The 228,334-nt window shown below is 66.1% G+C and carries 216 protein-coding genes, 4 tRNA genes, 1 other RNA gene and 5 pseudogenes (2 of these 226 only partly in view); 105 read left to right on the top strand and 121 right to left on the bottom strand.

Translation table 11 applies throughout. The annotated features are described in order from the left end of the window. Together P3L18_RS05185 and P3L18_RS05190 are read right to left on the bottom strand one after the other, a co-directional pair. Nucleotides 1-211 carry the 5' end (the start) of a LutB/LldF family L-lactate oxidation iron-sulfur protein gene (locus tag P3L18_RS05185; RefSeq protein ID WP_271354367.1) on the bottom strand. 1,340 nt of this gene lie to the left of the window's left edge, so only the first 211 of its 1,551 coding nucleotides appear in the window; the start codon lies at nt 209-211; its stop codon lies off the left edge, out of view. Next, a complete protein-coding gene (locus P3L18_RS05190; RefSeq protein WP_276113496.1) occupies nt 208-948 on the bottom strand; it encodes a (Fe-S)-binding protein in 741 nt (246 codons plus the stop codon). The genes P3L18_RS05185 and P3L18_RS05190 overlap by 4 nt, the downstream gene beginning before the upstream one ends. 204 nt (nt 949-1,152) lie before the next feature. Between P3L18_RS05190 and P3L18_RS05195 the strand changes: the two genes are divergently transcribed. The 3 genes from P3L18_RS05195 (at nt 1,153) to P3L18_RS05205 (ending at nt 4,714) form a co-directional block, all read left to right on the top strand. Further along, nucleotides 1,153-1,923: a FadR/GntR family transcriptional regulator gene (locus P3L18_RS05195; RefSeq protein WP_006371619.1), complete on the top strand. Its 771-nt coding sequence runs from the start codon at nt 1,153-1,155 to the stop codon at nt 1,921-1,923. Nucleotides 1,924-2,006: 83 nt separating this feature from the next. Further along, nucleotides 2,007-2,645 carry a TetR/AcrR family transcriptional regulator gene (locus P3L18_RS05200; RefSeq protein WP_276113497.1) on the top strand — a complete coding sequence of 213 codons (639 nt, stop codon included), beginning with the start codon at nt 2,007-2,009 and terminating at the stop codon, nt 2,643-2,645. Beyond that, nucleotides 2,642-4,714 carry a neutral/alkaline non-lysosomal ceramidase N-terminal domain-containing protein gene (locus P3L18_RS05205; protein WP_276113499.1) on the top strand — a complete coding sequence of 691 codons (2,073 nt, stop codon included), beginning with the start codon at nt 2,642-2,644 and terminating at the stop codon, nt 4,712-4,714. The genes P3L18_RS05200 and P3L18_RS05205 overlap by 4 nt, the downstream gene beginning before the upstream one ends. A gap of 7 nt (nt 4,715-4,721) precedes the next feature. Here the strand turns inward: P3L18_RS05205 and P3L18_RS05210 are convergent, their stop codons facing one another. Next, a complete protein-coding gene (locus P3L18_RS05210) occupies nt 4,722-6,323 on the bottom strand; it encodes an MFS transporter (RefSeq protein ID WP_079929953.1) in 1,602 nt (533 codons plus the stop codon). 230 nt (nt 6,324-6,553) lie between these two features. Here P3L18_RS05210 and P3L18_RS05215 point away from each other — a divergent pair, with 230 nt between their 5' ends. Then, entirely contained in the window at nt 6,554-7,261 is a 708-nt protein-coding gene (locus P3L18_RS05215) for a type 1 glutamine amidotransferase domain-containing protein (protein ID WP_079929960.1), read from the top strand. Here P3L18_RS05215 and P3L18_RS05220 read toward each other — a convergent pair. The 23 genes from P3L18_RS05220 to P3L18_RS05330 form a co-directional block, all read right to left on the bottom strand. Further along, nucleotides 7,194-8,105, bottom strand: coding sequence for an AraC family transcriptional regulator (locus tag P3L18_RS05220; protein WP_253193975.1), 912 nt, complete (start codon nt 8,103-8,105; stop codon nt 7,194-7,196). The genes P3L18_RS05215 and P3L18_RS05220 overlap by 68 nt on opposite strands. A gap of 56 nt (nt 8,106-8,161) precedes the next feature. Further along, entirely contained in the window at nt 8,162-8,707 is a 546-nt protein-coding gene (locus tag P3L18_RS05225; protein WP_276113500.1) for a hypothetical protein, read from the bottom strand. 16 nt (nt 8,708-8,723) lie between these two features. After that, entirely contained in the window at nt 8,724-9,437 is a 714-nt protein-coding gene (locus P3L18_RS05230) for a hypothetical protein (RefSeq protein WP_276113501.1), read from the bottom strand. Then, nucleotides 9,437-10,147 (bottom strand): hypothetical protein, encoded by a 711-nt coding sequence (locus P3L18_RS05235; RefSeq protein ID WP_276113502.1) that lies wholly within the window; start codon nt 10,145-10,147, stop codon nt 9,437-9,439. The genes P3L18_RS05230 and P3L18_RS05235 overlap by 1 nt, the downstream gene beginning before the upstream one ends. Nucleotides 10,148-10,209: 62 nt before the next feature. Continuing rightward, complete coding sequence (locus tag P3L18_RS05240) at nt 10,210-10,743, bottom strand: hypothetical protein (protein WP_276113503.1); 534 nt, start codon at nt 10,741-10,743, stop codon at nt 10,210-10,212. A 7-nt stretch (nt 10,744-10,750) separates the two neighbouring features. Beyond that, nucleotides 10,751-11,335 (bottom strand): hypothetical protein, encoded by a 585-nt coding sequence (locus tag P3L18_RS05245; RefSeq protein ID WP_079929942.1) that lies wholly within the window; start codon nt 11,333-11,335, stop codon nt 10,751-10,753. Next, nucleotides 11,332-11,787 (bottom strand): hypothetical protein, encoded by a 456-nt coding sequence (locus P3L18_RS05250; protein ID WP_079929941.1) that lies wholly within the window; start codon nt 11,785-11,787, stop codon nt 11,332-11,334. The genes P3L18_RS05245 and P3L18_RS05250 overlap by 4 nt, the downstream gene beginning before the upstream one ends. Before the next feature lie 126 nt (nt 11,788-11,913). Continuing rightward, nucleotides 11,914-12,327, bottom strand: coding sequence for a hypothetical protein (locus P3L18_RS05255; protein WP_079929940.1), 414 nt, complete (start codon nt 12,325-12,327; stop codon nt 11,914-11,916). A gap of 217 nt (nt 12,328-12,544) precedes the next feature. Beyond that, complete coding sequence (locus P3L18_RS05260; protein WP_172398825.1) at nt 12,545-13,513, bottom strand: helix-turn-helix domain-containing protein; 969 nt, start codon at nt 13,511-13,513, stop codon at nt 12,545-12,547. A gap of 90 nt (nt 13,514-13,603) precedes the next feature. After that, nucleotides 13,604-14,998 carry an FAD-dependent oxidoreductase gene (locus P3L18_RS05265; protein WP_276113504.1) on the bottom strand — a complete coding sequence of 465 codons (1,395 nt, stop codon included), beginning with the start codon at nt 14,996-14,998 and terminating at the stop codon, nt 13,604-13,606. Continuing rightward, nucleotides 14,995-16,038 carry a glutathione synthase gene (gene gshB / locus P3L18_RS05270; protein ID WP_276113505.1) on the bottom strand — a complete coding sequence of 348 codons (1,044 nt, stop codon included), beginning with the start codon at nt 16,036-16,038 and terminating at the stop codon, nt 14,995-14,997. Before gshB ends, P3L18_RS05265 begins: the two co-directional genes overlap by 4 nt. Next, entirely contained in the window at nt 16,035-17,417 is a 1,383-nt protein-coding gene (locus tag P3L18_RS05275) for an aldehyde dehydrogenase family protein (protein ID WP_276113506.1), read from the bottom strand. The genes gshB and P3L18_RS05275 overlap by 4 nt, the downstream gene beginning before the upstream one ends. Nucleotides 17,418-17,468: 51 nt before the next feature. After that, complete coding sequence (locus P3L18_RS05280; protein ID WP_079929936.1) at nt 17,469-18,494, bottom strand: 2Fe-2S iron-sulfur cluster binding domain-containing protein; 1,026 nt, start codon at nt 18,492-18,494, stop codon at nt 17,469-17,471. A 58-nt stretch (nt 18,495-18,552) separates the two neighbouring features. Continuing rightward, nucleotides 18,553-19,569, bottom strand: coding sequence for a toluene hydroxylase (locus P3L18_RS05285; RefSeq protein WP_276113508.1), 1,017 nt, complete (start codon nt 19,567-19,569; stop codon nt 18,553-18,555). Between the two features lie 3 nt (nt 19,570-19,572). Further along, entirely contained in the window at nt 19,573-19,893 is a 321-nt protein-coding gene (locus tag P3L18_RS05290) for an MmoB/DmpM family protein (protein WP_276113509.1), read from the bottom strand. Between the two features lie 20 nt (nt 19,894-19,913). Then, on the bottom strand, nt 19,914-20,246 hold the full coding sequence (locus P3L18_RS05295; RefSeq protein ID WP_276113510.1) for a Rieske 2Fe-2S domain-containing protein: 333 nt from the start codon (nt 20,244-20,246) through the stop codon (nt 19,914-19,916). After that, a complete protein-coding gene (locus P3L18_RS05300) occupies nt 20,239-20,526 on the bottom strand; it encodes a toluene-4-monooxygenase system B family protein (RefSeq protein WP_079929934.1) in 288 nt (95 codons plus the stop codon). The genes P3L18_RS05295 and P3L18_RS05300 overlap by 8 nt, the downstream gene beginning before the upstream one ends. Nucleotides 20,527-20,548: 22 nt before the next feature. Then, complete coding sequence (isoA, locus tag P3L18_RS05305; protein ID WP_079929933.1) at nt 20,549-22,069, bottom strand: isoprene monooxygenase oxygenase subunit alpha; 1,521 nt, start codon at nt 22,067-22,069, stop codon at nt 20,549-20,551. A gap of 141 nt (nt 22,070-22,210) precedes the next feature. Further along, the gene (gene tadD, locus P3L18_RS05310; RefSeq protein WP_079929932.1) at nt 22,211-23,644 is read right to left on the bottom strand and encodes a non-phosphorylative glyceraldehyde 3-phosphate dehydrogenase TadD; all 1,434 of its coding nucleotides are present in this window, start codon (nt 23,642-23,644) and stop codon (nt 22,211-22,213) included. Continuing rightward, nucleotides 23,641-24,351, bottom strand: coding sequence for a glutathione S-transferase N-terminal domain-containing protein (locus P3L18_RS05315; RefSeq protein ID WP_079929931.1), 711 nt, complete (start codon nt 24,349-24,351; stop codon nt 23,641-23,643). Before P3L18_RS05315 ends, tadD begins: the two co-directional genes overlap by 4 nt. 44 nt (nt 24,352-24,395) lie before the next feature. After that, entirely contained in the window at nt 24,396-25,115 is a 720-nt protein-coding gene (locus P3L18_RS05320; protein ID WP_079929947.1) for a glutathione S-transferase C-terminal domain-containing protein, read from the bottom strand. Nucleotides 25,116-25,194: 79 nt separating this feature from the next. Continuing rightward, nucleotides 25,195-25,875 carry an SDR family oxidoreductase gene (locus P3L18_RS05325; protein ID WP_276113511.1) on the bottom strand — a complete coding sequence of 227 codons (681 nt, stop codon included), beginning with the start codon at nt 25,873-25,875 and terminating at the stop codon, nt 25,195-25,197. A gap of 10 nt (nt 25,876-25,885) precedes the next feature. Continuing rightward, nucleotides 25,886-27,094 (bottom strand): CoA transferase, encoded by a 1,209-nt coding sequence (locus tag P3L18_RS05330; RefSeq protein WP_276113512.1) that lies wholly within the window; start codon nt 27,092-27,094, stop codon nt 25,886-25,888. A gap of 176 nt (nt 27,095-27,270) precedes the next feature. Here P3L18_RS05330 and P3L18_RS05335 point away from each other — a divergent pair, with 176 nt between their 5' ends. The 4 genes from P3L18_RS05335 (at nt 27,271) to P3L18_RS05350 (ending at nt 30,706) form a co-directional block, all read left to right on the top strand. Next, on the top strand, nt 27,271-28,482 hold the full coding sequence (locus tag P3L18_RS05335) for a glutamate-cysteine ligase family protein (RefSeq protein WP_276113513.1): 1,212 nt from the start codon (nt 27,271-27,273) through the stop codon (nt 28,480-28,482). Further along, the gene (locus P3L18_RS05340; RefSeq protein WP_276113515.1) at nt 28,479-29,354 is read left to right on the top strand and encodes a phytanoyl-CoA dioxygenase family protein; all 876 of its coding nucleotides are present in this window, start codon (nt 28,479-28,481) and stop codon (nt 29,352-29,354) included. Before P3L18_RS05335 ends, P3L18_RS05340 begins: the two co-directional genes overlap by 4 nt. A 119-nt stretch (nt 29,355-29,473) precedes the next feature. Then, on the top strand, nt 29,474-30,070 hold the full coding sequence (locus P3L18_RS05345; RefSeq protein ID WP_276113516.1) for a MarR family transcriptional regulator: 597 nt from the start codon (nt 29,474-29,476) through the stop codon (nt 30,068-30,070). Between the two features lie 135 nt (nt 30,071-30,205). Next, nucleotides 30,206-30,706 (top strand): hypothetical protein, encoded by a 501-nt coding sequence (locus tag P3L18_RS05350; RefSeq protein WP_139765709.1) that lies wholly within the window; start codon nt 30,206-30,208, stop codon nt 30,704-30,706. A gap of 116 nt (nt 30,707-30,822) precedes the next feature. Here the strand turns inward: P3L18_RS05350 and P3L18_RS05355 are convergent, their stop codons facing one another. Together P3L18_RS05355 and P3L18_RS05360 are read right to left on the bottom strand one after the other, a co-directional pair. After that, nucleotides 30,823-31,521 carry an SDR family oxidoreductase gene (locus tag P3L18_RS05355; protein WP_276113517.1) on the bottom strand — a complete coding sequence of 233 codons (699 nt, stop codon included), beginning with the start codon at nt 31,519-31,521 and terminating at the stop codon, nt 30,823-30,825. Between the two features lie 42 nt (nt 31,522-31,563). Beyond that, entirely contained in the window at nt 31,564-32,772 is a 1,209-nt protein-coding gene (locus P3L18_RS05360; RefSeq protein ID WP_276113518.1) for a CoA transferase, read from the bottom strand. Between the two features lie 140 nt (nt 32,773-32,912). On the opposite strand from P3L18_RS05360, the gene P3L18_RS05365 reads away from it, so the two are divergent. The 14 genes and pseudogenes from P3L18_RS05365 to P3L18_RS05430 all read left to right on the top strand — a co-directional run bounded on the left by P3L18_RS05365 (nt 32,913) and on the right by P3L18_RS05430 (nt 47,327). Next, the gene (locus tag P3L18_RS05365; RefSeq protein ID WP_276113519.1) at nt 32,913-33,323 is read left to right on the top strand and encodes a YchJ family metal-binding protein; all 411 of its coding nucleotides are present in this window, start codon (nt 32,913-32,915) and stop codon (nt 33,321-33,323) included. Nucleotides 33,324-33,343: 20 nt separating this feature from the next. Further along, entirely contained in the window at nt 33,344-33,658 is a 315-nt protein-coding gene (locus tag P3L18_RS05370) for a hypothetical protein (RefSeq protein ID WP_276113520.1), read from the top strand. A 328-nt stretch (nt 33,659-33,986) separates the two neighbouring features. Beyond that, a pseudogene (locus P3L18_RS05375) lies at nt 33,987-34,067 on the top strand (enoyl-CoA hydratase); the annotation flags it as partial. Nucleotides 34,068-34,601: 534 nt separating this feature from the next. Continuing rightward, nucleotides 34,602-35,234: a TetR/AcrR family transcriptional regulator gene (locus P3L18_RS05380; RefSeq protein WP_079929945.1), complete on the top strand. Its 633-nt coding sequence runs from the start codon at nt 34,602-34,604 to the stop codon at nt 35,232-35,234. Nucleotides 35,235-35,386: 152 nt separating this feature from the next. Continuing rightward, nucleotides 35,387-36,958: a carboxyl transferase domain-containing protein gene (locus tag P3L18_RS05385; RefSeq protein ID WP_276113521.1), complete on the top strand. Its 1,572-nt coding sequence runs from the start codon at nt 35,387-35,389 to the stop codon at nt 36,956-36,958. A 55-nt stretch (nt 36,959-37,013) separates the two neighbouring features. Continuing rightward, nucleotides 37,014-39,020 (top strand): biotin carboxylase N-terminal domain-containing protein, encoded by a 2,007-nt coding sequence (locus P3L18_RS05390; protein WP_276113522.1) that lies wholly within the window; start codon nt 37,014-37,016, stop codon nt 39,018-39,020. After that, nucleotides 39,017-39,514 (top strand): MaoC family dehydratase, encoded by a 498-nt coding sequence (locus tag P3L18_RS05395; protein WP_276113523.1) that lies wholly within the window; start codon nt 39,017-39,019, stop codon nt 39,512-39,514. The genes P3L18_RS05390 and P3L18_RS05395 overlap by 4 nt, the downstream gene beginning before the upstream one ends. After that, nucleotides 39,514-40,368 (top strand): CoA ester lyase, encoded by an 855-nt coding sequence (locus tag P3L18_RS05400; RefSeq protein ID WP_079929918.1) that lies wholly within the window; start codon nt 39,514-39,516, stop codon nt 40,366-40,368. The genes P3L18_RS05395 and P3L18_RS05400 overlap by 1 nt, the downstream gene beginning before the upstream one ends. Nucleotides 40,369-40,386: 18 nt before the next feature. Beyond that, on the top strand, nt 40,387-41,145 hold the full coding sequence (locus tag P3L18_RS05405; RefSeq protein ID WP_079929917.1) for a CoA transferase subunit A: 759 nt from the start codon (nt 40,387-40,389) through the stop codon (nt 41,143-41,145). After that, complete coding sequence (locus P3L18_RS05410; RefSeq protein ID WP_079929916.1) at nt 41,142-41,795, top strand: 3-oxoacid CoA-transferase subunit B; 654 nt, start codon at nt 41,142-41,144, stop codon at nt 41,793-41,795. The genes P3L18_RS05405 and P3L18_RS05410 overlap by 4 nt, the downstream gene beginning before the upstream one ends. Beyond that, entirely contained in the window at nt 41,792-42,976 is a 1,185-nt protein-coding gene (locus tag P3L18_RS05415; RefSeq protein ID WP_276113524.1) for an acetyl-CoA C-acyltransferase, read from the top strand. Before P3L18_RS05410 ends, P3L18_RS05415 begins: the two co-directional genes overlap by 4 nt. Before the next feature lie 86 nt (nt 42,977-43,062). Then, entirely contained in the window at nt 43,063-44,163 is a 1,101-nt protein-coding gene (locus P3L18_RS05420; protein ID WP_079932250.1) for an NAD(P)-dependent alcohol dehydrogenase, read from the top strand. A 139-nt stretch (nt 44,164-44,302) separates the two neighbouring features. Then, complete coding sequence (eutJ, locus tag P3L18_RS05425; protein ID WP_079932249.1) at nt 44,303-45,139, top strand: ethanolamine utilization protein EutJ; 837 nt, start codon at nt 44,303-44,305, stop codon at nt 45,137-45,139. 16 nt (nt 45,140-45,155) lie between these two features. After that, complete coding sequence (locus P3L18_RS05430) at nt 45,156-47,327, top strand: helix-turn-helix domain-containing protein (protein WP_276113525.1); 2,172 nt, start codon at nt 45,156-45,158, stop codon at nt 47,325-47,327. Between the two features lie 28 nt (nt 47,328-47,355). On the opposite strand, the gene P3L18_RS05435 is transcribed toward P3L18_RS05430, so the two are convergent. The 6 genes from P3L18_RS05435 to P3L18_RS05460 all read right to left on the bottom strand — a co-directional run bounded on the left by P3L18_RS05435 (nt 47,356) and on the right by P3L18_RS05460 (nt 52,634). Continuing rightward, entirely contained in the window at nt 47,356-48,396 is a 1,041-nt protein-coding gene (locus tag P3L18_RS05435) for an alcohol dehydrogenase catalytic domain-containing protein (protein ID WP_276113526.1), read from the bottom strand. Beyond that, the gene (locus tag P3L18_RS05440; protein ID WP_079932246.1) at nt 48,393-49,754 is read right to left on the bottom strand and encodes a malate dehydrogenase; all 1,362 of its coding nucleotides are present in this window, start codon (nt 49,752-49,754) and stop codon (nt 48,393-48,395) included. The genes P3L18_RS05435 and P3L18_RS05440 overlap by 4 nt, the downstream gene beginning before the upstream one ends. Further along, entirely contained in the window at nt 49,751-50,386 is a 636-nt protein-coding gene (locus tag P3L18_RS05445) for a hypothetical protein (RefSeq protein ID WP_079932245.1), read from the bottom strand. Before P3L18_RS05445 ends, P3L18_RS05440 begins: the two co-directional genes overlap by 4 nt. A 64-nt stretch (nt 50,387-50,450) precedes the next feature. Next, entirely contained in the window at nt 50,451-51,827 is a 1,377-nt protein-coding gene (locus P3L18_RS05450) for an aldehyde dehydrogenase family protein (protein WP_079932244.1), read from the bottom strand. Nucleotides 51,828-51,880: 53 nt separating this feature from the next. Then, the gene (locus P3L18_RS05455) at nt 51,881-52,198 is read right to left on the bottom strand and encodes a BMC domain-containing protein (RefSeq protein WP_079932243.1); all 318 of its coding nucleotides are present in this window, start codon (nt 52,196-52,198) and stop codon (nt 51,881-51,883) included. Nucleotides 52,199-52,340: 142 nt separating this feature from the next. Beyond that, nucleotides 52,341-52,634, bottom strand: coding sequence for a EutN/CcmL family microcompartment protein (locus tag P3L18_RS05460; protein ID WP_079932242.1), 294 nt, complete (start codon nt 52,632-52,634; stop codon nt 52,341-52,343). A gap of 198 nt (nt 52,635-52,832) precedes the next feature. On the opposite strand from P3L18_RS05460, the gene P3L18_RS05465 reads away from it, so the two are divergent. The 4 genes from P3L18_RS05465 to P3L18_RS05480 all read left to right on the top strand — a co-directional run bounded on the left by P3L18_RS05465 (nt 52,833) and on the right by P3L18_RS05480 (nt 55,997). Then, on the top strand, nt 52,833-53,837 hold the full coding sequence (locus P3L18_RS05465) for a hypothetical protein (protein ID WP_276113527.1): 1,005 nt from the start codon (nt 52,833-52,835) through the stop codon (nt 53,835-53,837). A gap of 66 nt (nt 53,838-53,903) precedes the next feature. Next, a complete protein-coding gene (locus P3L18_RS05470; RefSeq protein ID WP_079932240.1) occupies nt 53,904-54,905 on the top strand; it encodes an HAD family hydrolase in 1,002 nt (333 codons plus the stop codon). Continuing rightward, nucleotides 54,902-55,714 (top strand): 5'/3'-nucleotidase SurE, encoded by an 813-nt coding sequence (locus P3L18_RS05475; protein WP_079932239.1) that lies wholly within the window; start codon nt 54,902-54,904, stop codon nt 55,712-55,714. The genes P3L18_RS05470 and P3L18_RS05475 overlap by 4 nt, the downstream gene beginning before the upstream one ends. A gap of 1 nt (nt 55,715) precedes the next feature. Continuing rightward, nucleotides 55,716-55,997, top strand: a complete 282-nt coding sequence (locus tag P3L18_RS05480) for a BMC domain-containing protein (protein ID WP_079932238.1) — start codon at nt 55,716-55,718, stop codon at nt 55,995-55,997. Nucleotides 55,998-56,478: 481 nt separating this feature from the next. On the opposite strand, the gene P3L18_RS05485 is transcribed toward P3L18_RS05480, so the two are convergent. The 10 genes from P3L18_RS05485 to P3L18_RS05525 form a co-directional block, all read right to left on the bottom strand. After that, nucleotides 56,479-58,980: a pyruvate, phosphate dikinase gene (locus P3L18_RS05485; RefSeq protein WP_079932252.1), complete on the bottom strand. Its 2,502-nt coding sequence runs from the start codon at nt 58,978-58,980 to the stop codon at nt 56,479-56,481. Between the two features lie 5 nt (nt 58,981-58,985). Continuing rightward, complete coding sequence (locus tag P3L18_RS05490) at nt 58,986-59,633, bottom strand: hypothetical protein (protein WP_216354304.1); 648 nt, start codon at nt 59,631-59,633, stop codon at nt 58,986-58,988. A 79-nt stretch (nt 59,634-59,712) separates the two neighbouring features. Further along, complete coding sequence (locus tag P3L18_RS05495) at nt 59,713-61,149, bottom strand: hypothetical protein (RefSeq protein WP_079932251.1); 1,437 nt, start codon at nt 61,147-61,149, stop codon at nt 59,713-59,715. 11 nt (nt 61,150-61,160) lie between these two features. After that, on the bottom strand, nt 61,161-61,574 hold the full coding sequence (locus tag P3L18_RS05500) for a PEP-utilizing enzyme (protein WP_276113528.1): 414 nt from the start codon (nt 61,572-61,574) through the stop codon (nt 61,161-61,163). Nucleotides 61,575-61,706: 132 nt separating this feature from the next. Next, the gene (locus P3L18_RS05505; RefSeq protein WP_079932235.1) at nt 61,707-63,236 is read right to left on the bottom strand and encodes an AMP-binding protein; all 1,530 of its coding nucleotides are present in this window, start codon (nt 63,234-63,236) and stop codon (nt 61,707-61,709) included. 5 nt (nt 63,237-63,241) lie between these two features. Then, nucleotides 63,242-64,684, bottom strand: coding sequence for an aldehyde dehydrogenase family protein (locus tag P3L18_RS05510; RefSeq protein ID WP_276113529.1), 1,443 nt, complete (start codon nt 64,682-64,684; stop codon nt 63,242-63,244). Nucleotides 64,685-64,884: 200 nt separating this feature from the next. Beyond that, nucleotides 64,885-66,378, bottom strand: a complete 1,494-nt coding sequence (locus P3L18_RS05515) for a helix-turn-helix domain-containing protein (RefSeq protein ID WP_172399007.1) — start codon at nt 66,376-66,378, stop codon at nt 64,885-64,887. A gap of 410 nt (nt 66,379-66,788) precedes the next feature. Next, on the bottom strand, nt 66,789-67,088 hold the full coding sequence (locus tag P3L18_RS28425) for a hypothetical protein (RefSeq protein WP_346348420.1): 300 nt from the start codon (nt 67,086-67,088) through the stop codon (nt 66,789-66,791). Between the two features lie 104 nt (nt 67,089-67,192). Further along, the gene (locus P3L18_RS05520) at nt 67,193-67,975 is read right to left on the bottom strand and encodes an enoyl-CoA hydratase (RefSeq protein ID WP_276113531.1); all 783 of its coding nucleotides are present in this window, start codon (nt 67,973-67,975) and stop codon (nt 67,193-67,195) included. A 65-nt stretch (nt 67,976-68,040) separates the two neighbouring features. Then, nucleotides 68,041-69,147 carry an enoyl-CoA hydratase/isomerase family protein gene (locus P3L18_RS05525; RefSeq protein ID WP_276113532.1) on the bottom strand — a complete coding sequence of 369 codons (1,107 nt, stop codon included), beginning with the start codon at nt 69,145-69,147 and terminating at the stop codon, nt 68,041-68,043. A gap of 338 nt (nt 69,148-69,485) precedes the next feature. Between P3L18_RS05525 and P3L18_RS05530 the strand changes: the two genes are divergently transcribed. From P3L18_RS05530 to P3L18_RS05570, 9 genes are all read left to right on the top strand, one after another. After that, nucleotides 69,486-70,010: an MSMEG_0572/Sll0783 family nitrogen starvation response protein gene (locus P3L18_RS05530; RefSeq protein WP_006371625.1), complete on the top strand. Its 525-nt coding sequence runs from the start codon at nt 69,486-69,488 to the stop codon at nt 70,008-70,010. A gap of 34 nt (nt 70,011-70,044) precedes the next feature. Continuing rightward, complete coding sequence (locus tag P3L18_RS05535) at nt 70,045-70,935, top strand: carbon-nitrogen hydrolase family protein (RefSeq protein ID WP_276113533.1); 891 nt, start codon at nt 70,045-70,047, stop codon at nt 70,933-70,935. Continuing rightward, complete coding sequence (locus P3L18_RS05540; protein ID WP_079928626.1) at nt 70,928-71,224, top strand: MSMEG_0570 family nitrogen starvation response protein; 297 nt, start codon at nt 70,928-70,930, stop codon at nt 71,222-71,224. Before P3L18_RS05535 ends, P3L18_RS05540 begins: the two co-directional genes overlap by 8 nt. 24 nt (nt 71,225-71,248) lie before the next feature. Then, the gene (locus P3L18_RS05545; RefSeq protein ID WP_276113534.1) at nt 71,249-72,535 is read left to right on the top strand and encodes an MSMEG_0569 family flavin-dependent oxidoreductase; all 1,287 of its coding nucleotides are present in this window, start codon (nt 71,249-71,251) and stop codon (nt 72,533-72,535) included. Between the two features lie 36 nt (nt 72,536-72,571). Continuing rightward, nucleotides 72,572-73,627 (top strand): MSMEG_0568 family radical SAM protein, encoded by a 1,056-nt coding sequence (locus tag P3L18_RS05550; RefSeq protein WP_079928622.1) that lies wholly within the window; start codon nt 72,572-72,574, stop codon nt 73,625-73,627. A gap of 4 nt (nt 73,628-73,631) precedes the next feature. Further along, nucleotides 73,632-75,089 carry an MSMEG_0567/sll0787 family protein gene (locus tag P3L18_RS05555; protein WP_079928624.1) on the top strand — a complete coding sequence of 486 codons (1,458 nt, stop codon included), beginning with the start codon at nt 73,632-73,634 and terminating at the stop codon, nt 75,087-75,089. Nucleotides 75,090-75,132: 43 nt separating this feature from the next. After that, nucleotides 75,133-75,984 carry a carbon-nitrogen hydrolase family protein gene (locus P3L18_RS05560; protein ID WP_276113535.1) on the top strand — a complete coding sequence of 284 codons (852 nt, stop codon included), beginning with the start codon at nt 75,133-75,135 and terminating at the stop codon, nt 75,982-75,984. A gap of 8 nt (nt 75,985-75,992) precedes the next feature. After that, nucleotides 75,993-77,087, top strand: a complete 1,095-nt coding sequence (locus tag P3L18_RS05565) for an MSMEG_0565 family glycosyltransferase (protein WP_276113664.1) — start codon at nt 75,993-75,995, stop codon at nt 77,085-77,087. A 417-nt stretch (nt 77,088-77,504) separates the two neighbouring features. Then, nucleotides 77,505-78,236: a glycoside hydrolase family 25 protein gene (locus P3L18_RS05570; protein WP_276113665.1), complete on the top strand. Its 732-nt coding sequence runs from the start codon at nt 77,505-77,507 to the stop codon at nt 78,234-78,236. Between the two features lie 14 nt (nt 78,237-78,250). Here P3L18_RS05570 and P3L18_RS05575 read toward each other — a convergent pair whose 3' ends face one another. Further along, nucleotides 78,251-79,135, bottom strand: a complete 885-nt coding sequence (locus P3L18_RS05575) for a LysR family transcriptional regulator (RefSeq protein WP_079928619.1) — start codon at nt 79,133-79,135, stop codon at nt 78,251-78,253. A 76-nt stretch (nt 79,136-79,211) separates the two neighbouring features. Between P3L18_RS05575 and P3L18_RS05580 the strand changes: the two genes are divergently transcribed. From P3L18_RS05580 to P3L18_RS05590, 3 genes are all read left to right on the top strand, one after another. Then, complete coding sequence (locus P3L18_RS05580) at nt 79,212-79,619, top strand: SRPBCC family protein (protein ID WP_079928618.1); 408 nt, start codon at nt 79,212-79,214, stop codon at nt 79,617-79,619. Nucleotides 79,620-79,627: 8 nt separating this feature from the next. After that, a complete protein-coding gene (locus P3L18_RS05585) occupies nt 79,628-80,650 on the top strand; it encodes an LLM class flavin-dependent oxidoreductase (RefSeq protein ID WP_079928617.1) in 1,023 nt (340 codons plus the stop codon). Nucleotides 80,651-80,739: 89 nt separating this feature from the next. Next, entirely contained in the window at nt 80,740-81,717 is a 978-nt protein-coding gene (locus P3L18_RS05590) for an EamA family transporter (protein WP_079928616.1), read from the top strand. Here P3L18_RS05590 and P3L18_RS05595 read toward each other — a convergent pair. After that, a complete protein-coding gene (locus P3L18_RS05595) occupies nt 81,656-82,711 on the bottom strand; it encodes an alpha/beta hydrolase (RefSeq protein ID WP_276113536.1) in 1,056 nt (351 codons plus the stop codon). The genes P3L18_RS05590 and P3L18_RS05595 overlap by 62 nt on opposite strands. Before the next feature lie 65 nt (nt 82,712-82,776). On the opposite strand from P3L18_RS05595, the gene P3L18_RS05600 reads away from it, so the two are divergent. The 3 genes from P3L18_RS05600 to P3L18_RS05610 all read left to right on the top strand — a co-directional run bounded on the left by P3L18_RS05600 (nt 82,777) and on the right by P3L18_RS05610 (nt 85,464). Beyond that, complete coding sequence (locus P3L18_RS05600) at nt 82,777-84,069, top strand: MurT ligase domain-containing protein (protein ID WP_079928614.1); 1,293 nt, start codon at nt 82,777-82,779, stop codon at nt 84,067-84,069. Continuing rightward, nucleotides 84,066-84,785: a glutamine amidotransferase gene (locus P3L18_RS05605; protein ID WP_006371645.1), complete on the top strand. Its 720-nt coding sequence runs from the start codon at nt 84,066-84,068 to the stop codon at nt 84,783-84,785. Before P3L18_RS05600 ends, P3L18_RS05605 begins: the two co-directional genes overlap by 4 nt. A gap of 229 nt (nt 84,786-85,014) precedes the next feature. Then, on the top strand, nt 85,015-85,464 hold the full coding sequence (locus P3L18_RS05610; RefSeq protein ID WP_276113537.1) for a GNAT family N-acetyltransferase: 450 nt from the start codon (nt 85,015-85,017) through the stop codon (nt 85,462-85,464). Between the two features lie 40 nt (nt 85,465-85,504). Here P3L18_RS05610 and P3L18_RS05615 read toward each other — a convergent pair whose 3' ends face one another. Genes P3L18_RS05615 through P3L18_RS05645 form a run of 7 tightly spaced genes read right to left on the bottom strand, consistent with a single transcriptional unit; the run spans nt 85,505 to nt 89,685 of the window. Continuing rightward, a complete protein-coding gene (locus P3L18_RS05615) occupies nt 85,505-86,248 on the bottom strand; it encodes a uracil-DNA glycosylase (protein ID WP_079928611.1) in 744 nt (247 codons plus the stop codon). A 21-nt stretch (nt 86,249-86,269) separates the two neighbouring features. Next, on the bottom strand, nt 86,270-86,827 hold the full coding sequence (locus tag P3L18_RS05620; RefSeq protein ID WP_079928610.1) for a (d)CMP kinase: 558 nt from the start codon (nt 86,825-86,827) through the stop codon (nt 86,270-86,272). 2 nt (nt 86,828-86,829) lie between these two features. Then, the gene (gene recR / locus P3L18_RS05625) at nt 86,830-87,441 is read right to left on the bottom strand and encodes a recombination mediator RecR (RefSeq protein ID WP_006371649.1); all 612 of its coding nucleotides are present in this window, start codon (nt 87,439-87,441) and stop codon (nt 86,830-86,832) included. Nucleotides 87,442-87,455: 14 nt separating this feature from the next. Further along, nucleotides 87,456-87,824 (bottom strand): YbaB/EbfC family nucleoid-associated protein, encoded by a 369-nt coding sequence (locus tag P3L18_RS05630; protein ID WP_006371650.1) that lies wholly within the window; start codon nt 87,822-87,824, stop codon nt 87,456-87,458. 56 nt (nt 87,825-87,880) lie between these two features. Further along, the gene (locus P3L18_RS05635; RefSeq protein ID WP_079928607.1) at nt 87,881-88,216 is read right to left on the bottom strand and encodes a hypothetical protein; all 336 of its coding nucleotides are present in this window, start codon (nt 88,214-88,216) and stop codon (nt 87,881-87,883) included. A 29-nt stretch (nt 88,217-88,245) separates the two neighbouring features. After that, a complete protein-coding gene (locus P3L18_RS05640) occupies nt 88,246-89,199 on the bottom strand; it encodes a pseudouridine synthase (protein ID WP_276113538.1) in 954 nt (317 codons plus the stop codon). Between the two features lie 9 nt (nt 89,200-89,208). Beyond that, entirely contained in the window at nt 89,209-89,685 is a 477-nt protein-coding gene (locus P3L18_RS05645; RefSeq protein WP_006371653.1) for an SRPBCC family protein, read from the bottom strand. Between the two features lie 84 nt (nt 89,686-89,769). On the opposite strand from P3L18_RS05645, the gene P3L18_RS05650 reads away from it, so the two are divergent. Together P3L18_RS05650 and P3L18_RS05655 are read left to right on the top strand one after the other, a co-directional pair. Next, nucleotides 89,770-91,176 carry an FAD-binding oxidoreductase gene (locus tag P3L18_RS05650; protein ID WP_276113666.1) on the top strand — a complete coding sequence of 469 codons (1,407 nt, stop codon included), beginning with the start codon at nt 89,770-89,772 and terminating at the stop codon, nt 91,174-91,176. Next, complete coding sequence (locus P3L18_RS05655; RefSeq protein WP_006371655.1) at nt 91,173-92,495, top strand: class I SAM-dependent methyltransferase; 1,323 nt, start codon at nt 91,173-91,175, stop codon at nt 92,493-92,495. Before P3L18_RS05650 ends, P3L18_RS05655 begins: the two co-directional genes overlap by 4 nt. Nucleotides 92,496-92,734: 239 nt before the next feature. On the opposite strand, the gene P3L18_RS05660 is transcribed toward P3L18_RS05655, so the two are convergent. From P3L18_RS05660 to ffs, 5 genes are all read right to left on the bottom strand, one after another. Beyond that, nucleotides 92,735-95,026: a DNA polymerase III subunit gamma and tau gene (locus tag P3L18_RS05660; RefSeq protein WP_276113539.1), complete on the bottom strand. Its 2,292-nt coding sequence runs from the start codon at nt 95,024-95,026 to the stop codon at nt 92,735-92,737. Between the two features lie 63 nt (nt 95,027-95,089). Then, nucleotides 95,090-96,643: a long-chain fatty acid--CoA ligase gene (locus P3L18_RS05665; protein ID WP_276113540.1), complete on the bottom strand. Its 1,554-nt coding sequence runs from the start codon at nt 96,641-96,643 to the stop codon at nt 95,090-95,092. 136 nt (nt 96,644-96,779) lie between these two features. Then, a complete protein-coding gene (locus tag P3L18_RS05670) occupies nt 96,780-98,060 on the bottom strand; it encodes a glycosyltransferase 87 family protein (protein ID WP_276113667.1) in 1,281 nt (426 codons plus the stop codon). A gap of 69 nt (nt 98,061-98,129) precedes the next feature. Then, nucleotides 98,130-99,407, bottom strand: a complete 1,278-nt coding sequence (locus P3L18_RS05675; RefSeq protein WP_079928602.1) for an aminotransferase class I/II-fold pyridoxal phosphate-dependent enzyme — start codon at nt 99,405-99,407, stop codon at nt 98,130-98,132. A gap of 44 nt (nt 99,408-99,451) precedes the next feature. Beyond that, an RNA gene (ffs, locus tag P3L18_RS05680) (signal recognition particle sRNA small type) lies at nt 99,452-99,548 on the bottom strand. Nucleotides 99,549-99,764: 216 nt separating this feature from the next. Between ffs and P3L18_RS05685 the strand changes: the two genes are divergently transcribed. Continuing rightward, nucleotides 99,765-101,174, top strand: coding sequence for an amino acid permease (locus tag P3L18_RS05685; protein WP_020173182.1), 1,410 nt, complete (start codon nt 99,765-99,767; stop codon nt 101,172-101,174). 64 nt (nt 101,175-101,238) lie between these two features. Then, complete coding sequence (locus tag P3L18_RS05690; RefSeq protein ID WP_020173181.1) at nt 101,239-101,667, top strand: hypothetical protein; 429 nt, start codon at nt 101,239-101,241, stop codon at nt 101,665-101,667. Nucleotides 101,668-101,693: 26 nt separating this feature from the next. On the opposite strand, the gene P3L18_RS05695 is transcribed toward P3L18_RS05690, so the two are convergent. Further along, nucleotides 101,694-102,563, bottom strand: coding sequence for an SGNH/GDSL hydrolase family protein (locus tag P3L18_RS05695; RefSeq protein WP_253193853.1), 870 nt, complete (start codon nt 102,561-102,563; stop codon nt 101,694-101,696). 185 nt (nt 102,564-102,748) lie between these two features. Between P3L18_RS05695 and P3L18_RS05700 the strand changes: the two genes are divergently transcribed. After that, on the top strand, nt 102,749-103,228 hold the full coding sequence (locus P3L18_RS05700; RefSeq protein ID WP_253193852.1) for an HD domain-containing protein: 480 nt from the start codon (nt 102,749-102,751) through the stop codon (nt 103,226-103,228). A 270-nt stretch (nt 103,229-103,498) separates the two neighbouring features. On the opposite strand, the gene P3L18_RS05705 is transcribed toward P3L18_RS05700, so the two are convergent. Then, nucleotides 103,499-103,873, bottom strand: a complete 375-nt coding sequence (locus tag P3L18_RS05705; RefSeq protein WP_079928600.1) for a DUF6188 family protein — start codon at nt 103,871-103,873, stop codon at nt 103,499-103,501. After that, nucleotides 103,870-104,472, bottom strand: coding sequence for a hypothetical protein (locus tag P3L18_RS05710; protein WP_139765595.1), 603 nt, complete (start codon nt 104,470-104,472; stop codon nt 103,870-103,872). Before P3L18_RS05710 ends, P3L18_RS05705 begins: the two co-directional genes overlap by 4 nt. A 747-nt stretch (nt 104,473-105,219) precedes the next feature. On the opposite strand from P3L18_RS05710, the gene P3L18_RS05715 reads away from it, so the two are divergent. Then, complete coding sequence (locus tag P3L18_RS05715; RefSeq protein ID WP_172398722.1) at nt 105,220-105,360, top strand: hypothetical protein; 141 nt, start codon at nt 105,220-105,222, stop codon at nt 105,358-105,360. Nucleotides 105,361-105,559: 199 nt separating this feature from the next. Here P3L18_RS05715 and P3L18_RS05720 read toward each other — a convergent pair whose 3' ends face one another. The 4 genes from P3L18_RS05720 to P3L18_RS05735 all read right to left on the bottom strand — a co-directional run bounded on the left by P3L18_RS05720 (nt 105,560) and on the right by P3L18_RS05735 (nt 107,829). Beyond that, nucleotides 105,560-105,925, bottom strand: coding sequence for a hypothetical protein (locus P3L18_RS05720; RefSeq protein ID WP_276113541.1), 366 nt, complete (start codon nt 105,923-105,925; stop codon nt 105,560-105,562). Between the two features lie 105 nt (nt 105,926-106,030). After that, the gene (locus P3L18_RS05725) at nt 106,031-106,696 is read right to left on the bottom strand and encodes an MspA family porin (protein WP_276113542.1); all 666 of its coding nucleotides are present in this window, start codon (nt 106,694-106,696) and stop codon (nt 106,031-106,033) included. A 324-nt stretch (nt 106,697-107,020) separates the two neighbouring features. Continuing rightward, nucleotides 107,021-107,109 (bottom strand) — tRNA-Ser (locus tag P3L18_RS05730). A 75-nt stretch (nt 107,110-107,184) separates the two neighbouring features. Further along, a complete protein-coding gene (locus P3L18_RS05735) occupies nt 107,185-107,829 on the bottom strand; it encodes a trypsin-like peptidase domain-containing protein (protein WP_079928595.1) in 645 nt (214 codons plus the stop codon). A 140-nt stretch (nt 107,830-107,969) separates the two neighbouring features. Here P3L18_RS05735 and P3L18_RS05740 point away from each other — a divergent pair, with 140 nt between their 5' ends. Then, the gene (locus P3L18_RS05740) at nt 107,970-108,827 is read left to right on the top strand and encodes an NmrA/HSCARG family protein (RefSeq protein WP_276113543.1); all 858 of its coding nucleotides are present in this window, start codon (nt 107,970-107,972) and stop codon (nt 108,825-108,827) included. Nucleotides 108,828-108,856: 29 nt separating this feature from the next. On the opposite strand, the pseudogene P3L18_RS05745 reads toward P3L18_RS05740, so the two are convergent. Then, nucleotides 108,857-109,935: pseudogene (locus tag P3L18_RS05745) on the bottom strand (DNA polymerase domain-containing protein). A 1-nt stretch (nt 109,936) separates the two neighbouring features. Beyond that, nucleotides 109,937-110,989, bottom strand: coding sequence for an ATP-dependent DNA ligase (locus P3L18_RS05750; protein WP_079928605.1), 1,053 nt, complete (start codon nt 110,987-110,989; stop codon nt 109,937-109,939). 35 nt (nt 110,990-111,024) lie between these two features. Here P3L18_RS05750 and gluQRS point away from each other — a divergent pair, with 35 nt between their 5' ends. Beyond that, complete coding sequence (gene gluQRS / locus P3L18_RS05755; RefSeq protein WP_276113544.1) at nt 111,025-111,957, top strand: tRNA glutamyl-Q(34) synthetase GluQRS; 933 nt, start codon at nt 111,025-111,027, stop codon at nt 111,955-111,957. 30 nt (nt 111,958-111,987) lie between these two features. On the opposite strand, the gene P3L18_RS05760 is transcribed toward gluQRS, so the two are convergent. The 3 genes from P3L18_RS05760 to tgt all read right to left on the bottom strand — a co-directional run bounded on the left by P3L18_RS05760 (nt 111,988) and on the right by tgt (nt 115,908). Further along, the gene (locus P3L18_RS05760) at nt 111,988-112,989 is read right to left on the bottom strand and encodes a hemolysin family protein (RefSeq protein WP_276113545.1); all 1,002 of its coding nucleotides are present in this window, start codon (nt 112,987-112,989) and stop codon (nt 111,988-111,990) included. Next, the gene (locus tag P3L18_RS05765) at nt 112,986-114,383 is read right to left on the bottom strand and encodes a hemolysin family protein (RefSeq protein WP_276113546.1); all 1,398 of its coding nucleotides are present in this window, start codon (nt 114,381-114,383) and stop codon (nt 112,986-112,988) included. The genes P3L18_RS05760 and P3L18_RS05765 overlap by 4 nt, the downstream gene beginning before the upstream one ends. A gap of 256 nt (nt 114,384-114,639) precedes the next feature. Further along, nucleotides 114,640-115,908: a tRNA guanosine(34) transglycosylase Tgt gene (gene tgt / locus P3L18_RS05770; protein WP_276113547.1), complete on the bottom strand. Its 1,269-nt coding sequence runs from the start codon at nt 115,906-115,908 to the stop codon at nt 114,640-114,642. Nucleotides 115,909-115,977: 69 nt separating this feature from the next. Here tgt and P3L18_RS05775 point away from each other — a divergent pair, with 69 nt between their 5' ends. Then, nucleotides 115,978-116,448 (top strand): hypothetical protein, encoded by a 471-nt coding sequence (locus tag P3L18_RS05775; RefSeq protein WP_276113549.1) that lies wholly within the window; start codon nt 115,978-115,980, stop codon nt 116,446-116,448. A gap of 68 nt (nt 116,449-116,516) precedes the next feature. After that, the gene (locus P3L18_RS05780; protein ID WP_079928588.1) at nt 116,517-117,299 is read left to right on the top strand and encodes a MerR family transcriptional regulator; all 783 of its coding nucleotides are present in this window, start codon (nt 116,517-116,519) and stop codon (nt 117,297-117,299) included. Between the two features lie 19 nt (nt 117,300-117,318). Here the strand turns inward: P3L18_RS05780 and murF are convergent, their stop codons facing one another. Continuing rightward, the gene (gene murF / locus P3L18_RS05785) at nt 117,319-118,638 is read right to left on the bottom strand and encodes a UDP-N-acetylmuramoyl-tripeptide--D-alanyl-D-alanine ligase (RefSeq protein ID WP_276113550.1); all 1,320 of its coding nucleotides are present in this window, start codon (nt 118,636-118,638) and stop codon (nt 117,319-117,321) included. A gap of 22 nt (nt 118,639-118,660) precedes the next feature. On the opposite strand from murF, the gene P3L18_RS05790 reads away from it, so the two are divergent. From P3L18_RS05790 to nuoN, 15 genes are all read left to right on the top strand, one after another. Next, a complete protein-coding gene (locus tag P3L18_RS05790) occupies nt 118,661-119,737 on the top strand; it encodes a D-alanine--D-alanine ligase family protein (protein ID WP_006371684.1) in 1,077 nt (358 codons plus the stop codon). Between the two features lie 15 nt (nt 119,738-119,752). After that, nucleotides 119,753-120,205, top strand: coding sequence for a hypothetical protein (locus P3L18_RS05795; protein WP_276113551.1), 453 nt, complete (start codon nt 119,753-119,755; stop codon nt 120,203-120,205). A 162-nt stretch (nt 120,206-120,367) separates the two neighbouring features. Then, nucleotides 120,368-120,760, top strand: coding sequence for an NADH-quinone oxidoreductase subunit A (locus P3L18_RS05800; RefSeq protein ID WP_006371686.1), 393 nt, complete (start codon nt 120,368-120,370; stop codon nt 120,758-120,760). 100 nt (nt 120,761-120,860) lie between these two features. Next, complete coding sequence (locus P3L18_RS05805) at nt 120,861-121,415, top strand: NADH-quinone oxidoreductase subunit B (RefSeq protein ID WP_276113552.1); 555 nt, start codon at nt 120,861-120,863, stop codon at nt 121,413-121,415. Continuing rightward, nucleotides 121,412-122,107: an NADH-quinone oxidoreductase subunit C gene (locus tag P3L18_RS05810; protein ID WP_276113553.1), complete on the top strand. Its 696-nt coding sequence runs from the start codon at nt 121,412-121,414 to the stop codon at nt 122,105-122,107. Before P3L18_RS05805 ends, P3L18_RS05810 begins: the two co-directional genes overlap by 4 nt. Beyond that, entirely contained in the window at nt 122,104-123,444 is a 1,341-nt protein-coding gene (locus tag P3L18_RS05815) for an NADH-quinone oxidoreductase subunit D (protein ID WP_079928582.1), read from the top strand. Before P3L18_RS05810 ends, P3L18_RS05815 begins: the two co-directional genes overlap by 4 nt. Continuing rightward, nucleotides 123,441-125,570, top strand: coding sequence for an NADH-quinone oxidoreductase subunit NuoF (gene nuoF / locus P3L18_RS05820; RefSeq protein ID WP_276113554.1), 2,130 nt, complete (start codon nt 123,441-123,443; stop codon nt 125,568-125,570). The genes P3L18_RS05815 and nuoF overlap by 4 nt, the downstream gene beginning before the upstream one ends. Further along, nucleotides 125,567-127,969 carry an NADH-quinone oxidoreductase subunit G gene (locus tag P3L18_RS05825; protein WP_276113556.1) on the top strand — a complete coding sequence of 801 codons (2,403 nt, stop codon included), beginning with the start codon at nt 125,567-125,569 and terminating at the stop codon, nt 127,967-127,969. Before nuoF ends, P3L18_RS05825 begins: the two co-directional genes overlap by 4 nt. Beyond that, on the top strand, nt 127,966-129,249 hold the full coding sequence (gene nuoH, locus P3L18_RS05830) for an NADH-quinone oxidoreductase subunit NuoH (protein ID WP_276113557.1): 1,284 nt from the start codon (nt 127,966-127,968) through the stop codon (nt 129,247-129,249). The genes P3L18_RS05825 and nuoH overlap by 4 nt, the downstream gene beginning before the upstream one ends. Then, nucleotides 129,242-129,865 (top strand): NADH-quinone oxidoreductase subunit NuoI, encoded by a 624-nt coding sequence (gene nuoI / locus P3L18_RS05835; protein WP_276113558.1) that lies wholly within the window; start codon nt 129,242-129,244, stop codon nt 129,863-129,865. The genes nuoH and nuoI overlap by 8 nt, the downstream gene beginning before the upstream one ends. A 14-nt stretch (nt 129,866-129,879) precedes the next feature. Further along, nucleotides 129,880-130,659 carry an NADH-quinone oxidoreductase subunit J gene (locus P3L18_RS05840; protein WP_276113668.1) on the top strand — a complete coding sequence of 260 codons (780 nt, stop codon included), beginning with the start codon at nt 129,880-129,882 and terminating at the stop codon, nt 130,657-130,659. After that, nucleotides 130,656-130,955 carry an NADH-quinone oxidoreductase subunit NuoK gene (gene nuoK, locus P3L18_RS05845; protein WP_006371695.1) on the top strand — a complete coding sequence of 100 codons (300 nt, stop codon included), beginning with the start codon at nt 130,656-130,658 and terminating at the stop codon, nt 130,953-130,955. The genes P3L18_RS05840 and nuoK overlap by 4 nt, the downstream gene beginning before the upstream one ends. A gap of 27 nt (nt 130,956-130,982) precedes the next feature. Further along, nucleotides 130,983-132,902: an NADH-quinone oxidoreductase subunit L gene (nuoL, locus tag P3L18_RS05850; protein WP_276113559.1), complete on the top strand. Its 1,920-nt coding sequence runs from the start codon at nt 130,983-130,985 to the stop codon at nt 132,900-132,902. 3 nt (nt 132,903-132,905) lie between these two features. Next, nucleotides 132,906-134,516: an NADH-quinone oxidoreductase subunit M gene (locus tag P3L18_RS05855; RefSeq protein WP_079928576.1), complete on the top strand. Its 1,611-nt coding sequence runs from the start codon at nt 132,906-132,908 to the stop codon at nt 134,514-134,516. After that, nucleotides 134,516-136,276, top strand: a complete 1,761-nt coding sequence (nuoN, locus tag P3L18_RS05860) for an NADH-quinone oxidoreductase subunit NuoN (protein WP_276113560.1) — start codon at nt 134,516-134,518, stop codon at nt 136,274-136,276. Before P3L18_RS05855 ends, nuoN begins: the two co-directional genes overlap by 1 nt. 1 nt (nt 136,277) lies before the next feature. Here the strand turns inward: nuoN and P3L18_RS05865 are convergent, their stop codons facing one another. The 6 genes from P3L18_RS05865 to P3L18_RS05890 form a co-directional block, all read right to left on the bottom strand. Beyond that, a complete protein-coding gene (locus P3L18_RS05865) occupies nt 136,278-137,051 on the bottom strand; it encodes a DUF4234 domain-containing protein (protein ID WP_276113561.1) in 774 nt (257 codons plus the stop codon). A 184-nt stretch (nt 137,052-137,235) separates the two neighbouring features. Then, a tRNA-Ser gene (locus P3L18_RS05870) sits at nt 137,236-137,323 on the bottom strand. A gap of 68 nt (nt 137,324-137,391) precedes the next feature. Further along, nucleotides 137,392-137,601, bottom strand: a complete 210-nt coding sequence (locus tag P3L18_RS05875; protein ID WP_006371700.1) for a CsbD family protein — start codon at nt 137,599-137,601, stop codon at nt 137,392-137,394. A gap of 137 nt (nt 137,602-137,738) precedes the next feature. Continuing rightward, entirely contained in the window at nt 137,739-138,005 is a 267-nt protein-coding gene (locus tag P3L18_RS05880) for a hypothetical protein (RefSeq protein ID WP_079928558.1), read from the bottom strand. Between the two features lie 71 nt (nt 138,006-138,076). Next, complete coding sequence (locus P3L18_RS05885) at nt 138,077-138,535, bottom strand: nucleoside deaminase (RefSeq protein WP_035728543.1); 459 nt, start codon at nt 138,533-138,535, stop codon at nt 138,077-138,079. A gap of 29 nt (nt 138,536-138,564) precedes the next feature. Further along, nucleotides 138,565-139,107 (bottom strand): tRNA adenosine deaminase-associated protein, encoded by a 543-nt coding sequence (locus tag P3L18_RS05890; RefSeq protein ID WP_276113562.1) that lies wholly within the window; start codon nt 139,105-139,107, stop codon nt 138,565-138,567. Between the two features lie 72 nt (nt 139,108-139,179). Between P3L18_RS05890 and P3L18_RS05895 the strand changes: the two genes are divergently transcribed. Continuing rightward, a complete protein-coding gene (locus P3L18_RS05895; RefSeq protein WP_276113563.1) occupies nt 139,180-140,136 on the top strand; it encodes a prephenate dehydrogenase in 957 nt (318 codons plus the stop codon). Nucleotides 140,137-140,145: 9 nt separating this feature from the next. Here P3L18_RS05895 and P3L18_RS05900 read toward each other — a convergent pair whose 3' ends face one another. The 6 genes from P3L18_RS05900 to P3L18_RS05925 form a co-directional block, all read right to left on the bottom strand. Then, nucleotides 140,146-140,766, bottom strand: a complete 621-nt coding sequence (locus tag P3L18_RS05900) for a putative glycolipid-binding domain-containing protein (protein ID WP_276113564.1) — start codon at nt 140,764-140,766, stop codon at nt 140,146-140,148. A gap of 56 nt (nt 140,767-140,822) precedes the next feature. Further along, the gene (locus P3L18_RS05905) at nt 140,823-141,587 is read right to left on the bottom strand and encodes a hypothetical protein (RefSeq protein ID WP_253193843.1); all 765 of its coding nucleotides are present in this window, start codon (nt 141,585-141,587) and stop codon (nt 140,823-140,825) included. A gap of 83 nt (nt 141,588-141,670) precedes the next feature. Further along, nucleotides 141,671-143,368, bottom strand: a complete 1,698-nt coding sequence (locus P3L18_RS05910) for a sodium:proton antiporter (RefSeq protein ID WP_079928510.1) — start codon at nt 143,366-143,368, stop codon at nt 141,671-141,673. Between the two features lie 83 nt (nt 143,369-143,451). Further along, nucleotides 143,452-144,228 carry an aquaporin Z gene (gene aqpZ / locus P3L18_RS05915; protein WP_006371708.1) on the bottom strand — a complete coding sequence of 259 codons (777 nt, stop codon included), beginning with the start codon at nt 144,226-144,228 and terminating at the stop codon, nt 143,452-143,454. Between the two features lie 194 nt (nt 144,229-144,422). Next, a tRNA-Arg gene (locus P3L18_RS05920) sits at nt 144,423-144,495 on the bottom strand. 59 nt (nt 144,496-144,554) lie between these two features. After that, a tRNA-Ser gene (locus P3L18_RS05925) sits at nt 144,555-144,643 on the bottom strand. Nucleotides 144,644-144,774: 131 nt separating this feature from the next. Between P3L18_RS05925 and hisC the strand changes: the two genes are divergently transcribed. Further along, on the top strand, nt 144,775-145,839 hold the full coding sequence (gene hisC, locus P3L18_RS05930) for a histidinol-phosphate transaminase (protein ID WP_020173154.1): 1,065 nt from the start codon (nt 144,775-144,777) through the stop codon (nt 145,837-145,839). 31 nt (nt 145,840-145,870) lie between these two features. On the opposite strand, the gene P3L18_RS05935 is transcribed toward hisC, so the two are convergent. Continuing rightward, complete coding sequence (locus P3L18_RS05935) at nt 145,871-146,869, bottom strand: alpha/beta hydrolase family protein (RefSeq protein WP_026920477.1); 999 nt, start codon at nt 146,867-146,869, stop codon at nt 145,871-145,873. A gap of 182 nt (nt 146,870-147,051) precedes the next feature. Between P3L18_RS05935 and P3L18_RS05940 the strand changes: the two genes are divergently transcribed. After that, complete coding sequence (locus P3L18_RS05940) at nt 147,052-147,531, top strand: thioesterase family protein (protein ID WP_079928509.1); 480 nt, start codon at nt 147,052-147,054, stop codon at nt 147,529-147,531. A 23-nt stretch (nt 147,532-147,554) separates the two neighbouring features. Here the strand turns inward: P3L18_RS05940 and P3L18_RS05945 are convergent, their stop codons facing one another. Together P3L18_RS05945 and P3L18_RS05950 are read right to left on the bottom strand one after the other, a co-directional pair. Beyond that, complete coding sequence (locus P3L18_RS05945; protein WP_276113565.1) at nt 147,555-148,796, bottom strand: hypothetical protein; 1,242 nt, start codon at nt 148,794-148,796, stop codon at nt 147,555-147,557. 62 nt (nt 148,797-148,858) lie between these two features. Beyond that, nucleotides 148,859-150,004 carry an acyltransferase gene (locus P3L18_RS05950; protein ID WP_276113566.1) on the bottom strand — a complete coding sequence of 382 codons (1,146 nt, stop codon included), beginning with the start codon at nt 150,002-150,004 and terminating at the stop codon, nt 148,859-148,861. A 58-nt stretch (nt 150,005-150,062) separates the two neighbouring features. Here P3L18_RS05950 and P3L18_RS05955 point away from each other — a divergent pair, with 58 nt between their 5' ends. Both P3L18_RS05955 and P3L18_RS05960 read left to right on the top strand, forming a co-directional pair. Then, nucleotides 150,063-151,154 carry a magnesium transporter CorA family protein gene (locus P3L18_RS05955; RefSeq protein ID WP_276113567.1) on the top strand — a complete coding sequence of 364 codons (1,092 nt, stop codon included), beginning with the start codon at nt 150,063-150,065 and terminating at the stop codon, nt 151,152-151,154. A gap of 570 nt (nt 151,155-151,724) precedes the next feature. After that, entirely contained in the window at nt 151,725-153,308 is a 1,584-nt protein-coding gene (locus P3L18_RS05960; RefSeq protein ID WP_276113568.1) for an HNH endonuclease signature motif containing protein, read from the top strand. Nucleotides 153,309-153,469: 161 nt separating this feature from the next. Here the strand turns inward: P3L18_RS05960 and P3L18_RS05965 are convergent, their stop codons facing one another. The 6 genes from P3L18_RS05965 to P3L18_RS05990 all read right to left on the bottom strand — a co-directional run bounded on the left by P3L18_RS05965 (nt 153,470) and on the right by P3L18_RS05990 (nt 160,187). Next, entirely contained in the window at nt 153,470-154,696 is a 1,227-nt protein-coding gene (locus P3L18_RS05965; protein WP_276113569.1) for a sulfotransferase, read from the bottom strand. A 15-nt stretch (nt 154,697-154,711) separates the two neighbouring features. Next, entirely contained in the window at nt 154,712-155,938 is a 1,227-nt protein-coding gene (locus tag P3L18_RS05970) for a DUF1214 domain-containing protein (RefSeq protein WP_276113570.1), read from the bottom strand. A 64-nt stretch (nt 155,939-156,002) separates the two neighbouring features. Next, the gene (locus P3L18_RS05975) at nt 156,003-157,325 is read right to left on the bottom strand and encodes an NAD(P)/FAD-dependent oxidoreductase (RefSeq protein ID WP_006371719.1); all 1,323 of its coding nucleotides are present in this window, start codon (nt 157,323-157,325) and stop codon (nt 156,003-156,005) included. 41 nt (nt 157,326-157,366) lie between these two features. Further along, nucleotides 157,367-157,675, bottom strand: coding sequence for a hypothetical protein (locus P3L18_RS05980; RefSeq protein WP_276113571.1), 309 nt, complete (start codon nt 157,673-157,675; stop codon nt 157,367-157,369). A 19-nt stretch (nt 157,676-157,694) separates the two neighbouring features. Beyond that, nucleotides 157,695-158,324, bottom strand: a complete 630-nt coding sequence (locus P3L18_RS05985; protein ID WP_276113572.1) for a TetR/AcrR family transcriptional regulator — start codon at nt 158,322-158,324, stop codon at nt 157,695-157,697. An 18-nt stretch (nt 158,325-158,342) separates the two neighbouring features. After that, nucleotides 158,343-160,187, bottom strand: coding sequence for an FAD-dependent oxidoreductase (locus tag P3L18_RS05990; RefSeq protein WP_276113573.1), 1,845 nt, complete (start codon nt 160,185-160,187; stop codon nt 158,343-158,345). Between the two features lie 203 nt (nt 160,188-160,390). On the opposite strand from P3L18_RS05990, the gene P3L18_RS05995 reads away from it, so the two are divergent. Further along, entirely contained in the window at nt 160,391-162,124 is a 1,734-nt protein-coding gene (locus P3L18_RS05995; protein WP_276113670.1) for an FAD-dependent oxidoreductase, read from the top strand. Nucleotides 162,125-162,131: 7 nt separating this feature from the next. On the opposite strand, the gene P3L18_RS06000 is transcribed toward P3L18_RS05995, so the two are convergent. The 12 genes from P3L18_RS06000 to P3L18_RS06055 form a co-directional block, all read right to left on the bottom strand. Continuing rightward, nucleotides 162,132-163,190, bottom strand: coding sequence for an alpha/beta hydrolase (locus P3L18_RS06000; protein WP_276113574.1), 1,059 nt, complete (start codon nt 163,188-163,190; stop codon nt 162,132-162,134). 35 nt (nt 163,191-163,225) lie between these two features. Then, complete coding sequence (locus P3L18_RS06005) at nt 163,226-163,930, bottom strand: GntR family transcriptional regulator (RefSeq protein ID WP_006371725.1); 705 nt, start codon at nt 163,928-163,930, stop codon at nt 163,226-163,228. A gap of 190 nt (nt 163,931-164,120) precedes the next feature. Continuing rightward, nucleotides 164,121-165,035, bottom strand: a complete 915-nt coding sequence (locus tag P3L18_RS06010; RefSeq protein WP_006371726.1) for an oxygenase MpaB family protein — start codon at nt 165,033-165,035, stop codon at nt 164,121-164,123. A gap of 47 nt (nt 165,036-165,082) precedes the next feature. Next, on the bottom strand, nt 165,083-165,853 hold the full coding sequence (locus P3L18_RS06015; RefSeq protein WP_276113575.1) for a hypothetical protein: 771 nt from the start codon (nt 165,851-165,853) through the stop codon (nt 165,083-165,085). Next, nucleotides 165,843-167,093, bottom strand: a complete 1,251-nt coding sequence (locus P3L18_RS06020) for an MlaD family protein (RefSeq protein ID WP_079931489.1) — start codon at nt 167,091-167,093, stop codon at nt 165,843-165,845. The genes P3L18_RS06015 and P3L18_RS06020 overlap by 11 nt, the downstream gene beginning before the upstream one ends. A 1-nt stretch (nt 167,094) precedes the next feature. Then, nucleotides 167,095-168,207, bottom strand: a complete 1,113-nt coding sequence (locus P3L18_RS06025) for an MCE family protein (protein ID WP_079931490.1) — start codon at nt 168,205-168,207, stop codon at nt 167,095-167,097. Further along, nucleotides 168,207-169,355, bottom strand: a complete 1,149-nt coding sequence (locus P3L18_RS06030) for an MCE family protein (protein WP_276113576.1) — start codon at nt 169,353-169,355, stop codon at nt 168,207-168,209. Before P3L18_RS06030 ends, P3L18_RS06025 begins: the two co-directional genes overlap by 1 nt. After that, complete coding sequence (locus P3L18_RS06035; RefSeq protein ID WP_276113577.1) at nt 169,355-170,398, bottom strand: MlaD family protein; 1,044 nt, start codon at nt 170,396-170,398, stop codon at nt 169,355-169,357. Before P3L18_RS06035 ends, P3L18_RS06030 begins: the two co-directional genes overlap by 1 nt. A 6-nt stretch (nt 170,399-170,404) precedes the next feature. Beyond that, nucleotides 170,405-171,424 carry an MlaD family protein gene (locus tag P3L18_RS06040; protein ID WP_276113578.1) on the bottom strand — a complete coding sequence of 340 codons (1,020 nt, stop codon included), beginning with the start codon at nt 171,422-171,424 and terminating at the stop codon, nt 170,405-170,407. Further along, nucleotides 171,421-172,752 carry an MCE family protein gene (locus tag P3L18_RS06045; protein WP_276113579.1) on the bottom strand — a complete coding sequence of 444 codons (1,332 nt, stop codon included), beginning with the start codon at nt 172,750-172,752 and terminating at the stop codon, nt 171,421-171,423. Before P3L18_RS06045 ends, P3L18_RS06040 begins: the two co-directional genes overlap by 4 nt. Before the next feature lies 1 nt (nt 172,753). Further along, on the bottom strand, nt 172,754-173,614 hold the full coding sequence (locus P3L18_RS06050) for an ABC transporter permease (protein WP_276113580.1): 861 nt from the start codon (nt 173,612-173,614) through the stop codon (nt 172,754-172,756). Continuing rightward, entirely contained in the window at nt 173,615-174,424 is an 810-nt protein-coding gene (locus tag P3L18_RS06055) for an ABC transporter permease (protein ID WP_006371735.1), read from the bottom strand. It lies immediately after the preceding gene. 123 nt (nt 174,425-174,547) lie between these two features. Between P3L18_RS06055 and P3L18_RS06060 the strand changes: the two genes are divergently transcribed. Together P3L18_RS06060 and P3L18_RS06065 are read left to right on the top strand one after the other, a co-directional pair. After that, nucleotides 174,548-174,943 carry a hypothetical protein gene (locus tag P3L18_RS06060; protein WP_276113581.1) on the top strand — a complete coding sequence of 132 codons (396 nt, stop codon included), beginning with the start codon at nt 174,548-174,550 and terminating at the stop codon, nt 174,941-174,943. Between the two features lie 339 nt (nt 174,944-175,282). Then, on the top strand, nt 175,283-176,131 hold the full coding sequence (locus P3L18_RS06065) for a ribokinase (RefSeq protein ID WP_276113582.1): 849 nt from the start codon (nt 175,283-175,285) through the stop codon (nt 176,129-176,131). A gap of 20 nt (nt 176,132-176,151) precedes the next feature. Here P3L18_RS06065 and P3L18_RS06070 read toward each other — a convergent pair whose 3' ends face one another. After that, complete coding sequence (locus tag P3L18_RS06070) at nt 176,152-177,261, bottom strand: FAD-dependent oxidoreductase (protein ID WP_276113583.1); 1,110 nt, start codon at nt 177,259-177,261, stop codon at nt 176,152-176,154. Between the two features lie 119 nt (nt 177,262-177,380). Between P3L18_RS06070 and P3L18_RS06075 the strand changes: the two genes are divergently transcribed. Both P3L18_RS06075 and P3L18_RS06080 read left to right on the top strand, forming a co-directional pair. Then, nucleotides 177,381-177,950, top strand: a complete 570-nt coding sequence (locus P3L18_RS06075) for a type 1 glutamine amidotransferase domain-containing protein (protein WP_265077131.1) — start codon at nt 177,381-177,383, stop codon at nt 177,948-177,950. A gap of 211 nt (nt 177,951-178,161) precedes the next feature. After that, complete coding sequence (locus tag P3L18_RS06080) at nt 178,162-181,629, top strand: DUF3376 domain-containing protein (protein ID WP_276113671.1); 3,468 nt, start codon at nt 178,162-178,164, stop codon at nt 181,627-181,629. Here P3L18_RS06080 and P3L18_RS06085 read toward each other — a convergent pair. Then, on the bottom strand, nt 181,626-182,435 hold the full coding sequence (locus P3L18_RS06085; protein WP_253194151.1) for a helix-turn-helix transcriptional regulator: 810 nt from the start codon (nt 182,433-182,435) through the stop codon (nt 181,626-181,628). The two genes, P3L18_RS06080 and P3L18_RS06085, sit on opposite strands and share 4 nt — an antisense overlap. 115 nt (nt 182,436-182,550) lie before the next feature. On the opposite strand from P3L18_RS06085, the gene P3L18_RS06090 reads away from it, so the two are divergent. Together P3L18_RS06090 and P3L18_RS06095 are read left to right on the top strand one after the other, a co-directional pair. Further along, complete coding sequence (locus P3L18_RS06090) at nt 182,551-182,904, top strand: nuclear transport factor 2 family protein (RefSeq protein WP_079931498.1); 354 nt, start codon at nt 182,551-182,553, stop codon at nt 182,902-182,904. A gap of 37 nt (nt 182,905-182,941) precedes the next feature. Then, nucleotides 182,942-184,258, top strand: coding sequence for an aspartate aminotransferase family protein (locus P3L18_RS06095; protein ID WP_276113585.1), 1,317 nt, complete (start codon nt 182,942-182,944; stop codon nt 184,256-184,258). A gap of 1 nt (nt 184,259) precedes the next feature. Here P3L18_RS06095 and P3L18_RS06100 read toward each other — a convergent pair whose 3' ends face one another. Next, a complete protein-coding gene (locus P3L18_RS06100; protein ID WP_276113586.1) occupies nt 184,260-184,745 on the bottom strand; it encodes a PPOX class F420-dependent oxidoreductase in 486 nt (161 codons plus the stop codon). A 116-nt stretch (nt 184,746-184,861) separates the two neighbouring features. Here P3L18_RS06100 and P3L18_RS06105 point away from each other — a divergent pair, with 116 nt between their 5' ends. Beyond that, nucleotides 184,862-186,913, top strand: a complete 2,052-nt coding sequence (locus P3L18_RS06105) for an oligopeptide transporter, OPT family (RefSeq protein WP_006371745.1) — start codon at nt 184,862-184,864, stop codon at nt 186,911-186,913. Between the two features lie 6 nt (nt 186,914-186,919). Here P3L18_RS06105 and P3L18_RS06110 read toward each other — a convergent pair whose 3' ends face one another. Beyond that, a complete protein-coding gene (locus tag P3L18_RS06110; RefSeq protein WP_079931501.1) occupies nt 186,920-187,540 on the bottom strand; it encodes a TetR/AcrR family transcriptional regulator in 621 nt (206 codons plus the stop codon). 39 nt (nt 187,541-187,579) lie between these two features. Between P3L18_RS06110 and P3L18_RS06115 the strand changes: the two genes are divergently transcribed. Together P3L18_RS06115 and P3L18_RS06120 are read left to right on the top strand one after the other, a co-directional pair. Beyond that, nucleotides 187,580-188,749, top strand: a complete 1,170-nt coding sequence (locus tag P3L18_RS06115; RefSeq protein WP_276113587.1) for a phosphotransferase family protein — start codon at nt 187,580-187,582, stop codon at nt 188,747-188,749. Next, nucleotides 188,749-189,864: a hypothetical protein gene (locus P3L18_RS06120; protein ID WP_276113588.1), complete on the top strand. Its 1,116-nt coding sequence runs from the start codon at nt 188,749-188,751 to the stop codon at nt 189,862-189,864. Before P3L18_RS06115 ends, P3L18_RS06120 begins: the two co-directional genes overlap by 1 nt. Nucleotides 189,865-189,995: 131 nt before the next feature. On the opposite strand, the pseudogene P3L18_RS06125 reads toward P3L18_RS06120, so the two are convergent. After that, a pseudogene (locus P3L18_RS06125) lies at nt 189,996-191,583 on the bottom strand (HNH endonuclease). A 504-nt stretch (nt 191,584-192,087) separates the two neighbouring features. Continuing rightward, nucleotides 192,088-192,507 (bottom strand): hypothetical protein, encoded by a 420-nt coding sequence (locus P3L18_RS06130; RefSeq protein WP_265077140.1) that lies wholly within the window; start codon nt 192,505-192,507, stop codon nt 192,088-192,090. 14 nt (nt 192,508-192,521) lie between these two features. On the opposite strand from P3L18_RS06130, the gene P3L18_RS06135 reads away from it, so the two are divergent. The 4 genes and pseudogenes from P3L18_RS06135 to P3L18_RS06150 all read left to right on the top strand — a co-directional run bounded on the left by P3L18_RS06135 (nt 192,522) and on the right by P3L18_RS06150 (nt 196,607). Further along, nucleotides 192,522-193,721: a histidine kinase gene (locus tag P3L18_RS06135; protein WP_276113589.1), complete on the top strand. Its 1,200-nt coding sequence runs from the start codon at nt 192,522-192,524 to the stop codon at nt 193,719-193,721. Then, nucleotides 193,718-194,359 carry a response regulator transcription factor gene (locus tag P3L18_RS06140; RefSeq protein WP_276113590.1) on the top strand — a complete coding sequence of 214 codons (642 nt, stop codon included), beginning with the start codon at nt 193,718-193,720 and terminating at the stop codon, nt 194,357-194,359. Before P3L18_RS06135 ends, P3L18_RS06140 begins: the two co-directional genes overlap by 4 nt. A 126-nt stretch (nt 194,360-194,485) precedes the next feature. Then, the gene (locus P3L18_RS06145; RefSeq protein ID WP_276113591.1) at nt 194,486-195,241 is read left to right on the top strand and encodes an ABC transporter ATP-binding protein; all 756 of its coding nucleotides are present in this window, start codon (nt 194,486-194,488) and stop codon (nt 195,239-195,241) included. Continuing rightward, nucleotides 195,238-196,607, top strand: a pseudogene (locus P3L18_RS06150) (FtsX-like permease family protein). Before P3L18_RS06145 ends, P3L18_RS06150 begins: the two are co-directional and overlap by 4 nt. Before the next feature lie 29 nt (nt 196,608-196,636). On the opposite strand, the gene P3L18_RS06155 reads toward P3L18_RS06150, so the two are convergent. Continuing rightward, the gene (locus P3L18_RS06155) at nt 196,637-197,857 is read right to left on the bottom strand and encodes an FAD-dependent oxidoreductase (protein WP_014361940.1); all 1,221 of its coding nucleotides are present in this window, start codon (nt 197,855-197,857) and stop codon (nt 196,637-196,639) included. Nucleotides 197,858-198,010: 153 nt separating this feature from the next. On the opposite strand from P3L18_RS06155, the gene P3L18_RS06160 reads away from it, so the two are divergent. From P3L18_RS06160 to crtI (P3L18_RS06180), 5 genes are read left to right on the top strand one after another with little or no spacing between them, the layout of a single operon-like run. Beyond that, on the top strand, nt 198,011-199,120 hold the full coding sequence (locus P3L18_RS06160; protein WP_276113592.1) for a polyprenyl synthetase family protein: 1,110 nt from the start codon (nt 198,011-198,013) through the stop codon (nt 199,118-199,120). After that, on the top strand, nt 199,117-199,827 hold the full coding sequence (locus tag P3L18_RS06165; protein ID WP_079931509.1) for a monooxygenase: 711 nt from the start codon (nt 199,117-199,119) through the stop codon (nt 199,825-199,827). Before P3L18_RS06160 ends, P3L18_RS06165 begins: the two co-directional genes overlap by 4 nt. Further along, a complete protein-coding gene (locus P3L18_RS06170) occupies nt 199,824-200,651 on the top strand; it encodes a carotenoid biosynthesis protein (RefSeq protein ID WP_276113593.1) in 828 nt (275 codons plus the stop codon). The genes P3L18_RS06165 and P3L18_RS06170 overlap by 4 nt, the downstream gene beginning before the upstream one ends. After that, on the top strand, nt 200,648-201,814 hold the full coding sequence (locus tag P3L18_RS06175) for a glycosyltransferase (protein WP_276113594.1): 1,167 nt from the start codon (nt 200,648-200,650) through the stop codon (nt 201,812-201,814). The genes P3L18_RS06170 and P3L18_RS06175 overlap by 4 nt, the downstream gene beginning before the upstream one ends. Then, nucleotides 201,807-203,294, top strand: coding sequence for a phytoene desaturase family protein (gene crtI / locus P3L18_RS06180; RefSeq protein ID WP_276113595.1), 1,488 nt, complete (start codon nt 201,807-201,809; stop codon nt 203,292-203,294). Before P3L18_RS06175 ends, crtI (P3L18_RS06180) begins: the two co-directional genes overlap by 8 nt. A gap of 172 nt (nt 203,295-203,466) precedes the next feature. Here crtI (P3L18_RS06180) and crtI (P3L18_RS06185) read toward each other — a convergent pair whose 3' ends face one another. The 4 genes from crtI (P3L18_RS06185) to P3L18_RS06200 form a co-directional block, all read right to left on the bottom strand. Next, complete coding sequence (gene crtI / locus P3L18_RS06185) at nt 203,467-205,047, bottom strand: phytoene desaturase family protein (RefSeq protein ID WP_276113596.1); 1,581 nt, start codon at nt 205,045-205,047, stop codon at nt 203,467-203,469. Further along, complete coding sequence (locus P3L18_RS06190) at nt 205,044-205,967, bottom strand: squalene/phytoene synthase family protein (RefSeq protein ID WP_079931514.1); 924 nt, start codon at nt 205,965-205,967, stop codon at nt 205,044-205,046. The genes crtI (P3L18_RS06185) and P3L18_RS06190 overlap by 4 nt, the downstream gene beginning before the upstream one ends. Next, entirely contained in the window at nt 205,964-206,521 is a 558-nt protein-coding gene (gene idi, locus P3L18_RS06195) for an isopentenyl-diphosphate Delta-isomerase (protein ID WP_094601372.1), read from the bottom strand. The genes P3L18_RS06190 and idi overlap by 4 nt, the downstream gene beginning before the upstream one ends. Nucleotides 206,522-206,627: 106 nt before the next feature. Next, nucleotides 206,628-208,334, bottom strand: a complete 1,707-nt coding sequence (locus tag P3L18_RS06200) for an alpha/beta-hydrolase family protein (RefSeq protein WP_276113673.1) — start codon at nt 208,332-208,334, stop codon at nt 206,628-206,630. Nucleotides 208,335-208,443: 109 nt separating this feature from the next. On the opposite strand from P3L18_RS06200, the gene P3L18_RS06205 reads away from it, so the two are divergent. Continuing rightward, nucleotides 208,444-209,154, top strand: a complete 711-nt coding sequence (locus P3L18_RS06205; RefSeq protein ID WP_079931517.1) for a CPBP family intramembrane glutamic endopeptidase — start codon at nt 208,444-208,446, stop codon at nt 209,152-209,154. 4 nt (nt 209,155-209,158) lie between these two features. Here P3L18_RS06205 and P3L18_RS06210 read toward each other — a convergent pair whose 3' ends face one another. Then, nucleotides 209,159-209,836: a TetR/AcrR family transcriptional regulator gene (locus P3L18_RS06210; protein ID WP_249154837.1), complete on the bottom strand. Its 678-nt coding sequence runs from the start codon at nt 209,834-209,836 to the stop codon at nt 209,159-209,161. 116 nt (nt 209,837-209,952) lie between these two features. On the opposite strand from P3L18_RS06210, the gene P3L18_RS06215 reads away from it, so the two are divergent. Together P3L18_RS06215 and P3L18_RS06220 are read left to right on the top strand one after the other, a co-directional pair. After that, the gene (locus tag P3L18_RS06215) at nt 209,953-211,176 is read left to right on the top strand and encodes an oxygenase MpaB family protein (RefSeq protein WP_079931519.1); all 1,224 of its coding nucleotides are present in this window, start codon (nt 209,953-209,955) and stop codon (nt 211,174-211,176) included. Nucleotides 211,177-211,203: 27 nt separating this feature from the next. After that, nucleotides 211,204-212,523, top strand: coding sequence for a competence/damage-inducible protein A (locus P3L18_RS06220; protein ID WP_079931520.1), 1,320 nt, complete (start codon nt 211,204-211,206; stop codon nt 212,521-212,523). 118 nt (nt 212,524-212,641) lie between these two features. Here P3L18_RS06220 and P3L18_RS06225 read toward each other — a convergent pair. The 3 genes and pseudogenes from P3L18_RS06225 to P3L18_RS06235 form a co-directional block, all read right to left on the bottom strand. Next, nucleotides 212,642-212,961 (bottom strand): annotated as a pseudogene (locus P3L18_RS06225) (GIY-YIG nuclease family protein). Between the two features lie 221 nt (nt 212,962-213,182). Continuing rightward, a complete protein-coding gene (locus tag P3L18_RS06230; protein WP_276113597.1) occupies nt 213,183-214,226 on the bottom strand; it encodes a nitronate monooxygenase in 1,044 nt (347 codons plus the stop codon). A 2-nt stretch (nt 214,227-214,228) separates the two neighbouring features. Continuing rightward, a complete protein-coding gene (locus P3L18_RS06235) occupies nt 214,229-215,206 on the bottom strand; it encodes a helix-turn-helix domain-containing protein (protein WP_276113598.1) in 978 nt (325 codons plus the stop codon). Nucleotides 215,207-215,288: 82 nt separating this feature from the next. On the opposite strand from P3L18_RS06235, the gene P3L18_RS06240 reads away from it, so the two are divergent. The 6 genes from P3L18_RS06240 (at nt 215,289) to P3L18_RS06265 (ending at nt 221,402) form a co-directional block, all read left to right on the top strand. Continuing rightward, nucleotides 215,289-215,510 carry a hypothetical protein gene (locus tag P3L18_RS06240; protein ID WP_276113599.1) on the top strand — a complete coding sequence of 74 codons (222 nt, stop codon included), beginning with the start codon at nt 215,289-215,291 and terminating at the stop codon, nt 215,508-215,510. Nucleotides 215,511-215,541: 31 nt separating this feature from the next. Further along, complete coding sequence (locus P3L18_RS06245; protein ID WP_079931525.1) at nt 215,542-216,216, top strand: FCD domain-containing protein; 675 nt, start codon at nt 215,542-215,544, stop codon at nt 216,214-216,216. Then, nucleotides 216,213-217,409 (top strand): MFS transporter, encoded by a 1,197-nt coding sequence (locus tag P3L18_RS06250; RefSeq protein ID WP_276113600.1) that lies wholly within the window; start codon nt 216,213-216,215, stop codon nt 217,407-217,409. The genes P3L18_RS06245 and P3L18_RS06250 overlap by 4 nt, the downstream gene beginning before the upstream one ends. Nucleotides 217,410-217,479: 70 nt before the next feature. Continuing rightward, nucleotides 217,480-219,597: an RNA polymerase recycling motor ATPase HelR gene (gene helR, locus P3L18_RS06255; protein ID WP_276113601.1), complete on the top strand. Its 2,118-nt coding sequence runs from the start codon at nt 217,480-217,482 to the stop codon at nt 219,595-219,597. Between the two features lie 75 nt (nt 219,598-219,672). Further along, the gene (locus P3L18_RS06260) at nt 219,673-220,833 is read left to right on the top strand and encodes an acyl-CoA dehydrogenase family protein (protein ID WP_276113602.1); all 1,161 of its coding nucleotides are present in this window, start codon (nt 219,673-219,675) and stop codon (nt 220,831-220,833) included. 92 nt (nt 220,834-220,925) lie between these two features. Beyond that, complete coding sequence (locus P3L18_RS06265; RefSeq protein ID WP_276113603.1) at nt 220,926-221,402, top strand: MaoC family dehydratase; 477 nt, start codon at nt 220,926-220,928, stop codon at nt 221,400-221,402. Between the two features lie 26 nt (nt 221,403-221,428). Here P3L18_RS06265 and P3L18_RS06270 read toward each other — a convergent pair whose 3' ends face one another. Continuing rightward, nucleotides 221,429-221,899, bottom strand: coding sequence for a helix-turn-helix domain-containing protein (locus P3L18_RS06270; RefSeq protein WP_276113604.1), 471 nt, complete (start codon nt 221,897-221,899; stop codon nt 221,429-221,431). Nucleotides 221,900-221,982: 83 nt separating this feature from the next. Between P3L18_RS06270 and P3L18_RS06275 the strand changes: the two genes are divergently transcribed. The 4 genes from P3L18_RS06275 to P3L18_RS06290 all read left to right on the top strand — a co-directional run bounded on the left by P3L18_RS06275 (nt 221,983) and on the right by P3L18_RS06290 (nt 226,169). Then, nucleotides 221,983-223,398 (top strand): DHA2 family efflux MFS transporter permease subunit, encoded by a 1,416-nt coding sequence (locus P3L18_RS06275; protein WP_276113605.1) that lies wholly within the window; start codon nt 221,983-221,985, stop codon nt 223,396-223,398. A gap of 250 nt (nt 223,399-223,648) precedes the next feature. Then, on the top strand, nt 223,649-224,434 hold the full coding sequence (locus tag P3L18_RS06280) for an alpha/beta hydrolase (RefSeq protein WP_276113606.1): 786 nt from the start codon (nt 223,649-223,651) through the stop codon (nt 224,432-224,434). A gap of 10 nt (nt 224,435-224,444) precedes the next feature. Further along, nucleotides 224,445-225,332 carry an LLM class flavin-dependent oxidoreductase gene (locus P3L18_RS06285; RefSeq protein ID WP_276113607.1) on the top strand — a complete coding sequence of 296 codons (888 nt, stop codon included), beginning with the start codon at nt 224,445-224,447 and terminating at the stop codon, nt 225,330-225,332. Between the two features lie 6 nt (nt 225,333-225,338). Further along, complete coding sequence (locus P3L18_RS06290; RefSeq protein WP_276113608.1) at nt 225,339-226,169, top strand: SDR family oxidoreductase; 831 nt, start codon at nt 225,339-225,341, stop codon at nt 226,167-226,169. On the opposite strand, the gene P3L18_RS06295 is transcribed toward P3L18_RS06290, so the two are convergent. Beyond that, the gene (locus P3L18_RS06295; RefSeq protein WP_276113609.1) at nt 226,166-226,819 is read right to left on the bottom strand and encodes a hypothetical protein; all 654 of its coding nucleotides are present in this window, start codon (nt 226,817-226,819) and stop codon (nt 226,166-226,168) included. The genes P3L18_RS06290 and P3L18_RS06295 overlap by 4 nt on opposite strands. A gap of 169 nt (nt 226,820-226,988) precedes the next feature. Between P3L18_RS06295 and P3L18_RS06300 the strand changes: the two genes are divergently transcribed. Together P3L18_RS06300 and P3L18_RS06305 are read left to right on the top strand one after the other, a co-directional pair. Further along, nucleotides 226,989-227,702, top strand: a complete 714-nt coding sequence (locus P3L18_RS06300; protein WP_079931535.1) for a hypothetical protein — start codon at nt 226,989-226,991, stop codon at nt 227,700-227,702. Between the two features lie 37 nt (nt 227,703-227,739). Next, nucleotides 227,740-228,334, top strand: the 5' portion of a protein-coding gene (locus P3L18_RS06305; RefSeq protein ID WP_079931536.1) for a crotonase/enoyl-CoA hydratase family protein. It continues 182 nt past the right edge of the window; only the first 595 of its 777 coding nucleotides appear in the window; it begins with the start codon at nt 227,740-227,742; its stop codon lies off the right edge, out of view.

A 228,334-nucleotide genomic window follows, 5' to 3' on the forward strand; every position in this document is an offset into this window, starting at 1 on the left:
CCACCCCGGCCCGCTTCGTGCGGATGATCCCGGTGGCGTGGGCGAGGTTTCGACGTTGAGTGGTGTTGGCCAGCTCGGTCCTGGCGGCCTCGGGGAACTTCGGCATTCCGACGAAGGTCGAGGTGACCCCGACGTGCGGATGGCCGGAGCCCAACGCCAGTGACGGTGCCATCGTGGGCATCTCGTGCACCGGGTCGCGAGAGGTGGTCATGCCGACTCCTTCTCGGTGGAGGCGAGGATCTCGGCGAGGTGCATCATCCGCACCCCGGCGCGTTCCCGGTTGAGTAGTCCGCCGATGTGGGCGAGGCAGGAATTGTCTCCCGCCACCAGCACTTCGGCGTCGGTCTCCTTGACATGTGCGGACTTGTCGGAGCCCATCGCCACCGAGGTGTCGGCGTTCTTCATCGCGAAGGTGCCACCGAATCCGCAACATTGTTCGGCGGCAGGCAGTTCCACGAGGTCGATGCCCTTGACCGCCCGGAGCAGTTGCAGCGGTTTGTCGCCGACGCGCAGCATGCGCAGCGAATGACAGGTGGGGTGATAGGTGACCCGGTGCGGGAAGTACGCGCCGACGTCGGTGACACCGAGGACGTCGACGAGGAATTCGCTGAGTTCGTACACCTTCGGTGTGTAGGCAGCCACCGCGTCCTGCAACCCGTGATCGCCCGAGCGAGCCGCCAGCCCCGGATGCTGGTGGCGCACAGAGCCGATGCAGGAGGCCGAGGGGGCGACGACCGCGTCGTACCCACCGAAGACGTCGGCGAACTGTCGCACACCGGGGATCGCCTCGTCGGCATAGCCGGTGTTGGTGAACATCTGGCCGCAGCAGGTCTGCTCGACGGGGAACTCGACCTCGACGCCGAGTCGCTCGAGGAGCAGCACGGTCGCCCGGGGCGTACCGGGCCACATCGTGTCGTTGAAGCAGGTGGCGAACAGGGCGACCCTCATCACGGGTGCCCCGACCGAACGATCGATGGCCGGGCGAGCTGATCGGGGATGCGCATACGGACTCCGCGGGAGATGGCTGGGCTGTGAGCTGGAAAGACCTGTGGTCTGACCACACGATTCACGGTAAGGTGATCCCGTCGCGCCTGTCAACAGAGCGACCCGGATCGACGCGGGGCCACCGACTCCGCACGGAAGGTGGTTCCCATGACGATCGGCCGGTCATCTGCGACGGCGTCCGCGCCCAGCCCGAACTGGCAACCGGTGGCGCGTACCCGCACCTACGAGATGGTGATCGACGCGATCGAGGAGCAAATCCTCTCCGGAGCATTGGGTGTCGGCGATCCGCTACCACCCGAGCGCGATCTCGCCGCGCGCCTGCAGGTCAGCCGGCCCGCGGTCCGCGAGGCGTTGCGCGTCCTCGAGGCCCAGGGCGTGCTCCGATCGGCGGTCGGCAGCGGTTCCGGCGCCGGCACCTTCGTCGCCGCGATGCCCGCCGAGGCCCTGACCCACTTTCTGCGCCTGCACATCGCGCTGTCGAACTTCGCGTTCGCCGACGTCGTCGACGCGCGGGTGACCCTGGAGTCCTCGAGCGTCGAATTGGCAGCGCGGGCACACGATCCCGCACGCCTTGCACCGGTCCACGAGGCGATGGCCGCGATGGAGGCCGCCGTCGACGATCGAGCCGCCTTCAACGACGCCGATATCGCCTTTCACACCGCCATCGCCGAGGCCGGCGGCAATCGGCTCGTCACCGCGATGACGGTCGCCATTCGCAATGCCCAGCGTCGCGCGATCCTCGCTGCCTTCACCGACGTCGAGGACTGGTCCGCACTCCGCGCGGCATTGATGACCGAGCATCGCGAGATCCTCGACGCCATCAGCGCAGGCGACGCCGGTCGCGCGTCCCGACTCGCCGCCCGCCACATCCGCAACGCCTATGACAGTCTGCCCACCCTGCACGACCACACGATCTGACGAATTCCTGCAATCCGCGCGACAGATCACCCCCCGTGATGCATAGTTGACCGAACGATCAACTGATCCGGGGGGGATTCTCGATGCGCCGAATGACGTTCGACGAGCGACGTGCGGAGCTGATCGACGCCGCAATCCGGGTCATCGCGCGCGACGGACTCGCCGCGGCGACCACCCGGGCGATCGTCGGCGAGGCCGGCATGCCGCAGGGCGCACTGTTCTACATCTTCTCCTCACGCGAGGCACTGATCAGCGCCGTGATCGAGGAGATCACCAGCGCCGAACGGCTCGGCGCGCTGCTCAGCGTGGAACTCACCGACCCCGGTACCGGACTCACCGAGGTGCTGACCGCGGCGATGGACGCCTATCTGCGCCTCCTGGAGAGCGATCCGAGGCGAGAGATCGCCTTGCTGGAGGTCGCCACTCACGCGATGCGCCACGATCCGGAAGCCGGGCGTCGCCAGTGGGAGGTCTATCGGTCGGCGGTTGCCGACGCCCTGCGCTTCATCGCCGACACGATGTCACTGCGGTGGACGATGCCGACCGACGAACTCGCCCACATCGTCACCTCGTCGCTCGACGGGTTGACGCTGTCGTGGCTGACCGATCATGACAGCGACGCCGCGCGGCGCCATATCGCCTTGTTGGCCACCACTTTTGCCGCAATGGCGGCACCCGCCGACGATGCGGGCAGGACCGGTTCGGAGGGGCGACAACGATGACGGACACCGCGAGAGCAGCCGGGGTCAGCCGGCGAGGGTTACTGGCCGGAGCGGCGGTCGGGGCCACAGCACTCGGCTTGGCCGGTGTCGCCGGTACCCCCGGTCCAGCACAGGCGGCACCATCGGGCGGCTATCTCGTCGGCGCCGGACGCGGTGACATCACCGGAGCCATTGCCGGACAAGGCATGATGGGCTACTCCGATCTCTCGCAGGTGGCCACCGGCCTCCTGCAACGCGTGTGGGCGCGTGCCTACATCATCGCCGACGCCGCCACCGGTACCCGGATCGTCTTCGTCAACGCCGATCTCGCGTGCATCTTCGAATCCCACCGCATCGGTGTGATGAAGGCGCTGGCACAACGCTTCGGCAACGCCTACACCAACGAGAACGTCAACATCAACGCCACGCACAATCACAACTCGTGCGGCGGTACCGCCTGGGATTATGCGTATGTCCTTGCCGCACTCGGGCATCGGGAGAACTCGTATCGCGCCGAGGTCGACGGAATCGTCGAGGCCATCGTCGCCGCGCACAACAGTCTCGCTCCGGGAACTCTCGAGCTCGGCCACAGCGAGCTGCACGACGCAAGTGCCAACCGGTCCGTGCAGGCGTTCGTCCGCAATCCGACAGCCGACCAGAAGCACTTCCCCGAACACATCGACCCGCAGGTCACCGCGTTGCGACTGCGCCAGGGCGGCACCGTGATCGGCGAGATCACCTGGTTCGCCACGCACGGCACCTCGCTCACCGACGCCAACACCCTGATCTCCAGTGACAACAAGGGCTACGCCTCCTATCTGGCCGAGAGCGCGAATCCCGGCGTGGTGGCGGCATTCCCGCAGACCAACGCCGGCGACATGACACCGAACCTGTGGCTGCGCAAGATGCACCCCGGCGGACCCACCGCCGACCACCGCACCAACCGGGTGATGATCGGCGACCGCCAATATCGCGCCGCGCAACGTGCTTTCGCCGCAGCACGGCCGTTGACCGGCGCCATCAGCTACGCTTATCGCTTCCTCGATCTCTCCGACATCCGGATCGACGGCCACTACACCCCGGACGGAAAACCCACGCGCACCACCCCGGCGATCATGGGTGCGGCCGCCGCGGCCACCAGCACCGAGGACAACACGCGGAGCCAGCTGAGTTTTCTCCAGGAGGGTGTGACGCTGCCGTTCGCGCAGGCCCTCGGCGTCGACACCAGCGCGACGCCGCCGGACTGGGCGGTCGCGATCCAGGCACCGAAGTTCGACCTGTTCCCACTCGGCTACCTTCCCCCGCGACCCTGGATACAGCAGGTGCTGCCGATCCAGCTGATCCGGATCGGTGACCTCGTCCTGGCTTGCGGGCCTGCCGAATTCACCATCGTCGCCGGGTTGCGCATCCGGCGGATCGTTGCCGACGCACTGCGCGTGCCACTGGAGAACGTGCTGATGCAGGGTTACGCCAACGGCTACAGCCAGTACGTGACGACGCCGGAGGAGTTCCTGTCGCAACAGTACGAGGGCGGCGAGACACTGTTCGGGCGCTACACGTTGTGCGCCTACATGCAGGAGTTCGACCGGTTGGCCCGCACGATGGCCGCGGGAAGGCGCGGCGATCTCGGACCGACACCCGCCGACACCAGCGGGCTGCAGCCGAATCTCCTCGCGCCGGTCCCCGCCGACAGTCCGGTCCGCGACACCACCTTCGGCGCGGTCGTCGCCACGCCCAAAGCCACCTACGTTGCCGGACAATCGGTCTCGGTGGCGTTCTCCGGAGCACATCCGAGCAATCGTGTGCGACGTGTGCCCCCCGACGGGTCCCGGCCCACCGACGGCTACTACGTGATCGAGCGTTTCGACGGGGGACGCTGGATCACCGCGGAGGACGACACCGGGGCGGCAAGCGAACTCGACTGGAAGCGCCCCGACGGTCAGGATTCGGCATCGATCGTGACCATCACGTGGCGAATCCCGCAGGGCGCAGCCGGTCGTCATCGCATCCGGTATTTCGGTGACGTCAAGTCGTCGACCGGTCGCCTGCGCCCGATCGTCGGTGTCAGCCCGTCGTTCGAGGTGACCTGAGCACCGCTCAGGTGTCGTCGGAGGCCGATACTCCGCGTTCGGTGGCGTAGCGGCGCATCGCTTCTCGTTCCTTTGCCGCCTTCGGATAGCACACGGCCACCAGCAGGGCGCCGCATCCGACGATGACGATGGCCGCCGCGTTCGCCCGGGCGTCACCGTGCACGAAGGCATCGCGCGCGGCGGTGATGATCTCGTGCGAATACTGCGGATAGCGTTGTGCCAGATCCGCGGCGCTGGCAAATGATTTGGTGAGCACCGCCTGGGTCTCGCTGCTGACGTGGTCGGCGTCGGGTGAGGCGGAGATCGCCGCCGTCAACGTCTTGGCGTACCCGGCGGTGAGGATCGCCCCGAGCACCGACTGCATGATCGCGCCACCGAGATCGCGCTGCAGATCCGAGGTGCTCGATGCCATTCCGGCGCGTGAGACCGGCACCGAGCCGGTCAACGAATGCGACGCCGGGGTTCCGGCGAATCCGACGCCCGCGCCGATCAGGATGTAGGTACCGATCACCGACCAGATGGGCGCGGTGTCGTGCCACATGATCAGCGCCAGTGCCAGGCCGAGAATGATGAACAGGTACCCGATGAGCAGGGTGTAGCGAGATCCGATGGACTCCACGAGTTTCGCCGACTGCGGTGCGACCACCACCATCGCCGCGGCGGCGGGCAGGGCCATCGCACCCGAGGCGAGAGTGGAGTAGCCGAGCACGTTCTGCAGATACTGCTGACCGACGAACATCGCGCCCATCAGGGTGCCGAAGATGACGATGCCGCCGACCGCCGCCACCCAGAACGTCGGCCGAGATGCGATCCGGAAGTCGTAGAGCGGCACCCTGATCCGAAGTTGGCGCCACACGAACACGACGATCGAGACCATCGCGATCGCCGCGAGCACCCACACCGCGGTCCGCATGTTGCTCAGCGGGGCGAAGTTGATCGCCAGCACGGTGGCACCCACCAGCACGATCGACAGGACGCCGCCGAGGTTGTCGACGGCGACGGCGGTGTCGCCGCGGTCGGGAGGCACCAGGAACCACGCGCCGGCCAGCGCGAGCACGGCGAGCGGTAGCGTCACCAAAAAGACCGATTGCCAGGCGAATTGCTCCAGCAACGCCCCCGACACGACGGGTCCGGTCGCCGAGATCGCCGCGCCGATCGCCGACCACGCCGCGATCGCGCCGGTGCGGCGGGCACCGGTCCACAGGGCCGTGATGATCGCCAGGGTCGTCGGATAAGCCAGACCGGCCGAGATCCCGCCGAGGACGCGTGCGGCGAACAAGACGTTCGGGCCCACCGCGAAACCGGCGATCAGCGACGCCGGCAACGTCAACAACATGCCGGCGATGAGCAACCGTCGTCGGCCGAAACGATCGCCCAGCACACCGAAGTACAGCACCGAGGCCGCCAGTCCCAGCGAGTAGCCGACGGCGATCAAATTCAGCTGCGTCGAACTGGCGTCGAGGGCCTTGCCGATATCGGGGAGTGCGACATTGGCCACGGACAGATTGATGTTGGCGACACCGGCCACCAGGATCAGCGCCCCGAGTACCAGGGCCGCCCGTGGTGGACTCGTCCCCTGATCACTGTCCACCGCGCCGATCGTGGTCACGGGTCGAGCCTACGGCCGGGTGCCGCCGGATTCACGGCATTCCCCTGATCCGCCGCCCGATCGCGGCTCGGGCGAGTCACCGTCACCGTCACCGTCACCGTCACCGTCACCGATGAACGGAATCCTGCATGATGATGCCCCACTCCTGCCAAGAATCCACTCGGCCATTGATCGGGGCCGACGCGAGCGGTTGATTAAGTAGTGGCCCAGCCCAAGTGAAAGGAACGGACTTGCCTTCTGTCTTGATCGCGGTAACCGGTGTCGACTATTGGACCCTCGCCGACGGCACTACACATCCGTGCGGTTACTGGCCAGAGGAACTGGCGACTCCGCACCGCGTCTTCGGCGACGCCGACATCCAGATCACCATCGCGACACCCGGTGGAGTCGCGCCCACCGACGACAAGGCCGGATACACGCCGGAAATGAACGGCGGCAGTGTCGAGGCAGGCCAGCGCATCCGCGACTACATCGACTCCATCTCCGACGAACTCACCGGTGCGTCGGTGCTCGAGTCCGTCGACCCCACGGATTTCGACGTCCTGTTCATTCCGGGCGGCCACGGCCCCATGGAGGATCTCGCGTCCGCGGAGTGGTTCGGCAAGCTCGTCGGAGCGTTCTACGCTGACGACCGGCCCGTCGCCGCGGTGTGCCACGGCCCCGCCGCCCTGCTCCCCGCACGCCGGGAAGACGGCACGTGGCTTTTCGCCGGTCGCAGATTGACGGGGTTCACCAATGTCGAGGAGCAGCAGGTGGGTTACGCCGACAAGGCCACGTGGCTATTGGAGGACCGACTCAAGAGTGAAGGCGGGCTGTTCGAATCGTCCGCATCGGCGTGGCAGGAACATGTGGTTTCCGACGGCGGGCTGTTCACCGGGCAGAATCCCGCGTCATCGGGTCCGCTCGCCGAACTGCTGGTTCGCACGATCCGAAGTTGAGGCCCGACCCGGTCTTTCGAAAATCGCCGGGCGACACTCCGTACCGGCGTTTGAACTCGGCCGCGAAGTGCGACACCGAGGTATATCCGACCGCACGCGCGGCGTCGGATACTGCGCCATCGTTCTGGGACAACAGGATTCGTGCCTGATCCAGACGCATGTCCTTGACGAATCGATAGGGACTGACCCCCGTCTGCGCACGGAACGTGTGGGCGAACCCGGACGGGCTCATCGATACCTGCGCGGCGAGTTGACTCACCGATATCACGGAGGTGAGGTGCGCGCGTGCGTAGGCGATCACCGGAGCCATCAGCGCCACGTCCGACGTGGACCCGAGCACACGTGCAGACTGCGGCTGTTGCAGTAGTCGATACACGATCTCGCGCTGGTACAGGGGACCGAGCACACGCCGGTCGCCGTCATCGGTGAGTGCTTTGACGAACCGCGAGACAGCCGCAGCCAGATGTGCCGTCATCGAAGACCCCCACACTCCCGAGACGGGCAGCACCACCGCTGCCCCGGGCGTGGCCGATGACTCCGATCCCATATCCGCGCTCACGTCGCTCACCAGTGCCGAGCCGAGCCGGAGAACGAATCCCAAAAGCACCCCTTCAGTCGATGTATCATCGACTGTCGCAGTATATTCAGCTCCGGCTCGGACCACGACGTAGTGCGAGGGGTCGGCGCCGAAGCCTTGTCCGGCGACGTCGATGGTGACGCGACCGCGAACGACACAGCAGAGCGAGGGTGAGCTCACCACACCGCGCCACGCGTGGGGAGTGCTGCAACGATACACGCGAAGACCCGGCCATACCGGCGTGCCCGAGTCGTCGGGCGATTGCATCTCGAGATGCTCGACGACGTCGGCCACGGTACCGGTGGGCCGGGTTCCGCGTGTACTCACTTGGAAAACTTGGGAAGCAGCAAGGCGATGCGCAACTTGGAATCGATGATGGTGCTCAGTTCCTGTGTGCGATCGAGTAGCGTCCCGAGGTTCTGCACCCGGGTGTTGGCACCAACCAGCGTCGTGTTGATCTCGCCGACCTGACCGGTGGCCCCGGATGCCGACGAGGTCGCCTCCCCGGCCGACCCGATGATGCTCACCAGCGACGGATCAGCTTTCTCCAGTGCGGTTCCGAGTGATTGGAGGTCGGTGGCCAGCGTGGCCAGGGTGCCGTTGGCCTGGTTGAGAGAGTCGATCACGCCGAACACTTGCGGCAGTCCCTGATTGATCGCGTCGTCGGCCGGCGGGAGTTGCGCCGAGCCGTCGTTGGCCCTATCAGTCGTGTGGTCCACCTTGTTCGCCTGCACCACACCATCTTTGAAGATGTCGTTGGAGATACTGAGGTCTCGCGTCACGATGAGGATGCCGATGAGGGTCGCAAGCGTGAGCGCAATGGCGATTGCCCAGCTCACGGACAATCGTCTTCCTGACGTCGTGATCATGATCTCTCCTTACTACTCAACGGCCCGGCGTGGCGGGCGCCGTTGACGGATGTGGCGGGGTCGAGGGCGTCGATGACTCGTTGCGCAGGGTCGGTTGCCCCGGATCTTGAGGTGCGGGCGTCTGCGGGCCGTTGACTGCCGGACCCAGGAGCGCCAGCAACGGGCCCAGCTCGCGAACGTGCGCGGCCTCTTCCTCGATGTAGGACAAGGTCTGCGCGATCGAATGCGCGCGCGGGCCGAGCGTTGCCAGACTCGACCCGACAGTCTGGAGTCCGCCGTTGACTGCTGCCAACTGATTGGTCACCGCCTGGATGGCGCCGGCGAGCGTCAACACGGTCGGTGCGGCGGTATCAGAACGGACGGTGATGGTCTGGATCTTCTCCGGCAGCCCGCCCGCGATTCCGATGACGCCTGACGTCGATTCGTTGACGGTGCCGGCCAGGCCGGTCAACCGGCCCGCGGCATCGGTCAGTTTGGCCAGATCCGTGGCGACCGTCTCGAGGACCTGAATCGATTGGGACAGCTCTTGGTGCTTGGGGTCCAGGCGTGCGGTGATGACGTCGAACTGGTAGGCCGAATAGATGATCTGGTTGCTCAGATCAGACGGTCGGCCCAACGGGTCCTTCAGATCGGTGCCCGTCGGGATGAACCGGTTCACCACACACAGCACGAGAATCGGCACCAGGGCGATCACGCCCAGTGTCACGAGCCACACTCGGGTGGACACCATCAGTTACCTCCTGCGGGTTGCGGCGGGATCAGTCCGTTCTGAGCGGGAATCGGAGCGAGTTTCTTTGTGGTTCTGGATAGTTCGTTGTTGAGTTCCTCCACCAGATCGATGGCGACACCCAGCTGATCGTTGACACCACTCACCGTGGAATTGGCGCTGGTCGCGATCGTCCGGAGAGATCCTGCCGACTCCTTGAGCGAGGCTGCGATCTGCTGCAGCGACACCGCGATCTGCTGATCGCCCTGTCCTGCGGCCAACAGCCGCTGCATGTTGGGCACGAGGTCGGCGAGATTGCCGACGTCGACCGCTGCCGACTTGTTGAGGTCGGTCAGCACGCCTTGCAACTGTTCGAGTTGGTGCCGTGCGGTGGCCGGTGCCGAGAGATCGGCACGTTGATCGAAATAGTCGTTGGCGGTGTGGAAGTTGCCGACGACCTGGCGCGCACTGTGCTGGACCGCCAGACCCTTGTGGATGGTCACCAGGACGAGGGCGAACAGGACGACCGCGACGATGGCAGCCACCCGACCGATCCATTCGGTGGCGACCGCGAATCCGCTCGATCCGCGGATCTCGCCGGAATCGATATCGGGACGCATACGTAGCGTCTCGCCATCGCGATACGGCATGTCCTCGGTACGGACGTCGGTCCGGTGAAGATCGGCAAGAGTACCCAGGTGATAATTCCACGGGTGCTCGGCACTTGATGACATTGTCGTTCTTTCAGCTCGTGAGAATAGTGATGGCGGGAACGCGACGACTGGGGATCACCGCATCAGCCGGGCAGCGGGAGCATCTGGTTTATCGTTCTGGCCGAGGCGACCGCGCTACGCAGGTCGGCGACCAACCCCTTTGCAGTCGTGAGCAATTGATCTCCCTGATCACCGAACGCCCCTGCCGAGGCCACCAGTGGGGTGACGGTTTTTTGGACCTTGACCATCAGGCCCTGGATCGTCGTCAACTGCTCGTTGGTCAATTCCGCACCGCCGGTGCTGGAGTCCAACAACCCTGCCGCCTCCCCGATCGCGCTGTTGAGATCGGTTAGCAGAGGTCCGAGCTTCCGGGTGGCGTCGAGCGCTGTCTGCGCGGTGTGGGTCAGATCGGTGAGCTGCGCGAGTTCCTTGGTCACCTTGTCGTTGACCTCGTCGATCCGGCCGGATGCCCCGACCGTGGTGAGATTGGCGCGCTGCTGGTTGTCGAGCCGACCGTTGAGGGTGAACACCACAAAACTCAGCAGCAGCAAGACCGCAAGCAGGACCACCGCCCACACCATTCGCGCCGGACCGCCGGCCCGTCCGAAGAATGTCATCGCGTCCTCACCTTCCCGAGAGATCGCCCGCGCCGTTGGCTGCAGACAGTCTGGCCTGATGTACCTTTGCCGCCGTCGATGCTGCGTCGTCGAGAATCCCCTGCAGGGTTGCGCGGTCTGCCGCGACGGCCGCCGTCGCGCCGTCGACCGGCGGCTGCAGCGCCTTGATCCGCGAGGTCAAGGTGTTCAACGAACCGACGAGGTCGCCGACATTGGCATTCGCCGTCGAGAGAATCGGCACCATATCCGTACGTATTTGTCCCACAAGTGTTTTGAGCTGGTCGGCGACAGCCGCATCGGTCTTGAGTACCGATGCCAGTGATGCATCGAGGCTGTCGAGGGCATTGAATGCGGTCAGGGTGACCTCTTCGTGACCGACGATCCGATCGAGCGCCGGGTTGTACTTCGATGCCGACCCCACCGCGGCATCGAGTCGATACGGCGTCGCCACCAGGTTGTAGATCCGCGGCGTGAGATAGAAGATCACGACCACGAGGAGGATCAGCAACCCGATCGCCCGGAGCCAGAAGGTCCGCGACGATCTCGGTGAATTGTCCTCATCGACAGCATGTCTCGCGGCCGAAGCGGTCATGAGTCGACCACCGACAAGAGTGCGATCGTCCGCAGGGAGGCCACGGTATGCGACAGCAGTCCCTTCACCACCAATTTGTGCGCCAGGATCTGGCCGAGAACTCCCATGCCGCGTTTGGTGAAGAAGCCGACCGGCACCAGCCCGCCGGCCTTCATCTGCAACTGGGACACATCGAGGATCTGGTCGACGGTCGCCATGACGGTGACGCTCGGCTTTCCGACGACATCGTTGTAGACAACGGCTTCCTCGGTACCGAAAACGATGGTGCACGCCGTCTCGGTGTCGGTGCTGTAGATGGTGACCGGCCGCGACATCTTCTTGGCGGTCTTGACCCGCGCCGGGAAGTTCGCCAGATTCTGGCCCAACAGGGTGGAGACGACGTTTGCCACACCGTTGGCGTCGTCACCGTCGTAGAGCGAGGTGCTGTATACGGTGGTCTCTGCGGTACTCATGGGTTCTTCCTCTTGATCTTGGTGAACGTTGTTATCCCACAACAGGAGCCGGCCAGATCTTCGAGCACGATCTGTCACCGGCTCCTGCCCGTGCCGCGATGGCCTTGGATGGGAGTGGTCAGGTCGTCAGATGTCCCAGTCGGTCGGGACCTGTCCCCACGACAGGAGGAAGGCGTTGAAGGCGCCCGCATTCTCGATGGCTGCCGACATCGGCCCCTTGGCGAACTTGATCTTGCCGGCCAGCAACAGTTTGCCGCCGTCGCTCTCCCCTGCGGCGACCCGCTGCCAGGTGTCGAGGTTTGCGACGATCCGCAGCCAGAGATCGTCCTCGGGGAACTGAGGCGGGGTCCACACGGTCACCTTCGCCTCTTCCCACTCCAGGTGGCTTGCCAGATCGTCGCGGCCGATCGTGCCGAACTCCATCCGATTGGTGAACGAACCCGGATCCTTGAAACCCTTGTACACCTCGGGGTTGGAATTGACCGCCTCCTGTGCAGCAGCACACCACTCGGCGGAAAAGAACTTCAGTTTGTCGGACATGCGATGCAACCCCTTACCAGAGATGATGTGGCGCCACAGAAAACCTCCGCGCCACACTGTGATTGAAAAAGCAAACTAGCTCTGCGTGTGACCACCCTCACTGCCACAGGCTGCGCTCAGCCTAATCTGGATTTCTCTCACTCGTCAATTACTGATTCCTGCAGTAATTTTCCGACATCCGTGACATCGACCGATGAACCGCCACCGACCACGTGATTCATCCCGCGTGGACGCGGGAGAGCTCGCCCGGGGTCACCCGGAATCGCCGCTTGAATTCGCTGATGAAATGGGAGGCGTTGGCGTAACCCACGGTCCGCGCGATGTCGCTTACCGACGCCGCCGGGTCGCTGAGGAGCATCGTGTGCGCGGCCTCGAGCCGCACACGCTTGAGATACTGGTATGGTGTTGTGCCGGTGCTGGCCCGGAACGAATGTGCAAAAGCCGAAGGGCTCAACGAGACCTCGCGCGCAAGATCGGTGACGGTGATGTTGGCGGTGAGGTTCTCCCGCATGTACCGGACCGCTTGATGGACGGGGTCTGCCTGTCCGGCGTCTCGTAGCGCCGAGGTGAACACCGGTCGCACCTCCGGGACCCGAAACAGAAGGTGAGCGATCTCTTCGTAGTAGAGCGGTGCCAACGTCCGGCGGGATCGCTCGTCACCGAGCGCCTGTACGAAACGCCCCAGAGCACAACGTAATTCGGGACCATAGGGAAAGGCGGCCACCCCGTCGGGCTGATCGGCCTGCAAAGTCGGGGCATCGAGTCCGTCGACGATGTCATACGCCGCCCGGCGACAGCATTCCTGCGTGAGTTCCACCGACAAGGTGAGATGATTGCGAAACTCATTACCGCCCAATGCCATCAAGCCGCTCTGGACGCCAGTCGCGATGGCGAATCCCCAGCCTGGTCCGGGAACGAAGGCTCGACGCGGGGTGGTGGTGTGGAGGTGGCCGCGAATCGCGAAACAGAACACCGGCCCGCTCTGGCTCCCGGCGACCGTGATCTCGGGTCCGGTGAACCGAAGCAGCTGCACACCGGGCCACGCCAGGCGCAGTTCCCCGACGGACCTCAGCCCGCCGGAGGAATCAACCAGGAGCGTTTCCAGCAGATCCGACAGTCGCGACTCACCGGCCGGCCTTCCCGCGCACCACGACGCGGACGGATCTGTGCCTCGGGTATCCGTCATGGCTCTCATCCATCTTCAGGTCACCGCCACGGTGGACCCTCGTTCTGACCACGGCCACCCGCGCCGGACACCCCGGCGCGGGTGGCCGGTCTAGAGTCGGTCGGCGAGCCGGCGCGCCGACAGCTGGATCGCCTCCCATACGGTCGCAAACGGTGGCGCGTACGACAGATCCATCTCCGCGAGATGGTCGACGCTCATCTCTCCCCACAGAGCAGCAGCAGCCGTGTCGATCCGCTTGCCCGCGCCACGACCACCGACGATCTGCACGCCCAGCAAACTGCGTGAGCCCCGATCGGCGATGACATTCGTCATGATCGGGGCACGCTCGGCCATGTACCCACTGGCCGTGCCACCCTCGGTGACCAACCCTTCGGGGTCGTACCCCACTTCGACGGCCTGCCCCATACTCAATCCGGTCCGCGCGATCTCGACGTGGGTGTCACCGACACTGAACCGGGTGATGGCGGTGCCCAGCGCACCATTGAACTTTCGGCTTTCACCCATCACATTGAAACCGCAGATGCGCCCCTGCTTGTTCGCGTGGGTTCCCAACGGCAGGAACGCATTCTTACCCCGCATCCGGTCGTACACCTCGCAACAATCCCCGGCCGCCCAGACGTTCTCGGCGAGCCGCTGATGCTCGTCGGTGAGATATCCACCGTGTTCGCCGACGGCGAGTCCGGCATCGGCGCCGAGCGCAGATGCCGGCGTCACTCCGAGCCCGAGCATGATGAGATCGACATCGATCTCCTCCCCGCCACTCATCCGGACGCGTTTGGTCCCGTCGTCGGCGACCGTGATGCCGTCGACCACGGTGTCGGTGAGCACCTGGACCCCGGCCTGGCCGAGGGCGGACTCGATGCGTTCGCTCATCACCGGGTCCATCGAACTCATCACTCGCGACCGGGTGACCAGGGTGCACTCGTAACCCCGCTCACGCAAAGCCTCGGCCATCTCGAGTCCGATGTAGCCGCCTCCAACGACCAGGCCACGTCGCAGGTGCGGGCGAGGACTAACCTCGAGCACCTCGAGCCAATAGCGCGCGTCCTCCAGAGTCTTGACGGCCTTGATGCCCCGGTACATCCGCCCATCCGCATCGCGCGCCCACGCCGGAATCAGCGGCTCGGCGCCGGTCGCCAACACCAACTTGTCGAACTCGAAAGGTTCCCTTGCTCCGGTACCGGTTTCGGCGACGACCACCCGCCCCTGCATGTCCAGTTCCACCGCGGTGGCACCCAGCCGCAGATCGACTCCCATCGCCCGATGCTTCTCCGGGGTCCTCGCGCTCAGCTCGTCCGGCGAATCGACGAGACCACTTACCAAATAAGGGATTCCGCACGCCGAGTAGGAGGTATCCTGCGTCCGCTCGAGGACCACCACCTCGACGGCCCGACCGAGGGTGCGGGCCGTGCGCAATGCCTGGTGTGCCGCACTCATGCCGGCTGCGTCGGCGCCGACGACCAGAATCCGTTCCGCCACCGTCATCGCTGCCCCATCCGAGTCGCCACGATCGCATCCGCCCAGTCGATGACGCGTGTACCCAGCGCGGTACCACACAATGCGTCGATCTCGCGGATACCCGTCGGGCTCGTCACGTTGACCTCAGTCAGCATGCCACCGATGATGTCGATCCCGGCGAAATGAATCCCGTTCGCCGACAACAAAGGTGCCAGTTCGGCACAGATCTCGCAGTCTCTCGCGGTCACCGCGTCGGCGGCAACGGATGCGCCCGCGGCCATATTGCACCGGAATTCGCCATGCGAGGCCAGTCGTCGGATCACCCCGACGGGTTCACCGTCGAGCACGATCACCCGGCGATCACCGTCGCTGACCTGAGGGAGATATTTCTGTATCACCACCTGTCCCTGACCCGACCGGGTGGCCGAATCCAGGATCGAACCCAGATTGGGATCACCGGGCCGCAGCATCATGATGCCACGACCACCCATACCGTCGGTCGGTTTGAGTACCGCAGCTCCCCACTGACGAACCGTCGCCGCGATCAACTCGCGGTCCGCGGTCACGATCGTCGGCGGCCCCAGATGCGGCAGACGGAGGGCGAAGAGCTTCTCGTTGGCCTCCCGCAGTGATCGTGGTGAGTTAACCATCAATGTCCGGTGCGGATCGACGAAGTCGAGAATGTATGTGGCCCTGAGGTAGTCGGCGTCCACCGGGGGATCGGTACGCATGAACACCGCGGCGGCCTCGTCGAGCACCAGGTCCTCGGGCGGCGCGATCGTGTACCAATCGGGTTTGGTGATCCAGTGGCCATCGGCCAGGACCGCAGGGCTCAGCGTCACCTCCGACACCCGCGCGACCGCACGTCCGTCGCGGATGGAAAGACCACCGATCTCGGTGACCAGCACCCGATGGTGCGCCAACTGCGCGGCCTCCATGAGCGCGACCGACGTATCATGGTGCGGCTGTAGATCTTTGAGCGGGTCGATGATGAACACGTAGGGTCGGCCCGCACGCGCGGCCCGGCCACCGCACTCGGCGGCGAGCATCGAGGGGGCGCGCGTCATCGCTTCACGCCCGTCGTGGCGCCCTGTACGCCGACTCCCTCGTACCATCCGCGCGGCACCAGTCCGGCGCGAGCCGCCCCCAACGGGCTCTGTCCGCGGACGATGGTGCCGAAGGCAGCGGTGTTGTGCCCGACGTCGTCGCCCCAGATCGATCCGTAGCCGTCGCGGTGACGCGCATGGGTGAACAGCCGATCGAGGTCGGAATGCGTGGCCCAGGTGCTGATGGTCAGCACCGGTCCGCTCGGCTCACCCACGGCGTCGAGCAACGGGATCGCCCGGGCTGCCGTCCCCAGTTCGATGACCGTCGGGCTGACCAGCCACCCCATGCGGTGTGCGATGTCGTCACGCACGGCTCCGCCGCAGCGGACGCGCCCACCGGCAGCAGCGAGGCGATGGACGCGAGACATCGAGCGGCGCCGCTGGAGTTCCACCGGAAGCGGTGCCGGGCGCACGATTCGGACCTGTTCGGTCACCGCCTCGATGACCCGCTCGGCGAGATCCTGGTGCACCGCGATGGCGTGCAGCCCGAACAGCGCGCCGGCACTGTTCACGCGGACGGCGGCGGCGGTCTCGGCCGCGAGGTTAACGATGTCATCGTCGCTTGCGCCCGGAAAGACCATGGCGGCGTTGCCGCCACCGCGCAGCGTCGTGAGCGGGACATGGGTGAACGGATAGGCGCGAGAGGCGCGCGCGAGCGTGTTCTCGTTGCCGTGCACACACAGCCGTCCCAGGTCGGGGCTGCTGATCAGTGCGGCGCCGACATCGACCCCGGTGCCCTGGACGATGTTGATCACCCCGGGCGGGAAGCCGACCTCACCGGCGATCAAAGCTATCGCGTCCGGGGTCAGAGCACCACGCAGAGAGGGCTTCACGACGACGGTGTGGCCGTCGACGAGTGCCGAGAACACCGACAAGAGCATCTCGGAGATCGGCAGGCCCCAGGAGAGTATGTGTCCGGACACCACCGGGGGTTGGTCGGCGGGAGTACCCAGAACGCGCTCGGCGAGACGGCCACGCGCAAGCTTGAGGGTGGCGTCGAGCAGCGCCGTCGAATCCGACCACGACAGACCGGATTCGGTGCACTGCAGGCGGGCCAGATCCGAACTCAGCTCGGTGCAGCGTTGCAGGAGCCGGGCCAGCGAGCGGCCGCGCGTCTGCGACTCCCGCCACGGGCCGTGCAGTGCATCGCTTGCCGCAGAGATCGCCCGGGTGACATCGATCCGCGACGACAACGGCACCTCGGTGGTGATCGTGCTGTCCAACGGGTTGCGGATCTCGAATTCGTATGGCGCAGCCGGGAACTTCCATTCACCGCCGATGAAGTTGCGACCATAGTTGTCGTCTGTGGGCAGTGCGTTGGGAAGAGTGTCGACGATCATGATGGTCCTTTCCGAGATCATCGGGTAGTGATGACGGATTGTCGCGGGTGGTCAGGCTATGAAGCGGTCGAAGAAGACACGGTCGGCGAGCGCGCTGCGCTCCCGTAGCAGCGCGCGCAGGGCGGCGTCGACCATACCGGCCGGCCCTGCGAGGTAGATGTCGTGGCCGGACAAGTCGTCCCAATCCTGGGCGACCGCGTCGATGACGAGGCCCGGTCGCACGGTCATGTTCGCAGGAACCGTCAGGTCATCGGCCGGCTCCTGCACCGACAAGGTCACCCGGGCACCCATCGCGGCGAGCTTCTCCAGGCGTTCGATCACCACGAGATCGGTCCCTCGCCGAACCCCGAAGTAGAAGTCCAGCTGCGGGCACTTGCCCTGTGACAGCACGCGATCGGTGATCGCCAGGACCGGCGCCAGGCCGGTACCGCCGGCGATCGAGACGACCGGCCGATCGGAATCGTGCCGCGCGTACGCCCGACCGTACGGTCCCTCGACGAGAAGATCGTCTCCCGAGGCCAGGTGTTCGAAGAGCCATCGCGAACCCGCACCACCGGGTTTGGCCCGGATGATGAATTCGATGTCGGTGCTGCCGATCTCGCCGGCCGGATGGGCCATCGAGTAGGCGCGGCGGATACCGTCGGCGGATTCAAGGAGCATGAACTGCCCGGGCAGGTAGTCGACCGGCTCGTCGAAACCCAGCACGAACAGGGCAGTGTCCTCGGTGAGCATCTCGCGGCGCCGCAGCACGGCGCTCATCTTGCGGGGAACCGGTTCAGGTGCAGCCGGCTCCTCACCGAGGACCGGCGCCTTGAGGCGACAGTCCTCGGTGGGAACCGACTGACACATGAGGATGCGATTACCGCGCCGGCGGTCGCGATCGGTGAGCCCGGTCGCATCCGGCCACAGCGATTCGACGCTCCCTTCGAGCAGTTGCGCGCGGCAGCTCCCGCAGCCTCCACTGGCGCACTCGTAGGGTAACGACAGACCCGCGCGCAAACCTGCCCGAAGCAGGGTTTCGCCCGGTTCACAGTCGATTCGACGGTTGTGGTTCACGAATTCCGCCGACGCGGTCATGGCACTCCTTGTTCTTCTCGGCGCTGTACTGCTGGGCGCAGTACCGCGCGACGCGGTCCTACTGGGCGCGGAGTCCGACGGACTCGAGCATGCCGTGCCAGGTCGATCGCACATCGGCCTCGATGGCATCGGACTTCCGGCCGCTCGGGGTGGCCAGCAGTGCCGCCCCCGCTCGGAGCATCTCGTCGCCACGGTCGACCCAGTCGTTGAGATGTCCTTGCAGCACCTCGAGGTTTGCCGGGTCGGCTTCGGTGAGATGCTTGACGAGGGCGGTCGTCCACCGCACGCTGCGCTCGCTGTCGTTGAGCAGATTCTCGGCGATCAACGAGTCCAACCGTGCTCCGCACGCACTCAGCTGCCGGGATGCCTGCGCCAGGAACAGTTGGTCGGCGATCGGCTTGACAACGAGATTCGTCACGACAAACGCGCGGTCCCAGTCGAATTTGACCAAGGCCCACTCGAACGCCTCACGGATCGGCTGCCATTGCGGATTCTCGGTCCAGTCGGCCTTCTCACCGGTCGCGAAACCTCGGTCGGGGTGAGCAAGTTTCAACTGGGTCGTCCGGTAGGCGAGCAACTGCACGCGGCGCAGCTGATCGGCCGTCTGGAAGGCGGCGCAGTTGGCGACGTAGCTGCTCACCGCGAGCTGCTGCACATAGGCCGACAGCATCTGCTGGCTGTGTGCGACATACCGGGTGGGCGTGATCGCGGTACGTAGCAGCGAGAGCTGCTCCTCGTTGAGACCTTCGTCGTACCCTTCCGAGTCGAATTGCTCGAGGAGGTACTCGACGTAGGTTTCCTGGTCGTCCTGGCTCGCGACGTAGGTGCCGTAGATCATCGCGTCGGGATCACGGAACGCATCCCAATCGACGTTGTTCAGCGGCATCGAATCACGGTGTTCGCGCAACCACACGTTGCCGTGGACATCCGGTCCCATCTCCAGCGGAACCTCACCGGTGGTGTGGTTCATGTTGTGGGTCAGGATCTCGTATTCGGTGGGTCGGCGCCCCAGATTGCCGAACGCGCTCCACGTCTTGAGCCCGCGCTTACGGGCCTTCGTTGCTTTCTCGCTCATCATTCACGCCTCATTCTCGTAGTACCAGCGGTATTCGTTGGTTCGAGTCGACAACCGGCCTTTGAAAGAGGGCATGTCGATCTCCAGGGCCGACAACGCATATGCCTGGCCGTAGAACTTCGCCAAGCTCTCCTGGGTGAGCCGGCACTCGCCCACCGTGTGAATCCGGACGTAGTCGTCGCGGTCGAGGACCAGGACGTCACGGTCGGGGTTGTCGGCTTCGATCGCGTCGATGACCGCCTCGGCGAGATCGCCCGAGCGGATGACAGGTCCCACCAGATTGGGAGACGACTCCCCACCGGATTCCATCTCGAGAACACTCATTGGATTTTCGTACTCCTCATTCATGCAGTGGCGGCGTGACTGCGCAGCCGCACTTGGATCACGCCGTCCACCACACGGACGTCATGCGATTTCAGACAGGTATCGGTGGGATTGACGCCGTCACCGGTGAGCGCATCGAACTGCCACTCGTGAGCCCGGCACGTGACGACCCCGTTCTCCAGTTCGCCTTCCACGAGCGAGATGCTCTGGTGTGGACAGATTCCGTCGTAGGCACGAACCTCGCCGTCGACCTTCACGACGAGCACCTCCTCGTCGCCCACATCGAACGATTCCATCTCACCGTCCCAGAGCTCGTCCGCCTCGACGAGGTCGACGAAGTCGCCTTCACCCACCGGACACCCCCGCGGTCTCCCGGAACCGGACATCGAACCACTGCAGGGGAGGTACCGGCTGTGCGGCGAAGGTCTCCTCGACCTTGCCGGTCGGGGGCAACACCTTGCCATTGAGAAGAACGTCGTAGCCGGGATGCGGATCGCGGGCGGCGACCCGCCGTCCAACGCTGTGCAGCGCAACCTTTTTGGCCACCTCGTCCCAGGTGTCCTCGGTGTCGATGGCCACCAGGTGCGGAACGAAGTCGGTCACGAACCGGCCGGTGATGGGGAATGGTGCCATGGGACTACTCCTTTCGAGCTCGTCAGGCCATCGCCGTCGCGGCGACGGTCGAAGCGGAATCGGCAGCCGGGGTCTCGGCATAGTCCTTCGCCCACGCGTACTCGTAGACGTCGTCACCCATGACATCGGGTGTCAGGCCCATGTAGAGCAGACCGCCGGCGAGGTCGGCAGGCTGGATCTGACCGGCGATGAACCTGTCGATGAAGTTCTGGTGGCCGGCGTACCGCTCGGGATCCTGCTCGAAGCACCACTTTGAGATGTCGGAGTCGAAATGGTACAGCCGCCCCTTGTACTCGAGGCTGTGGTCGGCCAACTCGTGCCGCGAGAACGCGGAGCCGAGCGGCAGCTGCGTGAGGTTACACAGCGAGGGCAGCGTATCGGGCAGCGTGTTCTCGATGCGGTCGACGTTGACGTTGTGGATGATCTCGTCCCACATGACGCCCCAGTTGTCTTCCCACGTCGGGTACTTCTCGTTGAGCCAGGCCCGCTCGTCCTTGGACACACCGGCATTCGGCTTCCAGAACAGGGTGGGACGCCAGAACCAGGTACCGATGTGCATCGCGTGGTGACCGTTCTCCAGCGACAGCAGGAACTTGTCCCAGTACCACGGCTTCTTCAGGCCGTAATCGTTGAGGATGCGCTCGTGGTGGTTAACGATCCACTCCAGCATGAACTCCTTGAAGCTCATCTTGCGCTGTTCGAGCGGCGTGTAGTAGTCCATCGCGGGCCCGGTCAACGTCTGGAACAGACGCGTCGCCCGCCAGAACGCGACGTCGAGCGCGGTCTGGGCGCGCTGCGGGTCGTGCTCCATCAGAACCTCGAGTGTCGGGAATCCCTGCTGGGCGTGGCGGGCCTCATCGGTCTGGATGGAGGACAACAGATTCGACCAGTTGATGTCGCCGGCTTCCATGGCATCGGCGGCCAGCGCCACGAACTGGATGTTGGTGAATCCGTGCTCCACGGTGAGGCTGCTGGCCAGCGCAGCCTCGACGCAGTCGGCGTTGAGCATCGCGTCGTCGAAGAAGTTCTTGACGGCCAGCACACCCCACTCGTTGGTATGGAATGCCTTCTGCGCCCAGTCGAATCGCGGGTCCTTCTTCAGCAGGTCGTGCGAGAAGCGCATGTCGAGCTGGGTGTGGCGGGTCTCGTCGAGCATGCCGAACACACCGAGGTTGCGCCACCGCGTCGAGGGCGCGAAGCGGCAGAACCTGCTCTGCATCGTCACGGCCATGTGCTCGACCATGCAGGTGGTGCCCATGTGCAGGTGGGAGGCGGCCACGTGTGCGGGGTCGAGCTTTTCGTAGAGCCCGGCACGTCCGAGTGCACCGCTGACCGCCTTGACACCGGATTCCTTCTCACGCTGGATGCGCACGTAATCGCGGTAGGACACCCGGAACGGCTCATCCCACTTGGACCAGGCCTCCTTGGGGATGTCACCCACTCCGGACCACGCTGCGGGGAATGCCACCTTGGGATCGACGTAACTCAACTCCCAATCGAGATCTCGTGAGGTGTCATACCAATCGTCTCTGTTCAACAACATGTGTTGTGCCTTCCCTCTCGTATCACTACGGATATCCCATTCCGGGCTGCATTCGGGTCATCGGCAGACGCCGACCGCGGATGAGTAGTTCTCGGTATTCGGTTGTGTTGTCGGTGTGTTGGACCGACACCGGGGATCGAGTCAGCGGGTGACTCGGACCACCTTGATGTCGGTGTAGGCGAGGACTCCGTGGATCGACTGCTCGACCCCGAGGCCGGACTGCTTGATCCCGCCGAAGGGAACGTCCGAGGTGAGCAGCGGGTGGTTGTTGATCCACACCGAGCCGGCCTCGATCCGGTCGGCGATAGCGCGCGACCGGGATTCGTCGGACGACCAGACCGACGCCCCGAGCCCCAGGGGTGAATTGTTCGCACGCGCGATCACGTCGTCGACGTCGTCGTAGGTCAGGACCGGAAGCACCGGGCCGAACTGCTCCTCGGCCGCCAGCGGAACGTCGTCGGCAAGTCCACGCACCAGGGTGATGGGGTGGAAATAGCCTGGGCCGTCCGGGATCTCACCGCGAAAGTAGACCTCGGCACCACGCCGCTCCGCGTCCTCGACGTAACCGGCGACCTTACGGTACTGCGCCTCGTTCTGGATCGGGCCCATATCGACACCCTCGTCCAGTCCGTTGCCCACGGTCACGGTCTTGGCGATCTCGGCGAGGGCTTCCTCGATCTGTGACGCCAGACCGGTGGGCACGTAGAGCCGCTTGAGCCCGGCGCACACCTGTCCGCAGTTCGACAGCCCACCCCAGTACAGACCCGCCGCGATCGCCTCCACGTCGACGTCGTCGAGCACGATGCCCGGGTCGTTGCCACCGAGTTCGAGGGTCAGTCGCTTGAGCGTCGGACCGGCGGCCGACATGATCGACGTGCCGGCGCGTTCGGATCCGGTGAAGCTGATCTTGTTGATACCCGGATGCGTCGAGATTGCCTTGCCGAGATCGTCACCGCCACTGAGGACCTGGACCACACCGGCCGGCAGCACCTCTTGCGCCAACTCGCCGAGGCGAAGCGTGGCGACCGGCGTCAACGGCGACGGCTTGAGGATGATCGGGCTGCCGGTCACCAATGCCGGGCCGATCTTCCAGAGTGCCAGCAGCAACGGATAGTTCCAGGCGGTGATCCCACCGACCACACCCACCGGTTCCCGATGCACCTCGACGAGTTCGTTCTCGTCATCCCGGATCACCTCGACCGGAATGTCGAGACCCGCATATCGGGTCAATGCCCTTAGACCCGAATCGATTTCGCCCGCAGCCTTGGCGAGCGGCTTGCCCTGCTCCAGGGTCACCAGACGGGCGAGCTCGTCGATGTTGTCCCGGACCTTGTCGACGAACGCCAGGGTCAGTGCCTGTCGATCGGAGAGGTCGCGGGCCCGCCAGTCGATTGCTGCCTCGCGTGCTGCGTCGACAGCCACATCGAGATCCCCGACACCAGCCTCCGGCACCTCGGTGAACACCTGCTCGGTGGCCGGATTCAGCACCGGCCGCCGGGTGTCGGTGTGAACGACAGCGCCGTCGATGGTCAGCCCCGGCGCCGCCGTGCGATCCGTGGTGCTCGTGCTGGTCATGCCTTTTGTCCCTCCGGTCGGAAAAGTGTCTGAAACTGTTCTGCTGAGTAGTTCTTGTTGTCCTGCTTGGCCTTTTCCTCGCGCGGATCGTTGATTCGCACCTTCGCCGCGGGGCGCGCGGCGATTCGATCCGACCATTCCTTGACTCTCGGGTAGTCGCCAATCGAGATGCCGTGCCCCTTGGCGACACGCGTCCACGGGAAGCAGGAGATGTCGGCAATCGAATACTCTCCGCCGACGAGATACTCCCGACTCTCGAGCCTGGTCTCGAGTATCCGATAGATGCGCGCGATCTCGTTTGCGTATCGTCCTCGCGCATAAGGGATGTCGTGACCGGCCTTCGGCGCGTATGTGGTGAAATGTGCAGCCTGCCCCGACATCGGACCCTGATTGGCCACCTGCCAGAAGAGCCACGCCAGGGCCTCATAGCGCAACGCCGGATCCGTGGGCAGGAGCTTGCCGGTCTTCTCGGCGAGGTACACCAGGATCGCGCCCGACTCGAACAACGGCAAGGGCCGGCCACCGGGGCCATCGTGGTCCACGATGGCCGGCACCTTACTGTTCGGATTGACCTCCACATACTGCGGCGCGAACTGATCACCGGCCGTGATGTCGGTCCACTTGATGTCGTACTCGAGGCCCAGCTCCTCGAGTGCGATCAAGATCTTCCGCACGTTGGGGCTGGTGTAGTAGTAGAGATCAATCATGTCCTGGAGACTTTCTGGTCAGGTCGAGATCCCTAGGGAGGGAATCAGATGTCGTATTCCTTGCGGATGCGATCCATGTAGTCGACGAGGTTCTGCTTCGACTGGACGTATCCGGTGCCCAGCCACTGCTGGGGCTGGTCGGCCACGTGCCGCAGTGTCGAGTACACCGAGGCGTCGATGCTGTGCAGCTTGTCGCCGAAGAAATACGGCTTGTCGCCGAGGAAGTCGGAGATCGCGTCGATGTCGGCCTTGAAGAAGTCGAACACGACGGCCTCGCTACGACGCCCCATGCCCTGGCCGTCGAATTCGGCGAGAATGCGACCGCGGAAGGCGTCGAGCCCTTCGCGCATCTCCGGGGTCACCTCCGCACCCTGGACGATGTAGGGGATGTAGACCTCCCACCCCTGGTCATCACGCCACCGCGGCTGGATGATGCCGCTCCAGTAGAGGTGCTCCTCGATGAGACGGTTCCATGCGAGCGCCTGTGCGCGTTGCTCTTTCGTGAGATCTGCGTCGAGCTTGTCGCCGTACTTCTCCTTGAAGTGGGCGATGATGGTATTGGAGTCGCCGACCTTGTTTCCATCGTCCTCGACGATGTAGGGCAACTTGCCGTGCGGCGAATCCTGGTCCAGGGTCGCGAGATCCTGGGACTTGTGCTCGAACGGGATTCCGGTGAAGGTCATGTAGTTGACGACCTTGGTCACGTACGGGCTGATGTCGGGGATGCCCCAGGCCGGAACATAGCCGAAGACGGTTGTGGTCATTGTGTTGATTTCCTTCCACATTGAGGGTGAGGGGATACTGCGATATTCCTTGCCGGAGAACCGTTCGCCGACGTCGCGGTCACCAGTCGAGATAGGTGCCGTTCGAGTGTTGGAACCGACCAGAGGTCTGGGGGGTCAGGTTGTCGATGTTCCGGATGAGGCCGGCGGCAGCCTGATCGGCGGTGATGTACTCATGATCACCCGGGAAGTCCTTGGTGAGGTCGGTGGCGACCATTCCCGGATGCAGCATCAGTACACTCACGCCGGCTTTGGAGAGATCGTGATGGAGGTTGAGCCCCACCATGTTCGCCGCCGCCTTGGAGATGCGGTAGGCGTACATTCCGCCGGAGGTGTTGTCCACCAGCGATCCGACGCGACTCGTCACGATGCCGACCTTGGCGCCGGGGATGAGGAGTCCCCGGAGCGCCTCGACTGTGCGCAGCGGTCCGATCGCGTTGATCTCGAATTGCTTTCGGAACGAGTCGTAATCGATGTCGCCGAGTTCGTCGAGCCACATCACGCCGGCGACGTGATAGAGCGCGTCGAGTTTGACACCTTCGGCGGTGAGCCGGGCCGCGAGACGCTCAATCGACTCCCCCGACGACACGTCCACCTGCGGTTGGACAGTGATGCCGTCCGCGCGCAGATCGTCACCGTCGAAGAGGCAGGCCGCGATGACCTCATCACCGCGAGCGTGTAGCCGGCGCACTATCGAGTGCGCGATGCCCTTGTCGGCTCCGACCACCAAAGTGCTTGACATGTCTCTCCTTTCACGCCTGCGCGGTCGCGGTGAGTTCTTGCTCCGACCCGAGAACGCCTGCCGTGATCAACTGTTCGATCTCACTGTCGGCGAATCCGTTGTCCGCGAGGACCTCGCGGTTGTGCTCACCGAGCTTGGGTGCACCACGCGGGGCGTCGGGTACCGTGCCGAGGAATCGCGCCGCCACACGTGCCTGGCGGAGGCGCCCGGCGACCGGGTGCTCCGACTCGACCACGATGCCGGTGGAGAGCACCTGGGGGTGCTCGATGACCTCCGAGCGCTTGAGAATCGGCGCCGCGGGTACGTCGTGACCATCGAGGGCCTCGAGCCATTCCGCAGACGTCTTGTCGGTCAGAACGCTCTGGATCAGCTCCAGACGTTCGTTGATGTTCTCCAAACGACCGGTGGGCGTGGTGAATCGCTCATCCTCGATCCACTCGGGATGACCGAGTGCGCGACACATGTTCTGCCACTCGACGTTGCTGTTGGTTGCGATCGTGACGTAGCCGTCCGCGGTCTGGTAGATGAGGTCGATGAAGCTACCGCCCTTCTCGATCGGCACCGGCTTGTCGGCAAAGGTGTAGGCACCCATGTCCGATGCCCACAGGAACGACAGCACCGCCTCGAGCATGGAAAGTCTGATGTGCTGTCCGTCGCCCCCGGAGCGCTCGCGGGCGAACAGCGCGGCCGAGAGGGCCTGAGCCGCAACGACCGCGGTGAGCTTGTCCGGCAGGATGGTACGGATCAGCCTCGGTCGCTCATTGTCCGAACCCGCCTGGACGGTCGTGAGCCCGGTGAGTCCCTGGATCAGCGAGTCGTAGACGCGCTGACCCGACAGCGGTCCACCCTCCCCGAACCCACTGAGCGAGAGATAGATGAGCCGACTGTTCAGCGGAGCCAGATCATCGTACGAGATCCCCAACCGCTCAACGACTCCTGGACGAAAGTTCTGAACGATCACGTCGGCGTCCGCCGCGAGGCGCTTGAACACTGCGACACCCTCCGGTGTCTTGAGATCCAGGGTTAGCGACCGCTTCGACCGGTTCACATTCACGAACATCGCCGACATGTCGCCGGATCGATTGGGTAGTGCCCGGACGTGGTCGCCCTTTCCCGGCACCTCCACCTTGATCACATCGGCACCCTGGTCGCCGAGGATGTCGGTGGCCCACGGGCCGGACATCATCGAGCAGAGGTCGAGGATCTTGATACCTGTCATAGGCCCACTCATGTGCAGCGCCTCTCATTGCAGATTCTGTGTCCGCTGTGCCAGCAGACACGGCATAGTGCCCAAGTGACTTGCCTCACTGAATGCTAGGGATTAATCTCTTAGTCGTCAACTACTTACCCGATAAGTTTCTTCGGCTTGCGGATTCTGACGAAATGGATGGCGCCATGCCCTCACACCTGAAAACCCTGTCCTGCAGGGGAGTACGCGAAATCGCAGCCGAGATGTTCAGCGGATGCGGAGCCGACAACGTGGGCGTCGAGGTCGAGTGGCCGGTCTTCGGCGTCGCGACGCTCGAAAGACCGACCATGGACATCCTCACCCCGCTCACCACCGAGCCACTTCCCGCCGACAGCCGGATCACGATCGAACCCGGTGGACAGATCGAACTCTCGACGCTGCCGCACACGTCGGCATCCGCGGCCCTTGCCGCGGTCGACACCGATGCCACCGAACTCCGCGATCGGCTGCGCAGTTACTCGTTCACGATGGCCGAGTGCGCGGTCGACACCGTGCGTGCACCGCAGCGCATCCTCGACAAGCCCCGATATGCGGCCATGGAGTCGTTCTATGCCGCACGTGGCGACGAAGGCCTGTGGATGATGGCGAACACCGCCTCCGTGCAGGTCAATCTCAGCCACCGCCCAGGTGGTGGTCACCTGCGCTGGTACGCACTGAACCGGATCGGGCCGGTCCTCATCGCGATGTTCGCCAACTCCCCCGGCCTCGGCCCGGACGGAAGCCGGTGGCGATCACTGCGTCAGGCGATCTGGAAGGGAATCGACCCCGGACGCACCCGACCTGTCCCGGTCGGCGACTCGCCGGTACACGATTGGGCGTCCTACGCATTGGCGGCCGACGTGTTCTACATCAATACCGAGCAGGGACACGCCGTCGCCCCGGGGATGAGCTTCGGCGACTGGCTCACCAACGGCCACGAACTCGGCTGGCCGACCGCCGACGACCTGCGCTACCACCTCACGACACTGTTCCCACCGATTCGTCCGCGTGGGTGGCTCGAACTGCGGATGCTCGACGCACTCACTCCTGACGTCCGTCAGGTCGCGGTCCATGTCGCGGCCACCACGGCCGACGACGAGGTATGTGCACGCATCCTGGAACTACCTGATACACAACATCTCTGGACGATCGCCGCACGAGACGGCCTGGCTCACCCGGTCCTGGCCAAGGGCGCACGCACGCTTGTCGCGACCGCGGTATCGGCATTGTCGTCGGCTCCCGAGACCTCCTCGGCGGCCGACGAGATCCTCGGCTTCGCCGAGGAGTACACCCACCGAGGCCGCTGTCCCGGCGACGACCGGCCCGATCTCACCGTCCCCGCGTTTCAGCGTCGCATGGCTGCCACGAGGGCTCGATGACGCATTCGGCGGCGCACCGCGAACTGTCCGGTTGCGCCGCGCCGGACGGCGGCATCACACGCCCGGTGACCGCCGAAGAACGCGAGGCGTTCGAGCGAGACGGCGTCGTCCGGCTGCCCGGCGTCATCGCGTCGGAGTGGATCGACTACCTACGAGAGGCCGTCGCCCGACTGATGGCGCGCGCAGACCACACCTCGCAGAACTACACCCCCGACGGCGTCCCCCGATTCTTCTCGCAGGCCTATCCGCGCTTCGTCGACGAAGCCTTCGACATATGGGCGCTGCACGGACCGACCCGCGAGATCGCGGCGCAGATGCAGCCCGCCAACAGCCGGCTGCGCTTCTTCTACGATCAGGTGTTCGCTCAAGAACCGGGCGCCGGCACCGGAGCGCCCTACCATCAGGACTTCGCCTATCTCCCGATTCGCGGCTCACTGCACTTTCGGATCTGGGTACCGCTGGACGTCGTCACGCCCGACAGTGGTGCGGTCCGCTACCTCAAGGGCTCGCATCGGGGGCCGGTGTATCGGCCACGGAGTTTCAGCGGCGACCCGAAGGTGTCGGCGATCTATGGACAATCCCCGTACCCGGAGATCCCCGAGGCGTTCACCGACAATCCCGCAGCATGGTTCGTCGGCGAAGCCAATCCCGGGGACGCACTTCTGCATCATCCGAAGACCGTGCACGGGTCACCACGCAACGCATCGGCCCGATATCGGCGTGCGGTGACAACGATTTTCGTCGGCGACGACGTCGTCTGGGATCCGAGGCCGGGCACCTCCTTCGATCACATCGGCACCATCGGCGACTTCGATCCGCCCGATGTCATTGCCGGTCAACCGATCGCCGGCGATCTATTCCCGGTGGTCTGAGAACGCTGACACACCAAATTCCGCTCGAACGAACTACATATCCGGGAGTTCTTCTTGCTCGTCAGTAGATGAGAGCGCGTAGGGTTGCGTGAGAACACACCGGTAGAGAGGACACCGCGATGACAAGCTCGAAGGCTGCGCGCCGATCGACAGACGCCACAACAGCCCCGGCGCCCACGACAGAGGACCTCCCCACTGGTGACGCGGTCGACGGCATCGAGGAGTCCTGGAAGCGGGAACGCCCGGATATGGACGTCAGTTCGGTGGGGATCATCACCCGGATCTGGCGAATCGGTCGGTACTTCGAGCAAGAACGCAATCGTCGCCTGGCCGAGCTCGGTACCGACCGGGTGACCCTGGACGTCCTCGCGATGCTGCGACGAGCCGGAAAGCCCTACCGGCTCACCGCCGGTGAACTGACGCAGGCCGCACTCATCACCTCCGGCGGCATCAGCGGCCGGCTCGACAAACTCGAGAAGGCCGGTCTCGTGACGCGGGAGTTCCACCCGAAGGACCGTCGTCGGGTCAACGTCGAGCTGACGCAGGCGGGAGTCGAGTTGGTCGATACCGTGGTGTCGGACCTCATGGACCACGAATCACAACTGATCCGAGATCGGCTCGCACCCGCAGACGAAGAAGCCCTCCGCGCACTCCTTCGCACACTGTTGTCGGAGTTCGAAGCGCCCAGCGGCCGTATCGAGAGGGCCGCGGGCTGATCGCTCCGGCCATCGGGAAGGAAACGAACCACGATGCCGTGGGTGTTCGGCTATGGATCCTTGGTTGACCGTAGCTCCGTCGAAGCCAGTGTGGGCCACCAGGTCTCAGCGGAACATGGCCCGTTTGCCGCGAGATTGCCCGGATACCGTCGCCAGTGGAATCTGGGCGCGCACAGCCGTCGTCGGCCCGAGTACATCCTCACCGACGAGAACGGCAGCGTGTGGTCAGGCGACGTCGTCTTCCTGGGTATCGAAGAATGCGACGGCTGCTCGACTCTCGGCGCGGTGTACTGGCTCGATGACGTGGATCTCGCGATCCTCGACCACCGCGAACTGGCCTATGACCGGCTACTCCGAACTGTCGTCCCCGTCACGCCAATCGACACGATCGACAGAGGGCGCGTCGATGAATTGTCGGTTCATGTCTACGTCCCCAAGCCGCAAGCCCGCGAGCACGCAGCGCAGGTGGGTGCGTCCGGGGTGATCATGGCGCGGTATCTCCGCTTGGTGGACAGCGCTTTTCGATCGCTCGGTGCGGATCTGTACGCCGAGCACCTAGGGTCCCTGCCGCCCACGGCACCGTTCTCGGTCCGGGAGATCTCCCGCCGGCCGGCCGTGGCCGGTCCACAGGCCTGAACGGCCGCACCCACGTCATTTCGACTGAGGTGGAATGATCCCGACACGCCACCGTGGTGGCATGTCGGGATCATCGGCGCCGTGTCACCGGGGCGGTGGTGACACGGCGACGTCGTTCACCAGGGCAGGACTTCGCCGTTGGTGCGCTGGAACTGTCCAGCAGTCTCCAGGGTTAGGTTGTCGAGCACGTCTATAAGTCCCGCGGCGGCCGACTCCGGGGTGACCAGTACCGCGGCGGCCTGCTCTTTGACCGACGGATCCATGACGTCGAGCAGATGCGTGTTGACGGTACCCGGGTGCAACGCCTGGACCGCGATACCGCGCTTGCCGAGATCGATGGAGAGGTTGCGGGCCACCATGTTCGCGCCGGCCTTCGAGATCCGGTACGCGTAGTCGCCGCCGCTGGTGTTGTCACCGATCGATCCCACACGGCTCGTGAGGATTCCCACCTTCGCATCGTCGGCGAGGTTGTTCTGCAATCCGCGGATGACACGTAGCGGTCCGAGGGTGTTGATCTCGAATTGCCTTCGGGCATCGTCGAAGTCAAAGGTCTCAAGCGAGTCGAGGAACATCACGCCGGCGACGTGGACAAGCCAGCTCACCGTGACGTCCTGCTCGGTCAACTTCTTGGCGAGCGTCGCGACAGCCTCGTCCGAGGTGACGTCAACGTCGGGGATGACCTCGATACCTTCGCCGCTCAGGTCTGCACCGCCCTTCAGAGTCGCGGCGACGACGGAGTCGCCGCGAGCGTGAAGGGCCCGGGTCATCGCGTTTGCGATGCCCGTGTCGGCGCCAATAATCAGTTTGGTGCTCATTGTTCTCGTTCTCCTTCGGACCAGTAAGGCGGGCAGGTGTGGTCAGGCCGGGACAGGGGCGTGCTCGTCGCCGATGATTCCGTTCGCGACGAATGCCGCGATATCATCGCCACCGAATCCGATCTCCGTGAGGATCTCGGCATTGTGCTCGCCCAGGGTGGGCGCACCCCGCGGGGGCGCCGGCGGGGTGCCGAGGAACCGCGCGGGCACACGCGTCTGGCGGATTCCGCCGGCCACCGGGTGCCGGTACTCGGTGATCGTCTCCGACGCGATCACCTGCGGGTGCTCGATCACCTCGGAACGCTTGAGGATCGGCGCCGCCGGGACATCGTGCGCATCCAGTGCCGCAATCCATTCGGCGGACGTTCTGTGGCGCAACACGTCCTGCACCATCGCCATGCGGGCATCTATGTTCTCGGTACGTCCGGCCGGGGTGCTGAACCGCTCGTCCTGCGTCCACTCCGGATGCTCGAGCGCCTGACACATGGACACCCATTCGGTGTTGCTGTTCGTCGCCACGGTGATGTATCCGTCTGCGGTCTCGAATATCAGGTCAATGAAGCTTCCGTCCTCGGCGAGAGGAACGGTCTTGTCGCTGAATGTATAGGCACCCATATCCGAAGCCCACAGGAAGGACAGGATCGCATCGAGCATGGAGAGCCGGATGTGCTGCCCCTGCCCGGTCTCCTTGCGCGAGTACAGAGCAGCGGTGATCGCCTGCGCGCCGACGATCGCGGTCAGCTTGTCCGGCAACACGGTTCGGATCAATCGTGGTCGTGCCTTGTCAGAACCGGCCTGCACAGTGGTCAATCCGCTCAAGGCCTGAACCAAAGAATCATACACACGCTGGTGTGCCGCAGGACCCCGTTCACCGAAACCGCTGATCGACAAGTAGATGAGTTCGGGATTGTCCGAGATCAGGTCGTCGTAACCGATCCCGAGCCTTTCGACGACTCCGGGGCGCAGGTTCTGGACCACAACATCCGCCGTCGACACCAGGCGCCGAAAGATCTCGATACCCTTGTCGGACTTGAGATCCAGCGTCAGAGACCTCTTGGACCGATTGATGTTGACGAACATTGCCGACATGCCGCCCGACTGATTCGCGAGTTGCCGGACATGGTCACCCTTTCCCGGCACCTCGACCTTGATCACGTCCGCGCCCTGGTCGCCGAGAATGTCGGTGGCCCACGGGCCCGACATCATCGAACACAGGTCCACGATGCGCACACCACTCATCGGACCACTCATGACTTGCCCCATCTCCGTCCGTCGGAATGAACCAGATCATATGAGAGTAGCAGGTTTATTTCGCTCGTCAATTACTTACAACTAAGTGAAAATAATCGAATCGAGCCCCTCCGAGGTCCTCGAGTCCTACGATGTGCGGCATGGGTAACGTCATGAACACCCAACAGACCTACCGGTGTCCGTGCACATCCGGCCTCGTTTTCGACGACTGCTGCCGACCCATCCTGACCGGGCACAAACGAGCCGTCACTGCCGAGTCGCTGGTGCGCACACGATTCTGTGCGCACGTCGTCAGGGATTACGACTATCTCTTGCAGACATGGCACCCCGTGACCCGACCGGTCACACTCGATCTACCGGCGCGGCGATTCTGGTATTGGCTCGACATCGACGCCGTCATCGACGGCGGGCCGCACGACGACACCGGATCCGTGGCGTACACCGCCTATCGGCGCGACAGCCGGGAGCACGCGAGCATCAGCGAACTCGCCCACCTCGAGCGCTACCACGGCTGGTGGGTCTACCGCAGTGGCGAGGTCATGGACGACTGATCGCACCTGAGGTCGCCGACGTGTTGTCGTCGACCTCGGCGGCGCTCAGAGTCGACATGGCCGAGGCCGAACGCCCCATGCGCGACAACGACGAGGACTTCCTCAGCGCGCTACGCCCCGGATTCGAGAAGATCGCGCACAACATCGCCGAACTCACCAGAGACGCAGAAGATCTCGACATCCACTTCGCCGGTGGCGCGTTGATGTACCCGGGTGGGAATCGCCCGGGCTGCACGATGACTGCTTCGCCCAAACGGACCGGACCCCACGATGCTGACGCAACCGACCCGCAACTCATTCGACGAGTTCGCGAACTCCACGCCCTCCTCTCTTGATGACGCCGAAGCCGCGGTCCTTGCCGCTGCTCGGCAGACGACTGAACTCGTCCTCGCGCGGTACGACAACCTCGTCTGGGTTCAGGTCGACGTCGAGATATCCGGGCGGTCGAGTTCGATCAGCCCGCGTACGCCGCACTCGAGGGCGCCAGCGGCCCGTTGCTCGGACTCGGGGTGGTCGACGGGAGCTACGCGATTGTCGGAGCATCCGCGCTCGACCCCGAAGACGAGAACGTGCTGTCCCGGATTTGCTTGTGGCTCAGCATGCTCCGATTGCTGACCGATGCACGCCAGGAGGTCGGCGACTACCACGATGAATCAACTGTAGTGGAAGATGCCGTTCATCGACGGCGGCACCGTGCGACTGCCGCATCTCATCGGGTTGAGTCGAGCGATGGACCTCGTCCTCTGCGACCTCGTGGACGGATTGCCCGAGCAACGCTCGGCCGCCCGTGGACGGCCAACAGATGGGTGTGGAGAACCTCGATTCCATTGCCCAACAGAATAAATGGATCGATCCTGTCGTCGGTTGACCGCGTTCGCTGTTCCATCCTCAAACCACTGCGCGCGACGACCTCACCGGCACAGCCCACCCTCGCCGGCACGCTCACTTTGATCAGTCGTGCGATATCGCGCGACGCGAACCCCGAGGCCGGAGAGCTCAGCCAACATCGTCTCTACGGTGGCCCTTACCGTGCTCGGATGTTGCGGTGGACCGTACCCCGCACGAAGCGGTCTGCCACTGCACACACCATGAGATGCCGCGTAGTTCATCTTGAACCCATCTCACATGACGCGGCTATCCCTGATGGATATTTACACGCGCGAGAGTTGTCCGCTCCGGGGAAGCTCCTCGACACCACCATGCGCGAGCATGGTCGCCATTGCTGCCCCGTTTGTCGACGTTCGACTATCTGGATCAGAACCTGGAGGCTGCGTGCGCATGACGACACCGCGCCAGGAGCGCAAATTGGCGCGCAGGAGCGAACTCCTCAACATCGCAGCCGAATTGATCGCGGAGCGGGGATTCAACTCGATGCGACTCGACGACCTCGGCGCCGCCGTCGGAATCAGCGGGCCGGCGGTGTATCGATACTTCAACAGCAAAGACGCGTTGCTTGCGGAACTCCTGATCGACATCAGCGGCAGACTGCTCGATCAGGCACAGGAATGCCTAGCCTCCTGGCCGGATCCCGTGTCCACCATCGTCGAACTCGTTGATATGCATGTGGCATTCGCCGTCACCGAACCGGCGTTGATCCGCGTGCAGGACCGCGATCTGCACAGCCTTCCAGAAGCGACCCGTCGCGAAGTGCGGACCCGACAGCGCAAGTACGTCGACCTCTGGGTGTCGGTGTTGCGAGAGGTCCGCACCGATCTCTCCCGGGAGCCCGCAACCACTGTGGCACAGGCGATCTTCGGCCTCATCAATTGCACACCTCATCTCAGTGGGCGGCACAGTCGCACCGAGATCGCCCGAACACTTCGCGACGCCGCCTTGCGTGTGGCTCTTCCCGTGGCAGCCCTCGACGACCACGCCGCCTACGCAGCACAGCGTCAGACTCAGAGACAGTGAACCGGACGCCTATCCGCCGTGGCTACCGTCGGCGACATCGGCTATCCCCACGCGATGAAGATGACCGAAACTGCTTGATACGTCTCGAGACATCCGGATACGGTCGGCGAATTACAGTTAACCGTCTGTAACTGAGATCGAGATGGGTTGAGATGACCACAGATACGAGCCAACTCTCGCACCAAGAGCTGGTCGCTGAGCTTCGCGACCGTATGACCGCCGTGGCGGCCGGCGGCGGCGAACGAGCACGCGCCAAGCATGTAGCTCGAGGCAAGTTACTTCCCCGCGAACGCGTCGATCGCCTGCTCGACACGGGAAGCCCGTTTCTGGAGATCGCTCCCCTGGCCGCCGACGGAATGTACGAGGGCGAGAGCCCCGGCGCGGGCATCATCGCAGGCATCGGACGCATCGCCGGGCGCGAGTGCGTCGTCGTGGCAAACGACGCCACCGTCAAGGGCGGTACCTACTACCCGATGACGGTGAAGAAGCACCTCCGCGCCCAGGAGATCGCACTACAGAACTCGCTCCCCTGCATCTATCTGGCGGATTCCGGCGGAGCCTTCCTTCCCCGACAGGACGAGGTGTTTCCCGATCGTGAGCACTTCGGCCGGATCTTCTACAACCAGGCCACGATGAGCGCCGCGGGTATTCCGCAGATCGCGGCGGTGCTCGGCTCGTGCACCGCGGGCGGCGCCTACGTACCGGCCATGAGTGATGAAGCCGTGATTGTCGGCAATCAGGGCACGATCTTTCTCGGCGGGCCGCCGTTGGTCAAAGCCGCCACGGGTGAGATCGTTACGGCAGAAGACCTTGGGGGCGGCGACGTGCACTCGAAGATCTCCGGCGTCACAGACCATCTCGTCGACAACGATGCTGCAGCACTGCAGCGCGTCCGCGAGATCGTGGCCACCTTCGGTCCCCGGGCCGCGACGCCGTGGGACCGCATCCCCGTCCGTGACGCGCTTGCCGACCAGCGCTCGCTCTACGACATCGTCCCCATCGACTCCCGCAAACCGTACGACGTGCGACGGGTGATCTCCGCGATCGTCGACGCAGGCGAATTCACCGAGTTCAAGGCCGAGTACGGCAAGACCCTCGTCACCGGATTCGCGCACATCTTCGGCCACCCCGTTGGCATCATCGCCAACAGCGGCGTCCTCTTCGGCGAATCTGCCATGAAGGGCGCACATTTCATCGAGCTCTGCGACAAGAGGTCGACACCACTTGTGTTCCTCCAGAACATCACGGGCTTCATGGTCGGGCGTGAGTACGAAGCCGGCGGTATCGCCAAGCACGGTGCCAAGATGGTGACTGCTGTCGCCTGCGCTCGCGTACCCAAGTTCACCGTCGTGATCGGTGGTTCTTACGGCGCGGGCAACTACTCGATGTGCGGACGCGCGTACTCGCCACGCTTCCTGTGGATGTGGCCCAACGCCAAGATCTCGGTGATGGGGGGCGAGCAGGCCGCATCGGTTCTCTCGACAGTCCGCCGCGACCAGTTCGACGCACGAGGTGTCGAGTGGTCGACGGAGGATGAAGAGGCGTTCAAGGCACCCATCCGCGAGCAATACGAGCGTCAGGGCAGTGCCTACTACTCGACAGCGCGCCTGTGGGACGACGGCGTGATCGATCCAGCAGACACGCGAACCGTTCTGGGACTGGGCCTTTCGGCAGCGTCCAATGCGCCGCTGATGCCCGTCTCGTACGGCGTCTTCCGAATGTGAGATCAGCCCCGGTCAGGCTTCTGCCCCAACGCAACCCGTCACAGCAAGGACACTCATGACAACCATCGACACGGTTCTGATCGCCAACCGCGGCGAGATCGCGGTACGGGTGATCCGCACCCTCCATCGCCTCGGCAAGACGGCAGTTGCCGTCTTCAGCGACGCCGACGCCCACGCGCCGCACGTGCAACTCGCAGACAGAGCGGTGCGGCTCGGGCCGGCCGCTGCGCGCGACAGCTACCTCGACATCGTCAAGGTCATAGACGCCGCCCGACGCACCGGGGCTCAGGCAATCCACCCGGGCTACGGGTTCCTCTCGGAGAACACCGAATTCGCGGCGGCATGCGAGTCCGCCGGTATCGCATTCCTCGGCCCCTCGGCGCGCGCAATCGAGATCATGGGTGACAAGATCACGGCGAAGACGACCGTCGAGAAGTTCGGTGTGCCAACCGTGCCGGGCATCGCACGTCCGGGACTCAGCGACAGCGAGCTGATAAGCGCCGCAGCAGAAGTCGGCTACCCGGTACTCGTCAAGCCGTCTGCCGGCGGTGGCGGCAAGGGCATGCGTCTCGTTCACCAACCCGCCGACCTGGCCGATGCTCTGGCCAGTGCACGACGCGAGGCCGCGTCGTCGTTCGGCGACGACACGCTGTTCCTGGAACGGTTCGTCACGCGCCCACGTCACATCGAAGTTCAGATCCTCGCAGACAACCACGGCAAGGTCGTGCACCTCGGCGAGCGTGAATGCAGTCTGCAGCGTCGCCACCAGAAGGTCATCGAGGAGGCCCCGTCGGCACTGCTCGACGCCGCGACCAGGACGCGCATAGGTACCGCAGCCTGCGACACGGCACGCAGCGTCGACTACAGCGGTGCGGGCACAGTCGAATTCATCGTGTCGGCCGACGCACCTGACGAGTTCTTCTTCATGGAGATGAACACCCGCCTCCAGGTAGAGCACCCCGTCACCGAACTCGTCACCGGCCTCGACCTCGTCGAATGGCAAATCCGTGTCGCGGAGGGCGAATCACTCGCCGTCGCACAGGAGGACATCGTCCTCACCGGTCACGCTGTCGAGGCGCGCGTCTACGCCGAGGACCCCGGCGCGGGCTTCCTTCCCACCGGTGGCAATGTGCTCGCGTTGTCCGAACCACATGGGGTCGGCGTTCGAGTCGACAGCGGAATCGTCGCAGGCTCGTCTGTCGGCAGCGATTACGATCCGATGCTGGCCAAGGTGATCGCCTACGGCTCCGACCGCGCGACCGCCTTGGCGAAGCTCGACCTCGCGCTTGCCGAGTACGACCTCCTCGGCCTGCAGACCAACGTCGACTTCGTTCGCCATCTACTCGCCGACGACGACGTCCAGGCCGGCCGCCTCGACACTGCGCTGCTCGATTCGCGCGCCGAAGTCTATTCGCCGCCGGTGCCAGGCGAACATGCTTGGCTCACAGGGGGTGTCGCCCTGTGGCTCGAACAATGGAGCGGCGCGGGCACCGACCCCTGGAATCAGCCGAGTGGCTGGCGAATCGCTTCCGAGGCACCTTTCGTCACACGATGGGACGCCGGCGACGAAGACATCGAGGTCGCGATTTCGGGAACACCCGAGAGGGCGACAGCCCGCATCGGTGACGCACTCACGACCGTGGCGGAGTGCAGGTGGGTGGACGACGCGCACCATCGGCTGTCGTTGCTCGTCGACAACCTGAGACTGGAAATCTCGGTCGCGCGAGTTGGACGTGACGTCTGGGTCTCGACCACCGAGGGAACGTGGCTCCTACGAGCTGCGGCAACCGCTGCTGCGACTTCAGACGGCGACACCGGTTCGACCGAGTTGCGTAGCCCGATGCCTGCGACCGTCATCTCGGTGCCTGTGGCGGACGGCGCTGTGGTCACGGCAGGAACAACCGTGGTCGTCGTCGAGGCAATGAAGATGGAACACGCCCTCAGCAGTCCTATCGACGGAATGGCCCAGGTATTCGTGTCACCGGGACAGCAGGTCGCCGTCGATCAGGTGCTGGCCACCATCGCCGCCGCAGAGACCACCGCCGAAGGAGGAGAGCAATGACCGGTACAACCCAAGCCGCACCACGAATCACCCAGCGCGGACTGTGGTTTGACGAAATGGACGTGGGTACGATCTACGAGCATCGACCCGGACGCACGATCACCGAGGCCGACAACACCTGGTTCACGGCCGTCACGATGAACACTCAGGCGCTGCATCTCGACGCCGCGTATGCCGAGCACACCGCTTTCGGCGAACGCCTGGTGAACTCGATGTTCACCCTGTCCACCCTCGTCGGACTGTCGGTGTCGCAGTTGACCCAGGGCACCATCGTGGCGAATCTCGGGTTCTCCGAAGTCACGTTTCCCCACCCAGTTCGCCACGGCGACACTCTCTACGCCGAGACCGAGATCACCGACAAGCGCGGATCCCGCAGTCGCCCAGGCGAAGGGGTCGTCACATTCACGCACACGGGGCGCAATCAGGATGGCGTCGTCGTTGCTCGCGCGGTCCGCAAGACGCTCGTCCGCTCGAAGCCCGCGGAGGGTGCGTGATGACCTGGCAACCCCGCGGCCCCGCCTGGCTGTTCTGCCCGGCCGACCGCCCAGAGAGATTTGCCAAGGCTGCTGCGGCAGCCGACATCGTCATTCTCGATCTCGAGGACGGCGTGGCACCCGCACAGAAGCCGGAAGCCCGACAAGCACTCATCGATACCCCGCTCGATCCGGAACTGACCATCGTGCGGATCAATCCGCACGGCACTGAGGACTTCTCACCAGATCTGGAAGCACTGGCAGCAACATCGTATTCGCGGATCATGCTGCCCAAGTGTGAGTCGGGCGAGCTACCCGAGGCACTCGACGGGATCGACGTGGTCGCGCTCATCGAAACACCTCTGGGTGCGATGCGACTCCCGGAGATCGTCGCCAACGACTCTGTCGTCGGAGTGATGTGGGGTGCGGAGGACCTGATCGCGGGGCTCGGTGGAACGTCGAGTCGTACGCCTTCCAACGTGTACCGAGACGTGGCGCGCCACGTCAGAGGCTCGGTTCTGTTGGCTGCGAAGTCCACCGGCACACTCGCGATCGATTCTGTCTATCTCGACATCAAGGACCTCGTCGGTCTGGCCGAGGAATGCGATGACGCGGTCGCGTCCGGCTTCGACGTCAAGGTGGCGATCCACCCGAGCCAGGTACCAACGATCGCAAAGGGATTCGCGCCCACTCCCGATTCGGTGACATGGGCGCACCGTGTGCTCGACGCTGCTTCTGGTGAGCGCGGTGTGTTCGCTTTCGAGGGACGAATGGTCGACGCGCCCGTCATCCGGCACGCCGAGCAGATCCTGCGCCGGCACACAGCCGCTGCGGCAAGCACCCTCGCCCCCTCTACCCCCAACTCATCACACTGAAGGATCGGAATCGATTTCATGACCGGCAAAGTATGGGACTCCGCGGCTGACGCGGTCGCCGACATCTCTTCTGGTGCCACGTTGACCGTCGGCGGATTCGGACTCTGCGGCATACCCGACGCGCTGATCGAAGCGCTACACGACACGGGCGCCGACGACCTACGCGTCTACTCCAACAATTGCGGAGTCGACGACTGGGGGCTCGGAATTCTTCTGCGCGACAGACGAATCAGCCGCATCACGGCCTCGTACGTCGGCGAGAACAAGGAGTTCGCACGCCAGTACCTCGCCGGCGAACTGGAAGTGGAGCTCACACCGCAGGGAACTCTGGCCGAGCGCATGCGCGCCGGCGGATGTGGCATACCCGCGTTCTACACACCGGCAGGTGTCGGCACCCCGATCAGCGACGGCGGGTTGCCCTGGCGCTATACCCCGGACGGCCAGATCGCGCTCGCGTCACCACCGAAAGAGGTGCGCGAGTTCGGCGGCAAACCGCACGTCCTCGAAGAGGGGATCGTTGCCGACTTCGCACTGGTCCACGCCGAAATCGGTGACACTGCCGGAAATCTGGTCTTCAACAAGTCGGCGATGAACTTCAACCCTCTCGCTGCCATGGCCGGGCGGACCACCATCGCCCAGGTCGAACAACTCGTCGCGCCGGGCGAAATCGACCCCGGCACGGTCCATCTGCCGGGCATCTTCGTGCAGCGTGTCGTACACACCGGCCCACAGTCCAAGCGGATTGAGAAGCGAACAACACAGGAGGCCGCGCGATGAGCTGGTCACGTACCGAAATGGCCGCGCGTGCCGCAGCCGAGATCACCCCCGGTGAATACGTCAATCTTGGAATCGGGCTACCCACTCTCATCCCGAACTTCCTCCCTGCGGGTGTGGAGGTCGTATTGCACTCGGAGAACGGCATTCTCGGCACTGGTCCGTATCCGGCCGATGCGAAGGTCGACGCCGACCTGATCAACGCGGGCAAGGAGACGGTCACCACGCTGCCGGGCGCGGCATTCTTCGACTCCGCGCTGTCGTTCGGCATGATCCGCGGAACCCACATCGACACCGCCGTGCTGGGCGGCATGGAAGTGTCCGAGAAGGGCGACCTCGCCAATTGGATGGTGCCGGGCAAGATGGTCAAGGGCATGGGCGGTGCAATGGATCTCGTGCACGGCGCTCGACGCGTGATCGTACTGATGGAACATCGCTCGCGCGACGGCTCGTCAAAGCTCGTCAGCGAATGCTCACTGCCACTGACCGGTCAGCGCGTCGTGCACCGGGTCATCACCGACCTCGCAGTCATCGACGTCACCGACGCCGGCTTCCGTCTACGTGAGACCGCGCCCGACGTATCCGTCCACGACGTCGTGGCAGCGACCGCAGCACCCCTCATCACCACACTCGACGAGGGGTTGGCGCGATGAGTCATTCGGTCATCGTCGCCGGTGCGCGCACCCCCATGGGCCGCCTCCTCGGCGCGCTGAGCACAGCGACCGCCGCACAATTGGGCGCAACCGCGATCCGTGGAGCTCTGCAGAAGTCGGGTTTCGACGCCGTCGACGTCGACCATGTGATCATGGGCCAGGTCCTCACCGCAGGTACCGGGCAGATCCCGGCACGCCAGGCAGCAGCGGGTGCAGGCATCCCGTTGACCGTGCCAGCACTGACGGTCAACAAGGTCTGCCTCTCGGGTATCGACGCCATAGTGTCTGCTGACCGGATGCTGCGGTGTGGCGACGCAGATCTCGTCGTCGCCGGTGGCCAGGAGTCGATGAGCCGTGCACCGCACATGCTTCTGACCTCACGGACCGGCATCAAGTACGGCGATACGTCACTTGTCGATCACATGGCCGCCGATGGCCTACACGACTCCTTCACCGACCAGGCGATGGGCTTGCTCACCGAGCAGATCAATGAAGTGTCGGACTCGCACGTCACCCGCGCCGAACAGGATGCGTTTGCCGAGCGGTCACACATTCTCGCCGCCAAGGCGTGGGCCTCGGGGATCTTTGCCGAAGAAGTCGTTGGCGTCGAACTGAGCTCGCGGCGTTCGACCGTGACCGTCGAGCGTGACGAAGGTATCCGGGAAGACATCAGCATCGACTCACTCGCGACGCTACGACCTGCCTTCTCCCCCGGCGGCACCATGACCGCGGGCAACGCCTCACCGATCTCCGACGGCGGCGCCGCAGTGCTGGTCACCACGGCCGAGCATGCACGGGCGCAGGGTGGCGACATCCTGGCCGAGATCGTCGCGCACGCCAGTGTGGCGGGACCGGATTCGAGTCTGCAGCATCAGCCAGCAGCAGCGATCGAAGCCGCCTGCCGTAAGGCCGGTATCGATGTCTCCGACCTCGACGTGGTCGAGATCAACGAAGCATTCGCGGCAGTCGGCATCGCGTCGACGCGTCGCCTCGGGATCGACCCGGAAAAGGTCAATGTCAACGGCGGTGCCATCGCGATGGGCCATCCGCTGGGGATGTCCGGGGCTCGAATCGTCCTGCACCTCGCACTGGAGCTGCGACGACGCGGCGGTGGCATCGGCGCGGCCGCGCTCTGCGGTGGCGGCGGACAGGGCGACGCGATCGTCCTCCGGGTCAATTGACCGGCGCCGGAGAGGTTTACCACCCCGGCCACAGCCACCGTCCCGCCATCCGGGAATCGACAAATCAACAGAAAGTGGTTGACAACATGAAAACAACAGCAGCGATTCTGACGGAGGCGAACGCCCCGCTCGAGCTTGTCGACGTCGACGTCGCCCCACTGCGTTCGGACGAGGTTCTCGTGCGCATCGTCGGCGTCGGTGTGTGCCACACCGATCTCGGCGTGATCGCAGCACCGGCCCCGGGTCAGACACCGATCGTCCTCGGCCACGAGGGCTCGGGCATCGTCGAAGAAGTCGGCAACGGTGTCACCGAACTCGCGGTGGGCGATCGCGTCGTGCTCTCCTATGCCCACTGCAACACTTGCGATCACTGCGCCGGAGGCATCCCGCAACATTGTCGACAGTTCATCCCGCTCAATCTGGTCGGCGCCCGCGCAGACGGCTCGTCGCCACTGAGCCGCGATGGCGACGCGGTCCTCGGCGCCTGGTTCGGTCAGTCGTCGTGGGCACGTCACGCCGTGGTGGCCGCGCACAACACCGTCAAGGTCGACGACGACCTACCGTTGGAGCTGCTCGGCCCCCTCGGGTGCGGTATCCAGACGGGCGCCGGGGCGGTCCTGAACTCGCTGAGTCCGGAACCCGGCTCGTCGATCGCCGTGTTCGCGGTCGGTTCGGTGGGGTTGGCTGCAGTGCTTGCCGCTGTGGCTGCCGGGTGCACCACGATCATCGCGGTGGACATCTCCGACGATCGCCTCGCCACCGCCGCGGAACTCGGCGCCACGCACACCATCAATTCGTCGTCCGTCGATCCAGCCGAGCGGATTCGCGAGATCACCGGCGGTACCGGCACGCGCTACTCCGTCGACTGCATCGGCTTCGAGTCGGTACTGCGGTCGGCACTGGAATGCCTGGACACGCCGGGCACGTGCGCGACGGTCGGCTTCCAGGGCCTCCCCAACGAGGTCGCGATCGACCAGGGGCACCTTCTGTTCGGTAAGACGCTGGTGGGTGTCATCGAGGGCGATGCCGTGCCTCGCGAGTTCGTTCCCCGCATGATCGAGCTCTACCGGAACGGCCGCTTCCCCTTCGACAAGCTGATCACCACCTACGATTTTGCCGCGATCAACGACGCCATCGACGCTGTACACCACGGCAAGGTCACCAAGGCGGTACTGACGTTCGGCTGACCTAGTCGAGCGTCACTGCACCTATGGATAATCACCCCCGGGTTGATTGTCTTTAAGGGACAATGAGCAGCACACACCAGTCGGTTAGAGTGTGGCACCGACAACACATTCGTCCCACTCGACCAACAGGAAGTGACACGTGACCACGAGTCACCCACGCACCGTGTGCGAGACCCTCGGCGTCGCCGGATCGTTGATCTCCGGCGACGCCGAGTTCCACGACAGCACCCAGACTCCGTCTGATCTCCGCACCGGGATCGACCTCGGTACCGCGACGTGCGTCATCGTCGTGGTCGACGCTGCGGGCCATCCTGTCTGGATCGATGTCGAAGCCACTGCAGCGATCCGCGACGGCGTGGTCGTCGATTTCGCGGGCGCAGCTGCGGCGACACGTCGCCTCAAGGCCGCGGCAGAGCAGGCGCTGGGAGTTGACCTGCGCGATGCGGCCACTGCATTCCCACCGTGTGTTGGAGTCGCCGAAAGCCGCGCCTGCAGGTTCGTTCTGGAAGCAGCGGACTTCGAAGAGGTGGTGCTCCTCGACGAGGTGACGGCAGCCAACAACACGCTCGAGATCTCCGACGGCGTCGTCGTCGACGTCGGCGGCGGCTCGACCGGCGTCGGGGTGTTCCGTGACGGCGAACTCCAAGCCCTCGATGATCGCGCCGGTGGCGGGCATCATCTCGACCTCATCCTCTCGGGCGCACTCGGCGTCGACCTCGCGGAGGCCGAAGAGCTCAAACGCACTGGGTCCGACAGCGAATACCTCCCCATCCTGCGACCCGGTTTCGAACGGATAGCGCAGAACATCGCTGAACTCACACGTGGCGCGGAGGAACTGGACATCCATCTCGCGGGAGGAGCGCTCATGTACCCGGGTGCCGACACCGCGATCGCCAAGTACCTCGATCGGCCGGTGCACACCTATCCGCACGCGAACCTCATCACGCCACTCGGGATTGCGCGGTCGGCCCCGTGAGTGCTGCGGTGTGATCGTGCACCTCTCGCCGGCGACACGTACCGACCTCGACGCACTGTTGGGGTCGGTGATCGAGGATTCCGCGACCGCGGAGGCCGCAGTAGCACGCTGTTTCGATGCGACCTCACCAATTCTGCTGTCTCGCCGCGACGACCTGACCTGGGTCCGCCTCGACTCGACCAACGGCGAGCCGGATCCGTCCGTCGAACTCGACCAATCCGACTACGCGGCGCTCGAATGCAGCAGCGGGCCACTGGTGCGGCGCGGAGTGGCGATCGGCGGCTACGCCCTCCTCGCCGAGACAGAATTCGATACCGACGATCTCGCACTCCTGTCGCGAATCTGCGTCTGGCTCACACTGATTCGGACACTCGATGCGGCGCGAAGCGAAGTCAGCGACTTCCATGACGAGTCGCGTGTCGTGGGCGATCTGGCCAAGCAGGTCCTCAGCGTCGCCGATCTCGATCAAGTGCTGCTCACCATCACCACCGAGACACTCCGGATGAGCGAATCCGATATCTGTGGAGTCTTCCTCCGCGAGGGCGACGAATTGCGGATGCGTTCCTGTGTTGGCCACCGATTGGTCGAGACCTCGCGACTGAGAATGGGCAAGGGACAGGGCGTCGCCGGGATGGTGTTCGAGACCGGCGCTCCCGCCAAAGTTGACAGCTACCTGCAGGACATGCGTATCAGCAACGACTTCATGTCCCTCGCCGAGAACGAGGAGACCCGTTCGGCTCTCGCGGTTCCATTGAATCTCGGCGACGACCTGGTCGGCGTCCTCGAGGTGTGGCGACGACGCTACTCGAGTTTCACCGGGCGGGATCTACGTCGACTCGAAGCGCTGGCCGACCTCGCGACGATCGCAATCGACAACGCTCGCCTCTACGATTCGCAGCGCAGCGCACTCACCGACCTCGAATCGACTCGTGCGCGCCTGCAGGGACAGATCTCGCTGCTCGACGAGACAGCTCGACTGCAGAAGTCGCTGATCGACATCGTTCTCGAGAACGGCGCCGTGTTCGCGCGGGTCGCACGGACTCTCCACGACTACCTGGGCGGAACCGTTGCCGTCGTCACAGCCGACGGAGTGATCGAAGCCCGCTACCCACGCGACGCCGACACCCAGGCCATCGACGCCGCGTGCACACACGCACGCGAATCACTGACTCGCGACGTCGGGCCGATCAGATCTGTTGGCGAGCAGCCTATTTGGTTGCACCCCATCGAACTGGGCAACGACCAATTCGGGATGGTCTGCGCCCAGGGCAGCACTGCCGGCGACGACCGGACGCAGGTTGCGTGCCAGCAGGCCGCTCTCGCGTGCGCACTCTTCCACCTACAGCAGCGTGCGGCGAGTCTCGCACGCGCGGAGGCGCTCGATCAGATCCTGTGGGATCTGATGGACGGCTCTCCCGAGCAGCGGGCAGCAGCCCGCGGACGCGCCCAACAGATGGGAATCTGGCTGCGCGGCTGGCATCGCATTCTGTACGGGTCGATCGAGAATCTTGATTCCATTGCACACCAGGAAGAGTGGAGCATTTCGTCGTCAGACAGGGCGCGACGGGCAATTCTCGATTCGGTGCGTTCGCTGACCTCTCCCGCGCAGCCGACGTTGGCAGGTCTCCGTGGCAACAGGCTCGTCGCCCTTGTGCCGATCCACGACCGCGACCGGGCGAGGGATTTCCTGCGTTCACTCAATGCTCAGCTGACAGCCGACCACCCCGACATCACCTTCTCGTGGGGACTGAGCACCGCTCGCGACAAGCCAGCACACTATGTCGAAGCATTCTCAGAAGCCAGAACCGCACTCGCTGCGGCGCAGCGACTCGGATCGGTGTCGCTGTACGACGATCTCGGCATCGTCCGACTGCTCCTCGGCCACGAGGATGCCGACTTCCAGTCCTTCGTGCGTGAGATCACCGGCCCACTACAGAATTACGACCGCCAGAACGCAGGATCGCTGATGCAGACACTTCGAGCCTACTTCGATTCCAATTGTTCACAGAAGGACGCGGCGGAACTGCTCTACATTCACCACAAGACGCTCGCCTATCGCCTTGACCGCATTCGTAAGCTCACCGGCCTCGACCTGTCGCAGCACAGCGACCGGATGCGTGCTGATCTGGCACTTCGGTTGCTCGAGGTCTCCGAACAAGCAGAACAACCGGAGACCGACGTGCCCTGACGGGTGCGTCCTGTCTCCGGCCGTGAACTCAGTCGAAGACGATCACTGCTTTGACACACTCTCGTGAGCGCATCGCGGAGTACCCCCGTGCCGCGTCCTCGATTCGCACATGCTCGTCGATCACTGCAGTCGGGTCGATGACCCCGGCGGCGAGCAATGGTCCGAGTTCGTCCCTGTCGCGCACTGCATTACCGATGGCGAACGACAGCGTGAGTTCGTCCGCGAATGCCTGCGCGACCGGCATCGGCCATTCGGCGGCACTGTGTACGCCAACCGACACCAACGTGCCGCGCTTGCGGATCATCGCCAAACCGGTGTCGAGTCCCCGTGCTCCGCCGACCGCTTCGATCACGACGTCTGCACCGCGGCCGTCGGTGAGTTCGTCGATGACAGCGCGGGCGTCGTCCGGGGCGACCCCGATCGCGCCGCACTTCTCTGCGAGTTCGCGACGCGCCTGCACGGGCTCGACAACCACCACCGGACCTGCTCCGCACGCCTGGGCTGATTGACTGGCCAGTTGCCCCACGGGGCCACCGCCGATCACCGCGAACGTCGCACCGGGACGGAAGTCCGCGCGACGGACTGCACCGTATCCGGTTGCGAGGATGTCGCCGAGGAGAAGCGCTCTCTCCCAGTCGAGTTCAGCGGGAAGGACCTGAAGTGCGACATCAGCGAACGGCACCCTCACCAGTTCTGCCTGCGCGCCGTCGAGTCGCGGTCCGAACGACGTGCCGGTGCCGAAGAAGGCCTTCTGCGCGCACTCCCACTGACACCCGGACCGGCACCACCAGCACGCACCGCACGAGATGAAGTCGGCCCCTGCAACACGATCGCCGGGTCGCAGACCACGCACTGCGGCACCGACGTCCACGACCACTCCGACGAATTCGTGCCCAAGCACATTCCCGGCGTCGAGCCCGTCACCATGCTCGGTGAGATGCAGGTCGGTGCCGCAGATGCCGGCGCGCAGGACACGCACGATGGCGTCGGATCCGTCTACGAGTACCGGATCTGCGACTGTGGTGACCGAGACCTCACCGGGCGCGGTATAGACGACCGCCTTCATCATGCATTCACCGCGTCGAGTGACTTCACACGTTCCGCGATACGGGCGGCAGCTCCCTGGAGATCACCCAATTCCGTTGCAGTGAGCGGAAGTTGCACGATCTCGGCGAGTCCAGAACGATTCAGGCGAACCGGCAGCCCGACATATCCAGAGGTAATTCCATACTCACCGTGCGGTGCTACCGTCGCCGCCATCACATCACAGGATTCGGTGATCATCGCGAGGACCATAAGTGCGGCGGAGAGACCTGGTGCGAAGAATGCGCTACCCGATTTCAACAGTCCGACGACCTCGGCTCCGGAGTTTCGGGCCCGATCGACAAGTCCTGCAACCGCGGTGGCACCGAGTACCGCATCGATCGGCCGCCCCGACACCGTCGCTTGCGACAGTGGCATCACCATCTCGTCGCCGTGACTGCCGAGCGCCAACGCCGACACCTCGTGCGGATGGACATTAGCGGCGAGCGCGGTCAACGCTTCGAACCTCGACGAATCGAGCACCCCGGCCATGCCGATCACCCTGCTCGTCGGGAGCCCGGTGACCTGCCACGCATGCTGGGTCATCTCGTCGAGCGGATTTGTGACGATGAGTAGCACCGCCTCCGGAGAAGCCGACACAGCCTCTTGCGCAAGCGAACCGACGATCGCAGCATTGGTACCGACCAGGTCTGTTCGGCTCATACCCGGGGTCCGCGCCTTGCCCGCGGTGATGACCACATAGTCGGACGCACCCGCCTCGGCAAGCGTGTTCACCCCACGGACCTTTGTCGAGAACCCGAGCAGCGGCGAGGCGTGTGTGATGTCCAACGCGATTCCGGCGGCGCGCTCTCCGGCAATGTCGACAAGGACCACCTCGTCGATCCTGTCGGACTCCGCGAGTCGCATAGCCGCGATCATGCCCACGTTGCCGGCACCGACCACTGTCACCCGTCGGGCTCGGCCATCCGCCCGCGAGCTCGCATTCGAGGTCGCCGCGCTCGACGGAGTGACAAGCCTGTCGACGCGCACGTTGGCCGCCAGCGGCCCACCCCTTCGGTACAACGCAGGCGACGGCGGGCTCAGCGGCGGCGGTGCGACGGTCCGTGATGCCTTATGTGGCAACGACATCGGTTCTTCACGACCCGTGGTCGGCGTAGCCGACGCACCGGTGAACGACGTCGCTGTCGTGTGCGCCGCGGCGGGTGAGATGGTGCCAGCAGACCGCCCGCTCTCCTCGGAGCCGCCGGCGACGACGATCTCGACGCCGGTGTCTCGCGCTCGCTCGCGCGCCAACGGCGTGACGATGTCGGTACGCCCGACCACGAGTTGCGTGGAGCCGGCAGCGAGCACGGCGTCGACGGAATCGGCCCCATGGACGCTCATCGCTTTGCCTCCTCCACTCCGTCAAGCGACTCGAGTGCGGCGACCGCTGCGTCGCGTGCGGTCGCGACTTCGCTCTCGCCGCCGGACAAGAACAAGCGGCCGAACCTACCGACTGCGCGGATCTCGATCACGCTGATATCGGCAGCCTTCTCTGCTTCGTTGGCGGCCAACGCGATATACGCAGCGGGGGCGCACTCGAGCACGAACAGACTGTCGCCCGGCATCAGCAGCGAACCCTTGCGCCACTTGTTGAGCAGCTGCGCCTGGTAGCCGTGCACGTTGGTGATGAACTGAGTCGACGCGATCTTCGGCTTGATGCGGTCGCTCTCGCTCATCCCGAGTTCGCCCAGCAATGCTTCACCGGCGGCCAACACCTCGGCCTGCTGCTCGGAATGTAGTTCCAGTAGGCCGAATTCACGCTCGATGATCTGCAGTGCGGGTCGGACACCCGCGGCTTTGAGTGCGATATCGGCGGCCTTGAACACTTCGTTGCCCGGCGCCATCTCCACGAACAGCTCGGCCATACCGGCCAGCGGCGGATCGCCGGGACTGGTTGCTGCAACGTGGGCTGCGCACTGAGGCTGCATGCGATCGATGAACGCATAGGTTCGTAGGGTTGCCTGATGGCTCATGTGAAGGTCCTCGGGAATAGTGGGGCGAGCAGCCCCGATGACGATGATGCGAAGCGCAAGAGGCTCACTCGTAGACTCCGCGCCACGGCCGGGCCAGGTGGGCAACTCGCTTGATGTTCACCAGGTGTAGCGGGGTCACGTTGTCGGAGCAGATCGAACCCGACCAGGTGCCCGTGCCCAGTTGAAAGGACGGGTCGACATTGCACGAGTACCCCATGCCGCCGAACAACGCGGGACTGTTGACGATGATGCGTCCCGCGGGCAGCTCGCTGAACTTGGCGATGACACCGGTGTCGGCCGCGTGGATGGCCACGGTGTGTCCTTCGCCCCCGAGCGCGAGGATCTCGCGGCAGCGACGCCAGCCGGCGTCCGATCCGTTCTCACGGTAGATGGTCAGGACCGGTCCGAGGATCTCCCGTGAGAGGAGGATGTCGGAGCCGACCGCGTCCAACTCCGCGCCCAGGACCTTGGTGGTCGACGGCACCGAGAAGCCAGACATCTCAGCAAGTCTCACCGCAGACTGACCAACTGCGTTGGGCCGCAATCCCCCGCTCTCGTCGAAAAGAGTGCGTGCAAGAGCCTGCTGCTGATCGAGCGTCAACCATGCAGTGCCCTCACGGGTCATCTCGGCAATGAGTCGATCGGCGACTGGCGAGTCGATGACCACGGATTGTTCTGCGACACATGCCGTCCCGTTGTCGAAGGACTTCGAGCTCACGAGCATCGTCGCCACTTCCGGGATGTCTGCCGCAGACCTGTCGACATACGCCGGAACGTTGCCCGCACCGACCGCTATCGTCGGCTTCCCGCTCGAGTATGCGGCGGCGACCATCGCTGGTCCCCCGGTGGCCAGGACCAGCCGCACGTCTCGATGTGACATCAACTCCGCCGTCGCAGGCAAGGTTGGCTGATGCAGGCAGGACACCAGATGCTCGGGCGCTCCGGCTTTCACCGCGGCTTCTGCCATCACCTCTGCCGCCGCCAGCGAGCACTTCGCCGCACGAGGATGCGGTGCATGCACGACAGCGTTGCCGGCCTTGACCGCTGCGAGGCTCTTGAACAGGACGGTCGCCGTCGGATTCGTCACCGGGATGATCGCGGCGATGAGCCCCATCGGCGAGCCGATCGCGGTGACCTTGTTCGCTTCGTCGGCCCAGAGAACACCGACTGCTCGGCGCTCGAGCATCCAGTCCGCCACGAAACCCGTGTTGAACCGGTTCTTGATGATCTTGTCTTCGAACACGCCGTAGCCGGTCTCGTCGGCGGCGAGCCGCGCGAGCTTCTCCGACGCCGCGTACCCGGCCTTGGCCATGGCACGAACGATGTTGTCCAGATACTCCTGATCTGCGCCGTCGATGGCGTCGAACGCCGCCTTGGTCGCAGCGACCTGCGACCGGACGTCGGCGAGGGCCGCCAGGTCGGGATCGAGAACTGCTGTCATCTCACTTGCCTTTCCTCACCACCTACTGCAGCGGTGTACGCACACAGCGGGACTCAGGCGCCCTTGGGACGGGTGAGCATTGCCAGAACGCTCTCGGTCTCCTCATGGGGACGCGGAATGACGTGGACAGAAACGACTTCGCCGGCCTTGCCCGCGGCGACTGCGCCAGCATCGGTAGCGGCCTTGACCGCACCGACGTCGCCACGAACCATCACGGTGACCAGTCCCCCGCCGATCTCGCGGTGACCCACCAACGAGACGTTGGCGGCCTTGACCATCGCGTCAGCCGCTTCGATCGCACCGACGAGACCCTTGGTCTCGATCAGTCCAAGCGCTCCCGCGCCGCGCGTAGCGGTTGTCTGTGGTGCCATTGTCGTGCCTTTCTCTTTTGGTTGCTCCTGCGTTGCAGGAGTTGTCGATTCGGCCTTCTTGACCGGACTCGTCGCGGCGGGCTCGGTTGCCCTACGCCCGGGTGTGGCTCTTTCTCGGGAACTCGTCATCTTCGTGAACTGTTCATTTCTCGTAGGTCACGTCTGAACCGACCACGAGGCTGTCGACAATGCCGATGGCCGCCGCGTCGACTGGCGCTTGTGCAGTCGCGGATTCGACCCGCGCCGCACCCCCGGTGGCAACGAGTACGACCTCTCCGCGGCCGGCACCGACGAGATCGACTGCGGCATAAGTACGCGTACTCACCTGGTCGGGGTCGGCAGGGTCAATATCGTTGAGCAGCAGGATGGTTCGACCTGCGATCGAATCCGGTTTGGCCGTGGAGACAACCTGCCCGACGACCCGTGCGACGCGCATCGTGCCCTCCTGTTCGATTCATCCGCCCACCACCTCGCAGGTGAGCGATGGAGACACAGTAAGCAAGCGAGCCGCAGCTACCTCTTATCAGTGCAAGATAAGAATGCGCGGGCCGTTTGTCTACGGAAGAGGTGACGTCCATCGCGGCGATCACGCAATCTGGTTCTCACACGATGGCGTGAATACGAGGGAGAGACAGTGATCGAAGACCAGGACGCCGATTTTCACAAGCCGACCAGCGACGATCCGACGTGGGCGGAGACCAACTTCTTCGGGTTCTATGTACCGGAAGCGCACCTCAATGTCGGCGTGTATGCGTTGTTCCGGCCGAACGTGGGCGTCGTCATCTCGACAGTTGCGATGAACTCCAAGTTCGTCGAGGCGCCGTGGCAGGCCGAGTACTGGGATGCCCAACACCACTTGGCGATCCCGCAGCCACACAATCTGCGCGACTACAAGCTCGCGAACGGGCTGTCGGTGACCTCACCCGACCCGAACAAGGTCTGGGACGTCGAGTTCGACAACGGCGACGGTGTAGCCGTCTCGTTCCGCTATACCGCGTTGGCCGACGCATTCGACATCCACGATCCCGCACAGGATCCGGTCGTCGCCAAAGCGCTCGCGGCAGCCGCCGACGACGACACCTTTGCATGGGGCGAGGCATACGCGGGCCACTTCGACCAGACCGGCAAGTTCGAGGGCGAGGTCTCCCTGCGTGGGCGCACCTACCCCGTCGATTGCGTGTCGACGATGGATCACAGTTGGGGGCTGCGCTCGGAGCATCAAGGACACACGATGAGCTGGCTGCACGCGCACTTCTCGGAGAACTTCGCGATTCACGCCATCCTCGACTTCGACCCCGATGGCGGACCGGACGCCGCAACCGACCTCACGCTGTCACACGGGTACGTGATGGAAGACGGCAAACTGTATGGACTGTCCGACGCAACCGGCCGCACAATCCGCCGCGGATTCTTCGCCCAGTCAGTCGAACTCGAGGTCACCGACAGCCGCGGCAAGACCCACCGCTTGACCGGCCTCGGTCGCACCGCTTTTCCCTGGCAGGCGGGGCCGGGCACCGTCGGCTACAACGTGCTGGCGCAATGGCGTTATGGCGGTGACAATTCCGCAGACGGCTGGGGTGAAATCCAGGACTTCATCGGCCCCCAGCACCTCTGCAAGATCTACAGCGGCGACATCTGAGAGACGTGCGCGACCACCAACGGTGGTCGCGCACGCTCGCCCAATCGGAAAGGACCACCCCAGCTCATGTGTCCACCTCCAACCGCGGTCATCTTCGACCTCGACGGCACCCTGGTGCAGACCCGCGAGGCGTCGTGGCAGGTGTTCGAGCCCATCGGCCGTCGACACGGGCTGGGTATCGACACCCCCGAAGCGTTCTACGAATTGTTCGCGGGCAACTTCTTTGCCTCCCTACGCGACGCGTGTCCACCACACCTTGTAGCCATTGTGGTCTCCGAATTCATGGATGCGCTCACCGACCATTACTCGCCGGTGATGGTTCCGGGACTCATCGACGTCGTCAAGGCGATGGTGCCGCACTCCCGTCTGGCAGTACTGTCGTCGAACACGACTCCAGTCGTCCGACGCGTGCTTCGAAACAACAACCTGGAATATTGCTTCTCACACGTGTTCGGCGGGGACGTAGAACCTGACAAAACCGTGGGCATCGCACGATTCCTCGCCGATGCCGCGTCAGGTTCGGGCCGACTGTGCCGCGCCTACTACGACGAGCCCCCGGTGTCGTCGAGCAATGACGAACGTCCGGAGGCTGACCCGCGCGAGGTGGTGCTCGTCACCGACACCGTGGGCGACGTCGAGGCGGCTGTGACAGCAGGAATTCGAGCCGTCGGTGTCGCGTGGGGAATGCACACCGAGGAGCAGTTGCTCGCGGCCGGAGCGGAATTCGTCGCAATCTGGCCGCAAGAGCTTCTCGCACACCTCTATGGGCGCGCAGAACACGACTGCGAGTGCGCGACGTCGTGTGCGGTACCCGCGGCCGACACCACGAACACCCCCACCGCGAAGCGACAGGGTGAGGCTGCTGCACGCCGCAACGAGCGACGTCGCACATCGGCGGAGCGCCTGCGCATGGCAGTGCACGCAACCATGACCGGGACAGCTGCCACACCCACCACCGTTCATAAGCTACACCGAGAATCACGCACGACAACGGGTTTCGCACCGACAACGCTGCGAAACAGCACTGATCCCGCACTCACCGCAGCGATCACGAGAACCATGCGATGACGAAGACGAAGACTATCCTGGTCACCAATGACGACGGCGTAGCGAGCCCAGGGGTCATTGCGCTCGCCGAGGTCGCAGAAGCCGCCGGACACGATGTGTGGGTCGTTGCGCCAGATCGCCAGTCCAGCGGAAGCGCAGCTGGATTGTGGCGCGATCCCGGGGCATCCCCGGTCGTCACGTCACGTCAGAACAGCACTCTGCGGAATGAGGTCCGTTCTGCAGCAACCCATCCGGGAATGATCGCGCTGCTGGCGATGACCGGCCAACTCGGGCCTATCCCCGACGTCGTACTCTCCGGAATCAACGACGCCTCGAATCTCGGTTCCGGCGTACTGCACTCCGGCACCGCGGGCGCAGCGATCGTAGGCGCCGGGCACGGCGCGGTCGGCGCCGCATTCTCGTTGTACTGCGACGACATTGCCGACAGCGCACCGCGTCAGTGGGACACGGCTCGGACTCTGATCGCCGACGTTCTCGACCACATCGTCACTGCACCGCCCGGCACCATCTTCAATCTGAACGTGCCCAACGTCGAGACACTCGACAAACCGATAGTGCAGGCGCAGTGGCGGGCAGAAGGATGCGTGCCGTCCCTGGTTCCGTTCATTGCAAGCTTTCACGACGCCAACGGAACGACGATGCTGCCGCCCTCGATCGAACGTCGCGTCGGTTCGGACATCGTTCTCGTCGAGGCCGGGTACCCCACGGTGTCGTCGATACGGATCACCGGAGACTCTCCCGTCGAATGGGCGGGTGCGACACCCCACTTGAGGCCAACAACGGATCTCACGACCACTAAGGAGCAATGACATGGCAGGTGCAGTAGGGATGGTGGAGTGCCGCGGTCTCGTCGGTGCACTCGAGGCGGGCGACGCAATGGTCAAGGCCGCCAATGTCACCCTCGACGGCTGCCGCGCATTGCGCAACGGGCAGGTGACGGTACTGGTCCACGGCGATGTGGGTGCGGTCCAGGCGGCGGTGGCAGCAGGCGTGGCTGCAGCCGAACGCGTAGGCGAACTCTATGCCTCACACGTGATTCCACGTCCCCATCCCGAGGCCGAGGTCGTCATCGATGAATCCTTCCCTTCCTGAACGCGCGTTACCACGTAGCGCCACTGATCGTCCCGAAACCCAGCTACTCCTCGACTTCGCCGCCCGATGGCACCGATTTGGCGGCGGCTCGGCAGAAGACATCTTCGTCACGTTCGGTGTGGACAGGGCGACGTTCGGGCGCCGTGTGCTCGCGGTTCTGGACACGACCGTGGTGGATCCCCGTCTCTCCGAGGCGTTGCGAAGCACCTACGGGGTCGGCCTCGGCGCGTAGCGCTCTGTCTGCTGCTCACCATGAGCGAATCGCCAGGCAGGCCCGACCACGGGCCTGCCTGGTGTCGTGCACTGAGAGGCGTTGCGCGCCACGAGGGGCGGTGCGCTGGTAGAGCCAGTGCCCCGCGCAGCTACATGGCCACGCGCACGAATTTCCTGCCGGCCCAACAATGCCTGCAATACCGCCACAGACCCGTCCCCGAGAGCGCCGGATGCTCTCGGGGACGGGTCTGTGCTCGGGCTGCAGGCTCTACCTGGCCACGGCCAGACGAGCCGGTCGTAGCTCGTCAACGGACACTGCGAATCGCTTAATTCCTTTGCGCCGCAGCAGATGCACTGTTTCATCCGACACGGCACCGGCCAATCGGACACTCAGCGTGGCCGGGGACTCGAGCCGCTCCAACGTGTCGTCGACCAGTTTCTCGACGAACTCGCTGATCTTCTTGCGCGGATCGATGTCGATCAATCCGTCACGGACGTAGCTGTCGAGGGGCTCCGCCGCCAAGAGATGTCGCGGCGGGATTCCGTACGTCGCAGCCTGCAATCGCTGCAGCTCCAGCCACACCTGGTCGAGTTCGGCAGCAATCGCGGGGATCTCCAGTACCCCTTGCGTATTGGTGACGTACCCACCGAGTCTGACCGGCACGCCGATCGAATCGCGAAGGGAACGAAGCGCTCTTGCCTCTGCCGCACCACTCATCCGCGGGCTGACGAAGCACACCGACGCGCCGGTGCCCTCCGCAGCCTTGGCGAGGCCTCGCAGTTGGGCGGAGACGAGCTCGGGCGAACCCATCGGCATGGCAACCTGTGGATGCATCGCGCAAAGATTGGCCACCGACAGCAGTTCCGCGACATCGTCAGCGTGGAAGTCCAGACCGCGGATGTCGACCTCGACCGAGCTGCCGACTGCCGCGAACAACGGCGTGAAGGCTTTGACTATCGCCGACTCGAGATCCGCTGCAGCGGCGGTGAGTTCTTTTCCTGATTCCAGATCTGCGACGAGTTGGTCGAGAAGACCGGCCGTCACCAAGACGTCGTCGACGGCGCTCACGACACCATCGCCACCGCGCGAGTTGACCTCGGCAACCTGGTCGACAGTGTGGGCGCGCCCGAGGACCGAGATGCCCGCGTTTGCCGATGCGGCCAGGTCGAGGAGTGCGGCGAGTCCGTCGCCCCCCTCGCCCGCCCCGTCGACCAGGGTGATCTGACCGTCGATCACATCACCGGTCGCACCATCGAGGCTGACGAGGTCACCGGTAGTCCAGGTTCGGTCGCCGACCGTCATGATTCCGGCGGTCGGATCGATCTGTAGTTCAGCACAGCCGACGATGCAGGTCGTTCCCAGTGCTCGTGCGACAACAGCCGCGTGCGACGTCGAACCACCTGTGGCAGTGACGATTCCGTCAGCTGCGATCATGCCGTGCAGGTCAGTCGGGCTGGTGATCGGACGCGCAAGTATTGCCGGACGTCCAGCCTTGGCCGCCTCCTGAGCCGACTCCGAATCGAAGTAGAGTTCTCCGACGACCTGGCCCGGCGATGCGCCCACACCGCGCGTGATCACCTTGCCGGATTCGGTTGCGGCGGCGAGTTCTGCGGGATCGAATCCCGGACGCTGCACATTGCGAACCTGGTCCAGTGATACCGAACCCAGAGCCGCCGCAGCGTCGATGATCCCTTCGTCGTACATGTCCGTTGCGATGCGGATCGCCGCTCGCGCAGTGCGCTTGGCACTCCGCACCTGCAGCATGTACAACTCACCCCGCTCAACAGTGAACTCGATGTCGAGCATGTCCTGCCGTCTGCGTTCCATTGCTTCGCACGTCTGTGTCAGCTCGGCGAACGCGTCGGGAGCTTTCTCGGACATCTTCTGGACGGGGTCTGGCGTTCTGGTTCCCGCGACAACGTCCTCGCCTTGGCTGGCCTCGAGGTATTCCCCGAACATGCCGAGTTCGCCAGTGACCGGGTTCCGAGTGAACACCACGCCGGAACCGCTGTTCGAGTCGAGGTTGCCGAATGCCATCGACTGCACGACCACGGCAGTTCCGAGGTCGTGGGGAATGCCGTGGACGTCGCGATAGGTTACTGCGCGACGCGTGTTCCACGAGCGGAAGACCGCTTCCACTGCCCCGATGAGCTGTTCGTACGGATCCGTCGGCACGACGTCGTCGGAATCCTCGGTCAGTTTGGCGGCACAGTAGGACCAGACGGCGTCGTACACGCCACCCGCTGACGCGTCGTCTGGCAACCCGTCGAGGACTTCGTCGAGTTCGTGACGCTCGGGGACCTCGAAGGCGTCGAGCACCGTCTCGGCATACATACCGTGAAAACGGAATACGACGTCAGCCATGAATCGGACGTTGCCGGTGACATCTGCGAGAGCAATCGCGGATTCTCGGCTCACGCCGAGATTGAGGACAGTGTCCATCATGCCGGGCATCGAGACCGGGGCCCCGGATCGCACCGACAACAACAACGGAATCGGCCCTGCACCAAACGTTTTCGACGTTTCGGCTTCGACGTCGGCCAATCGTGAGGTGATCTCGGAGATCAACGACTCAGTGAGTTCTCCGGCCTCCAGATAGTTGTGGCACGCCGCTGTCGAGATCACGAAGCCCGGCGGTACCCGCAGACCACTCCTGGTCATCTCTATCAATCCGAATCCCTTGCCGCCGACCTCGTTGAGGTCCACATCTCCGGGGTCGGTGAATGCGCGGGTCACGCCGGTGCGCGTTGTCGGCGAGGTGCCGCTCATGGTGGTCATTCCTTTCGCTTTCTGCCCAGGGTGCGCAGCAGGTCTTCGTGGAACTCGAACCAGACGTTGTGCACCGAGTCACGTGTCGGATCGGAGACAAATGCGATGTCGCCCGCATCTACTTTGTCGAGCGAGTCACGAAACCTCGTGATGTAGATACGGAATCGCGGATCGCGTTCACCCAGCGTCTCGAGAAGGCCGGCCAATCGCGACACGAGCTTGTCGATCTGCGAGATGATCTTGTTGTCGTAGTCGGAATCCGAGTGATCGTTGGTGATCTTGCGCCCGCCGACTTCGATCTGCTGCCATGCCGACATCGCCCGCAGGAACCGCGCATTCACGTCTTCGAACTTGTCAGCAACCGCAAGAACGGCAGGATCGGTCCGTACGGAAGCGTAGATCTCGGCCGCGGATTCGGTGAGCGTCTCAGCGCTGGCATCGGTGGGCAACGCGTTGTCGCCGACCAGCACGATGAGATTGCGATCGGCAAGAGTCGCCAGCGCGGCCTGCGCTGCGTCGAGGTCAAGGGTGGTGGTATCCGCCACGCCGGCGGCGGTGGACATCTTCTTCAATGCCACCACGTTGAGCGCATCGTAGAGATCTTTGTCCAAAAGTGTTGATGTCATTGGATTCCTCGGGTTACCAGAAGCCACTCGCGGTGGCCGTCCAGGCGAATACTCAGACGACCACCGCGAGATGACGATCGGTGTCAGTGGATACGTTGGTGGCTGATTACAGCCACGTGTACTTGGACGAGCGGAGGTCCGCGTTCTCTCCGAACGGCAGGTAGCCGCGACCAGAGAAGATCTTGTGCGGCACGACCTCCTGAGCGAATCCACGCTTGGTGATGTCGTAGTAGTAGTTGGCGACCCGCTGGTCGACCTCCCACATCTGTAGATCGCGGCAACACTTCTCGTACACCCCGGCGCGCTGCAGGTAGGGCTGGATCATGTCTACGTAGTAGACGTAGTGTCCCGACCAGATCAGGTCCCGACGCGGCATCCGCGAGATCTTGCGATACAGCTTGAGCGTTGCATCCTGGATCTTGGGCAGTTCGCCGGCGAGGTCACCGATGGGCAGTGTCCGCAGTTCGCTCATCGGGGAGTCCCACTTCTCGCGCGCGAAGACTGCGCCCCCGACGATGGCGGGGATGTAGTTCTTCGGACGGGTGAATGTGGTCGAGATGTCGTTGACACGAATTTCCTGTAGCCCCATCGCTTCTGGATCAATTTCCAGAGCCACGGTGTACGCGTAGGGAAGTCCGGCATCCTCACACACGTCAGCCCAATGGAAGATCGGCTCGTTCACGAAGAGGTCCCGCAGAATCAGCAGATTGCCGTTGGGCAGCTCGTAGGGGCCTGTGTCGCCGAGTCCGAGGCGGTTGTCGAAATGTTGCAGGAATGCCAACAACTCCGCCGCGGCGTTGAACTTCGTCAGCGCGGTGTGGTCCGGGGCGCCTTCTTCGAGCGGGACGAGCTGCGCGGTCAGCGTCGACAGGAAGTCCTCATCGTGGATGGCTCCACGGTAGCGATCCTGGGAGTTCAGGATATAGCCGTCCTGACGCTTGCCCCACAGAATGCGCTGCATGAACTTGAGCATCGTGTTGGATTCTTCGACGTACTCATCTGGGCCGATCGCCTCCAGAGCGAGGAGCCCGCAGCGCCCCATACCGAATCCGACTGCACCGATCGACCAATCGTGCACCGAATTGACCTTGGTGCCGACTTCGCGCCGAGCCGACGCTCCGATGTCCAGAAGACCCTGCGCACCAACGGTATCCGTCGCCAGACGGAGGAACTCGGGCCAACGGTAGAACTCGTGCATGAACGCCAGGATCTCGTACTCCTGCCGCGGGATCATTCCCGAGACACCCTCCGTTGCACGCATGACGAGCGTGTCCCAGATATTCCAGGCGAGGTAGTTGTTGAGGTCATTGAGTTCGTCGAGCGTGAACTGTTCCTTCAGGACGTCATCCTTGCCGACCTTCTCGAGCACTTTGCTCTTGGCACGTGCTCGCATCATCTTGTCGCCGAGGATGCCGTCGGTCACAGGTTCCATCCCGACGAAGTTGCCCTCGAAGGTCAGGTCTTGAAAACGGAGTCCGTCGTCCTCCGCGCGGTAGCGATCCTTGTAGGTGGCCTTGGCCCCTGCTTGCGCGTTGATGGTCATCTCCACTCCCCTCAGACCAGACTCACTCGGCCGACTTCGTCATCGTCGCAAAGCAATTGCACCTTCTTGCCGACGAGCGCCTCCGTGATCTCGACGAAATGCGAGTTGTCGGTGTTACCGACCTCGTACCGCGAGTCACTGTCGGTCAGGTGCGCGGTCATCACGCACGGGATCTGAAACTCGCGCGACAGGATGCCCAGGTGCGACTCCGGCGCCCCCGACATGGTGATGACGCCGATGGCACCCATGCTCAACGCGGGCGTGAGGAAGGTCGTTGTCCCACCCCGGACCAACAAGATGAACTCGCTAAGTTTGCCCGACTGGACGACCTCGATCACGTCCTGGGGCGAGTCGAGGTACTTCACCTCGCCCACCGGTGACTTCGTTGTCTCGAAGGCGTTGTAGCCCTCTGCCACTACCTGCATGGAATCTCCTCTAACTGAACCAGTTTCCCGGTATCTGATGTTCCGTAGCTCACAATGCTCCGTAGTTGTGTGCTGGCGCACTCACCATCGGGACAGACATGGACGCGCCAAGCTATCCGCGACGGATAGGGGCTACGTCGCTGCCATTGAGTCGAGCTCGGAAAGCTTTCTCCTGAGCAGCTTTCCCGACGACGTGGTCGGCAGTTGGTCGACGAACACCACGTCACGTGGCCGCTTGTACGCGGCTAGCCGATCAACACAGAACGCCAGAATCGAGTCCTTGTCCGGCTCTCGATCGGCGCGCAGGACAACGTATGCGACCGCGATCTCACCCTTGACGGCGTCGGGGCGACGACCGATCGCGACCATGGCGACGTCCGGATGTGCGGCCACAACTCGTTCGATCTCGGCTGGATACACGTTGTATCCAGCCGTGATGATCATGTCCTTGAGTCTGTCAACAATGAACGCGTGGCCCGAATCATTCTGGTAGGCAACGTCACCCGTGCGTAGCCAACCGTCCTCGGAGAGCACCTCAGCGGTCGCCTCCGGCCTCCCGTGGTAGCCGAGCATCACCAGCGGCCCACGCACCATCAGCTCCCCCGCCTCGCCCATGGGCACCGGGTCGGTCGACCCGTCGATCGGCGCAACAGCGATCTCGTTGCCCGGTAGGGACACACCGATCGAACCCGGACATGCGGGCGCATACACCGAGTGAGTTGTGCCGAGACCGGACAGTTCGGTCATCCCCCACAGCTCGAGTAGTGGCGCGCCGGTCAGCTTCTCCCACTGTTCGATGATGATGGGCGAAAATGTCTGCCCGCCAACGGTACTCACTCTCAACCCGGAGAGATCGGTGGTCGCCATATCGGGGGCGGCAAGAAGCATCGAATACATCGCGGGTACGCCTTCGAACACTGTCACGCCGTGCTCGGCCATCAGGCCGAATGCCACACCCGGGTCGAATCGCTCCATGAGGACGACGGTCCCTCCGGCCAAGAAGGTGCCGTTGATCGCCACGTTGCCGTACACATGCGCCGCCGGGAGCGCAGACAGGATCACGTCGCGGTGCGTCTTTCCGTGCATCGTCGCCGTGTGCGCGCAGTTGAGCAGTACCGACTCCAGCGACTGCATCGCACCTTTGGGGTGACCGGTCGTCCCGGAGGTGTAGCCGATACTGCCCAGATCGCGGGGTTGGCGTTGCGCGATCGGGAACTCAGCGGCATCACCCGCAGCGAGCAGTTCGTCGAACGCGGCGTCGAAGGTGACGTTGACCACAAGGTCGATATCACCCAGGAACTCGCCGACACGCTCGGCCTCGTCAGCGCCGAGGAACAATCCCCTCGCCCCGCAGTCATTGAGTACGTAGTTCAGTTCAGGGCCGGTCAACATCACGTTGATCGGGTTGACGACACCGCCGACTTTCAGGACGCCGTGATACGCGACGATCCACTGCCAACTGTTCTGACCGAACAACGACACCACGTCGCCGACGCCGAAACCCCTGTCGCGCAGCGCTGAGGCCACCCTGTTGGACAGGGCGTCGAGCTCCGCGTAGGTGAGCGTGCGAGTGGAGGTGATCAGTGCGACCCGGTCGGGGTGGCGGAGAGCTGCCCACGGAAGAAGTTCCGCGAGGCTGACTGCGGGACGAGAGAAGGTCATGACGGTCAGGCCACCGTGCCCTCGACGCGATTGAGGCACACGGTCTGATGATTGGTGTACTCGGCCAGGCCGTGTAGCGAGTTCTCGGCTCCGATACCGGACTGCTTGTGGCCTCCGAAGACCTGGTGGGGCGAATACTGGTGAACTTCATTGAGCCACACAGTTCCTGCCTCGATCTGACGGCCGATCCGCTCGACGGCCTCGAGGTCGTCACCCCACACCGTGGCGCCCAGGCCCCACACGGTGTCATTTGCCCGCGCGATCACGTCCGCTTCGTCATTCCACTTGAGCAGCGGCAGAATCGGTCCGAACGGTTCCTCGGCAACCAGCCGCGACTTCTCCGGCGGATTGTCCACGAGGGTGACGGGCACAAACCAGCCCTCGGCTTCGTTGTCGATCTCCCCACCGAGCGCGAAGGTGTAACCGTTGGCCTTGCAGTCGTCGAAGTACTCGGTGACCTTTTCCAGCTGAGGCTTGTTTTGGATGGGACCGAGTTGCGTATCGGCGTTGGCGCCGTCGCCGACCACGACGGTCTTCGCGTACTCCACCAACTCGTCGCGCACAGCGTCATAGACGTCGTCGTGGATGTACACACGCTTGGCCGCATTGCAGAACTGTGCGTTGTTTTGGAATGCAGCCCAGAAGATCTGCGGTGCAACCTTTTTGGGGTCGACGTCGGGTAGGACGATAGCCGGGTCGTTGCCGCCGAGTTCCAGGGTGACCCGCTTGAGCGTGTGGGCAGCAGAAGCCATCACGTGCCTGCCGGTCTCGGTGCTTCCGGTGAATGCGATCTTCGCGATGCCCGGATGCGACGTCATCCACTTGCCGAGTTCGTCATCCCCGGACAACGCGCTGAACACGCCTGCGGGCACGAGATCCTGCACGATCTCGGTCAACCGCAGATCACAGAGCGGCGTGAACGGCGACGGTTTGACGATGATGGTGCAGCCCGAGACGAGTGCCGGGGCGATCTTCCACACCGCCAGCAGGATCGGAAAGTTCCAAGGAACGATCGCTCCGACCACACCGAGCGGGGTGTGCCGGCTCATCACCTTGCGCTCTGGAGTGTCCTCCAGAACCTCTTCGGGAAGCTCCTGCTTGGCGATCTCGCGGAACCACGCGATCGATCCGTAGACCTCCCACTCGGCCATTGCACGCGGCTTACCCTGTTCGGAGGTGAGCAGCGCCATGAACTCCTCGGCATGCTCCTCGAGGCGGTCGCCGATGGCCGACACGATAGCCTGACGCTCGGCAATCGGCCTCGCCGACCAGGCGGGGAACGCTGCGCGCGCCGCTTCGACGGCGCGATCGAGGTCCTCGGGACTGGCAACCGGAACGTCGGCGATGACCTGGCCGGTGGCAGGGTTGTAGACCGGCGCGGTCGCATCGGACCCGACACGCTCGCCGTTGATGATGTTGGCGTACTTCACGTCCGTGGGCGCACTCATGCGATCTCCTCGAAAGCAGCGATGCGCCTCGGTGTTCGCCGGCACATCGCGTGGATGACTATGGCATTCATCACTGTGAACGCTTGCGTCTGCACCGAGTGTCCTGATTTCGAACACTCCCCGAGGGAGTACGTTTCGGCGCCAGCTACTCCTCGTGGCAGTGATGCAACGCGGACCCACGGCCGCACCAAGGATGCGGATCAGCCGATGCCGTAGTAGCGAATTCGCTGGTAGAGGGTATTCCTGCCGATCCCGAGCGTGGTGGCGGCAGCCGCCTTGTTGCCGTCGGAGGCGCGTAGCGTAGCCATGATGGTCGCGCGCTCTGCGCGCTCGAGCGGCGTGAGAACACGATCAGGCTTTGCGCGATGCGTCACGGGAAGGTCTTCGACGGTCACATCGCCCGCGTTCCTACCTCGCAGTGCCGTGCGAAGCACATGGTCGAGTTCTGTCAGATTCCCCGGCCAGTCCTGGGCGGCAAGCGCCTCAATAGCTGAGGGTGTGATGCGAATCTGCGTCGACGAACGTGAGTACACGCCGGATTCGTCCGGACCTGATGCAGCGATGACGCGATCGAGAGCAGCGCGCACGACGGCTGGAAACTCGGCACCTGCATCGCGCAGCAGAGGACGTTCCTCTCGCACGTCGGCGACGGCGGCCAGCGCTTGATGCTCGTTGGGGAGGTCGTCGTCGGTCAAGGTGATTACCACCGAATTCGTGGCCGCGCCAACCGTCGCCCTCAGTATCGCGGCCTCGCGCGGGCTGCTGAGGTGCGCGTTGTCCACGACCAGGGGCGTTCCGACAGATTCAGCTCGACGGAGCCGCGATGTCCAGTCCTCGGCTCCGCCGACATCGATCCACGTTGCGTCGACGCCGGCGAGTTCGCGCGCGCGCGTCGTCTTACCGGTTCCGGGTGCTCCGATCACCACGGTGATGTGCCCGCCGCGACGTTGACCAGTCGGATCCTCCACGCCGAGACGACTACCTGCCGCGCCTTTCATCGGATGGAAAACCGTCTCATGGGGAACGACCTCGATCAGCACCCCGTCCCTGCTCTCGTCGACGAGTCGTGCGTGCACGTCGACGGGACGACCCGACGCCAGGGAAAGGCTTCGCGTCACATGTTCGCGATCCGAGAGATCAGCAGCGAGAGCCCGCAAGGCAGGGTGATCGTCACCGCTGATCAGATCCATCGCGGCGGCATTGCTCAGTGCCAGATTCTCGCCGAACAGCATGATCGCGGACTTCTTTCGGGCCGCCTCCATCTGAAACTCGGCGAACAGTCGCTGTTCACTGAGCTTCGACCCCTCGTGAAGCCGTTGTTCGATATCCCGAACGGCGCGCATCAGGAAAGGACCCAGCAGGTTGCTGATGTCCTCCACGGGACCGGTCACGTCCAGGACGCCCTCCAAACGCCGAGTGATCGGGTGAATGATCGGCGCGCCGTAGCAACAGAAGACGCGTAGCGCCTCGAGGAAATGCTCGTCGCCGGCAACCGCGATCGGCTTACGGAGTTCGAACGCAGTCGCCAACGAATTGGTGCCACTGGTTTCTTCGAGATAAGTCGCCCCTGGAACCGCTTTGGCACGGTCGAGATGCCGGTCGGCCACGCGGCTACTTCGGCGTAGATCGACGATCCGGGCCGCGTGGTCTGCAAGCAAGATCGAGAACCGGGTGTCACTGAGTTCGTCGACCATCCGGGTCAACACCGGGTCGGCGGCGCGCAGGAGTCGGCTGTGCCGGTCGACCTCGAAGAGCCGAGGTTCCTGTACTTCCATACCGGGGTCGAGACCGCTCATCATCGATCTACGCCAGCCCAGGGCGATCTCGGGTCGGAGGTCAGGACCTGGCATGGCTATTCCTCTTCGTTCCCGGTGACACCGAAAGCAGTCTAGGCACGCATGCGTGACAGAAGCCACATCGGGCACCGGCTCGCGAATCGATATTGCGACTTACAGGGGCGCTCCCCGAGTCATCTTGATAGAGACCACACCAGCACTCTTTTTGATAGTCCTATCCTGAGGGACCACTCACCAAACGGGGAACGAACGCAATCCTCAGTGCTTCGGTGACGACCAAAACCCAATTCATCGACGGGGATCAGCTGTCAGACGTCGTCAAACAAGCCACCAACGCCGTCCGTTGGGCCCTCCTCGGGAACGGCCTCGATAACATCTGATCTGCACTTGGATTGTCTGAGATGCAACGAGGTAGACGCGGACGTTTCGGGTTCAGAACTGGATCTCACACTCAGTCCCGCCCGCATCACCACATAGGCGACGGTGATCTCCCCCTTCACCGAGACCGGTCGACGACCCGCCGCCACCATCGCGACATCCGGGTGTCTACTCAGAACACGATTGCTGTGACGGCGGTCGAGGATTCGGGCCGACTGGTCGGCCAACAATGTCGAGAACCGGGTGTCGTTCGTGGTGAGGACCAGTGTAGGCGCGGGCCTCGCACGGAAACGACCAACTCAGTGGAGACCCGCGAGCGGCGACGGCGTCGCGGTCACCGGTGGGTGAACCGCGGCTCCCGCTTCTCGACGAACGCTGCCATTCCCTCGGTCTGATCATCGGTGGCGAAGGTCGAATAGAACAGCGCACGTTCGGCGCGAACACCTTCGGTGAGGCTCGATTCGAAGGCCCGGTTCACCGCGTCCTTGGCCAGCGCGGTGGCGATCGCCGACTTCGACGCGATGGTCGCCGCCACCTCGAGTGCGGTGTCGAGCGCTTCCTCGGTGGGCACCACCCGCGACACCAGACCCATGCGTTCGGCCTCGGCGACCTTCATCTGCCGGCCCGTGAGTACCATGTCCATCGCCTTGGCCTTGCCCACCGCACGGGTCAGTCGTTGCGATCCGCCGATGCCCGGGATGACACCGAGGTTGATCTCGGGTTGCCCGAAGACGGCGTTCTCGCCGGCGATGATCGTGTCGCACAGCATCGCCAGCTCGCACCCACCACCCAGCGCGTACCCGGTCACGGCGGCGATGATGGGGGTTCGGCTGCGCGACAGCTCATCCCACGCGCCGAAGAACGATTCGCCGACCACCTCGGCATAGGTCTTGGACGACATCTCCTTGATGTCGGCGCCGGCGGCGAACGCCTTCTGCGAGCCGGTCAGCACGATCGCCCCGATACCCGCGTCGGCGTCGAACTCCTTGACCGCGGCGACCACCTCGGTCATCAGTTCCGTGTTGAGCGCGTTGAGCGCCTTGGGACGGTTGAGGGTGATGAGGCCGACGCGGTCGCGGCGCTCGGTCAGGATCGTCTGCGGTTCGGTGGTGCTCATGGTGACTCCTTCGTCAATGGCTTCTTCGTCAATGGCCTTGGTGGCGACGCGGACGGTGGGAAAAGTCAGGCGCCGGTGGAGGATTCGACCTCGAACGTCAGCTCGACGTCATCGGGCAGCGGCGCGAAGAACGCGTCGATCGCGGCGGCGTCGATCGTGTCGGCAGGCCGCCAGGCGGGGTTGCGGTCCTTGTCGATGACCTGAGCCCGGATGCCCTCGGCGAGGTCGGGAAACAGCAACGAGCGCAACGACACCCGGTATTCGCGGCGCAACGAGTCGGCCAGCGTCGCGTCGTGCTGCGACTCCCGCAGCGAACGCAGCGCCACCCGCAGGGCCAGTGGGCTTTTCGCGGCGATCCGCTCGGCGGTCTTCGTCGCGAAGTCCGAGCCGACGGCACGGCACCGCGCGATGATCTCGTCGACGTCGTCGGCGGCGAAGGCCTCGGCGATCCACGATCGCTGCTCGAGCAGCCCCGCGGCGGGCGGTTCGATCGAGAACTGGGCGAGCACCTCGGCGGCCGGCCGGTCGGCGAGCGCTGCGACGAGTTCGTCGAGTTTCTCGGCAGGCACATAGTGGTCGGCAAGTCCGAGGGCGATCGCCTCGGCGCCGTCGATCGGTGCGGCCGTCAGCGCGAGGTAGGTGCCGAACTGGTCCGGGACGTGCGCGAGCAGATGGGTGCCGCCGACGTCGGGCACGAAGCCGATGCCGACCTCGGGCATCGCGAGTTTGGTGCGGTCGGTGACGACGCGGGTGTTGCCGTGGGCGGAGATCCCGACGCCGCCGCCCATGACGATGCCGTCCATGATCGCGACGTAGGACTTGGGGTAGTGCGCGATGTACTCGTTGAGGAGGTATTCGTCGTGCCAGAAGCGTCCGGACGGGCTCGCCGCGGCGTCGTGGTCGTCGTGGGCGCCGCCATCGGCGTCGACGTTGCTGAGTTCGACGCCGTCGCGGTGGATGGCGACGATGTCGCCGCCGGCGCAGAGGCCTCGCTCACCGGCCCCGGAGATCACCACGGTCTCGATCGCGTCGTCCCTCGCCCACGTGTGCAGCGCGTTGTCCATGGTCAGCGCCATCTCGTGGTCGAGGGCGTTGATCGATTTCGGGCGGTTGAGTACCAGGTGAGCCACCCGCCCCCGGCGTTCCGTGCGGATCGACGCGTCGTCGGCCATCGGTTTCCTTCCCTCACGCTGTCACATGCTCGGCGCTGCTCGCCTGTCTGCAATAGTTGCATATCCTAGTTTCTCCCCGCACACAAGGTCCAGGCGCACGGGTCGGCCTACCATGGGAACAGGCATCGGTGGCGCTCCAAGTCGGCCCACGGCTGTGTTACATGAATCGGCCGATCCCTTATTCCTCCGGTAACCACCACGCAATACCCGAGGTCTGAAATTGGTGGCAGGTGATCGACCGGCCCACGCCGACTCCGATCCCCGTTCACATCCCGGGCAACGTCGCCCACCCCCTCATTCGCCGCGCACATCCACGCGCCGTCTCCACAGGAGAAGCCATGCCCGCATTCGACGAGACCATCACCGAGAACATCGCCGCCTCCCTCGCCGAGATCCCCCATCCGTCACTTCCCAAGGGCTCCAACATCTATGGCGGAACCAAGATCTTCCCCGATTACCAGGCGGAGAACGGCGAATCGTACTTCACCCTCGTCCACGGCATCGCCCACGAGTCATCGGTCTCGTTCGTCGCCGTCCTACAGGCCACCCGGGCACTGCGCAAGGGATTCGAGTCGGCGATCTACTTCTACGGACCCGGCGCCATCAATTGCCTTGCCACACGCGGATTCCCGACCACCGGCGATTCGGGCTTCCCCGGCGAACAGAACATCAACGACTCCTTGGCAACCTTCATCTCCGAGGGCGGAACGGTCTTCTGCTGCCGATTCGGGCTCGCCCTGCACGGCGGCCGCGAAGAGGACCTGATCGAGGGCGTGATCCCGGCACATCCGCTCGACGTGCAGGACGCTCTCATCCACTACGCCCGCAAGGGCGCGATCATCAACTCCACCTACATGGTGTGAGACGAGTTCCCATGCTCACCAACAGGATCAGCTCATGACGACACTTGCCGCCGTCGCGGCCAACTTCACCCGCGACCTCGAGGACAACTATCGGGTGATCGCCGACCACGTCGAACGGGCCCGAGCAGCGGGAGTCGATTTCCTCGTCTTCCCCGAGGCCGCCATCGGCGGCTACCTCTCCTCACTGGGCAATCACGGCGACACCGTCGCGACCACCAGCCGCTCACTGCCACCGGCGATTTCGCTCGACGGGCCAGAGATCGCGCGCGTTCAGGCGATCGCGGGCGACACGCTCATCGCGATCGGCTTCTGTGAACTCGCCGAGGACGGGGTCACGCGGTACAACGCCGCAGCCGTTCTCGATGGGGATCGGATCTACGGCAGCTACCGCAAGGTGCATCAACCGTTGGGCGAGAACATGTCCTATTCCGCGGGCACCGAGTACGGGGTCTTCGATACTCCGGTCGGGCGTGTCGGCCTGCAGATCTGTTACGACAAAGCCTTTCCCGAAGCCGCACGCATCATGGCGCTGCAGGGAGCCGAGATCATCGCGAGCCTCTCGGCGTGGCCGGCCGCCCGCACCGCAACGGCGGAGAACCTGCAGGAAGACCGCTGGACCTACCGCTTCAATCTCTTCGATACCGCACGCGCACTGGACAATCAGGTCTTCTGGATCGCCGCCAACCAGTCCGGGACCTTCGGTTCGCTGCGGTACGTCGGCAACGCCAAGATCGTCGATCCCGGCGGCAACGTCCTGGATTCGACGCTCCTCGGCAGCGGGATGGCCGTCGCCGAGGTCGATATCGACGCCACCTTCACCGCCATGCGCGCCGGCATGTTCCATCTGCGCGACCGACGGCCCGATGCCTACGGGCTCATCACCGACACCGAGGCAGCCGCGTGGCGGGAACCCGCTCATGCCTGAGATGACCTTCGCGGTGCGCTGGCCGGACGGGCGTGTGCAGGAATGCTATTCACCGTCGCTGGTCGTTCACGACCATCTGAGCAGCGGGCACCACTACACGGTCGCCGAGTTCCGCGCCCGCAGCCTCGTCGCACTCGGTGAGGCGGCCGAACGCGTCCGTGCCACGTTCGGTTTCGCCTGCACGTCGGCAGCTGCGACGGCCGAGGCGATCACCGTCACCGCAACCGATTTCGCCGACGACGCCGTCGTCGAAGTCCTGAGCATGCACCCGCCGCTCCCCCACCCCTGAATCCCCACATCGTTCGGAGCTCCCATGAGCACTTCCGCCCATCCCCCGCACATCCCCGTCGTCATCGTCGGCGGCGGCCAGGCCGGCCTGTCGGTCAGTTGGTATCTCGGCAACGCACACATCGATCACGTCGTCATCGAGCGCGACACACCGATGCACGCCTGGGCCGATTCCCGTTGGGACAACTTCACCCTCGTGACCCCCAACTGGCACTGCCGGCTGCCCGGTTACTCCTACGACGGCGCCGACCCCGACGGGTTCATGACCCGCGACGAGGTGGTCGCCTGGCTCGCGGGCTGGCTGGAGACCTTCGAGCCCCCGCTGCGTACCCACACCACCGTGACGCGCCTGTCCCGGATCGCCGACGACCGATTCGAGCTGACCGTGAGCGGCGACGCCGGCGACGAGGTACTCACCTGCGATCAGGTGGTCATCGCCACCGGCGGCTATCCACTGCCCGTCGTCCCGGCGTTCGCCTCATCGCTCGATCCCGTTGTCACACAAATTCATTCCGAGCAGTACCGCAACGCCGATCAATTGCCCGAGGGCGCGGTACTCGTTGTCGGGTCCGGTCAGTCCGGCGCGCAGATCGCCGAGGATCTCCATCTCGCCGGCCGCGAGGTACATCTCGCGATCGGCAACGCTCCCCGGGTCGCGCGCACCTACCGTGGACGCGACTGCATGACGTGGCTGGCCGAGATGGGCCTCTACGACACCCCGGCGCAGGAGTATCCCGGCGGAAAAGCCGCCCGGGAGAAGACCAACCACTATGTCACCGGTCGCGATGGGGGCCGTGACATCGATCTGCGACGCTTCGCACTCGAGGGCATGCGGTTGTACGGCACCCTCATCGACGGCAAGGACTCGCACCTGCGATTCGCACCGACGCTGACCGCGGCCCTCGACAACGCCGATACGGTGTACAACTCGATCTGCGCCGACATCGACCGCCACATCGCGGCCAACGGCGTCGACGCACCCCCGCCGACCCGATACACCCCGGTGTGGCAACCGGATTCGCAACCCGAGTCCCTCGATCTGGCCGACGCCGGCATCACCTCCATCGTCTGGGCGATCGGCTACCGACCCGACTACCGGTGGATCGAGGCCAGCGCCTTCGACGGGTCGGGCCGTCCGATGCAGACCCGCGGCGTCACCGAGGTACCCGGACTCAGTTTTGTCGGTCTGCCGTGGATGCACACCTGGGGCTCCGGACGATTCCTCGGCATCGACCGCGACGCCCGCCACATCGCGGAAACGATCTGCGAGGGCATCACCCGCTCCCCGCTACGCCTCGCCGCCAGCCAATAACCCCTGCTCCCTCACCCCACCGATCGGAGGACGATCATGAGCGTCTCCACCCGCGTCGACCTCGCACTGCTGGGCATCCGGGGCACGCCACCGGTCCATCGCACCGGCGGTGCCGGTCCGAGCGATGACGGTCACCTCGTCGTCGACGGACTGCACGCCGCGATCCCTCGGAACGACAACAGCCCCTTCATCTTCGACGGTGATCGCGTACTCCTCGACGGGGACGACGTCGGCGTGCAGATCACGCCGATCGGCCGGCCGAGATTCTACGATCTCGCCACCGCCGACGGCGTGCCGTACGAGCAGATCGCGAGGCTGCACGGTCAGAACGTCCTGGCCACCACCGTCGTTCAGACCTGTATCCGCTACGCCGAGGATCAACGCTGCCGGTTCTGCTCCATCGAGGAGTCGCTGCGAGCTGGTTCCACGACCGCTGTCAAGCGACCCCCCGAACTCGCCGAGGTCGCGCGTGCCGCCGTCGACCTCGACGGTGTGACCCAGATGGTGATGACCACCGGGACATCGGCCGGACGTGATCGGGGAGCACGGCATCTCGCACGATGCGTCCGCGCGGTGAAGGATGCCGTCCCCGACCTCCCCATTCAGGTGCAGTGCGAGCCGCCCGCCGATCTCTCGGTTCTGGGCGACCTGCGCGACGCCGGTGCCGATGCGATCGGCATCCACGTCGAATCCCTCGACGACGAGGTGCGACGCCGGTGGATGCCGGGGAAGTCGACGGTACCGCTCGCCGAGTATCGGGCAGCGTGGGCCGAGGCCGTCCGCGTCTTCGGCCGCAACCAGGTCTCGACCTACCTGCTCGTGGGGTTGGGCGAGGATGCCGACGAAATGATCTCCGGTGCCATGGAACTCGCCGACATGGGGGTCTACCCGTTCATCGTGCCATTCCGCCCGCAACAGGGCACCCTGGCCGTCGATGTGGATGGGGCCACCGGCCCCGACGCGGCGACGGTGGAGAAGATCAGCCGCGAGGTCGCGTCCCATCTACAGCTGATCGACATGGCCGGCAGCGACCAACGCGCCGGATGCGCTGCCTGCGGTGCGTGCAGTGTGTTGGCGAATGTCGGTGGGTGAGAACATGCTCGATCATCGGAGCCTCCCCCACGCCGCGCCACCCGCTCCCGCTCGGGGCGACCTGTCGATCCTCGCGGGCACCCCGCATCGCCGACAGTCCGGCAACGAGACCGCCCACCTGATCCACGTCGCCGACTCCCGCGCCGAGGTGGACGCCTATCGGGCTCTGCGGCGCGCCGAATTCGTACTCCGTCAGGGACTTTTCGACGGTTCCGATGCCGACGACGTCGACGACGATCCACGCATGGTGGCGTTGATCGCGGTCACCGACGACGGTGCTGTGGTCGGCGGAGTGCGGGTGGCTCCTTGTCTGGACCCCGACATCGGATATTGGGCGGGCAGCCGACTCGTCGTCGACCCCGACCGTCCGATCCGCGGTGTCGGCGCGGCATTGATCCGGGCCGCGTGCGCTTATGTGGAGACCGCGGGCGCCCTACGGTTCGACGCATGCGTCCAGGACCGTTTCGCCGGGTTGTTCACCGGACTCGGCTGGGACGATTGCGGTGCAGACGTCACCGTGCGCGGTCGGGCTCATCGCCGGATGCGCTGGCCGATCGGGCGCATCCAGCGAGCCGCCGACGCCACGAAAGCGCCACTGGCACAGATCCTCACGCCGTTCCTGGCGCAGCAGACAGGGTTGGGACCGACGGGATTTCGGGGCGACGACGGTGCGCCGGTACCGGGTAGCGATTTGATCGCGGCCTGCGATGCGATCGTGCCGTCCATGGTCGAGCGGGATCCCGAGTGGGCCGGGTGGTGCTCGGTGCTGGTCAACATCAACGATCTCGCCGCGATGGGAGCGACGCCGGTCGGTGTGCTCGACGCCGTCGGCGGCCCGACCCGGGTACACGTCGAACGGGTGGTCCGCGGTATCGCCGAAGCCGCCAATGCTTGGGGCACAGCGGTTCTCGGTGGCCACACGCAGTTCGGGGTTCCGTCGGCGTTGGCGGTGACGGCGCTGGGCCGTACGGATCGTCCGATCGCCGCGGGCGCCGGCCGCGTCGGCGACGTCGTGTCCCTGCTCGCCGACACCACCGGCGGGTGGCGACCCGGATATCACGGAAGACAATGGGACAGCACCAGTTCACGCGATCCCGAGGCGCTACGACGGATGACGGAGCTTCCGGCGCGGTTGCGCCCGCGCGCCGCAAAAGATGTCAGCATGGCCGGCGTGGTCGGCACGTTGGGAATGCTCGCGGAAGCGTCGGGGACCGGTGCCGAACTCGATGTTGCCGCGGTGCCGCGGCCTACCGAAGCCGCGATGGGTGACTGGCTCACCTGTTTTCCGGGGTACGGCATGCTCCTCGCCGACACCCGACCCGCCGACCCCGGGTCGGCCGCACCCGTGGTGTCGGCAGCATGTGGACGTCTGGTTGCGGGAGCCGGGGTACGGCTGCGCTGGCCGGACGGGGTCAGTACCGTCGCCGTGGCCGGCGGTGTGACCGGGCTCGGGGCGGCGTGAGTTGCCCATCAACCGACCACCTCACTCGGTAGGCTGAACGTCCATGACAACCGTGACACTCGGAGCTCTCGCCGCGCACTTCGGCCGCGACGTCGAGCGCGCAGTGTCCAAGGCGCTGGGCATCATCGAGGCCGCCGCACGCGACGGTGTGGACCTGCTGGTGTTTCCCGACGCGGCACTCGGCGGGTACATCGGCGATCTCCGCGCGCCCGACGTCGACGACCTGCCACCCACCCTCGACCGTGACGGACCCGAATTGGCTGCCATCGCCACCGCCGCGGGAAAGATGGTGGTGTGCATCGGTTATGCCGAGGCCGCCGATGGGGTGCGATACAACTCAGCGGTCTGTGTCAACGGTGACGGCGTGCTCGGAACGCATCGCAAGGTCCACCAGCCCGCCGGCGAGTCCCTCGCGTACACGGCCGGTGATCGGTTCGAGGCGTTCGACACCCCGATCGGCCGGCTCGGCATGCTGATCGACTACGACAAGACCTTCCCGGAGTCGGCGCGCACCCTGGCCCTCGACGGGGCGACGACCATCGCCGCGCTCTCGGCCTGGCCGGCCAGCGTCACCGACCGCGCCGCACGGCTACCCGCCGACCGACAGTCGCGCCTGTTCGACCTCTACGACAGCGCCCGCGCCGCGGAGAACCAGGTGTTCGTCGTGTCGTCGAATCTGACCGGCATCACCGGGTCGCTGCGATTCCTCGGTCAGGCCAAGGTCGTCGGCCCCGGCGGTGACATCCTGACGACCACCCGCTCCAAGGGTGGGCTCGCCAAGGTCACCGTCGATGTCGAGCACGAGATCGGCCGGGCCCGTAGGGTTCTGGACCACCTGGCCGAGTTGCGCACCGACGCCTACCGGTTGCCGAGCGATACCGAGATCAGGAGATGACGAACTCCATGCGCATCGCGCTCCTGACGTATTCGACCAAACCTCGTGGCGGGGTGGTCCACACCCTCAATCTCGCCGAGGCACTGGCCGATCAGGGCGCCGAGGTGACGGTGTGGTCGTTGGCGCGAGGAGGCGACGAGGGATTCTTCCGAACCGTGAATCCATCGGTCGCGGTGCGCCTCATCCCGTTTCCCGATCGTGAGAACGAGTCCATCACCGACCGGATCCTGCGGTCGATCACCACGATGCGTGAGCAATTCGACGCCACCGCCACCGACATCGTGCACGCCCAGGACTGCATCAGTGCCAACGCCGTCGGACGGTGCATCCGCACGATCCACCATCTCGACCAATTCACCACCCCGATCCTCGTCGATTGCCACGAGAAGGCCGTCGTCAACCCGTATGCGCGGATCTGCGTGTCACGGTCGGTCGCCGAAGAGGTTCGAGCCGGATGGGGACTGCACCCCACGGTGATTCCCAACGGGGTCGACCACGATCGATTCTCGGTCGCGATGGGTGCAGACCCGGCGGCAACGGCCGCTCGGCAAGGATGGCGGGATCGCCTGGGCCCCTTCGTGTTGGCGGTCGGTGGCATCGAACCCCGCAAGGGCAGTATCGATCTCGTCGAGGCGTTCGCGTTGCTGCGGGCTCGCGTTCCGGACCTGTCACTCGTCTTCGCCGGCGGTGAGACCCTCTTCGACTACCGCGACTACCGTGCGGAATTCGACAGGCGAGCCCACGATCTCGGGGTTGAGCCCATCGTTCTCGGGGCAGTCGCCGACGACGTATTGCCGTCGCTGGTCGCCGCGTGCGACGTCTTCGCCTTCCCGTCGACCAAGGAGGGATTCGGGCTGGCCGCCATGGAGGCACTGGCCGCCGGCCGCCCAGTGGTCGCCCGTGACCTGCCGATTCTCCGCGAGGTGTTCGGTGAGACCGTGCGGTATGCCACCGATCCTGCCGACCTCGCCGACCACCTCGCCGCCGCTCTCGCCGATCCCGATTCGCGCGTCGACGCCGGCCGCGTCCTGACCCGATCCCTCACCTGGGAATCCGCCGCGAGGGCGCACCTGGACTTCTATCGCGAACATCCGATCCGGTAGTCCGCCTGGGCCGGAACCAGCACCGTGGCAAGCGGTCTCGAGGCTCGGCGCACGCGCCTCACACCTCGACCATCGGGTGGGGAGAAGCCGCGGCGTTCCCCCCGATGACGGTCGCCGTTCCCCGATGGTCGAGGAGCCCCGCGCGAGCGCAGCGAGCCGGAGCGTCTCGAGACCACCCGAGCCAACGCTGAGATCCGAAACCAGCCTTGACACAAGCGGTCTCGAGGCTCGGCGCACGCGCCTCGCACCTCGACCACCGGGGAAACGCCCCGAATACATAGAACTCGGTCAAAACCCTTGACCGACTTGACCGTTACGGGAGTTTCCGGCCACGAGTGTGTTACAGAAGTGGCAGATGAGGTGTCAACTGAGGCGTACAGACCTATCCTGGGGCGCATGATGCGCCGTCGTCTTGTCATGTCCGCCACCGTCGCGACGGTGGTGGGTGTCGCCGGCTCACTGACCGTTGCGCCGGCTGCCGCGGCCCCGTCGGTCGGGCCGGACGTGTCGAGTTACCAGCATCCGAACGTGTCGCTGATCAACTGGTTCGCGGTGCGCGCCGCCGGCCAGCAGATCGCCATGGTGAAGGCGACCGAATCCCTCACCTATGTCAATCCGTACTTCGTTCCAGACAGCCTCACCATGCGTGCCGCCGGCCTCATCCGCGGCACCTATCACTACGCCGACCCCTCGCAATCAGCTGCCGCGCAAGCACTTTTCTACGCCGGGGTCGTGCTCGGGCAGAACGGAATGCTCGATCTCCCACCGGTTCTCGATCTGGAGAACTCCGGTGGGCTCAATCCGACGGATCTCGCCGCGTGGGTGCGCGAGTTCTTTGCCACCCTGGAGTCGCTGACCGGGCGCAAGACGATCCTGTACACCTATCCGAAGTTCTGGGACACCGCGATGGGCGGCACCACCCAATTCGACGACCACCCGCTGTGGATTGCGTCCTACAACGGCCAGGCCGCACCGGAGATGCCTCACGGCGGCTGGAGCACGTGGACGTTCTGGCAGTACACGGATTCCGGACAGCTCCCCGGCATTCCGACGCCGGTCGATCTCAACCGATTCAACGGCACCACACCGCAATTGCAGACGATGGGCAACGCGAGCGGAACGAGTACTACCGGCACACCCGGGAGCTGAGCGGGGCGAGCAGTTCAGCGGGCCACGGCGTCGGCAACCGAGCGCAGGTCGTCGACGACCGAGGCGATCGCGGCGCGCGGATGCGGCCGGGTGAATGCCTCGTACACCCGCGCCGCACGAACTCCCTTGAGCTCCAACGCGACCACGTCGGGGTGCCGGGCCGCATGCCGCGGCATCAGGGCGATCCCGTGATCGGCGGCGACGAGCGCCTCGATCGTCGTGAAGTCCAGCATCCGCTGGATCACCCGGGGTGCCACGCCGGTGAGTGCCGAGATCGATTGCAGCACATCGTCGACCGGGAATCCGCCCTCCACGCTGATCCAGTCGCGGTCGGCGAGTTCGGCGACCGCGACCCGCCGATGATCCGCGAGGTCCGAGGTGCGCGCGACGATCACGTCCAGCGGTTCACGCATCAGCTCGGTGACCGTGACCCGCGGATCGGTCAGCGTGGGCATCCGTTCGTCACGGTGGGTGACGACGATGTCGAAATCGGCCAACGCCGGTGCGGCCTCGGGATATCCGACGTCGAGATGGAAGGCGTGCACGTCGATCGCCGCCTCGGCGGCCCGCGTCAGAACATCGGGGAGCAGTAGCGTCGCCCCCGACGGGAACATCCCCAGACGGACCGAGGCGTGACCGGATCGGTACGACGCCATCTCTTCCTGCGCCCGCTCCACTGCGGCGATGACGTCCTCGGCGCGCAGCACCAGCGCGTGGCCCGCACCGGTCAGGCGGATGCGTCGGCCATCCGGTTCGAGCAACGCCACGCCGGCCTCTTCGGCGAGCACCTTGAGTTGTTGCGAGACGGCCGACGGCGTCATGTGCAACGCGTCGGCGACCGCGCCGATCGAGCCACGGTCGGCGAACTCGCGCAGCAACCGCAGTCGACGAACCTCCATGGCGCGATCCTATGACGGTGAGATCCCACGCCAGGCAAGCTCCATGCATGTCGGGCCCGGCACGCATGATGGATGAATGCGCAGTCGCCACGTAAGTCACGTCATCGCCGCCTCGCCGGATCAGGTCTACGAGTTCGCGTCCGACCCGGGCAACCTGGCGCTCTGGGCGTCGGGGCTGGCGCAGGCACCGGTCACGCGCCGAGGCGGCGACCTCCTCGTCGAATCCCCGATGGGCACCGTCACGGTGCGCTTTGTCCCGCCCAACGAGTTCGGGGTCATCGACCACGACGTGACCCTTCCGTCGGGGTCGACGGTCACCAATCCGGTGCGCGTGCTGGCCCACCCCGACGGCTCGGAAGTGGTCTTCACCCTGCGCCAACTCGACCTCACCGACGAAGAGTTCGACCGTGACGCCGCGACGGTCGCAGCGGATCTTGCCCGCCTCGCCGACCTGGTGGAACAAAGCGGACCCAAGTCCGGTTAACTGGTGTCATGAGCAAGAAGATTGGCTTCCTCTCCTTCGGACACTGGTCCCCGTCGGCCGGTTCGCAGACCCGCTCGGCCGCCGACACCCTGTTGCAATCCATCGACCTCGCGGTCGCGGCCGAAGAACTCGGCGCGGACGGCGCCTACTTCCGCGTGCACCACTTCGCGCGACAACTCGGTTCGCCGTTCCCGCTCCTCGCCGCGATCGGCGCGAAGACCGAGACCATCGAGATCGGCACCGGAGTCATCGACATGCGGTACGAGAACCCGATGTACATGGCCGAGGACGCCGGCGCGGCCGATCTGATCTCCGACGGACGACTCCAGCTCGGCATCAGCCGGGGGTCCCCCGAGCAGGTGATCGAGGGTTACAAGTACTTCGGCTACGTTCCCGCCGACGGCGAGACCGACGCCGACATGGCGCGCTCGCACACCGACGTGTTCCTCCAGGTCATCGATGGTGCGCGTTTCGCCGAGCCGAATCCATCGCCGATGTTCCCCAACCCGCCGGGACCGCTGGGCATCGAACCCCAATCACCGGGCCTGCGTGATCGCATCTGGTGGGGTGCGGGCACTCGCGCGAGCGCCGAGTGGACCGCGGAGAAGGGCATGAACCTGATGTCGTCGACGCTGCTCACCGAGGACACCGGTGTGCCGTTCCACCAACTCCAAGCCGAACAGATCCAGCGGTTCCGCGACGCCTGGAAGCTCGCCGGACACGAGCGTGAACCACGAGTATCGGTGAGCCGCAGTATCTTCCCGTTGGTCAACGACATGGACCGGGCCTACTTCGGCCGGGACCGGCACAGCTCCGACCAGGTCGGTCACATCGACGGCGGTATCGCGCGGTTCGGCAAGTCCTACGCCGAAGAACCCGACAAGCTCATCGAACAGCTCCGGGAAGACGAGGCCATCGCCGCCGCCGACACCCTGCTGCTGACGGTTCCCAACCAGCTCGGCGTCGACTACAACGCGCACGTCATCGAGGCGATCCTGAAGGACGTGGCACCGGCGCTCGGGTGGCGGTAGCTGCCCGCAAGCAAAGATGAAGCAATAACGAACGGTTACTGTAGAAGAATTCGATTGTTCTTCATCGATGTCGCCCCGACGATGGACTCATGACCACCCGCGATCGCCTGCTCGGCCTCACCGTCGTCGTCCTCTGGGGCCTCAACTTCATCGCCATCCGCGTTGGTCTCGACCACTTCCCGCCGTTCTTCTTCGCGGCTCTGCGGTTTGCGGTGATGGCCGTCCCGGTGGTGCTGTTCGTGAAGTTCCCGCGCGTGCAGATGCGATGGTTCCTGCTGTATGCAGTGGGCTTCGGGTTCGGGCAGTTCGCATTCCTGTTCCTCGCCATGAACCTCGGGATGCCCACCGGGCTGGCCTCGTTGGTCCTACAGACCTCGGCGCCGTTCACCGTGCTACTGGGCGTGTTCTTCCTGCGAGAGCGGTTGGTGCCCGCGCAGATCCTCGGCATCGCGATCGCCGTCGCCGGGATCGTCGTCATCGGCGTCGACCGCGCCGGACATTCGTCGATCGGTGTGGGCATCGTCGTCCCGATGGTGCTGACCGTGCTGGCCGGCCTGTCCTGGGCGTTCGGCAACATCGGCAGCCGTCTGGCCCAACCCGACGACGCCCTGCGGATGACACTGTGGATGTCGGTGGTGCCGCCGATCCCGTTCCTGGCGTTGAGCTTTGCCACCGAGGGTCCTCGCGCCGACCTGACATCGTTGACAACGTTGGGTTCGTCGTCCGGGCTGATCGCGCTGGTCGGCCTCACCTACGTGGTGCTGCTGGGCACGATCGCCGGGTCCGGGCTCTGGACGATGCTGATGAAGCGGTACGAGGCCAGCCGGGTCGCGCCGCTGTCGTTGCTGGTACCGGTGGTCGGGATCAGCGCTGCCTGGCTACTGCTCGGCGAGGTGCCGAGCGGGGTCGAGATCGCCGGTGCCGCACTGGTCATCGCCGGATGCGCCGCCGGGGTGTTGGCGGCGCCGCGGTCGAGGGTGCGGGCCGGCGCGGGGGCGACCTCTGTCAGAGCACCCCACGCACCACGTCGTGCATCCCCGAGACCGCTTGTCGGGCAGCGGGACTGAAGCCGAGCATGTTGACGAAGCCGTGGATCATGCCCGACTCACGTTGCAGCGAGGTGCGTACGCCGACACCGGAAAGGGCGTCGGCGTAGGCGATGCCCTCGTCGCGCAACGGATCGAAGCCGGCGACCACCACGTGGGCGGGCGGCAGTCCGGTGAGGTCATCGGCGAGCAGCGGGGAGATCCGCGGATCACTGCGCGGCACTCCGGCCGGGATGTAACGCTCGGTGAACCACTCGATGCGCTCGGCGGTGAGGAAGTAGCCGGTGGCGAACTCCTGCCGCGAACCGCCGGATCGCGTCATGTCGGTGACCGGATACAGCAGCAGCTGCAGACGCGGCGTCACCTCCTCGCCGCGCACGAGTTGGGACAGCACCGCGGCCAGGTTCCCGCCTGCGCTGTCGCCGGCGACGATGAGGCGATCGGTGTCGACACCCCAGCGCGAGGCCCCACTCACCGCGAAGCGCCACGCGGCCAGGGCGTCGTCGACGGCCGCCGGGAACGGATGCTCGGGGGCGAGCCGGTACTCGACGGACAGGACGTCGGCGCCGGTGTCGAGGGCCAACCGCCGACAGTAGGCGTCGTGGGTGGCGCGACTGCCCAGCGAGAACCCGCCACCGTGGAAGAACAGCACCAGCCCCGCCGAGGAGACCTCGGCGCGGTATCGGGTGGCCGGCAGGTCGCCGCCCGGCCCGTCGATCAGCAGATCCTCGACGACAGCGAGCGGCGGGGTCCGCTCGGCGGAGATCGCCGAGTTCACCTCGAGGTTGTGACGGGCGCGCTCGACGGTCGCGCCGCTCATGTCGCCTCCGGGCATGAGTCGCGTGGCGACGCCGGCGGCCAACATCTCCGGGGCGATGTGCTCGCCGTCGGAGTTCACCGGGCAGATCCGGGAGGCGACGCCCAGCACACCCGGCGGCAGGTGTCCGCCGAGACGCATCACCGAACGGACGGCGCGGAACGGAAGCGGAATCGTCAGCGTTGTGGCCCTACTCACGGCCGCGAGGGTACCCCGCCGAGGTCCGGCGGCACCGTCGGCGCCCCTGTGCCAGACTCGTCCCCATGTCCGACCGAGTTCCGCTGCGCACCTCGCTGGCCCTGGCGGCCGCCGCGTCCGCCCGCTGGGCCTCCCGCACCGCCGGACGCGGCAAGGGCTCGATGATCGGCGGGCTGGTCGCCGAGAAGATCGACCCGCAGATCATGGGCCGGCTCGCGGCCGGCAAGCGTACGGCGCTGATCACCGGCACCAATGGCAAGTCGACGACGACGCGGATGACCGCGGCGGCGCTTGCCGAACTCGGCGAGGTCGCCACCCAGGCCGACGGCGCCAACATGGACGCCGGGATCATCGCCACGCTCAGCCTGCAACGTTCGGCGCCGATCTGCGCACTCGAGGTCGACGAATTACACGTCCCGCACGTCGCCGACGCCACCGATCCCGAGGTGGTGGTGATGCTGAATCTCTCGCGCGATCAGCTCGACCGAGTGGGTGAGATCAACATGATCGAACGCGCCCTGCGCGCCGGCGTCGCCCGCCACCCCGACGCGATCGTCGTCGCCAACTGCGACGACGTCCTGGTCACCTCGGCTGCCTTCGATGCGCCCAAGGTGGTGTGGGTGGCGGCCGGGTCGAGCTGGGTCGGGGACTCGGTGAGCTGTCCGCGCACCGGCGAACCCATCGCGCGTGCCACCGCCGAGCCCGGCGACGGACCGTCGATATCACCCGGCGGTATCGACTGGTATTCGACCGGTGACGAGAGCTTCCGGCGCCCCACCCCGGACTGGTGGGTCGACGACAACAACATCTACGGCCCCGACGGCTTCATCGCGCCGATGACTCTCGCCGTGCCCGGCCGCGCCAACCGCGGCAATGCTACGCAGGCCGTGGCCGCGGCCGTCGCGATGGGCGCCGACCCGGCCAAGGCGGTGGCCGCGGTGCAGACCGTCGGCGAGGTCGCCGGACGCTACGGCATCCATCAGGTCGGCAACCACTCGGTGCGCACACTGCTGGCCAAGAATCCGGCCGGCTGGCAGGAAGCGCTGTCGATGATCGACCACGACGCCGACGGGCTGGTCATCGCCGTCAACGGCCAGGTCCCCGACGGTGAGGATCTCTCCTGGCTGTGGGATGTGCGGTTCGAGGCGTTCGAGACGATGACGGTGGTCGCCGCAGGCGAACGCGCCGCCGACCTGTCGGTGCGGCTGCTCTACGCGGGCGCCGAGCACACCACCATCGCCGACCCGATGAAGGCCATCGCCTCATGTCCCCCGGGACGCGTCGAGGTCCTGGCGAACTACACCGCCTTCCGCGATCTCGGCACCGCGATGGAACGCGTACGGGAGGAACGCAAATGAGCGACTCGACACTGCGCATCGGGCTGGTGCTCCCCGACGTGATGGGCACCTACGGTGACGGCGGGAACGCACTGGTGCTGCGGCAGCGGGCCCGGATGCGGGGCATCGACGCCGAGATCATCTCGATCACCCTCGACGACGAGGTCCCCGACTCACTCGACGTCTACACCCTCGGTGGCGCCGAGGATTACGCGCAGCGGCTGGCCACCCGGCACCTCACCCGCTATCCGGGGCTGCAGCGTGCGGCGGCAGCAGGCCGTCCGGTGCTGGCGATCTGCGCGGCCATCCAGGTCCTCGGCCACTGGTACGAGACGTCGGCGGGCGAACGCGTGGACGGCATCTCGCTGTTCGACCTCACCACCGCACCGCAGCAGACCCGCAGCATCGGCGAGCTCGTCACCGACCCGGTGTTGCCCGGACTCACCCAGCCGTTGTCGGGATTCGAAAACCATAGGGGCGGAAGTACTCTCGGGGCCGATGCCACCCCGCTCGGGCGGGTGCGTCACGGCGTCGGCAACGGCGTGGGCGACGGCACCGAGGGTGTGGTCGCCGGCTCGGTGATCGGCACCTACCTGCACGGCCCGGCGCTGGCGCGCAACCCTGAGCTAGCCGATTTTCTCCTCGCCCGGGCGATCGGGACCGATTCGCTTGCGCCGCTGGACCTCCCAGAGGTTAACCGGCTGCGCTCCGAGCGACTCGCCGCCGCCCGGCGCTGAGCCGTCGGCCGCACCCGGTCCGCGCCGATGCCAGAAGCGGGGCCGGCGGAACCGCGAGCAGCCCGACGCCCCGCACTGGGCGCAGTCGGTGCCCGCGCGCAGATGGTCGTGCGCCGACCGCGGATGACCGCACCGGCACACCTGATCACCACGCTGGGACATGGCCTCACCCTACGCCGCACGACGACGGCGGCTGTCGGGAATCCGCAGCCCGACGTACTGTGTCGCCATGACCACGATCTCGCCCTGCAGCGCCGACGATCACGACGACTGGCTGCCGCTCTGGGACGGCTATCTGCGCTTCTACGAGACCGACCTCGATCCCGAGATCACCGCAATCACGTTCCGGCGCATCGTCTCCGGTGACGGTATCCATGGTGCGATCGCACGTGACGACCAGCGTCGCGCCATCGGCCTGGTCCACTGGCTCGCCCATCCGTCGACCTGGAGCCCCACCGGCTACTGCTACCTCGAGGATCTGTTCGTCGCGCCGGACAGTCGCGGGTCCGGCGTCGGGCGCGCCCTGATCGACCACGTCTGCGACGCGGCACGCAACGCCGGACTCACGAAGGTCTACTGGCTGACCCAACAGCACAACGCCACTGCGCGAAGACTTTACGACGCCGTCGCCACCGACACCGGATTCGTGCACTACGAGATCGATCTCGACACCCACTGATCGACAGCCCACGTGATCGACGGCTCACCCGACGGCAGGCTCACCCGAGAGTGCGGTCGCGGGCGGGCAATCCGGCGTACCGGGCGGCCTCGACGATCACCGCCCGCAGCATCGCCGGGGTGAGCCGCCCGGTGAACGTGTTGTGCTGGCTGACGTGATAGCTGGCGAAGACCGTCAGCTCGGCGCCGTCGTCACGACGGATGACCGTACGCGCACCGTGGCCGAATTTCGTTCGGGGACGGTCGATCTGCCAGCCGAGTTCCTCGAACGTCCGCAGCCCCACCTGCCATCCGAAGCCGCCGAGCACCATCACCGAGCGCACCGTGGGCGCCAGGAGGTCCAGCTCGGCACGTAACCAGTGGGCGCATCGGTCGCGCTCGGTGGTGGTCGGCTTGTTCTGCGGCGGAGCGCAATGCACCGGGGCGGTCATGCGTACCCCGAACAACTCCATCCCGTCGTCGGCGGAGACGACGGTCGGTTGCGAGGCGAGTCCGACGTCGTAGAGCGCGCGAAACAGCACGTCACCACTCTGGTCCCCGGTGAACATGCGGCCGGTGCGATTGGCGCCGTGCGCGGCCGGCGCGAGCCCGAGGATGAGCATGCGGGAGTCGCCGGGCCCGAACCCGGGGACGGGTCGTCCCCAATAGTCCCAGTCGGCGAAGGCGGCACGTTTCTCCCGCGCCACCTTCTCGCGCCACGCGACCAGACGAGGGCAGGCACGACAGTCGATCAGCGCGGCGTCGAGGTCGGCGAGATCGCGGTATCGGGATCGTCGTCGGGCCATGCGGTACTCACCGAGCCGAGCTCAGTCGAGGACCTTGCAGCGCTCGCGGGTGCGATCGACGGCAAACCAGCCGCGCTCGAACTGCTGCCATCGTTGCAGCAGGGGGCGCGAGGATTCACCGTCGCGGGCGACGGCGCGTTCGAGCCGCGCGTCGGCGTCGCCACCGTCGAGCCACAGCGCGTGGCTGAGCCGGTCGGCGATGCGACGCCGCGCCGACGACACCCCCTCGATCACCAGTAGCGGCTCCCACCGCACCCACACCCGACTACCGAGTTGCGGCACACCGTCGACCCACTCCCGTGGCCGATAGCGGTAATCGTGCCGACGCACAAAGGCGTGCAGCACATCGGTTTCCAGCTCCGGCCACCACGCGACCGGGTTGTCCCACGTGGCGAAGTCGTCGGTGCGGACGAGTACCACCCCGGTGCCGCGGGCCCGCAAGCGGGCGACGAGGGCGTCGGCGACCGTCGACTTACCCGCGCCGGACGGACCGTCGATGGCGACGATCCCGGAGATCATCTCCGCGGCGAGGTCATCGAGCCGGGCGTCGAGATCGGTGGACAGGGTGGGCGCGGTCATCGTCATGCCAGGATGCGGCGGCCCGACAGCGCACGGCCGAGGGTGAGTTCGTCGGCGAACTCCAGGTCGCCGCCCATCGGTAGCCCCGACGCCAGACGCGTCACCGACAGCCCCGGGAAGTCCTTGAGCATCCGCAGCAGGTACGTCGCGGTGGCCTCGCCCTCGGTGTTGGGGTCGGTGGCCACGATGATCTCGGTGACGTCGGTGCCGTCGGCGGTGGTGGCCAGCCGTCGCAGCAACTCGCGGATGCGCAACTGGTCGGGGCCGATCCCCGACAGCGGGTCGAGTGCGCCGCCGAGGACGTGATAGCGGCCGTGGAACTCCTTGGTGCGCTCGATCGCGTGAACGTCCTTGGGTTCCTCGACGACGCAGATCTTGGTCGCGTCACGTCGGGCATCCGAGCAGATCCGACAGAGATTGTTGGCCGAGACGTTGCCGCATTCGGCGCAGAAGGTGACGTTGTCGCGGACCTGGATGAGAGCCGCGACCAGCCGGTCGATCTCCTTTTTCTCGCCGGCCAGCAGCGCGAACGCGATGCGCTGGGCACCCTTCGGGCCGAGCCCGGGTTGTTTGGCGAGCTCGTCGATCAGATCCTGGATGGGGCCCTCGTACATCGGTGCGTCGTACCTCAGCCCAGGCCGGGCAGTCCGCCGCCGAGGCCTCCGGCGAGCGGTCCCATCTTCTCGCCGGCGAGTTCCTCGCGCTTGTTCGAGAGGTCGGCGAGTGCGCCGAGCAGCAGATCCTGGAGGGTCTCGACGTCGTCGGGGTCGACGACCTTGGGGTCGATGGTGACCGCGGTGATCTCACCGGTCCCGTTGCCGGTCACGGTCACCAGACCGTTGCCCGCGGTGCCGGTGACCTCGGTCGCCGCGATCTCGTTCTGTGCTTCGAGCAGCTTGGCCTGCATCTGCTGGGCCTGCTGCAGCAACCCGGCCATCGGGTTGTCGCCGCCGGCACCGCCGCCGAAGAGTGCGCTGGGATCGAAAGGTTGATTCACGGGCCCCAGGGTAGTCGGCGGTGCCGACGGGGCGCGCGTGCCGGGCCGCACCGAACTCAGCGCAACAGACGCTCGACGTGGGCCACGATGTCGTCGACGGTGTCGTCGCCGACCGGGGTGATCTCGAAGGACAGCTCCTCGTCGCCGAAGAGCCGGCTCGCGCGAGGGGTGAGGGCGAACTCGAGGCGATTGTGCTCGACACGACGCCATTGCCGGATCGCATCGTAGATCGGGGCGCTGGCACCGGTGGAGATGCAGTACCGATCGCCCGCGCGGTCTCCGCCGACGAGTTCGCGTTGGATCTGGAAGCACGCCATCGATTCGTCGTCGATGAACACCACGGCCTCGCATCCCAGGTCGGGGTGGCGTTCGTAGGAGGCGAGGATGGTCACGGGGACAGCGTAACCAGTTCCCGCGGTGGTCAGTGGTGACCGCCGGTGAGGGTGCGGCGGGTTTCGAATCGACGGTGCTGCCCGGTCAACGGATCGACGAACGACAAGCTGTGCGCGACGAGTCGAAGGGGCTCGGAGAAGTCCCCGTGCTCGGGGCGCCCGGCCACGTCGGGCCGGACCTCGGGGTAGAGCGGGTCGCCGACGATCGGCACGTCGAGCAGCGCCATGTGCAGGCGCAGCTGATGGGTGCGGCCGGTATGCGGGACCAGCCGATACACCGACCCGCTCGCGGTCTGCTCGATCTCGGTGATCTCACTGATCGCGTTCACCGGGCCGTCGACGACGCGTGCCCGCAGGTCACCGGCAGTTTTCTCGATCCGATTGCGGACCACCCGGGTGTCGGCGATCCCCGCTGCCGGGGCGAGCGCCCGATACTCCTTCTCGGCCCTGCGCTGCGCGAACAGGTCCTGGTAGGCCGAACGCACCTCGGGTCGCAGCGTGAACAGCAGCACGCCCGCGGTGAGGCGGTCGAGCCGATGTGCGGGGGCGACGAGATCGGTGCCGAGTGCGCGGCGTAACCGCACCAGCGCGGTCTGGGTGACATGCTGCCCGCGCGGCATCGTCGCGAGGAAATGCGGTTTGTCGACGACGACGATGTTCTCGTCGCGATACAGGATCGGCAGATCGAAGGGAATCGTGATCTCGTCGGGCAGGTCGCGATAGAGGTAGACCGACGTGTTGACACGCGCGGGCTGCTCGAGCGTCAGCGGCCGGCCCTCGGCGTCGACGATCTCGCCTCGGTGCGCGCGATCGGCAAGGTCGGCGTCGGTCAGCTCCTGCAATGACGGCGTGGCCCGCAGACAGTCACCGACGGTCGACTCCGGCCCCGACCGCAACACCACGCGGGTGGCGTCGACGCCGTCACGCGGCGGCAGCGGTGAAGGTCGCGCGCGACCGCGTTGCCTTCCGGTCCGGCGGCCCACCGCGACGGGCTACTTCTCCAGTCGCGTCTTGAGATTCGCGAGCAGGGCGGCCTGGATACGGGCGAGTCCCTTGGGCGCGAAGGTCTTCTCGAAGAAGCCGCCGATGCCGCTGGCGTTGCTGTTCCAGGTGGTCGTGGTGGTGACCTTGCTGCCCGAGCCCGCCGGCGACACCTGATAGGTGGTCACCATCGACGAATTCTCGTCTTTCTCGGTGATCGTGGCTGCGGCGTTCGGCCCGCTCGCTGCGCTCCCGGCGCCGGGTGTCACGGAAACGGTGGCCTTGACGTCACGCTGACGCTTGGAGGTCGCCTGCAGAATCCAGTGCACGACGGTGCCGTCGCCGTTGCCGCCGCTGATCACCTGGTAGTCGCGGTACTGCTCGGGCAGGATCGCCGGGCGGGTGTCGGCGTAGTCGGCGAGCGCGCCGATCACGGCATCCGGGGACGCGGCCACCTCTGTCGTTTGACTGGCGGAAATCTGACCCACTGACCCAACTCCTTCACGATGTACTGATTGGCGGGCGTGCTGCTCACGTCCTAGGCTAGCCAAGTGAGCTCGGCACAGATGGAGATGGGGGCAGCGGCATTCGACGAGGGTGTGGCCACCCTCCTGGCCAGCTACCGCGCCATCGGGCCGCAGGCCACGGTCCGTCTGGCGAAGAAGACCTCCAACCTCTTCCGGGCGCGGGCCAAGAACCCGCACCCCGGTCTCGACGTCTCCGGCCTCGACCGGGTGATCTCGGTCGACGCAGCCGCCAAGACCGCCGATGTCGCGGGGATGTGTACCTACGAGAACCTCGTCGCCGCGACGCTGCCGTACGGGTTGGCTCCCAAGGTCGTTCCGCAACTCAAGACGATCACCCTCGGCGGCGCGGTGACCGGACTGGGCATCGAGAGCACCTCGTTCCGCAACGGTCTGCCCCACGAGTCGGTCCTCGAGATCGACATCCTCACCGGCGACGGCGAGATCATCACCGCGACCCCCACCAACGACTATGCGGATCTCTTCTACGGATTCCCCAACTCGTATGGGACGCTCGGCTATTCGGTGCGGCTGCGCATCGAGTTGGAAGAGGTCGCCCCGTACGTCGCACTGCGGCATGTGCGGTTCACCGACCTGTCGGCGTTGCAAGAAACGATGGATGCGATCGTCACCGACCAGTCCTACGACGGCGAGCGGGTCGACTATCTCGACGGCACGGTGTTCAGCGTCGACGAGGCCTATCTGACGTTGGGTCGGCAGACCGATGAACCCGGCCCGGTCAGCGACTACACCGGGATGGACATCTATTACCGGTCCATTCAGCACGATTCGACGCACACCCCCCAGCGCGATCGGCTGACCATCCACGACTATCTGTGGCGGTGGGACACCGACTGGTTCTGGTGTTCCCGGGCGTTCGGGGCGCAAGAGCCCCGCATCCGTCGGCTGTGGCCGAAAAGGTTGCTGCGCAGCAGTTTCTACTGGAAGCTGATCGGCTACGACCAGCGCTTCGACATCGCCGATCGTCTCAACAAGCGCAAGGGTCTACCCGCCAACGAGCGTGTCGTGCAGGATATCGAGGTGCCGATCGAGCACACCACCGACTACCTCGACTGGTTCTTGACCACCGTGCCGATCGAGCCGATTTGGTTGTGCCCGTTACGGCTTCGGGAGAAGGTCGGCGGTAGCGCACCCGACGCGAATCCGCGGCGGCCGTGGCCGCTGTACCCGCTGCAGCCCGACCGCACCTATGTCAACGTCGGCTTCTGGTCGGCGGTTCCGGTGACCCCCGGCGATCCTGGGCACACCAACACACTGATCGAACGCAAGGTGGCCGAACTCGATGGCCACAAGTCTCTGTATTCGGAATCCTTCTACAGCCCTGAGGACTTCGATGAGCTCTACGGAGGCGAGCACTACCGACTGCTCAAGAAGCGGTACGACCCACGCGGCCGGCTGCTCGATCTCTATGCGAAAGCGGTGAAACGGCAATGACGACGTACAAGGACAGCGCACCGTCGAAAAACGATGCGCAGCATGCCAAGATGACCCTTGCCCAGGTGTTCGAGTCCATCGTGGGCGGCAATCTCAACATCCGCGTCACCGCCTACGACGGCAGTGCTGCCGGTCCCGAGGATGCCGAGTTCGGCCTGAACCTGGTGACGCCGCGCGGCACCACCTACCTGGTGACCGCCCCCGGTGACCTCGGATTGGCCCGCGCATACGTCTCCGGTGATCTGGAGCTGATCGGCGCCCACCCCGGCGACCCCTACGGCGCGCTGCAGGCCCTGGCCGCCGACCTCGAGTTCAAACGCCCCTCCCCGCTGGTGCTGGCGCAGGTGGCGAGGTCGCTCGGTATCGAACACTTCAAGCCGATCGCGCCGCCCCCGCAGGAAGCGCTGCCGCGCTGGCGTCGATTCGCCGAGGGATTGCGGCACAGCAAGGCCCGTGACGCCGAGGTCATCCACCACCACTACGACGTCTCAAACACCTTCTACGAGTGGGTACTCGGACCGTCGATGACCTATACCTGCGCGGTGTACCCCGACCTTGACGCATCGCTGGAAGCCGCCCAGGAGAACAAGTACCGGCTGATCTTCGACAAACTGCGACTCAAGGCCGGCGATCGGCTCCTCGACATCGGTTGTGGCTGGGGTGGAATGGTCCGCTACGCCGCCCGCCGCGGGGTGCACGTTCTCGGCGTGACACTCTCCGCCGAGCAGGCACAGTGGGCCCAGCAAGCCGTCATCGACGAGGGGCTGTCCGAGTTCGCCGAGGTCCGCCACAGCGACTACCGCGACGTCGCCGAGTCGGGATTCGACGCGGTGTCCTCGATCGGTTTGACCGAGCACATCGGCGTCCACAACTACCCGGCGTACTTCTCGTTCATGCGTGACAAGCTGCGCGACGGCGGAATGTTGTTGAACCACTGCATCACCCGTCCCGATAACGCCAAGAGTTCGCGGGCCGGGTCGTTCATCGACCGCTACGTCTTCCCCGACGGCGAGCTGACCGGATCGGGCAAGATCATCTCCAAGCTGCAGGACATCGGCGGCGTCGAGGTGCTGCACGAGGAAGACTTCCGCTATCACTACGCGATGACGCTGCGTGACTGGAACCGCAACCTCGTCGAGCACTGGGACGAGGCCGTCGAGGAGGTCGGTGAGGGCACCGCGCGCCTGTGGGGCCTCTACATGGCCGGCTGCCGCATCGGCTTCGAACGCAACATCGTTCAGCTACATCACGTCCTGGGCGTCAAGCTCGACGACAAGGGTCGTCACGAGCTGCCGCTGCGGCCGTGGTGGGACGCGTAGAGCGAGTACACCTGCAGCACACCGGGTCTCGAGGCTCCTCGCCTTGCGGCTCGTCGCACCTCGACCATCGGTCGTAACCCCCGCCGGCCGACCACCTCGACCACCGGTCGTAACCCCCACCGGCCGACTACCTCGACCATCGGTCGTAACCCCCGCCGGACGCCCTCCACCCCGCTGGTCGAGGTGCGCAGGCGCGCCAGCGCCGGAGCCTCGAGAACCCGTGCGCCACAGCTGGTTCGCTACTCGAGCGGCCGCGCACCCAGCTCGGTCTGAAGTAGATCCAGGGCGAGTTTGTCGGGGTCGATCCGCGCGTCGGGGGTGGCGTTGTGCGCGTCGGCGACCATCTCCGCCCGCTCGTCGTCACTGATCTCCTCGTCGGAGCGTGGCGGTTCGGGTTCCTCGGGTTCCGGATCGGGTTCGGGCGCGGGAGCACTTCCCTCCGCCGAGTCCGAGCGGGCACGACTCGGCCGCGAGAACGTCTGCCGTTTGGGTGCGGCAGCAGCCTGCGGACGCGCGGCCGCGGGCCCCGGCGTCGAGGTGTCACGGTGGACGGTGCGAACGTCGAGATCGGTGCCGAACACCTCCTGTAACGCCTCACGAATGATCGAGACCGCATGCGGTGCAGACAATCTGCCCACCAGCACGTCGATCGGATGAGCGAGGACGACGGTGGTGCCGTCGAGATCGTCGACGACCGCCGCCGACAACATCGGTTCGAGGCTCTTCGATCGGGTCCGAACGGCGGTCCGCACCTCCTGGAACCGCTTGCGCACCGTGTCGGCGTCAAGGCCCGACTGCAGCGCAGGTGTGGGTTCGGGCTCCGGTGCGCTACGCGGCGCCGCCGGGACCGGCTCGTCCGGGGGCGCGTCGTACTCGTCGAATGGCTCGTCGGGCAGCGGAATCTCGTCGTCGAAGCCGGCGACCTCCGGGATCGGCTCGGGTTCCGGCGTGGGCTCCGGCCGGGGCCGTGACGGCGGTTGGGGGGCAGTCGGATCCGCGGCCGACGACTGTGCCGACGACTGTTCTGCCGCGGCTTTCTCCGCTGCCGCCCTCTCCGCCGCCTCGCGCTCCGCTGCCGCCTTCGCAGCAGCAGCCTTCTCGGCCTCACGATCTGGCGCAGCCTTCTCGGCCGCAGCTTTCTCCGCTGCCGCCTTCTCGGCCGCCGCGCGCTCGGCTGCCGCGCGCTCCGCCTCATCCGGAGCACCGGCCGACGGTGGCGTGTCCTGTTGTCCGACTTGATCTTCGGCGCTCTTGCGCTGGGACGGCCGCACGTACTTCGGTGGCGGCTCGTCGGCGGGGGGCGCCGGGGTGGGGGCCACCGGGGCAGGCGCCGACAATACCGCCGGGGTCGGGGCCGCCGACGCCGCGGGTGCGGCCACGACCACCCCGGATTCGATCCGCTCGAGACGTTGCAGTAGTGCCGCGTCGTCGGCAGAGGTGGTGGGCAACAGCATGCGCGCGCACATCACCTCCAGCAGCAGGCGCGGTGAGGTGGTGCCGCGCATCTCGCCCAGCGCGTTGTGGACGATCTCGGCAAAACGCGTCAGACCGCCCGGGCCGAGACGATCGATCTGACTGCGCATCCGTGCCAGCTGATCGCCCGGCGCTTCCACCAGACCACGGTCGGCGGCATCCGGAACCGCTTGCAGCAGAATCAGATCCCGGAGACGCTCGAGCAGATCGACGGCAAAACGGCGGGGATCGTGGCCGGCGTCGACGACCTGCTCCACCACGGTGAACAGCGCGGCTCCATCGGCGACGGCGAGAGCGTCCACGGCGGCATCGATCAGGGCGATGTCGGTGACACCGAGGAGGGCGAGCGCGCGCTCGTAGGTGACGCCCTCGTCGCCGGCTCCGGCGAGGAGCTGATCGAGGATCGACAGCGAGTCGCGCGGCGAACCGCCGCCGGCGCGGATCACCAGCGGATAGACGTCGGCGGCCACCTGCACGTGCTCCTTGGCGCAGATGTCCTCGAGGAGCCCGCGCATCACCGGCGGGGCGAGCAGTCGGAACGGGTAGTGATGGGTGCGCGAGCGGATCGTCGGCAGCACCTTCTCCGGTTCGGTGGTCGCGAACACGAAGATCAGATGCTCCGGCGGCTCCTCGACGATCTTCAACAGGGCGTTGAACCCGGCGTTGGTGACCATGTGCGCCTCGTCGACGATGAACACGCGATAGCGCGACTCGGACGGGGCATAGAACGCGCGATCCCGGAGCTCACGGGTGTCGTCGACACCACCGTGGCTGGCCGCGTCGAGTTCGATGACATCGAGGTTGCCCGGCCCGCCCGGCGCGAGCGCCACGCACGACGAGCACTCACCGCACGGCGTCGACGTCGGGCCCTGCACGCAGTTGAGCGAGCGGGCGAGGATGCGCGCCGACGACGTCTTGCCGCAGCCGCGCGGCCCGGAGAACAGGTAGGCGTGATTGATCCGTCGGCTGTCGAGTGCGCGGCTCAAGGGGTCGGTGACGTGCTCCTGGCCCACGACTTGGGCGAACGTCGCCGGACGGTAGGTGCGATACAGGGCCACGCGTCGAGAGTACCGGCGAACCCCGACAGTCCGACCCGCTCCCCCACAGGTCGGATCGGTTGATCATCCCTGGGGGACGGGTGTGGAGAACTGCTCACGAAGCTGGTATTTGAGCACCTTGCCCGAGGGGTTGCGCGGCAGGGCGTCGACGAACTCCAGACGCAGCGGCAGCTTGTAGCGGGCGAGTTGATCCTTGGCGAAGTCACGCAGTTCCTCGAGGGTGACCTCCTGGCCGGGGGCGGTGGCGATGACGGCGGTGACCGCCTCGCCCCACTTCGCGTCGGGCAGCCCGAGGATCGCGATCTCGGCGACCGCGGGATGGCTGTAGAGAACGCTCTCCACCTCTGCGGGGTACACGTTCTCGCCGCCGGTGATCACCATGTCCTTGACGCGGTCGACGACGGAGATGTAGCCGTCGTCGTCCTCGCGACCGATGTCGCCGGTGTGGAACCACCCCTCGTCGTCGATGACCGCGTCGGTGGCGGCCTGGTTGCGCCAGTACCCGACCATCACCTGCGGGCCGCGGACGCAGACCTCGCCCGGGGTGCCCACCGGGACAGGCGAATTGGTCGCGTCGACGAGTCGCACATCCGACAGCGGCAACACCTTGTTGCCCGCGGCGCCGATCTTGGCCGCCGACTCGTCGAGCCCCATCACGAGTGCGAGCGGGGCGGTTTCGGTGAGTCCGTATCCCTGGGCGAAGGCCAGCCCCCGCTCGGCGTAGCGCCGCATCAACGGTTCGGGCACCGGCGCGCCACCGCAGATGAGGTAGCGCAGGCTGGACAGGTCCGCGGTCTCGAACTGTGGCACCTGGGACATGAACAGGAACATCGCCGGCACACCGAACATCGTTGTCACACAGTACTTCTCGATGCCGGCGAGTGCCGCGGCGGGATCGAACGTCGGCGCCAGCACGATGTGACCGCCCTTCTGCAGGGTGACCAGCGTCGTGACGTTGAGTCCCCCGATGTGGAACAGCGGGGCGGCGCAATAGCTGATGTCGGAGGTCTCGACGTCCAGACACAACAGCGAATTCATGTTGTTCCAGAACAGGTTTCCGTGGGTGAGCATCGCCCCCTTGGGGCGGCCGGTGGTTCCCGAGGTGTACATGATGACCGCGATCGCGTCCGACGCCGGACGGGCGGGGTCGGCGATCGGCTCGGCGTGGGCGATGACGGCTTCGGCCGACTCCCAGCCGACGTGCTCACCGACGGCGACGCGTCGCTGCAGTGTGAGCTGATCGGCCACCTCGTCGACGACGGCCGCGAGCGCGGGGTCGGCGATCAGGGTGTGGGCACCGGCGTCGTTGATGATGTAGGCGAGCTCGGCTCCGGTGAGCCGAAAGTTCAACGGCACGAACGTCGCTCCTGCGCGCGCCGAGGCGAACATGGTGACAAGGAACATCGGATGGTTCAGGCCGAGATAGGCGACGCGGTCACCGACGCCGACGCCTCCGGCGCGCAGGGCGGCGGCCAGTCGGTCGATGCGGTCGGAGAATTCCCGGAAACTCATCGTCGTGTCGTCGAAGGTGATGGCGGGGCGGTCGGGACCGATGGCGGCCCGGCGGGCGATCCACGATCCGAGGTCCATCGATTCCGGGGTACTGATACTGGGCATGGCAGTTCTCCTCACACGCGGGTCGACTGATCCAGCGGTGGTCGGCGACGATGGCGTCAGCGTAGATCGCGGCACACGGCGCCATGTCCGATTCGGTGAATTTCGACTAACCGGGAACCAGCTGGGCAGCCCGAAATCAGCTGGGCAGCGCAGCGGTGTCCGTCGGGTCCGTGTTGTCCTGGGTCGGGCGCGCGGGGCGGTCGAGCAGTCCGAGAACGACAAGAGTCGCGATGGTCGTACCGAGGAAGATCGCGTTGTACGGGTAGACCAGGAACGCCTGTGCCCACGCCGGTCCCGTCTCTGCCTTGAAGAACAGCCCGGTGAAGTACGCGTCCGGCACGGTCCGGTTCACGAACCACATCGGATAGGCGAAGTGTGTGCGCCAGGCGAACGCCGTGAGTACCAGCGCAACGAGCCCGATGCCGGCGAACGCGCGGCGTCTCGCCGACAGATCGGTGCGCAGCAACAGATTCACACAGATCACGACGATCGGCACGAACCACACCCAGTGATGTCCCCAGGCCATCGGCGACACCGCACACGAGGTCATACCGACGATCGAGATCGCGAGCAACTCATGGCCGCGCCGATGGGCGAGCACCGCCGAGCCCATCCCGAGGGCCAGCGCGATGAGCACGAGGACCATCCACACCGCGGTGTTGGGGGCGTCGGTGTGCATCAGATTGGCGATGAGCCCGCGCAACGACTGATTACCGAGAGTCTGCGGCGCGCCCACGCGATTGGAGTCGAAGATCTTGTCGGTCCAGTACGACCAGGATTCCTTGGGCAACAAAACGAATCCGACGACGACGGTCAGTAGGAATCCGCCGAGTACCCCGGCCGTCGCACGCCAGCGCCGTAGCAGCGCGAAGTAGAGGACGAAGATCAGCGGCGTCAATTTGATGCCCGCGGCGATGCCGGTGCCGGCGCCCTTGAGCCGTGAACCGTCGGGGCGGACGAGGTCGGCGAGGATGATCAACAGGAGGAACACGTTGATCTGGCCGTACCAGATGGTGGTGCGCACCGGTTCCAGGAGCATCGAGAGGGCGACAAGGGCGATCGCCAGACATCGCAACGGCCAGTTCACTTCTCTTCCGAGGGCCCGGAAGCACAGGACGATCACCAGATAGAGCGCGATGAGGATACCAACGCTCCACACGATCCGGGCGGCCTCGAACGACATCCAGGCGAACGGCATCAAGACGATGACCGACACCGGCGCGTAGGTGTAATCCATCTGGCCGAGCAGTTTTGCGTCGTAGAGGCTGCCGCCGTCCCACACGGTCAGTGCGCCGGCGCGGTAGACGTCGAGGTCGAGTTGATAGTCGAACAAGCCCCAGAACGGGGTGGAAAACGGCAGGATCAGGTGCTGGCACCACAGGGCGAGTGCGGCGATCGCGAGCGCAGCCACACACAAGGCTAATCGGCGCCCGCGGCCACCTGTCACGATCGGTCACCCGGCACGCCCACCGAAGATCGGCGCCTTTCAGGAACCGTGCGCGGAGAGCAGCGTCTCCGTCGCGGCGAGCAGCACGCAGGTGGCGACACCGTCCATCGCGACCTGCAGGTCGTCGATGCTCGGGAAGGTCGGCGCCAACCGGATGTTGCGGTCGTGCGGGTCGTTCTTGTACGGGAACGTCGAACCCGCCGGTGTCAGCGCGATACCCGCGTCCTTGGCCAACGCGATGGTCCGGCTCGCCGCGCCGTCGGGCACGTCGAGGTTGATGAAATAGCCGCCCTCGGGTTCGGACCACGACGCGACCTTCGACTCCGCGAGCCGATCCTCGAGGATGCCGAGCACGGTCGCGAACTTGGGGGCGAGGATGTCCCGATGGCGGGCCATGTGGGCACGCACCCCGGCGGCGTCACCGAAGAACCGCGCGTGGCGCAGCTGGTTCACCTTGTCGGGACCGATGGTCGCGAAGCCGATGTTCTCGACGAACCAGTCGACGTTGGCCTTCGACGATCCGAAGAACGAGACCCCGGCACCGGCGAAGGTGATCTTCGACGTCGAGCCGAGGACGTAGACACGATTGGGATTGCCTGCGGCAGCGGCCATCTCGATCACCGGCAGGGGTGTCGGCGGCTCATCGACGAGGGTGTGCACCGCGTAGGCGTTGTCCCAGTAGATACGGAAGTCGTCGGCGGCCGGCATCGACAGCAGGCCCTCGGTGACCTCCTCGGAGAAGGTGACGCCGGTCGGGTTGGAGTAGGTGGGTACCGCCCACATGCCCTTGATCGACGGGTCGGCGGCGGTCAGTGCCGCGCACGCGTCGACGTCCGGACCGTCGGGGTTCATCGGCACCGGCACCATCTCGATGCCGTACTGCTCGGTGATCGCGAAGTGACGGTCGTATCCGGGCACCGGACACAGGAATTTCACCGGACCCGACGACCACGGTTGCGACGAATCCACGGTGCCGCGCAGCAACCCGAACGTCGTCAGATGATGCATGATCTCGAGGCTCGCGTTGCCGTAGGCGATCAGATTCGCGGGATCGACCGCGAAGATCTCCCCAAAGATCTCCCGCAGTTCCGGCAGACCACGCAGGCCACCGTAGTTGCGGGTGTCGGTGCCGTCGGCGGCACGGAAATCGGCGCCGGGCAGTGACAGCAACTCACTGGACAGATCAAGTTGCTCGGGCGCGGGCTTGCCGCGGGTGAGATCCAGGGTCAGCCCGGCCGCGCACAGCGCGTCGTAGAGCTTTCGGAGGTCCTCCTGGGTGGCGCGAAGCTCGTCGGCACTCTTGGAGTGATAGTTCAACGGGGGACCTCATGTATCGGACTGAGATGTGCATCGGCGTGAGATGTATGCGGACCCCGCGCACCCGAGAGAGCCCGTTGACCCTTGCTGCCTTCCGGCCCTGGGGGAGTTCACAGGATGCACGCCGCGCGGGATCCGTCGTCAAGTGTAGCGAGTGCGTCGGCGCGTTCTGCAATCGGTCCGTGCGACGGTCCCCACCAGCGGCGATCCTCGCCGGGCAATGCCCGGGACCTCCCTCGAATCGGACAAAGTTCGCATCCGCTGCGAGTCCGCCGCACCCGCCGTAGATTCGGTCACCGCGCCCCCACAAGGGGCTGAATTCTGTGTGAACTCTCACCACCGTAGGAGACGCAACCCATGACCTCTGTCGACCGACAATCCTCCGAATCGACCGCCGCGGGCGGCCACGGTTCGCTCGGGTCGAGCCTCAAGCCCCGACACATCACCATGATCTCGATCGCCGGCGTCATCGGCGCCGGTCTGTTCGTCGGTTCGGCGAATGCCATCGAGAAGGCCGGCCCGGCCGTATTGATCTCGTATGCGATGGCCGGCGCCCTGGTCGTGCTGGTGATGCGCATGCTCGGCGAGATGGCGACCGCCAACCCCGACACCGGCTCGTTCTCGGTGTACGCCGACCGCGCCCTCGGCCGCTGGGCCGGCTTCTCCGTCGGCTGGCTGTACTGGTGGTTCTGGGTGCTCGTGATCCCCGTCGAGGCGACGGCCGCGGCGTCGATCCTCACCGATCTCATCGGTGGCGCGCAATGGATCTGGGCTCTGGCGGTCACGGTGTTGTTGACCGTCACCAACCTGATCAGCGTCGGCAACTACGGCGAGTTCGAGTTCTGGTTCGCGTTGATCAAGGTCGTTGCGATCGTGTTGTTCATCCTCGTCGGCGTGGCGGCGATGCTCGGCTGGATTCCGAGTTCGGAGGTCAGCGGCATCCATCATCTGTGGCAGCCGGACGGCTTCATGCCCAACGGTTTCGGCGCGGTCATCGCCGGCATGCTCATCACGATGTTCTCGTTCATGGGTACCGAGATCGTCACCATCGCCGCAGCCGAATCACCCAACCCGGAAAAGGGCATCACCAAGGCGGTCAACTCGGTGATCTGGCGGATCTCGCTGTTCTACCTCGGATCGATTTTCGTCGTCGTGTCCCTGCTGCCCTACAACAAGCTGCCCGATGGCTCGTACCAGTCGGTGCTCGAGGCGATTGGCATCCCGCACGCCGCGCTGATCATGGACATCGTCATCCTGACCGCCGTCGCCTCGTGCCTGAACTCCGCGCTCTACACCGCCTCCCGCATGCTGTTCTCACTGGGCACCCGTCACGACGCACCGTGGGCCGTGCGACGGCTGACCCGCAACGGCGTGCCGTGGGTGTCGGTGCTGTTGTCGATGGTCATCGGATTCCTGGCGGTGATCGGCAACTATGTGTTGCCGGACAAGATCTTTGCGTGGCTGCTGGCCACCAGCGGCGCGATCGCGCTGTTCGTCTATCTGACCATCGCCGCCAGCCAGCTGAAACTCGGCCGCACGCTGCGTCAAGAAGGGCATCGGCCCGCGGTGACGATGTGGTTGTTCCCCTACCTGACCGGTGCGGTGATGGTGTTCATCGTCGCGGTACTGGTGCTCATGGTGTTCGACGCAGGACAGCGCCAGGCGATCATCTTCTCCGCGATCTCCGCGCTGATCATCGTCGCGGCCGGGGTGATCGTCCAGAAGCGCAGCACCGATCCGCATCCGGTCACCCCCGCGCAGCAGTAGCACTTTCGTCGGGAATGTCACATTTCCGGCAGCGGCGGCGATAGGGCAGTCAAGGAGGTCACTCATGACGATTCGCACTCTGATCCGCTCTTTCGCCGCCGCAGGCGTGGCCCTGGGAGCACTCGTTCTCGCACAACCCGCCGACGCGTCGGCGTCGGTCACGGCCATCGGGTTCCAGATCAACCCCGCGCCGTACGGGATTCCGACCGGCAGCCTTGACTCCACACCCGCCCGGTGTTTCGCCGAGGTCGGCCGCCACCGCGGCGAGGTCACCGTCACCGCCGAGGAATGGGCGCGGTGGTTCTGCCCACCGAATTCCGAGGTGCGGTGGATCAACCTGTCGACCGGTGCCACCGGCGTCGCCCGACTCAGCAACGGGCTCAACGACATACCGGCGCACGCCGACCTGCGCACCGGTCCGGGACAGGTCGCACTGACCTTGCTTCCCGGCGGGGTGTACACGCCGGGGTTCGCCACGGTTGCCGTGCCCTGACACCGGCCGACGAAGGTCACCCGCCCTCAGGCGACCTCACGGATCCATTCCGCGATCATCGCCGCGCCGATCTGATTGGGGTGACCGAAGACCGCGATCTCGCGCGGGACGGCTCCCTCGAACCACGGCTGAGCCGAGCACGGGTCATGTCCGGCCGAGCGCGCTCCGACGTCGACGAACGCTGCGCCGTATCGTGCCGCGATCCGCGCCTGAGTCGCATTGAACTGTGCGAGAAAGTCCTTCATCCAGGCGGCGTCGCCATCGGAGGCGGGGACGAACGGCCAACATCCCCGTCTGCCGACCTGACCACCGTGGCCGACGAGCACGATGCGGGCGTTGGGTGCGGCCTTCTCGCGCACCGCGCGCATCACGCCGTTGACCTGGCCTTCCATGTAGGCGAGCATGCGATGCGCCGCAGCGATGTGCCCGACGTTGAATCGACAGCGCGCGTCGTTGCCGGGTAGTGGGACTTGGCACCGCTCGGCGATGGCTCCCCAGTTGAGGTCGTTTCCGCCGATGGAGATGGTGACGAGGTTGGTGGTCTTGCTGACGCCTCGGATCTGGGGTGGGATCGGCCCGAACGGCCCGTTCTCCGGCAGATGGGTGACGTTGGCCGCCCACGCACCCGCACACGAGCGGTCGACGAAGCTGCGCACGTGCGCGATGCGCGCCAGCACACTGGGATATGACGTGGAACTCCGCCAGCAACCGTCGGACGGTTGCAGACCCGGCATGTTGCCGGAGGCGCGGGAGTCGCCGAGCGCGACATAGTTCAAGCCCGACGGCAGAGCATGAGCCGAGGGGCTCTCGACGACCGCGCCGAGCATCGAGGCGAGCAGAGCGACGATCCCGATAACGGTTCGCCGCAGCATTGCGGCACCGGGCATATCTGGCATGGAAAGCAAGGTGCCATGTGGGGCCCGCCGGTTCAACTTCGGACGCCGGCAGATCTGGCATGATCGTTCACCATGCGCGTGGCCGATCTCTCCGCGCCGTCAACAGCCGCTGCTCGCGGGGCTCTTGAGGTGGCCACCGAGTACTGCACGCCGGCGCTTCTCAAACACAGCCTGCGGTCCTACGTGTGGCCGCCGCGCACGCCCACGCTTCTCGCCTTCAACTCGATCACGAACTTCTCTACGTCGCCGCGCTGTTGCACGACATCGGGCTCGTCGCCGAGTTCGACAACCACTCTCTCGCCTTCGAAGACGCGGGCGGGCACATCGCCTCGGTCCTGACCGCCGGAGCAGGTTGGGACATCACCCGTCGCGCTCGCGCACGCAAGATCATCGTCGAACACATGGCGCCCGAACAACCCAACACCGACGAGGAATCTCGCGCGCTATGGCTGGCAACGGGTTACGAGATCTCGGGTGCGCCACTCCCCATGGACACCGGTTTCCGTGCTGAGGTACTCCGCCGATACCCACGCCTGGACATTGCCTCCGAGTTCTCGACCAACTTACGTGATCAGGCCGGCCGAAAGCCCGGCTGCGCTGCTGCACACGCCGTCACTGATGACATCCTGACGCGCATCGCCGCCAACCCACTCGACGCTGAATAGATGAAACTCTGCAGCAGTACGAATACGGATGCCTTCGCGGGACGAGAGCCGCTCACGTGGAATGCACTTGCCGGCCATCCACTTCGACGCACAAAAGCAATGAGTCGCGACACCGTATGTCAACGATGTCGCGACTCATGACTTGGCGGAGCTACCGGGACGGTTTTCGAACCCTGGAGCCGAAGCAGCGCGGCTACTGACCTGGTGGCGAGACCGGTCACATGCAGGTTCTCGCACCGACAGATGACGTAAGGTGCTGAACTCGGCAAGCTACTGATTCCCGAGGTCTGGCTCCCACATCGCCACAATTAGGTGGTCGCCGTACCGCGCATTCCACGATTCATATCCATCGTGATTTGGTTCAACGAAGAAGGAGAACCCACTATCGAGTAGAACAGTCAGCTGATATTCCTCGGTGTAGGCCGCCGAAGTAATCGGACTCTCCATCAACGGTGTTAGCAATTCAACGCGCGGAGACCCCTCTCGTGGATCAACAACGAATCTTTCGCCCGCATTAGTGACACAGACCATGGGGTCCTCAAGAGTGAGGAAATTGTCATTGTTCGTTCTTAGAATAATCGTGTAGCCGCCGTCAATATCGATAACCTTGTCGCCAGCCAGCGGGAGTGGTACGGCTACGCTCATGGTTTCCACCCTTTCGGCAGTGGGAATGACCCGTCGGGCTTGATGGGAATATGTGTCTGGGGGTTGCCAGAGGGTTTACCGTCGAGGTCAATCGGCTGGCCATGCCCATTGTAGATCCGCACATATCCGGAGGGATTTCGGCCGTCTGGCTCCATCACGCGCACTGAGTCCGCGTTACCTTTCGCCCCCGGCTTCTGCCATACCCAGCCCTTTCCATTGTCGGAGCGCCTCGGTACCCAATCGCTAGGAACACCGTCGGGACGGTCTGGGGGGCTGTCACCCTGTCCTTGCCACGGCTTTGACCGATCAGGTGCGTCGTTACCGTTGCCGTCATGATTCTCCGTGAAGTACTGACTGATCCAGTCCTTCACCTTATCGACCTGGTCGGCGAGCCATCCAGGAAGCTTGTCGATCATCAGATCGGGCAGCTGGTCGGGGTGGGTACGTACCCACTCCCAACCGTATTCGCTGATGATCGTGGCCATGATGGCGGAGAGCAAGAGGGCAAGAATCGCAGCTTCGGCAGCGTCATCGATGATGAAGAAGACCGGGTCAGCCTCGATCCCCTTGTCGCCGCCAGGAGCCACGTAATTCGGCAACGTGAACGACGGCTGCTCGTCCTGCGGATCGGGAGACGGCTCAACATCAGGAGCAGGAGCAGGAGCAGGTGCAGGCGCTGGCTCGGGTGCCGGAGCAGGTGCCGGTGCGGGCGACACCGCAGCCGGAGGAGACTGTGGTGTGTACTGCGAGTCTCCCCCCGTCCCACCACTGCCATTTATGGTCGCGTTGTCGCCGTTACCGCTGGTACTGCTGCTTGCTGGCGGATCGTGATGCTCGTTATCCGCCCGAGCATCTGCATTCGGATCGTCGGGCCCTGTTGCGGCCGAATCGCTGCCGCCTGAACATAACCGAAGCGGCGACCCCAAACACTCTGCGAAGCAGCAGAATTTCCCGACTTAGCCGACCCGCCACCAAATGCTGCGCGCCGTACCCGCGGATTCGCCGCAGCGAATGCCGCCGCACCCGCCACGACCCACGCCGCGAGCGGGATCTCCGGCTGCTTCGAGCCTGAATCCAGAGCATGAGGCGGGGTACCTGGTTCAGGGTTCGCCGACACTGCACCAGGTACCGTCGTCACCGCAGGAGCAGCCGTGGAGGGCACCACCGGAACCTGCCCGGCGGTGTCGCCTGGTGGTGCCGGTTGCGGTGCGGTCGGACGGACGCCGCCAGTGTTCGAGGTGGTCGGCGCGGAGCTGCCGTTGACGGCGCCTGCGGGTGGTTGCAGGGCAGCATGTCCGGGGACGGTCACGATCGGTGTGCCGTTACCTTCGCCCGGGCCTGGCCCGATGTTGGAGCCGACCTGTGGCCCACCCGATCCCGCACCGTTGGCACCGGTCGTCGGTGCCGGGGTGTTCGTGGTGGGCTGGAAGGTGTTGGTGGGTACCGAGATACACGGCCAGTTCGACCCGTACTGGGCGCGCATCTGATCACACAACGCATCCGCGTGTGCCGGAGCGGGGTCACTGCCGAGCGCGGCCACCGTGACCCCGCCGCCGATCGCCAACACCGCTGCCGCGAGCAGCCCGGCGCCGAGTCGGCGGCGCGGGAGCCGGTGACGCCCCCGACGAGACTTCGACATCACCGACTCTCCGGCGGGTTCCGGGCCACGTTGATGGTCACTGTCAGTCATTTGGCCTTGCCCCACATCAGGGCGCCGAGGATCGCGTCCGCACCGGCCCAAAACCAGCGCCCGGCAATCGACATCACCAGAAAGAACACCAGGAACACCGGGATCACACCCCACCGCTCCGACCACTCACCAAGATTCGACAGGTTCACCGCCGCCAGCACCAGCAGGACGCAGCCGACGAGGAACAACACCACCTTGAGCACCGGCACCCCACCGGGCGCATCGTCCTGCGCAGCGGAGGTGTCGGCATCTGCGGGCGAACCACCAGCACCGCTCGGCGTCCTGGGGAGTTCGGTGGTCGGCGCATCGGCGTCGAGGCGATGCGCTCCACCTGGAACGGACGACGAAGTAGGAGCGGTCATACCGGATCACAGCCCTTCAGGGAGAAGATCAAAGAACAAGGAGCGAACGTCGTGGCTCACGTATCGTGCGGCACGCACTACGGAGCGGAGGTCAGTGCCGTCAGGTCACAGGTAGTGGGGTTTGCCATACACGTTGATGGTGTTGTCGTTCAACGCTGTTGACACGCTCACGGTCACATACGCGCGCAGGGCGACCGGCCCGAGACAGCCGTCGACCTTGACATGCACGCCGTCGACGGTGATGCCGGCTTTCCCGGTCTGCATCTTCTTCGACCCGAACGGGATATCGGCGATCGTGCCCGGCCGCAACGTGGTGGAGATATTTGGGGTGACCGTCGCACCGATCACCACCGCCGGCGGATAGGAAATATTCATCTGCGCCGACGGACCACCCGACACCCCGACCGTGGCACCTGACGTCACATCGGTGTTGCAGCCGATCTGAAACCCGGCTGCGACAGTGCCCGCCTGCACCGGCACCGAGCCGGCCCCGGCGATGACACCCTCGCCCTTGAGACTCAGGAAACCCTCACGGGTCCACGGTGATTGGTTAAGGGGCGGTACCGACCGCACCTGCTCATGGGACTTGATCACCGACACGACCCACCCGTCATCCGTGCGTTTGATGGTCTGCCGATCAGCAAACGAACTCGGTGCAGCACCAGACACACCCGACCCGAGCACCGACGCGGCCACCGCCAGCGCCACACACACCCCTGTCAGCCCCGATCGTCCCGATCGTCCCCACTCCCGACTGCCATCGCTCACCATGACGCCACCCCCACCACATCAGCGCATCACAACAAAATTATGATGCCAGATTCTGAACTACTCTCGAATACCCAAACACGCCTCACAGAATTCGGCAACCTAAAGATCGACATCGATTTCTTTGATTCTGCAAGTGTGCTGGTCGCGGCTACATGCGAGAATTCCGGACCGGAAACAATCCCCACGAATGGGGACACACAGACCGGCAGCACGAATGGCACCCAGGCCGTCTCCCTCAGCATGTGGGGCGGCCGGCCATCCACGTCGAGGCACAAACGCAATAAGCCGCGACACCGTATGTCTACGATGTCGCGACTCATGACTTGGCGGAGGATAGGAGATTCGAACTCCTGAGGGCTGTTAACCCAACCCGCGTTCCAGGCGAGCGCCATAGGCCACTAGGCGAATCCTCCAACGACGGTCGATCATAGCCGGGAGCGGGGGTCCAACCCAAACCGCGCCGTCATGACCGACCTCCGGAGCCGCCCCTAACGCAGGTTCGCGGGCAGCAACGCGACCGGGGCGATGAGGGTGTCGGTGTCGGAGCTACCGGCCGACAGGATGCCGATGACGTTGCCCTGCGCATCCCGGATGCCCGATCCGCTGTCACCCTCGGCCGAGCGCAGGAGCGCGCGGACGCTGGTCGTCGTGTTCTGCAGGAGGAAGGGCGGGGCGAAGGAGTATCCGTACGCGGTGCGCATGGTCGGCTTGGGGTCGGTGATGGTGCCGGCACTGAACCGCGTGGTCACGCCGTTCTTGGTGACACGTTCGCCCTTGACGATCGGAGCGCTCCAGGCGATCGAGTCGACCTGCGCGTGGGTGTTGCGTCCGAGACTGATGACCGCGATGTCCAGACCCTTGGTGATCCGGTTGGCGGTGATGCGGCCGATCGTGTCGCCGTGCTCGTCGTATACCTCCTGACCGATGTGTCCGCAGTGACCGGCGGTGAGAGCCTTGGTCGGGGAGACGACGGCACCGAGCGTGCAGGAAGTGGCAGTAATGATCGTCTCGTCGACGTTGATCTCCATACCCGACCGCACTGTCGGGACAGCCGCCTGAGCGGAGGCAATCGGGGCTGCGACGAGTCCCGCGGCGCTGAGCACGAACGCGGCGGCCATCAGTTTGATACGCATGTGTTCCGTCTTTCGTCAGGTTGGCGAACTGAGGGCAATCTATCAGGCGACTTTGAGATAGCAAATCTCCGGTTGCCCGGTTGTCCCCATTTGGGAGGAACGTCCGTAGACTCGTGGCGCCGTCGTCGAAGGGAACCCACATGTCCACTGCTTCCACTCCCACCGGGCCGATCGCGGTCCTCGGCGCCACCGGAGGTCAGGGTGGCGCCGTGGTCGATGCGCTCCTCGACGCCGGACGTTGCGTTCGGGCCGTCGTACGGTCGCCGGAGTCCTCGCGCGCGCAGGCACTTGCCGACCGCGGTGTCGAGCTGGCCGTCGCCGACCTCATGAGTGGCGACGGGCTGACCGAGGCGTTTGCCGGAGTCGCCGGAGCGTTCGCGCTCACCACGCCGTTCGAGTCGGGTGTCGACGCCGAACTCACCCAGGGGGATGCGATCATCACCGCGGCGCGTGCATCAGCGCTGCCATATCTCGTGTTCTCGTCGGTGGCCAGCGCCGACCTGAATACCGGTGTCCCTCACTTTGATTCGAAATATCAGGTCGAGCAGCGTCTCGCCGCAACCGACATCGCCCACACCGTTGTCGGACCGACATACTTCTACGACAACATCTTCGGCGATCGTGATGCACTCGCAGCCGGATTGCTCCTGATGGCGATGCCGACCGAGAAGCCGCTGCAGCAACTTTCGCGAGCGGACCTGGGGTCGTTCGTCGCGAATCTCTTCGCCGATCCCTCCGCGCATGCCGGTGAGCGCATCGACATCGCCTCCGATTCGGTGACACCCGGTCAGATGGCCGCGGTCCTGTCGTCGGTCACCGGCAACGACGTTCACGCGGAATCCTATGATCCCGAACGTATTTCCTCGCCAGACATGCGTGCGATGTTCGGTTTCCTCTCGACAACGGGCTACAACGTCAACATCACCCAGCTGCATCAGCAGTTCCCCCAGGTCGGGTGGCAGTCGTTCGCCGAATGGGCGGCCGGCGCGTTCAGCTAGGGAGACACGCACCCTCGAAAGGACTCAACTCACTCCACCCGGTTGCCGTGTTCATCCCAGTGTGCGGCAACCTTTTTGCTCGGTTGGACACGTGGCGGCTCGCCGGGCATCTTCGGGTAACTCGGCGGGTACGGCATGTCGTGCAGCCCGTCGGCGTCGTCGCGCTGCACCATCTCCAACAGTGGTTCGAGCCCGACGCGGTGCTCGGCGATGTCGGCCATCGGATCACCGCGTCGGGCAACCAGGTCGGGGACGGTGGCCATGGTCGCGTCGTCGGGGTATATCTCGGCGAGTTCGGCCCACGACACCGGCGTCGACACGCGGGCGTTGGCGCTGCGGCGCACCGAGTACGGCGAGGCCATCGTGCGGTCCCGCGCATTCTGGTTGAAGTCAATGAAGATCCGTTCTCCGCGTTCCTCTTTCCACCAGGAGGTGGTCACCGCATCGGGATCACGACGCTCCATCTCGCGCGCGATCGCGATCACCGCACGGCGGGTGGCGATGAAGTCCCACTGCGGCTCGATCGGCACGAACACGTGAATACCGCGCCCACCCGAGGTCTTGGGGAATCCGGTGTATCCGAGTTCGTCGAGCAATGGGGCGAGCACATCGATCGCCACCCGACGCACATCGTCGAAATCGGTGCCCGGCTGCGGATCGAGATCGATGCGCAACTGGTCGGGATGATCGTTGTCACCATCATGGGTGGGCCAACTGTGAAAGGTGACGGTACCGAGGTTCGCTCCCCACACGATGTCGGCAGGCGCTTTGGGGCACAGCGCATCTCCGGTGCGTCCGGAGGGGAACGTGATCCGGGTGGACGGAACGTGCTCGGGACGTTTCTTGGCGATGTGTTTCTGGTAGATCTCGTCGCCCTCGATACCGTCGGGGAAGCGCTGCAGGAAGGTGGGCCGGTCGCGCAGCGCGCCGTCATGATCGGGCCGTCGCCGCCGTCGTCGAGTAGGGCCATCTGCCGGTAGTAGCCGACCAGATCGCGTTTGCGGCCGCCGTTTTCACCGAGTTCGGGGAAGTAGATCTTGTCCGGGTTGCTCATACGTACGGCGATACCGCCGACATCGAGTTCTTCGGCGGGCGAGCGAGAAGCCATGTCAGTCCTGCCCTTCCAGCACATCGTGCAGGTCGTAGGTCAGCGGCACGTCGAGCTGCTCGTATCCACAACTGTCGGGCTCGCGGTCGGGACGCCACCGCAGAAACTTGACGGTGTGCCGGAAGCGGCCATTCTCCATCTGGTCATAGGCAACCTCGGCGACGAGTTCGGGCCGGATCGGAATCCACTCCCCCGACTTCTCCGAACGCCACCGCGTCGGTTCCCCGGCAGAGGGTTTGTCCGGGTCGAGACGCATCGGCTCGAACATCTGCTGCAGCTCGACGCGCTTGGCATCGGTGAAAGCACCTGCACCACCGACCATTCGCAGCTCGCCGTCGTAGAACAGCCCGAGCAGCATCGACCCCAGACCGGTGCCGCTCTTGTGCACCCGGTAGCCGATCACCACACAGTCGGCGGTCCGCTTGTGCTTGACCTTGATCATCTCGCGTTTGTTCTCCACGTAGTGGCCGGCAAGGCGTTTGGCGACGACGCCGTCGAGTCCGGCGCCCTCGAACGCCGAAAACCAGTCCTCGGCGACGGCCGGATCGGCGGTCACCCGACTGACATGGAATCGGCGCTCGCGTCCGCCCGGTCCGATGGCCTCCACGAGCGCCTCCCGACGGGTGAGGAAAGACTCGTCGACGACGCCGACGTTCCCGAGCGCCAGGGCGTCGAAGCCGATGAAGATCGCCGGTGTGGTCTCGGCCAGCATCGCGACCCGCGACGCCGCCGGATGGATGCGCTGGGCCAGCGAGTCCCAGTCGAGTCGATGAGTGTCGCTGATGAGTGAGGGCACCCCGATCTCCCCGTCGAGCACCACTTTCAGGGGCAACTCCTCGCGGGCGGCGGCAACGATTTCGGGAAAGTAGCGTGCGAGGTCCTTGCCACCGCGAGAGCCGATGACGACCTCATCGCCGTCGCGAAAGATCAACGCGCGGAATCCGTCCCATTTCGGCTCGTAGGACCATTCCGGATTGTCGGCGGGTTGGGCCGGAACCGCGCTCGCCGCTTTGGCGAGCATCGGCGCGATCGGAGGAGTGACGGGGAGATCCACCTCACCATCGTCACCCACTTGTAGCCTCTAGGGCAATGACCGAACACCCTGGCGTTTCCGCGGTCGGCCCGGCAGGTCGATTCGCCCCGTCGCCCTCTGGAGACCTCCACGTGGGCAACCTGCGTACCGCCGTGTTGGCGTGGCTGTTCGCCCACACGACGGGACGACGGTTCTTGCTGCGCATGGAGAATCTGGACCGCACAGCCGTCGGTTCGGACGCCGGACAGATCGCCGACCTGCACGCACTCGGCCTCTCCTGGGAGGAGCCGGTGCTCTATCAAACCGATCGCCTGCCACGCTACCGGCAGATCATCGACGATCTGACCGCGGCCGGACAGACCTTCGAGTGCTTCTGCACACGCCGCGAGATCCTCGAGGCACCCAGCGCACCGCACACACCGCCGGGCGCGTACCCGGGAACCTGCCGCACCCTGACCGTCGCGCAACGCGAGGCCAAGCGTGCGGCCGGCCGCCCACCGGCGATCCGGATCATCGCCGACCGCAGCACGTTCACCGTCGACGACGTACTCCACGGCCACTACACCGGTGCGGTCGACGACTTCGTCATCCAACGCGGTGACGGCACCCCCGCCTACAACCTGGCCGTGGTCGTCGACGACGCGGAGCAGGGCATCGATCAGGTCTGCCGCGGCGACGACCTGTTGTCGTCGGCGCCGCGACAGGCGTATCTGGCGACACTGCTGGGCTATTCGCCGCCGACCTACGCCCATGTCCCCATGGTGCTCAACCCCGACGGCGTCCGGCTCAGCAAGCGCGACGGCGCGGTCACCCTCGCCGATCTCGCAACCACCGGCGTCGATGCCGGCATCGTCCTCGATCACATCGCCGTGTCACTGGGTCTCGCCGCAGCGGGCGAGCACATTGACATCGCCACGCTGGCAGCGAGATTCGATCCCGCTGTGCTACCGCGCACGCCGTGGATCGTGTCCGATCTCGAGTGGCGCTGACTGCGCTTGGCGCACCGGTCGCGGCTGCGCTCAGCTCGCGGTGGCAAGCAGTCGGGTCAGAACGTCGTCGATGGACAGCACCCCGATGACCCGGCCGTCGTCGACGACGACCGCGATGTGATTGCGGTACTGCCGCATTCGGCTCAGGGCGTCGTAGACCGGAAGTGCGGGCGTCATTTCCAGCACCGGCCGCATGAGGTCGGCGGCGCTCGCGTCGGGGGCGGCCTCGAGACAGTCCCGGACGTGGACGACACCGCTGACCCGCGGCCCGTCGCGGACCACGAGACGCAGATGCCCGCTGTCCCGGGCCCGTGCTTCGATGACGGCCGCCGTCGCATCGTGATCGACCCCATCGGGATCGACCACCGTCGCCACGTCCGCCACCGTCAACGACGCGAGATCCAATGCGCTCGAGAGGTGTTCATGATAGCGGGCCTCGAGCGTGCCGACGGTCGCCGAATGCTCGACGAGCTGGCGCAACGTCTCCGGATCCTGCCCGGAAGCGACCTGGTCGACGGCCTCCACACCGACCATCCGCAGCACCCGGTTGGCCAGCCTGTTGAGTTGGACGATCACCGGGCGGGTGAACCACATGAACATCCGCATCGGGATGGCCAACAACACCGCCGACCGTTCCGGGTGGGCGATCGCCCACGACTTCGGCGCCATCTCACCGACCACCAGGTGCAGGAACGTCACGATGATCAGCGCCAGGACGAATCCGGCGATGTCGGCCAACCACAGTGGCGCGCCGATGTTCTCGAACGCCGGCGTCAGCCAGTGATGGACGGCCGGCTTGGTGACCGCACCGAGCGCCAACGTGCACACGGTGATCCCCAACTGCGAACCGGCGAGCAGTACGGACAGTTCCGACGCGCTGCGCAGGGCGGCACGCGCGGAACGGCTGGTCGCCGCGGCATCTTCGAGGCGGTGTCTGCGCGCAGCGATCAGCGCGAACTCCACGGCGACGAAGAAGGCGCTGGCCGCGATCAACGCGACCGTCACGGCGAGAACGACCCAGGGGTTGCTCATCGCTGACTCTCCTTCGGTGATTCGTCGGCGGCCGGGACGGTCTCGCGCGTCACGTGCACCATCGCGGGTACGCGGTGGGCGATCTCGACGACCGTGGCGATCAGTCGCGGCGGGAGCGCCGGTTGGTCGTCGACGAGGCCGGCCGGGTCGGGTTCGATCGGTAGCACCACGCTGTCGCCGACGTCGGGCAGTTCCCCCGCGGTGGCGATGACCAGACCGCTCAGCGTTTCGTAATCCCCTTCGGGGAGTTCGTATCCCAGCGTGCGGGACACCTCGTCGAGGTGTGCGTCACCGCGGATCGCCCAGCCGTCGGCGAGCACAGCGATGGGGCCGGTGTCGGCGGGATCGTGCTCGTCGTCGATCTCACCGACGAGTTCCTCGGCCATGTCCTCGGTGGTGACGATGCCGGCGAATCCGCCGTATTCGTCGATGACTACCGCCATCTCGTCGCCGGCGGCAGTGATGTCGTCGAGTACCTGCGGCAGCGGCAGTGTCGTCGGGACGATCACCGCGGGGCGTGCGAGGTCGCGGGCGGTCCTTGCAGTCGGTGCCGGGGTCGCCGACCATTCCAGGATGTCGGCGAGGTGGACCACCCCGACGACGTCGTCGGTGCCCGCATCGATCACGGGATAGCGTGTGTGGCCGCTCGCCATCCGGCTACGGACCGCGGCGAGATCGAGGTCGGCGGGCACGGTGTCCACGCGCGGACGCGGGATCATCGCGTGATCGGCAGCGCGGGTGGGGAATTCGAGAACGCGATCGAGAAGCTGGGACAGTTCCGCGGGGATCTCCCCGGCCTGCGCCGACTCCGCGACGATGTGTTCGAGGTCGCGGGGCGTCGCCGAATGCTCGACGTCGTGCACCGGTTCGATGCGCAGCGCCTTGAGCAGCAGGTTGGACGCCGCGTCGAACACCGTGATGAGTGGACCGAAGATCTTGAGGTAGGTGCGGGTGGACAGCGCGAGTCGACGGGCGACCGGTTCGGGACGGGCGATGGCGAGGTTCTTCGGGAACAGTTCGCCGAAGACCATCTGGATCACCGTCGAGAACAGCACCGCGAGGATCGTGCCGATGGCCACGCCGACCGACACCGGGACCCCGACGTCGCCGAGCAGGTCACCGAAGCCGCTGCCGATGAGCGGTTCGGCGACGTAGCCGACGAGCAGGCCGGTGACGGTGATGCCGAGCTGAGCGCCGGACAGCATGAATGATGTGCGTCGGGTCACTGCGAGCGCACGGGTTGCGGCGGTGTCGCCCGCCTCGGCGCGTGCCTTGAGGCGGGATCGGTCGACGGCCATGTAGGCGAATTCCTGGGCGACGAAGTAGCCGGTCAGCGCCGTGATCACCAAGACCACCAGGATGCCGATGAGGATTCCGAGCAATGTCAGCAGCATGATGCCCCGCTCTCGGGGGGCATGACCGCGGCTCGGTCAGAAAACGGTGCCCCCGGATGGGGGCCGGATCGTCGGGGTTTCTTGCGTTTGCGCTTCGCGCGGGTCATCGGAGCTTTCGGTCTCGGGTCGGGGGTGGTTCACATGATACGCAAAGCCAACGGGTCGGGCGCTCTCGGAGTTCCCGGGGGCGCCGTCGGCGGAAAGACGGCCGCCGTCGGCGTTAAAACGAGCGCTGTCGGCGGGGAGAAGAGCGCCGTCAGCGCGCGGCACGGCCGGCGTAGTAGCGACCGAGGAAGTCGTCTCGGTAGGCCTCGTAGTCGCCGTTCTCGACGGCGCGGCGGGCCCCGTCGACCATGTCGATGACGAAGGAGACGTTGTGCAGGGTTGCCAGCGTCGCCGCGAGCCCTTCCTTGGCCTTGAACAGGTGATGCAGGTAGGCGCGGGTGTATTGCGAGGTGTAATTGGTGATCTCGGGGTCGATCGGCCCGAAGTCCTTGCGGTAGCGCGCGTTGGTGATATTGACCCGGCCGTCGCGGGTGTAGACGGCGCCGTTGCGCGCGACCCGCGTCGGCGAGACGCAGTCGAAGGTGTCCGCGCCGTTCTCGATGGCGGTGAAGATGTCATCGGGCTCGCTGATACCGAGGAGATGTTTGGGTGCGTTCTCCGGAAGCTCGGTGTTGACCCAGCCGACGATGGTGCCGAGGTTGTCTTTCTCCAACGCACCGCCTATCCCGTAGCCGCCGAAGCCTTTTCCGCCGTTCTCCCGGTCGATGCGGGACAGTTCGGTCAGATCCCGCGCGGCCTTGCGTCGTAGATCCTCGTACTGCGCGCCCTGCAACACGCCCCACAGCGCTTGCTGCGGGCGGTGGCTGCGCTCGACCGAGAGCCGATTGTGTTCGGCGAGACAACGAATCGCCCAGAGCCGGGTCCGCTCCAACGAATTCTCCTGATAGCCACGGGTGTTCATCAGGGTGGTGAGCTCGTCGAAGGCGAAGATGATGTCGGCGCCGAGCTGATGCTGGATCTGCATCGACACCTCGGGGGTGAAGCGATGAAACGAGCCGTCGAGGTGCGACTTGAAGGTGACGCCGTCGTCGTCGACGTGGGAAAGTCGTTCGCGCCCTTCGGCGATCTTGTGATCATCCTGCTCGCCGGTCACGTCCATCGAGATGACCTTCTTGAACCCGGCGCCCAGCGACATCACCTGGAACCCGCCGCTGTCGGTGTAGGTGGGGCCCCGCCAGTTCATGAACGCACCCAGCCCGCCGGCCGCGTCGATGATCTCCGGCCCCGGCTGCAGATACAGGTGATAGGCGTTGGCCAGCACCGCTTGTGCCCCGAGCGCGGCCACCGACTCCGGCAGCACGGTCTTGACCGTCGCCTTGGTCCCGACCGGCACGAACGCGGGCGTGGCGATCTCCCCGTGCGGCGTCGTGATGACACCGGTGCGCCCCAATGTGCCGGGGAGTCGGGTGCCGATCCGGAAGGTGTCGTGCGAACTCACCGGAGCATCTTCGCAGGCCATGAGCGTGCAGCTCAAACCGACGGTTGTCGTCTGTTCGTTCTCCGGGGCGGGTTCGCTACGGTGAAGACCATGTCGCATCCCACTTTGACGCGCTGGTCGGCCCGGTCGTTGGCGGTCGGCGGTATGGCCGCACTGGCCACGGTGTCGCTGGCCGCATGCGGTGACGAACAGCAGTCCGGTGCGCAGGACTCCTCCGCCGCCCCCTCGGTCACCACACCGAGTACAAGCGTGCCGGTCGTCGCCGGCCCGAGCCCACAGTCGCGCACCACCGAGGCGTCCTCGGGCGCTCAGTCGGCCTCGACCTCGTCGACGAGCAAGACCTGCGGCAGCGTGGCCGGCCCCGACGGCGCGCTGCGCGTGCTCGTGCTCGCCGGCGACGTCGACTGCGAGACCGCGAAGAAAATCGGCACCGAGTACAGCCCGAAGATCGCGACCGGCCAACAGCAGAAGGTCTCCGGTTGGACGTGCGGCCCGTCGGAGGTCCGGGGCATCCTCGCCGCCTGCCAATCGGGAGACAAGGTCCTCGGTTTCACGCCCTGACCGACCGCATCCCGTTCCCACCGGCGCGACTTGACCCTCACGTGACGTGAGACCCGAAGGTGTGGGGAGTGAGCGAAGGACATCCCGAAGTGCTGACGGTCGGCGCCACGGCGCGGCTCGTCGGAGTCAGCGTGCGAACGTTGCACCACTACGACGAGATCGGCCTGGTGACGCCGTCGGCGCGCACCCATGCCGGCTACCGCGTCTACGACGACGCCGACGTCGAACGGCTCCATCAGGTCCTGACCTACCGGGAGCTGGGATTTCCTCTCGAACAGATAGCGACCCTGCTCGACGATCCGTCGGCCGACGCGCTGGAACACCTCTCCACCCAGCGTGATCTGCTGCACGACCGTATCGCTCACCTCACCCGAATGGTCGCGGCTGTGGAGGACATGATGACTGCGAAGAAGACCGGTATCGCGTTGACGGCGGCCGAGCAGGCCGAGATCTTCGGCGACGACTGGCTCGGCGACGAGTACGCCGACGAGGCACAGGAACGTTGGGGTGACACCGATGCGTGGCAGCAGAGCCAACAGCGCACCGCCGGATACTCGAAGGACGATTGGCGTCGGATCAAGGAGGAGACCGACGCCTTCGAGACACGCGTGGCCGATGCGATGGGCCGCGGTGTGAGCCCTGGGTCCGCGGAGGCCAACACCCTGGCCGAACAACATCGGGCCGCCATCGAGAAGTTCTACGACTGCGGCTACGAGATGCAGGTGTGCCTGGCTGACATGTACGTCGCCGACCCGCGTTTCACCGAGCATTACGACGGTGTCGCGCCGGGCCTGGCGACCTACCTGCGCGAGATCATCCGGGCCAACGCCGCGAAACAGCAGACGACATAGCTGTTTTCTCGCAGCGGTATCACCCCAGTGCGTCGGCGACCCGCTCGAGTGCGGCCACCCGACTGCCCTTGACGAGCACCACATCACCCTCGGTGAGGTCGTCGAGGGCGGCGACGGCGGCCTCGACGTCGCCGACGTGCCGGGCCACCGTTCCGTAGGACGGTTCGTCGACGGCGATCACCTCGACCCCGAGTGATTGCGCCTGCTGCGCGATCTGCTCGTGCGCGGCCGGTGCATCGGCCCCGAGTTCGGCCATCGTGCCGAGCACCGCGATCCGGCGGCGACCGTCGAGCGCGGCCAGCGACCGCAGCGCCGCGGCCATCGATGTCGGGTTGGCGTTGTAGGCGTCGTTGAGGATCGTGACACCGGCGTCGGTGGTGTGCAGTTCCATCCGCAACCCCGACAGCGCCGCACCGAGCAGGCCGTCGGCCATGGCCTCGACGGGCACCCCCAGCCCGCCGGCGGCCGCGGCCGCGGCCAGCGCGTTGGACACCTGGTGTTCGCCGCGCGCACCCAGACTGACCTGCGTCGACCCCCACGGCGTGTGCAGCCGGAACGATGCGCGCAGGGCCGCGTCGACGGTGATGTCGGTGGCGCTGACGTCGGCCGACGAAGTCAGCCCGTACCTCAGCACCTGCGCCGAGGTGCGCTCGGCCATCGCGGTCACGCGCTCGTGGTCGGCGTTGAGGACGGCGATGCCGTCGGCGGGCAGCGACTCGACGAGTTCGCCCTTGGCCCGGCCGACCGCATCGATGTCGCCGAACAATTCCAGGTGGACGCCCTCGACGCGGGTGACGATCCCGACGGTCGGGCGGGCGATGGCGCACAACTCGGCGATGTGCCCGACGCCGCGCGCCCCCATCTCGACGACCACGGTCTCGGTGTCGTCGGGGGCGTTCGCCAGCGTCAGCGGCAGGCCCAGTTCGTTGTTGAACGATTTCTCGCTGGCGGCGGTGACGAAGGTCGTCGCGAGCACCCCGGCGAGCAGGTCCTTGGTGGAGGTCTTGCCGACCGACCCCGTCACCCCGACGACGCGTTCGGGCAGACGGCGACGTACGAGTCGTCCGACGTCGGCGAGCGCGGTTGCGGTGTCGGCGCAGGTGATCGCGGCGGCGGCGACGTCGGCGCGCGGGGGCTGCGAGGTGAGGTATGCCGTGGCGCCCGCGGCGACGGCCGAACCGATGAAATCGTGTCCGTCGCGGGCGGCGACGATCGGGACGAACAGTTGCCCGGCGGCGACGGCACGCGAATCGATGGTCGCGCCGGTCACCGTGACGTCCTCGCCGTTGGTCAGCTCTCCGCCGACGGCGTCGGCGATCTCACTTGCCTGGATGTGCACGCCCTAACGCTATCGTGACCCCATGGCCTCTCCCCTGCTGCGTCTGATCGTGCTCTACGGCGGTGTGTCCGCCGAGCACGACGTCTCCCGGGTCACCGCGGCGCACGTGATCGCCGCCGCCGACCCCGCCAAGTACGAGGTGAGGCCTATCGGCATCGCCAAGGACGGCACCTGGGTGCGCAACGACAAGGTGATCGCCGCGCTCGCCGAGGGCACCGAGCTGCCCGGTGAACTCGAGATCGCCGGTACGGCCGTCGAACCGCTCGCCGAGTTGCGCCGACAGTCCGACGACGCCATCGGTGTGGTGTTGCCGCTGCTGCACGGACCGCACGGTGAGGACGGCACGATCCAGGGCATGTTGGAGCTGTTCGGGCTGCCCTATGTCGGCGCCGGGGTGCTCAGTTCCGCGGTGTGCATGGACAAGGCGATGGCCAAGGTGGTTGCCGCGCAGGCCGGGATCCCGCAGTGCCGGTGGCTGGAGTTCCGCGATGGCGTCGACGATCCGCGCACCATCGCCTTCCGGGCTATCGAAGAGATGGGGCTTCCGCTGTTCGTCAAGCCCGCGAACATGGGCTCGTCGGTGGGGATCACCAAGGCCCACGATGCCGCCGAACTCGACGCCGCGATCAATCTCGCGCTGCGCTACGACGACGTCGTCGTCATCGAGGAAATGGTCGACGGCCGTGAGGTCGAGGTGGCCGTGCTCGGCAATGCGCTGCCGGAGACGTCGGTGCCCGGTGAGATCATGCCGGGCAGCGAATTCTACGACTACGAGGACAAATACATCACCGGTGCCGCGAAGCTGGTGATCCCGGCACCGCTGTCGGCGCAGGCCGCCGCCGACGTCCGCGAGCTCGCGGCGAAGGTGTTCACGGCGATGCGTTGCGCGGGCATGGCGCGCGTGGACTTCTTCTACGAGGAGTTCGGTCGGGGCTGGCTCCTCAACGAGGTCAACACGATTCCCGGTTTCACCCCGGGCTCGATGTATCCGAAGCTCTGGGATGCCACCGGACTGCCCTACCCCGACCTCATCGACCGCCTGGTCACGCTCGCGCTCGAATCGCATCGCCGTCGTACCGGGTTCTCCACCGAACACTGACGTAGCATCGATCCCGTGAGCGGCACCGACCACGCGACCAGCACCGATGATGCTTTGCCCCAGCGACCTTCGGTGTTGCGGGTGTTGGTGTACTCCGACGACGCCGACACCCGTCGCCAGGTCATCGGCGCGCTGGGCACCCGGCCTGTGCCCGATCTGCCGGAGTTGAGCTTCTTGGAGGTGGCGACCGGGCCGATGGTCTTCGCCCAACTCGATGCCGGCAACGTCGACGTCGCCATCCTCGACGGTGAGGCCTCGCCCGAGGGTGGGCTGGGTATAGCCAAGCAGATGAGCGACGAATATGATCCGCGGCCGCCGACGCTGGTGTTGATCGGTCGCGCCGCCGACCGCTGGCTGGCCGACTGGTCGCGGGCCGACGCCGCCGCGACGCTTCCCGTCGATCCGATCGAGTTGCCCGCCGCCCTGGGCGACATGTTGCGCGGAAGACTCTCGCAGCAACAGTCCTGAACAGGTATTTCGGCTCCCGGTCGGGACGGTCGTCCGAAAACTCCGCCAAATGTCTCGACACGGCGGCATGCGCTTGTAAGGTTGTGTTGTAGCTCACATCAGCCCGCTACTACCCAGCAGCTCACACCCACTGAGCGAGCGCACGGAGGGAGTCGATCGGCGATGAACGCCTATGTTCCGATCCTCGTTCTCGGCGCGATCGCGCTCGGCTTCGCGGTGTTCTCGGTCGTCATCGCGTCGGCGGTGGGGCCGCGCCGGGCCAACCGCGCCAAACTCGATGCCTACGAGTGCGGTATCGAACCCATCGGCGGCGGTTCGGGGACGTCCACCCTGTCCGACGTGAGACGGACTGTGGTGCAGAGAATTCCGGTCAAGTACTACCTGACCGCGATGCTGTTCATCATCTTCGACATCGAAATCGTCTTCCTCTACCCGTGGGCGGTGGCCTTCGACGCGCTCGGCTGGTTCGGCCTGGCGGCGATGGCCCTGTTCATCGTGAACGTGTCGGTGGCCTACGCCTACGAATGGCGCCGCGGCGGGTTGGGGTGGGACTGACGTGACAGATCCGGCACGAGTCGAGCACAAGGGAGCGCACCGATAGCGAGTTCGGCACACATGTGCCCGTGACCCGTCCGGCGCGGCGAGGAGGTAGGCGATGGGCCTCGAAGAGAGACTGCCCAGTGGATTCCTGCTGAGCACTGTGGAGGACCTGGCGGGATTCATGCGCAAGGGCTCGCTGTGGCCCGCGACCTTCGGCCTCGCGTGCTGCGCCATCGAGATGATGGCGAGCACCTCCGGTCGCTACGATCTGGCGCGGTTCGGGATGGAGGCTTTCCGCGCCTCGCCGCGTCAGGCCGACCTGATGATCGTCGCCGGACGGGTCAGCCAGAAGATGGCACCGGTGCTGCGCCAGATCTACGACCAGATGACCGAGCCCAAATGGGTTCTGGCGATGGGCGTTTGCGCCAGCTCGGGCGGCATGTTCAACAACTACGCGATCGTGCAGGGCGTCGACCACGTGGTACCCGTCGACATCTATCTACCGGGCTGTCCGCCACGCCCGGAGATGTTGCTCAACGCCATCCTCGCGCTGCACCGCGAGATCGGCGAGATGCCGCTGGGCGTCAATCGCGAAGAGGCCATCTGGGCCGCCGAACAGGCGGCCCTGCAGGCCACTCCGACGATCGAGCTGAAGGGCCTGCTGCGATGACCGACGACGAGACGACCGGCGCGGCCGCACCCGACGAGGTGATCGCGGTGCGCCACGGCCTGTTCGGGGTGCACGGCAGCGGCGACACCTCCGGATACGGCGGGCTGGTGCAGACGGTCACCCTGCCCGCCGCGACCCGGCCCTACGGAGGATACTTCGACCACATCGCCGACATACTCTCCGCCGCGCTCGACGCAAACGGGGGGCCGGGTTTCGACGAGGCCATCGAGAAGGTGGAGATCCACGCCGGGGAGATGACGATGTACGTCGTCGCCCGACATCTGGCCGTCATCGCACTGACGCTGCGCAACCACGAGGCGCTGCGCTTCGAATTGTGCTTGGGCGTCAACGGGGTTCACTATCCCGACGACACCGGCCGCGAACTCCACGCGGTGTATCCGCTGGCGTCGATCACCCACAATCGGCGGCTGCGGCTGGAGGTGGCGGTCCCCGACGCCGACCCGCACATCCCGAGCTTGTGCGAGATCTACCCGACCAACGACTGGCACGAACGCGAGACCTTCGACTTCTTCGGCATCGTCTTCGACGGCCACCGCGCGCTCACCCGGATCTCGATGCCCGACGACTGGGTGGGTCACCCCCAGCGCAAGGACTACCCGCTGGGCGGGGTTCCGGTGGAGTACAAGGGAACCCAGGTTGCACCCCCAGATCGCCGGAGGTCGTACTCATGACCGATCTCGACCCGCGGCCGAGTCACGCCGCTCGGCCCGAACACACCTACACCGTCTCCGGCCAGGATTGGGACGAGATCGTCGCCGAGGTGTCGGCGCGCGCCGCCGCCAACTCCGGCGAGGAGCGGATCGTGGTGAACATGGGTCCGCAGCACCCGTCCACGCACGGGGTGCTGCGGCTGATCCTGGAGATCGAGGGCGAGACGGTCACCGAGGCACGATGCGGAATCGGGTACCTGCACACCGGGATCGAGAAAAACCTGGAGTACCGCAACTGGATTCAGGGCGTCACCTTCGTCACCCGCATGGATTATCTCTCACCGTTCTTCAACGAGACGGCCTACTGCCTGGCGGTGGAGAAGCTCCTGGGCATCACCGAGGCCATCCCCGAGCGCGCCTCGGTCATCCGGGTGATGCTCATGGAGCTCAACCGGATCACCTCCCACCTTGTCGCCCTGGCCACCGGCGGTATGGAACTCGGTGCGGTGACCGCGATGTTCTCCGGTTTCGGTATCCGCGAACAGATTCTCGATATCTTCGAGCTCGTCACCGGCCTACGGATGAACCACGCCTTCATCCGGCCCGGTGGAGTGGCCACCGACCTCCCCGACGGCGCCGTGGAGCAGATCGCCGCGATCGTCGCCGGCCTGCCCGAGCAACTGGCCAAACTCTCGGACCTGTTGACCGACAACTACATCTGGAAAGCGCGCACCTGCGACGTCGGTTTCCTCGACCTCACCGGGTGCATGGCGCTCGGCATCACCGGCCCCGTCCTGCGATCCACCGGCCTCCCGCACGACGTCCGCAAGACCGAGCCCTACTGCGGGTACGAGGACTACGACTTCGACGTGATCACCGAGACCACCTGTGACTCCTACGGGCGCTATGTGATTCGCGTGCGAGAGATGAGTGAGTCGGTGCGGATCGTCGAACAGTGCCTGGCACGGCTGCGGCCCGGACCCGTGATGGTGACCGACGCGAACATCGCCTGGCCCGCCGATCTCGCGCTCGGACCCGACGGACTCGGCAACTCCCCCGCCCACATCGCCGAGATCATGGGCGAATCCATGGAGTCGCTGATCCACCACTTCAAACTCGTCACCGAGGGTATGCGGGTGCCACCGGGCCAGTGTTATGTGGCGATCGAATCGCCGCGCGGTGAGCTGGGTGTCCACATGGTCTCCGACGGCGGAACCCGGCCCTACCGAGTGCATTTCCGCGATCCGTCGTTCACCAACCTGCAGGCCGTGGCGGCGATGTGCGAGGGCGGCATGGTCGCCGACGTGATCACCGCCGTGGCCAGCATCGACCCGGTGATGGGAGGCGTGGACCGATGAGCGAACCGGTGTACCTCGAACTGGGAATCGACGGGCCGCCACCCGAACCCGCGCCGGCCGAACCCGCCGCGTGCGTCGCACGCCCGCACGGACCGATCGAATTCGACGGTCCGGCAACCTATCCAGATGACGTCGCCGATCGTCTGCGACAGGCTGCCGCCCCGATCGTCGCGCGTTACCCGCAGTCCCGATCGGCGCTGCTACCCTTGCTGCACCTGATGCAGTCCCAGGACGGACACCTCACCCGCGCCGGTATCGCACTGTGCGCCGAGATCCTCGACCTCACCGACGCCCAGGTCGCCGCGGTGGCCACCTTCTACTCGATGTTCCGCCGCACGCCCACCGGCGAGTACCTGATCGGTGTGTGCACCAACACCCTCTGTGGGGTCCTCGGCGGTGACGAGATCCTACGCACGGTGTGTGAACACCTCGGTGTCGCACCCGGTGAGACCACGGAAGATCACCGCATCACCGTCGAGCACCTCGAATGCAACGCGGCCTGCGATCTCGCCCCGGTGGTGATGGTCAACTGGGAGTTCTTCGATCAGCAGACCACGGAGTCGGTCGTCGAGCTCGTCGAGGACCTGCGGGCCGGGGTCGAGGTGACGCCCAGTCGTGGTGATCGGGCGGTGGCCGGATTCCGGGACACCGCAGCCGTATTGGCCGGAGTCGTTGAGGTCGCGTCCCCCACCGCAGGTGATGCCGGGGCCGGTGATGGCGCGGCCACCGAGTATCCGGTCGAGGACGAGCCCGCAGCGCCTCCGGTCCTGTCGCGGCACTGGGCGGAGCCGGACTCGTGGACCCTGGACAACTATCTGCGCCACAACGGATATCGCGGTCTGCGGGCCGCGCTGGACATGGCTCCCGACGCCGTCATCGAGGCGGTCAAGTCGGCGGGATTGCGCGGGCGCGGCGGGGCGGGTTTCCCGGTGGGACTGAAATGGTCGTTCATCCCGCAGAACAAAGGAGACGACCCGAATCCGGACGCGCCACCACACTATCTGGTGGTCAACGCCGACGAGTCCGAGCCGGGCACCTGCAAGGACATGCCGTTGATGCTCGCGTCTCCGCACGCCCTCGTGGAGGGGGCGATCATCGCGGCGTACGCGATCCGGGCACGCCACGCCTTCATCTACCTGCGCGGTGAGGTCGTCGGAGTGCTGCGTCGCCTGCGTCAGGCCGTCGACGAGGCCTACACCGCAGGCTATCTGGGGCGTGACGTCCTCGGATCGGGAGTCGACATCGACCTCGTGGTGCACGCCGGCGCCGGCGCCTACATCTGCGGTGAGGAAACGGCGTTGCTCGATTCGCTCGAGGGGCGTCGCGGGCAGCCCCGACTACGGCCGCCGTTCCCCGCGGTCGCCGGCCTGTACGCGAGTCCGACCGTGGTCAACAACGTCGAATCGATCGCCAGCGTCCCGGCGATCCTGCGCAACGGCATCGACTGGTTCCGCGCCATGGGCACCGAGAAATCGCCGGGATTCACCCTGTACTCGCTGTCGGGACACGTCAACCATCCCGGCCAATACGAGGCTCCCCTCGGGATCACGTTGCGGCAGTTACTCGATCGGGCCGGTGGCGTCCGCGACGGGCACCACCTCAAGTTCTGGACGCCGGGCGGATCGTCGACACCGATGCTCACCGCCGACCATCTCGACGTACCGCTGGACTACGAGGGCGTCGCCGAGGCCGGATCGATGTTGGGTACCAAGGCCTTACAGATCTTCGACGAGACCACGTGCGTGGTACGGGCGGTGCTGCGCTGGACCGAGTTCTACGCACACGAGTCATGCGGCAAGTGCACACCGTGCCGGGAGGGCACCTACTGGCTGGTGCAACAGCTACGCGCCATCGAGTCCGGCGACCTCGACGCCGACGAGATGTCCGCGGCACTCGCGGTCCTCGCCGACGTCACCAACAGCATCGTCGGGAAGTCGTTCTGCGCACTCGGCGACGGCGCCGGAAGCCCGATCGTCTCGGCGCTCAAGTACTTCCGGGACGAGTTTCTCGCCCACACCCGCCCCGGGTCGGGTCCGGATGCGCGCGGGCGCTGTCCGTTCGATCCCGCCGCGTCGACCGTCTTCACCGACCACCGCACGCTGTACGTCCCGGGAGCGAGCCGATGACCGCACTGTCCGACCGGCCCTCGTCCGCCGAACCCGTCGAACTCGTCACCGCGACCATCGACGGCACCGAGGTCCGGGTACCCCCCGGCACCTTGGTGATCCGGGCTGCCGAACGGGTGGGCATCCAGATTCCCCGGTTCTGCGATCACCCGTTGCTCGCCCCGGTCGGTGCGTGCCGGCAGTGTCTCGTCGAGGTCGAGGGGCAGCGCAAACCGCTCGCCTCATGCACCACCACGGTCACCGAGGGCATGGAGGTCCGCACCCAACTCGGCTCGGAGATCGCCGAGAAGGCCCAGCGCGGGGTGATGGAACTGCTGCTCATCAACCATCCGCTGGACTGCCCGATCTGCGACAAGGGCGGTGAATGCCCGCTGCAGAACCAGGCGATGACCGCCGGGCGTCCGCGCTCGCGGTTCACCGGACCCAAACGCACCTACACCAAACCGGTTCCGCTGTCCTCGGCGGTGCTGCTCGACCGGGAGCGGTGCGTGCTGTGCGCCCGCTGCACCCGCTTCGCCGACCAGATCGCCGGCGACCCGCTCATCGACCTCGCCGATCGTGGTGCGCTGCAACAGGTCAGCACCGCCGACGGAACCCCGTTTGACTCGTACTTCTCCGGCAACACCGTACAGATCTGTCCCGTCGGTGCGCTGACCGGTACCGCCTACCGCTTCCGCGCCCGGCCGTTCGATCTGGTGTCCACCCCGAGCGCCTGCGAACACTGTGCGAGCGGCTGCGCCCAGCGCACCGACCATCGGCGTGGAAAGGTGTTGCGGCGCCTGGCCGCCGACGACCCCGCGGTCAACGAGGAGTGGAACTGCGACAAGGGACGCTGGGCGTTCGCCTACACCGCCGGCGCCGATCGGCTCACCACTCCGCTGGTCCGGGACCGGCACGGACAGCTGCGGGAGGTGTCGTGGGCGCAGGCGTTGCGCGCCGCCGCCGACGGACTGCAGGCCGCCCGGGGACGTACCGGAGTCCTCACCGGCGGCCGGATCACCGCCGAGGACGCCTACGCCTACGTCCGGTTCGCGCGAACCGTTCTCGGCACCAACGACATCGATTTCCGCTCCCGGCCGCACAGCGCCGAGGAGACCGCCTTCCTCACCCGCCACGTCGCCGCCCGCGCCGACGACCTCACCTACGACGCACTGGTCGCGGCGCCAACCGTGCTGCTCGCCGGATTCGAGCCGGAGGAGGAGTCACCGATCGTCTTCCTGCGACTGCGTCGCGCGGTGCGCACCACCGGCACCCGGGTCCACGCGATCGCGCCGTGGCGTAGTCCCGGCATCGAGAAGCTCAACGGCACTGTGCTTCCTACCGTTCCCGGCGCCGAGGCCGCGGTACTCGATGACGACTCCACCGCGGCGCTGCTCGACGACGCGGGATCGGTGATCATCGTCGGCGAACGTCTCGCCAGCGCACCGGGCGCCCTCCCGGCGGCGGTACGACTCGCCGAACGGACCGGCGCACGACTGGTATGGATACCACGACGCGCCGGCGATCGCGGAGCGGTGGAAGTCGGCGCGCTGCCGACGCTGCTGCCCGGCGGCCGGCCGGTCACCGATGCCACCGCACGACTCCAGGTCGCCGGGCTCTGGCAGGCGCGCGATCTCCCGTCCATCCCTGGGCGCGACAGCGGTGAGATCCTCTCCGCCGCAACGACCGGCCGCCTCGACGCGCTGCTCGTCGGTGGCGTCGATCCAGCCGATCTCCCCGACCCCGCCGCCGCGATCGCCGCCCTCGACGTGGTGGGATTCCTGGTGAGCCTGGAGATCCGGACATCGGCGGTGACCGAACGCGCCGACGTGGTGCTGCCGGTCGCGGCGGCCGCGGAGAAGGCGGGGATGTTCCTCGACTGGGAAGGGCGGGCACGCCCGTTCCCGGCCGCCCTCGCCGACACCGGGCGTTTGTCGGATCATCGGGTCCTCGACGCGCTGGCGCAGGCGGCGGGTGTCTCGCTGGACTGCCGCGAGATCACTGATATTCGAGCACAATTGGGCCGCCTCGGGCCGTGGACGGGCCCTCGACCGGAGATACCGGTACCCCCGGTATCGGCGGCCCGCACACCCGGCCCCGGCGAGGCGGTGCTGTCGACCTGGCATCTGCTGCTCGACGACGGCCGACTCCAGGACGGCGAGCCGTATCTCGCCGGCACCGCGCACCCATCGGTGGCACGGTGCTCGGCGGCCACGTCGAGCGCTGCCGGACTCACCGACGGACACGACGTCGAACTGAGTACCGACTCGGGCACACTGACCCTTCCACTGCTGATCACCGACATGGTCGACGGCGTGGTGTGGGTGCCCACCTATTCGGTGTCCTCGCATGTCCGTTCGCAGCTGCATGCAGAATCCGGCGACGTCGTCGCCGTCCGTCCGGCGGAAGGGCAGTCGTGAACCTGGCAGCCACCGACTATCCCGATCTCGCCGACTTCGGTCACGACCCGTGGTGGCTCGTGCTCATCAAGGCGGTGGCGGTCTTCGCCTTTCTGGTGGCCAATCCACTCGTCGCGATCCTGGCCGAACGAAAGATCATGGCCCGCATGCAAGCCCGGCTCGGCCCGAATCGGGTCGGTCCGCACGGGGTGCTGCAGAGCATGGCCGACGGTGTGAAACTCGCACTGAAGGAGGGCATCACACCGTTCGGCGTCGACAAGGTCCTCTACCTGGTCGCACCCGTCATCGCCGTGGTCCCGGCGATCATGGCGTTCGCGGTGATCCCGTTCGGCCCGATGGTGTCGGTGTTCGGCCACCACACCCCGCTGCAACTGACCGACCTGCCCGTCGGGGTGCTGTTCATCCTGGCGATGGCGTCGATCGGGGTCTACGGAATCGTGTTGGCCGGGTGGTCCTCCGGGTCCACCTATCCCCTGCTCGGCGGACTGCGCTCGACCGCACAGGTCATCTCCTATGAGATCGCGATGGGCCTGACCTTCGCCGCGGTGTTCCTCGACTCGGGCACCATGTCAACCTCGGAGATCGTGGCCGGACAACACAACTACTGGTACGGCCTGGTGTTGCTCCCGTCCTTCGTCATCTACGCGGTGTCCATGGTCGGCGAGACCAACCGTGCGCCCTTCGACCTCCCCGAGGCCGAGGGCGAACTCGTCGGTGGCTTCCACACCGAGTACTCCTCACTGAAGTTCGCGATGTTCATGCTCGCCGAGTACATCAACATGGTGACCGTGTCGGCACTGGCCACCACGCTGTTCCTCGGCGGCTGGCAGGCGCCGTGGCCGCTGAGTCTTTGGGACGGAGCCAATTCCGGCTGGTGGCCGATCCTGTGGTTCACCCTCAAGGTCTGGGTCTTCATGTTCGTCTTCATCTGGTTGCGCACCAGCCTGCCGCGTCTGCGCTACGACCAGTTCATGAACCTCGGCTGGAAGGTCCTCATCCCGGTGTCCTTGACCTGGGTGATGATCGTCGCGCTGATCCGCGCCGCATTCGGTTCGGCGAGTGACACGGTGCCACGAGCGTTGGTGTCGGCGGCCGTCGGGCTGGTGGTGACCCTCCTGTTGTTCTGGCTCGTCCGGCGCGTCGTGCGCCCGGCACCGCACACCCCGGTACCCGACACCCCCGCGCCCCGAAGCGCGATCCCGTTCGACCCGATGGCCGGCGGCTTCCCGGTACCGCCCCTACCCGGCCAACTCCCCGCGAAGGAGACCACCGATGCCTGACTTCCTCAAGCCCCCCAAACCCTTGAGCGGCATGGGTGTGACGTTCTCGTCGATGTTCGCACCGACGGTGACCGAGCAGTACCCCGAGGAGAAGAAACCCACCGCACCGCGCTATCACGGTCGGCACCAACTCAATCGGCACCCCGACGGTCTCGAGAAGTGCGTGGGCTGCGAACTCTGCGCATGGGCCTGCCCGGCCGACGCCATCTTCGTCGAGGGCGCCGACAACACCGACGAGCAGCGCTATTCGCCGGGCGAACGCTACGGCCGCGTCTACCAGATCAACTACCTCCGGTGCATCGGCTGCGGCCTGTGCATCGAAGCCTGCCCCACCCGGGCATTGACGATGACCAACGACTACGAGCTCGCCGACGACAACCGCGCCGACCTCATCTACGAGAAGCAGCAGTTGCTCGCGCCATTACCGGCGGGCACCGCGCCGACACCGCACGATGTCAGCGCCGCGGCCGCAGCCGGGACCGCACCACGAGAGGCCGACTACTACCTGGGACGCGTGGGCCCCGACGGTACCGTGACCGGCCGGACCGCCGACACTGAGACCACCAGTGCCGTGACCACCAGCACCGGGACCACCAGCACCGAGGTCGTACCGTGAGTGCCTCGACAGTCGTGGCGCACTCGGGTGCGGCACTGACCGATGCGGTGCTCGCCGACGCCGCCCGCACCTCCACCGGTGAGGCGGTGCAGTTCTGGATTCTCGGCGTCGTGGCCGTCGCCGGCGCGTTGGGGGTGGTCTTCGCCACCAAGGCCGTGTATTCGGCGATGTTCCTGGCCACCACGATGATCGTGCTCGCCGTCTTCTACGTCGCGCAGGGCGCCCTGTTCCTCGGCGTCGTGCAGGTGGTGGTCTACACCGGCGCGGTGATGATGTTGTTCTTGTTCGTGCTCATGCTGATTGGCGTGGACTCGTCGGATTCCCTGGTCGAAACGCTACGCGGGCAACGGGTTGCCGCGGTGGTGTTGGGAATCGGGTTCGGCGCGTTGTTGTGTGGCGGTATCGGTGCGGCGACCGTCGCGATCACCGCACCGCCGGGCGCGGTGGCAGCCCGGCCACCGGGGAGCAACGGAGCCGTCGAGGCCATCGCCGAACTGATCTTCGTGCGCTACCTGTGGGCGTTCGAACTCACCGGCGCCCTGCTGATCACGGCGACGCTGGGCGCGATGGTGCTGGCGCACCGAGAACGCTTCGGGCCGAAGCGGACCCAGCGGGAGATCTCCATCGAGCGGTTCCGCAGGGGCATCGACGTCACACCGCTGCCGAGTCCGGGAGTCTTCGCCCGGCACAACGCCGTCGACATCCCCGCCCTGCTGCCCGACGGCACCCCGTCGGAGTTGTCGGTCAACGCACGATTGCGCGCCCGACAAGCGGATCGGGGGACGGCGAAGTGAATCCCGAGAACTACCTGTATCTCTCGGCCCTGCTGTTCGCCATCGGTGCGGCCGGGGTGTTGTTGCGGCGCAACGCGATCGTCGTGTTCATGTGCGTCGAGCTGATGCTCAACGCGGCGAACCTGTCGTTCGTGACCTTCGCGCGCATGCAGAGCAGCGTCGACGGGCAGGTGATCGCGTTCTTCACGATGGTGGTCGCGGCCGCCGAGGTGGTCGTCGGACTCGCGATCATCATGATGATCTTCCGATCCCGACGCAGCGCCTCGGTCGACGACGCTGCCCTGCTGCGGAGATAGGGACGGCCGGGAGATGAGGAGGGCGGCATGAGCACCGACACATCGGCGAGCATTCTCTGGGTTGTTCCCGCGCTGCCGCTATTGGGTGCGGCCGTCCTGCTGCTGGCGGGCAGGCGCACCGACCGCTGGGGGCACTATCTCGCATGCGTGCTGGCCGCCGCATCGTTCTGCGTCGGCGTCGCGCTGTTCGTCGGGATGCTCGGCCGGAACACCGCCGACCGTCCCGTACACCAGGTGCTGTTCACGTGGCTGCACATCACCCCGGCCGGCACCGGCAGCGGCGGCTTGAGCGTCGACATGGGGCTCTACCTCGATCAGCTGTCGATGTGCTTCGTGCTGTTGATCACCGGCGTCGGCACCCTGATCCACATCTATTCGATCGGCTACATGGTCTCGGATCCCGATCGTCGCCGATTCTTCGCCTACCTCAACCTGTTCCTCGCCGCGATGCTCGTGCTGGTACTCGCCGACTCCTACCTCGGCCTCTATCTCGGTTGGGAGGGAGTCGGTCTCGCGTCCTACCTGCTGATCGGGTTCTGGCAGCAGCGGCCCTCGGCGGCGACCGCCGCGAAGAAGGCGTTCGTGGTGAACCGCGTCGGCGACATCGGGTTGGCGGTCGCGCTGATGGTCATGTTCGCGACCTTCGGATCGGTCTCGTTCACCACCGTGTTCGCCGGCGCCGACGCCGCCGGACACGCCACCATGACCGCATTGGGTTTCCTGCTGTTGCTCGCCGCGTGCGGCAAATCCGCCCAGGTACCGTTGCAATCGTGGCTCGGTGACGCGATGGAGGGCCCGACGCCGGTGTCGGCGCTCATCCATGCGGCGACCATGGTGACCGCAGGCGTCTATCTGATCGCCCGTTCGCACGCGATCTTCGACGTCGCCCCCGACGCCCGTCTGGCCGTGGCGGTCGTCGGAGCGGTGACACTGCTGTTCGGCGCGATCATCGGTTGCGCCAAGGACGACATCAAGAAAGCACTGGCCGCCTCCACGATGAGCCAGATCGGATACATGGTGCTGGCCGCCGGATTGGGGCCGGCCGGTTACGCATTCGCGATCATGCATCTGCTCACCCATGGATTCTTCAAGGCCGGGTTGTTCCTCGGGGCGGGCTCGGTGATGCACGCGATGAACGACGAGACCGACATGCGCCGATTCGGCGGGCTGCGCACGCTCATGCCGATCACCTTCGTCACCTTCGGGCTCGGGTATCTGGCATTGATCGGGGTACCCCCGTTCTCGGGATTCTTCTCCAAGGACCCGATCATCGAGGCGGCCTTCGGTGCAGGTGGCGCACGCGGTGTACTCCTCGGTGGGGCCGCGCTGCTCGGCGCGGGCATCACCGCCTTCTACATGACCCGCATCATGCTGATGACCTTCTTCGGCGAAAAGCGTTGGGCACCTGAGGCACATCCGCACGAGGCGCCGGCCACGATGACCGGCCCGATGATCCTGCTCGCGCTCGGATCGGTCGCCGCGGGCGGGTTGCTGGTCAGCGGCGACGCACTGGTGCACTGGCTGACACCCGTGGTCGGCGAGCATCACAGCGAGCTGCCGGTGCCCACCTGGGTCGTGACGGTGGGTGTCCTGGTCGTGGTCGCGGCGGGTATCGGTGTCGCGTGGGCGCGATACGCCCGGGCTCCGATCCCGCTGACCGCACCGCGCGAGGTCACCGCACTGACGGTCGCGGCACGCCGCGACCTCTACGGCGACGCGTTCAACGAGCGCGTGTTGATGCGACCCGGCCAGGCACTGGCACGAGGTCTCGACGTCCTCGAATCCGAGGGTGTCGACGGCGCCGGGGTCGGCGTCGGCACCTTGGTCACCGCATCGTCGAATCGAATACGGCTGTGGCAGAGCGGTTTCGTCCGATCATATGCGCTGTCGATGCTGGCCGGGGCGACCGTCGTGGTGGCCGCGCTGATGCTGGTCAGGGGGGTGTAGACGATGGGCTGGTTGACGATCCTCTGGCTGATCCCGGCGGTGGTCGCCGTCGGTGTGCTCGCGATCCCGGCGCAGCGCCCCGATCTCGCGAAGTGGGCGGGTCTGCTCGGCACGGTGGCCGCGCTGGCGGTGTCGGTCGGGCTCACGATCGGTTTCGATCCCGACGGCCCCCGCTATCAGTTCGTCACCGACGTGCGGTGGATCCCGTCCTTCGGCGCGCGCTACGAACTGGGTCTCGACGGCATCGGGCTGGTCCTGATCCTGCTCACCACCGTGCTCATGCCGATTCTCGTGCTGGCCGGCTGGCGTGACGCCGATCATGCAGGCTCCCTGGACCATTCGGGCGGTCGCCGGCAGAAGGGCCCACACACCTACTTCGCGTTGATGCTGGCGGTCGAGGCGATGGTGCTGATGAGCTTCGTCGCCACCGACGTCCTGCTGTTCTACATCGTGTTCGAGGCCATGCTGATCCCGATGTACTTCCTCATCGGCGGTTTCGGCAGCGGTGGCACGCAGGCCGCCGCCGCGGTGAAGTTCTTGTTGTACAACCTGTTCGGTGGGCTGCTGATGCTCGCGGCGGTGATCGGGCTGTACGTGGTGACCGCACGCTCGGGAATCGGCGCCGACGGCCGCGGCACCTTCAGTCTCCCGGCGATCTCCGACGCGGTGGCCGGCGGACGCCTCGACGCGAGCACCGGGGTACTGGCATTGCTGTTCGGCGGCTTCATGATCGCCTTCGCGATCAAGGCCCCGCTGTGGCCGTTCCACTCGTGGCTCCCCGATTCGGCGGTCGCGGCCACCCCGGCGTCGGCGGTGCTGATGATGGCCGTCGTCGACAAGGTCGGCACCTTCGCAATGCTGCGGTTCTGTCTGCAGCTCTTCCCCGAGGCGTCGAAAACCTTTGCCCCACTGATCATCGCGCTGTCGGTGATCGGTATCGTCTACGGCGCGATCCTGGCCATCGCACAAACCGACATGATGCGGTTGATCGCCTACACCTCGATCTCGCACTTCGGTTTCATCATCCTCGGCGTGTTCGCCATGACCAGCGAGTCCCAGAGCGGTGCGACCCTTTACATGGTCAATCACGGAATCTCCACCGCGGCACTGTTCTTGATCGCCGGGTTCCTCGTCTCGCGGCGTGGTAGCCGCCTGATCGCCGACTACGGTGGCATCGCGAAGGTCGCGCCGGTCCTCGCCGGCACCTTCCTCGTCGCCGGGCTGGCCACCCTGTCACTTCCCGGGCTGTCGCCGTTCATCAGCGAATTCCTGGTGTTCATCGGCACCTTCACCCGGTACCCGGTGGCCGCGATCGCGGCGTCGAGCGCGTTGGTCCTGTCCGCCATCTACATTCTCTGGCTCTATCAACGCGTGATGGGTGGCCCGCCGACACCGGTGGAGGGTCCCGGCGCCGCCCGTCGGACGATGCCTGATCTACACGGCCGCGAACGTCTCGTCGTGGCACCGCTGCTCGCCCTGCTGCTCGTCTTCGGGTTCTTCCCGCAGCCACTGCTGAATCTGATCACCCCCACGGTCTCGCACACGCTGACCACCGTGGGACGCGACGACCCGGCACCGGCCGTGGTGGTCCAGAACAACGGAGGTGGCAAGTGATGGCGGCACACGTGACCACTGCGCACGAAATCACGGCGGCGCTGGCCGCGATCACCCCGCCCCACGTCGAATACTCTCTGCTGTCACCGATGTTGATCGTCTTCGGCGTCGGCGTCATCGGGGTGCTGGTCGAGGCGTTCGCGCCGCGGGCCGGCCGGTGGCGCGCCCAACTGGTGCTGTCGACGGCGGGGCTGGTGGCCGCGCTGATCGCGGTCATCGTGCTGGCCGTCCATCTCACCGACGACGGTGGTCAGGGACAGACCGCGGTGTCCGGGGCGGTGGTGCTCGATCGGCCCGCCCTGTTCCTGCAGGGGCTGTTGCTGGTGATCTCCGTGCTCGCCGTGGCGTTCATGGCCGAGCGCGGACTCGAACGGGTCGTGGCACCGTCGACGCGCTTGGTGAAACACCCCGCCGGACGACGTCGGGTCAGTGACGGGCCGGGGGCGGCAGCACAGGCCACGCTGACCGGCGACCGCGCCGACATGTTCACGCCGTCGGGAGCGAGTACCCCGAATTCCGACGACGAATTCGACGCGACCCGAGCCGGTGGCGTGACCACCGAGGTCTTTCCGCTGACCCTGCTCGCGGTCGGTGGGATGATGCTGTTCGTCGCATGCGGTGATCTGCTCACCATGTTCATCGCGCTCGAGGTGTTCTCGCTGCCGCTATACCTGTTGTGCGCCCTGGCCCGGCGCCGCCGCCTGCTCTCCCAGGAGGCATCCCTCAAATATTTTCTGCTGGGCGCCTTCTCGTCGGCGTTCTTCCTGTTCGGCGCCGCCTTCGTCTACGGCGGCACCGGCTCGCTGGACCTGACGGTCATCGGGATCAGTGTCGATCGCGCCGCCGCCGGAACGTCGGGTGAGGTACTGCTCCCGCTGATCGGGTTGGCGTTGCTCTCGGTGGGGTTGCTGTTCAAGATCGGCGCGGTGCCGTTCCATTCGTGGGTCCCCGACGTCTATCAGGGCGCACCCACGCCGGTGACCGCGTTCATGGCCGCGGCCACCAAGATCGCCGCGTTCGGCGCGCTGCTGCGTGTTTTCTACACGAGCTTCGGTGCGCTCGCCGACGATTGGAAACCGGTGTTGTGGGCGGTGGCGATCGTCACCATGCTCGGTGGTGCGGTGATGGCGGTGACCCAGTCCGACGTCAAACGCCTGCTCGCCTACTCCTCGGTGACACACACCGGGTTTATTTTGTTGGGGCTCATCGCTTTTGACGAAGCGGGCGTCAGCGCCACCCTGTTCTATCTTGCCGCGTATGCTTTCTCGACGTTCGGTGCGTTCGCCACGGTCTCGGTGGTTCGCGAGCCGACGACGTTCACCGGGTCGGCGCGCACCGGCGGCGCCACCGGAGCGCACCTGTCCGGACGCGAGGCCACCGGCATCGATCAGTGGGCCGGTCTCGGGCGGCGCTATCCGCTTGTGGGAGCAATGTTTTCGATGTTCCTGCTGGCGTTCGCCGGCATTCCGTTGACGAGTGGCTTCATCGCGAAATTCGATGTGTTCGCCGCGGTCTCGGGTAGCGGCGGTTCGGTGCTGGTGGTGATCGGTGTGATCAGCAGCGCCATCGCGGCGTACTTCTACATCCGCATCATCGTGGCGATGTTCTTCTCCGACGTTCCCGTCGACGCCCCGCATGTGGTGCGGCCCAGCGCATTGACGACCACGTCCATCGCCTTGTGCACGGCGGTCACGATCGTGCTCGGGTTCTTCCCACAACCACTCCTCGACCTCGTCGGTGGAGCCGGATCGTTCCTGTGAGTCAGGCGAACAGCGGCACCGTCGTGCCCGGTTCGGCTCCGTAGCGGTCGACGATCTTGTTCAGTTCGCTCTGCATGTAGAAGGTGTGCAGACCGAAGACGAAGCCGAGTACCCAGCACAGCAACGGATTACACGTCTCGGGCAGCCCGGCGCAGCGCTGGGCCTCACGGATGCGCTTGCCGGTGTTGTGGAAGCTGATGATCGGGGCGATGACCGTCCAACTGAGGAAGATGATCACCAACAGTGGCCCGACCGCCGAGATCTCCTTGCGCCGATCGAAGGCGGCCATCTCCTTGTTGATCTTGTAGTACCAGACCAGCGAGTAGATCCCGAGGGTGATCAGCGGCAGGCCGATCCACACCGCAATCGGGTTGCGCTTCTTCATCGCCTCGCCGTCGGCGACGGGGCGTCCGGTCGGAACTTGTCCGCCCGGTGCCGGAGGTTGTGCGTCCGGCCGTGCCGGCGGTCCCGGCCGTCCGGGCGGTACCTGCGACTGCCCCATGCCGGGCTGCCCCGTCGCCGGCTGCTGCCCCATGCCGGGCTGGGCGGTCGGTGGGATATGGCGTGGCTGGCCGGCCGGCGGCGCCACCTGTGGCCGTGCGTGCACCCGCGTCGGCGCCTCGGTCGGCCTCGGCACCGGCGGACGTTGGTACGCAGTGGTCCGCTGCCCGTCCGGACCCAGCGGCGCCCTACCCTGCTTCTGATAGTGGGTCGTCGGCGCGTTCGACGGTCCGGGCCGGTTCTGGTCGTTACCCGGCTGCTGCGGAGTGCTCATGCTGTTGATCATCGTCCCGTCATCCGCCCAGGTCCATGGGATTCACACGAACGATCGACGGCAGATACGGCCGCCATGCGCGGCGTGCCGTACTTTCAGGTCACCTGTGACCCACGAATACGGCACAAGCCTCCCCGGACAGCACAATGGCCCCCTACCTGCGAGGATAGGGGGCCATTGCCGGCGGTGGCGGAGGGATTTGAACCCTCGGTACGGGGTTACCGCACACAGCATTTCGAGTGCTGCACCTTCGGCCGCTCGGACACGCCACCGCCGAAGACTGTACCGCAGGCCCGTGTCCGGCCTTAAATCGGCTGGTCAGACGGGCAAACGGCGGGTATCAGTTACCGCTGAGCTTGTCCTTGATGTCGTCGACCTTGCCCTTGACGGCGTCGGCCGCGTCGGCGATCTTCTGCTTGCCCTGGGCGACGGCCTGGTCGCCCTTGCCCTCGTTCTTGAGGTCCTGGTCGTCGGTCAGGCTGCCTGCGGCTTCCTTCCCGCGTCCCTTGAGCTCTTCGGCCTTGTTCTTGGCGTCATCGGATAGTGCCATGGTGAGCCTCCTCTGCCGGGTGCGCGCGCGGCGCGCACGTCGAGGCGATCGGATGATGCGTCCACGCCTGGTCTCGACGGGCCGCATGGGAGGGGGGTTGCCCCGCCTTCCACCGTACCGACCGGCAACCGGTGGCGTCAGTTACCCAACTTGCCCCTCAGCTCGTCGAATTTCTCCTTGGCGGTGCCCAGCGCGCCCTGCACCTTCTCGTTTCCGGCGAGCTCACCGATCTTTTCCTTCGCGGTGTCGAGGGCTTCGTTGACCTTCGGGTTCTCCGCGAGCTCGCCGATCTTCTCTTTCGCCGTGCCGAGGGCCTCGGCGACCTTGGGGTTGTCGGCGAGTTCACCGAGCTTCTCCTTGGCCGTACCGATGACCTCGTTGACCTTGTCGCTTGCGTCGGCCATGCCGTCCTCCTGCGGTTCGGGGTGGAATACGGTTTTATCCGATGTCGTGCACCGTCAAATCTGCCACAGAGTCACAGGTCGCGGCGGGTGGTGAAGAAGTCGACCATCAGCATTCGGCACCGTTGCTCGAGGATGCCGCCGCGTACCTGTGGTCGATGGGTCAGCCGCGGATCACGAACCACATCCCAGAGTGAGCTCACCGCACCGGTTTTCGGTTCCCACGCACCGAAGATCAGGGTGTCGAGGCGGGCAAGGCCGATGGCTCCGGCGCACATCGTGCAGGGTTCGACGGTGACGGCGATGGTGCATCCGGGTAGTCGCCATCCGTCCCCGAAGGCAGCGGCTGCCGCGCGCAACGCGAGGATCTCGGCGTGCGCGGTCGGGTCCGAGTCGGCCTCTCGACGGTTGGCTGCGCGGGCGAGTTCGACGCCTGCGGGATCGAAGACGACGGCACCGATCGGTACGTCGTCGTCACCGGAGAGGGCCGCCGCGTCGAGGGCGGCATTCATCATCGACTCCCACACCCGCATCTGCGCGGCGCCGGCGGGAGTCGCGGAGCTCAATGCCCGAGTGAGTCGAGCACGCGGGACAGTTCGTCGGCGAATCCGAGCCGCGCGGCGATCATCCCGATCTGCTCGTCGGCATAGAGGTCGGTGTCGCCGACGATGACGCCCATGACGGCGTCGGGCAGGCCGAGGTCGGACAGGATGCCGAGATCGCCCTCTTCCCACGGGTCGACGTCGTCGAGTTCATCGGGGTCGATGTCGGGGACGTCGACGTTCAGTGCGTCGAGCACATCGGCGGCCACGTCGTAGTCGATGCCGGCGGTGGCGTCGGAGAGCAGCATCCGCGCACCTCCGGGTGCCGGGCGGATGACGATGAAGAATTCCTCGTCGACGTCGAGCAATCCGAACACCGCGCCCGCCGACCGCAGGTCACGCAGTTGTCGTTCGGCGGCGTCGAGATCGGTGAGCGCGTCCGGTTTGAGTGCGGTGACCTTCCAGGCGGCATCCTCGCGCACCACCGCGACCGCGAAACCCTCCACGCCGTCGACGACGTCGTTGCTGTTGGAACCCGATATACCCGCGCCGGCACCTGCCATGCAGGTCACGGTAGCCCGTCGGGGGCGTACTCCCCAAGTCCTACCCGCACCACGACGATGTGGAAATCTGGGATGGTGACAGACATCCGCTCCACCCCGGTCTGCATTCTCGGTCTCGGCCTCATCGGCGGGTCGATGATGCGGGCGCTCGACGCGTCGGGCGCCTCCACCTTCGGCTACAACCGCTCGTCGGCGACCGTCGAGCAGGCCCGCGCCGACGGCCACGACGCGTCCACCGATCTCGTGGCGACGTTGGGCCGCGCCGCCGACACCGACGCGGTGATCGTGCTGGCGACCCCGGTCACCACGATCGAACCTATCGTGTCGGCGATCGCCGAGAATGCGGCGGACTGTCTGATCACCGACGTCATCAGCGTGAAAATGCCTGTCGCCGAGATCTTTCGGCGGTTGCTCCCCGACGCCCGGTATGTCGGCGGGCATCCGATGGCCGGCTCGAGTCACTCGGGGTGGGAGGCCACCGATCCCGACCTGTTCACCGACGCGATGTGGATGGTGACCACCGAGGACTCCACCGACGCCGAGGACTGGCGGGTCGTCGCCGGGCTGGCGCGCGCACTGGGTGCCGCGGTGGTGCCCGCCGCAAACGACGCACACGATCGCGCGGTGGCGGCGATCTCGCATGTGCCGCATCTGACGGCCGCGGCGACGGCGGCGGTCGGTGCCGCGGAGAGCGAGTTGGCGATCCGGCTGGCCGCGGGTAGTTTCCGCGACGGCACGCGTGTCGCCGGGACCGCTCCGCAGTTGCAGCGAGCGATGATCGAGGCGAACGGGATCGCGGTGCTCAATGCGCTCAGCGAGGTGATCGACCGGCTGACCGCGGCACGCGACGAACTGCGCGATCACGGCACCACCGAGGTACTGATCGACGCCGGCCACCGCGCCCGGCACGCCTACGAGGCGATGGCGAATGCGCAGCGGGTGGCGATCACCGACGTCGAGCCGGGCGTCGCGGGCTGGCAAGCGGAGATGCGCCGCCAGGCGCACCGCGGGAGTGTATGGCTGGGCTGATCGCCCCGGTCAGACGCGGCTGGCCAGTCCATGGTAGTCGATGACGAAGCCGTTGTCGTCGACGGTCAATGTCGAGGTGGCGACCGGCGAGGACACGCCGATCCCGTCCGGGCCGGGCGTGTAGCGCAGGGTGGCCGGTTCGACGACCGCCGTCGGCAGGTAGACGTAGACGACGGGGACCTCGACGGTGCCGGATGCGTCGGCCGCGGCGAGGTGCAGTCGGCGGATGGGCAGGGCGTTGAACATCGGCGACAGAGCGAGGTCGACGTCCTCCGCGCCACCGAAGTCCTTGCGGACGGTCTCGCCCCCGGTCTGCACGAGCCAGGTGTTCTCCTCGTCGCGAGCCATTCCGAGCTGCGTCTCACCGCCGGCCTGCACGAGGTGGATCGACAGCCGCTTGGTGACGCCGGCATCGTTGGTGACCAGCTCATATGACGCGGAGAACGCGTCGTGGTCGGCGGTCGCCGCGGCGATGATGCGGCCGTACGCCTTGACCCGAGCGCCTTGGACGTTGAGGCGGACCTGTTCGAGGCGGTCGGTGTCGACACCGCGCCAGGTGATCATGGTCTTGAACTCGGTGGCGTCGCTCGCCGACGCCTGCGGGGCTGCTTGCGGGGAACTCACACACATACGGTAGCGACCTCGGGCCGCCGACACACGCCGAGGACCCCGAACTGACCCGTGGGTCAGGCGATGCAGGTGGCCGTTCGCCGTGTCGAGGAGGCCTCGACGCTGTCGTCGGCGACCGGCCGGCCGGCGACGGTGATGGTGCAGTGCGCCGAGGATCCGTCGCCGGCGACGACCAACAGGCGCAGCGGATTGCGGCTTGCGGCGAAGGTGACCGTCCAGTTCGGTGGCGGGGTGAAGTCGGTCCGGACGCCGACGTCGTCGACGTACAGGATGGTCCCGACGCCGTTGATGGTGACGGTGTAGGTGACCTGTGCGCCCGGCGTCGTACCCGAACCACCACCGGGCCCACCGCCGGGCTGGTCCCCACCGGGCTGCGAGGGCGCGCCGGGCCGGGTGGGCAACGCCGGTAGTGAATAGGTGCCGGTGGGGTCGGCGGTCGGCAGGGTGATGGTCGGGTTCTGTTGTTGGTGCAGCGAGCGGACCCCGAAGACGACGAGTCCCACGATCACCAGGCCGACGACGGCGAAGATGACGACGGTGGCGCCGACACCGCGTTCTTCCCCGGAGCGGCGTGGATGGTGCGGCGGCTCGGCATCGGTGCCGGCCGTCCCCATCTCGACCCCGTCCGGGCCGTCCGACAACGGAACCGGCGCGACGTCATGGCGGGGGGCGGACTGCGGTGTCCCGCCTGCGGCGAGGTCGGCCGCGGTGTAGCGCGGGAGTCCACGGTCGGAGTAGCCGAGCGGCGGGTAGTTGCCCGGCAGCAGCGGGGTGCGGTAATCGTCGGCGCCGTCGGGCCGTTGCCCGGTGGGCTGTCCCATGTCGCCACTCCCGATCACTTCCGGGTCGCCGAGCCGGCGCACCCGTATCCAACACGTGCACCTTCGACCTTACTGACGGCGTCTCAGAGGCGGCTTTCCAGTCGGGCCGTGAGTCCGGCTTCCTGCAGGTCCAGGCGTTCGAGCATGGCGCGGACCGCCTCGTCCTCGAGGTGGCCGTTCTCTCGGCCGGCGACGAGAGCGTCACGCTGTGCCGAGAGCACGTTGCGGTACAGCGCGGCGAAGGCATCGGTGCGGGCGGTGTGCGCGTCGGGGTCGGGCATCTCCTCGGCATCCCGGGACTGTCGTGCGACGGTCTCCTTGATGTAGTCGACGGTCACCTCGTCGAGATTGGTGGGTGGGTTGTTGACGAAGCCCGCGATGACCTCATCGGCCGCGCCGTGCACGATGGCCTCGGCGCGTGCGGTCTGCTCGTGGTCGTAGCGTTCCTCGTCCTCGTTGCGCAGCTGCAGCCGGTTGATCAGCCAGGGCAGGGTCGGGCCCTGGATGAGGATCGTCCCGACGGCCACGACGAACGCGATCGCCTGGATGGCCGAACGTTCGGGGAACTCGCTGCCGTCGGCGACGGTCAGCGGGATGCCGGAGGCGGCCGCCAGGGTGACCACGCCACGCATACCGGTCCAGGCGACCACCGTCGACTCCTGCCAGGTCAGTGGCCTGTTGTCGATGCGTTCGCGCAGGCGCCGCCGCCACGCCGGTGACTGGTCGGGGTCGCGGCGTCCGGCGGCACCGCGACGCGGGGTGGGCGGAATCTCCACGGCGACCGTGGCGTCGAGGTGACGGCTGACGACTCCGCGACCGAACATCGCGAACACGCAGACCGGCCGGATCAGGAGCACCACGGCCAACACGAGGAGTGAGGCAATGGTGATCTGCAGCAACGATTCTCGCGCCTCGCGGAGGTCCTCGATGATGAACCTCATCTGTAACCCGATGTAGGCGAACACAAATGCCTCGAGCAGCACGTCGACCGAGTTCCAGACATAGCGTTCCTGCAGCCTCGTCTGGTAGCCGGCGTGCACCGACCCCGACCCGACCACGAAGCCGGCGATCACCACCGCGAGCACCCCGGAGGCGTGGAGGTGTTCGGCGGCGAGGAACGCCGCGAACGGAACCACGAAGCCCTGCACCGTTTCCAGTGCGGGGTTGCGCAGGTGGCGTCGAATCCAGAGGGTGAGGTAGCCGAGGACGGCGCCGACGATGGGACCGAGAATTGCGTTGTAGCCGAACAGCGCCAACGGATTGTCGATGAACGCGTGGGTGGAGGCGATCTGGGAGATCGCGATCGCGAACAGCGACAGCGCCGCGGCGTCGTTGACCAGACTCTCGCCGGTGAGAATGGCCATCAGCCGCTTCGGCAGTCCGAGCTTGCGTCCGATCGCCACGGCGGTGACCGCGTCGGGCGGTGCGACGATCGCGCCGAGCAGCAACGCCAACGCGAAGGTGAACTCGGGGATCAGCAACGACGCGATCCACCCGACGGCGAAAGCGGTGATGACCACCATCGCCACCCCGAGCCCCAGGATCGGCTTGATGTTGCGCACGAAGCTCGGTACCGAGAAGCCCAGCGCTGCGGAGTACAGCAGCGGTGGCAGCACGACGGTCAGCAGGATCTCGGATTCGAGTTCCACGTGCGGCATGCCCGGGACGAACGAGACCGCCAGCGCCACCACCACGATGATCAACGCGGGTTGCATACCACGCCGGTCGGCGATCGCGGTGATGATGACGGCACCCACGAGCACCAGGATCAACAGTTCCATGGGCAGTGATTCTCGCAGCGGCTGTCCGATTTCGCCGGTTGCGCAGTTCCGTCAAATGCCTGCGTTCGCCGCCGCCGACGCGGTCAGGCGACCGGTGTCTCCTCGCGCGCCGACGAACCGTACTTGAACTTGCCGTCCTCGAACAGCAGTGGATAGATCAGGCCGCCGACGATACCGCCGATGAGTGGGGCGACCCAGAACGCCCACAGCTGGCCGGGCGCGCCGTCGCCGTTGAAGAACGCCACCGCCGTCGAGCGTGCCGGGTTCACCGAGGTGTTGGAGATCGGGATGGATACCAGGTGGATGAGTGTGAGGGTGAAGCCGATTGCCAACGGCCCGAATCCCTTCGGGGCCCGGCCGTCGGTCGCGCCGAGGACGACGATGAGGAAGAAAGCGGTCAGTAGGATCTCGGCGATCAGGACCGCGGCGAGGGTGTAGTGGCCCGGACTGTGGTCGCCGTATCCGTTGGCGGCCATGTTGCCGGTGGCCGTCCAGCCGGGTTTGCCCTGCGCTATCCCATAGATCGCGAGACCGGCGAGCAGACCACCGGCGACCTGGGCGATCCAGTAGCCCGGAAGATCCTTCCATTCGAGTCGCCCGCTCACCGCAGCGCCGAGCGAGATCGCCGGATTGAAGTGCGCCCCGGAGATGTGGGCGAGCGCGTAGGCCATGGTGACCACGGTCAGTCCGAACGCCAGCGCGACGCCCAGATAGCCGACGCCCACCTGGATGAGCGTCCCCTTGTCGTCTCCCTCGGCGACTTGCTTGGCAGCGAAGACCGCGGTTCCGCAACCTCCGAGGACAAGCCAGAATGTGCCGAACAATTCGGCCGCGTATTTGGTGAACGGAGCAGGAATCATGACAGCCTCTCGAGGTCGTTGGGTGAGCACACACGTCACTGGCAGAACTTGAGCAACTTCAGTGCACACCATTCACGACCGTTTCCACCCAAAGGCGGCCAAAGGCGGCGAAACGGTGACCAGGCCGACATCCGACGGTGATGCCGAAAACAAATACCCCGCCACCGTTGTCGCTGGTGGCGGGGTATTGAGAGTGCGCCCGTAGGGATTCGAACCCCAAACCTTCTGATCCGTAGTCAGATGCTCTATCCGTTGAGCTACGGGCGCGTGGTTATTCAGTTGTCGTGCTGTTCAGTTGTCACCGCGGTCGGCGCGACTGCGGTCGGCGGAGGCGAGAGGATTTGAACCTCCGGTCCCGTTTTAGCGAGACAACTCATTAGCAGTGAGTCCCATTCGGCCGCTCTGGCACGCCTCCTAGCGGAGTCCTTTCGAACTGCCGAAGCGAAAGATTACACACCGCCCGGCGGCAGAAGCAAACCGCGCGGTCAGAGCCGGATCGCCGGGTCCGGGCATCGTCCGCCACGACCGTGGACCTACAGTTGGAAGGTGACCTTTCGCATCCGTCCCGACCTCGCCGACCTGCCCGTCTACGTTCCCGGCAAGACGTTCCCGGACGCGGTGAAACTTGCCAGCAACGAGGTCACCTTCGGTCCGCTCCCCTCGGTTCTGCAAGCGATTTCACATGCCGCGGCCGGTGTGAACCGATACCCCGACAACGGGATGGTCGAGTTGACCGACGCGTTGGCGAAGAACCTCGGCGTCAGTCCTGAGGAGATCCAGGTCGGTTGCGGATCGGTGATCCTCTGCCAGAACCTGATCCTGATCACCTGCCGCCCCGGCGACGAGGTCGTCTTCGGCTGGCGCTCCTTCGAGACCTATCCCCTCGCGACGCGGCTCGTCGGGGCGACGCCCGTTCAGGTGCCTCTCACCGGCGACGACGTGCACGATCTTGCGGCGATGGCCGACGCGATCACCGACCGCACCCGCCTGATCTTCGTCTGCAACCCCAACAACCCGACCGGGACCGTCGTCACCGCCGACGATCTGCGCGCCTTCCTGCAGTCGGTGCCGTCGGACATCGTCGTCGCCCTCGACGAGGCGTACCTCGAGTACACCCGCCTCGACGACGACCACGCCTACGACGCTCTCGAGTTGCGCCGCGAGTTCCCGAACCTGGTCGCGTTGCGCACGTTCTCCAAGGCGTACGGGCTCGCCGGCCTGCGCGTCGGGTACGCGATCGGCGATCCGGAGATCATCACCGCCCTGGGGAAGGCGCATGTGCCGTTCTCGGTCAACAGCGTCGCGCAGGCCGCAGCTCTGGCCTGCCTGGAGGCCGGCGACGAGCTACTCGAGCGCACCGACGCGGTGGTCGCCGAGCGTCGGCGGGTCACCGAGCGGCTCCGCGCCGCCGGTTACCGGGTACCCGACTCGCAGGCGAATTTCGTGTGGCTCGACCTCGCCGAGAGGTCGTCGGAGTTCGCGCGCGCGGCAATCGATGCCGGGGTCGTGGTGCGGCCCTTCGCCGACGACGGCGTGCGGGTCACCGTCACCCATCTCGACGAGAACGACAGCTTCCTGTCCTTCGCCGAGCGGTGGATCCGCGCCGACTGAGGTCTGCGGCGGCACCGCTACGGCAGGCGGCTCAGTACAGGTGCCGCGAGACCGTTCCCCAGGCGGCGGGCAGGTCCTGCTCCCAGTAGGCCCAGGTGTGCGTGCCGATCAGGCGGAAGCCGTCGGTGTAGGGCACGTTGTGGGTGCGCAGGTCCCACGCGAACTCCAGTGAGCATCGGTAGGCACCGGCCTCCAACGCCGAGGACGACGCGGTGACCGCTGCGGGTGGACCCTCGTCGGGCTCGATGCGACGCGTGATGTCCAGTGGGCCGATGGCGCCGGAGCCGGCGGAGATGAAGATGTCCTTGCCGCGCAACGCGTTCAGATGCAGGCTCGGGTCGTGCGCCTGCCAGCCGACGGACCCGAACGGGCCCCACATGTTGGTGGCGTCGCCGCCGTCGCGACCGACGGTGGTGCGCACGTAGGCCTCGTTGGCCGCCCCGGACACCGGCGGGCACCCACTGAGCGACGCGAGACCCGAATACAGCTCGGGATGGCGGATGGCCAGCGCGAACGACGCCTGTCCGCCCATCGACAACCCGATCACCGCGTTGCGGCCGTTGCCGTTGAACCGCGAATTGATCAGCGGGGGAAGTTCTTTGGTGAGGAAGGTCTCCCACATCGGCTTACCCAGCTTGGGGTCGGCGTGCTGCCAGTCGGTGTAGAACGTGCCCGCTCCGCCGACCGGGAGGACGACGTTGACGTTCTTGTTCGCGAAGAACGCGCCGGCGTGGCCCTTGGTGATCCAGTCGCTGACGTCGCCGTCGGCACCGGCGCCGTCGAGCATGTAGACGGTCGGGCGCGGACCACTGGAGTACGCCGGGGTCAGCACGCTGACCTTGATGCGCTGTTTCATCGACGGGGAATCCACCCAGACGTCGGTGCGCAATTCGCTCATCGGCTTGGTGGTGACGATGCGCGCCTCGACGCGCGGCGCCGCGTCCGCCACTGCTGGACCGAGCAAACCCGCACCCAGGACGCCGACGCCGAGTATGGTCGCCACCATTGCGGCCACTCGCCTTGTGCCCATCATCAATAACCTCATCCCACCCGCCGACGGCGGTAGCCCACGAACGCATTGCGGTACCGCACTTCGCAGGTACACCGCCCCCCATTATCGGGGACGCCGCGCGGATGGAAGACTACTAGCGGGTAACAAAAGCGTGAAGACCCGAACGTGTTTTCACAGCCGGCATTCAGGAGCGTGGGTCAGTGAGTACCGCAAACACCGGCCGCAACTCAGTAAACACCGCAGGTGAGAGCGGTTTGGGCGCACACGAATTCGCGTTCACCGCCGAGGTCGGCGTGCGCTGGTCGGACATGGATGCTTTTGGTCACATCAACCACGCCCGGATGGTCACGCTCATGGAGGAAGCCCGGATCGCGTGGCTGCTCTCCGCGGGCGAGGAGTACACCCCGCTGATCAAGAGCGCGATGATCGTGCACGTCGAGATCCGATATCAGAGCCAGCTCCGCCACGACGACTCGCCGTTGCGCATCGGCATGTGGATCAAGGGTTTTCGTTCCGTCGACTTCACCATCGGCTACGAGATCCGGGGGGCGCACGCCGATCCGATGAGCAAACCGGCGTGTGTTGCGAGCACTCAGATGGCCGTCGTCAACATCGAGGCGCACAGTTTGCGTCGCCTCACCGATACCGAGAAGGGTTACTTACGCGCCTGGTCACGGTGACCGCGGTCGAGCGACCGCGGGGGTCAGGACGGCTCGTACCGTGCGGGGAGTTCCCGCGGAACCGCCGGTGAGAGACGAGAGATGTTTCCCTGCAACACATCCCGATAAATTCGTAGCTGTTCCTCACCACTGCGAACCTGCTCGGACAGCCGTTTGGCATTGTCCATCGAGATCTCGCGATCACCGGACCGGGCGACCAGGGCGTCGATCCGATCGTCGATCGTCGCGGCCTTGTTGTATTCGGCCAGAATCCGCAATTCCGTTGCCGCGGACTCGACGACGTGAGCCACGTCGGACAACGCCTGCACCCGATCGATCAGCTCGGACCACACCGGCCGCAACGTGGTTTCGCGGCGGTCGATCTGTTCGGCGAAGGCCCGGTCAAAGCCACCATTGCGTTTGGCCCGGTCCAGGTCGACGCGCACCGCACGCAAGGCGATGACGTCAGCGGCGATCTCGGCGAGTTCGGAGTGCAGGTTCACCTGCGTCCGCTGCACCGCGAAATGGTCTGAGCGCCAAGCGGGATTGGTCATGATCCGGTCGTAATAGTGGCCGGCGATGAACAGCAACGCCTCATATCCGTCGACGAAGTTCGCCGACCCGGGCACCGCGGGCGCCTGGGCGTCACGATCGGTCGCCGCGGTGACCTGCTCGGCCCACTGCTCGACCTGACGATTCCCGGACCGCGCCGCAACCTGCCCGACGACGCCGGCGATGCGCTCGACCGCGACGGTGCCTGCTCGGCGCACCGCGCGCATCGTGCCCACGTTGGGGGTCGGCGTACACAGCAGCCCGGCGAAGAGCCGTTCGCGCTCGTCGAGTTCGAGATACACGTTCTCGCGACGTTCGCGGCGGATGGCACGGGTACTGCCGGCGAAGACGCCCTTGCCGGTGACGAACGCCTTGTGCGCGTCCTCGCGGCGCCGGACCAGCCCGTTGAGACGGTTACGCATCACCGCGGCGATCACACCGGGCACCATCGGACCCGACTGCTGCGCCTCGAGTTGGACGATGGCCCGCTGCAGACGCCGCATCTCGCCGAAGCCACCCGGCACGATCGGCAACGGCAGACCTGTGGACACGCGGCGAATGACGATCGCCCGGCCCGTCGGAGTCAGATAGCCGGACGCGACCAGGATCGCGGCCACATCGGACAGTTCCGGCCGTTCACCGGGCATCGCCGACCGGTCGCACCACTGCCGGATCTCCCCGCTGCTCGGGCCACTGATCCGTGCCGCCCCCCGCATTCCGCCGTCGTCGATCATGTTCCCGCCTCGTCACCCTGCTTGTCGGCCATGTTGCCTCTGCGCCGTCTTGCTCACCCATGCTACCTGCGGGAACCGACGGTCCCGGGTGTCCGAGCACGCCACAGCGGGGACGTCACTCGGTGCAGCGCCCACGCCAGCACGACGCTGATGGCCGCGGTGAGACCGAACGCGATCAGCACGTTTCCGCTGAACACGTGGTAGCCGAGCGCGGCCATGACCACCTCGAGAACGATGACGTGCACACAGAACAGCTCGTAGGAGATCTCACCGAGGAACACCATCGGTCGGCTGGCACACACCCGCGCCCACCAGGACCGCTGATCGGCGACGGTGAGCGGGCCGACGAGACCGACGGCGATCACCAGATACAACACGTGCTTGACGATCGTCGCCGACGCAGTGGTCGGGGTGATCGTCGGTTCGCCCGCGATCGAGCCCCCGGACACCAGGAACGCGGCGATCGCGATGCCCACCCACGCGGTGGTGTTCCACCGGCGGATCAGCGGTGCGCAGGCCGCGAGCAACATCCCGCCGACGAACCAGCCGAAGAATGCCGGCGCCCACAAACGTGCTGTCGGATTCACCCCCGCACTGCCCGCGACGATCACCGACCACACCGGGCTGACCAGCAACAACGGCACCAGCGCTGCGATGAGAAGATCCGGTCGCCACCCGCCGCGCCGACCCGACGCACGCATTACACCGACCACGACGACCCAGCCGATCAGCGGCAGGACGAGGTAGAACACGACTTCGGCGGCCAGGCTCCACATCTGCGTCAGCCCGGAGTGCAGGTGTCCGAACCCGTACACCTGCGTCAGCGTCATGTTGCGCAGGAAGCCCGACCAGCCGGTGCCGGTCGGTGACGCCTCGCCGCCGGGTGGGGCGATCGCGTACAGCAGATAGACGCCGATCACGGTGATCCAGTACGCGGGCAGGATGCGTCGTGCCCGGTGCCAGAAGTAGCGTCCGACGCCTGGCAGTTGCGTGTCGCGGGTGTTCTCGCGCGCCGCCCGCACCCATGGCGTGAACAACAGGTACCCCGAGAGCACGAAGAAGATCGCGACACCGATCTCGAAACGCGCGAACAGTCGGCCGACGTAGTCGTCGGTGTAGTGCCCGGTCCAGAACGCGGCGTGGGTCAGACACACCGACAGTGCGGCGATCGAGCGCACACCGGTGAGTGAGGGGACGCGCGAGGCCATGCGCCGATCCTGCCAGCCGCTAACCCGCCCACCGCGCAGGTGGTGGCACGATGATGCCATGGCGGGCACACCGGATCCGGATCGCGGAACGCGCATTCGCGGCCAGATCTGGAAGAAGGGCCAGAAGGTCGACGGCTTCGCGATCGACGGCATCTCCGATCATCTCGACTGCGCCGACACGCTCATCTGGGCCGATCTCGACTGCCCGTCTCACGACGAGCTGACGGCACTGGCACAGGAACTGGACCTCAACAGCTTTGCGATCGAGGACACGATCGCCGCTGCCGAACGCGTCAAGACCGTGAATTACCGCGACTACACATTCATGACCGTCTATGCGATCACCGCCGCCCCGACCGGTGACGACGCGAACCCGTCGGCGGGCGACGAGAACCCGACGGCCGGCGACGCAGCGCGTCCGGATCAGCACTCCCCGTATGCGCAACGCGCCAAGTCGTTTGTTCTGCATCGTGTTTCGATCTTCGTCAAGCAGAACGCATTGATCACGGTACGAATGACACCGGGATTCGACATCTCCGTGGTGACCCAGCGATGGGAGGAGATCGGCGGCGAACAGTACGGCATCGGCGCGTTGTTGCACGGTCTGCTCGACGTGGTCGTCGACGGCCACTTCGACGCGGTCCAACGCCTCGACAACGACATCGAGGATCTCGAGGCCCTGCTCTTCGACGAGTCCGTCGCTGCCCGAACATTGCAGCGCCGAACCTACGATCTCCGCAAGGATCTCGTGCTTCTGCGTCGAGTCGTGGTGCCCATGCGCGAGGTCATCGCGGCGATCCAGCGCCACCGCTACGAGAACGAGGCGCCACCGGAACTCGACCCCCACTTCTCCGACCTCTACGACCACGCGCTGCGAGCGGCAGAATGGACAGAATCGTTGCGCGACATGGTCACCACGGTGTTCGAGACCAACCTGTCATTGGCCGACGCGCGCCTGAACACCGTCATGAAGAAGCTGACGGGGTGGGCCGCGATCATCGCCGTGCCCACCGCCATCACCGGCTTCTACGGGCAGAACGTCTCGTTCCCGTTCTTCCAGACCACCACCGGTTTCGTGGTCAGCTCGGTGTTGATCGTGGTCACCGTGATCGCCCTGTACACCACGTTCAAGCGGCGAGACTGGTTGTAGTTCAGCGCGATTGTTTGCATCTTCCCCCGATGCACGAACGCCTCTCAACCGCTGGTCGAGAACCCTTCCTCCGATGGTCGGGCGGTTCCAGCACCCGGCGCTCGCCCTCCCCCGATGGTCCAGCCGCCCCCCGATGGTCGAGGTGCGAGCCGCGTGCGGCGAGCCTCGAGACCGCCGGCGCCGGTACTGGTTCGGGATCACCGGGTGATGCGGATACTGTCGGCGAGAGGGGTATCGAGGCCTCGTCGCTGGCGCTCCTCGGCACCTCGACCATCGGAACGAGCGACCACCGCTTCCTGACCGATGTTCGACCCGTCCCCCCGATGGTCGAGGTGCGAGCCGCGTGCGGCGAGCCTCGAGACCCTGGTGAGATGACAAGCATCGCAACCACATCCATGACCCACTCGACGCAATGGAGCGCCCGGTCGATGAAATTGAGCGCCCGGTCGATGAGTAGAAAATAGTTGTCCACAGATTTCTGGAGCCGAGCGATCGCCACGCAGGTTTTGTCGGTACCTCTTCGTACACTTGTTCTCATCAAGTCCGATCGCGGGAGGGGAGGTTGTTCGGATGTCGACCACATTGACGTTCACCGATCCGGATGCCGACGCCACCACCATAGGGTCGATGTCCCGCGACGAGCTCACCGAGACCGGCCCGGACCTGCTCCGCGAGTCCCGCAAACACGAAGCCCGGACGGTGCTTGCTGCCGCCGCGCTGGCCGATCGGGTGTATCGCGAGCGTTTGGCGGGCCAGTCCGAGGTCGAGGTGTGGGGCTCGGTGATCGAGCACGCCGACAAACTCGCACGCGCCGAAGTGTCCCTACAATTCACGATCTCCCGCAGCAAAGCCGGCAGCTGGATAGCGCTGGCGGACCTCCTCAAAGAACTCCCACTGATCCGCGCCACCTATCTGAACGGGGAACTCTCCACGAATCGGGTCTCGATCATGGCGCGCGCCGCCCACCGTGGCGCGGACATCGACGCGGACACCGACACCGACACCGTCGATACCGGTGACGAGTCCGGGATGTCGTTCGAGGAGATCGTCCTGGACTACGGATCCCGCGCCACCACCGATCCGGTTCTGTCGCAACAGCTCAACGCTGCGTTGATTTCAATGAACCCCGACAGTGTCACCGAGGAACGCGAAGACATCGCCGACCTGGTGGGACACGTGACCATCACCCCCGATGTTGCCGGGCACTCCTCTCTGGATGCGGTCGTCCCGGCCCATTACGGGGTGTTTCTCACCACCCAGATCAACGCCCTCGTTGACGAACGCACTTGCCTTAAGGACCCCCGCCGCGTGGGATCGCTGCGCGTGATCGCCCTCGGGGAGATCACCGGCGTGCCCGGAGCCCGGCTCGACTGCGAATGCGGCCAAGATGATTGCCCGAAACGAGGTAGCGGCACCGACAGCAACGGGTCGGCCGAAACACCCTCTGACGCCGAGGATGCGGCAGCGTGGGACGACCTGCTACCCGAACCTGCCGACGCCGACGCTCCCGACGTTGAGTTGGTGGAGCCGGTTGTCGAACCCGAGGTCCCCGATCCGATGGATGAGCCGACGCCGGAAGAGGTGCCGGTGGCGTTCGGGCGGGCCCTGGTCGTGCCCGGTGCACCCGTACTGACGGTGTTGAAGGATCCGGACGGGATTCTCGTCCCCCGGTTGCAGGGATACGGGCCGATCGACCCCGACTACGCGGCCACCCTGTCCGAGGTCGCGAAGACCATCCATTATCCCGAATCCGTGCGCACGGCTGGACCGTTGATCCCACAGATCTCCGACCGCGCACAGGCACCGCCGGCCGACCCCACCGGACACGGCGGCCACACCGCGCCACCCCCTGGGGCATTGACCTATGCACCCAGCGCTGCGTTGCGCGCTGAGGTGCTCGCCAACGACGCCTGGTGCCGATACCCCTACTGCGGGATGCCGTCACACCTGTGCGACCTCGACCACTGGCGACCCTTCAACCACACCGACCCCGAAGCCGGAGGCTGGACAGTACTCGGTGACCTGATCCCGCTATGCCGGGCCGATCACCAACGCAAACATCTCGCGGAGTGGGTGCCGACGCTCTACACCGATCGGCGGGTGGAATGGCGGAGTCGGTGGAGTGGGCAGGTGATCGTCACTTATCCGCGGTGACGACTTCTTTGTCTGTGGGGTGGAACCAGCTGTGGCTCAATGGGTCTCGAGGCTCATCGCTGGCGCTCGTCGCACCTCGACCACCAGAAAATGGGTACCTCGACCAACAGAAGAAGGACGCCTCGACCACCGGGGGAAGGGTTTTCGACTATCGGGATCTCTCAGATCCCCATCACTTCGCGATAGTGGGCGTACGCACCGGCCACCTCGTCCTCGGTGAGACCGAACTCTTCGAGGGAATAGCGGTGCACGCCATGGGCATTCTGTTGATGGGATTGTCGGTGCCGATGCATGGCGGCACGGGTCGGGCCGTCGAGTTCCAGGCCGGCGGCAGCGTAGATCCGGTCGATCTGCGCCATCGGGTCGGCAATGAGGTCGTCGTACCGCACGTCGACGAATCGGTCCGGATGGTGTTGGCGTTCAACGAGCGCCCGTTCGATCATGTCGACGTTGCGGCGCAACCAATGTCGCGCGACGCCAGCGGCATCGACGGAGTCGGAGAACATCGAATGGCCGTGAGCGAGCATGCTCGAGAACGAGGCTGTGGTGCGCACCGGGTCGCGGTGGGTGTTGACGATGACCGCGTCGGGAAACACGTCGAGCAGCGTGTCGAGATGCTCCAGATGCGCGGGCGTCTTGAGCACCCAGTGCGGTCGTCGGTCCTGCTGCGCGAGTACCTGCAACAGCACCTTCAGATACTCGTACGACGGTCGGGCGTCCTGGCGCGCCAACCACTCGGCATACGCAGGTACGTTCAGCATCGCCTCCGGCACCTGGGATAACAGTGAATACTCCTGCAGCAGAACATCTTCCTCCGGACCGTCGGCCTCGACGGCGTGGATGGCGAAGAACTGCGGGTTCAGGTATCGCAGGGCGAGTTCGGCGAGCTTGGTTTGTGCGATCCGCACCCGTGGCCGTGCACCTGCCCGCTCCCATCGGCTTGGCAGCAGGTGTACCACCTCCCACGATTGCACCGCCCGCATCCGCGGATCGGCGCCGATCAGCCGGTGCAGCATGGTGGTTCCGCTGCGCTGCAGTCCGGCGATCACAATCGGTGGGGTGATCGGCTCGTCGAGTATCTCGGGCTCGGCCTCCAGTAGTGCGGCCACCCGCAGACGCGTCGTGAGCAGACCGTGCAGGCGTGCGCGAATCACCAGCGCCCCGAAATAGTTGAGGTTCGCCTCGTCGACAATCGAACGCGTCAACACATCGAGAGCTTCGTCGGTCAGCGCGTCGGCTTCCCATACCCGCCTCGCCGACTTCTCAGCACGCCGCCGCAACGCGTCGGCGGACAGATCCGGCCCGAGACCACGTCGAACCAGCTCGGCACCAACATGATTGAGCGCTCGGATACCGTGACGCCGAAACGGCTCGAATCCGTCAGACATCGAGAGACCCGGGCGTCAGAGTTCGCGGACCTGCGCGACCGGTACCACCCGGGTCCGGGGTTGCGGATGGTCTTGTGCCCGAATCCAACGGAAAGTCATTCCGCCACAGTCATGTCCGGTGGTGTGTAGCCAGTTCGGCACGCCGGGATCGGTGTGCGCGACGACGATTCGCACGCTCCCGTCGGGCCGATACTTGGCGGTGTGCTTGTTGACGTGGATCGTCGAGTACCGGTAATCCAGCGACTCCAGCCAGTGGTTGTCGAGTTGGAAGTTCCATGCCTCACACTCGGGGATCTCCGCGTCGATCACCAGCGCCTCGTCGGCTCGCAGGCGCCAATAGCTGTGGTAGTAGATGATATTCGGGTCTCCACCGGCCTTCGTCGACTTCTCCGGATCGAACATGGGGAGTTCGTTGGTGTGCTCGGCGAAGTCGTGCGCCCACTTGGCGAACAGCATCGACGCGCCGGCCACAAGCAGACTCGCCTTTCCGAGCCCGGCGTCGAGTTGTGCGGCGGTGAGCGGCTCGGGTGGCGGTGGCGCCTGATCGTTGCCGGCTCCGACAGCCGGATCGTAGAGCGCGATGTGCAGATCGGCGGGCACCTCGGTGGTGCGGTCGGCGAAGGTCTGGCGCACGATCAGCAGCCCGGTATCAGCGGTCATCGGCAACCAGTTGCCGCCCTGCCCCTCAGGCCACGGGCGGGTCGCACTGACGATCAGCTCGAAGGTGCCGTCGTCGGCGATCTGCAGGTCGGAGGCCTCGACGTATCCGGTCGTCGGCATCTGACCGCCCTGACCGTAATTGCCCTCCTGCGTCCCGAAACCGAGATAGTCGACGGTGCCGCGCGTTCCGCTGATGCGATAGGTGAGCGTCCCGTCGATCGTCGCGTTTTGGTAGTAGTTGTCGGGATTGTCCGAACCCATCTTGGCGGTCTCATGAATCATCCTGCGCAACACGGGCGCTCGCGGGTCAGCGTATTCGACGAACGCTTCGAGTCCGGCGCGGGTGAGCCGCGACAGATAGCGATAGCCCTCAGCCTGGGTCAGCGGATCGCTCGGCGTCCCCGGGTACATGACCGATGCGCCCGCCGATTTCAACGTGTCGCAGAACTCTTCCCACGCCTTGCCGGTGGCCACCCGGGCCTCGGCGACGTCATCGGGAGTCTTGCCGCGTACCTTCAGCCAGGCCACGCGGGCCCGCCGGAATCCGTCGAGTGCCGAGGTCGCCAGTGTCCGGCCGTTCATGCACGACCTCCGTTCATGCCCGCCTGAACCGTCCGGTACTCACCTTACGACTCGACGGGCTCGCTCAGAACGACTTGCGCGCAGTCTTCGGATCGCCGTAGGTGATGGCACGTTCGCGCCGGGTGTCGGTGAGCAGCGTCGCCGCCCAAGTCACCAGGGTTCCGGTGCGATTGCGGACGCCGGCGAGGAAGGCGATGTGGATCGCACCCCAGGCCAGCCAGCCCACCCGACCCGACAGGCGCAGCGGACCGGTCTCCAGGATCGCGTTCTTCCGGGAGATATAGGCGGCGCTACCGAAGTCCCGGTAACGAAAAGCGGGTCGCTCGGAGCCTCCGGCGAGGAGCCCGGCGATCACCTCTCCGGCGTGCCTGCCACCCTGCATCGCCACCTCCGCGACGCCGGGCAACTCCTTGTAGGAGCTGATGTCACCGACGACGAAGATGTCCGGATGGCCCGGAACCGACAGGTCGTCGCCGACCGGGATGGTGCCGCCGTGGTCCTGTTTCACCCCGATCGCGTCGGCGAGCGCCTTTACGAACGGCACCGCCTCAACGCCGGTCGTCCACAGCGTGGTGCGGGCACCGAAGGTGCGCACCTCCCCGGACTTCTTCTCGGTGATCTCGACGGTGTCGGCACCGACGTCGGTGACGTGCACCCCGAAATGTGTTTCCACGCCCAGGCGTTCAAGGGTGCGCAATGCACTCGTCGACAGCGACGGACTGAACGACGGCAACAGTCGGTCGGCCCCCTGGAACAGCATCACCCGCGCCTCGTCCGGATCGATGCTGCGGAACTCCCGCTCCAACGCGTTGTGCGCCAATTCCCGGATCTGGCCTGCCAATTCGACACCCGTGGGCCCGCCGCCGGCGATGGCGAAGGTCAGCCACGGCTTGCGCTGTTCGGGATCGGGCAGGGTCTCGGCGACCTCGAATGCGCCCATCACCTTGCGGCGGATGGCAAGTGCGTCGTCGAGGGTCTTCATCCCGATGGTGTGCTCCATCAGGTGTTCGTTGCCGTGGTAGGCGGTGCGCATGCCGACCGCGACGACGAGGTAGTCGTATCCGACCTGCTCGACCGACGAGTCGAGCCGGGTGACGGTGACCGTGCGCGCCGCGGGATCGATGTCGGTCGCCTCGGCGCAGTAGACGTCGGCGTTGCGTTGCCTGCGCAGCAGGTGCCGGATCGGGCTGCTGATCGAGCCCTCCGACAGCAGTCCCGTCGCGCACTGATAGAGCAACGGCTGGAACAGGTGACTCGTACCGCGATCGATGACCGTCACCTTCGCGTTCGCGCGCCGGAGGCTGCGCGCCGCGTGCATACCGGCAAAACCGGCACCGATGATGACCACGTGCGGCCGGGTGTCCCGGCGGGGTTGGGACGCATTCACCTCGCCGATTGTGGCAGAAAGTTCGGCGCCGCGAGCGCCCCTCAGCTCTTCGCCGGTACCGCCGAGGTCGCCGCGACGGTCACCGCCGCCGCTGCAGCGGTCGCCGCGAAGACCGACGGCCAGGCACCGATCTTCTTCGCCAGGGGATGCGAGATGGCGAAGGCGGCAACGTAGCTGCCGAGCAGCCCGCCCGCGACGGCGGGTCCGCGCCGCAGCCATTCGCGGGTGCAGTAGGCGCCGGCCGAGGTAACGACGACGCCGCCGAGTTCGCGACGGCCCGTCGCACGAAAAGCGCCGAAGCCGCCGACCAGGCCGACGGCGACACCAGCAACAGTGGGATCGAATGCCATGCTCGTCAGCCTACGCAGGTCACTCACCCAGCAGGTACTTGCGCTGCATCCGCTTCCACAGTTCGAGGTGCGGATCGGTTCGCGGGTCACGACGGTCGATCAGATAGGTCGTGGCCACCCCACGCATGCTCGACAGCAGCACCGGATACAGCGCCGCATATCCCGGCGCCGAGGTCAGTTCCGGGCCCAGGAATCCATCGACCGCCGACCTCACCGTCGCGCCGATCTCCCGTTCGGTGGGTAGCAGCGCGGTCCGCAACGCCTCGTTGGTGCGCGCGGCGATCCACAGTTCCATCGACGCGACGAAGTAAGGCTGGTGAAACGTCGACCACCCGACCTCGGTCGCCTGCGAGATCCGCTCCACCGGATCGTCGGGCCAGTCGATCCCGAAGGGCAACTCGGCCAGCCGCGTTCGGGCGAGATGCCCGACCGCGGCCATCAGCAACGCATCCTTGGACGGATAGTGGTGCAGCATCCGCCCACGGCTCACGCCCGCCTCGGCCTGGATCGCGACGGTACTGGTGTGCGCATAGCCCCGCTCGACCAGAACCCGAAGTGCCGCATCGAGAATCGTGGCGCGGGTCAGGTCACTTCGTCGCTGTCGCGGGGCAGGTCGGCCTCGGTCCGCGTCGTCGGGAAGCGAGGTCACACGTCCAGCCTAGGGCAGTTACACGTCGAGAATGTGCGGCAGCCCGGCACGATAGCGGTCCCGATCCTGCGCCTTGAGCGGATCGAGCATCGGCAGTTCCCACAGCGGGTACACCGCGGCATGGCCCGCCGGACTGTCCGCGGCGTCGAGGATCGCGTTGGTCACCCGACGCCCGGACTCGTTGGCACCCTCCATGGTTGCCAGATCGATGTTGGTGCGGACGTGGTCGCCGCCGATGAACAGATTCGCGATCGAGGTGGCGACGCCGGGACGATGCGGCAACGAGCCTGCGGTGTTGACCATCAGCGGGGTCGCGTTGGCGATGGTGGGGGACCACGTGATCCCGGGATCGAGCGACCACGTCACGATGTCCTCGCTTCGCAGGATCTCTCGCCCACCGGAATTCATCGCCTTCGACATCTGCGCCCACGCCTCCTTGGCGATCTCGTCTCGGGTGCACTGCTTGGCGGTCCTGCCGTAGAGGATTCCCGGTGTGTCCCAATCGGAGATGTCGATCGACAGGCAATCCTTGCTGCGTCCGTCACCGTAGGTCCGGGCGAAGTCGATGCCCCACGGCGCCGCCTGGAACAGACCGGTCAACGCCCAGGGGGTTCCCAACGCCGCGATGTGGCCAGGCGGCAGATTCGAGCGGCGGGACAGGAAGTACTGGATGCCCACCATCCAATCATCCTGCAGGCGGAAGATTCCGGAGAGCTCCGGTGCTGCCCCGAGGACGGCCGACCCCAACAAGGGGCGGATCCGATCCAGCGGCATCGCGGCGACGTACCAGTCGGCGTCCACCCGCCGTCCGGAGCTGGTGCGAACCCCGGTGATCTGCTTGTCACCGACCTCGAATGCCGCTGCCCCCTCCCCCATCTCGAACCGCACACCCGCCCGGCGCAGATAGGCGACCCACGGGTCGATCCACGCATGATTGGTGGGGGCGTTGAGGATTCGGTCGACACCACCCTGGACCAGTCCCGCCTCGTAGTTGCCGATCAGGCCGGTCGCCGAGGTCGCCAACGCCAGGCCGATCTGCCCGATGGTCCGCGCCGAGGCGGTCTGCGATTTCGCCGCGACCAGCGCCCGGGTCAGCGCCCCGGCCAGATACCGCCGATAGGCCGGCGACTTGGTGTCGGCCTTGACGAACTGCATCCAGGATTGGTTCTCCCACTGGCCGACTCGGCGTTCGGTGCAACTCGTGGCGATGATGAGTTCACGGGTGACGAAGTAGGCGAGTTCGGCCGGCGGTATGTCGACGACGAATTTCAGCCCGGTCGTCAGCGCATTACGCACATTGTCCAGCGCCGCGAGCGCACCGGCGTGGTCGATCATGCCCACGATGGAGGCGGGCGCGATCGTCGGGGCATACCCGGCGTCGGCGAATGCGACGGCGGCGGTGTCGACGTCGACGAGGTGCCGGCTCTTCACGGTGCCGCCGCCGGGCACCGGAATCCGCGACATGGTGTCGGGGACATGCTGATAGCAACCGGGGAAGAAGCGGAAGCCGTGTTCACCCGGCAGCGCCATCCGACCTCCGGCAGCAGTACCGGGCACGTCGTGGCTGCGCGCCTTACCACCGAGGTAGGCCGGCTCGTAGACGGTCACCGCGAATCCGCGTTCGACGAGTTCGTGTGCCGCCGACAGACCGGCCATCCCGCCGCCGAAGATCGCCACCCGCCGACGCCGTGAGGGTGGTGGCGGTACCGCCCGCGCCGCCGGAACCGCGACCCCCGGCATCGCGACCGCGGTTCCGGCGAGCACGGCGGCCGCGGCCGCACCGGTCAGGAATCGACGGCGTGACACACCCGAGTCCTGTGCCGACGTCGCGTCGCCACGTGGATTCAGATCACTTCCGGACATTCGACTCCCCCGTACAAGTCGTCGACGGCAGCCGGCTGACCATAACAGTCAGCCTTGACTCTTTCGGTAAGTGATTTCTACCACTATCGCGACCCCCGGTGGGACGTTTCGGCGAAAACGTATCGACGGCCCTCGACGAGACCTGCTGTCACACTGGACTGCATGGCCCGTCTGTCTGCAAACCCCACCTCGTGACCGAACCGATGCCCGGCACGGCCGCCGGACCCGAAACACCCACGCCGACCATCCTTCTCGTGACCGGCAACCACGCCGACGCCCTGTCCGACGAGTTCGGCCGCTACCGACGCGACTACCACGTACGCTGCGTGTCCTCGGCGATCGAGGCCATCACCACCCTCGGACAACTGTCCTCGCAGGGTGAGCCGATCGCGCTCATCGTCGCCGAATCCGAACTACCGGACATACCGATCCTCGAGGCACTCGGCACCTTCCGCAGCATCGTCCCCACCGCCCGACGCGTCGTCGTCATCCACTGGGACCGCTTCGCCACGACGTCGGAAGCACTTCGGATTCCGTTGCGCAAGGGCAAGTTCGACACATTCCTACTCATGCCGCGCGGAGCCCGGGACGAGGAGTTCCACTACGCGATCACCGAGATGCTCTCGGATTGGGGTGCCACGATCGCCGCGCCCGTCGTCGAATCGATTCGCATCATCGCCGACACGGAAAGCCCACTGACACTGGAGATCCGCGACCTCCTCGACCGCATGGGCATGCCGCACCGCACCCACACCCCCGACAGCCCCGCCGGACGCGAGGCGCAGGCGGCCTTCGACCACAGCGCAATCGACGGCACCGACACCACCGACGGCGCGAGGTTCCCCCTGGTCCAGTCGATGGTCAGCAAGTCCCACCGCACGGTCATCGCCCCACGCTCGGCGCGCGACGTGTCGGTGATGATGTACGGGCGCCCGTCGGATGTGGCCGAGGACTCCGTGGTGGATCTCGCGATCGCCGGGGCCGGCCCGGCCGGCCTGGCCGCCGCGGTCTACGCCGCCAGCGAGGGGTTGTCGACGGTGGTCATCGAGTCCTCGGCGATCGGCGGCCAGGCCGGCACGAGTTCGATGATCCGCAACTACCTCGGCTTCCCGCGCGGCATCTCCGGCATGCGGCTGGCCCAGCGCGCCCGCACCCAGGCGGTGCGCTTCGGCGCGCGGTTCTATTCGGGTTGGGCCGTCGAACGACTCGAAGTCGGCGTCGAGAACCGGCCGCATTGCCTGATCACCGACGGTGGCGACGTGCGCGCACACGCGGTACTCATCGCCAGCGGGGTCGCCTACCGCCGGCTCGGCGTCGACTCCCTCGAGGCACTCGTCGGGCTCGGGGTGTTCTACGGGGCGGCGATGTCGGCGGCACGCGAGATGGAGGGCCGCGACGTCATCGTCGTCGGCGGCGGCAACTCCGCCGGGCAGGCCGCGATCCACCTCGCCCGATTTGCGCGATCGGTGACGATTGTCGTCCGGCGCGCCGACCTCACCTCGACGATGTCGCAGTACCTGATCGGCGAGATCGCCTATCACCCGCGGATCAGCGTCTGCGGCGGGTGCGAGGTCGTCGACGGCGGTGGATCGCCGACGTTGGATCGGATCACGCTGCGCCACCGCAGCACCGGCACGCTCGAGGAGCGGGCCGTCGGCGGTCTGTTCCTGCTCATCGGCGCGGAGCCGCACTGCGAATGGATCCCCGACGACATCGCCCGTGACGCACGCGGTTTCGTTCTCACCGGGCGTGATGTTCCCAAGGAACGCTGGGGCGACGGGCTACCGCCGGCGAACCTGGCGACCAGCGCACCGGGCGTGTTCGCGGCCGGCGACATCCGTTCGGGGTCGATGAAGCGGGTCGCATCGGCGTCCGGGGAGGGTGCCGGTGTGGTCCCGCTGGTGCACCAGTGGGTGGAGGCCAGAGCGCTCGGCTGACCGCAGCTCAGTCATCGAGCGCGGCGTGGAACTCCGCGACCCGCGGCCACGTCTGGCTTGTGGCCGCCTCACCGGCGATCAGGCCGAGATGGCTGGTCTCGACGGTGGTGAAGTGCACCTGCGGGGAATCGGCGAGCACTTCCACGCCGTGACGCACCGCCTGCCAACTGGCGATGGCGTCGCGGTGACTGCCGAACAGCGCGATCGGAACTCCGATCGAGGTGAGGTCCACGCGGCGTCCGCCGAAATCGACCACACCGGACGCGAGTTCGCCGCGGTAGACGAAGTTCTCCCACATCTGTTCCGACACCTTGCCCGCATATCCGGGCATCGAGTTCTGGAAACGATCGATGACCTGCATGCGTGCCAGCGCCTCGGTGTCGTGGGCGTTGCGCATGATGTAGCCGGGCTTCTTCAGTTCCCGCTGCCACGCGGTCCCGCGGTAGGCGATGCGCACCAGGGGGGCGGGGATGCCGCCGAATGCCCGCAATGCCGCGGTGACGGCCTTGCCGCCGGTCGGCTTCATCACCTTCTTGACCAGCGGATACGGAGGCACCGCGTCGTAATCCAGGGGTGTGCCGATGGCGGCGATCGAGCGGATCGGCAGTTCCGGGTGCGCGGCGGCCGTCAACAAGCTGATCGTGCCGCCGATACTCCACGCCACCAGATCCACCTGCTCGGCGCCCGGGTGGTCGTCGAGGACCCGGTCGATGGCCTGCGGGACGATGTCGTCGAAGTAGTCCTCGAACCCCATGTCCCGCTCGGCGCGACCGACCTCACCGAAGTCCACCACATACGGCACCCGACCGATCTCGAGGAACCGTTCGACCACCGATTGGCCGGGTCCGAGGTCGTAGCAACGCGCCGACACCGCGAGCGGCGGTACGAGCAACACCGGCGGCCGCCCCGTGGCGCGGGCCGCGGCGACCTGCTCGTCGGTGCCGTATCGCCGCAGCTCACGGTGTGCGCCCGGGTACAGGACGCTATGCGGGGTCTCGATGTCCGGGGCCACCTGATGTCCACCCGCCAAACGCAGGACCAGCAGGGCACCATCCAGTGTCGACATGCGCCGCAATCTACGCGACCGGCCGCCGGCGATCTCTATGAGGCGTGCTCACGGGAGTCGGCGTCGGAGTCCTCGTCCCAGAATCCGACGGCCTCGAGACTGCGGATCAGTCGGTCGCGGGCATCGGCGAATCGCGCGTGGATCTCCTCGCGGATCGCGCTCTCGTCACCGTCGCGCAGATAACCGATGAGACGACGATGACTGGCCACCGCCTGCCGGCCCCACTCGGAGTCCTGGGCGTACAGCTCATCGGGCGAATACTTGTTGGCGGAGAACAGGAACCACGCCAGCTTCTTGCTGTGCGCCATCAGGTTCACCCGACGATGAAAGGCGAACTCGCGATCCAGCACGCGGTCGGCGTTGCCCGCGGTCACCGCCTTCTCCAACTCGTCGACGATCTCGGCGAGGTCGGTGAGGCTTCTCGGGAGGTCCGGGTCGGCGATGGCGTGGGTCGCCAGCCGCGCCGACAACTCGGCCTGCATCCAGAAGATGTCGACGATGTCGCCGCGTCCCAGGCTCTCCACGATGAAGCCGCGATGCGGTGACGACCGGACCAATCCCTCCCCGCGCAGCGTCACCAGCGCCTCACGTACCGGTGTGACACTGCACCCGAGCGCCGATGCGGTCTCGTCGAGCCGGATGAACTCCCCCGGCCGGATCTCGCCGGTCATGATGCGCGTCCGCAGATGGTCGGCGACCTCGTCGGTGAGCTGTCGACGACCCAGCCGCACAGCAGCCATCGCCTGTCCTCCTGTCCTCATCCCCGTCCCGACGACTCGATGACCGAGGCCGGACGGGCGCGGTGGCGGCGCTCGTTCGGCCGTCGCAGGGCCGCGGGGTATATACGATCAGTCAACCGTACGGTGCGCACGCTCGCCAGCGGATGGATCGGGCAATTGTCACGTAGACGTGGACGGTGACCGGACACACTCACACCATCGGCCTGTCGTGCTTCATCCGGCTGCGCAGATCACGCATCAACATGCGGCTGCCGCCGAATCTGATCGACTTCGGCAGGAACTTGTTGACCACGGAGACGAACGTGAACAGGTGCTCGAAACGTCTGCGGTCGTCGTCGGTCCATTCCAGGCCGAGCTGATCGCGGTAGATCGGCGGCAGCGAGCCGATCGTCAGAAAGCGCAGCAGATTCACGAACGGCAACCGGATCAGTGGGTTGATCATCCGCAGATCGACGAGGTCGTTGAGGAACTCACACGTCGTGTCGTCGATCACGATCCGTTGGCACGCCACGTTCCAGTAGTGGTCGAACTCCTTGCGGGTGGCCGGCCACATGTCCTCGGGGACCTGCAGGGTGGTGCCGAGCGTCTTGCCCGATTGGTAGAACTCGTCGGCTTCCTCCTCGGTCATCACCCCGTGCAGCAGGATGTGCATGTCCTCGATGCCGACGAACAGACACGCCGCCACCCACATCTGCAGTTCCCGGTTGAAGGCGTTGTATTTCACCGGACTCTGATCGTCGGAGCGGACATGACGATGCGCGGAGTTGACGGCCTCCCGGAAGGCCGCCTTCTCCTCTTCGGTGCCGAGGATCGCGACGGCGAGGTACTGGCCGGTGGTGCGGGCCCGTTTCCACGGGTGGTGCATCAGCGAGCCCGATTCGACCTTGCTCTCCATGACGCCGTAGGCGACCTCGGGCCAGCCGAGTTGCATGACGACGTTGGCCGCACCGCCGGCGAAGGACCAGAAGTCGATGGCCTCCTGGATGCGGGCGGGTTTGCGCAGGCTCGTGGCGCGGCGTTTGCGGGTGGTGATCTTGATACGTGTTCTGGCGGTGGTGAGTTCGGGCGCGGTGTGGTCGAGATCAGGGAGATAGCTGGTGGCCATGACGGTCCCTTTCGTCGGTGGGAGGTGCTCGGGTGGGTGGCGCGACCTCAGATGGTCTCGACGTTGTCGACGAGCCAGTGGTCGCCGGATCGTTTGAGGGTGACCAGCATTCGGTACGGCTGGTTCTTTCCGTCGGGGGCGACGACGTTGGTGGCCTTCTGATTCACGAAGAGCAGGACCGTCGCCGTGCCGGCATCGATGTTCTCCACCGCGGCGTGGGGGACCTCGGCGGTCGCCTCCCCCTTGCCGTCGGTGACGATCTGGGTCAATGCCGACACCATCTCGCTGTACTTGGCCGCGAAGTTCTCCGTCGACATCGACGCGATCGCATCACGGTTCTTGTTGAGGTCCCGATAGTCGAAGCTCGAGAGCTTGATCGCGTAATCACGTGCGGTGTCGGTGGCCTGTGTGCGCATCTGCGCGGTCACCGCGCCGTCGGAGTCGTTGCCCGAGAACGCCTCGTACCCGAAGTATCCGGCGAGGGCGATCGCTGCGACGAGTAGCACCGCCAGCACGCCGGTGATCCACGGCAGCACCCGACGCCGCTCCGATGCCGATGTGCGCCCCGACGTCGGCGTGTTCACCGAGTCCTGTTGCGAGTCAACGGGTTCGGTGTCGGCGGGTTGGGTGGCCGCCGGCTCGGCCTCCGATGTGACCGCCGCGGCCTTGGTGCGCTTCTTGCCAAGCGGACTGTTCTTGGGCACCGACACCGCTGCCCTTGTCGCCGCCTTCACTGTCGGCTGGGTCTCGGTGCCCGAATCCGGTTGTGCCGAATTCTGTTGAGCCGTCTTCTCACTCGCGGTGATGTCAGTTGCCATGTTGTGCCCTTTCGAGGAGTTCGCGCCACCATTGCAGGAGTTCGGCGCCGTTGGGGATCAGGAGGGGGTCGGTGACCGCCGGTGGACCCGACACCCCACCGGGACTCGTCCACGAGGACGTTCCGAGATCGTCGGGACGCGGCGCGTTCACCGCGCCCCGCTGTTCGAGTCCGTTGCCGGGCGGGCAGTACCGGGTGAGGTTCGGGTCCGAGGGAGTGAGATCGCCGACGGTGCGCCGCGGTTCGTCGTAGAACATGCACACCGGACCCTGGGTCCCGATGAGCGCGAAGTCGCCGCGCCCGTTCTTGACGATGGACCGCAGGTCGATCAGACCCTGCGGGATCGTCTGCAGGCCGGTCTGCAGGGCCGCCGAACGGTTGCTGATGACCGGCTCCACGGTGGCCAGGTTGGCCAGTACCCCACCGAAGGTCCCGCGGTACCTGTCGAACAGTTGTTGCGCGTGGTTCAGTGCCGCCGGGGAGTGATCGAGCAGGTAGACGAACACCGGTTGTTCGGAGTCGAGTTGGTCGGTGAAGGAGGCCACCGAGCGCATACCGGTCTCGAACGATGCGGTGTTGTCACTCATCGCGTGTAGGACGTTGAGCCAGTCACCGAAGAGCCCCTGCAGGATCGGCGCATTGCGACTGACGAGATCCGACAGTTGGAGTCCGTTGGACACCAAGGTGTTCAACGAGTCGGGGTTCTCGCCGAAGGCCTGGTACATCTCGTTGCCGACGGTCGCGAGGTTGCCCGGGCCGATGCTCTCGAGCACCTTGGCGGCCTGCGCGATGATGGCATCCATCTGCATCGGTTGCTTGTCGGCGGGCGCGGCGATGGTGTCACCGCTGTGCAGATAGGGCCCGTCGTCGGAACTCGGGATGATGTCGACGCTCTGGATGCCGGCCATCGTCGCCATGGTCACCTGCATGTACGCGTTCTTCGGGATGCGAGTGCTGCCACGCACGACGAGCTCGACATTCGCGGCATCTCCCGACCCGTCGAGCGTGACCGAGTGCACGGTGCCGATGTCGACCCCGCGCAGGGTGACGCCGGTCCCCGCGGTGAGGCCGAAGGCATTGTCCATCCGGGCGTGCAGGGTGAGCTTGTCGCCAAAGCCTTCCGGGCCGGCGACGAAGTTGATGCCGTAGGGGATGACGATCGCCGCGATGATCAGGAAGATCGCGAACTGGATCGATCCCGTCGGCAGCTCATATCGCTTGCCGCGCAGGGTGAGTGCCATGTCAGCGACCTCCGCTCGGTCGCGTCGGGCGGCCCGGCCGGTGGGCGCCGGGGAGTCCGCCGGTGAGGGCGTCGGTGAGATCGCCGGGTGTCGGCAGCGGCTGTCCCGACAGCAGCATCCCGCCGGTGAGTATCTTGTCGATGCCGCCGGGGATGTCGAGGGCACCGTCAAACACCAAGTAGTCGCCACGGATCGACCGGGTGAAGTTGGCCATGAACTGATTCATGTGCGTCAGCGTCTGCCCCACGTTGTCGTTGAAGGTGCCCAGCGAGCTCACGAGTGCGTTCGCGTCGGTCACCAGTGAATTCAATTGTGGTTGCCGGCCCCGGGTGATCGCGTCGGCGCTGCGGGCCAGTGAGGTGGTCTGTGACATCAGGGTGGCCAGCTGATCACGTTGCGCGGCCAGCACATTGACCGCAGCCGGGGTCTGCGACAAGAAGTCCTCGACGAGATTCTGCTGTCCGGCGAGCGTGTCGGTGACGTCGGCGGCCGCCGACATCGCCGCGTTGAAATCGTCGGTGTAGCGCGATGATCGGGCGAGCAGTCGGTTCAGGGTGTCGATCAGCACGCCCACCTTGTCCGAGCGTTGGTCGAACGCCTCGTTCAGGCTCGCCATCACCGACTGCAATTGGCTCACACCGCTGCCGGAGAGGACGTTGCCCAGGGCCGCGAGGGTCCCTTCCACCTGCGGACCGACGCTGGTGGCGTCGAGACCGATGCGGTCGCCCCCGCCGAGATGGCCCTGCGGGTTCTGCGGTGGGGTCAGCCGGATGAACGGGGTGCCCAGCGCCGACGGGAGTTCCACCGAGGCACGAACATTGGCCGGCAGATCGGTGTGGTCGTCGAGCGACAGCGTCAGTTGTGCGTGTCCCCCGTCGAGAGCGATGTCGGTGACCCGGCCGACGATCTGCTGGCCACTGCGCACGTCGGAGCCGTCGACGACACCATCGGCGGTGCTCAGTTCGGCGGTCACGTCGAAGGTGCCGCGGGCGCCGGCCAACGGCAGATCCTGCAGTCCCGTCGCGCACCCGCTCACACCGCAGGCCACTGTCAGCGCAGCCACGGCACCGATCGCCGGCCGCCGCCATCCACGGACGCCTCGCATGGCCGCCATCAGCGGCCTCCCTGTGGGGGAAGGGCGCCACCGGAGATCGCCGAGACGATGCCCAGCGGGTCCGACGAGCTGATCGGGAACGAGATCGGATTGGTCAGTCCCGCACCGACACACAGCGGCATCGGGAATCGGTCACATAGCGGTTTGAGGGTCTTGAACTGTGCCAGTGTCGTCGAGATGTTCAGCCGGATTCGCCCGCGATGGTCGGGGCCGATCGTGCTCGAGAGGTTCTGCATCATCAGTGGTGCGAGATCCATGAATTCGGCCAGTCCCGACTTGTTGGCGGCGAGGGTGTCGCCGAGCGCCTTGAGGTTTTCGGCGACCACGCCGACATCGTTGCCGTGGGCCATGACGAAGGCGTTGACCTGATCGAAGATCACCTTGAGATCGTTGATCGGGGTGGTGATGTCCTGGTTGGCCGAGGCCCACTGGTTGCTCAGCGCTCCCATCGAGTCGATCAACCCGTCGAGGGAGACCTGTTTGGCCTGGAAGGTCTGCATGAGTTGGTTGAGTGAGTCGATGAGATCCTGAATGTCGTCGGCGTGGGCGCCGACGATCCCGCTCGCCGATGCCAATTGGCCCATCGCCGTGTTGAATTCGGGACCGCCGCCATCCCAGGACTGTGCGGTGCGGGCCAGCAGGGTTCCCACATCCGCCGACTGCGGATCGGCCGACGGGCCGAGGATCTTGGTCAGCGTGCCGAGGCTGCCCATCAACTGGTCGAAACTGATCGGCGAGTGCGTCCGCTGTTGGGGAATCGTATCGCCGCCGGCGAATTCGGGGCCCTTGGTGTAGGCCGGTCCGAGTTCGAGGTGACGGTCACTGATCACCGACGGGTTCAGGACGTAGGCCTGCACGTCGGCGGGCAGCCGGACGTCCCCGGCGATGGTCATCTCCACATGAACGTGATCGCCACGCGGATCGACGGCGGTGATCTGGCCGACCGGCACCCCGAGGACCGTCACCTTGGAACCGGTGTACAGGCCGTTGACGAAGGCGAAATCGGCGTTGACGCTGGTGGTGTCGGGACTACGGCCGAAGACGTACCACGTCCCGGCGAACAGCGCGGCGACCACCAGTAGTGCGGCGAAGATCTTCCCGCCGTAGCGTTTCCGGTGCCGGACCTCGCGAACCTGACGAAAGGTCATCAGCGGCACCCCTGCATCACACCGAGCACACACAGCATGTTGTCGGGGATCACCGCCGACGGTGAGACGACGTCGGCCCAGTTGCCGTTGCCGGTGGCGTCGGTGACGGTGCGCATGGCCGGCGGCAGTTGTTGCAGGATCGCGTTGATGTGGTCCACGTTGTCTTTCAGGGTCGTCGTCACCGATTCGATGTTGGTGGTCAATTGCCCCATCGGTACCTGCGGGAAGATGGCCGCCATCTGCCCGAGCACGATGCGTAGGTTGTCAACGAGCCGGGTCAGCACCACACGCCGGACCACGAGGGTCTGCACGATCGCCTGCGCGCTCGACAGCGCGTCGGAGATCGAATCGGTCTGTGCCGCGGTGACGGTGGCCAGTCGTTTGGACAGCGACAGCAGCTGGTCGAGTTGGGAGCCGGTCCCGGTGATGACCGATGCGGCGCCGGCCGCACCGCGCAGTGAGGCGTCGAGCGTCGTCGAATCCGGGATGATCGACTTCATCGTCGACATCATCGCCCGCAGCACGTCGGGGTCGATCTGTGCGGACGCGTTGACCGAAGCGGCCGAGATGTCGTCGAGACTGTACGGACTGTCGGTGCGGGAGAGCGGGATCGTGTTGTCGGGGCCCACCTGTCCGTGCCCGCCGGGGACGATCTCCAGATAGCGCTTGCCGAGTACGGTGCGCAACCGGACACCGGCGCGGGTCTGATCGCCCAGCGGCTGACCGTTGTCGAGCCGAAAGCCCACGCGCACATGATCACCGGCGAGGTCGATGCTCTCGATCCGCCCGGCCGGTACCCCGGAGACGAGAACGGGGTCGGCGGTCGTCAGACCGGACGCATTGGCGAGCTCGGCGGCGTACGGCGAGGTCCGCAGTTCGTAGCGCAGCTGCGGGACACCGATCGCCACGAGGACGAGGACGAGCAGGGTGATGATGCCCGCGGTACCGAGGACCGCAGGCGAGGCTCCTTGAGAACGCTTGTCGGACTTGAAGACGAACTCGAGGATGCCGACGAAGACATCGATCAATCTGACCAGGAACATTCGTGATCACCTACACACCGAGGAATGTTGGGGCCCGAAGATGTTGGCCTCCAGATCAAAAGCCTTCAACGTGAAATTGCACAGGTAGAGCATCATGAATCCGCCGTAGCGTCCGCTCGCATTGATCTTCGCGGCCATCACCGGGAACTGCTCGAGAAACCGCGTGAACTGCTCGGTCTGCGGAATCCACGACGAGGTCACGTCGCGCAGCCCGGTCAGTGTCGAGGCGAACTGTCCGTCGGCGGCCGTCATCATCTGCGCCAGCGACGACAACGCGCGATCGCCGCTGTCGAGCAGCGCGCCGAGCTGCCCGTTGTCGCCGATGATCGTCGACGTCAACTGATTCAAGCCGGTGAACAGTTCGGTCATCTGCGGGCTGCGTTTCTCGACCGTCGTCATCAGCACGTTCATGTTGGTGACCAGCCGGGTGAAGATGACACCGTTCTCCGACAGGTTCTGCCCCATGCTCGCGATCTGTCGCAACAGCAGTTCCACCGAACCGGCCCGACCCTCGAAGGTGTCGACGAAACCGCGGGCGAGTTCGTTGACCTGCTGCGGTCGCAGCGCACTGAACAGCGGCTGGAACCCGTTCATCAGTGCGGTCAGGTTGATCGGCGGAGTCGTTGCGGCGAGCGGGATCTCGTTGCCGGTGCGGGCCGGCTGATCGTCGCCGGCCGCGGTCAGCGCGATGTAGCGGGCGCCGAGCATGTCGCCGTAACGCACTGCGGCGTGGACGCGTTCGGGGATGACCTTGTCCTTTTCGACCTGCACGGTCACCGACGCCTGCGCGGTCCCGTTCGCGCCGGGCACCAGGGCGATCGAATCGACCCGACCGATTCGTACGCCGGCCATCTTGACCGGGTTGCCGGTGACGAGACCTTCCGCGTCGGCGAAGTGGATGACATAGTCGTCGGTCGGCCCACCCACCGGTACCCGCAGTGTGTTCACGACGAGAACGGCGGCCACGAACCCGATGATCACGAACGAGACCGCCTTGATGAGGGTCCACGGGGACAGGGTGGTCATGACGGGCTCACCTGCGCTCCGCGGACCATCGGCCCGAGCATGACCACGGTGGCCGGATTCGGCTGTCCCCCGGCCTCATCTGCCGATGAGCCGACTCCGACCATGCCTTCGATCCGGCGCAAGGCGGGGCGTTCGCCGGTACCGTCGATGGTGACGTCACCGGAGAACGCCGACGGTGTGGCGGTCGGGGCGGTCGGGGTGCGCACCGGCGGGTTGAGCACGGTGCCGTTCGGCTGACCGGGCGCGCGCACCGGACCGACGCCGATCTCGGCCCCTGTTCCGGTGCACTGTGATCCGCGCATGGTGCCGTAGGTCGGGCAGTCCGCCGCGGTGTACGGCATCGGTTGGGAGAAGGTGGGCACGGCGGTGATGTTGAACTTTCCGGTGGAGAACACCTGCGCTCCGGCGATGGCGAACTTGTCGGCCTCCGACAGGGTGCGAGAGAGCCCGTTCGGGTTGTCGGCGACGGTGGACAGGATCGTCGACGTCGAGGTCAGCACGGTGATCAGGTTCTGGCGTTGTGCGGCGACGAACGGCCCCGCCGTTCCCAGATAGCCTGCGGCCGAAGCGAAGAACGACGCCAGACTCTGCGAGTGCTCGAGGATGCCCTCGGAGATGTGGGTGACCGAGGCGAGGGTTTCGGTGATCGCCGGCGTGGCGCGCTTGAGGGATTCGACGACGCGCCGGAATTGCGGTGTGGCGTCGATGAACTCATCGACCGCCGATTCGAGTTGCTGCGACGCGGTGGCCCACTGGTCGATCATCAGACCCAGGTCGGCGCCGCGACCCCCGATGGCCTTGTTCACCGCCGCCAAGGCGACGGTCATCTTGTCCGGCTGTACCTCGGCGATGAGGTCGCTCATCTTGGTGAAGATGTCGTAGAGGTTGATCGCGTCGGGACCCGAATCCACGGTGATCTCGTCGCCGTCGGACAGCGAATGCGCACTGTGTTCGAGCTGCGGGGCGGGGACGAGCTGAACATAGATGTCGCCGAAGAACGTTCGCGGCAGCACACGCATCATCACGTTCGACGGGATCGACCCGATCACCGAATCCTCGATCGTCAGGTTCACCTCGGAGGACTGGGTGCCCGCATCGATCGACGAGATCTCGCCGACCTTGACGCCGTGATATCGCACCGGCGCACCGGTGGTGATCAACCCGGCCTGCACCGGGACCTGGGCGTGGATGACGGGGTCGGAGTTGGTCAGATGCGTACTGCGGGCGACCATCCAGAATGCGAAGGCGCCGACCAGGATCATCGCGATGACCGCACGCACGATGTATCCGCCGCGAGACACCGGATTGCCCGGCAGCATGACCGTCACGTCAGATCCCCATTCCCGGGATCTGGGGCACCAGCCCCCACAGCCCGAATGTGAAGATGACGTCGGAGATGCCGATGGCCAGAATCGAGGTTCGCAGGGCGCGTCCGGCCGCCTGCCCGACGCCTTCGGGACCGCCGCTGGCGAAATATCCGTAGGAACAGTGCACGAGCGTGACGATCGCAGCGAAGACCACCGCCTTGATCGCCGAGTAGAGCAGATCGGCGGGCGTCAGTGCCAGGTGGAAGAAGTAGTCGTAGGTACCCGACGATTCGCCGTTGTACCAGACCACCACCAGTCGGGTCGCGATGTAACTGGCGAGCAGACCGATCATGTAAATCGGCAGGATGCAGACCATCGCCGCGATCATGCGGGTGGTCGCGAGGAACGGGATCGAGCGGATCGCCATCACGTCGAGCGCGGCGATCTCGTCGGAGATCCGCATGGCACCGACCTGCGCGGTGAAGCCGGTGCCCACCTTGGCGGCGAGCGCGATGGCGACGACGACCGGAGCGAGCTCGCGGGTGTTGGCGATCGCCGAGAGCATGCCCGACAAGGTGGTCATGCCGACGAGTTGCAGTCCGCGATAGGTTTCGACGCCCAGCATCATGGCCGCGGCCAGCGACATCGCCAGGACGATGCCCATCGTCCCACCGCCGGACAGCAGCGACTTACCGCCGAAGGTCACCTCGGCGATCTGGTTGAGTACATGCTTGCGGTAGTGCACGAGTGTGTAGGGCACCGCAGCGATCGCGCGCAGGATGAAGGTGACGTACTCGCCGAGCCGGACGAAGCCGTCGACGAATGCGGAGAGGCGGCGCGTCGAGCGCACCCGGATGCGGTAACCAATGTCTGCGCTGACCATCTAGTACGACCCCACAGCCGGCACCATCACCGAATAGAGCTGTGACAGAACGGTGTTGAAGATGAACACCAGAGCGAAGGCGATCACCACCGCCTCGTTGACGGCATCGGCGACTCCCCGTGGACCACCGCGAGCATGTAATCCCTTGAAGCAGGCCACGATCGTCGACAGCAGCGCGAACACCGCCGCCTTCACCAGTGCCATCACGAAGTCCGAGGTGCGCCCGTACTGGCTGAATGTCGCCATGAAGGCGCCGGCCGGAAGATGTTGCACGTAGACGTGATAGAGGTAGCAGGCCCCGACGCCGGTCACGGTGATCAGCGAGCACAGGACCAGCGACACGATGATCCCCGCAGCGATACGCGGGGCCACGAGCCGCTCGATCACGTTGAGGCCCATCACCTCCATGGCATCGACTTCTTCGCGGATCTTGCGGGAGCCCAGGTCGGTGCAGATCGCAGAGCCAGCGACGCCGGCCATCATCAGCGCGCTGACGAGCGCCGAGGCCTGTCCGACGATGATGAAGGCGACGACGGCGCCCGAATAGCCGCCGGCGCCGATGCGGCCGGCGAGTTCGCCGACCGACACCGCGATGAACACGCCGACCGGGATCATCAGCAGCAACGACGGACCGGTACTGACCCGGCCGATGAAGACCGTCTGATTCACCGTTTCGGTGATCGAGAGACGGAACCGGAAGATGGCGACCACGAGCGAACCGATCGCCTGTAGCGCAAAGCCCAAAGTGTGTCCGGCCTCATTGGCCAGATCACGTAGCGGCCCCTTGGATGCGGGCAGCTCGAACGCCATACGACCCCCAGGTGTGGCATGTGATCGAGATCTCAACTGTCGATCGACACGCTAACATACTTCATATATGAAATGTGAAACACGAAGACTTTGCGCCGAATGGAGCTCGCCGACATGAGATCGATGTCTGTCCGAATCGCCGTGACCACGGCGTTTGTTGTCATCACCGGTGCCGTGGGCGGTGTCATGGGTATCGGGCCGGCATCGGCCGCGGCGGTCCCCACGCTCGCGGTCACCACCGCGGGCAGCGCCGACTGGACGATCACCTATGACACCGGAGCCGGCCCGCACACCGACGGTCGCTGCACCGTCGTCGTCGATTCGCACACTCTCGTGCGCGACGGCACCGAACGCACGCTGACCTTGCCGGGCTCCGCTGTCCGACCCGGCCGGCATCCCGTCCGCGTGCGATGCGGCGCCGCCACCAGCCCGACCCTGTGGATCCATGCGCCCCGCGGCCAGATCAACGACATCGGTACCTGGGCCTCCAACACCACCGCCGGGGTGCTCGGGATCTGAACGTCTCCCGTGGGCCGATGGTCGTGTCGAAGCAGCCTCGGCTGACGGCGGTCTCGAGGGTCGGCGCCAGGGGCGCCTCCCACCTCGACCATCGATGAAAGACCCCACCCGATGGTCGCGACGTTCCCACCCGCTACCACCGACCGCTCCTCCCCCGATCGTCGCAACGCTCCCACCCGCTACCACCGACCGCTCCTCCCCCGATGGTCGCAACGCTCCCACCCGCTACCACCGACCGCTCCTCCCCCGATGGTCGAGGTGCGAGGCGCGTGCGCCGAGCCTCGAGACCCCCTGCCACGGTGCTGGTTTCACAACCACCTCACCGGCATAATCGACACGATGAACTCCTCGTCGCGTGTCGCCGTGGTCGGCACCCTCAATCTCGACCAGGTGGTGCACGTCGAGCGTCTACCCGCCGACGGTGAGACGGTCCTCGGGCTGTCCCAGACGGAGCGGCCGGGCGGTAAGGGCGCCAATCAGGCCGCAGCAGCGGCAGCGATCACCTCGACGTCGCTGATCGCCGCGGTCGGGGACGACCCCGCGGGCACCACGATGCTCGAATATCAACGTGCTCAGGGTGTCGACGTCGAGCACGTTCGTCGCGTCACCGGCCTCAGCGGACGGGCGGTCATCGAGGTCGACGCCGACGGCACCAACCGGATCATCGTGCTCTCCGGTGCGAATGCCGAGCTGACCGCCGATCACGTCACGGCATCCTTGGACGCACTTGACCCCGAAGTGGTTCTCACACAGCTGGAGTCGCCCCGCGAGGTCACCGACGCCGCTGCGCGGTGGTGTCGAGCCCATCTGAGGCGTTTCGTCCTCAATCCCAGTCCCGTCGCGGCACTGGATGATTCGATACTGGCACTGGCCGACCCGCTGGTCGTCAACGAGATCGAGGCCGCCTACTACGGCACGGCCGACGATCTCGAGCCTCTGGCGCAACGGCTTCGGGCTCGCTGCACGTCGGCGGTCATCACCCTGGGCGCCGAGGGGGTGCTCGTCGTCGACGACGGTCGCGTCACCCGCATCAACGTGCGCGGAGTCACAGCCGTCGACACCACCGGCGCCGGCGACGTCTTCGCCGGAACCCTGGTCGCACACCTCGCCGCCGGCATCGAACTTCCCGAGGCGGCGTCGCTCGCCGCGGACACCGCAACCGATTTCGTGTCCCGGTCACGCAACTGACGACCCCGCGATCGATCCCCTCAGTCCACGGCACCCAGCCGATCCTCGGGCCGAAACGGCTCGGCAACCGTCCCGGCGACCACCGACTCGGCGAGCGCCTCGCCGAGGACCGGTGCGTGTTTGAAGAGATTGTGTCCGGCAATCACGTAGGCGTTGCCCGACTTCCAGATCGCCACCCCGTCGTCACCCCAGGGCAGACGCGTGACCCAGCAGTGCACGATGCCGATCGGTTCGTGGACAAGCCCGGGAAGTGCTCGGGAGGCGTAGGCGATCGCGTTGTCGGCCGAGCGGGCCAGGGCGTCGACGTCGTCGATGGCTCCGTCATCATGCGCGACAACCGAATCGGAGAGACCGAGCCCGAACGCGGAGCGGTCGGGATAGGCAGCGGCATACACGCCCGACACCCCGAATGCTCCGCTGCCGTCCTGCAGTGTCGGCAGCCGGTCGGGAACCTCGCGCAGGGCGAACGACACCCGAACGTGCGCACCGAGTTCGACCGGTATCGCCACCGAGAGCGCGCGGGCCAGGGCAGCGGTGCCGCGTCCGGCTGCCACCACCGCCGCGCCGTGCGTGGATAGCGTTGTCGGGGTGCGTATCTCGACTCCGTTGGAGCGGTCGCGCACGGTGATCGCCTGCTCGGCGATCAGCCCGGCCCCGGTCGTTGCCTCTCGTGCCTCGTCCGCCAGACGCGCAATCGCCGTTCGGGTGTCGATCGACCCGCCATTCGGGTCGAATACCGCGCCGCCGTCGTAGTGGCCGAGTATCGGTAGCAGCGAGGCCAGTTCGTCACGGTCGACGAGTCGCGCCCCGATGTCGGGGTGATCTTCGAGGAGGGCCAGCCGTCGCACGGCGGTCGGTCCGAGTGCGAGCGCACCGTCGTCGCTGACGAGTCGCACACCGAAGGTGTCCTCCCAGTCGCGCCACTGCCGTCGCGCCCGGACCGCGAGTGCCACCATCCGCGGATCGTCGTGCGCGTGCCGAAAGATTCGCGATACTCCCGCCGACTGTCCCGAACCGGGCGTTCCCGACTCGAAGACCGTCACCGAGTACCCACGGGAACGTACCGCGTGTGCCGCCGACAGTCCGACGATGCCCGCGCCGATGACGGCGACGTCCGAGGTGGTGGTCATGTGCCCGACAGTACAAGCGCAAGCCTATTGCAGGGTTGGCACGACAGGGTTTGGACAGGCCGGTGACGGGGTATCCACGACGACCGGGGGGAGAGAACAGACGCGAAAGGAGAAGCACCATGGCTGAAGAACTCAAGGGAATCACCGTCGCATTTCTCGTCGCACCCGAGGGCATCGAGCAGGTCGAGCTCACCGAACCGTGGCGGGCGGTCGAAGAGGTCGGCGGCACGCCGAGATTGGTGTCCACCGACAGCGGAACGGTGCAGGCGTTCGAGCATCTCGACAAGGCCGACACCTTCCACGTCGACGCCACCACCGACACCGTCACCCCCGACGACTTCGATGCGCTCGTGTTGCCCGGTGGGGTGGCCAACCCGGACTACCTGCGCACCGTCGAGTCCGCGGTCGACTTCATCAAGGGCTTCTTCGACGCCGGCAAGCCGGTCGCCGCGATCTGCCACGCACCGTGGACCCTCGTCGAAGCCGATGTGGTCCGGGGTCGCTCGATCACCTCGTGGCCGAGTGTGAAGACCGACATCGCCAATGCCGGCGGCAACTGGGTGGACGAAGAGGTGGTGGTGGATCGCAACGGGCCCAACACCCTCATCACCAGCCGCAAGCCGGACGATCTGGCCGCCTTCAACTCCGCACTCGTCGTGGAGTTCGGTCGCAGCACCGCCGACGCCTGAGGACCGCCGACGCCTGAGCAGCGCCCCCGGCGTCGCGTATATCGATTCGCAGACGCCGGGGACGCCATGCTGTCCGATTCGGTCCGGACTGCGATTGAATAGGCATCAGTGTTGTCGCGTCGGGCGATGACCCCAGCGGAAGACCGCGACGATGTCACCGGACACCAGCACGAGTCAGAGTCCTACCCGAACCCTGCGCGTGGCGCTCGCCATGCGTGGCGGAGTGAGCATGGCGGTATGGATCGGCGGGGTGATCGCGGAGTTGGATCTGTTGCGGCGGGCCACCGATGACACCCCTGACACCTCGGGCCGCGCAAAGATCTATCGTGAGTTGCTCGGCGAGGCCCACTACAAGGGTGTCGAGTTCGACATCCTCGCCGGAGCCAGCGCGGGTGGGCTCAACGCGGTGCTCTTCGCACTCGCGCAGAGCTATGGGGTGGTCACCGACTCGATCGTGCGCAGCACGTGGGAAAACGACGGTGGTCTCTGGGATCTGCTGCGCAGCCCGTCCGACAACGCCGCAGCGGATCGCTGGTCGGGCTTTCGCGCCGTCGACTCCGTGTTGTCCGGCGACGGGCGATTCCTGACTCTGGCCGTCACAGCGGTGAACAGGATCGCCGCCGCTCCGAGACTGTCGAAACGGCAGCCGCCGCAAGCACTGAGCGTTGAACTCGCCGCCACCCTGCTCCCCGACCCGGACAAGCAGGTGACCACCGCCCGCGGCGGTTTCTCCTTCACCCGCCGGCCCGGTGGCCTCGGCTCGCAGTACTCGACGATTCCCGGATTGGGCGACGACGAGGCCGCCGCCGAGGTCGCCAGGCAGGCCATGGCACTGGCGATCCGATCGACATCGTCGTTCCCGGGCGCATTCGAACCTGCGACGGTGTATTCGATCGACTCACCCGAGCAGATCGCGCCGAACAGCGGCGGAAAACCCAACATGGACAGAGTGTTTCCGTTCGCTCGCGCTGCCACGGGTGACGACACGGCAGGCAGCAACACGGTGTCCGGGGAGGCACCTTTTCTCGTCATCGACGGTGGGGTCTTCGACAACATCCCGATCGACCGTGCGATCCACGCCATCCAACGCGCGCCCGCGTCCGCGCCCACCGAGCGTGTGCTGATGTACCTCGACCCACAACCGCCCGCGCAACCCGAACCCATCCCGATGCCGGCGACGGACAATGCGCAGCGACGAGTGCTCGCCAAGCAAACCGCCCAATTGTCGCGCTGGCTCAACGTCATTCGCTCCGGCATGTCGATGAAGAGTCGACAGGAGTCGGCCGAGGACGAGATCACCTACATCCGCGAACACAACGACAGCGTGCTCGCGCTGCGCGGGCGCACCGAGGAACTCGCCGCGTGGTTGGGAACCACCAAGGGTCCTCTGCCGAGCATTCCGGTGAGCCGCTACATCCAGTCCCGGATCGGTTCCGACGCACAGCATTACAGCGAGATCCTCACCGCACCACACACAATGCTGTTCACCCCGCCGTTCCCGGCCGAGCCACGCACACCCATCGAACCACTGCTCAGCCTGCGCATCAAAGACGCACTCGCCCAGGCTTACACGAGGGTCACCCCGGGCTCGACCGCGGCTGGCTCCGACTCGCAGGCCCAGTCGGTGATGACCCGTGGGGACGTCACCGCCGCCATCGACGCGACACAATTCCTGATTGCCTGGGCACGTGCGCTCGAGGGTGCCGGGAAGGACGCGGCGAGCGCGCTCAAGCCCTCGCTGTATCGCTGCGGCGCCGTGCTTCTACAAGCCCGCCATCTCACCGTCGACACCGAGCTGGCGTCGGTGGCCGCGGACCCGACGCTGTGGACGGGCGCACTGATCAGCGGTATTGCCGCGCAGCACCTGCTGACGATCACACCCGATGTGAACACTGCACTGAGACAGGGCAACAGCGTCGCCGACGCCGCCTTCTACCGTGCCCTCTCGCCGTCGATGACAGCGAGTGGTATCGGATTCACCTCCGATGGCGGATCCGTGCCGCTCCTCACCACACTCTGGGGCCACCTCCACGCGCATCTGGCATCTCTCGTGACGATCTCCGCCGACGCCAACGAGGAATTCTGGGATGAATCCTTGTATCACGCTCTGGCACAGAAGCTTCCGGAGAATGATTCATACACCTCCTACAACATCGTGCGACTCATCGCCGCCTCGGGCGGACCCGACACCCAGTCGGTCATCCGCTACCACCAGATCACAGGCGACGAGCCGCCGGCCACTGCCGACTCCGACTACCTCAAAGCCCTTCGCGCCGACGCCGTGGCCACCCAGTTGGAGGCATGGCTCAAGCACGACACCGCGATCGACGCCATCGATCCGCAACAGTTGTCCGAGTGGATGACCAAGATCGATGGTCTCCAACGCGCCGAGGACAAACTCTGCGGCACACCCCTGGCCCGCTTCGCCGGCTTTCTCGACTGGCGGTGGCGTGCGAGCGACTGGCGTTGGGGCCGAGTCAATGCCGCGTCGGGCATCGTCGACCTCCTCCTGCCGGACGATCCGCGTGCCGACGCCGAGCAGAAGACGCGGCAGGACGCGCGGCGGCACGACTACAAGGAGAGACTTCAGAGCGATATCGTCACCGAAGACCCCGACGCCCAAGCGATTCCCGCGCGGGGCCTCGGCGCCATCACCGACCTCCCGTCGTCGTATCGTGTGGGTCTCGTGTCGCGCGCGTCCGGTCTGGTGATCCGGGCGTTGCAGCCGGCGTCGATCTTTCCGAGCCCAGTCAAGAAGTCCGTCGTGATCCTCGGTGTCGCACTGTTGCGCGTCATCCCGGTCCTGTTGGGGTTGATCGTCGACCCGCTGCGCCTGCTGATCGCGCTGGCGGCGACTCTCCTGACGTCCTTTCTCCTGCCGGGCGATTCCGAGACGGGCCCGGTGCTCTGGTACACCGTCTCCGCTCTCACCGGCCTCATCGGCCTTCTGTTGGTCGCACGTTCCCTTGCCGCAGACAGCAAGTGGCGCAACATGAACCGCCGGCTGGAACAAACCGTCACCGGCGGCCCACACGAGTCCTGGCTCGGTGCCCTGCACTTCGCGGAGGAGGAGACACGCAAGTGGCGTCAGTGGACCGCCGCGGTGGGCGTCGGCTGTATCGCTGCCGCGGTGATCACCGGCGTCCTCACCGGTGAACGCGTGGTGACGCGCTACCAGATCGAACCGTTGCTCATCGTGTGGGTACTCGTCGCCGGTGGGGCGATCACGCTCACAGTCCGGTGCACGAAAGTGCCTCCCGCACTGGCATACAACCCGCCGGTCGTCGAAGGATTGGGCCGACGACTGCGCCGGCGGGTTCCCCTCGTCGTCGCAGTGGTGTTCATCGTCGCGATCGTCGTCACCGCGTTCTGGGGTGACGCCACCCCGCCGAGCGCCCCGATCTACACCGCGGTGCTCGCCGCGGTGTGCAGCGCCGTCCTCGTCGCGTGTTCGCTGTGGGGGTGGACCTCGGCCGCCCAGGTCTACACCTACGCGGCTCCCGCCGCGGTCCTCTCGGGGGCGATCGCCGCGGCCTTCGACGTCTGGGTCATCCCGGATTCGGCGCTGCCCCTGACCGTCCTCGTTCCGGTGATCGTGTGGTGGCTCTACCTCGCGGTGTTCCTGGGCAACGTCACACCACGCACCTCGGAGGAGATGGGTTTGCGCCCAACCGACTAAGCGGTGGTCGTGTGCCCTTGCGGCTCGCACTTCGAGAAGAGGTCCCTGGTTTGCTGGTCTGCCGGGAGGAATGTTTCGAGATGCAGCTCCTCCAAAGAGACGTCAGTCGCCGTCTCCAGCTGGGTCGAGACGCTGAAGAACCGCAGAGTCCCTTCGGCGGAATCGAGTTCGAGAGTGAGAACGGGCCCGGCTCCGGGTGGCGCGCTGAGCACATCTGGAACGTTCGACACGATGTCGTCGGCAAGCTCGAGATGGCGGGGATCGTGAGTGCGATTCGCCCGATGGGTGACCTGCCGGTACAGATGGCCGGCCCAGGTGTTGAGATTGCGGATGCGGGTGGAGATCCCGTCGGGATGCAGGCACACACGCAGCACGTTGACCGGCGGCTCGAGGAGTGCGGGTGCACATCCTGCCAATAGACCTTCCGTCGCATCGTTGGCGTCGATGATGTTCCAATAGCCGTCCAGAATGAGTGCAGGATAAGGGCGATGGGCATCGAGCAGACCGCGTAAGCCGTCCATCACGGCCGCGACCGAAGCGTCATCCCGATCACGGGCCTCGTACCGGGGCGCGTACCCGCCGGCAAGAAGCACTCGATTGCGCTCTCGAAGTGGTAGGTCCAATTGTTCGGCCAGATGGAGGAGCATGTCGACGCTGGGGTGCGCCTTGCCTGTCTCCACCCGGCTCACATGTCGACTGGACACACCGGAACGGTTCGACAGTTCCTGCTGGCTGAGCCTGCGGCGCTCTCGCCAGATCCGGAGCATGGCACCCGCGCTGTCGGCGTTCATGGGTGTCGCGGCCATGCACGAAAGAGTAGACGGCGCATGTCCGGTGGGCCATGACCTCCGAGGTCATGGCCACACGCATCGGTCATCGTCAGACTCCTTGCGGGAAGCCTATTCCCGCAAGGAAGGAAGAATGATGAACGACATCGCAGAGAAGTACCTGCAAACGTGGAACGCCACCGGGAACGACCGGGCGGATCTCCTTGCCGCCGTCTGGTCGCCTTCGGTCTCCTACGTTGATCCGCTCGCGGAAGTCAGCGGTCACGCCGGCGTGAGCGCCGTGATCGATGGCGTGCACGAACAGTTCCCCGAATTCGTGTTCTCCAAACTCAGCGAAGTGGACGCTCACCATCGGCAACTGCGATTCCACTGGGGGCTCGGGCCGGCCGGATCAGAGCCGGTGGTTGTCGGTTTCGACGTGATAGTCCTCGATGAGCAGGGCAGGATCCACGACGTCCGGGGATTCCTCGACAAAGTGCCGGCGTGACATTCCGGGTGATCGCTTCAGCCGCTACCGTCAACGGATGAACACGGCGCACGACCCCACTCCGCCCGACCCCACCCCGCCCGATCCCGCCCGACACCTGATTCGCTACGGCGGCAGCTTCTCGCCCGAGCTGATCGCCCGCGCCGAGGGCAGCTTCGTCTACACGGTCGACGGTCGGCGCATCCTCGATTTCACCTCGGGTCAGATGTCGGCGATCCTGGGGCACTCGCACCCCGAGATCGTGGCGACGGTATCGCGGCAGATCGCGACGCTCGATCACCTGTTCAGCGGGATGCTCTCCGAACCGGTCCTCGAACTCGCGGCGCGACTGGCCGATTCGTTGCCCGCACCGCTGGAGAAGGTGCTGCTGCTGACCACCGGCGCCGAGTCGAACGAAGCTGCGATCCGACTCGCCAAACTCGTCACCGGCAAGCACGAGATCGTGTCGTTCGCGCGGTCGTGGCACGGCATGACGCATGCGGCCGCGGCAGCGACCTACAGCGCCGGTCGTGGCGGTTACGGTCCGGTGTCACCGGGGAACTACGCGCTGCCCACCCCGGACGCGTTCCGTCCCGATTTCACCCGTCCCGACGGCACCCTGGATTGGGAACGACAGCTGGACTTCGGTTTCGGGCTCATCGACGCCCAGTCGGTCGGCTCGCTGGCCGCGTGCATCGTCGAGCCGATCCTCTCCTCCGGCGGTGTCATCGATCTGCCGCCGGGCTATCTGGCTGCGCTGCAACGCAAATGCCGTGAGCGCGACATGCTCGTCATCCTCGACGAGGCGCAGACCGGGTTGTGTCGCACCGGCAATTGGTATGCCTTTCAGCGCGACGGCGTCGTCCCCGACATCCTCACCCTGTCCAAGACGCTGGGCGCCGGTCTGCCGCTCGCGGCGACCATCACCTCGGCGGAGATCGAGCAGACCGCCCACGACCGTGGGTTCTTGTTCTTCACCACCCATGTCTCCGACCCGCTGGTCGCCGCCGTCGGCAACACCGTTCTCGATGTGCTGGAACGTGATCGGCTCGACGAGCGCGCCACCGCCGCCGGAAAACTGTTGCGGGAGGGCTTGCGCGACATCGCTCGTCGCCATGCCGTCGTCGGCGACATCCGCGGGCGCGGGCTGCTGCAGGGACTCGAACTCGTCGAGCCCGGCGACCCCGATGCCAGCGCCGACCGGCTGGGGGCCGCGGTGACCCGTCGGTGCTTCGAACTCGGGCTGCACATGAATGTGGTGCAGCTACCGGGTATGGGCGGCACGTTCCGGATCGCACCGCCACTCACCGCATCCGACGACGAACTCGGGCTCGGCCTCGAGATCCTGGAGCAGGCGATCGCCGAGAGCGTCTGAGTCAGGCGTCTTTGGCGTCGAGCGCGGCGGCGACGTCCGCCGGGAACCCGCCGGTGGCGATCGGCCCCCACGACGTGGGCGTGACCCGGACCAGCGACTTGTTCTGCAGTCGCATCGCTGCACGGTATTCATCCCAATCGGGGTGCTCACCGGCGATCGACCGGAAGTAGTCGACGAGACCGTCCTCGGCGTCGGGCATGTCGAGGACCTCCGCGGTGCCGTCGACCTGAACCCACGGGCCGTTCCACTCGTCGGAGATGACGCACACGCTGACCTGCGGGCGCTTCTTGGCGTTCGTGGTTTTCGCGCGTCCCGGATAGGTGGCGATCACGATGCGGCCCTGGTCGTCGACGCCGCCGCTGACCGGCGAGATCTGCGGGGCGCCCGAGTCCCGGGTGGTGAGCAGCAACATCTTGTGGCGCGGCCGCAGGAACTCTTCGAGCTCGGCCTTCTCGACATCGGTGGCGGTGGCAATCGTTCTGGGCATGTCTCCACCGTAGGTGACGCACGACATCCGGCGGACACGTCTCGGTCCCGAGGTCGCCCGCCACGCCGGGCACCGGGCTTATGGTGTGACAGACCCCGAGCGAAGGAGAGACCACCATGTCCGATGCTCCGACCGTGGTGGCCCCACCGCCCACCGCGGGTCTTCGCGAATTGACCGTGCGCGGCGTGATTCTCGGCGGCCTGATCACGCTGGTGTTCACCGCGGCCAACGTCTACCTGGGCCTCAAGGTGGGCCTGACCTTCGCCACGGCCATCCCGGCCGCGGTGATCTCGATGGCGGTGCTGCGCTTCTTCTCCCATCACTCCATCGTCGAGAACAACATCGTGCAGACGATCGCGTCGGCCGCGGGTACCTTGTCGGCGATCATCTTCGTCATCCCCGGTCTGGTGATGATCGGATGGTGGACCGGGTTCCCGTACTGGATCACCCTCGCGGTCTGCGCGGTCGGCGGCATCCTCGGCGTCATGTATTCGATTCCGCTGCGTCGGGCGCTGGTCACCGGCTCGGACCTGCCCTACCCGGAAGGTGTTGCCGCAGCTGAGGTCTTGAAGGTCGGCGAGACCTCCGAGGGCGTGGAGAGCAACCGGGCCGGCCTCAAGGCGATCATCATCGGTTCGGTCGGTTCGGCTCTGTTCGCCCTGCTGGCGAAGATGCGGATCTTCACCGACTCCGTGTCGGCGGTCTACCGGATCGGCAGTGGCGGAAGCATGTTCGGCGCGAGCCTGTCGCTGGCCCTGATCGGCGTCGGCCATCTAGTGGGCCTGACCGTCGGTATCGCGATGCTCGTGGGTCTGGTCATCTCGTTCTTCATCCTGATGCCGATCTACTCGTGGGGCGATTTCACGGCCGCGACCGGCGCCATCGGCGACACCATCGACACCGTTTTCTCCTCCGACGTCCGGCTCATCGGCGCGGGGACCATCGCCGTCGCCGCCGTGTGGACTCTCCTCAAGATCATGCGGCCGATCATCACCGGCATCTCCGGCGCGCTCACCTCCGCGCGCTCACGCCGCGCCGGGGTCGCCGTCGACATCACCGAGCGCGACATCCCGTTCCCCTACGTCGGCGGCACCGTCCTGGTGATGCTCATCCCCATCGGGCTGCTGCTGTGGGATTTCGTCCACACCGCGAAAGCCGGCTCGTCGTCGATGCCGCTCGTCGGGTCGGCCGGCGGCATCATCACCGTCACCATCGTGTTCGTCGCCATCATCGGCCTGGTGGTCGCGGCGGTCTGTGGCTACATGGCCGGACTGATCGGGTCGTCGAACAGCCCGATCTCCGGTGTCGGCATCCTCGTGGTGATCATCGCCGCGGTGCTGATCAAGGTCGTCTACGGCACCGCGACCGGCGACCAGACCGACGCACTGATCGCGTACACGTTGTTCGCTTCGGCGATCGTCTTCGGCGTGGCCACCATCTCCAACGACAACCTGCAAGACCTCAAGACCGGTCAGCTGGTCGGTGCCACACCGTGGAAACAGCAGGTCGCGCTCATCATCGGCGTGCTGTTCGGGTCGGCGGTCATCCCGCCGATCCTCGGGCTGATGAACGATTCGTTCGGCTTCGCCGGTATGCCCGGCGCCGGCGAGGACGCCCTGTCGGCGCCGCAGGCGCAACTGCTGTCCACTCTTGCCAAGGGCGTGCTCGGCGGGTCGCTGGACTGGGGTCTGCTCGGCATCGGCGCACTCATCGGGATCGGCGTCATCATCGTCGACGAGGTGCTCGGGCGGACGACCGGGCGATTGCGGTTGCCTCCGCTGGCCGTCGGTATGGGCATGTACCTGCCGATGTCATTGACGCTGATCATCCCGGTCGGCGCGATCCTCGGTGTGTTCTACAACAAGTGGGCCGACCGTAAGGGCGGCGACGTCGAGCAGAAGAAGCGGATCGGTGTGCTCATGGCCACCGGTCTGATCGTCGGCGAGAGTCTGTTCGGTGTGGTCTATGCGGCGATCGTCGCCGCCTCCGGGGACGATGGCGTGCTCGGGGTGGTCGGCGACTCCTTCGAGAATTACGCCAAGTGGCTCGGCATCGTGTTCTTCATCCTGCTCATCCTCGGGCTCTACAAGTGGGCCCAGCGGATCGCGGGGTCGATGGGCGGAACCGGGGTCGGGCCGAGCGAGCCCGTCGACGTCACCAAACGCTGAGGCTGCTCACTGCGCCGGTGGCTCGTCGACGACGATCGCCGACAGCGCCGCCAACATCTGCGCACCCCATGCCTCGTCGAGACCGTCCTCGCGATGCATGAGGGTGCGCAGAATGGCTGCGCCACCGAGCATTTCGACGAAGATCGTCGGGTCCACGTCGACGCGCAGTTCTCCACGTTCGCGCGCGTCCGTGAGGCGTTCGGCGACGCCGCCGAAGACTCCGGCGAAGCCCGCGAGCACTCGCTGATGCACCGCCGGATCGGCGGCCATATCGGCGATCAGGCCCGGTAGCGCCGCCCGCGTCACGGGACTGCCGAACACCGCGCACACCTCCTCGACCATCTGTGCCACATCCTCGGAGATCCGTCCGCTCTGCGGCACCAACGTGGTGAACCGGCCGAACGTGGCGTCGTGTACCAGGTGCGGCTTGGACTCCCATCGCCGATAGATCGCGGTCTTGGTGGTGCCTGCACGATGCGCAACCGCGGCGACCGTCACCCCTGCATATCCGGTCTCGGCCAGCAGTTCACGTGCCGCGTCGAGTACCGCGGTATCGATGCTGTCGTCACGGGGCCGTCCGGCGGTTTTCCGGATTCCGCTGCGGGCGCTCGCGTCCTCTGCTGTCATAACGCTACCGAGCGTAGCGGAATGAGGAAGGAAGCACCGATGTCCGACACGGCGCCCCCACACAGCGGTCACACCCCGACGGTCGACACCCACGTCGACCCGCTACAGCGGTCGGCACGCGACACCTCCGAGGTTCCGCTCATCCTCGCCGACTGGATCGGCAGCCGCGGGGACTCACCTCGCGGTACACCCCAGCTGCACATCGATGCCGGTGTCGACGCGAACGGCATGTCGTCGGAGACGATCATGGTCGATGCGCATTGGCCCGACGGGGGTTCACCGACCGACGAGCGGTGGGTGATGCGCATGGCGCCGCGACCCGAGGACATCCCCGTCTTCGACACCTACCGGCTCGATCACCAATACGAGACGATGCGACTCGCCGCGGAGTCCACCGGCCTGCCGATCCCCCGGATGCGGTGGCTCGAGCCGACGGGCGCGCTGTTGGGGTCGCCTTTCTTCCTGATGGATCGCATCGACGGGCTCGTCCCACCCGACGTCATGCCCTACACCTTCGGCGACAACTGGCTCTTCGATGCACCTGTGGAACACCAACGTGCCCTGCAGGATTCGACGGTCGAACTGGTGGCGCGGCTGCACTCGATCCCCGAGGCGTCGACGAGATTCGGATTCCTACGTGAGGGCCAACCGGCCGCGGACTCTGACCTGCGCAGCCGCCTCACGTGGTTGGCGCAGTGGTACGAGTCGTCGACGACGATCGGCCGGTCGCCGCTGGTCGATCGGGCGCTACCGTGGCTCGAGGACCACTTCCCCGACGACGTCGCCGCGTCGGATTCGGTACTCATCTGGGGTGATGCGCGGATCGGCAACGTGATCTACCAGGACTTCACCCCCGCGGCGATCCTCGACTGGGAGATGGCCACCCTCGGACCACGCGAGCTCGACGTGTCGTGGATGATCTTCGCGCACCAGGTCTTCCAGGAGCTCTGTGGGCTCGCCGCGCTGCCCGGCATGCCACATTTCCTGCGTGAGAACGACGTTCGCGACACCTATCGAGAATTGACCGGAGTCGAACTCGGTGACCTGCGGTGGTTCTCGGTGTTCGCCGGGGTGATCTGGTGCTGTGTGTTCATGCGCGCCGGCGCCCGTCGCGTGCATTTCGGTGAGATCACCCGGCCCGCCGACGTCGACGCCGAACTCTTCTATCACCGCACCCTGCTGGAACGTCTTCTCAAGGAAGGACCATAATGCTCGGACCCACCGACGAATTCCCCATTCACCAACTCCCCCAACCGATCGCATGGCCGGGTAGCTCCGACCGGAACTTCTACGACCGCTCCTATTTCAATGCGCACGACCGCACGGGCGAAATCTTCCTCATCACCGGCATCGGGTACTACCCGAACCTCGGCGTCAAGGATGCGTTCATCCTCATCAGCCGAGGCGGCACCCACACTGCGGTACACCTGTCCGACGCGATCGACGACGACCGCCTCAATCAGCATGTCGGCAACTATCGTGTCGAGGTCAGCGAACCTCTGCGCTCGTTGCGTATCGTCCTCGACGAGACCGACGGCATTTCTACCGATCTCACCTTCACCGGACTGTTCGACGCGCTGCAGGAAATGCCGCACGTGATGCGCACCGGTCGGCGGATCACGTTGGACGCCCAGCGTTTCGCACAACTCGGCACGTGGCGTGGACAGCTGGTGATCGACGGTGAGGAGATCACCGTCGACCCGGCGACGTGGCTCGGGTCGCGCGACCGCTCGTGGGGTATCCGCCCCGTCGGCGAGGCCGAACCCGCGGGACGTCCGGCCGACCCCCCGTTCGAAGGGATGTGGTGGAACTACATCCCGATGGCGTTCGACGACTTCGCCCTTGTCCTCATCGTCCAGGAGAACCCCGACGGATTCCGAACCCTCAACGACTGCAGTCGCGTCTGGAAGGACGGTCGAGTCGAGCAACTCGGTTGGCCGCGCGTCTCCGCGCACTACCGCTCGGGCACAAGGATTCCCACCGGTGCCTCGATCGAGATGACCGACTCCGCGGGCGGCACGGTCTCGCTCGATGTCAGGTCGTTGCTAGCCACACCGCTTCACGTCGGTGGCGGGTACGGCGGTGACCCCGACTGGACACATGGACTCTGGAAGGGCGAGGCCTTCACCGAACGGGTGACCTACGATCTGGCCGATCCCGCTGTCGCCGGCCGCATTCCGTTTGGGATGGTCGACCACGTCGGCACCGCGACCTGCCGCGAATCCGACGGCACCACCCGAGAGGGCTGGGGCCTGTTCGAGCACGGCGCCCTCGGTCGCCACGACCCATCCGGCTTCGCCGACTGGCTGTCGGTGGCGCCGTAGCCGGCGGTGGTCGAGGCGCCTTTCCTGGTGGTCGAGACGCCTCTTCTTGGTGGTCGAGGTGTGACGAGCGCTAGCGAGGAGCCTCGAGAACCGTTGAGTCACAGCTGGTTCCACCCCACAGCGGAACTCCGTCACCGCGGGTAGGTGACAATCACCTGCCCACTCCACCGACTCCGCCACTCCACCCGCCGATCGGTGTAGAGCGTTGGCACCCACTCGGCGAGGTGTTTGCGTTGGTGATCGGCCCGACACAGCGGGATCAGGTCGCCGAGCACCGTCCAGCCTCCGGCCTCGGGGTCAGTGTGGTTGAAGGGTCGCCAGTGGTCGAGGTCGCACAGGTGTGAGGGCATGCCGCAGTAGGGGTATCGGCACCAGGGGTCGTTGGCCAGCACCTCAGCGCGCAGGGCGGCGCTGGGTGCATAGGTCAATGCCCCAGGTGGTGGCACGGTGTGACCGCCGTGTCCGGTCGGATCCGCCGGTGGGGCTTGCGGTCGGTCGGAGATCTGCGGGATGAGTGGTCCAGCGGCACGGGCGGATTCGGGGTAGTGGATGGTCTTGGCCACGTCGGCGAGGGTGGTGGCATAGCTGGGGTCGATGGGCCCGTATCCCTGCAACCGGGGCACGAGAATCCCGTCCGGATCCTTCAACACCGTCAGTACGGGTGCCCCGGGTACGACCAGGGCCCGCCCGAACGCGACCGGTACCTCATCACAGGTCGGCTCATCCATGGGGTCAGCGACGTCGGGTTCGACGACCGGCTCCACCAACTCGACTTCGGGAGCGTCGGCATCGGCGGGTTCGGGTAGCAGGTCGTCCCACGCTGCCGCATCCTCGGCGTCAGCGGGAGTCTCGGCCGACCCGTTGCTGTCGGTGCCGCCTCCTCGTTTTGGGCAGTCATCTTGTCCGCATTCGCAGTCGAGGTGCGCTCCCGGCACACCGGTGATCTCCCCGAGGGCGATCACCCCGCAGCGACCCCACGCGGCGGGGGTCCTTGCGGCAGGTGCGTTCATCGATCAGCGCCTCGATCTGGGTGGTGAGGAATACCCCGTAATGGGCGGGGACGACCGCGTCGAGAGCGGAGTGTCCGGCAACGTCGGGGGTGATGGTGACGTTCCCGACCAGGTCGGTGATGGTGTCGCGGTCCTCGATGACGCTGTCGGGGTTCATCGAGATCAGTGCGGCGTCGAGTTGTTGCGACAGGACTGGGTCGGTGGTGGCGCGGGATCCGTAGTCCAGGACGATCTCTTCGAACGACATCTCGGACTCGTCACCGTCGGTGCTTTCGCTGTCGGTGTCGCTGTCGGTCTCGGTGTCCGCGCCACGTTGGGCGGCGCGCGCCATGATCGAAGCCCGGTTGGTGGAGAGTTCCCCGTTCAGATAGGCGGCACGGATCAGCGGTAGCTTCTCCAGGAGGTCCGCCAGCGCTATCCAACTCCCGGCTTTGCTGCGGGAGACCTTGAACTGCAACGACACTTCGGCGCGGGCGAGTTTGTCGGCATGTTCGATCATCGAACCCCACACCTCGACCTCGGACTGTCCTGCCAAACGTTCGCGATACACCCGCTCCGCCAGCGCGGCGGCTGTCAGGACCGCGCGCGCTTCGTATTTGCGGGACTCGCGTAGCAGGTCCGGGCCGGTCTCGGTGAGCTCGTCGTGTGTCATGGCTGTGATCGCGGCGGCGTCGGCATCCGGATCGGTGAACGTCAACACACTCGACATCGGAACAACCTCCCCTCCCGCGTTCGGACTTGATGAGAACAAGTGTACGAAGGGGTACCGACAAAACCGGTCCGATGATCGCCGGACCGGGGAAATCTGTGGACAACTTTTTCGCGCGCGTCGATCGGGCGCTCTGTTGCGTCGAGTGGGTAGTGGATGTGGTTGCGATACTTGTTATCTCACCAGGGTCTCGAGGCTCGCCGCACGCGGCTCGCACCTCGACCATCGGGGGAAGGGGCGACCATCGGGGGAAGGGGCGACCATCGGTCAGGAAATGCGCCGTCGTTCTACTTCGGACCTTTCCATCCGATGGTCGAGGGGCCGAGGAGCGCCAGCGACGAGGCCTCGAGACCACTCTCGCCGATCATTGTTCGCATCACCCGCCGAGCTGGAACCAGCACCGGCACAAGCGGTCTCGAGGCTCGCCGCACGCGGCTCGCACCTCGACCACCGGGGGAAGGGTCGACCATCCGGGGAAAGGAGGGCATCCGCTCGTCGGAAGACCTAACCGAATTGGCCCACTGCGAAACCGATGAGAAGTACTGTCACACCACCGACCTCACCGAGGATGAGTGCGGCCATCGATAGGCGTAGGGCTCGGTCGGGGTGCGCGAACTGATTGGTGGTGTCGCGACGCATGCCGTGCCCGATGTAGGTGAGGATTGCGCCGAGGAAGAACACGATTGGGATGCCGGCGGCCACGAGATCGAGCCACGCGGGCCACGCGCTGAACTGCACGAGCGCAGCAAGCAGGGCCGTGGCAAAGGAGTACATCAGCGCCGCACGGTGGGCGATGTCGACGTAGGGATGCGCGAGGTGATCGGGGGCGGTCAGCATCTGCTGGTACTTCCACACGCCGAGGACCAATGCCAGTAACAAGATCAGACCGGCGACGAACAATACGATCGCGGCCTCGGTGCTCATGCGATCATCGTGCCATGCGCGATCCGCTCTCCACCGGTGGTCTGACCCGTCGCGGGTTGATCATCGATGTGGCGATCGCGGTCGTGTTCGCATTGGTCGCCATCCCGATCCACCTCGGGCAATCCACGTCGGCCGCGGTCACCGCGGGCGTCGTGTCGATCGCCTTGGCGCTGCGTCGGCTGGCACCCAGCGTGATGATCGTGCTGGCCCTGGCCTCGGCGGCGGTGCAGGTATCCACCGACCAGATCGCGGTGGTCGCCTCGCTGGCCTACTTCCCACTATTCGCCACCGTCGGCGGACATCCCGATCGTCGGGTGCGGTTCGGTTCCCTGGCGGTGGCGATCGCCGGATGTGTCGTGGCCGGTTGGGAATTCCCGCACGCCTACGTCGACGCCGCGGGCAACGCGGTCGCCATCCGACTGTTCGGATTTGCCGGTGCGGCCGTCGTCGTCATCGGCGGCTGGGCTTTCGGTTTCATCCGCTACCAGCGCCGCATGGTGCAGCAGGCGTCGGTCGCCGAGACCATCGCCGAACTCGAGCGCAAACGGCTACTCGATCTCTACGACGAACAATCCGAGCGCACCAGGCTCGCGCGCGACATGCACGATGTGGTGGCACACTCCCTCGCTGTGGTCGTGGCACAGGCCGAAGGTGCCCGGATGGTGCTCGACGCCGACCCGGAAGCAACGCGGAAGGCGTTGCACGTCATCGCCGATACCGCGCGCGGAGCCCTCGGTGACGTCCGTGGACTCCTCGAGCAGCTCCGCAACGAGGATGTGTCGTCGGCGTCGCGCTCGGATCGCGACACCCTGTTCGACCGGATGCGGGCGGCCGGAATGACCATCGACACCCGGGAAACCGGGAACGACGAGTCGGTTGATGCGAACATCACCCGGGTCGCCGGGCGGGTACTCAGCGAGGCACTCACCAACGCGCTCAAGTACGGTGACCTCGCTGTACCCGTCGTCGTGCGCATCGAGTGGACGCGCGGGTGCTCGATGACGGTGTGGAATGCCCTGTCGGACAATCCCTTGGCTCCAGGAGGCGCCGGACACGGTATCGCGGGTATGGCCGAGCGGGCAGCGCAGATCGGCGGAACGCTTCGCAGTGCCCGCGACAACCGCGACGGCTGGCTTGTCTCCCTGCAGATCCCCGCACCGGTCTCCGATACGACACTGAACACCCACGAATCCGGAGGGACACAGACCCGATGATCCGCATCGCCCTGATCGATGACCAACCGCTGTTCCGCGGAGGCATCGCCATGATCATCGGGAGCCAGCCCGACATGGAGGTGGTCACCGAGGAGTCGACCGCGATCGGCCTTGCCACGGTGGTCCGCACCACCCGACCCGACATCGTGTTGATGGATGTGCGAATGCCCGGCGTCGACGGCATCACCGCCACCGCCGACCTGATCGCCGATCTCGGCCAGGATGCACCGAAGGTGTTGGTACTGACCACCTTCGACACCGATGAGGCAGCTGCGTCGGCAATCGCCGCCGGTGCCAGCGGGTTCGTGCTCAAGGACGCCCAGCCCGACTTCCTCCTCGCCGCCATCCGCGCCGTCGTCGACGGCAGCCAGGTGGTCGCCGCATCGGCGACCCGCCGGTTGTTCGAGACACATCGGACACGTGCGGGAGAACCCGGCCCGGAGTACGCGCAGTTGACCCCTCGGGAACGCGAGATCCTGGTGCGGGCCGCGCACGGCCTGTCCAACGCCGAGATCGCCGCGGCCGAGGTGCTGTCCGAGGCCACGGTCAAGACACACATCTCCCGCATCCTCACCAAACTCGCTCTGCGCGACCGTGTTCAGCTGGTCGTCTACGCCTACGATCACGGCCTCGTCTGACCCGGGGCACCCGTCCTGCGCGGCCCGAGGTACATCTCTGGATGTACGACCGACCGACCTGCGATGTACCCGATTTCCACACCGCGGCCGACGATCTCACGGACACACGAACGTAGCGTCGAGCCCATGAACGCACCCCACACACCTGCCGTCCTCCTGCGCGACGTGTCACGCACCTACGGCGACGCCGCCAACCCCATCCACGCACTGCGTCACGTCTCTCTGGAACTGCATCGCCGCGAGTTCACCGCGATCATGGGCCCCTCCGGGTCCGGCAAGTCAACGCTGATGAACGTCATCGCCGGACTCGACGACATCAGCTCCGGGCAGATCTGGCTCGGCGACACCCCGATCGCCGGACTCGACGACACCGCGCGAACCCTGCTGCGCCGCACCACCATCGGCTTCGTCTTCCAAGCCTTCAACCTGATTCCGACGCTCACCGCCGACGAGAACATCCGACTTCCACTCGTACTCGCCGGGATACGACCCGATGCCACACAGCAGGCGTGGATCGCACACCTCGTCGCGACGCTCGGCTTGCGCGACCGGCTCGATCACCTGCCGTCGGAACTATCCGGCGGACAACAACAGCGGGTTGCGATCGTGCGTGCTCTCGCATCCCGCCCGACGATCATCCTCGCCGACGAGCCGACCGGTGCCCTCGACACCCGCACGGGCCGAGAGGTGTTGACACTGTTGACCACCGCGGCCCGCGAATACGGTCAGGGCATCGCGATGGTCACCCACGACCCGGTGGCCGCGTCCTACGCCGACCGGATCGTGGTCCTCACCGACGGCGCGATCGCCGGCGAGTACCGGGGTCTGAATCCCCGCCAGATCTCCGACCTGTTGATCGGGTTGCAGGAGGTTCCGGCATGAAGGCCACCTCAACGCGCCTGACCGTCGGGTCGCTGCGTGAGTTCGCCACGATCGGTGTGGTGTCGGCACTCTCGGCCAGCTACGGCGCCGCCCTGGTCACCACATCGCGGATGCTCTCGGTGATCTCGGCACACAAGGGCGGCTCCGCCGGCGCGGCCCTCGACGTCATCGCCTCGGTGTTCATCATGATCGCCCTGTTCGTGTCGGCAATCGTCATCACCAACGGCGTCACCACCGTGATCGCCGGACGCCGCAACCAGTTACGGCTACTGCGGCTCATCGGCGCGAGTTCGGCACAGTTGCGGGCGAGCCTGACCCGGGCCGTCGCTCTCGACGCGGCCATCGGCGCCGTCCTCGGGGTGATCCTGGGTACAGTCGGCACCGACATCACTCGAATCATATTGGTACAAAACGGCACCATTCCCGGTCTCGACTATCCGTCGTTTCCACCCGGGGTGATCGTGGCCGGGCTCGCCGTCGTCGCCACCGCTGTGGTGGCTGCTCGGGTCGGCACCCGCGGCGTGCTGACCGGTATGGCAGCCGCCCCGGCACGAAAGGAGATCGGCACGGTCCGACGCGTCGTCGCCGCGACGCTGCTCCTCGTGGGGGCCGGACTCCTCGCGCTGGCTGCACTGTTGGGCGAGCGCGGCAGCCTTGCGGGATTCGTCGTCGCATTCTTCGGCGCAGCAACATTTTCCGTCGGCGTACTGATCGGCGCACCACTGATCGTGCCGAGCCTCGTGCGGCTGAGCGGACGCACTCTCGGCGCGGGTGCGCCGTCGGTGGTGGCCCGCAAGAACGCGGTCAGCGACCCGCACCGCACCACACGGTCGACCCTGGGCCTGTTGATCGGGGTCACCCTGGTGACCACGATCGCCACCGGTATGGCTGCGCTGACCCGTTCGGTCGACAGCTGGGACCTGTCAGCCGCCAACGCTGCGGCCACCCGTGAGACGTTGTCGGTGATCACAGCGATCTTGATCGCCATGGTCGCCATCTCGGTGATCATCTCCGCGGTCGGATTCGTCTCGACGATGTCGCTCACCGTCATCGGGCGAACCCGGGAGATCGGCATGCTCCGCGCGATGGGATTCACGACGGGACAGATCCGTTCGATGATCTTCCGGGAGTCGCTGGCGATGTCGGGGACCGCGGTCGCAGCGGCCTGGTACTCGGCATCGTGTTCGGGACGGTCGGCAGTCAGTCGCTGGTCGGAGCACTCACGTCCGGTATTCCGCTCGGATTGCCCTGGGCGGCACTGGCATCGATCATCGTGGGAACGTTCGCGCTGGCTCTGGTGGCGTCACTGCCGCCGAGTCGGCGCGCGGTGGCGGTGACCCCGGTCGATGCCCTGGCGGTGCAGTGATCCAGTGGTGCAGTGACCCCGAACCCGGTTCAGAGTAGCTGCGCCAGCGGCACATCGGCGTCCGCTGCGCGATCGAGATCGACGGGGCGGCCCGCGGTGATGAGCGCCTTGATGTCGTCGAGCTGATCCCAGATGTTGACCTGCATGCCGGCGAGCACCCGCGCATCGTCGGACACCCACAGCGCCACGAACTCGCGGGCCGCGACGTCGCCGCGCAGGATGACGGTGTCGTCGGCGCCGGCGAGTCCGGCGTATTCCATCCCGAGGTCGTACTGATCGGTGAAGAAGTACGGGAGGTTGTCGTACTCAGCCGACCCGCCCAGCAGATTTCGCACCGCAACCGCCGGCTGGTTCAGCGCGTTCGCCCAGTGTTCGGTTCGGACCCGCCGCCCAAGGACTGGGTGCTCGGCGTTGGCGATGTCACCGACGACGAAGACGTCGGGATTGCCACTACGCAGCCCGGCGTCGACGAGGACGCCACCACCGTCGATGTCGAGGCCGGCGGACTCCGCAGGCCCGAGCGCCGGAACCGCCCCGGCGGCGACGAGCACCGCATCGGCGTCGACGGTGGTGCCGTCGCCGAGCCGGAGGCCGGTGGCGAAGCCCTCGGTCTCGAGGATCTCCTGCACCTGCACGCCGGTACGCAGATCGATGCCGTGCTCGCGGTGCAGGTCGGCGAAGACCTGCGCAACCTCACGGCCCATCACCGTGAGCAACGGCAGTTCACCGACCTCGGCCACGGTGACCTCGGCCCCGCGCTGGCGCGCCGACGCCGCGACCTCAAGGCCGATCCATCCGCCACCGATGATCGCCAGCCGACGCCCGGGACCGATGTCGTCGCCGAGCGCGGTCGCCTCGTCGAGCGTGCGCAGATGATGCACGTGCGCAGCGTCCTCGCCGGGAAGATTCAGGTGTCGGGAGGACGAGCCCGTGGCCAGCACCAGCTTGTCGTACGGGACGGTCGAACCATCGGGCAGCACAACCCGTTTGGCGTCGGCGTCGACGCGCTCGACGGTGGTGCCCGGACGGAGGTCGATGTTGTTGTCGCGATACCAGTCCGCGTCGTGGACGGTGAACTCGGCGGGTTGCTTCTTGCCCGCGAGGAATTCCTTGGACAGCGGCGGCCGCTCGTAGGGCAGGTGGTCCTCCGCCCCGATCAGGACGACGTCGCCGTCGAAATCCTGTTCGCGCAGCGCCTCGGCGGTCTTGGCTCCAGCCAGGCCGCCGCCGACGATCACCACTGAGGTCATGGCGTTCCTACCTTCCTGGTGGGTACTCGTCCCACCGTACGCGTGCCCATCCGGGGTCGGACCGGCTCCGAATGGTCCATGAGCATCCTGTCCACCCGACCTGTCCTGTCCCGACCTGTCCTGTCCCGACCTGTCCCGTTCTGAGGAGGCCGAATGGATTCGTTGCGCGAGCATCCCGCATGCCGCGCGGCGGAAGTGATCCGCACGTGTGTCGACCGGATGCTGCTGGCCACCATCGACGGCCATGCGACGATCCTCACCGGCGTCGACCGGGACGTCGGGCGTCTCACCGACGCCGTCCGCGCCGCCGCGATGGGCGGCAAGCGGCTGCGTGGGCAGTTCTGCGTCTGGGGCGCGCGGGTCGCCGCCGAGGTGAGTGGCACCGCCGGGGCCCCGAGCACGCCCGGGGTGTGGGAGACGGCCACCGCGATCGAGATGTTCCACCTGGCCGCACTCATCCACGACGACATCATGGACGGCAGCGACGCACGGCGCGGGATGCCGACGGTCCACCACTCCTTCACCGATCGGCATGTGGCCGAGCACCTGTCAGGGGACGCTCGGGCGCACGGGTCGGCGATGGCGATCCTCGCCGGCGACCTGTGCCTGATGTGGTCGGACGAGTTGCTCGGCGACGCCGTCGCCGACCTCGATCGCGCCACCCGATCAGTCGTCCGGTCGATGTGGTCGACGATGCGCGATGAGGCCTTCGCCGGGCAGACCCTCGACATGCTCGCACAGACGCGAGAAACCATCACCCGCCAACGCGCCCGGACCATCCTGCACTACAAGAGCGCCAAGTACACGATCTCTCACCCGCTGCGGCTCGGGGGCGCGCTGGCCGGTGCGTCCGCCGACCTCCTCTCGCAGTACGACGAGATCGGCATGCTCGCCGGCGAGGCATTCCAACTGCGCGACGACGTCCTCGGCATGTTCGGCGACCCCGCCGAGACCGGCAAACCCGTCATCGACGACCTCCGCGAGGGCAAACGGACCCTGCTGGTCGCCCTGACCCAGGAGCGCGCCGACCCCGCAGGCAAGCACCTGCTGAGCACGTCGCTGGGCAACCCGGAGGTCACCGTCGACGACCTTCTCGCGGTGCGGGAGCTGATGGCGGCAACGGGCGCCCTCGCCGAGACCGAGGCCCGCATCGATGATCTGACCACCGCTGCGCAGGAGGTGATCGATCGCATCGAGGTCGACGAATCCGCGCGCGAGGCACTGCGGGAATTGGTGCGGCAGTCGGTGAGGCGACGCTCATGACGGCGACACCGTCGGCGAAACCGGTCGTCGAACTGCGCATATGGGGCGTCGATCGGGTGGGACCTGCACTCCTGCGCGTCGCGTCGGGTCGGAGGGCGTTGCGCCATCTGCCCGGTCTGCGGTTCGCGAAGGTGATGGGGACGGGCTCGGCGCGCACGTTCACCCCGCGCGACGCCGACACCCACCATTGGGCGCTGCTGACGGTGTGGGCCGACGCCGATGCCGCGGCCACCGGTGCGGCGTCACGTTATCTGCGGTCCTGGGATCGAGCGGGCAGCGAGACACTGATCGTGCGCATGGTGCCGCTGGCCTCGCGCGGGCGGTGGTCGCGGCGAGAACCGTTCGGCACCAACGCCCCTCGAGCTCGCCGTACCGACTGGACAGGCCCGGTGGCGGCATTGACCCGGGCCCGGCTGCGGCCCACGCGCATGGCGTCGTTCTGGCGGGCGGTGCCCCCGGTGGTCGGAGACCTCACGGCCGCACCGGGAGTGCGCCTGGCACTCGGAGTCGGCGAGGCACCGATCGGTCTGCAGGGCACCTTCTCACTCTGGGACAACTCCGGCGCACTGACCGACTTCGCCTACCGGAGTGCAGGTCACGTGTCGGCAATCCGGGAGACGGGTCCACAACGCTGGTACGCCGAGGAGTTGTTCGCCCGATTCGGCGTCGAGTCGGTGATCGGAACCTACCGGGGGATCACGCCGTGACCGCCGACGATGTGGTCGATCGCGCCGAAGCCACATCCCGACGGCGGCCCCCGCCCCTACGGGTGGCGGCGTGGATTCTGTTGGCCACCAGTGTCGGTGTGCAGATCGCGTTTCCCCTCACCGGCGGCGGCAACGTCGTGCTCACCACGATCGTCGTGGTGGCGATGTCGGCGGCAATGCTGTGTCATAGTGCGGCGACGCACGGCGTGCGGGGACTGCTCTGCCTGCTCGTCGTGGCCGGCGGTGGTGGTCTGCTCGCCGAGGCCGTCGGGGTTCACACCGGAATCCCGTTCGGCGACTATGCCTATACCGGAGCGCTCGGTGGGGAGATCCTCGGCGTCCCCGTGGTGGTGCCGCTTGCCTGGATCATGTTGGGCTGGCCGGCGTTCATCGTGGCACGACGGCTCGCGGGCCGAAAGCTGTGGTCGTTACCGCTTCTGGGCGCGTATGCGTTGACCGCGTGGGATGTGTTCCTCGATCCGCAAATGGTGGACGCCGGGTACTGGCGATGGTCGTCGCCGCATCCGGCGTTGCCCGGTGTCGAGGGGATTCCGCTGACCAACTTCCTGGGTTGGCTGCTGGTGTCGGCGTTGATGATGGCGGTGCTCAGTGCGACGATCGGGCGTCGGGAACCGACACCGACGACCGATCGTCGCGCCGCCGAGTTGCTCCCGCTGGTCGCCTACCTGTGGGTGTATGCGTCGTCGGTGATCGCCCATCTGGTGTTCTTCGGTCGGCCGCCGGTCGCACTGGTCGGCGGACTGGTGATGGGTGTTGTCGCAATCCCGCTGACCGTCAGCATGTTCCGGGAGGTCCGACGATGACCATCCGGCCGCGCGACGTCCTCCGATGGGTCGTGAACTCCGGTACCGCATTGGCTGCAGCCTCCCTTGTGCTGACTGTGTCCAATGCCCGGCGGATTCGCACGCCGGATGTCGATGCACTGCCCGTCGCCGAGCCGTTGTCGGTGCTCATCCCGATGCGCGACGAGGCCGCGAACGCGCCGGGGTGTCTCCGTGCGGTGCTCGCGGCGATCGATCGTTGGCCGGGGCCGGCCCGGATCGTCGTCGTCGATGACGACTCGACCGACGACACCGCGGAGATCCTGGCGATTTGCGCGGCCACCGACCCGCGCGTCTCGGTTGTCGCGGGAACACCGCCGCCGGACGGATGGCTCGGCAAGTCGTGGGCGTGTCATCAAGCAGCACAGCAAGTTCCGTGTAGCGGGGTTCTCGCCTTCGTCGACGCCGATGTGCGGGTAAGCCCGTTCGCGTTCGCCGCGACCGTCGCGGCCCTGCGCGTCGCCGGGCTGGCACTGTTGTGCCCGTATCCCCGTCAACTCGCCGACAGCCCGGCCGAGCGGCTGATCCAGCCGCTGCTGCAATGGTCGTGGATGAGCACGCTGCCGCTCGGGATCGCGGTGCGGTCGTCGCGTCCTAGCCTGTCCGCGGCAAACGGCCAGTTCCTCGTCGTCGATGCCGAGACCTACCACCGAGCGGGCGGCCACGCAGCCGTCGCGGGTGAGGTTCTCGAGGACATCGCTCTGCTCCGTGCGATCAAGTCCGTCGGCGGTATGGGCGGGGTGGGCGCCGGTGCGCACCTGGCGCAATGCCGGATGTATCACGGCCACCGCGAGATTCGGGAGGGTTACCGTAAGTCGTTGTGGTCGGCGTTCGGTTCACCCGCCGGGGCCGTCGGCGTGGTGACGATGCTGGTGCTGGCCTACATCGTCCCGGCGGTGGCGGCGCTCACGGGTTCTCGGATCGGGCTGCTGGGATACGCTGCAGGCGTGGCGTCACGAGCGATCTCGGCGTCTGTCACCGGCGGGCGCGCGTGGCCGGACGCGTTGGTCCATCCGCTGTCCATCGCGGGTTTCGCGGCGCTCACCGCGGATTCGCTGCAGGCGCATCGCCGAGACCGATTGCGCTGGAAGGGGCGTGCGCTTCCCGGGACGACACCGCGAGGGCGGGTGACTCGCCGTGGCTGAGGTCATCGTGGTCGGGGCGGGCGTCGGCGGGCTGGCCGCAGCCATCCGGCTGCAGCACGCCGGGCATCGGGTGAGCGTCCTCGAGCAATCGACTGCGGTGGGCGGCAAACTCGGAACCCTTGAGCACGACGGCTTCGTCTTCGACACCGGCCCGTCGTTGGTGACGATGCCTCACGTTCTCGCCGAGCTGTTCGCGGCGACCGGCGCACCCGTCGACGATGTTCTCGAACTGCAGCGGCTCTCGATCGCCGCCCGGTACCGGTTTCCGGACGGCACCGGCCTCGATGTTCCCGGCGACTTCGCCGAGATCCCCGCTGCGCTCGACGCCGCTCTCGGAGCCGGATGCGGCGTGCAGTGGTCGGGCTTTCTCGATCGCGCCCGCAGGATCTGGGACGCCACCCACGGGCCATTCCTCGAAGCGCCGATCAGCCTGCGCGACATGGCCACTCTGGCCCGCAGTATGGACGACGTGCGGACGGTCGCCCCATGGTCGTCGCTGCGGGGCCTTACATCGCGGTATCTGCACGACCCACGGCTGCGCATGATGGCCGACAGGTATGCCACCTATACCGGCTCCGATCCGCGTCGCGCCCCGGCCGCGCTGGCGAGTGTGCCCTGGGCCGAACAGCGTTGGGGTTCCTGGTATGTGCGCGGCGGCCTGGGCCGCATCGCCGTTGCGCTCACCGATCGTCTCGCCGCCCTCGGTGGATGCGTCGAGACCGGGACCGCGGTGCGTGAGATCCGGGTCCGCGACGGCCGCGCCGACGGTGTCATCACCGCGTCCGGCGACCTGCGTCGCGCGGATCTGGTGGTGGCCAACGCTGATGCAGCTCAGGTGTATTCCTCACTCGTGCACACGTCGTCGGCGCGCCGCCAACTCCGTCGATTGCAGCGGAGCACACCGTCGTTGTCGGGTTTCGTCATCCTGCTCGCCCTCGACGACGAGCCACCCGGACAGCCACATCACCGGGTGTTGTTCCCCGCCGACTACGACGCCGAGTTCGACGCCGTCTTCGGCCGGCATGGGGCGCCACATCCCGTCGCCGATCCGACCGTCTACATCACCGCGCCGGAAGACCCGGCCATCCTCCCTGCCGCGGGAACCGGGGCGTGGTTCGTGCTGGTGAACGCGCCGCGTCACGACCCGGATTCGGGAATGGATTGGGACAGCGACGGTCTCGCTCATTCCTACGCCGACCACGTGTTGGAGGTGATGGCCGCTCGCGGAACCGACGTCCGCCATCGCATCCGTCACCGATTCGTACTCAGCCCCGCCGATCTCGCGCGCCGCACCCTGACACCCGGCGGTTCGATCTACGGCAGTTCATCCAACGGTCCGCGCGCCGCGTTCTTGCGCCCAGCCAACGCCTCCCCCATCCCCGGCCTCTACCTCGTCGGCGGTTCGGCGCACCCCGGCGGTGGCCTTCCGTTGGTTCTGCTGTCCGCGAAGATCACCGCCGGACTCATCGGACGGGCGTAGACACCGCGTTCGATCTCTCACGCCAGACTTCTTTCAGCACAAGAGGTCTCGAGGCTCCTCGCTAGCGCTCGTCGGCACCTCGACCACCGTAGTAGTACCTCGATGGTCGAGGTGCGAGGCGCATGCGCCGAGCCTCGAGACTGCCCGCCACAGAGTCGGTTTCACACCACCACTAGGGAGCCACCGACGGCCCGGTGGAATGGTCTCCGCGTAGGCGCTTGCGGATCAGTTCGGCGCTGATGAGGCACATGGGTAGTCCGATGCCGGGCCGGGTCGAGCCGCCGGCATAGTAGAGTCCGTCCACCTTGCGTGATCGATTGGTGGCCCGCAGGAAAGCGCTCTGGCGCAACGTATGTGCGGGCCCGAGCGCACCACCGGACCACGAGTTGACGTCGACGGCGAAATCGCCCGGCCCCATCGTGCGGCGTACGACGATCCGGTCGGCGAGGTCTTCGATGCCCGCCCAGTCGGCGACGAGTTCGATGGCGCGGTCCGCGGCCTGCTCGATCACGGAATCGCCTGCGCCGTCGACACCGCCGCGCCCCAGCGACGGATCGGGCGGTACGGGTACCAGGATGAACAGATTCTCATGCTCGCTCGGCGCCACCGAATCGTCGGTCGCCGACGGCCGGCACACATACAGCGACGCGGGCTCGGGGACGCGGGTGGGTTCGGAGAAGATGGCGTCGAAGTTCGCGTGCCAGTCCTCGGTGAAGAACAGCGAGTGATGCGCGAGCTGTGGCAGCCGCCCACGCACCCCGAGGAAGACCAGCACCGCCCCGGGTCCCGACGTCCGGCGGTCCCACCACCGTTGCGGGAATGTCTGCAATCTTCGTGGCAGCAAGCGAGTTTCGAGGTGATGCAGATCGGTCGCGCCGATCACGATGTCGGCAGGCAGCACACTCTCGGCGCCGTCCGCACCGGTCACCCGCACCCCGGTGACCGTTGCCCGCCTCCCGACCGGTCCGCGACCCGAATCGCGAGTACAGATCTCGGTTGCCGCCACCCCCGTGTGCAGGCGCGCACCATGATCGACGGCGACACCGACGAGCGCGTCGACGAATCGGGTGAAACCCCCTTGCGGGTATCGGACCCCGTCGTCGAGATCCAGCCAGCTCATCAGGTGATACATCGCGGGCGCACGCTCGGGCGACGCCCCGAGGAACACTGCCGGGTAGCCGAGGATCTGCCGAAGCCTCCGGTCACGAAAGTGCCTGGCGGTGAACGACTCCAGGCTCTCGGTGAGCAGTCGCGCCAACCGGGGGAGGCGGCGCAGCAGTTCGGTGGCGGTGAAGGCCCGGGCCGACTCGAAGCTGGTGTACAGGAATCGTCGAACGGCCACGTCGTAGGTGTCGCGTGCCGACTCCAGGTACTCGTCGAATCGCACGCCTGCACCGGGTTCGGTGCGCTCGAACAACTCTCGGTTGCGAGCACGGTCGCCGGAGATCTCCAATGGATCGGGCTCACCTTCGAAGAACACCCGGTATCCGGGCTCGAGTCGGGTGAGCTCCAGTTGCTCCGCCGTCGACGTCCCCAGCAGCGCGAAGAAGTGGTCGAAGACCTGCGGCATCAGCCACCACGACGGTCCGGTGTCGAAGCGGAATCCGTCCGTCTCCCAACTCCCGGCCCGCCCACCAGGATTCGCGTTCTTCTCGACGATGTCGACGTCGTGCCCGTCGGCGGCCAACAACGCAGCAGTGGCCAGTCCGGCCACACCGCCGCCGATGACGACGACCTTCTTCGGTGTGGTCACCGGCTCGACACCCCTCCCGCTCGTGGATATCCACGGCGCACTGCTGCCGCCGCGGCGATGCGGGCCTTGGCCGGCCCGGGAACCCGTACGCGCGTGGTCACAGCATCCGCCGGAGCCACCTTGCGCAGACGCGCCGACAACTCGGCGAACAGATCATGGGCGGTACATACCGCGACCCGTGCCTCACCGGGCAGGTCGGGAATGATGCGCGCCGCGGCGGCCAGATCGTCGTCGATGTCGTCGAGCCACCGCCGCCACGCCGTGTCGCTCGGAGCCTGCGGGTCGAGGCCGGTCAGATAGCGTCGGCCGAGTTCACCGTCATCGACTCCGAGGTCGCGCAAGAAATTGACCTTCTGAAAGGCGGCCCCGAGACGCTTCGCCCCCGGCGCCATCGCCGCGTAGCGGACCCCGCGGTCGGGTTCCTCGGCAAGGAACGCCCGCAGGCACATCAGCCCGACCACCTCGGCCGACCCGTAGATGTAGGTGGCCAGACTGTCCTCGTCGTGCTCTCGGCAGGTGAGGTCGGTGCGCATGGACGCGAAGAATGGCGCGGTCAGCGTGGCGTCGACGCCGACCCTGCGGGCGGTGCGGGCGAAGGCGTGGACGACCAGGTTGGTGCTCGCCCCGGTGTCCATCGCCGCGAGGGTGTCGGCCTCGAGCTGATCGAGCGCGACCCGCCTGCTCTCGACGTCCTGGCCGGGCCGCGGGGCGTCGACGATCTCGTCGGCCACACGCACCAACGCATAGATGTTGCGCACGTCGCGGCGGATCGGCCCGGCCAGCAGCCGAGAGGCGAGGCCGAACGACGACGAATACGAGCGGATCACCAGGTCGGCGCTGGCGTCGGCGACCTCGTCGTAGCGCACATACGGACGGGTCGTCGCAGGCGATCGGTGCGAACCCATCTGGCGCAGGCTCATGACGTCTCCCGCTCCGGCACACGGTAGGGGTGGGCACCGAGCGCGTGCACCTGATCGACGAACCACGGGCTGAGCAGCCACGGGGTGCGTCGCGCCGCCGACCACACGTCGTCGACGTCGGTCCACGCGACGTCCATCACCTCGTCGGGGTTGGGCCGCAGCGGACCGGTCGGTCGCGCGACGAACACCGGGCACACCTCGTTCTCCACCACACCACTGGCATCGACGGCCCGATAGCGGAAATCGGGTAGGACACAGCGCACATCGGTGACGTCGAGGCCCAATTCCCGCTGGGCGTAACGATGCACGGCGTCGACGGCGCTCTCGCCGGGTCGCGGGTGCCCGCAGTAGGAGTTGGTCCATACACCCGGCCAGGTCTTCTTCGTCAACGCCCGGCGGGTCATCAGCAACCGGCCGGCCTCGACGAGATGACAGGAAAAGGCGAAGTGCAGCGGGGTGGAGGTGGTGTGCACCGATGTCCGGTCGGCGGTACCGCACGGCGTGCCGTCGGGCTCGACGAGTACCACCAGGTCCTCGGCCAGGTCCTCGGTCATGCGCGGTCTGCTCCTCATTGGTCGGTCGGGCCTCGATCGGCCCGGCGTGCCTCCAGACAACAGCACTTCGACACCGACGCAAACTCGGATGGGCGACCCGACCGGCTCAGTCCCGATGCAGTAGCGGCAACAACCGTTCGGTCTTGTCCTGGGTCCATCCGGGCGGCTGCAGAATGTCGGCCCACGAGTACGGGATGGCGCTCAGATAGTTGTGGCCGTGACCGTCGGGCACGTTCACCGACACGGCCATGTCCGCCGACACCTGCAGGAACGTGACGAACGGCATCCACGTCATCGCCCCGAGCACGTCGCGGCCGTGCTCTTCCTTCAGCCACTCCGGCTCGTTGAGGATGAGCCGCGGCGACCACCAGGCGATCGGGTCCGACGCGTGCTGCAGGTAGACGACGCGCGGGTCGAGCCACGGCGTGTCGGGACGGTTGAGGTCCGAGGCGTCGGCAATGAACCGGACGTGCCGGCCGTCGTCATAGATCGGCAGGACTTGTGGCGAACCGGCATCGCGGGCGGCGGTGGCGTCACTCCACAACTGGTTGTTGAACGTCGGCCCGACGAACAGTGCGCCGTTGGTGCGGGCGACGACCGTCGGGACGGTACCGAAGGCGGCCTCGGCACCGAACGAACCGAGGCTCTCCCCGAACACGACCACCTTGGGTCGGCGGCCCTCGGGCAGTTGCTGGATGCGTGCGTCGACGGCCTCGAACAACGCACTGCCGGCCTGGCGCGCACGTTCGCTGTCGACGAGGAAGGACAGCCAGCTCGGCAGATACGAGTACTGCATCGACACCGTGGCGACGTTGCCGTTGTACATGTACTCCAGCGAGTCGACCGTCGCCTTGTTCAGCCACCCCGATCCGGTGGCCGACCCGATGGCCACCACGGCCCGGTCGAGACCCCCGGCACGGACCAACTCATCGGCGGCCATGGTGGCGTTGGCGCGCAGATCATTTCCCGATCCGAGCCCGACGAATGCCCGGATCGGCTCCATCGCGGGCGCCCCGTTGAACGCCGAGAGCTGTTGCACGTCGGGGCCGTTCGCGACGAATCGCCGGCCCTCCCGGCCGAGCGAGCCCCACGTGACCAGCGAGCCCGGGCCACCGGATCGGACCATCGTCGTCGGTGCCGACGTGGTCGCATCGGTCTCGTCGTTCGCCGCGGCGAAGGAGGCGTTAAGCCACTTCATCGAGTAGTTCGCGACCACGCCGTTGAGGATGAACACGGTGATCAGGACGATCACCGTCGCGCCGGCGACCGCAGAAATCCGCGGTGGCGCAAAGCGATTGAGTTTGCGCACCGACCAGACGACGAGTGCGGCCCACAGTTGTCCGATCACCATCAGCAGCGCGAACACGACCACGGAGACGACGATGATCAACGGGTAAGCCGTCCACGAGAGCTGGTCGACCTTCATCAGCGAGCGGATCTCGTTCTGCCACACCGAATACCAATAGAACATCACCGAGGTGCCCACCGCGAAGATCACACCCAGCGCGGCCCACAGGTACCACGGTGGCGAGGGCCACCGCCGATCCCTCGACAACATGAACCGCACCAGCCAGGCGAAGAAGGCGCCGAGACAGTAGCCGACGGCGGCCGCGGCGCCGCTGACGATGCCCTGGAACAGCGGCCCGCGCGGTAACAGTGACGGTGTCGCCGAGAACCAGAGGAATGCCGTTGCCACCGCCAGGCCGGAATAGCTGATCCGGCCGAGGTAGGCCACGGCGCGTTCCCGTGCCCGTGACCGGTGCGGCTGGGCGCTCACGTCCTGCGGGGCGTCGACGCCGTCGACGGCGTCCACATCAGATTCCGGCACTGGCCATGCTCCTGTCGTCCGCGCCCCGACGGTCGGGCACAATCGGTCGGAAACATCTTGTCAGACGGCATATCGCGGCAGAAGGGCAGAATGTATGTCTCTCCCGGGGCGCCGGTTCGCGTGGCTGTGTGTCGGCGTCGTGACGGTTCTCGCCTGCGTGCAAGTGCTGATCTTCGTGACCCCGGTTCCCGGTGTGCAGTGGGCGGTGCCGATCGCCGCCACGCTCATCCTCGTTCTCGCCAGGGCTACCGGCTTGTCCTGGGCAGATCTCGGTCTGGCGCGACGATCACTCGGTACGGGTCTGCGCTACGCGGCGGTCATCATCGGTGCGGTTGCCGTGGTCACCGCGGTCGGTGTCGCCGTTCCGTGGACGCGCGACCTGTTCCACAACGACGCCTATCGGGACGTCCACGCGGCGCTGGTGTCTGCACTCGTCCTCATCCCGATCCACACCATCCTCGCCGAGGAGGTGATCTTCCGCGGTGTGCTGCTCGGTGCGCTGCGACGGATCTGCAGTCCCCGGACAGCGCTGATCCTGCAGGCCGGACTGTTCGGACTGTGGCACGTCGGCTCGTCGATGGGGCTCTCGGCACACAATCAGGGGCTCGGTGACATCGTGGGCAGCGGCCCGCTGGCCACGTTCGCCGGTGTCGCGCTCGCCGTCGTCGTGACCGGCGGCGCAGGAATCCTGCTCGGCTGGTTACGGATTCGCAGCGGGAGCCTGCTCGCGCCGATCGCCTTGCACTGGTCGGTGAACGGCCTCGGCGCGATCGCCGCGGCGATCGCGTGGCAGCTGCCGGGGTGAACGGTCAGCTCGGGGCGTCGAGCATCGGCACCAGAAAGCGTCGGGCGATGTCGGCGAGCTGATCGTCGTCGTCGGTGTCGACGAGCGCGCTCGGCGTGGTCAGAAACGACGCCGAGATCCGCGCCATCATCTCGGCAGTCAGGTCGGTGTCGAGGTCGGCGCGCAGGGTTCCCGCGCGCTGCTCCTGGCGCAGCTGCTGGGCGATGAACTGTGCAACGGTGGCCAGCAGCCGCCCGTCGGCGCCGAGCGCACCGGCCAGCAGGGTGGGTTCGGTCTGCTGCAGCCCGCTGATCAGCGGGTTCGTCGACACCGCGCGATAGGAACTGACGAAGGCCAGCACCAGGCGCTCGGCGATGGTGCGCGCCGGGGCGATGTCGGCGAGGAATTGAACGAGGTAACGCCGGAACTCCCGCAGCATCACCTCCTCGACGAGCACGTCCTTGTTGGTGAACTTGCGGTAGATGGTGATGCGTGAGGTGCCCGCGCGCTTGGCCACCTCTTCCAGCGAGGTGCGTTGAATACCGAAACGACAGAATTGTGCATATGCGGCATCAAGCAATTTCTCTCGGGTCGCGTCCGCATTCGCGCTTTCTCCCCCTTCGGCAACGACGTCGTCATATGCCCTCTCCAACAACGACTTCGGTGCCGACGACGCCGAGACCACCATGAACCTCCAACGCATTCGGGGTGAATCTGTTGTGATGCCAATCACTGTATGCTACTCCTGATGTTACAACGTTACTCACGTTGTTACATCGCGTCATCGAGTCGGGTGGCGATAGACGGGAGCACAACATCATGGAACAGCTCAACCGGCGCGCGGTCCTGCGCGCCACAGGCACGATCGGCGCCGCGGGCGCCCTCGCGACACTCACCCAGGCCACGCCCTGGACGTGGGCACCGGCCAACTCGATCCCGGGTGTGGGAACGGGAGCCGATCCGCGAACGATCTTCGACGACGAGGCCGACCAGGTGATCGCTCGGGTCATCGACAGCGGCAAGATCGTCGAGGTCAACAATCTGCTCAATCAATGGCGCACCAACTCCCAGCCACTACCGGCCGGGTTGCCTCCGGAATTGCGGGACTTCATCGAACACGCCCGCCAACTGCCGTCGTGGACCGATCGCGGCAAACTCGCTGCCGCGGTGAGATTCAATCAGCGACGGGGCACCTACCTCGGAGTGCTGTACGGCTTCGCCAGCGGCATGATGAGCACCGTCATCCCCAAGGAGGCGCGCGCGGTCTACTACTCCAAAGGCGGCTGGGACCTCAAGGACCGGATCTCCAAGACGGCCAAGCTCGGCTACGACATCGGGTCGCTCAATGCCTATCAGCCCGGCGGCGAGATGGTCGTGACCTGCGTCAAGACCCGAATGGCCCATGCGGGTGTGCGGCATCTGCTGCCCAAGTCCGCACACTGGGTGCGCTCGGCACCCGAGGAGAAGCCGATCAGCCAGGCCGACATCATGGTCACCTGGCACAGTCTGCCGACGACGGTGATGCGCAACCTCGAGAAGTGGAAGGTGCCCCTGCCTGCAGACGAGTCCGAAGGGTTCCTGCATTCCTGGCAGGTCACCGCGGCGATGCTCGGCGTGCAGGACCAATACATCCCCAACTCGTGGGCCACCGCCGATTCGCAGGCCAAGCAGGTTCTCGATCCGATCCTCGCATGGACGCCGGAGGGCCAGAAACTCGCCGACATGCTCCTCGATCTTGGGATGGATCTCGACCTCACCCTGCTGTCGCGCCCCATCCTCGGTGCGCTGACCCGGTTCATGCTCGGCGACAAGATCGCCGACTGGTTGCACATCCCCCGTGAGCCCGTCTGGACTCCGCTGTTGGAAACCGCTTGGGGCCCTTACGTCGCGGTCCGCGAGGGCCTGCTCAACGCCGGCCTGCCGCGGGAGACCTACTGGCTCTTCGACGAGTTCCTCCGGCAGTTCGTGCTGTTCTACATGGCCGAGTTGCGGATGCCGATCAGCATCCAGATTCCCTACTTCAACAACCCGAACTACAACTGACGCCGCGGCCCACGATCCCGCCGCACTATGCTCGATTGCGTGAATGTGCGTGCGGGAATCGTGGTCACCGGAACCGAGGTCCTCACCGGTCGGATCTCCGACGCGAACGGCCCGTGGGTGGCCCGGCGCCTCCTCGACCTCGGCGTCGACGTCGCCCACATCACCATCTGCGGCGACCGGCCGGACGACCTGACCGCGCAACTACACTTCCTCGCCGCATCCGGGGTGGACCTCATCGTCACCACCGGCGGTCTGGGCCCGACAGCCGACGACCTCACCGTGGAGACGGTCGCCCGGTTCTGCGGACGCCCGCTGCATCTCGACACGGAGATGGAAACCCATATCGCGCAAATCATCTCACGCTGGCAGCAGCAGCGCGGCGAGCCCGCGACGGAGTCGTCGCAGGCCGGCACCCGCAAGCAGGCAATGATTCCCCAAGGCGCGCAACCGATCCCTCCGGTCGGCACCGCACCGGGAGTCGCGATACCCGCGGTCGCCGAGGACGCAAGGCGAGCACCGGCGATCCTCGTCCTGCCGGGTCCGCCGCGTGAGCTGCAGGGCATGTGGGACGCGGCGATCGATACCGAACCGATCGCCGCTGCGATCGCCGGACGCGGCGACTTCCGCGAACAAACCATCCGAGCCTTCGGGCTCTCGGAGTCCGACCTGGCCGCCACCCTGCGCACCATCGAGCCAGGGATCGACGGCGCCGACGAGTTGGAGATCACCACCTGCCTGCGCCGCGGTGAGGTGGAAATCGTGACCCGTTATCCGATCGGCGCCCAACCCGCCTACGACGCCCTGGCCGAAGGGTTGCTCGAACATCATCGGACACAGATCTTTTCGGTCGACGGTTCCACCATCGACGATCTCGTCGCCGCGGCGCTGCAGGGCCGCAGCGTCGCCACGGCCGAGTCGTGCACCGGCGGCATGATCGCGGCGCGCCTCACCGACCGCGCCGGGTCCTCGGACTATGTGATGGGCGGGGTCGTCTCGTACTCCAACGAGGCCAAGGCCGGAATGCTCGACGTCCCAGCCGAATTGATCACCGAACACGGCGCCGTGAGCGAGCCCGTCGCCGCGGCGATGGCGCAGGGCGCGGTCGGTCGCTTCGCTGTCGACATCGCAGTGTCGACCAGCGGGATCGCCGGCCCGGGTGGCGGAACGCCCGACAAACCGGTCGGCACCGTCTGTTTCGGTGTTGCGCTGGCCGGTACGGCACCGCGCGCACGGACGCTGCACCTGCCCGGTGACCGCGCCGCCGTGCGCGAGCGGTCGGTGACCATCGCGATGCATATGCTGTACCGCGCGCTGCGATCCGATGGTCGAGCTGACAGCCTCAGCTGACGGCGGTCTCGAGGCTCGTCGCTATCGCTCCTCACACCTCGACCATCGGGCAAAAGACCCCCAATTCCGATGGTCGAGGTGCGTAGGAGCGCCAGCGACGAAGCCTCGAGACCCCTTGCTACGGTGCTGGTTCCGCCCCACGAGCGTCCTTTGCCCGCGCACCGGGACGACGCGCCAGATCCCGGAGTAGGTCGAAATCGCCATCGATCAACGCTCCCGCTTGCCGCGTGACCACCCCTGTATCCGCTTCTCGAGCCGGTACGCCTCTTCAACAGTCGAAAACTCTCGACTGAACACCACCCGCACAGGACGACGGCGACTGGTGTACGCAGCACCCTTCCCCTCATTGTGTTCGTTCACTCGTCGGTCGAGATCCACCGTGCTGCCAACGTAATAGCTGCCATCGGAGCATTCGAGAATGTAGACGTAGCCGGACATGGGGTCAGTATCGCGTGCGATCGAGCGGTGGCCGGAAATCTATCCACAGGTAGGGAAACAGCCTTGGCTGACGGCGGTCTCGAGGCTCGTCGCTATCGCTCCTCACACCTCGACCATCGGGCAAATAGACCCCGTCGCCGGCGACCCGCCCGGCCGTCGGCTTCCCACACCGGTGGTCGAGGTGCGTAGGAGCGCCAGCGACGAAGCCTCGAGACCCCTTGCTACGGTGCTGGTTCCGGGCCGCGCTGGGCGTCGGACCACAACTCCGCGATGATGTCGGACGCCGACCCGCCGCAGATGGAGGCGAATGAGGTTCCGGCCCAGAGGTTTACGTCGCGGCGCTCACCTGCGGCGACTGCGGCCTTGCGAAGCGGACTCGTCAGATGGTGGACGGCGGGGTACTCGGCCGGGGCGAGGGCGTCGTAGGTATCGACGAAGCTGTTGCGTATGGCCCGCGCCGGACGACCCGAAAACGCCCGCGTGACAACGGTCTCCGCCGACGCCGGGCTCCGCAAAGCGGCGCGGTGTACCCCGTTGGTTCCCGCCTCGTCGGAGTCCAGGAGCGCGGTACCGATCTGCACGGCCACCGCCCCGGATGCGAGCACCGCTCCGACAGCTTCGCCGTCGCCCACCCCGCCGGCGGCGATGACCGGAATATCGGTCCTGGACACCACTTCTCGCACCAGATCCACGGTCGAGGTGTCGTTCGGCACCGCGTCGAGATCCAGGGTGCCTCGGTGTCCGCCCGCCTCGGCTCCCTGCACACACAGCACATCGACGCCGACGGCCACCGCACGATCGGCATCGACAACGCTCGCCACGGTCGCGATCGCCGTGATGCCGGCGTCGTGCAGCCGACCAACGACGTCGACCGACGGAAGACCAAAGGTGAACGACACCAACCCAACCCGTCTCTCGATGACGAGATCGATCTTCGCGCCGAAATGGTCGTCGTCGGCGTCGACGATGACCGGCAGAGGCACACCGTAGCGCTCCGCCACCGGAGCCAGCGCATCCCGGTAGCGTTGCACGGCACCACGATCACGGATGGGCGGTCCCGGCGTGAAGATGTTGACGCCGAACGGTATTCCCGCCTCGGCGACCGCGGCGATCTCCGATTCCAGGAGCTCGGGCGACTTGTATCCCGCTGCCAGGAATCCGATCCCGCCGGCGTGCGCGGCCGCGATCACCAAGCCCGGCGTCGACGGACCACCCGCCATCGGGGCCGCAATGATCGGCACCTCGAGATCCCGAAGATCGAACATGCTCACTCCTGTCCCACCGCATGGTCGGTGATACCGCCGGCGAATCGTCTGCGGTAAACGACCGGCGCCACCCCCACAGTCGTCGTGAAGTGGTGGCGTAGCAACGTCGCCGATGCGAATCCCGACAACCGGGCCACCTCCTCCACCGACAAATCGGTCGATTCCAGCAGGTTCTTGGCGTGCAGGACGCGCTGTTCGGTGAGCCACCGACGTGGCGGAATGCCGACCTCGTCGACGAATCGGCGCGCGAAGGTCCGTCCCGACATGTGCATTCGAGCAGCGAGGGCATCGACGGAGATGTCTCTGTCGAGGTGCGTGACCATCCAGTCCAGCAGCTCGCCGAAACCCTCGTCGGCGCAGGTGGGCATGGGCGCATCGATGAACTGCCGTTGCCCGCCGTCGCGGTGTGGCGGCACCACCATGCGGCGGGCGATGCGATTGGCGATGGTCGGCCCCCACTCCTCGCGGACGAGATGCAGCGCGGCGTCGATACCCGCGGCGGTACCCGCACTGGTGGTGATCGGGCCGTCGTCGACGAAGAGGACGTCGGTGTCGACCTCGGCTTCGGGGAACATCCGCGCGAGCTTGTCGCCATAGCGCCAATGCGTGGTGCAGCGTCGCCCGTCGAGAAGTCCGGCAGCGCCGGCGGCGAATGCTCCGGAGCAGACCGTCAGCACCCGGCCACCGCGGTCGACTACCGTACGCAAGGTGTCGAGGATCTCCTGCGGATACTCGCCGGACGTACTGCCCCCGGGAATCGCGACGAGGTCGACGTCGAGGCAATCGTCGAGCGTGTACGGCGCGGCAATGGTCACGCCTCCCCCAACCTGCAGCGCCGCGTGCGGAGTCGGTGAGGCGACGCGAAAGTCGAAGGCGGGGACACCGTCGTCGGTGCGATCGAGTCCGAACACCTCGTGCAGCACCCCGAATTCGAAGAGAGCGACGCGCCCGTAGAGCAGAACGGCAACAGAATTCAACACCCCACCAGTCTGGCAGATAATTTGCGAAGCATGTCACTTCGGCCACTGGTGGCAGGTAATTTATGGGCGCATTGTTTCTGTCATGACCACACTCATCGTTCTCCTCGCCGTACTCGTCGTCGCCCCGACCGTCGTCATCATCTACCGTGTGCACCGCAAAGTCGATGACGCACAACCCATTCCGCTGGGACATCTCGCAGGTCTCGCGGTCGGCGACGATCGTCCGTGGAAACGCGGACCGGACTCCGACCGCATCGCCGCGGAACTTCGCGTACTCCATCTGCAACGGAGGGACTCGGCCTAGACATCCAAACATGGGATGTTAGGCTCTTTGCGTGCCGCCGCTGATCACCCCACCGCCCCGTACCAGTTCGCTCGTCGTCGATCGCATGCACGAGTTGATCCGGGACGGGGCGTGGGCCGTCGGAGCCCGAATCCCCGCGGAGCCCGAACTCGTCGAACAATTCGGCGTGGGCCGCAACACGATTCGTGAGGCCGTGCGCGCGCTCGAACACTCCGGGCTGCTGATGCCGCGCCGCGGTGACGGCACCTACGTGCGCAGCCGTAACGTTCTCGCCGCAGCGTTGGAACGCTGTGCTCCCGACCCCGAGATCACCGATCTGCTGAGCACCCGGCGGGCACTCGAGGCCGAGGCCGCCGACCTCGCTGCCTTGCGCGCCTCGGCCGCCGACGTCACCCGGCTGCAGAACAAGCTCGACGCCGCGCTCGCCGCCATCGCCGCCGGAGACCTGCGCCGCTATGCCCGGCTCGACATCGAGTTCCACGCCACCATCGTCGAGATCTCGGGCAACCGGCTGCTGATCGAACTCTATGAAGGTGTCGGCGAGGTGATGCGCCGCACGCATGAGGCGATTGCCGCGGCAGCGGTCGACGACGGACATCCCGACGGTCACCGCGAGGTTGTCGCGGCGATCGCCGCCGCCGACCCGGCGGCGGCACGCGCGGCTGTGCACGTCTACCTCGACCTCGCCCACGAGATCGTCCGATGAGCGTGACCAACACCGCGCCCGCGACGTCGGAATCGCGTGGACGCCGACCACTCGGCACGGTGATCACCGCGGTCGGCGTGATGCTGGTGGCGGCGAATCTGCGGCCCGTCGTCGTGTCGGTGGCACCGCTGATCGACGAGATCACCCGCGACGAAGGCTTTTCCAGCGCCACCGCCGGCCTGCTGACCACCCTTCCGGTTCTGTTCTTCGGGCTCAGCGCGCCCGTGGCGCCACGGTTGGCGGCCCGGTTCGGGATCGAACGCACCATCTTCGGAGCTCTGCTCCTGCTGACCGTGGGCACCCTCATGCGCCTGATCCCCGGTGCGCCGATGCTGTTCATCGGGTCGGCGGTGGTCGGTGCCGCGATCGGTATCTGCAACGTGGTGTTGCCTGCGCTGATCAAGCGCGATTTCGCCCATCGGTCGGGATTGATGACCGGGTTGTACTCGATGACGCTGTCCGGCGGTGCCGCCGTTGCCGCCGGAATCACCGTGCCCCTCGACAATGCGTTGGGCAACAACTGGCGGCTCACGATCACCTCGTGGGCGATTCTCGCCGTGATCACCGTCGTCATCTGGGCACCGCAGATCGTCCAGCACCGTCCGGAAACGGTCGCCGGCACCGGATCGTTGCGCCGCAACACGATTGCGTGGGCGATCACCGTGTTCATGGGCGCACAGTCACTGGTGTTCTACACCTTCACCGCCTGGCTGCCCGCATTTCTCATCAGCGAGGGACATTCGCGGGCGTCGGCCGGCACCATCCTGGCCATCGGTCAGGTCGTCGCGCTGCTGGCGTCGTTACTCATCCCGATCATCGCCGGGCGCTACCGGGACCAACGTCTGATCACGCTCGTCGTGATCGTCCTGTGCGGAATCGGATTGGCCGGACTCCTGCTCAGCGACCACGCCACACTGCTGTGGACGATGCTGGTGATGTTCGGCCCCGGATCGTCGATCAGCCTCGCGCTGCTGTTCATGGTGCTGCGCAGTTCCTCGGCCGAGCAGACCGGCCAGGTGTCGGGAATGGCGCAATCGGTCGGCTACATCCTGGCCGCGTTCGGGCCCATCGCCGTGGGAGCACTGCATGATTCGACCGGATCGTGGACGATCGCGCTGTCGGTGCTGGCGGTCCCGCTACTCGCGCAGGCTGCCTCGACCCTGATCGCCGGGCGTGATGTGAAGATGGACTGACCTCTCCCCTTCCCCTTTCACTGTAACCCGCCGGTGGGGGCTTGCCGCAAGGCCCCACCTCGGGTTCACAATGGCGCCCATGGTTTTTCGCGCCTCGTGCGATCCTGCCGTCATCGGTGACGACGACCGGCATTTCGCCGTCATCACTGACCACCTCACCCACACCATCGCCGACCTCAACGAACGCCTCGGCGCGCTACGTCTCGCCGACGGCGGTGGCGGCCGTCGCGCACTCGACCGTGACCTGGAGATCCACGAGACGAATCGCCGGCTCCGCGTGTTGCGCCGCTACAGCCTGGATCTGTGCCTCGGACGTATCGTGCGCGCCGACGGCACCATCAGCTACATCGGCCGCATCGGCATGACCGATCGTGGCGGCGAACAACTACTCGTCGACTGGCGCACCCCGGCGGCCGCACCGTTCTTCGCCGCCACCCACGCCGATCCCCAGGGGTTGTCGAGTCGGCGGCGGTACCGGTGGAGTCAGGGACAGGTCGTCGACTTCTGGGACGAATCATTCGACGGTGAGGTCGCACATCTCGCACTCGACGACGATTCGGCGTTCCTCGCCGGCCTCGGCGCCTCCCGCGAGCCGCGGATGCGAGATGTGTTGGGCACCATCGCCGCCGACCAGGACGCCATCATCCGGGCCGACAGTCACGGTGCTCTCGTCGTCGACGGCGGCCCCGGCACCGGCAAGACCGTGGTCGCGCTGCATCGTGCGGCGTATCTGCTCTACGCCGACCCGCGGCTGGCGGGAAATCGCGGTGAACTACTGGTCGTGGGTCCTCACGAGGAGTACCTCGGTTACATCTCCGACGTCCTGCCCAGCCTCGGCGAGGACGGCGTCCGCACCTGCACCTTGCATGACCTCGTGCCCGAAGGTGGCGGTGCGACAACCGAATCCGATTCCGTCGTCGCACTCAAGGACGGCCTCGACCCGATCGCCATGATCGAGCGGGCCGTCGCCTTCTACGAACAACCGCCCACCAACACTGTGGAAGTCGAGACCCCCTGGGGTGAAACGGAACTCACGGCCCCCGAGTGGGCCGAGGCCTTCAGCACTCCCGAGCCCGGCACCAGCCATCACGAGGCACGCGAACAGGTGTGGGACGCACTCACCGACATCATCGCCGACGCTCTCGATACTCGTGATCTGCCCCGGCTCCGTCGAGCGTTGGCCGGCAACGACGACCTCGTCTCCGCGTTCACCACGGCATGGCCGATTCTCGACGCTCCCACCCTGGTCGGCGATTTGTGGTCGGTGCCGGCGTACTTGCGTCTGGCCGCACCGGAGCTGAACACCACTGCACTCCGAACATTGCAGCGGGACAACCCGACCGCGTGGACCACCTCGGATATCCCGTTCCTCGATGCGGCGCGGCGTCGGCTCGGAGATCCCGGCTTCTCCCGACGCCGGCGCCGGCGTGAGGCGGTGTTGGCAGCCGGTCGAGACGCGATGGATCGCGTTGTCGACGACCTCCTTGCAGCACACACCTTCGACGACGGCGAGGGTCTCGCGCCGATGCTGCGCGGCGAGGATCTGCGGAGCTCACTGGTCGACGACTCCACTGCGCCTGTCGCCGAGCGCGATCCATTGGCCGGGCCGTTCGCCCACATCATCGTCGACGAGGCGCAGGAGCTGACCGACGCTCAGTGGTCGATGCTGGTGGCGCGCTGCCCGTCTCGCAGCGTCACCGTGGTCGGCGACCGCGCCCAGTCGCGACGCGGATTCACCGAAAGCTGGCCGGAGCGGTTGCGCCGGGTCGGATTCGGCGAGGTCCGTGTCGCCGGTCTGTCGATCAACTACCGCACGCCCGAGGAGATCATGGCGCAGGCCGCGCCGGTGATCACGACCGCGATACCCGACGCGAATGTCCCGACCTCCATCCGGAGCAGCGGCATGGAGGTCGGCCACGGCACCGTCGCCGACCTCGCTGCGATCCTCGACGAGTGGGAGCGGACTCATCCCGAGGGGGTCGCCTGCGTCATCGGCGATCCGAGCAGCCTGCCGGCACCGATCCACCGCCCGCGCGTGCGGACGCTCGCGCCCGAGCGCGTCAAGGGTCTCGAGTTCGACCTGGTGGTTCTCGTCGCGCCGGATCGCTTCGGTGCCGGCATCACCGGCGCCGTCGACCGTTACGTCGCGATGACCCGCGCCACCCAACAGCTGGTGATCCTCTCCTGAGCGGACCGACGCCAGGCTTGCGCATCTCTCAATTTTCCATAGACTATTTTTTACAGAGTTGAGAGGAACACTGCCATGGCCATTAGGCTGTCCGTCGAAGAAGACGCCATCGTCAAGACCGTTCGCGACTTCGTGGACAAGCAGGTGCGTCCGGTGGTGCGTGAACTCGAGCACGCCAACACCTACCCCGAAGAGCTCATTGAAACGATGAAGGAGCTCGGGATCTACGGTCTCGCCATCCCCGAGCCCTACGGCTTCGCGCAGGTGTCGATGCCCTGTTATGCGCAGGTCACCGAGGAGTTGGCCCGCGGCTGGATGAGTCTGGCCGGGGCGATGGGCGGGCACACCGTCGTCGCCAAGCTGCTGCTCACGTTCGGCACCGAGGAGCAGAAGCAGAAATATCTGCCACGCATGGCCAGCGGCGAGCTGCGCGCGACGATGGCGCTCACCGAGCCAGGCGGGGGTTCGGACCTGCAGAACATGCGGACCGTTGCGGCCAGAGAGGGTGACGAGTACGTCATCAACGGGTCCAAGACCTGGATCAGCAACGCCCGCAAGTCCGGTCTCGTCGCATTGATGTGCAAGACCGATCCGGCCGCGCAGCCCGCACACACCGGCGTCTCGATCCTGCTGGTCGAGAAGGTGCCCGGCTTCACCGTCTCCAAGGATCTACCCAAGCTCGGATACAAGGGCGTGGAGAGTTGCGAACTCAACTTCGACGGCGCCCGCGTTCCCGTCGACGCGGTGCTCGGTGGCGTGGAGGGCAAGGGCTTCGCTCAGATGATGAAAGGACTGGAGACCGGCCGCATTCAGGTGGCCGCCCGCGCGACCGGCGTGGCCCGCGCCGCCTTCGACGACGCGCTGCAGTATGCACAGGACCGCGAGAGCTTCGGCCAGCCGATATGGAAACACCAGGCCGTCGGCAACATGCTCGCGACGATGGGCACCAAACTCGCCGCCGCCCGCAGCCTGCTGCTCGACGCCGCCGAACGCGTCGACACCGGCAAACGCGCCGACATGGAGGCCGGTATGGCCAAACTGTTCTGCTCGGAAACGGCCATGGAAATCGCCCTCGACGCGGTGCGCATCCACGGCGGATACGGCTACTCCACCGAGTACGACGTCGAACGGTATTTCCGCGACGCGCCGCTGATGATCGTCGGCGAGGGTACCAACGAGATCCAGCAGAACGTCATCGCCAAGCAACTCGTCAAGCGGGGTGGGTTGGACCTCTGAGCGTCGGGTTCGCGTGTCACACTCGACACCGACGAGCACACGCCAACCCGAGATCGCGCGAAACGGGTCCGAGAATGCAAGGAGCACAGCACATGTCGCCACTCTATTTCGAGGATCTCGCCGCGGGCCAGCGGTACGCGGGAACAACCACCGCCCGGATCACCGCCGACGACATCCGCGCCTTTGCCGAAAAGTACGATCCACAGCCGTTTCATCTGAGCGATGAAGGCGCGGCAGGCTCGGTGTTCGGATCGCTGGCGGCCAGCGGGTGGCATACCGCGGCGATCACCATGCAGTTGCTCGTGGCGAGCGAGTTCCGACCGGCCGGCGGGATCGTCGGCGCGGGTTTCGACGAGCTGAGCTGGCCGCGACCGGTACGCCCCGATGACGAGCTGCGTGTCGAGAGCGATGTGCTCGAGGTCAGGCCGTCACGGTCGAACCCGAGAGTCGGAATCGTCAAGCTCCGCACGGTGACCTTCAACCAGGATGACAAACCCGTACAGACGTCCGTGGGCAACATCGTGGTCCCGACCCGCAGCGGATCACCGGCGGCCGACGCTCCCGCCTGACTGCGGCCGGCTGGACGTCGGATTGCTCACGCCGGCAGCGGGGCATTCGCGCCGGCGCCCGGCCCCCGGCGCACTGTCACCGACCCCCGATCAACGTGCTCACCACACTCGGAGCACACCGGCTCGAGCGTCGTCATGTGACCGCAGCCGGTGTGCACGAGCTCGACCGGAGCGCCGTCGGGTGCCGACCACTTGTCGCCCCATTGACGCAGGGCGTTGATCACCGTCCACAGGTCGCGGCCTTTGTCGGTCAGCCGGTAGTCGTAGCGAACCGGATTGTCCTGGTAGGGATCCCGGACCAGGATTCCGTGCTCGACGAGCGTGTCGAGTCGCTGGGTGAGCACGTTGCGAGCGATACCCAGACGGGTCGAGAAGTCGTCGAAGCGCGTCACCCCGAACAGTGCGTCGCGGATGATGAGTAGCGTCCACCACTCGCCGACGACCTCGAGGGTCTGCGCGACCGAACAATTCATTCCGGAGAAGCTGGCGCGGCGCATGCGTCGAGTCTAGTGGGTTGCGTCAGACAACTCAATCTGCTTTCCTCAGTTTCGTCACGAAACTCACGACTGAGGAGACCCCGATGACCGACGTGGCTCATGCCCAGGAATCCGGCGTCGCGTCGGCTCCTCGGCGTCCCGCATTGATTCTGGCGTTGCTGTCGCTCGCGGCCTTCATGGCGAGCCTGGATGTGTTCATCGTCAACGTGGCGTTCGAGGACATCGGACGCGACTTCCACGGCGTCTCACTGTCGGAACTGTCGTGGGTGCTCAACGCGTACACCATTCTCTACGCCGCGCTGCTCGTACCCGCCGGCCGGATCGCCGACCGCTACGGACGCAAGGCCGGCTTCTTGATCGGCGTCACGATCTTCACGCTCGCCAGCGCGGCATGTGCTGCCGCTGAAGGTATTTGGTGGTTGGTCGCTTTTCGCGCCGTCCAGGCGGTCGGGGCCGCGATCCTGACCCCGGCAAGCCTCGGGCTCGTCGTCGCCGCCATGCCGACGGAGATCCGCGCGCGATCGGTGCGGATCTGGGCCGCGACCGGTGCAGTGGCCGCAGCGCTCGGACCGGCCGTCGGCGGTGTGCTGGTGGAGGCCTCCTGGCGGTGGGTGTTCCTCGTCAACCTGCCCGTGGGCGTGCTCGCGCTCGTCGGAGGCGCGGTATTGCTCCCGCGATCGCGCAACGAGGCCGCCGAGCACCTGCCGGATCTTCTCGGCGCCGGTTTACTCGCGATCACCATCGGCGCGTTGACCCTCGGACTCGTCGAGGGACCGGCCTGGGGATGGACCGACGACCGGATTCTGCTGGCGTGGGCCGTCACCGTCGTCGGACTGATCGGTTTCCTGGTCAGTTCGGCACGACACCGAGAACCGGTGATCGACCCGAATCTGTTGCGCGTGCGCGCATTCTCCTTCGCCAACATCACCGCCGTGCTCTTCTCCATCCCGTTCGCCGGTGCGCTGCTCGCGAATATCCTGTGGATGCAGCAGGTATGGGGGTACTCGGCGATCAAGACCGGATTCGCGGTCTCTCCCGGACCACTGATGGTCCCGATCTTCGCCGCCGTCGGGCACCGGCTCACCGCCCGGATTCCGGTCGGTGTGGTCATCGCTGCCGGCTGTGCACTGTTCGGCCTCGGTGGTCTGCTGATCTCGCTGTCGATCTCGTCCACACCCGCCTACGCGACGGCACTACTGCCGGGCTGGCTGATAGGCGGAGTTGGTGTGGGCTTGGCATTGCCGGCGATCCTGTCTTCGGCAACCGCGGATCTGCCTGCCACACAGTCGGCGACGGGCAGCGCCGTGGTCAACATGAGTCGTCAGATCGGGATGGCCTTGGGCGTGAGCGTCCTGGTCGCCATCATCGGCAGCCCCGTCGGCTACGACGCCGTACATGCGGTCTTCCAGCACGCATGGTGGACACTGGCCGTGGTCGCGCCAGCGGGTGCGATCACGGCACTCGGAATGACGCCTCGCCAGGTTGGCTCTGAGGCGTAGTGGGTAGACATCTGAGAAATCCTCCCGTCGCGAGCGGTGACACGTCCTTCCCATGTTCGAGGCGAGCGGAGCGCCGGCAACGAACCTCGAGACCGCCGACGCCGACGCGGTAAGGGCGCAGTACGAATACAGATTCCACATGAGCGGACGAAAAGCCCGATTTTTCGGGGTCAAGCACCGCTCACGTGGAATCTGTATTCGTAGTCGGCGATGGTGGGGTGCCGCGGGCAACGCTACTAGGCTCACCCACGTGCCCGCCGCCGAATATCACGAGATCGCCCGCACCCGAGACCGGGTGCGGCTGGCGGTGCAGGTGCGCGGGTCCGGGCCGACGCTGCTGCTCCTGCCCGGGCAGGCCAACAATCATCACTGGTGGGATCGCACCCGCGGCGATTTCGACTCCCACCACACCACCGTCACCTTCGACTATCGCGGGACCGGCGCGAGTGGTTCCGGTGGCGAGCGCTACAGCACGCGATTGTTCGCCGAAGATGCTCTGGCGGTGATGGATTCGCTCGCCATCGACAAGTTCGCGGTGTACGGCACGTCGATGGGCGGTCGTGCCGCGCAGTTCCTGGCGGCATCGGCACCACGTCGAGTGCGGCGGCTCGTCCTCGGATGCACCACGCCCGGCGGGATTCATGCCGTCGAACGAGACGCGTCGGTGCGTCGTGCACTGGCCGGTCCGGACGCAACTACGGCCCTGTTGGACTACATGTATTCGCCGCAGTGGCGTGCCGCCAACCCCGGCCCGTATCACGTACTCGGCGATCCGGACATGTCCGACGCCGACCGACGTGCGCATCTGCTGGCGAGCAATCGACACGATGCGTGGGCGGTCCTGCCGGACATCACGAGTCCCACTCTGATCCTGCACGGCACCGACGACCTGATGGCGCCGGTGGTCAACGCCGAGCTACTCACCGAGCGCATCCCCGACGCCCGCGCCCACATCCTCGACGGTGCCCGGCACGCCTATTTCGACGAATACCGTTCGCAGACAGCTCCTCTCGTCCTGGACTTCGTGACCGGCTAGGCTGGGTGCCATGCGTTTCGGCATCTGCATCCTGCCCGATCTGACCTGGCGAGAGTCGCGGCCCCTGTGGCAACGCGCCGAGGAGATGGGCTTCGATCACGCCTGGACCTACGACCACCTGGTCTGGGGTGGCCTGCCCGACTCCCGCTGGTTCTCCTGCATCCCGACGCTGACCGCTGCCGCGACCGTCACCCGACACATCGACCTCGGTGCGTTCGTCGTCTCCCCCAACTTCCGCCATCCGGTCGCGTTCAGTCGCGAGGTCGCCACCCTGGTCGACATCTCCGACGGTCGCTTCCTGCTCGGCCTCGGGGCCGGCGGCACCCCGGACGACACCGTCCTCGGGGGCGACCGCCTCCCACCCAAGCAACGCGTCGACCGCCTACAGGAGTTCACCCTGCTGCTCGACCGCACCCTTCGTGACGATCACGTCGATGCCGACGGCCAGTACTACCGCGCCCGTGACATGCGGCTGGTCGGCGAACCGGTACGGCCGCGCGTGCCATTCCTGTTGGCGGGCAACGGTCCCCGATCAGTGCGCTTCGCCGCACGGCACGGCGACGGCTGGATCACCACCGGCACGCCGTCGGAGACCGTCGACGACTGGTTCGACGGGATCCGCGCGAGCTGCGATGTGCTCACCGAAACACTCGACAAGGACGGGATCACCAAGGACTTCCCCCGCTACCTGAGTCTCGATGCCTCGCCGCGCAACGCCCTGGAGAGCATCGACCTCTTCGACGAAATGGTCGGACGCGCATCGTCTTTGGGATTCACTGACGTCATCGTGCACTGGCCGAGATCCTCGGAGCCCTACCTGGCTCCCGACCACGTCCTCGACGAGGTTGCCGCCCGACTGCAACCCGGGCGTACGGGCGCCGTCGATGTGACAGACTGATCGGTCATGAGCAAGGGCACACCGATAGCGGGCAAGGTCATCGCCATCACCGGCGGCGCAGCGGGCATCGGACGCGAGATCGCCCGGCACCTCGCCGACGCCGGGGCACGGGTGGCCATCGGCGATCGCGACCTTGACGGTGCGCGTGTCACGGCGAGTGAGATCCCGGGCGAGGCATATGCGTTCGCGCTCGATGTCACCAGCACCGAGTCCTTCGAGGCCTTTCTCAATGCGGTCGAGTCCTCCGTCGGACCGATCGACGTCCTGGTGAACAACGCCGGGGTCATGTGGGTCGGCCCCTTCGACGCCGAGACCGACGCGGCGGCCGACGCGATGCTGGCGGTCAACTTGCACGGCGTGATCCGCGGGGTGCGGCTCACCGCGCCGCGGATGCGCCACCGCGGACACGGCCACATCGTCACGATCGCTTCTGCCGCTTCCAAACTCGCCCCTCCCGGCGAGGCGACGTATGCCGCGAGCAAGCACGGCGTGCTCGGCTACCTGACCGCAGTCCGTGAGGAACTCCGCGGCTCCGGGGTTCTCCTGACCGCGGTCATGCCGACCGTAGTCGACACCCAGCTCGCCGCGGGGACCGCGACCGGTTCGGCAGCCATGCTGCAGCCGGCCGACGTCGCCGCCGCCGTCGTCGCGGCGATCGAGAAGCCGCGCTTCGAGGTGACCCTGCCATCCTTCGTGGGTCCCGCGGTGCGGGCGGCAGGGCTGCTCCCGCAGGCGATCCGAGATCTGTTGATGCGCCGGATGGTGCCCAACCAGGTTGATGCGGTGCGCAATTCGACGACGCGGGCCGAGTACGAGTCCAGGGCGCTGGGCGACTAGGGCACCCCGATACCGGTGGCGATCCGAAGTTGTTCGGGGTCGCGGCCGTTGGCGGCATTCATGTCGCATCGCACCGTTCCGTAGCCCTCCGGCAGGCCGTGCCCGTAGCCGTCCCCGTTGGTGTACTGATGGGCGATCATCTGTCTGCGCAGATCGTCGGTGCCGGCCGGAAACCTCGGAAGGGCCCCGTAGGACGGGATGACGAAGCCGATCGGTGGCCGCACCCGCCAGATGCGTGCGTCGTTGGGGTTGAGGTAGCCGATGACGCGGCGGGGCCGGCCGTCGATGTGCGGGCCGCGCCAATCGCCGAGTCCCCACACCAGACGGTTGATGGAATCGCTGTTGTCGGAACGGATCTGGCCGCCCCAGGATTCCACGTCGACCATCGACACCACGTCGGGTCGGTCCTCGCCTTGCATCTCAATGTGCGTCGTCATCACGTCGCGCCAGTTGGATCGGTAGACGCAGTACACGATCAGCCCGCGCAGCCGGCCGGAGTCGAGCCAGGAACGAGCGATCGTCCAGTTCTGCTGGAAGTGGCGGTCCCGATAGGTCCCGTCGTTGGACCGGATCGACAGCCACCGATACGGGTAGGAGTCATCGAGCACGGGCTGCCATTCGGAGATGTCGGCGAAGAGGGTGTCGGTCATCTTGTTCACCAACGATAGCGAGCGCACCTGAGAACAGGACTTCGTCGAGTTCGCCGCCAGCTCCGACGACGGAATTCGCCGATATCTGTGACCCCGCGACCGCCCGACTCTCAACAACTCGACAACCGGATGCCAGCATGCGGTTAGGCGCAGGTCACATGCTCTGTTCATGCGACTGATCATGGGAATCCACCTGACCGACGACCAGGTGGTCGTCGTCACCGGGACGGCGGCCTCGGTCGCCGGCTCGCGTCCCGGTCCGCCGCACCTCTCGTCGCATCCTGCGCGGTTGTACTGGCCGGCGACCGCGGCACCGAGGTGGTCGCGTCCCGCCGACAACCCCGACGACGTCTATGGCCACTTCCTCACCCGCATCGCCGATCTGACCGCGGTGCGCACCGCGTCGGGTCGCGGCCGTGCTCCGCATCAATTGGTCACCGCAGCACTGCACGTGGCGATCGATGGCACCGAGCGCTCCGACCACGGGCACGTGGTGTCGGTGACGATCGCCCATCCCCCGCACTGGTCGGCCGAGCAGATCGGGATGCTACGGCGTGCCGCGGGCCGCGCGGTCGGTGCGACCACGAGCGTGTCGGTGGTCTCCGAGTGCGCCGCGATCTCCCGTTGTGTGCGGTGGTCGGCGCAGATGGGTACCGCCGATCTCGTCGCCGACCACCCGTCGTTCCTGGGCGCGTGGGGCGCGGCGATGCTCGCCGCCACCGCCGTCACCCGGGTGCCGGTACCCACCGACCGGACCGCGCGCAGACCGGTTCGCACCGCCCCCGCGCACCACATGGCGACGATCACCCATCCGATGCGCCGCATCGTCGATTCCTCCGTCGCCGACCTGCGATTACGGTGGAACGCGCTGGGTCACGCCTGACCCGGCGCCGTTCTCACCGTCGCGAAAGGTCTCCCACATGCATTCACCTCTGGACATCGCCACAACCGGCGCGACCCAGATCTGGACGATCAACAAGCCCGAGGTCGGCAACGCGATCACCGACGTGGAGTTCGTCGAGGCCTTCGAGTCGGCGGTCGACGCCGCCAACGCCGACCTTGAGATCAGGGCGATCATCCTGACCGGCGCGGGCAAGATCTTCTCCGCGGGCGGCAACGTCAAGGAGATGGCAGACCGGACGGGCATGTTCGGCGTCGACGAGCGAGCGCAGCGACGTGCCTACGTGGCGGGTATCCAACGTCTGCCCCGTGCCCTGGCTCGCCTCGAGGTGCCGATCATCGCCGCGGTCAACGGTGCGGCCGTCGGCGCGGGCTGCGACCTGGCGATGATGTGCGACATCCGGATCGCCTCCGAGCGCGCATCCTTCGCGGAGAGTTTCGTGCAGGTCGGGCTGATCCCGGGCGACGGCGGAACGTGGTTCCTGCCGCGTGCCGTCGGATATGAGCGGGCCGCGGAGATGACGTTCACCGGCGACCGCGTGGATGCCGCGACGGCTGCCGAGTGGGGCATGGTGAGCCGCGTGGTCGGCCCCGACGATCTCCTCGACGAGGCCC

This window comes from Gordonia sp. N1V, assembly GCF_029269935.1.
Classification (GTDB): Bacteria; Actinomycetota; Actinomycetes; order Mycobacteriales; family Mycobacteriaceae; genus Gordonia; species Gordonia polyisoprenivorans.

What these genes read in the sequence shown, in the direction of transcription:
- P3L18_RS05565 (WP_276113664.1), top strand. Translation starts at nt 75,993, where the DNA reads ATGCGCATCGCGCTCCTGACGTATTCGACCAAACCTCGTGGCGGGGTG.
- P3L18_RS05440 (WP_079932246.1), bottom strand. Translation starts at nt 49,754, where the DNA reads ATGAGCGTCCATGGGGCCGATTCCGTCGACGCCGTGCTCGCTGCCGGC.
- P3L18_RS05720 (WP_276113541.1), bottom strand. Translation starts at nt 105,925, where the DNA reads ATGACCGCTCCTACTTCGTCGTCCGTTCCAGGTGGAGCGCATCGCCTC.
- P3L18_RS05420 (WP_079932250.1), top strand. Translation starts at nt 43,063, where the DNA reads ATGAAAACAACAGCAGCGATTCTGACGGAGGCGAACGCCCCGCTCGAG.
- P3L18_RS06135 (WP_276113589.1), top strand. Translation starts at nt 192,522, where the DNA reads ATGCGCGATCCGCTCTCCACCGGTGGTCTGACCCGTCGCGGGTTGATC.
- P3L18_RS05325 (WP_276113511.1), bottom strand. Translation starts at nt 25,875, where the DNA reads ATGTCAAGCACTTTGGTGGTCGGAGCCGACAAGGGCATCGCGCACTCG.
- P3L18_RS05980 (WP_276113571.1), bottom strand. Translation starts at nt 157,675, where the DNA reads ATGGCATTCGATCCCACTGTTGCTGGTGTCGCCGTCGGCCTGGTCGGC.
- P3L18_RS06130 (WP_265077140.1), bottom strand. Translation starts at nt 192,507, where the DNA reads ATGAGCACCGAGGCCGCGATCGTATTGTTCGTCGCCGGTCTGATCTTG.
- P3L18_RS06275 (WP_276113605.1), top strand. Translation starts at nt 221,983, where the DNA reads ATGACCGACGTGGCTCATGCCCAGGAATCCGGCGTCGCGTCGGCTCCT.
- P3L18_RS05530 (WP_006371625.1), top strand. Translation starts at nt 69,486, where the DNA reads ATGCCCGCATTCGACGAGACCATCACCGAGAACATCGCCGCCTCCCTC.
- P3L18_RS05340 (WP_276113515.1), top strand. Translation starts at nt 28,479, where the DNA reads ATGACGCATTCGGCGGCGCACCGCGAACTGTCCGGTTGCGCCGCGCCG.
- P3L18_RS05225 (WP_276113500.1), bottom strand. Translation starts at nt 8,707, where the DNA reads ATGATCACGACGTCAGGAAGACGATTGTCCGTGAGCTGGGCAATCGCC.
- P3L18_RS05265 (WP_276113504.1), bottom strand. Translation starts at nt 14,998, where the DNA reads ATGACGGTGGCGGAACGGATTCTGGTCGTCGGCGCCGACGCAGCCGGC.
- P3L18_RS05885 (WP_035728543.1), bottom strand. Translation starts at nt 138,535, where the DNA reads ATGCGGGTGTGGGAGTCGATGATGAATGCCGCCCTCGACGCGGCGGCC.
- P3L18_RS05580 (WP_079928618.1), top strand. Translation starts at nt 79,212, where the DNA reads ATGCGCAGTCGCCACGTAAGTCACGTCATCGCCGCCTCGCCGGATCAG.
- P3L18_RS05330 (WP_276113512.1), bottom strand. Translation starts at nt 27,094, where the DNA reads ATGACAGGTATCAAGATCCTCGACCTCTGCTCGATGATGTCCGGCCCG.
- P3L18_RS05520 (WP_276113531.1), bottom strand. Translation starts at nt 67,975, where the DNA reads ATGAGCACCACCGAACCGCAGACGATCCTGACCGAGCGCCGCGACCGC.
- P3L18_RS05960 (WP_276113568.1), top strand. Translation starts at nt 151,725, where the DNA reads ATGTCGACCACATTGACGTTCACCGATCCGGATGCCGACGCCACCACC.
- P3L18_RS06080 (WP_276113671.1), top strand. Translation starts at nt 178,162, where the DNA reads ATGCGTGGCGGAGTGAGCATGGCGGTATGGATCGGCGGGGTGATCGCG.
- P3L18_RS05800 (WP_006371686.1), top strand. Translation starts at nt 120,368, where the DNA reads ATGAACGCCTATGTTCCGATCCTCGTTCTCGGCGCGATCGCGCTCGGC.
- P3L18_RS05450 (WP_079932244.1), bottom strand. Translation starts at nt 51,827, where the DNA reads ATGACAGCAGTTCTCGATCCCGACCTGGCGGCCCTCGCCGACGTCCGG.
- gluQRS (WP_276113544.1), top strand. Translation starts at nt 111,025, where the DNA reads ATGACCGAACACCCTGGCGTTTCCGCGGTCGGCCCGGCAGGTCGATTC.
- P3L18_RS06210 (WP_249154837.1), bottom strand. Translation starts at nt 209,836, where the DNA reads ATGCGTTGGAGGTTCATGGTGGTCTCGGCGTCGTCGGCACCGAAGTCG.
- P3L18_RS05590 (WP_079928616.1), top strand. Translation starts at nt 80,740, where the DNA reads ATGACCACCCGCGATCGCCTGCTCGGCCTCACCGTCGTCGTCCTCTGG.
- P3L18_RS05945 (WP_276113565.1), bottom strand. Translation starts at nt 148,796, where the DNA reads ATGATCGACGACGGCGGAATGCGGGGGGCGGCACGGATCAGTGGCCCG.
- P3L18_RS06220 (WP_079931520.1), top strand. Translation starts at nt 211,204, where the DNA reads ATGCTCGATTGCGTGAATGTGCGTGCGGGAATCGTGGTCACCGGAACC.
- nuoN (WP_276113560.1), top strand. Translation starts at nt 134,516, where the DNA reads ATGGCGGCACACGTGACCACTGCGCACGAAATCACGGCGGCGCTGGCC.
- P3L18_RS06075 (WP_265077131.1), top strand. Translation starts at nt 177,381, where the DNA reads ATGGCTGAAGAACTCAAGGGAATCACCGTCGCATTTCTCGTCGCACCC.
- P3L18_RS06085 (WP_253194151.1), bottom strand. Translation starts at nt 182,435, where the DNA reads ATGGCCGCGACACCCATGAACGCCGACAGCGCGGGTGCCATGCTCCGG.
- isoA (WP_079929933.1), bottom strand. Translation starts at nt 22,069, where the DNA reads ATGTTGTTGAACAGAGACGATTGGTATGACACCTCACGAGATCTCGAT.
- P3L18_RS06295 (WP_276113609.1), bottom strand. Translation starts at nt 226,819, where the DNA reads ATGACCGACACCCTCTTCGCCGACATCTCCGAATGGCAGCCCGTGCTC.
- P3L18_RS05655 (WP_006371655.1), top strand. Translation starts at nt 91,173, where the DNA reads ATGACGACGTACAAGGACAGCGCACCGTCGAAAAACGATGCGCAGCAT.
- P3L18_RS05690 (WP_020173181.1), top strand. Translation starts at nt 101,239, where the DNA reads ATGACGATTCGCACTCTGATCCGCTCTTTCGCCGCCGCAGGCGTGGCC.
- P3L18_RS05335 (WP_276113513.1), top strand. Translation starts at nt 27,271, where the DNA reads ATGCCCTCACACCTGAAAACCCTGTCCTGCAGGGGAGTACGCGAAATC.
- P3L18_RS05910 (WP_079928510.1), bottom strand. Translation starts at nt 143,368, where the DNA reads ATGGAACTGTTGATCCTGGTGCTCGTGGGTGCCGTCATCATCACCGCG.
- P3L18_RS05200 (WP_276113497.1), top strand. Translation starts at nt 2,007, where the DNA reads ATGCGCCGAATGACGTTCGACGAGCGACGTGCGGAGCTGATCGACGCC.
- P3L18_RS05395 (WP_276113523.1), top strand. Translation starts at nt 39,017, where the DNA reads ATGACCGGTACAACCCAAGCCGCACCACGAATCACCCAGCGCGGACTG.
- P3L18_RS05550 (WP_079928622.1), top strand. Translation starts at nt 72,572, where the DNA reads ATGAGCGTCTCCACCCGCGTCGACCTCGCACTGCTGGGCATCCGGGGC.
- P3L18_RS05390 (WP_276113522.1), top strand. Translation starts at nt 37,014, where the DNA reads ATGACAACCATCGACACGGTTCTGATCGCCAACCGCGGCGAGATCGCG.
- P3L18_RS06215 (WP_079931519.1), top strand. Translation starts at nt 209,953, where the DNA reads ATGGAACAGCTCAACCGGCGCGCGGTCCTGCGCGCCACAGGCACGATC.
- P3L18_RS06020 (WP_079931489.1), bottom strand. Translation starts at nt 167,093, where the DNA reads ATGGCACTCACCCTGCGCGGCAAGCGATATGAGCTGCCGACGGGATCG.
- P3L18_RS05205 (WP_276113499.1), top strand. Translation starts at nt 2,642, where the DNA reads ATGACGGACACCGCGAGAGCAGCCGGGGTCAGCCGGCGAGGGTTACTG.
- P3L18_RS05865 (WP_276113561.1), bottom strand. Translation starts at nt 137,051, where the DNA reads ATGAGCACTCCGCAGCAGCCGGGTAACGACCAGAACCGGCCCGGACCG.
- P3L18_RS06015 (WP_276113575.1), bottom strand. Translation starts at nt 165,853, where the DNA reads ATGGCAACTGACATCACCGCGAGTGAGAAGACGGCTCAACAGAATTCG.
- P3L18_RS05230 (WP_276113501.1), bottom strand. Translation starts at nt 9,437, where the DNA reads ATGGTGTCCACCCGAGTGTGGCTCGTGACACTGGGCGTGATCGCCCTG.
- P3L18_RS05875 (WP_006371700.1), bottom strand. Translation starts at nt 137,601, where the DNA reads ATGGCACTATCCGATGACGCCAAGAACAAGGCCGAAGAGCTCAAGGGA.
- P3L18_RS05400 (WP_079929918.1), top strand. Translation starts at nt 39,514, where the DNA reads ATGACCTGGCAACCCCGCGGCCCCGCCTGGCTGTTCTGCCCGGCCGAC.
- P3L18_RS05955 (WP_276113567.1), top strand. Translation starts at nt 150,063, where the DNA reads ATGGCGGGCACACCGGATCCGGATCGCGGAACGCGCATTCGCGGCCAG.
- P3L18_RS06205 (WP_079931517.1), top strand. Translation starts at nt 208,444, where the DNA reads ATGTCTCTCCCGGGGCGCCGGTTCGCGTGGCTGTGTGTCGGCGTCGTG.
- P3L18_RS06120 (WP_276113588.1), top strand. Translation starts at nt 188,749, where the DNA reads ATGCTCGGACCCACCGACGAATTCCCCATTCACCAACTCCCCCAACCG.
- P3L18_RS06035 (WP_276113577.1), bottom strand. Translation starts at nt 170,398, where the DNA reads ATGTTCCTGGTCAGATTGATCGATGTCTTCGTCGGCATCCTCGAGTTC.
- P3L18_RS06090 (WP_079931498.1), top strand. Translation starts at nt 182,551, where the DNA reads ATGATGAACGACATCGCAGAGAAGTACCTGCAAACGTGGAACGCCACC.
- P3L18_RS05505 (WP_079932235.1), bottom strand. Translation starts at nt 63,236, where the DNA reads ATGACCTTCTCTCGTCCCGCAGTCAGCCTCGCGGAACTTCTTCCGTGG.
- P3L18_RS06260 (WP_276113602.1), top strand. Translation starts at nt 219,673, where the DNA reads ATGGCCATTAGGCTGTCCGTCGAAGAAGACGCCATCGTCAAGACCGTT.
- P3L18_RS05615 (WP_079928611.1), bottom strand. Translation starts at nt 86,248, where the DNA reads ATGGCCCGACGACGATCCCGATACCGCGATCTCGCCGACCTCGACGCC.
- P3L18_RS05255 (WP_079929940.1), bottom strand. Translation starts at nt 12,327, where the DNA reads ATGTCCGACAAACTGAAGTTCTTTTCCGCCGAGTGGTGTGCTGCTGCA.
- P3L18_RS06265 (WP_276113603.1), top strand. Translation starts at nt 220,926, where the DNA reads ATGTCGCCACTCTATTTCGAGGATCTCGCCGCGGGCCAGCGGTACGCG.
- P3L18_RS06145 (WP_276113591.1), top strand. Translation starts at nt 194,486, where the DNA reads ATGAACGCACCCCACACACCTGCCGTCCTCCTGCGCGACGTGTCACGC.
- P3L18_RS05300 (WP_079929934.1), bottom strand. Translation starts at nt 20,526, where the DNA reads ATGGCACCATTCCCCATCACCGGCCGGTTCGTGACCGACTTCGTTCCG.
- P3L18_RS05475 (WP_079932239.1), top strand. Translation starts at nt 54,902, where the DNA reads ATGACGAAGACGAAGACTATCCTGGTCACCAATGACGACGGCGTAGCG.
- P3L18_RS05725 (WP_276113542.1), bottom strand. Translation starts at nt 106,696, where the DNA reads ATGGTGAGCGATGGCAGTCGGGAGTGGGGACGATCGGGACGATCGGGG.
- P3L18_RS05970 (WP_276113570.1), bottom strand. Translation starts at nt 155,938, where the DNA reads ATGAACGGCCGGACACTGGCGACCTCGGCACTCGACGGATTCCGGCGG.
- P3L18_RS05510 (WP_276113529.1), bottom strand. Translation starts at nt 64,684, where the DNA reads ATGAGTGCGCCCACGGACGTGAAGTACGCCAACATCATCAACGGCGAG.
- P3L18_RS05665 (WP_276113540.1), bottom strand. Translation starts at nt 96,643, where the DNA reads ATGCCCAGTATCAGTACCCCGGAATCGATGGACCTCGGATCGTGGATC.
- P3L18_RS05245 (WP_079929942.1), bottom strand. Translation starts at nt 11,335, where the DNA reads ATGACCGCTTCGGCCGCGAGACATGCTGTCGATGAGGACAATTCACCG.
- P3L18_RS06065 (WP_276113582.1), top strand. Translation starts at nt 175,283, where the DNA reads ATGAACTCCTCGTCGCGTGTCGCCGTGGTCGGCACCCTCAATCTCGAC.
- P3L18_RS05570 (WP_276113665.1), top strand. Translation starts at nt 77,505, where the DNA reads ATGTCCGCCACCGTCGCGACGGTGGTGGGTGTCGCCGGCTCACTGACC.
- tgt (WP_276113547.1), bottom strand. Translation starts at nt 115,908, where the DNA reads ATGGCCTGCGAAGATGCTCCGGTGAGTTCGCACGACACCTTCCGGATC.
- P3L18_RS05990 (WP_276113573.1), bottom strand. Translation starts at nt 160,187, where the DNA reads ATGTCCGGAAGTGATCTGAATCCACGTGGCGACGCGACGTCGGCACAG.
- P3L18_RS05500 (WP_276113528.1), bottom strand. Translation starts at nt 61,574, where the DNA reads ATGCAGGTAGTGGCAGAGGGCTACAACGCCTTCGAGACAACGAAGTCA.
- P3L18_RS06270 (WP_276113604.1), bottom strand. Translation starts at nt 221,899, where the DNA reads ATGCGCCGCGCCAGCTTCTCCGGAATGAATTGTTCGGTCGCGCAGACC.
- P3L18_RS05600 (WP_079928614.1), top strand. Translation starts at nt 82,777, where the DNA reads ATGTCCGACCGAGTTCCGCTGCGCACCTCGCTGGCCCTGGCGGCCGCC.
- P3L18_RS05445 (WP_079932245.1), bottom strand. Translation starts at nt 50,386, where the DNA reads ATGAGCCATCAGGCAACCCTACGAACCTATGCGTTCATCGATCGCATG.
- P3L18_RS05585 (WP_079928617.1), top strand. Translation starts at nt 79,628, where the DNA reads ATGAGCAAGAAGATTGGCTTCCTCTCCTTCGGACACTGGTCCCCGTCG.
- P3L18_RS05260 (WP_172398825.1), bottom strand. Translation starts at nt 13,513, where the DNA reads ATGACGGATACCCGAGGCACAGATCCGTCCGCGTCGTGGTGCGCGGGA.
- P3L18_RS06005 (WP_006371725.1), bottom strand. Translation starts at nt 163,930, where the DNA reads ATGGCTGCTGTGCGGCTGGGTCGTCGACAGCTCACCGACGAGGTCGCC.
- P3L18_RS05360 (WP_276113518.1), bottom strand. Translation starts at nt 32,772, where the DNA reads ATGAGTGGTCCGATGAGTGGTGTGCGCATCGTGGACCTGTGTTCGATG.
- P3L18_RS05315 (WP_079929931.1), bottom strand. Translation starts at nt 24,351, where the DNA reads ATGATTGATCTCTACTACTACACCAGCCCCAACGTGCGGAAGATCTTG.
- aqpZ (WP_006371708.1), bottom strand. Translation starts at nt 144,228, where the DNA reads ATGATTCCTGCTCCGTTCACCAAATACGCGGCCGAATTGTTCGGCACA.
- P3L18_RS05415 (WP_276113524.1), top strand. Translation starts at nt 41,792, where the DNA reads ATGAGTCATTCGGTCATCGTCGCCGGTGCGCGCACCCCCATGGGCCGC.
- P3L18_RS06010 (WP_006371726.1), bottom strand. Translation starts at nt 165,035, where the DNA reads ATGGCCACCAGCTATCTCCCTGATCTCGACCACACCGCGCCCGAACTC.
- P3L18_RS05275 (WP_276113506.1), bottom strand. Translation starts at nt 17,417, where the DNA reads ATGATCGTCGACACTCTTCCCAACGCACTGCCCACAGACGACAACTAT.
- P3L18_RS05435 (WP_276113526.1), bottom strand. Translation starts at nt 48,396, where the DNA reads ATGATGAAGGCGGTCGTCTATACCGCGCCCGGTGAGGTCTCGGTCACC.
- P3L18_RS06140 (WP_276113590.1), top strand. Translation starts at nt 193,718, where the DNA reads ATGATCCGCATCGCCCTGATCGATGACCAACCGCTGTTCCGCGGAGGC.
- nuoF (WP_276113554.1), top strand. Translation starts at nt 123,441, where the DNA reads ATGAGCGAACCGGTGTACCTCGAACTGGGAATCGACGGGCCGCCACCC.
- P3L18_RS05455 (WP_079932243.1), bottom strand. Translation starts at nt 52,198, where the DNA reads ATGGCACCACAGACAACCGCTACGCGCGGCGCGGGAGCGCTTGGACTG.
- P3L18_RS05495 (WP_079932251.1), bottom strand. Translation starts at nt 61,149, where the DNA reads ATGACCATCAACGCGCAAGCAGGGGCCAAGGCCACCTACAAGGATCGC.
- P3L18_RS05855 (WP_079928576.1), top strand. Translation starts at nt 132,906, where the DNA reads ATGGGCTGGTTGACGATCCTCTGGCTGATCCCGGCGGTGGTCGCCGTC.
- P3L18_RS06050 (WP_276113580.1), bottom strand. Translation starts at nt 173,614, where the DNA reads ATGGTCAGCGCAGACATTGGTTACCGCATCCGGGTGCGCTCGACGCGC.
- P3L18_RS06240 (WP_276113599.1), top strand. Translation starts at nt 215,289, where the DNA reads ATGACCACACTCATCGTTCTCCTCGCCGTACTCGTCGTCGCCCCGACC.
- P3L18_RS05515 (WP_172399007.1), bottom strand. Translation starts at nt 66,378, where the DNA reads ATGGTCGACGAACTCAGTGACACCCGGTTCTCGATCTTGCTTGCAGAC.
- P3L18_RS06175 (WP_276113594.1), top strand. Translation starts at nt 200,648, where the DNA reads ATGACCATCCGGCCGCGCGACGTCCTCCGATGGGTCGTGAACTCCGGT.
- P3L18_RS05760 (WP_276113545.1), bottom strand. Translation starts at nt 112,989, where the DNA reads ATGAGCAACCCCTGGGTCGTTCTCGCCGTGACGGTCGCGTTGATCGCG.
- P3L18_RS05535 (WP_276113533.1), top strand. Translation starts at nt 70,045, where the DNA reads ATGACGACACTTGCCGCCGTCGCGGCCAACTTCACCCGCGACCTCGAG.
- P3L18_RS06285 (WP_276113607.1), top strand. Translation starts at nt 224,445, where the DNA reads ATGCGTTTCGGCATCTGCATCCTGCCCGATCTGACCTGGCGAGAGTCG.
- P3L18_RS06040 (WP_276113578.1), bottom strand. Translation starts at nt 171,424, where the DNA reads ATGACCACCCTGTCCCCGTGGACCCTCATCAAGGCGGTCTCGTTCGTG.
- recR (WP_006371649.1), bottom strand. Translation starts at nt 87,441, where the DNA reads ATGTACGAGGGCCCCATCCAGGATCTGATCGACGAGCTCGCCAAACAA.
- P3L18_RS05775 (WP_276113549.1), top strand. Translation starts at nt 115,978, where the DNA reads ATGTCGCATCCCACTTTGACGCGCTGGTCGGCCCGGTCGTTGGCGGTC.
- P3L18_RS05685 (WP_020173182.1), top strand. Translation starts at nt 99,765, where the DNA reads ATGACCTCTGTCGACCGACAATCCTCCGAATCGACCGCCGCGGGCGGC.
- P3L18_RS05285 (WP_276113508.1), bottom strand. Translation starts at nt 19,569, where the DNA reads ATGAGCGAGAAAGCAACGAAGGCCCGTAAGCGCGGGCTCAAGACGTGG.
- P3L18_RS05935 (WP_026920477.1), bottom strand. Translation starts at nt 146,869, where the DNA reads ATGGGCACAAGGCGAGTGGCCGCAATGGTGGCGACCATACTCGGCGTC.
- P3L18_RS05540 (WP_079928626.1), top strand. Translation starts at nt 70,928, where the DNA reads ATGCCTGAGATGACCTTCGCGGTGCGCTGGCCGGACGGGCGTGTGCAG.
- P3L18_RS06000 (WP_276113574.1), bottom strand. Translation starts at nt 163,190, where the DNA reads ATGTCGACACTGGATGGTGCCCTGCTGGTCCTGCGTTTGGCGGGTGGA.
- helR (WP_276113601.1), top strand. Translation starts at nt 217,480, where the DNA reads ATGGCGCCCATGGTTTTTCGCGCCTCGTGCGATCCTGCCGTCATCGGT.
- P3L18_RS05545 (WP_276113534.1), top strand. Translation starts at nt 71,249, where the DNA reads ATGAGCACTTCCGCCCATCCCCCGCACATCCCCGTCGTCATCGTCGGC.
- P3L18_RS05815 (WP_079928582.1), top strand. Translation starts at nt 122,104, where the DNA reads ATGACCGATCTCGACCCGCGGCCGAGTCACGCCGCTCGGCCCGAACAC.
- P3L18_RS05765 (WP_276113546.1), bottom strand. Translation starts at nt 114,383, where the DNA reads ATGCTGCTGACATTGCTCGGAATCCTCATCGGCATCCTGGTGGTCTTG.
- gshB (WP_276113505.1), bottom strand. Translation starts at nt 16,038, where the DNA reads ATGACGCGCGCCCCCTCGATGCTCGCCGCCGAGTGCGGTGGCCGGGCC.
- P3L18_RS05995 (WP_276113670.1), top strand. Translation starts at nt 160,391, where the DNA reads ATGCCCGGCACGGCCGCCGGACCCGAAACACCCACGCCGACCATCCTT.
- P3L18_RS05605 (WP_006371645.1), top strand. Translation starts at nt 84,066, where the DNA reads ATGAGCGACTCGACACTGCGCATCGGGCTGGTGCTCCCCGACGTGATG.
- P3L18_RS05290 (WP_276113509.1), bottom strand. Translation starts at nt 19,893, where the DNA reads ATGAGTGTTCTCGAGATGGAATCCGGTGGGGAGTCGTCTCCCAATCTG.
- P3L18_RS06060 (WP_276113581.1), top strand. Translation starts at nt 174,548, where the DNA reads ATGTCTGTCCGAATCGCCGTGACCACGGCGTTTGTTGTCATCACCGGT.
- P3L18_RS05705 (WP_079928600.1), bottom strand. Translation starts at nt 103,873, where the DNA reads ATGAGCGTAGCCGTACCACTCCCGCTGGCTGGCGACAAGGTTATCGAT.
- P3L18_RS05250 (WP_079929941.1), bottom strand. Translation starts at nt 11,787, where the DNA reads ATGAGTACCGCAGAGACCACCGTATACAGCACCTCGCTCTACGACGGT.
- P3L18_RS05560 (WP_276113535.1), top strand. Translation starts at nt 75,133, where the DNA reads ATGACAACCGTGACACTCGGAGCTCTCGCCGCGCACTTCGGCCGCGAC.
- P3L18_RS05715 (WP_172398722.1), top strand. Translation starts at nt 105,220, where the DNA reads ATGTTGGAGCCGACCTGTGGCCCACCCGATCCCGCACCGTTGGCACCG.
- P3L18_RS05355 (WP_276113517.1), bottom strand. Translation starts at nt 31,521, where the DNA reads ATGAGCACCAAACTGATTATTGGCGCCGACACGGGCATCGCAAACGCG.
- nuoI (WP_276113558.1), top strand. Translation starts at nt 129,242, where the DNA reads ATGCCTGACTTCCTCAAGCCCCCCAAACCCTTGAGCGGCATGGGTGTG.
- P3L18_RS05950 (WP_276113566.1), bottom strand. Translation starts at nt 150,004, where the DNA reads ATGGCCTCGCGCGTCCCCTCACTCACCGGTGTGCGCTCGATCGCCGCA.
- P3L18_RS05610 (WP_276113537.1), top strand. Translation starts at nt 85,015, where the DNA reads ATGACCACGATCTCGCCCTGCAGCGCCGACGATCACGACGACTGGCTG.
- tadD (WP_079929932.1), bottom strand. Translation starts at nt 23,644, where the DNA reads ATGACCAGCACGAGCACCACGGATCGCACGGCGGCGCCGGGGCTGACC.
- P3L18_RS05740 (WP_276113543.1), top strand. Translation starts at nt 107,970, where the DNA reads ATGTCCACTGCTTCCACTCCCACCGGGCCGATCGCGGTCCTCGGCGCC.
- P3L18_RS06230 (WP_276113597.1), bottom strand. Translation starts at nt 214,226, where the DNA reads ATGTTCGATCTTCGGGATCTCGAGGTGCCGATCATTGCGGCCCCGATG.
- P3L18_RS05555 (WP_079928624.1), top strand. Translation starts at nt 73,632, where the DNA reads ATGCTCGATCATCGGAGCCTCCCCCACGCCGCGCCACCCGCTCCCGCT.
- P3L18_RS06300 (WP_079931535.1), top strand. Translation starts at nt 226,989, where the DNA reads ATGCGACTGATCATGGGAATCCACCTGACCGACGACCAGGTGGTCGTC.
- P3L18_RS05895 (WP_276113563.1), top strand. Translation starts at nt 139,180, where the DNA reads ATGGTGACAGACATCCGCTCCACCCCGGTCTGCATTCTCGGTCTCGGC.
- P3L18_RS06030 (WP_276113576.1), bottom strand. Translation starts at nt 169,355, where the DNA reads ATGACCTTTCGTCAGGTTCGCGAGGTCCGGCACCGGAAACGCTACGGC.
- P3L18_RS05220 (WP_253193975.1), bottom strand. Translation starts at nt 8,105, where the DNA reads ATGCAATCGCCCGACGACTCGGGCACGCCGGTATGGCCGGGTCTTCGC.
- P3L18_RS05825 (WP_276113556.1), top strand. Translation starts at nt 125,567, where the DNA reads ATGACCGCACTGTCCGACCGGCCCTCGTCCGCCGAACCCGTCGAACTC.
- P3L18_RS05965 (WP_276113569.1), bottom strand. Translation starts at nt 154,696, where the DNA reads ATGTCTGACGGATTCGAGCCGTTTCGGCGTCACGGTATCCGAGCGCTC.
- P3L18_RS06100 (WP_276113586.1), bottom strand. Translation starts at nt 184,745, where the DNA reads ATGCCCAGAACGATTGCCACCGCCACCGATGTCGAGAAGGCCGAGCTC.
- P3L18_RS06250 (WP_276113600.1), top strand. Translation starts at nt 216,213, where the DNA reads ATGAGCGTGACCAACACCGCGCCCGCGACGTCGGAATCGCGTGGACGC.
- P3L18_RS05620 (WP_079928610.1), bottom strand. Translation starts at nt 86,827, where the DNA reads ATGACCGCGCCCACCCTGTCCACCGATCTCGACGCCCGGCTCGATGAC.
- P3L18_RS06110 (WP_079931501.1), bottom strand. Translation starts at nt 187,540, where the DNA reads ATGACAGCAGAGGACGCGAGCGCCCGCAGCGGAATCCGGAAAACCGCC.
- P3L18_RS05480 (WP_079932238.1), top strand. Translation starts at nt 55,716, where the DNA reads ATGGCAGGTGCAGTAGGGATGGTGGAGTGCCGCGGTCTCGTCGGTGCA.
- P3L18_RS05880 (WP_079928558.1), bottom strand. Translation starts at nt 138,005, where the DNA reads ATGGCCGACGCAAGCGACAAGGTCAACGAGGTCATCGGTACGGCCAAG.
- P3L18_RS05575 (WP_079928619.1), bottom strand. Translation starts at nt 79,135, where the DNA reads ATGGAGGTTCGTCGACTGCGGTTGCTGCGCGAGTTCGCCGACCGTGGC.
- P3L18_RS05890 (WP_276113562.1), bottom strand. Translation starts at nt 139,107, where the DNA reads ATGGCAGGTGCCGGCGCGGGTATATCGGGTTCCAACAGCAACGACGTC.
- P3L18_RS05470 (WP_079932240.1), top strand. Translation starts at nt 53,904, where the DNA reads ATGTGTCCACCTCCAACCGCGGTCATCTTCGACCTCGACGGCACCCTG.
- P3L18_RS05405 (WP_079929917.1), top strand. Translation starts at nt 40,387, where the DNA reads ATGACCGGCAAAGTATGGGACTCCGCGGCTGACGCGGTCGCCGACATC.
- P3L18_RS06165 (WP_079931509.1), top strand. Translation starts at nt 199,117, where the DNA reads ATGACGGCGACACCGTCGGCGAAACCGGTCGTCGAACTGCGCATATGG.
- P3L18_RS05280 (WP_079929936.1), bottom strand. Translation starts at nt 18,494, where the DNA reads ATGACCGCGTCGGCGGAATTCGTGAACCACAACCGTCGAATCGACTGT.
- P3L18_RS06290 (WP_276113608.1), top strand. Translation starts at nt 225,339, where the DNA reads ATGAGCAAGGGCACACCGATAGCGGGCAAGGTCATCGCCATCACCGGC.
- P3L18_RS05900 (WP_276113564.1), bottom strand. Translation starts at nt 140,766, where the DNA reads ATGTGTGTGAGTTCCCCGCAAGCAGCCCCGCAGGCGTCGGCGAGCGAC.
- nuoL (WP_276113559.1), top strand. Translation starts at nt 130,983, where the DNA reads ATGAGCACCGACACATCGGCGAGCATTCTCTGGGTTGTTCCCGCGCTG.
- P3L18_RS05380 (WP_079929945.1), top strand. Translation starts at nt 34,602, where the DNA reads ATGACGACACCGCGCCAGGAGCGCAAATTGGCGCGCAGGAGCGAACTC.
- P3L18_RS05345 (WP_276113516.1), top strand. Translation starts at nt 29,474, where the DNA reads ATGACAAGCTCGAAGGCTGCGCGCCGATCGACAGACGCCACAACAGCC.
- P3L18_RS05485 (WP_079932252.1), bottom strand. Translation starts at nt 58,980, where the DNA reads ATGAGCGGCACCTCGCCGACAACGCGCACCGGCGTGACCCGCGCATTC.
- P3L18_RS05650 (WP_276113666.1), top strand. Translation starts at nt 89,770, where the DNA reads ATGGGGGCAGCGGCATTCGACGAGGGTGTGGCCACCCTCCTGGCCAGC.
- P3L18_RS05735 (WP_079928595.1), bottom strand. Translation starts at nt 107,829, where the DNA reads ATGCGTATCAAACTGATGGCCGCCGCGTTCGTGCTCAGCGCCGCGGGA.
- P3L18_RS05235 (WP_276113502.1), bottom strand. Translation starts at nt 10,147, where the DNA reads ATGTCATCAAGTGCCGAGCACCCGTGGAATTATCACCTGGGTACTCTT.
- P3L18_RS05460 (WP_079932242.1), bottom strand. Translation starts at nt 52,634, where the DNA reads ATGCGCGTCGCACGGGTCGTCGGGCAGGTTGTCTCCACGGCCAAACCG.
- P3L18_RS05385 (WP_276113521.1), top strand. Translation starts at nt 35,387, where the DNA reads ATGACCACAGATACGAGCCAACTCTCGCACCAAGAGCTGGTCGCTGAG.
- P3L18_RS05365 (WP_276113519.1), top strand. Translation starts at nt 32,913, where the DNA reads ATGGGTAACGTCATGAACACCCAACAGACCTACCGGTGTCCGTGCACA.
- P3L18_RS05240 (WP_276113503.1), bottom strand. Translation starts at nt 10,743, where the DNA reads ATGACATTCTTCGGACGGGCCGGCGGTCCGGCGCGAATGGTGTGGGCG.
- P3L18_RS05410 (WP_079929916.1), top strand. Translation starts at nt 41,142, where the DNA reads ATGAGCTGGTCACGTACCGAAATGGCCGCGCGTGCCGCAGCCGAGATC.
- P3L18_RS05525 (WP_276113532.1), bottom strand. Translation starts at nt 69,147, where the DNA reads ATGGCCGACGACGCGTCGATCCGCACGGAACGCCGGGGGCGGGTGGCT.
- P3L18_RS06160 (WP_276113592.1), top strand. Translation starts at nt 198,011, where the DNA reads ATGGATTCGTTGCGCGAGCATCCCGCATGCCGCGCGGCGGAAGTGATC.
- P3L18_RS05810 (WP_276113553.1), top strand. Translation starts at nt 121,412, where the DNA reads ATGACCGACGACGAGACGACCGGCGCGGCCGCACCCGACGAGGTGATC.
- P3L18_RS05790 (WP_006371684.1), top strand. Translation starts at nt 118,661, where the DNA reads ATGGCCTCTCCCCTGCTGCGTCTGATCGTGCTCTACGGCGGTGTGTCC.
- idi (WP_094601372.1), bottom strand. Translation starts at nt 206,521, where the DNA reads ATGACCGAGGACCTGGCCGAGGACCTGGTGGTACTCGTCGAGCCCGAC.
- P3L18_RS05805 (WP_276113552.1), top strand. Translation starts at nt 120,861, where the DNA reads ATGGGCCTCGAAGAGAGACTGCCCAGTGGATTCCTGCTGAGCACTGTG.
- P3L18_RS06025 (WP_079931490.1), bottom strand. Translation starts at nt 168,207, where the DNA reads ATGGCGGCCATGCGAGGCGTCCGTGGATGGCGGCGGCCGGCGATCGGT.
- P3L18_RS06190 (WP_079931514.1), bottom strand. Translation starts at nt 205,967, where the DNA reads ATGAGCCTGCGCCAGATGGGTTCGCACCGATCGCCTGCGACGACCCGT.
- P3L18_RS05190 (WP_276113496.1), bottom strand. Translation starts at nt 948, where the DNA reads ATGAGGGTCGCCCTGTTCGCCACCTGCTTCAACGACACGATGTGGCCC.
- P3L18_RS06155 (WP_014361940.1), bottom strand. Translation starts at nt 197,857, where the DNA reads ATGACCTCAGTGGTGATCGTCGGCGGCGGCCTGGCTGGAGCCAAGACC.
- P3L18_RS06055 (WP_006371735.1), bottom strand. Translation starts at nt 174,424, where the DNA reads ATGGCGTTCGAGCTGCCCGCATCCAAGGGGCCGCTACGTGATCTGGCC.
- P3L18_RS05905 (WP_253193843.1), bottom strand. Translation starts at nt 141,587, where the DNA reads ATGGGACAGCCCACCGGGCAACGGCCCGACGGCGCCGACGATTACCGC.
- P3L18_RS05195 (WP_006371619.1), top strand. Translation starts at nt 1,153, where the DNA reads ATGACGATCGGCCGGTCATCTGCGACGGCGTCCGCGCCCAGCCCGAAC.
- P3L18_RS06105 (WP_006371745.1), top strand. Translation starts at nt 184,862, where the DNA reads ATGTCCGATGCTCCGACCGTGGTGGCCCCACCGCCCACCGCGGGTCTT.
- P3L18_RS06115 (WP_276113587.1), top strand. Translation starts at nt 187,580, where the DNA reads ATGTCCGACACGGCGCCCCCACACAGCGGTCACACCCCGACGGTCGAC.
- P3L18_RS06095 (WP_276113585.1), top strand. Translation starts at nt 182,942, where the DNA reads ATGAACACGGCGCACGACCCCACTCCGCCCGACCCCACCCCGCCCGAT.
- P3L18_RS05695 (WP_253193853.1), bottom strand. Translation starts at nt 102,563, where the DNA reads ATGCCAGATATGCCCGGTGCCGCAATGCTGCGGCGAACCGTTATCGGG.
- P3L18_RS05320 (WP_079929947.1), bottom strand. Translation starts at nt 25,115, where the DNA reads ATGACCACAACCGTCTTCGGCTATGTTCCGGCCTGGGGCATCCCCGAC.
- P3L18_RS06070 (WP_276113583.1), bottom strand. Translation starts at nt 177,261, where the DNA reads ATGACCACCACCTCGGACGTCGCCGTCATCGGCGCGGGCATCGTCGGA.